228 protein-coding genes, 6 tRNA genes, 4 rRNA genes and 2 pseudogenes (2 of these 240 only partly in view) are annotated in these 229,802 nt (G+C 53.9%); 84 read left to right on the top strand and 156 right to left on the bottom strand.

Annotation, left to right across the window (positions count from 1 at the left end):
- Positions 1-567 carry the final stretch of a polyamine export protein PaeA gene (gene paeA / locus CRO19_RS11420; protein WP_097095905.1) on the top strand. The gene continues 771 nt to the left of window position 1, outside the view, so the window shows 567 of its 1,338 coding nt (coding positions 772-1,338); the start codon falls outside the window, past its left edge; it ends in the stop codon at positions 565-567.
- A gap of 79 nt (positions 568-646) precedes the next feature.
- Here the strand turns inward: paeA and CRO19_RS11415 are convergent, their stop codons facing one another.
- Complete coding sequence (locus tag CRO19_RS11415; protein ID WP_007892150.1) at positions 647-853, bottom strand: DUF1107 domain-containing protein; 207 nt, start codon at positions 851-853, stop codon at positions 647-649.
- Between the two features lie 314 nt (positions 854-1,167).
- Between CRO19_RS11415 and CRO19_RS11410 the strand changes: the two genes are divergently transcribed.
- Positions 1,168-1,725 (top strand): YtfJ family protein, encoded by a 558-nt coding sequence (locus CRO19_RS11410; protein WP_097095904.1) that lies wholly within the window; start codon positions 1,168-1,170, stop codon positions 1,723-1,725.
- A 189-nt stretch (positions 1,726-1,914) separates the two neighbouring features.
- Here CRO19_RS11410 and cysQ read toward each other — a convergent pair whose 3' ends face one another.
- A complete protein-coding gene (gene cysQ / locus CRO19_RS11405) occupies positions 1,915-2,661 on the bottom strand; it encodes a 3'(2'),5'-bisphosphate nucleotidase CysQ (protein ID WP_097095903.1) in 747 nt (248 codons plus the stop codon).
- Between the two features lie 293 nt (positions 2,662-2,954).
- Here cysQ and CRO19_RS11400 point away from each other — a divergent pair, with 293 nt between their 5' ends.
- On the top strand, positions 2,955-4,901 hold the full coding sequence (locus CRO19_RS11400) for a bifunctional 2',3'-cyclic-nucleotide 2'-phosphodiesterase/3'-nucleotidase (protein WP_097095902.1): 1,947 nt from the start codon (positions 2,955-2,957) through the stop codon (positions 4,899-4,901).
- Positions 4,902-4,904: 3 nt separating this feature from the next.
- Here CRO19_RS11400 and CRO19_RS11395 read toward each other — a convergent pair whose 3' ends face one another.
- The 3 genes from CRO19_RS11395 to bamJ all read right to left on the bottom strand — a co-directional run bounded on the left by CRO19_RS11395 (position 4,905) and on the right by bamJ (position 6,209).
- A complete protein-coding gene (locus tag CRO19_RS11395) occupies positions 4,905-5,210 on the bottom strand; it encodes a type II toxin-antitoxin system RelE/ParE family toxin (protein WP_097095901.1) in 306 nt (101 codons plus the stop codon).
- A complete protein-coding gene (locus tag CRO19_RS11390) occupies positions 5,211-5,459 on the bottom strand; it encodes a type II toxin-antitoxin system Phd/YefM family antitoxin (protein ID WP_097095900.1) in 249 nt (82 codons plus the stop codon).
- Between the two features lie 129 nt (positions 5,460-5,588).
- Positions 5,589-6,209: a BamJ family beta-barrel-assembly machinery protein gene (gene bamJ, locus CRO19_RS11385; RefSeq protein ID WP_097095899.1), complete on the bottom strand. Its 621-nt coding sequence runs from the start codon at positions 6,207-6,209 to the stop codon at positions 5,589-5,591.
- A 216-nt stretch (positions 6,210-6,425) separates the two neighbouring features.
- Here bamJ and CRO19_RS11380 point away from each other — a divergent pair, with 216 nt between their 5' ends.
- Positions 6,426-7,082: a LysM-like peptidoglycan-binding domain-containing protein gene (locus CRO19_RS11380; RefSeq protein ID WP_176519147.1), complete on the top strand. Its 657-nt coding sequence runs from the start codon at positions 6,426-6,428 to the stop codon at positions 7,080-7,082.
- A 56-nt stretch (positions 7,083-7,138) separates the two neighbouring features.
- On the opposite strand, the gene rplI is transcribed toward CRO19_RS11380, so the two are convergent.
- The 4 genes from rplI to rpsF are packed head-to-tail and all read right to left on the bottom strand — an operon-like array spanning position 7,139 to position 8,579.
- A complete protein-coding gene (gene rplI, locus CRO19_RS11375; protein ID WP_097095898.1) occupies positions 7,139-7,588 on the bottom strand; it encodes a 50S ribosomal protein L9 in 450 nt (149 codons plus the stop codon).
- A gap of 39 nt (positions 7,589-7,627) precedes the next feature.
- Positions 7,628-7,855, bottom strand: coding sequence for a 30S ribosomal protein S18 (gene rpsR, locus CRO19_RS11370; RefSeq protein WP_002210155.1), 228 nt, complete (start codon positions 7,853-7,855; stop codon positions 7,628-7,630).
- 4 nt (positions 7,856-7,859) lie between these two features.
- Positions 7,860-8,177 carry a primosomal replication protein N gene (gene priB, locus CRO19_RS11365; RefSeq protein WP_097095897.1) on the bottom strand — a complete coding sequence of 106 codons (318 nt, stop codon included), beginning with the start codon at positions 8,175-8,177 and terminating at the stop codon, positions 7,860-7,862.
- Positions 8,178-8,183: 6 nt separating this feature from the next.
- The gene (gene rpsF, locus CRO19_RS11360; RefSeq protein ID WP_007892026.1) at positions 8,184-8,579 is read right to left on the bottom strand and encodes a 30S ribosomal protein S6; all 396 of its coding nucleotides are present in this window, start codon (positions 8,577-8,579) and stop codon (positions 8,184-8,186) included.
- 386 nt (positions 8,580-8,965) lie between these two features.
- On the opposite strand from rpsF, the gene CRO19_RS11355 reads away from it, so the two are divergent.
- The gene (locus tag CRO19_RS11355) at positions 8,966-9,175 is read left to right on the top strand and encodes a hypothetical protein (protein ID WP_097095896.1); all 210 of its coding nucleotides are present in this window, start codon (positions 8,966-8,968) and stop codon (positions 9,173-9,175) included.
- 49 nt (positions 9,176-9,224) lie between these two features.
- On the opposite strand, the gene yjfP is transcribed toward CRO19_RS11355, so the two are convergent.
- The gene (gene yjfP, locus CRO19_RS11350; RefSeq protein ID WP_097095895.1) at positions 9,225-9,974 is read right to left on the bottom strand and encodes an esterase; all 750 of its coding nucleotides are present in this window, start codon (positions 9,972-9,974) and stop codon (positions 9,225-9,227) included.
- 158 nt (positions 9,975-10,132) lie between these two features.
- Between yjfP and CRO19_RS11345 the strand changes: the two genes are divergently transcribed.
- Positions 10,133-12,064, top strand: a complete 1,932-nt coding sequence (locus CRO19_RS11345; protein ID WP_097095894.1) for a methyl-accepting chemotaxis protein — start codon at positions 10,133-10,135, stop codon at positions 12,062-12,064.
- A gap of 54 nt (positions 12,065-12,118) precedes the next feature.
- Positions 12,119-12,445, top strand: a complete 327-nt coding sequence (gene bsmA, locus CRO19_RS11340; protein ID WP_097095893.1) for a biofilm peroxide resistance protein BsmA — start codon at positions 12,119-12,121, stop codon at positions 12,443-12,445.
- On the opposite strand, the gene CRO19_RS11335 is transcribed toward bsmA, so the two are convergent.
- From CRO19_RS11335 to nnr, 15 genes are all read right to left on the bottom strand, one after another.
- Positions 12,419-14,047: an isovaleryl-CoA dehydrogenase gene (locus tag CRO19_RS11335; RefSeq protein ID WP_097095892.1), complete on the bottom strand. Its 1,629-nt coding sequence runs from the start codon at positions 14,045-14,047 to the stop codon at positions 12,419-12,421. The genes bsmA and CRO19_RS11335 overlap by 27 nt on opposite strands.
- 185 nt (positions 14,048-14,232) lie before the next feature.
- Positions 14,233-14,967 (bottom strand): 23S rRNA (guanosine(2251)-2'-O)-methyltransferase RlmB, encoded by a 735-nt coding sequence (rlmB, locus tag CRO19_RS11325; protein WP_097095891.1) that lies wholly within the window; start codon positions 14,965-14,967, stop codon positions 14,233-14,235.
- 123 nt (positions 14,968-15,090) lie between these two features.
- A complete protein-coding gene (gene rnr / locus CRO19_RS11320) occupies positions 15,091-17,541 on the bottom strand; it encodes a ribonuclease R (RefSeq protein WP_097095890.1) in 2,451 nt (816 codons plus the stop codon).
- A 16-nt stretch (positions 17,542-17,557) separates the two neighbouring features.
- Positions 17,558-18,001 carry a nitric oxide-sensing transcriptional repressor NsrR gene (gene nsrR, locus CRO19_RS11315; RefSeq protein WP_097095889.1) on the bottom strand — a complete coding sequence of 148 codons (444 nt, stop codon included), beginning with the start codon at positions 17,999-18,001 and terminating at the stop codon, positions 17,558-17,560.
- A gap of 191 nt (positions 18,002-18,192) precedes the next feature.
- On the bottom strand, positions 18,193-19,491 hold the full coding sequence (locus CRO19_RS11310; RefSeq protein ID WP_007892015.1) for an adenylosuccinate synthase: 1,299 nt from the start codon (positions 19,489-19,491) through the stop codon (positions 18,193-18,195).
- Between the two features lie 179 nt (positions 19,492-19,670).
- Positions 19,671-19,868, bottom strand: a complete 198-nt coding sequence (locus CRO19_RS11305) for a DUF2065 domain-containing protein (RefSeq protein ID WP_097095888.1) — start codon at positions 19,866-19,868, stop codon at positions 19,671-19,673.
- Between the two features lie 57 nt (positions 19,869-19,925).
- Positions 19,926-20,930 (bottom strand): protease modulator HflC, encoded by a 1,005-nt coding sequence (hflC, locus tag CRO19_RS11300; protein WP_097095887.1) that lies wholly within the window; start codon positions 20,928-20,930, stop codon positions 19,926-19,928.
- A gap of 3 nt (positions 20,931-20,933) precedes the next feature.
- Positions 20,934-22,169, bottom strand: a complete 1,236-nt coding sequence (gene hflK / locus CRO19_RS11295) for an FtsH protease activity modulator HflK (protein WP_097095886.1) — start codon at positions 22,167-22,169, stop codon at positions 20,934-20,936.
- A gap of 229 nt (positions 22,170-22,398) precedes the next feature.
- Positions 22,399-23,679 carry a ribosome rescue GTPase HflX gene (gene hflX, locus CRO19_RS11290; protein WP_097095885.1) on the bottom strand — a complete coding sequence of 427 codons (1,281 nt, stop codon included), beginning with the start codon at positions 23,677-23,679 and terminating at the stop codon, positions 22,399-22,401.
- 80 nt (positions 23,680-23,759) lie between these two features.
- Entirely contained in the window at positions 23,760-24,077 is a 318-nt protein-coding gene (gene hfq / locus CRO19_RS11285) for an RNA chaperone Hfq (RefSeq protein WP_008103618.1), read from the bottom strand.
- A gap of 110 nt (positions 24,078-24,187) precedes the next feature.
- On the bottom strand, positions 24,188-25,129 hold the full coding sequence (gene miaA / locus CRO19_RS11280; RefSeq protein WP_097095884.1) for a tRNA (adenosine(37)-N6)-dimethylallyltransferase MiaA: 942 nt from the start codon (positions 25,127-25,129) through the stop codon (positions 24,188-24,190).
- Positions 25,122-26,960, bottom strand: a complete 1,839-nt coding sequence (mutL, locus tag CRO19_RS11275; RefSeq protein ID WP_097095883.1) for a DNA mismatch repair endonuclease MutL — start codon at positions 26,958-26,960, stop codon at positions 25,122-25,124. Before mutL ends, miaA begins: the two co-directional genes overlap by 8 nt.
- A 43-nt stretch (positions 26,961-27,003) precedes the next feature.
- On the bottom strand, positions 27,004-28,659 hold the full coding sequence (amiB, locus tag CRO19_RS11270; RefSeq protein ID WP_097095882.1) for an N-acetylmuramoyl-L-alanine amidase AmiB: 1,656 nt from the start codon (positions 28,657-28,659) through the stop codon (positions 27,004-27,006).
- Positions 28,656-29,132 carry a tRNA (adenosine(37)-N6)-threonylcarbamoyltransferase complex ATPase subunit type 1 TsaE gene (gene tsaE, locus CRO19_RS11265; protein WP_097095881.1) on the bottom strand — a complete coding sequence of 159 codons (477 nt, stop codon included), beginning with the start codon at positions 29,130-29,132 and terminating at the stop codon, positions 28,656-28,658. The genes amiB and tsaE overlap by 4 nt, the downstream gene beginning before the upstream one ends.
- Before the next feature lie 3 nt (positions 29,133-29,135).
- Positions 29,136-30,653 (bottom strand): bifunctional ADP-dependent NAD(P)H-hydrate dehydratase/NAD(P)H-hydrate epimerase, encoded by a 1,518-nt coding sequence (gene nnr / locus CRO19_RS11260; RefSeq protein ID WP_097095880.1) that lies wholly within the window; start codon positions 30,651-30,653, stop codon positions 29,136-29,138.
- Here nnr and queG point away from each other — a divergent pair.
- A complete protein-coding gene (queG, locus tag CRO19_RS11255) occupies positions 30,652-31,791 on the top strand; it encodes a tRNA epoxyqueuosine(34) reductase QueG (RefSeq protein WP_097095879.1) in 1,140 nt (379 codons plus the stop codon). The two genes, nnr and queG, sit on opposite strands and share 2 nt — an antisense overlap.
- A 435-nt stretch (positions 31,792-32,226) precedes the next feature.
- On the opposite strand, the gene CRO19_RS11245 is transcribed toward queG, so the two are convergent.
- From CRO19_RS11245 to orn, 4 genes are all read right to left on the bottom strand, one after another.
- Positions 32,227-32,302 (bottom strand) — tRNA-Gly (locus tag CRO19_RS11245).
- A 139-nt stretch (positions 32,303-32,441) separates the two neighbouring features.
- A tRNA-Gly gene (locus CRO19_RS11240) sits at positions 32,442-32,517 on the bottom strand.
- Positions 32,518-32,544: 27 nt separating this feature from the next.
- A tRNA-Gly gene (locus tag CRO19_RS11235) sits at positions 32,545-32,620 on the bottom strand.
- Between the two features lie 292 nt (positions 32,621-32,912).
- The gene (orn, locus tag CRO19_RS11230; RefSeq protein ID WP_097095877.1) at positions 32,913-33,461 is read right to left on the bottom strand and encodes an oligoribonuclease; all 549 of its coding nucleotides are present in this window, start codon (positions 33,459-33,461) and stop codon (positions 32,913-32,915) included.
- A 103-nt stretch (positions 33,462-33,564) separates the two neighbouring features.
- Between orn and rsgA the strand changes: the two genes are divergently transcribed.
- From rsgA to mscM, 3 genes are all read left to right on the top strand, one after another.
- Positions 33,565-34,611 carry a small ribosomal subunit biogenesis GTPase RsgA gene (gene rsgA / locus CRO19_RS11225; protein ID WP_097095876.1) on the top strand — a complete coding sequence of 349 codons (1,047 nt, stop codon included), beginning with the start codon at positions 33,565-33,567 and terminating at the stop codon, positions 34,609-34,611.
- A gap of 92 nt (positions 34,612-34,703) precedes the next feature.
- Entirely contained in the window at positions 34,704-35,600 is an 897-nt protein-coding gene (gene asd, locus CRO19_RS11220; RefSeq protein WP_097095875.1) for an archaetidylserine decarboxylase, read from the top strand.
- 15 nt (positions 35,601-35,615) lie between these two features.
- Entirely contained in the window at positions 35,616-38,951 is a 3,336-nt protein-coding gene (gene mscM, locus CRO19_RS11215; RefSeq protein WP_097095874.1) for a miniconductance mechanosensitive channel MscM, read from the top strand.
- Positions 38,952-39,004: 53 nt separating this feature from the next.
- Here mscM and mdh read toward each other — a convergent pair whose 3' ends face one another.
- Positions 39,005-39,940 (bottom strand): malate dehydrogenase, encoded by a 936-nt coding sequence (gene mdh / locus CRO19_RS11210; RefSeq protein WP_097095873.1) that lies wholly within the window; start codon positions 39,938-39,940, stop codon positions 39,005-39,007.
- Positions 39,941-40,364: 424 nt separating this feature from the next.
- On the opposite strand from mdh, the gene argR reads away from it, so the two are divergent.
- The 4 genes from argR (at position 40,365) to yhcN (CRO19_RS11190) (ending at position 42,314) form a co-directional block, all read left to right on the top strand.
- Complete coding sequence (gene argR, locus CRO19_RS11205) at positions 40,365-40,835, top strand: transcriptional regulator ArgR (RefSeq protein ID WP_008101964.1); 471 nt, start codon at positions 40,365-40,367, stop codon at positions 40,833-40,835.
- 489 nt (positions 40,836-41,324) lie between these two features.
- Positions 41,325-41,588, top strand: a complete 264-nt coding sequence (yhcN, locus tag CRO19_RS11200) for a peroxide/acid stress response protein YhcN (RefSeq protein ID WP_097095872.1) — start codon at positions 41,325-41,327, stop codon at positions 41,586-41,588.
- Between the two features lie 90 nt (positions 41,589-41,678).
- Positions 41,679-41,945, top strand: coding sequence for a YdgH/BhsA/McbA-like domain containing protein (locus CRO19_RS11195; protein ID WP_097095871.1), 267 nt, complete (start codon positions 41,679-41,681; stop codon positions 41,943-41,945).
- A gap of 102 nt (positions 41,946-42,047) precedes the next feature.
- Positions 42,048-42,314: a peroxide/acid stress response protein YhcN gene (gene yhcN, locus CRO19_RS11190; RefSeq protein ID WP_097095870.1), complete on the top strand. Its 267-nt coding sequence runs from the start codon at positions 42,048-42,050 to the stop codon at positions 42,312-42,314.
- Positions 42,315-42,365: 51 nt separating this feature from the next.
- Here yhcN (CRO19_RS11190) and CRO19_RS11185 read toward each other — a convergent pair whose 3' ends face one another.
- The 5 genes from CRO19_RS11185 to aaeX form a co-directional block, all read right to left on the bottom strand.
- Positions 42,366-42,635, bottom strand: coding sequence for a barstar family protein (locus CRO19_RS11185; protein WP_097097640.1), 270 nt, complete (start codon positions 42,633-42,635; stop codon positions 42,366-42,368).
- 25 nt (positions 42,636-42,660) lie between these two features.
- On the bottom strand, positions 42,661-44,115 hold the full coding sequence (locus tag CRO19_RS11180) for an NAD-dependent succinate-semialdehyde dehydrogenase (protein ID WP_097095869.1): 1,455 nt from the start codon (positions 44,113-44,115) through the stop codon (positions 42,661-42,663).
- Between the two features lie 111 nt (positions 44,116-44,226).
- Positions 44,227-46,179 (bottom strand): p-hydroxybenzoic acid efflux pump subunit AaeB, encoded by a 1,953-nt coding sequence (aaeB, locus tag CRO19_RS11175; RefSeq protein ID WP_097095868.1) that lies wholly within the window; start codon positions 46,177-46,179, stop codon positions 44,227-44,229.
- Between the two features lie 11 nt (positions 46,180-46,190).
- Complete coding sequence (aaeA, locus tag CRO19_RS11170; RefSeq protein WP_097095867.1) at positions 46,191-47,120, bottom strand: p-hydroxybenzoic acid efflux pump subunit AaeA; 930 nt, start codon at positions 47,118-47,120, stop codon at positions 46,191-46,193.
- Between the two features lie 9 nt (positions 47,121-47,129).
- Positions 47,130-47,333 (bottom strand): p-hydroxybenzoic acid efflux pump operon protein AaeX, encoded by a 204-nt coding sequence (gene aaeX, locus CRO19_RS11165; protein ID WP_007891984.1) that lies wholly within the window; start codon positions 47,331-47,333, stop codon positions 47,130-47,132.
- Positions 47,334-47,591: 258 nt separating this feature from the next.
- Between aaeX and aaeR the strand changes: the two genes are divergently transcribed.
- On the top strand, positions 47,592-48,509 hold the full coding sequence (gene aaeR / locus CRO19_RS11160; RefSeq protein ID WP_097095866.1) for an HTH-type transcriptional activator AaeR: 918 nt from the start codon (positions 47,592-47,594) through the stop codon (positions 48,507-48,509).
- Between the two features lie 84 nt (positions 48,510-48,593).
- Here the strand turns inward: aaeR and tldD are convergent, their stop codons facing one another.
- From tldD to csrD, 8 genes are all read right to left on the bottom strand, one after another.
- Positions 48,594-50,039 (bottom strand): metalloprotease TldD, encoded by a 1,446-nt coding sequence (gene tldD / locus CRO19_RS11155; RefSeq protein WP_097095865.1) that lies wholly within the window; start codon positions 50,037-50,039, stop codon positions 48,594-48,596.
- Between the two features lie 64 nt (positions 50,040-50,103).
- Positions 50,104-53,922, bottom strand: a complete 3,819-nt coding sequence (yhdP, locus tag CRO19_RS11150; RefSeq protein ID WP_097095864.1) for an AsmA2 domain-containing protein YhdP — start codon at positions 53,920-53,922, stop codon at positions 50,104-50,106.
- Positions 53,923-53,968: 46 nt separating this feature from the next.
- Complete coding sequence (rng, locus tag CRO19_RS11145; protein WP_097095863.1) at positions 53,969-55,438, bottom strand: ribonuclease G; 1,470 nt, start codon at positions 55,436-55,438, stop codon at positions 53,969-53,971.
- The gene (locus CRO19_RS11140; protein WP_097095862.1) at positions 55,428-56,021 is read right to left on the bottom strand and encodes a Maf family protein; all 594 of its coding nucleotides are present in this window, start codon (positions 56,019-56,021) and stop codon (positions 55,428-55,430) included. Before CRO19_RS11140 ends, rng begins: the two co-directional genes overlap by 11 nt.
- A gap of 8 nt (positions 56,022-56,029) precedes the next feature.
- A complete protein-coding gene (gene mreD, locus CRO19_RS11135; RefSeq protein ID WP_097095861.1) occupies positions 56,030-56,518 on the bottom strand; it encodes a rod shape-determining protein MreD in 489 nt (162 codons plus the stop codon).
- The gene (mreC, locus tag CRO19_RS11130; protein WP_097095860.1) at positions 56,515-57,549 is read right to left on the bottom strand and encodes a rod shape-determining protein MreC; all 1,035 of its coding nucleotides are present in this window, start codon (positions 57,547-57,549) and stop codon (positions 56,515-56,517) included. Before mreC ends, mreD begins: the two co-directional genes overlap by 4 nt.
- Positions 57,550-57,746: 197 nt before the next feature.
- A complete protein-coding gene (gene mreB / locus CRO19_RS11125; protein ID WP_007891976.1) occupies positions 57,747-58,790 on the bottom strand; it encodes a rod shape-determining protein MreB in 1,044 nt (347 codons plus the stop codon).
- A gap of 310 nt (positions 58,791-59,100) precedes the next feature.
- Positions 59,101-61,047 carry an RNase E specificity factor CsrD gene (gene csrD / locus CRO19_RS11120; protein ID WP_097095859.1) on the bottom strand — a complete coding sequence of 649 codons (1,947 nt, stop codon included), beginning with the start codon at positions 61,045-61,047 and terminating at the stop codon, positions 59,101-59,103.
- Positions 61,048-61,371: 324 nt separating this feature from the next.
- Here csrD and msrP point away from each other — a divergent pair, with 324 nt between their 5' ends.
- From msrP to CRO19_RS11045, 15 genes are all read left to right on the top strand, one after another.
- Entirely contained in the window at positions 61,372-62,376 is a 1,005-nt protein-coding gene (gene msrP, locus CRO19_RS11115; RefSeq protein ID WP_097095858.1) for a protein-methionine-sulfoxide reductase catalytic subunit MsrP, read from the top strand.
- Entirely contained in the window at positions 62,377-62,979 is a 603-nt protein-coding gene (gene msrQ, locus CRO19_RS11110; protein WP_097095857.1) for a protein-methionine-sulfoxide reductase heme-binding subunit MsrQ, read from the top strand. It begins immediately after the preceding gene.
- A gap of 232 nt (positions 62,980-63,211) precedes the next feature.
- A complete protein-coding gene (gene aroQ / locus CRO19_RS11105; protein ID WP_097095856.1) occupies positions 63,212-63,664 on the top strand; it encodes a type II 3-dehydroquinate dehydratase in 453 nt (150 codons plus the stop codon).
- A gap of 21 nt (positions 63,665-63,685) precedes the next feature.
- Entirely contained in the window at positions 63,686-64,153 is a 468-nt protein-coding gene (gene accB, locus CRO19_RS11100; RefSeq protein ID WP_097095855.1) for an acetyl-CoA carboxylase biotin carboxyl carrier protein, read from the top strand.
- A gap of 11 nt (positions 64,154-64,164) precedes the next feature.
- Complete coding sequence (accC, locus tag CRO19_RS11095) at positions 64,165-65,514, top strand: acetyl-CoA carboxylase biotin carboxylase subunit (protein WP_007891966.1); 1,350 nt, start codon at positions 64,165-64,167, stop codon at positions 65,512-65,514.
- Between the two features lie 72 nt (positions 65,515-65,586).
- Positions 65,587-65,829, top strand: coding sequence for a YhdT family protein (locus CRO19_RS11090; RefSeq protein WP_097095854.1), 243 nt, complete (start codon positions 65,587-65,589; stop codon positions 65,827-65,829).
- Positions 65,819-67,264, top strand: coding sequence for a sodium/pantothenate symporter (panF, locus tag CRO19_RS11085; protein ID WP_097095853.1), 1,446 nt, complete (start codon positions 65,819-65,821; stop codon positions 67,262-67,264). Before CRO19_RS11090 ends, panF begins: the two co-directional genes overlap by 11 nt.
- An 11-nt stretch (positions 67,265-67,275) precedes the next feature.
- Positions 67,276-68,157: a 50S ribosomal protein L11 methyltransferase gene (gene prmA / locus CRO19_RS11080; protein WP_097095852.1), complete on the top strand. Its 882-nt coding sequence runs from the start codon at positions 67,276-67,278 to the stop codon at positions 68,155-68,157.
- Between the two features lie 219 nt (positions 68,158-68,376).
- Complete coding sequence (locus CRO19_RS11075; protein ID WP_097097639.1) at positions 68,377-69,078, top strand: carbonic anhydrase; 702 nt, start codon at positions 68,377-68,379, stop codon at positions 69,076-69,078.
- 311 nt (positions 69,079-69,389) lie between these two features.
- Positions 69,390-70,355 carry a tRNA dihydrouridine synthase DusB gene (gene dusB / locus CRO19_RS11070; RefSeq protein WP_097095851.1) on the top strand — a complete coding sequence of 322 codons (966 nt, stop codon included), beginning with the start codon at positions 69,390-69,392 and terminating at the stop codon, positions 70,353-70,355.
- A gap of 24 nt (positions 70,356-70,379) precedes the next feature.
- Positions 70,380-70,676, top strand: a complete 297-nt coding sequence (gene fis, locus CRO19_RS11065) for a DNA-binding transcriptional regulator Fis (RefSeq protein ID WP_007891954.1) — start codon at positions 70,380-70,382, stop codon at positions 70,674-70,676.
- A gap of 542 nt (positions 70,677-71,218) precedes the next feature.
- Positions 71,219-72,244, top strand: a complete 1,026-nt coding sequence (locus tag CRO19_RS11060) for an amino acid ABC transporter substrate-binding protein (RefSeq protein ID WP_097095850.1) — start codon at positions 71,219-71,221, stop codon at positions 72,242-72,244.
- Positions 72,245-72,310: 66 nt separating this feature from the next.
- Entirely contained in the window at positions 72,311-73,489 is a 1,179-nt protein-coding gene (locus CRO19_RS11055) for an amino acid ABC transporter permease (protein WP_097095849.1), read from the top strand.
- A 15-nt stretch (positions 73,490-73,504) separates the two neighbouring features.
- Positions 73,505-74,605 (top strand): amino acid ABC transporter permease, encoded by a 1,101-nt coding sequence (locus CRO19_RS11050; protein ID WP_097095848.1) that lies wholly within the window; start codon positions 73,505-73,507, stop codon positions 74,603-74,605.
- Positions 74,606-74,613: 8 nt separating this feature from the next.
- On the top strand, positions 74,614-75,375 hold the full coding sequence (locus tag CRO19_RS11045; RefSeq protein ID WP_097095847.1) for an amino acid ABC transporter ATP-binding protein: 762 nt from the start codon (positions 74,614-74,616) through the stop codon (positions 75,373-75,375).
- 172 nt (positions 75,376-75,547) lie between these two features.
- On the opposite strand, the gene rrf (CRO19_RS11040) is transcribed toward CRO19_RS11045, so the two are convergent.
- The 7 genes from rrf (CRO19_RS11040) to CRO19_RS11010 all read right to left on the bottom strand — a co-directional run bounded on the left by rrf (CRO19_RS11040) (position 75,548) and on the right by CRO19_RS11010 (position 81,128).
- Positions 75,548-75,663 (bottom strand): 5S ribosomal RNA (gene rrf, locus CRO19_RS11040).
- A gap of 33 nt (positions 75,664-75,696) precedes the next feature.
- Positions 75,697-75,772 (bottom strand) — tRNA-Thr (locus CRO19_RS11035).
- Positions 75,773-75,786: 14 nt separating this feature from the next.
- Positions 75,787-75,902 (bottom strand): 5S ribosomal RNA (gene rrf, locus CRO19_RS11030).
- Between the two features lie 208 nt (positions 75,903-76,110).
- Positions 76,111-79,017 (bottom strand): 23S ribosomal RNA (locus CRO19_RS11025).
- Positions 79,018-79,218: 201 nt separating this feature from the next.
- Positions 79,219-79,294 (bottom strand) — tRNA-Ala (locus tag CRO19_RS11020).
- A gap of 143 nt (positions 79,295-79,437) precedes the next feature.
- Positions 79,438-79,514: transfer RNA gene (locus tag CRO19_RS11015), tRNA-Ile, on the bottom strand.
- Positions 79,515-79,587: 73 nt separating this feature from the next.
- A 16S ribosomal RNA gene (locus CRO19_RS11010) occupies positions 79,588-81,128 on the bottom strand.
- Together the 16S, 23S and 5S rRNA genes with 3 tRNA genes alongside form the textbook arrangement of a ribosomal RNA operon.
- Before the next feature lie 492 nt (positions 81,129-81,620).
- Here CRO19_RS11010 and CRO19_RS11005 point away from each other — a divergent pair.
- Positions 81,621-82,175, top strand: a complete 555-nt coding sequence (locus tag CRO19_RS11005; protein WP_097095846.1) for a gamma carbonic anhydrase family protein — start codon at positions 81,621-81,623, stop codon at positions 82,173-82,175.
- Between the two features lie 9 nt (positions 82,176-82,184).
- Here CRO19_RS11005 and aroE read toward each other — a convergent pair whose 3' ends face one another.
- The 5 genes from aroE to dprA are packed head-to-tail and all read right to left on the bottom strand — an operon-like array spanning position 82,185 to position 85,733.
- A complete protein-coding gene (gene aroE / locus CRO19_RS11000) occupies positions 82,185-83,006 on the bottom strand; it encodes a shikimate dehydrogenase (protein ID WP_097095845.1) in 822 nt (273 codons plus the stop codon).
- 3 nt (positions 83,007-83,009) lie between these two features.
- The gene (tsaC, locus tag CRO19_RS10995) at positions 83,010-83,585 is read right to left on the bottom strand and encodes an L-threonylcarbamoyladenylate synthase type 1 TsaC (RefSeq protein WP_097095844.1); all 576 of its coding nucleotides are present in this window, start codon (positions 83,583-83,585) and stop codon (positions 83,010-83,012) included.
- Positions 83,582-84,136, bottom strand: a complete 555-nt coding sequence (locus CRO19_RS10990; RefSeq protein WP_097095843.1) for a DNA topoisomerase family protein — start codon at positions 84,134-84,136, stop codon at positions 83,582-83,584. Before CRO19_RS10990 ends, tsaC begins: the two co-directional genes overlap by 4 nt.
- A gap of 27 nt (positions 84,137-84,163) precedes the next feature.
- Positions 84,164-84,637, bottom strand: coding sequence for a DUF494 family protein Smg (gene smg, locus CRO19_RS10985; protein ID WP_007891699.1), 474 nt, complete (start codon positions 84,635-84,637; stop codon positions 84,164-84,166).
- On the bottom strand, positions 84,609-85,733 hold the full coding sequence (gene dprA, locus CRO19_RS10980) for a DNA-protecting protein DprA (protein WP_097095842.1): 1,125 nt from the start codon (positions 85,731-85,733) through the stop codon (positions 84,609-84,611). Before dprA ends, smg begins: the two co-directional genes overlap by 29 nt.
- A gap of 115 nt (positions 85,734-85,848) precedes the next feature.
- Between dprA and def the strand changes: the two genes are divergently transcribed.
- The 5 genes from def (at position 85,849) to mscL (ending at position 90,592) form a co-directional block, all read left to right on the top strand.
- On the top strand, positions 85,849-86,361 hold the full coding sequence (def, locus tag CRO19_RS10975) for a peptide deformylase (RefSeq protein ID WP_008104717.1): 513 nt from the start codon (positions 85,849-85,851) through the stop codon (positions 86,359-86,361).
- 21 nt (positions 86,362-86,382) lie between these two features.
- Positions 86,383-87,327: a methionyl-tRNA formyltransferase gene (fmt, locus tag CRO19_RS10970; RefSeq protein ID WP_097095841.1), complete on the top strand. Its 945-nt coding sequence runs from the start codon at positions 86,383-86,385 to the stop codon at positions 87,325-87,327.
- Positions 87,328-87,372: 45 nt separating this feature from the next.
- Positions 87,373-88,659 carry a 16S rRNA (cytosine(967)-C(5))-methyltransferase RsmB gene (rsmB, locus tag CRO19_RS10965; protein ID WP_097095840.1) on the top strand — a complete coding sequence of 429 codons (1,287 nt, stop codon included), beginning with the start codon at positions 87,373-87,375 and terminating at the stop codon, positions 88,657-88,659.
- A gap of 31 nt (positions 88,660-88,690) precedes the next feature.
- A complete protein-coding gene (trkA, locus tag CRO19_RS10960; RefSeq protein WP_097095839.1) occupies positions 88,691-90,067 on the top strand; it encodes a Trk system potassium transporter TrkA in 1,377 nt (458 codons plus the stop codon).
- A 111-nt stretch (positions 90,068-90,178) separates the two neighbouring features.
- On the top strand, positions 90,179-90,592 hold the full coding sequence (gene mscL, locus CRO19_RS10955) for a large-conductance mechanosensitive channel protein MscL (protein ID WP_097095838.1): 414 nt from the start codon (positions 90,179-90,181) through the stop codon (positions 90,590-90,592).
- A gap of 36 nt (positions 90,593-90,628) precedes the next feature.
- Here the strand turns inward: mscL and CRO19_RS10950 are convergent, their stop codons facing one another.
- The 42 genes from CRO19_RS10950 to fkpA form a co-directional block, all read right to left on the bottom strand.
- Positions 90,629-90,826, bottom strand: a complete 198-nt coding sequence (locus CRO19_RS10950) for an alternative ribosome-rescue factor A (protein WP_097095837.1) — start codon at positions 90,824-90,826, stop codon at positions 90,629-90,631.
- 50 nt (positions 90,827-90,876) lie between these two features.
- A complete protein-coding gene (gene zntR / locus CRO19_RS10945; protein ID WP_097095836.1) occupies positions 90,877-91,314 on the bottom strand; it encodes a Zn(2+)-responsive transcriptional regulator in 438 nt (145 codons plus the stop codon).
- Between the two features lies 1 nt (position 91,315).
- Positions 91,316-91,687, bottom strand: coding sequence for a DnaJ family domain-containing protein (locus tag CRO19_RS10940; protein ID WP_097095835.1), 372 nt, complete (start codon positions 91,685-91,687; stop codon positions 91,316-91,318).
- Positions 91,688-91,800: 113 nt separating this feature from the next.
- Positions 91,801-92,187, bottom strand: a complete 387-nt coding sequence (gene rplQ, locus CRO19_RS10935; RefSeq protein WP_008104728.1) for a 50S ribosomal protein L17 — start codon at positions 92,185-92,187, stop codon at positions 91,801-91,803.
- Between the two features lie 40 nt (positions 92,188-92,227).
- Positions 92,228-93,217 (bottom strand): DNA-directed RNA polymerase subunit alpha, encoded by a 990-nt coding sequence (locus tag CRO19_RS10930; protein WP_007891688.1) that lies wholly within the window; start codon positions 93,215-93,217, stop codon positions 92,228-92,230.
- A 25-nt stretch (positions 93,218-93,242) separates the two neighbouring features.
- The gene (gene rpsD / locus CRO19_RS10925) at positions 93,243-93,863 is read right to left on the bottom strand and encodes a 30S ribosomal protein S4 (protein ID WP_007891687.1); all 621 of its coding nucleotides are present in this window, start codon (positions 93,861-93,863) and stop codon (positions 93,243-93,245) included.
- A gap of 31 nt (positions 93,864-93,894) precedes the next feature.
- On the bottom strand, positions 93,895-94,284 hold the full coding sequence (gene rpsK / locus CRO19_RS10920) for a 30S ribosomal protein S11 (protein WP_004160563.1): 390 nt from the start codon (positions 94,282-94,284) through the stop codon (positions 93,895-93,897).
- Between the two features lie 16 nt (positions 94,285-94,300).
- Positions 94,301-94,657 carry a 30S ribosomal protein S13 gene (gene rpsM, locus CRO19_RS10915; protein WP_034830736.1) on the bottom strand — a complete coding sequence of 119 codons (357 nt, stop codon included), beginning with the start codon at positions 94,655-94,657 and terminating at the stop codon, positions 94,301-94,303.
- Between the two features lie 146 nt (positions 94,658-94,803).
- Positions 94,804-94,920 (bottom strand): 50S ribosomal protein L36, encoded by a 117-nt coding sequence (rpmJ, locus tag CRO19_RS10910; RefSeq protein WP_004160566.1) that lies wholly within the window; start codon positions 94,918-94,920, stop codon positions 94,804-94,806.
- 32 nt (positions 94,921-94,952) lie between these two features.
- Positions 94,953-96,284: a preprotein translocase subunit SecY gene (gene secY, locus CRO19_RS10905; protein WP_007891686.1), complete on the bottom strand. Its 1,332-nt coding sequence runs from the start codon at positions 96,282-96,284 to the stop codon at positions 94,953-94,955.
- A 7-nt stretch (positions 96,285-96,291) separates the two neighbouring features.
- Complete coding sequence (rplO, locus tag CRO19_RS10900) at positions 96,292-96,726, bottom strand: 50S ribosomal protein L15 (RefSeq protein WP_097095834.1); 435 nt, start codon at positions 96,724-96,726, stop codon at positions 96,292-96,294.
- A gap of 3 nt (positions 96,727-96,729) precedes the next feature.
- The gene (gene rpmD / locus CRO19_RS10895) at positions 96,730-96,909 is read right to left on the bottom strand and encodes a 50S ribosomal protein L30 (RefSeq protein ID WP_021186404.1); all 180 of its coding nucleotides are present in this window, start codon (positions 96,907-96,909) and stop codon (positions 96,730-96,732) included.
- Positions 96,910-96,914: 5 nt separating this feature from the next.
- Positions 96,915-97,415: a 30S ribosomal protein S5 gene (gene rpsE / locus CRO19_RS10890; protein WP_007891679.1), complete on the bottom strand. Its 501-nt coding sequence runs from the start codon at positions 97,413-97,415 to the stop codon at positions 96,915-96,917.
- A 14-nt stretch (positions 97,416-97,429) separates the two neighbouring features.
- On the bottom strand, positions 97,430-97,783 hold the full coding sequence (gene rplR / locus CRO19_RS10885) for a 50S ribosomal protein L18 (RefSeq protein WP_007891678.1): 354 nt from the start codon (positions 97,781-97,783) through the stop codon (positions 97,430-97,432).
- 9 nt (positions 97,784-97,792) lie between these two features.
- The gene (gene rplF, locus CRO19_RS10880) at positions 97,793-98,326 is read right to left on the bottom strand and encodes a 50S ribosomal protein L6 (protein ID WP_008104735.1); all 534 of its coding nucleotides are present in this window, start codon (positions 98,324-98,326) and stop codon (positions 97,793-97,795) included.
- Positions 98,327-98,338: 12 nt separating this feature from the next.
- A complete protein-coding gene (gene rpsH / locus CRO19_RS10875; RefSeq protein WP_007891668.1) occupies positions 98,339-98,731 on the bottom strand; it encodes a 30S ribosomal protein S8 in 393 nt (130 codons plus the stop codon).
- Between the two features lie 32 nt (positions 98,732-98,763).
- Complete coding sequence (gene rpsN / locus CRO19_RS10870) at positions 98,764-99,069, bottom strand: 30S ribosomal protein S14 (protein ID WP_007891666.1); 306 nt, start codon at positions 99,067-99,069, stop codon at positions 98,764-98,766.
- A gap of 14 nt (positions 99,070-99,083) precedes the next feature.
- On the bottom strand, positions 99,084-99,623 hold the full coding sequence (rplE, locus tag CRO19_RS10865) for a 50S ribosomal protein L5 (protein ID WP_097095833.1): 540 nt from the start codon (positions 99,621-99,623) through the stop codon (positions 99,084-99,086).
- Between the two features lie 14 nt (positions 99,624-99,637).
- Positions 99,638-99,952: a 50S ribosomal protein L24 gene (rplX, locus tag CRO19_RS10860; protein ID WP_097095832.1), complete on the bottom strand. Its 315-nt coding sequence runs from the start codon at positions 99,950-99,952 to the stop codon at positions 99,638-99,640.
- A 10-nt stretch (positions 99,953-99,962) separates the two neighbouring features.
- On the bottom strand, positions 99,963-100,334 hold the full coding sequence (rplN, locus tag CRO19_RS10855) for a 50S ribosomal protein L14 (RefSeq protein WP_006120590.1): 372 nt from the start codon (positions 100,332-100,334) through the stop codon (positions 99,963-99,965).
- Between the two features lie 169 nt (positions 100,335-100,503).
- Positions 100,504-100,758, bottom strand: coding sequence for a 30S ribosomal protein S17 (rpsQ, locus tag CRO19_RS10850; protein ID WP_007891663.1), 255 nt, complete (start codon positions 100,756-100,758; stop codon positions 100,504-100,506).
- Positions 100,758-100,946 (bottom strand): 50S ribosomal protein L29, encoded by a 189-nt coding sequence (gene rpmC / locus CRO19_RS10845; protein WP_084938330.1) that lies wholly within the window; start codon positions 100,944-100,946, stop codon positions 100,758-100,760. Before rpmC ends, rpsQ begins: the two co-directional genes overlap by 1 nt.
- The gene (rplP, locus tag CRO19_RS10840; protein ID WP_002438716.1) at positions 100,946-101,356 is read right to left on the bottom strand and encodes a 50S ribosomal protein L16; all 411 of its coding nucleotides are present in this window, start codon (positions 101,354-101,356) and stop codon (positions 100,946-100,948) included. The genes rpmC and rplP overlap by 1 nt, the downstream gene beginning before the upstream one ends.
- Before the next feature lie 12 nt (positions 101,357-101,368).
- Complete coding sequence (gene rpsC, locus CRO19_RS10835) at positions 101,369-102,067, bottom strand: 30S ribosomal protein S3 (protein ID WP_007891660.1); 699 nt, start codon at positions 102,065-102,067, stop codon at positions 101,369-101,371.
- Between the two features lie 17 nt (positions 102,068-102,084).
- Positions 102,085-102,417 (bottom strand): 50S ribosomal protein L22, encoded by a 333-nt coding sequence (gene rplV, locus CRO19_RS10830; RefSeq protein ID WP_007891659.1) that lies wholly within the window; start codon positions 102,415-102,417, stop codon positions 102,085-102,087.
- A 13-nt stretch (positions 102,418-102,430) separates the two neighbouring features.
- Positions 102,431-102,709, bottom strand: a complete 279-nt coding sequence (gene rpsS, locus CRO19_RS10825; RefSeq protein ID WP_001138115.1) for a 30S ribosomal protein S19 — start codon at positions 102,707-102,709, stop codon at positions 102,431-102,433.
- A gap of 16 nt (positions 102,710-102,725) precedes the next feature.
- Complete coding sequence (gene rplB, locus CRO19_RS10820; RefSeq protein WP_007891654.1) at positions 102,726-103,547, bottom strand: 50S ribosomal protein L2; 822 nt, start codon at positions 103,545-103,547, stop codon at positions 102,726-102,728.
- A 17-nt stretch (positions 103,548-103,564) separates the two neighbouring features.
- Entirely contained in the window at positions 103,565-103,867 is a 303-nt protein-coding gene (gene rplW / locus CRO19_RS10815) for a 50S ribosomal protein L23 (protein ID WP_007891652.1), read from the bottom strand.
- A complete protein-coding gene (gene rplD, locus CRO19_RS10810; RefSeq protein WP_007891650.1) occupies positions 103,864-104,469 on the bottom strand; it encodes a 50S ribosomal protein L4 in 606 nt (201 codons plus the stop codon). Before rplD ends, rplW begins: the two co-directional genes overlap by 4 nt.
- 10 nt (positions 104,470-104,479) lie before the next feature.
- A complete protein-coding gene (gene rplC / locus CRO19_RS10805; RefSeq protein WP_097095831.1) occupies positions 104,480-105,106 on the bottom strand; it encodes a 50S ribosomal protein L3 in 627 nt (208 codons plus the stop codon).
- Between the two features lie 32 nt (positions 105,107-105,138).
- Positions 105,139-105,450, bottom strand: coding sequence for a 30S ribosomal protein S10 (gene rpsJ / locus CRO19_RS10800; protein WP_006120582.1), 312 nt, complete (start codon positions 105,448-105,450; stop codon positions 105,139-105,141).
- 321 nt (positions 105,451-105,771) lie between these two features.
- Positions 105,772-106,254 (bottom strand): bacterioferritin, encoded by a 483-nt coding sequence (gene bfr, locus CRO19_RS10795; RefSeq protein ID WP_097095830.1) that lies wholly within the window; start codon positions 106,252-106,254, stop codon positions 105,772-105,774.
- Positions 106,255-106,347: 93 nt separating this feature from the next.
- On the bottom strand, positions 106,348-106,542 hold the full coding sequence (gene bfd, locus CRO19_RS10790) for a bacterioferritin-associated ferredoxin (protein ID WP_097095829.1): 195 nt from the start codon (positions 106,540-106,542) through the stop codon (positions 106,348-106,350).
- 177 nt (positions 106,543-106,719) lie between these two features.
- Positions 106,720-107,904: an elongation factor Tu gene (tuf, locus tag CRO19_RS10785; RefSeq protein WP_097095828.1), complete on the bottom strand. Its 1,185-nt coding sequence runs from the start codon at positions 107,902-107,904 to the stop codon at positions 106,720-106,722.
- A gap of 68 nt (positions 107,905-107,972) precedes the next feature.
- On the bottom strand, positions 107,973-110,087 hold the full coding sequence (gene fusA, locus CRO19_RS10780) for an elongation factor G (RefSeq protein ID WP_097095827.1): 2,115 nt from the start codon (positions 110,085-110,087) through the stop codon (positions 107,973-107,975).
- A gap of 93 nt (positions 110,088-110,180) precedes the next feature.
- A complete protein-coding gene (gene rpsG / locus CRO19_RS10775; RefSeq protein ID WP_007886246.1) occupies positions 110,181-110,651 on the bottom strand; it encodes a 30S ribosomal protein S7 in 471 nt (156 codons plus the stop codon).
- 96 nt (positions 110,652-110,747) lie between these two features.
- Positions 110,748-111,122 (bottom strand): 30S ribosomal protein S12, encoded by a 375-nt coding sequence (rpsL, locus tag CRO19_RS10770; protein ID WP_006120575.1) that lies wholly within the window; start codon positions 111,120-111,122, stop codon positions 110,748-110,750.
- 126 nt (positions 111,123-111,248) lie between these two features.
- On the bottom strand, positions 111,249-111,536 hold the full coding sequence (gene tusB / locus CRO19_RS10765; RefSeq protein ID WP_097095826.1) for a sulfurtransferase complex subunit TusB: 288 nt from the start codon (positions 111,534-111,536) through the stop codon (positions 111,249-111,251).
- Positions 111,537-111,545: 9 nt separating this feature from the next.
- The gene (gene tusC, locus CRO19_RS10760; protein ID WP_097095825.1) at positions 111,546-111,905 is read right to left on the bottom strand and encodes a sulfurtransferase complex subunit TusC; all 360 of its coding nucleotides are present in this window, start codon (positions 111,903-111,905) and stop codon (positions 111,546-111,548) included.
- On the bottom strand, positions 111,905-112,291 hold the full coding sequence (gene tusD, locus CRO19_RS10755) for a sulfurtransferase complex subunit TusD (protein ID WP_097095824.1): 387 nt from the start codon (positions 112,289-112,291) through the stop codon (positions 111,905-111,907). Before tusD ends, tusC begins: the two co-directional genes overlap by 1 nt.
- Entirely contained in the window at positions 112,291-113,013 is a 723-nt protein-coding gene (locus tag CRO19_RS10750) for a helix-turn-helix transcriptional regulator (protein WP_097095823.1), read from the bottom strand. The genes tusD and CRO19_RS10750 overlap by 1 nt, the downstream gene beginning before the upstream one ends.
- 176 nt (positions 113,014-113,189) lie before the next feature.
- Positions 113,190-114,023: an FKBP-type peptidyl-prolyl cis-trans isomerase gene (fkpA, locus tag CRO19_RS10745; RefSeq protein WP_097095822.1), complete on the bottom strand. Its 834-nt coding sequence runs from the start codon at positions 114,021-114,023 to the stop codon at positions 113,190-113,192.
- Positions 114,024-114,303: 280 nt separating this feature from the next.
- Between fkpA and CRO19_RS10740 the strand changes: the two genes are divergently transcribed.
- The gene (locus tag CRO19_RS10740; RefSeq protein WP_097095821.1) at positions 114,304-114,522 is read left to right on the top strand and encodes a protein SlyX; all 219 of its coding nucleotides are present in this window, start codon (positions 114,304-114,306) and stop codon (positions 114,520-114,522) included.
- A gap of 45 nt (positions 114,523-114,567) precedes the next feature.
- Here the strand turns inward: CRO19_RS10740 and slyD are convergent, their stop codons facing one another.
- The 4 genes from slyD to kefG all read right to left on the bottom strand — a co-directional run bounded on the left by slyD (position 114,568) and on the right by kefG (position 117,906).
- A complete protein-coding gene (gene slyD, locus CRO19_RS10735; protein ID WP_049851962.1) occupies positions 114,568-115,122 on the bottom strand; it encodes a peptidylprolyl isomerase in 555 nt (184 codons plus the stop codon).
- A 190-nt stretch (positions 115,123-115,312) separates the two neighbouring features.
- Complete coding sequence (locus tag CRO19_RS10730) at positions 115,313-115,507, bottom strand: YheV family putative zinc ribbon protein (RefSeq protein ID WP_007892203.1); 195 nt, start codon at positions 115,505-115,507, stop codon at positions 115,313-115,315.
- Positions 115,508-115,552: 45 nt separating this feature from the next.
- Positions 115,553-117,355 carry a glutathione-regulated potassium-efflux system protein KefB gene (kefB, locus tag CRO19_RS10725; RefSeq protein ID WP_097095820.1) on the bottom strand — a complete coding sequence of 601 codons (1,803 nt, stop codon included), beginning with the start codon at positions 117,353-117,355 and terminating at the stop codon, positions 115,553-115,555.
- Positions 117,355-117,906 carry a glutathione-regulated potassium-efflux system ancillary protein KefG gene (kefG, locus tag CRO19_RS10720; protein ID WP_097095819.1) on the bottom strand — a complete coding sequence of 184 codons (552 nt, stop codon included), beginning with the start codon at positions 117,904-117,906 and terminating at the stop codon, positions 117,355-117,357. Before kefG ends, kefB begins: the two co-directional genes overlap by 1 nt.
- Positions 117,907-118,020: 114 nt before the next feature.
- On the opposite strand from kefG, the gene CRO19_RS10715 reads away from it, so the two are divergent.
- Positions 118,021-119,925: an ABC transporter ATP-binding protein gene (locus CRO19_RS10715; RefSeq protein WP_097095818.1), complete on the top strand. Its 1,905-nt coding sequence runs from the start codon at positions 118,021-118,023 to the stop codon at positions 119,923-119,925.
- Between the two features lie 131 nt (positions 119,926-120,056).
- On the opposite strand, the gene tauD is transcribed toward CRO19_RS10715, so the two are convergent.
- Genes tauD through tauA form a run of 4 tightly spaced genes read right to left on the bottom strand, consistent with a single transcriptional unit; the run spans position 120,057 to position 123,475 of the window.
- Positions 120,057-120,896, bottom strand: a complete 840-nt coding sequence (gene tauD, locus CRO19_RS10710; RefSeq protein ID WP_097095817.1) for a taurine dioxygenase — start codon at positions 120,894-120,896, stop codon at positions 120,057-120,059.
- Entirely contained in the window at positions 120,893-121,720 is an 828-nt protein-coding gene (gene tauC, locus CRO19_RS10705) for a taurine ABC transporter permease TauC (RefSeq protein ID WP_097095816.1), read from the bottom strand. Before tauC ends, tauD begins: the two co-directional genes overlap by 4 nt.
- The gene (tauB, locus tag CRO19_RS10700) at positions 121,717-122,484 is read right to left on the bottom strand and encodes a taurine ABC transporter ATP-binding subunit (protein ID WP_097095815.1); all 768 of its coding nucleotides are present in this window, start codon (positions 122,482-122,484) and stop codon (positions 121,717-121,719) included. Before tauB ends, tauC begins: the two co-directional genes overlap by 4 nt.
- Before the next feature lie 10 nt (positions 122,485-122,494).
- Entirely contained in the window at positions 122,495-123,475 is a 981-nt protein-coding gene (gene tauA, locus CRO19_RS10695; RefSeq protein WP_097095814.1) for a taurine ABC transporter substrate-binding protein, read from the bottom strand.
- A 235-nt stretch (positions 123,476-123,710) separates the two neighbouring features.
- On the opposite strand from tauA, the gene CRO19_RS10690 reads away from it, so the two are divergent.
- The gene (locus CRO19_RS10690) at positions 123,711-124,691 is read left to right on the top strand and encodes a LacI family DNA-binding transcriptional regulator (RefSeq protein WP_097095813.1); all 981 of its coding nucleotides are present in this window, start codon (positions 123,711-123,713) and stop codon (positions 124,689-124,691) included.
- Between the two features lies 1 nt (position 124,692).
- Here the strand turns inward: CRO19_RS10690 and CRO19_RS10685 are convergent, their stop codons facing one another.
- Positions 124,693-125,295 (bottom strand): LysE family translocator, encoded by a 603-nt coding sequence (locus tag CRO19_RS10685; RefSeq protein ID WP_097095812.1) that lies wholly within the window; start codon positions 125,293-125,295, stop codon positions 124,693-124,695.
- Between the two features lie 60 nt (positions 125,296-125,355).
- Here CRO19_RS10685 and CRO19_RS10680 point away from each other — a divergent pair, with 60 nt between their 5' ends.
- From CRO19_RS10680 to CRO19_RS10670, 3 genes are all read left to right on the top strand, one after another.
- Positions 125,356-126,378 (top strand): hydrolase, encoded by a 1,023-nt coding sequence (locus CRO19_RS10680; RefSeq protein WP_097095811.1) that lies wholly within the window; start codon positions 125,356-125,358, stop codon positions 126,376-126,378.
- Positions 126,375-126,593 (top strand): YheU family protein, encoded by a 219-nt coding sequence (locus CRO19_RS10675; RefSeq protein ID WP_097095810.1) that lies wholly within the window; start codon positions 126,375-126,377, stop codon positions 126,591-126,593. The genes CRO19_RS10680 and CRO19_RS10675 overlap by 4 nt, the downstream gene beginning before the upstream one ends.
- Positions 126,594-126,654: 61 nt before the next feature.
- Positions 126,655-127,524: a phosphoribulokinase gene (locus tag CRO19_RS10670; protein WP_097095809.1), complete on the top strand. Its 870-nt coding sequence runs from the start codon at positions 126,655-126,657 to the stop codon at positions 127,522-127,524.
- Positions 127,525-127,603: 79 nt separating this feature from the next.
- Here CRO19_RS10670 and CRO19_RS10665 read toward each other — a convergent pair whose 3' ends face one another.
- A complete protein-coding gene (locus CRO19_RS10665; RefSeq protein ID WP_097095808.1) occupies positions 127,604-128,008 on the bottom strand; it encodes an OsmC family protein in 405 nt (134 codons plus the stop codon).
- Positions 128,009-128,312: 304 nt separating this feature from the next.
- On the opposite strand from CRO19_RS10665, the gene crp reads away from it, so the two are divergent.
- Both crp and CRO19_RS10655 read left to right on the top strand, forming a co-directional pair.
- Positions 128,313-128,945 carry a cAMP-activated global transcriptional regulator CRP gene (crp, locus tag CRO19_RS10660; RefSeq protein ID WP_003852956.1) on the top strand — a complete coding sequence of 211 codons (633 nt, stop codon included), beginning with the start codon at positions 128,313-128,315 and terminating at the stop codon, positions 128,943-128,945.
- 58 nt (positions 128,946-129,003) lie between these two features.
- Entirely contained in the window at positions 129,004-131,082 is a 2,079-nt protein-coding gene (locus tag CRO19_RS10655) for a YccS/YhfK family putative transporter (protein WP_097095807.1), read from the top strand.
- On the opposite strand, the gene argD is transcribed toward CRO19_RS10655, so the two are convergent.
- The 5 genes from argD to ppiA form a co-directional block, all read right to left on the bottom strand.
- Positions 131,079-132,299 carry a bifunctional acetylornithine/succinyldiaminopimelate transaminase gene (gene argD / locus CRO19_RS10650; protein ID WP_097095806.1) on the bottom strand — a complete coding sequence of 407 codons (1,221 nt, stop codon included), beginning with the start codon at positions 132,297-132,299 and terminating at the stop codon, positions 131,079-131,081. The genes CRO19_RS10655 and argD overlap by 4 nt on opposite strands.
- 87 nt (positions 132,300-132,386) lie before the next feature.
- Positions 132,387-132,962 carry an aminodeoxychorismate synthase component II gene (locus CRO19_RS10645; protein ID WP_097095805.1) on the bottom strand — a complete coding sequence of 192 codons (576 nt, stop codon included), beginning with the start codon at positions 132,960-132,962 and terminating at the stop codon, positions 132,387-132,389.
- 41 nt (positions 132,963-133,003) lie between these two features.
- Positions 133,004-133,597: a putative adenosine monophosphate-protein transferase Fic gene (locus tag CRO19_RS10640; protein ID WP_097095804.1), complete on the bottom strand. Its 594-nt coding sequence runs from the start codon at positions 133,595-133,597 to the stop codon at positions 133,004-133,006.
- Positions 133,587-133,757 (bottom strand): YhfG family protein, encoded by a 171-nt coding sequence (locus CRO19_RS10635; RefSeq protein WP_097095803.1) that lies wholly within the window; start codon positions 133,755-133,757, stop codon positions 133,587-133,589. Before CRO19_RS10635 ends, CRO19_RS10640 begins: the two co-directional genes overlap by 11 nt.
- Before the next feature lie 98 nt (positions 133,758-133,855).
- On the bottom strand, positions 133,856-134,428 hold the full coding sequence (gene ppiA / locus CRO19_RS10630) for a peptidylprolyl isomerase A (protein ID WP_097095802.1): 573 nt from the start codon (positions 134,426-134,428) through the stop codon (positions 133,856-133,858).
- Positions 134,429-134,690: 262 nt separating this feature from the next.
- On the opposite strand from ppiA, the gene tsgA reads away from it, so the two are divergent.
- Positions 134,691-135,869, top strand: coding sequence for an MFS transporter TsgA (gene tsgA, locus CRO19_RS10625; RefSeq protein WP_097095801.1), 1,179 nt, complete (start codon positions 134,691-134,693; stop codon positions 135,867-135,869).
- 33 nt (positions 135,870-135,902) lie between these two features.
- On the opposite strand, the gene CRO19_RS10620 is transcribed toward tsgA, so the two are convergent.
- A complete protein-coding gene (locus CRO19_RS10620) occupies positions 135,903-137,186 on the bottom strand; it encodes a cytosine deaminase (protein WP_097095800.1) in 1,284 nt (427 codons plus the stop codon).
- A 287-nt stretch (positions 137,187-137,473) separates the two neighbouring features.
- On the opposite strand from CRO19_RS10620, the gene nirB reads away from it, so the two are divergent.
- Genes nirB through cysG form a run of 4 tightly spaced genes read left to right on the top strand, consistent with a single transcriptional unit; the run spans position 137,474 to position 142,579 of the window.
- The gene (gene nirB / locus CRO19_RS10615; RefSeq protein ID WP_097097638.1) at positions 137,474-140,014 is read left to right on the top strand and encodes a nitrite reductase large subunit NirB; all 2,541 of its coding nucleotides are present in this window, start codon (positions 137,474-137,476) and stop codon (positions 140,012-140,014) included.
- Positions 140,011-140,337: a nitrite reductase small subunit NirD gene (gene nirD, locus CRO19_RS10610; protein ID WP_097095799.1), complete on the top strand. Its 327-nt coding sequence runs from the start codon at positions 140,011-140,013 to the stop codon at positions 140,335-140,337. The genes nirB and nirD overlap by 4 nt, the downstream gene beginning before the upstream one ends.
- Before the next feature lie 30 nt (positions 140,338-140,367).
- Positions 140,368-141,171 carry a nitrite transporter NirC gene (gene nirC, locus CRO19_RS10605; RefSeq protein WP_097095798.1) on the top strand — a complete coding sequence of 268 codons (804 nt, stop codon included), beginning with the start codon at positions 140,368-140,370 and terminating at the stop codon, positions 141,169-141,171.
- A 43-nt stretch (positions 141,172-141,214) separates the two neighbouring features.
- Positions 141,215-142,579 (top strand): siroheme synthase CysG, encoded by a 1,365-nt coding sequence (gene cysG, locus CRO19_RS10600; RefSeq protein ID WP_097095797.1) that lies wholly within the window; start codon positions 141,215-141,217, stop codon positions 142,577-142,579.
- A 73-nt stretch (positions 142,580-142,652) separates the two neighbouring features.
- On the opposite strand, the gene trpS is transcribed toward cysG, so the two are convergent.
- The 12 genes from trpS to pilM form a co-directional block, all read right to left on the bottom strand.
- Entirely contained in the window at positions 142,653-143,657 is a 1,005-nt protein-coding gene (gene trpS, locus CRO19_RS10595) for a tryptophan--tRNA ligase (RefSeq protein WP_097095796.1), read from the bottom strand.
- 15 nt (positions 143,658-143,672) lie between these two features.
- A complete protein-coding gene (locus CRO19_RS10590; RefSeq protein WP_097095795.1) occupies positions 143,673-144,350 on the bottom strand; it encodes a phosphoglycolate phosphatase in 678 nt (225 codons plus the stop codon).
- A complete protein-coding gene (gene rpe / locus CRO19_RS10585; RefSeq protein ID WP_097095794.1) occupies positions 144,334-145,017 on the bottom strand; it encodes a ribulose-phosphate 3-epimerase in 684 nt (227 codons plus the stop codon). Before rpe ends, CRO19_RS10590 begins: the two co-directional genes overlap by 17 nt.
- A gap of 65 nt (positions 145,018-145,082) precedes the next feature.
- A complete protein-coding gene (gene dam / locus CRO19_RS10580) occupies positions 145,083-145,895 on the bottom strand; it encodes an adenine-specific DNA-methyltransferase (RefSeq protein ID WP_097095793.1) in 813 nt (270 codons plus the stop codon).
- A 96-nt stretch (positions 145,896-145,991) separates the two neighbouring features.
- The gene (locus CRO19_RS10575) at positions 145,992-147,029 is read right to left on the bottom strand and encodes an SPOR domain-containing protein (RefSeq protein WP_097095792.1); all 1,038 of its coding nucleotides are present in this window, start codon (positions 147,027-147,029) and stop codon (positions 145,992-145,994) included.
- 64 nt (positions 147,030-147,093) lie between these two features.
- Positions 147,094-148,182: a 3-dehydroquinate synthase gene (gene aroB, locus CRO19_RS10570; protein WP_097095791.1), complete on the bottom strand. Its 1,089-nt coding sequence runs from the start codon at positions 148,180-148,182 to the stop codon at positions 147,094-147,096.
- Between the two features lie 39 nt (positions 148,183-148,221).
- A complete protein-coding gene (gene aroK, locus CRO19_RS10565; RefSeq protein WP_008107887.1) occupies positions 148,222-148,743 on the bottom strand; it encodes a shikimate kinase AroK in 522 nt (173 codons plus the stop codon).
- 481 nt (positions 148,744-149,224) lie between these two features.
- Positions 149,225-150,484 (bottom strand): DNA uptake porin HofQ, encoded by a 1,260-nt coding sequence (hofQ, locus tag CRO19_RS10560; RefSeq protein ID WP_097095790.1) that lies wholly within the window; start codon positions 150,482-150,484, stop codon positions 149,225-149,227.
- Positions 150,426-150,806 carry a HofP DNA utilization family protein gene (locus tag CRO19_RS10555; protein WP_097095789.1) on the bottom strand — a complete coding sequence of 127 codons (381 nt, stop codon included), beginning with the start codon at positions 150,804-150,806 and terminating at the stop codon, positions 150,426-150,428. Before CRO19_RS10555 ends, hofQ begins: the two co-directional genes overlap by 59 nt.
- Positions 150,796-151,290: a HofO family protein gene (locus CRO19_RS10550; protein WP_097095788.1), complete on the bottom strand. Its 495-nt coding sequence runs from the start codon at positions 151,288-151,290 to the stop codon at positions 150,796-150,798. Before CRO19_RS10550 ends, CRO19_RS10555 begins: the two co-directional genes overlap by 11 nt.
- Entirely contained in the window at positions 151,283-151,828 is a 546-nt protein-coding gene (locus tag CRO19_RS10545) for a PilN domain-containing protein (RefSeq protein ID WP_320204473.1), read from the bottom strand. Before CRO19_RS10545 ends, CRO19_RS10550 begins: the two co-directional genes overlap by 8 nt.
- Entirely contained in the window at positions 151,825-152,634 is an 810-nt protein-coding gene (gene pilM, locus CRO19_RS10540; protein WP_097095787.1) for a type IV pilus biogenesis protein PilM, read from the bottom strand. Before pilM ends, CRO19_RS10545 begins: the two co-directional genes overlap by 4 nt.
- A gap of 149 nt (positions 152,635-152,783) precedes the next feature.
- Here pilM and mrcA point away from each other — a divergent pair, with 149 nt between their 5' ends.
- Positions 152,784-155,330: a peptidoglycan glycosyltransferase/peptidoglycan DD-transpeptidase MrcA gene (mrcA, locus tag CRO19_RS10535; RefSeq protein ID WP_097095786.1), complete on the top strand. Its 2,547-nt coding sequence runs from the start codon at positions 152,784-152,786 to the stop codon at positions 155,328-155,330.
- Between the two features lie 52 nt (positions 155,331-155,382).
- Here mrcA and nudE read toward each other — a convergent pair whose 3' ends face one another.
- The gene (nudE, locus tag CRO19_RS10530) at positions 155,383-155,949 is read right to left on the bottom strand and encodes an ADP compounds hydrolase NudE (protein WP_097095785.1); all 567 of its coding nucleotides are present in this window, start codon (positions 155,947-155,949) and stop codon (positions 155,383-155,385) included.
- Positions 155,950-156,346: 397 nt separating this feature from the next.
- Between nudE and CRO19_RS10525 the strand changes: the two genes are divergently transcribed.
- The 5 genes from CRO19_RS10525 to pckA all read left to right on the top strand — a co-directional run bounded on the left by CRO19_RS10525 (position 156,347) and on the right by pckA (position 162,416).
- A complete protein-coding gene (locus tag CRO19_RS10525) occupies positions 156,347-158,488 on the top strand; it encodes an intracellular growth attenuator family protein (RefSeq protein WP_097095784.1) in 2,142 nt (713 codons plus the stop codon).
- Between the two features lie 53 nt (positions 158,489-158,541).
- Entirely contained in the window at positions 158,542-159,210 is a 669-nt protein-coding gene (yrfG, locus tag CRO19_RS10520; protein WP_097095783.1) for a GMP/IMP nucleotidase, read from the top strand.
- A 13-nt stretch (positions 159,211-159,223) separates the two neighbouring features.
- On the top strand, positions 159,224-159,625 hold the full coding sequence (hslR, locus tag CRO19_RS10515) for a ribosome-associated heat shock protein Hsp15 (protein WP_097095782.1): 402 nt from the start codon (positions 159,224-159,226) through the stop codon (positions 159,623-159,625).
- 24 nt (positions 159,626-159,649) lie between these two features.
- Positions 159,650-160,522, top strand: a complete 873-nt coding sequence (gene hslO, locus CRO19_RS10510; protein ID WP_097095781.1) for an Hsp33 family molecular chaperone HslO — start codon at positions 159,650-159,652, stop codon at positions 160,520-160,522.
- Between the two features lie 274 nt (positions 160,523-160,796).
- Complete coding sequence (gene pckA / locus CRO19_RS10505) at positions 160,797-162,416, top strand: phosphoenolpyruvate carboxykinase (ATP) (RefSeq protein WP_097095780.1); 1,620 nt, start codon at positions 160,797-160,799, stop codon at positions 162,414-162,416.
- A 71-nt stretch (positions 162,417-162,487) separates the two neighbouring features.
- On the opposite strand, the gene envZ is transcribed toward pckA, so the two are convergent.
- Together envZ and ompR are read right to left on the bottom strand one after the other, a co-directional pair.
- Positions 162,488-163,852 carry a two-component system sensor histidine kinase EnvZ gene (gene envZ / locus CRO19_RS10500; RefSeq protein ID WP_097095779.1) on the bottom strand — a complete coding sequence of 455 codons (1,365 nt, stop codon included), beginning with the start codon at positions 163,850-163,852 and terminating at the stop codon, positions 162,488-162,490.
- Positions 163,849-164,568, bottom strand: a complete 720-nt coding sequence (gene ompR, locus CRO19_RS10495; protein ID WP_001157751.1) for an osmolarity response regulator transcription factor OmpR — start codon at positions 164,566-164,568, stop codon at positions 163,849-163,851. The genes envZ and ompR overlap by 4 nt, the downstream gene beginning before the upstream one ends.
- Before the next feature lie 512 nt (positions 164,569-165,080).
- Here ompR and yjbE point away from each other — a divergent pair.
- Positions 165,081-165,323, top strand: coding sequence for an exopolysaccharide production protein YjbE (gene yjbE, locus CRO19_RS10490; RefSeq protein WP_097095778.1), 243 nt, complete (start codon positions 165,081-165,083; stop codon positions 165,321-165,323).
- Between the two features lie 56 nt (positions 165,324-165,379).
- Here the strand turns inward: yjbE and greB are convergent, their stop codons facing one another.
- Positions 165,380-165,868 (bottom strand): transcription elongation factor GreB, encoded by a 489-nt coding sequence (gene greB / locus CRO19_RS10485; protein ID WP_097097636.1) that lies wholly within the window; start codon positions 165,866-165,868, stop codon positions 165,380-165,382.
- Between the two features lie 193 nt (positions 165,869-166,061).
- Here greB and CRO19_RS10480 point away from each other — a divergent pair, with 193 nt between their 5' ends.
- Both CRO19_RS10480 and CRO19_RS10475 read left to right on the top strand, forming a co-directional pair.
- Positions 166,062-168,386 carry a Tex family protein gene (locus CRO19_RS10480; RefSeq protein WP_097097635.1) on the top strand — a complete coding sequence of 775 codons (2,325 nt, stop codon included), beginning with the start codon at positions 166,062-166,064 and terminating at the stop codon, positions 168,384-168,386.
- Positions 168,387-168,513: 127 nt separating this feature from the next.
- The gene (locus CRO19_RS10475) at positions 168,514-170,199 is read left to right on the top strand and encodes an alpha-amylase family glycosyl hydrolase (RefSeq protein WP_097095777.1); all 1,686 of its coding nucleotides are present in this window, start codon (positions 168,514-168,516) and stop codon (positions 170,197-170,199) included.
- Here the strand turns inward: CRO19_RS10475 and CRO19_RS10470 are convergent, their stop codons facing one another.
- Both CRO19_RS10470 and bioH read right to left on the bottom strand, forming a co-directional pair.
- Positions 170,200-170,469, bottom strand: a complete 270-nt coding sequence (locus tag CRO19_RS10470) for a YdgH/BhsA/McbA family protein (protein ID WP_097097634.1) — start codon at positions 170,467-170,469, stop codon at positions 170,200-170,202. It lies immediately after the preceding gene.
- A 148-nt stretch (positions 170,470-170,617) separates the two neighbouring features.
- Positions 170,618-171,394, bottom strand: coding sequence for a pimeloyl-ACP methyl ester esterase BioH (gene bioH / locus CRO19_RS10465; RefSeq protein WP_097095776.1), 777 nt, complete (start codon positions 171,392-171,394; stop codon positions 170,618-170,620).
- A 35-nt stretch (positions 171,395-171,429) separates the two neighbouring features.
- Between bioH and gntX the strand changes: the two genes are divergently transcribed.
- On the top strand, positions 171,430-172,107 hold the full coding sequence (gene gntX, locus CRO19_RS10460; protein ID WP_097095775.1) for a DNA utilization protein GntX: 678 nt from the start codon (positions 171,430-171,432) through the stop codon (positions 172,105-172,107).
- A 58-nt stretch (positions 172,108-172,165) separates the two neighbouring features.
- Positions 172,166-172,741, top strand: a complete 576-nt coding sequence (gene nfuA, locus CRO19_RS10455; protein WP_097095774.1) for a Fe-S biogenesis protein NfuA — start codon at positions 172,166-172,168, stop codon at positions 172,739-172,741.
- 38 nt (positions 172,742-172,779) lie between these two features.
- Here nfuA and malQ read toward each other — a convergent pair whose 3' ends face one another.
- The 5 genes from malQ to glpE all read right to left on the bottom strand — a co-directional run bounded on the left by malQ (position 172,780) and on the right by glpE (position 179,499).
- Entirely contained in the window at positions 172,780-174,837 is a 2,058-nt protein-coding gene (gene malQ / locus CRO19_RS10450) for a 4-alpha-glucanotransferase (protein ID WP_097095773.1), read from the bottom strand.
- A gap of 82 nt (positions 174,838-174,919) precedes the next feature.
- Positions 174,920-177,325: a maltodextrin phosphorylase gene (malP, locus tag CRO19_RS10445; RefSeq protein ID WP_097095772.1), complete on the bottom strand. Its 2,406-nt coding sequence runs from the start codon at positions 177,323-177,325 to the stop codon at positions 174,920-174,922.
- A 183-nt stretch (positions 177,326-177,508) separates the two neighbouring features.
- Positions 177,509-178,267, bottom strand: a complete 759-nt coding sequence (locus CRO19_RS10440) for a DeoR/GlpR family transcriptional regulator (RefSeq protein ID WP_008107931.1) — start codon at positions 178,265-178,267, stop codon at positions 177,509-177,511.
- 42 nt (positions 178,268-178,309) lie between these two features.
- Positions 178,310-179,134 carry a rhomboid family intramembrane serine protease GlpG gene (gene glpG / locus CRO19_RS10435; RefSeq protein ID WP_097097633.1) on the bottom strand — a complete coding sequence of 275 codons (825 nt, stop codon included), beginning with the start codon at positions 179,132-179,134 and terminating at the stop codon, positions 178,310-178,312.
- 38 nt (positions 179,135-179,172) lie between these two features.
- Complete coding sequence (gene glpE, locus CRO19_RS10430; protein WP_097095771.1) at positions 179,173-179,499, bottom strand: thiosulfate sulfurtransferase GlpE; 327 nt, start codon at positions 179,497-179,499, stop codon at positions 179,173-179,175.
- A 360-nt stretch (positions 179,500-179,859) separates the two neighbouring features.
- Between glpE and glpD the strand changes: the two genes are divergently transcribed.
- The 3 genes and pseudogenes from glpD to CRO19_RS10415 all read left to right on the top strand — a co-directional run bounded on the left by glpD (position 179,860) and on the right by CRO19_RS10415 (position 182,841).
- The gene (gene glpD / locus CRO19_RS10425; RefSeq protein WP_097095770.1) at positions 179,860-181,368 is read left to right on the top strand and encodes a glycerol-3-phosphate dehydrogenase; all 1,509 of its coding nucleotides are present in this window, start codon (positions 179,860-179,862) and stop codon (positions 181,366-181,368) included.
- 178 nt (positions 181,369-181,546) lie between these two features.
- A pseudogene (locus CRO19_RS10420) lies at positions 181,547-182,386 on the top strand (DUF3289 family protein).
- On the top strand, positions 182,386-182,841 hold the full coding sequence (locus CRO19_RS10415; protein WP_097095769.1) for a DUF943 family protein: 456 nt from the start codon (positions 182,386-182,388) through the stop codon (positions 182,839-182,841). Before CRO19_RS10420 ends, CRO19_RS10415 begins: the two are co-directional and overlap by 1 nt.
- A 40-nt stretch (positions 182,842-182,881) precedes the next feature.
- On the opposite strand, the gene iolE is transcribed toward CRO19_RS10415, so the two are convergent.
- From iolE to iolD, 3 genes are all read right to left on the bottom strand, one after another.
- Complete coding sequence (gene iolE, locus CRO19_RS10410; RefSeq protein ID WP_097095768.1) at positions 182,882-183,778, bottom strand: myo-inosose-2 dehydratase; 897 nt, start codon at positions 183,776-183,778, stop codon at positions 182,882-182,884.
- 65 nt (positions 183,779-183,843) lie between these two features.
- Positions 183,844-184,857 (bottom strand): bifunctional inositol 2-dehydrogenase/D-chiro-inositol 1-dehydrogenase, encoded by a 1,014-nt coding sequence (gene iolG, locus CRO19_RS10405; protein WP_097095767.1) that lies wholly within the window; start codon positions 184,855-184,857, stop codon positions 183,844-183,846.
- Between the two features lie 72 nt (positions 184,858-184,929).
- Positions 184,930-186,864, bottom strand: coding sequence for a 3D-(3,5/4)-trihydroxycyclohexane-1,2-dione acylhydrolase (decyclizing) (gene iolD, locus CRO19_RS10400; protein WP_097095766.1), 1,935 nt, complete (start codon positions 186,862-186,864; stop codon positions 184,930-184,932).
- A gap of 548 nt (positions 186,865-187,412) precedes the next feature.
- On the opposite strand from iolD, the gene CRO19_RS10395 reads away from it, so the two are divergent.
- Positions 187,413-189,326 (top strand): bifunctional 5-dehydro-2-deoxygluconokinase/5-dehydro-2-deoxyphosphogluconate aldolase, encoded by a 1,914-nt coding sequence (locus CRO19_RS10395; protein ID WP_097095765.1) that lies wholly within the window; start codon positions 187,413-187,415, stop codon positions 189,324-189,326.
- Between the two features lie 333 nt (positions 189,327-189,659).
- Positions 189,660-190,505, top strand: coding sequence for a MurR/RpiR family transcriptional regulator (locus tag CRO19_RS10390; RefSeq protein WP_097095764.1), 846 nt, complete (start codon positions 189,660-189,662; stop codon positions 190,503-190,505).
- Between the two features lie 93 nt (positions 190,506-190,598).
- Here the strand turns inward: CRO19_RS10390 and iolB are convergent, their stop codons facing one another.
- Positions 190,599-191,414, bottom strand: coding sequence for a 5-deoxy-glucuronate isomerase (iolB, locus tag CRO19_RS10385; RefSeq protein ID WP_097095763.1), 816 nt, complete (start codon positions 191,412-191,414; stop codon positions 190,599-190,601).
- Positions 191,415-191,438: 24 nt separating this feature from the next.
- Positions 191,439-192,944, bottom strand: coding sequence for a CoA-acylating methylmalonate-semialdehyde dehydrogenase (locus CRO19_RS10380; protein WP_097095762.1), 1,506 nt, complete (start codon positions 192,942-192,944; stop codon positions 191,439-191,441).
- Positions 192,945-193,368: 424 nt separating this feature from the next.
- Here CRO19_RS10380 and CRO19_RS10375 point away from each other — a divergent pair, with 424 nt between their 5' ends.
- Positions 193,369-194,184 (top strand): TIM barrel protein, encoded by an 816-nt coding sequence (locus CRO19_RS10375; protein WP_097097632.1) that lies wholly within the window; start codon positions 193,369-193,371, stop codon positions 194,182-194,184.
- Between the two features lie 151 nt (positions 194,185-194,335).
- Here CRO19_RS10375 and CRO19_RS10370 read toward each other — a convergent pair whose 3' ends face one another.
- The gene (locus tag CRO19_RS10370) at positions 194,336-195,559 is read right to left on the bottom strand and encodes an MFS transporter (protein ID WP_097095761.1); all 1,224 of its coding nucleotides are present in this window, start codon (positions 195,557-195,559) and stop codon (positions 194,336-194,338) included.
- A 228-nt stretch (positions 195,560-195,787) separates the two neighbouring features.
- On the opposite strand from CRO19_RS10370, the gene CRO19_RS10365 reads away from it, so the two are divergent.
- The 9 genes and pseudogenes from CRO19_RS10365 (at position 195,788) to CRO19_RS10325 (ending at position 207,137) form a co-directional block, all read left to right on the top strand.
- Entirely contained in the window at positions 195,788-196,501 is a 714-nt protein-coding gene (locus CRO19_RS10365; protein WP_097095760.1) for an ABC transporter ATP-binding protein, read from the top strand.
- Entirely contained in the window at positions 196,479-197,465 is a 987-nt protein-coding gene (locus CRO19_RS10360; RefSeq protein WP_176519146.1) for an extracellular solute-binding protein, read from the top strand. The genes CRO19_RS10365 and CRO19_RS10360 overlap by 23 nt, the downstream gene beginning before the upstream one ends.
- Positions 197,466-197,468: 3 nt before the next feature.
- Positions 197,469-199,118: an ABC transporter permease gene (locus CRO19_RS10355; RefSeq protein ID WP_097095758.1), complete on the top strand. Its 1,650-nt coding sequence runs from the start codon at positions 197,469-197,471 to the stop codon at positions 199,116-199,118.
- A 164-nt stretch (positions 199,119-199,282) separates the two neighbouring features.
- Positions 199,283-200,329 (top strand): AI-2E family transporter, encoded by a 1,047-nt coding sequence (locus CRO19_RS10350; protein WP_097095757.1) that lies wholly within the window; start codon positions 199,283-199,285, stop codon positions 200,327-200,329.
- A 251-nt stretch (positions 200,330-200,580) separates the two neighbouring features.
- Entirely contained in the window at positions 200,581-202,185 is a 1,605-nt protein-coding gene (locus CRO19_RS10345; RefSeq protein WP_097095756.1) for an EAL domain-containing protein, read from the top strand.
- Positions 202,160-203,120, top strand: a pseudogene (locus CRO19_RS10340) (D-2-hydroxyacid dehydrogenase family protein). The gene CRO19_RS10345 and the pseudogene CRO19_RS10340 overlap by 26 nt, the downstream one beginning before the upstream one ends.
- Positions 203,121-203,453: 333 nt before the next feature.
- Entirely contained in the window at positions 203,454-204,959 is a 1,506-nt protein-coding gene (gene proP / locus CRO19_RS10335; protein WP_097095755.1) for a glycine betaine/L-proline transporter ProP, read from the top strand.
- A 117-nt stretch (positions 204,960-205,076) separates the two neighbouring features.
- Entirely contained in the window at positions 205,077-206,054 is a 978-nt protein-coding gene (gene hemB / locus CRO19_RS10330) for a porphobilinogen synthase (RefSeq protein ID WP_097095754.1), read from the top strand.
- Positions 206,055-206,162: 108 nt separating this feature from the next.
- The gene (locus CRO19_RS10325) at positions 206,163-207,137 is read left to right on the top strand and encodes a GGDEF domain-containing protein (protein ID WP_097095753.1); all 975 of its coding nucleotides are present in this window, start codon (positions 206,163-206,165) and stop codon (positions 207,135-207,137) included.
- A 39-nt stretch (positions 207,138-207,176) separates the two neighbouring features.
- Here CRO19_RS10325 and CRO19_RS10320 read toward each other — a convergent pair whose 3' ends face one another.
- The gene (locus tag CRO19_RS10320; RefSeq protein ID WP_097095752.1) at positions 207,177-208,199 is read right to left on the bottom strand and encodes an alpha/beta fold hydrolase; all 1,023 of its coding nucleotides are present in this window, start codon (positions 208,197-208,199) and stop codon (positions 207,177-207,179) included.
- A gap of 315 nt (positions 208,200-208,514) precedes the next feature.
- Here CRO19_RS10320 and CRO19_RS10315 point away from each other — a divergent pair, with 315 nt between their 5' ends.
- Positions 208,515-209,009: a helix-turn-helix domain-containing protein gene (locus CRO19_RS10315; protein WP_097095751.1), complete on the top strand. Its 495-nt coding sequence runs from the start codon at positions 208,515-208,517 to the stop codon at positions 209,007-209,009.
- 105 nt (positions 209,010-209,114) lie between these two features.
- Here CRO19_RS10315 and yfaU read toward each other — a convergent pair whose 3' ends face one another.
- The 6 genes from yfaU to CRO19_RS10285 all read right to left on the bottom strand — a co-directional run bounded on the left by yfaU (position 209,115) and on the right by CRO19_RS10285 (position 215,143).
- The gene (gene yfaU / locus CRO19_RS10310) at positions 209,115-209,915 is read right to left on the bottom strand and encodes a 2-keto-3-deoxy-L-rhamnonate aldolase (RefSeq protein ID WP_097095750.1); all 801 of its coding nucleotides are present in this window, start codon (positions 209,913-209,915) and stop codon (positions 209,115-209,117) included.
- A gap of 13 nt (positions 209,916-209,928) precedes the next feature.
- Positions 209,929-211,215: an MFS transporter gene (locus tag CRO19_RS10305; RefSeq protein ID WP_097095749.1), complete on the bottom strand. Its 1,287-nt coding sequence runs from the start codon at positions 211,213-211,215 to the stop codon at positions 209,929-209,931.
- A gap of 49 nt (positions 211,216-211,264) precedes the next feature.
- Positions 211,265-212,467, bottom strand: a complete 1,203-nt coding sequence (rhmD, locus tag CRO19_RS10300; protein ID WP_097095748.1) for an L-rhamnonate dehydratase — start codon at positions 212,465-212,467, stop codon at positions 211,265-211,267.
- 13 nt (positions 212,468-212,480) lie between these two features.
- The gene (locus CRO19_RS10295) at positions 212,481-213,263 is read right to left on the bottom strand and encodes an IclR family transcriptional regulator (protein ID WP_097095747.1); all 783 of its coding nucleotides are present in this window, start codon (positions 213,261-213,263) and stop codon (positions 212,481-212,483) included.
- Positions 213,264-213,441: 178 nt separating this feature from the next.
- Positions 213,442-213,978, bottom strand: coding sequence for a DUF1640 domain-containing protein (locus CRO19_RS10290; protein WP_097095746.1), 537 nt, complete (start codon positions 213,976-213,978; stop codon positions 213,442-213,444).
- Between the two features lie 163 nt (positions 213,979-214,141).
- On the bottom strand, positions 214,142-215,143 hold the full coding sequence (locus tag CRO19_RS10285) for a GlxA family transcriptional regulator (protein WP_097095745.1): 1,002 nt from the start codon (positions 215,141-215,143) through the stop codon (positions 214,142-214,144).
- A gap of 100 nt (positions 215,144-215,243) precedes the next feature.
- Between CRO19_RS10285 and CRO19_RS10280 the strand changes: the two genes are divergently transcribed.
- Positions 215,244-215,939, top strand: a complete 696-nt coding sequence (locus CRO19_RS10280) for a cysteine hydrolase family protein (RefSeq protein WP_097095744.1) — start codon at positions 215,244-215,246, stop codon at positions 215,937-215,939.
- Here the strand turns inward: CRO19_RS10280 and CRO19_RS10275 are convergent, their stop codons facing one another.
- Both CRO19_RS10275 and CRO19_RS10270 read right to left on the bottom strand, forming a co-directional pair.
- On the bottom strand, positions 215,940-216,287 hold the full coding sequence (locus CRO19_RS10275) for a hypothetical protein (protein WP_097095743.1): 348 nt from the start codon (positions 216,285-216,287) through the stop codon (positions 215,940-215,942).
- Between the two features lie 74 nt (positions 216,288-216,361).
- Positions 216,362-217,546, bottom strand: coding sequence for a BaiN/RdsA family NAD(P)/FAD-dependent oxidoreductase (locus CRO19_RS10270; protein WP_097097631.1), 1,185 nt, complete (start codon positions 217,544-217,546; stop codon positions 216,362-216,364).
- A gap of 241 nt (positions 217,547-217,787) precedes the next feature.
- Between CRO19_RS10270 and pitA the strand changes: the two genes are divergently transcribed.
- Positions 217,788-219,287: an inorganic phosphate transporter PitA gene (pitA, locus tag CRO19_RS10265; RefSeq protein ID WP_141400270.1), complete on the top strand. Its 1,500-nt coding sequence runs from the start codon at positions 217,788-217,790 to the stop codon at positions 219,285-219,287.
- Positions 219,288-219,454: 167 nt separating this feature from the next.
- On the opposite strand, the gene uspB is transcribed toward pitA, so the two are convergent.
- The gene (uspB, locus tag CRO19_RS10260) at positions 219,455-219,790 is read right to left on the bottom strand and encodes a universal stress protein UspB (protein WP_008108136.1); all 336 of its coding nucleotides are present in this window, start codon (positions 219,788-219,790) and stop codon (positions 219,455-219,457) included.
- A gap of 418 nt (positions 219,791-220,208) precedes the next feature.
- Between uspB and uspA the strand changes: the two genes are divergently transcribed.
- The gene (gene uspA, locus CRO19_RS10255; protein ID WP_097095741.1) at positions 220,209-220,646 is read left to right on the top strand and encodes a universal stress protein UspA; all 438 of its coding nucleotides are present in this window, start codon (positions 220,209-220,211) and stop codon (positions 220,644-220,646) included.
- Between the two features lie 194 nt (positions 220,647-220,840).
- Here the strand turns inward: uspA and rsmJ are convergent, their stop codons facing one another.
- The 3 genes from rsmJ to CRO19_RS26235 all read right to left on the bottom strand — a co-directional run bounded on the left by rsmJ (position 220,841) and on the right by CRO19_RS26235 (position 224,283).
- Complete coding sequence (gene rsmJ / locus CRO19_RS10250) at positions 220,841-221,590, bottom strand: 16S rRNA (guanine(1516)-N(2))-methyltransferase RsmJ (RefSeq protein ID WP_097095740.1); 750 nt, start codon at positions 221,588-221,590, stop codon at positions 220,841-220,843.
- A gap of 8 nt (positions 221,591-221,598) precedes the next feature.
- Positions 221,599-223,641, bottom strand: a complete 2,043-nt coding sequence (prlC, locus tag CRO19_RS10245; protein ID WP_097095739.1) for an oligopeptidase A — start codon at positions 223,639-223,641, stop codon at positions 221,599-221,601.
- A 216-nt stretch (positions 223,642-223,857) separates the two neighbouring features.
- Positions 223,858-224,283 carry a YuaE family lipoprotein gene (locus CRO19_RS26235; protein ID WP_320204472.1) on the bottom strand — a complete coding sequence of 142 codons (426 nt, stop codon included), beginning with the start codon at positions 224,281-224,283 and terminating at the stop codon, positions 223,858-223,860.
- Between the two features lie 310 nt (positions 224,284-224,593).
- Between CRO19_RS26235 and CRO19_RS10235 the strand changes: the two genes are divergently transcribed.
- Together CRO19_RS10235 and CRO19_RS10230 are read left to right on the top strand one after the other, a co-directional pair.
- Entirely contained in the window at positions 224,594-225,436 is an 843-nt protein-coding gene (locus tag CRO19_RS10235; protein WP_097095738.1) for a 23S rRNA (adenine(2030)-N(6))-methyltransferase RlmJ, read from the top strand.
- A 37-nt stretch (positions 225,437-225,473) separates the two neighbouring features.
- Positions 225,474-226,286, top strand: coding sequence for a CPBP family intramembrane glutamic endopeptidase (locus CRO19_RS10230; RefSeq protein ID WP_097095737.1), 813 nt, complete (start codon positions 225,474-225,476; stop codon positions 226,284-226,286).
- Here the strand turns inward: CRO19_RS10230 and rnz are convergent.
- On the bottom strand, positions 226,283-227,194 hold the full coding sequence (gene rnz / locus CRO19_RS10225; RefSeq protein ID WP_097095736.1) for a ribonuclease Z: 912 nt from the start codon (positions 227,192-227,194) through the stop codon (positions 226,283-226,285). The genes CRO19_RS10230 and rnz overlap by 4 nt on opposite strands.
- Positions 227,195-227,443: 249 nt before the next feature.
- Here rnz and gorA point away from each other — a divergent pair, with 249 nt between their 5' ends.
- Both gorA and CRO19_RS10215 read left to right on the top strand, forming a co-directional pair.
- Positions 227,444-228,796, top strand: a complete 1,353-nt coding sequence (gene gorA / locus CRO19_RS10220) for a glutathione-disulfide reductase (protein WP_097095735.1) — start codon at positions 227,444-227,446, stop codon at positions 228,794-228,796.
- A gap of 338 nt (positions 228,797-229,134) precedes the next feature.
- Positions 229,135-229,802 carry the 5' portion of a nucleoside recognition family protein gene (locus tag CRO19_RS10215; protein ID WP_097095734.1) on the top strand. It continues 265 nt past the right edge of the window, so only the first 668 of its 933 coding nucleotides appear in the window; its start codon is at positions 229,135-229,137; its stop codon lies beyond the right edge, outside the window.

Here is a 229,802-nt window from a genome sequence, read left to right as displayed (position 1 = left end):
GGCTATGTGGATTCGAAAGAACTGCTGCTGCGCGTACTGGGCAACCAGAGTTTGACGCTCAACAGCGGTGTGCAAATTCGCTCGGCGCTGATTGTGCCGGATACGCTGACGCTCTCTGAAGCGCTGGAAAGCTTCAAAACCGCCGGTGAAGACTTCGCGGTGATCATGAACGAATATGCGTTGGTGGTCGGTATCATCACGCTGAATGACGTGATGACCACGCTGATGGGCGATTTGGTCGGCCAAGGTCAGGAAGAACAGATTGTCGCGCGTGATGAGAACTCATGGCTGGTAGAAGGCGGTACGCCGATTGATGACGTCATGCGCGTGCTGGATATTGATGATTTTCCGCAGTCTGGCAATTACGAAACCATTGGCGGCTTCATGATGTACATGCTGCGCAAAATTCCTAAGCGTACCGATTTTGTGAAGTTTTCCGGCTACAAGTTTGAAGTGGTCGATATTGACAGTTACCGCATCGATCAGCTGTTGGTGACACGCATTGATGAACGTCCGCCGGTGCTGAATGTATCGAAGAATGCGGTGGATGAATCGGAGTCGTCGTAGAGTCGCCAGTTATCGCGACCAACACAACACCAACCGCAGAAATACTGAGGGCGCCATCGGCGCCCTTTATTTTGCTTACTTAGTTGTACTCGGCTTGCAGCCGCAGTACCTGGCGGTTGATCTCTGACATCACGCTAAGATGTTGTTTGTCTTTAACGCGAGGCAACATGACTTTGCCTTTATCAAACTCAAACGCGCCAACATCCTTGATATACAACCTTCCTCTAAATAGCGTTTTTACATATTTCGCGATTTGCAGCGGATTATAGCGCTGGAAGATCTTCATGCTGATTAACTCCTGAAAATTTTTTAATACGCTCCGTCGTTACCAAATTTGGCACGAACCCATGAAGCGCAAATGAAGCATAACTATAGAGCATCCTTCGTTGCCGATGTTCCGAAAAAGTGAATTATTTACTGAATTGACACATCATTACAGAATACTCTGTTATCAGCCTCACTAAACCCAGTATAAACCTTCACTCATTATGGAATTGTGGCATAGGTTGCAAACCTGTTAACTCATTGCGACAGACGCATTATCCACGCCTAATATTGCAGGAACATGAACAACTGGTCGGATCACCAAGGAGTTTGACAATGCGTTTGGGACATTCTGTATTAGCACTGGCTTTGCTGCTGCCTGCCCTGGCCTCGGCACATGCATTCAAAACGGGTGAACGCGTGCCTGCCGTGGGCATCAATGACCGGGGAGAGCTGCTTTATCAACAAGATAAGTTTAGCTACAAATCCTGGAATAGCGCGCAGCTGAGTGGAAAAGTACGCGTCATCTTACATATCGCTGGCCGTTCGTCCGCTAAAGAGCAGAATGCAGCGCTGATTGAAGCGATTAAAGCGGCACATCTGCCGCACGATCGTTATCAAACGACCACCATTGTAAATACCGACGATGCCATTCCTGGCACCGGCATGTTTGTACGCAGCAGTATTGAGAGCAATAAGCAGCAATATCCGTGGTCGCAATTTATTGTCGATAGCAACGGCAGCGCTCGGCAGGCCTGGCAATTAGAGAAAGGCGGCTCGGCGATTGTGATATTGGATAACACCGCGCATGTGCGCTATGCCAAAGATGGGCCGCTAACGCAGGATGAAGTGCAGCAGGCGATGAAGCTGATTCATGAGCTATTGCAGAAGTAAGGATTATCGGGGTCGCCATTCATGGCGTAATGTTCGTCAGTTAAGACATGGAAAACCTCATTACCGAGAGCACACATTGTAGCGGCGCAATTCATTGCGCGATGAATCGCGCCGCTACGGAAGGTGCGGTGATTGGAGACGGCGCTGAACCGATCGGCATTACGCCATTTATGGCGACCCTATCCAATCTTAAAACAGCGAGACGCGGAAACCGGGATTGAGAAACGACTCACGCGGCGTGTAGTCAAGCGTTTTGCCCTGCCAGTCATGTACATGCGCACCTGCAGCGATCGCCACGGCGTGTCCCGCACCGGTATCCCAGATATTTGTCGGTCCAAAGCGCGGATAAAGCTGCGCGGCGCCTTCTGCCACCAGGCAGAACTTCAACGATGAGCCGATGGAGGTAGTTTGATGCTCGCCCAGCTGATGCAGATATTCTTGTAGCTCGGTATCGCTATCAAAATGCGAACGGCTCACCACCACCAGTGGCGGACGCGCTTCACGCGCATGGATCTGCATCTGCTGGCCGTTCTCTTCTTTCCAGGCTTTACCTTCCGCAGCGGAATACATTACGCCCAGTACCGGCGCATACACTACGCCCAACACCGGCTTACCGTTTTCGATGAGCGCAATATTTACCGTAAACTCGCCGTTGCGTTTGATGAACTCTTTGGTGCCATCCAGCGGATCGACCAGCCAATATTTCTGCCAGTGCTGGCGCACTTCCCAGCCCGGCGGATCTTCTTCTGATAACACCGGAACATCTGGCGTAAGTGTGTTTAGCCCGCTAACAATGACCCGGTGCGCGGCAAGATCGGCCGCCGTAACCGGCGAATCATCCGACTTACGCGTGACATCCACCGGCTCTGCACCGTTATAAACCTGCATAATGGCATCACCCGCTTCACGCGCCAGCTGACAAATTTTATCTAACATTCTGCACCTCTTTTCCGCTGATTCTGCCTGTCAGACATCCACCGCCAACCTGTTCTTATTTTAGCAGTTGTCCTTCGACAGCCTGCGACTGCGCTGTCTGCTACGGCAATCTATATGATTATCAATATCATAGTTCATCAGCTGCGGCTATGGCAGGATGCTGAATGCGCGCTGAGCGCGGCGTATAGCAAGAAATAAGATGGAATTCCGAGCACCATCACAAATTGAAATGATAATTCGTCATCGTTTTACATTATTTTGAGAGGCCCATTGGACCGAACAAGGAGCAAGCGATGTTCAAAGCGAGCATGTCGTTATTGGCGCTGTGTATTTCTGCCGCTACGGTACAGGCTGCTACGGTGGATCTGCGCATTCTGGAAACCACCGATCTGCACAGCAATATGATGGATTTCGATTATTACAAAGATACGCCCACCGAGAAGTTTGGCCTGGTTCGTACCGCGACACTGATTCAGCAGGCGCGCGCTGAAGCGAAGAACAGCCTGCTGGTGGATAACGGCGATATCATTCAGGGAAGTCCGCTGGGTGATTACATGGCGGCGAAGGGGCTAAAACCGGGCGAAGTGCATCCCGTCTATAAGGCAATGAACACGCTGGATTATGTGGTTGGTAACCTTGGCAATCATGAATTCAACTATGGCTTACCGTATCTGCAAAAAGCGCTGGCTGGCGCACGCTTCCCTTACGTCAATGCCAACATTATCGATGAAAAGAGCGGGAAACCGCTGTTTACGCCCTATCTGATCAAAGAAACGACGGTCACGGACCGTGAAGGCAAGCCGCACACGCTGAAAATCGGTTACATCGGCTTCGTTCCACCGCAGATTATGGTGTGGGATCGCAACAATCTGCAGGGAAAAGTGCGGGTTGATGATATTACGGCAACAGCGAAGCGCTATGTGCCGGAAATGCGCGCAAAAGGTGCTGAAATTATCGTCGCTATTCCGCACTCCGGCTTAAGCAGCGAACCCTATCACGCCATGGCCGAAAACTCGGTTTACTACCTAAGCCAGGTTCCAGGCATCAACGCCATCATGTTCGGCCATGCGCATGCCGTGTTCCCGAGCAAAGAATTCGCCGCCATACAAGGCGCTGATATTGCACAAGGCACGCTGAACGGTGTTCCTGCCGTCATGCCCGGCATGTGGGGCGATCATCTTGGCGTGGTCGATTTAGTGCTGAATAATGACGGCGGCAAATGGCAGGTGGCGCAGGGCAAAGCCGAAGCGCGTCCGATTTATGACAGCACGGCGAAAAAATCGCTGGCCGCTGAAGATGCCAACTTAGTAAAAGTGCTGGAACAGGATCACCGTGCCACGCGCGAGTTTGTTGCCAAACCGATCGGCAAATCTGCCGACGTGATGTACAGCTACCTGTCGCTGGTACAGGACGATCCCACGGTGCAGATCGTCAATAACGCGCAGCGCGCTTACGTTGAGCACTTTATTCAGGGCGATCCCGATCTCGGCCGCTTGCCGGTGCTCTCCGCCGCGGCACCGTTTAAAGCCGGTGGTCGTAAGAACGATCCCGCCAGCTACGTAGAAGTGGAGAAAGGCAATCTTACCTTCCGTAATGCCGCCGATCTCTATCTCTACCCCAATACGCTGGTGGTGATGAAAGTCAGCGGGGCGCAGGTGAAAGAGTGGCTGGAGTGTTCCGCCGCGCAGTTCAATCAAATTGATCCGCATAGCAGCAAACCGCAATCGCTGATCAACTGGGATTTCCGCACCTATAACTTCGATGTGATCGATGGCGTGCAGTACCAAATCGATGTAACGCAACCGGCGCGTTACGACGCGGAATGCACGCTGAGCAACAAGCAGGCATCGCGTATTAAGGACCTCACCTGGCAAGGCAAGCCGATTGATCCCAATGCCACCTTCCTGGTCGCCACCAATAACTACCGCGCTTATGGCGGTAAGTTTGCCGGCACCGGCGATAAGTATGTCGCGTTTGCTTCACCGGATGAGAACCGCTCGGTGGTTGCCGCTTATATCAGCAGCGAGACCAAAGCGCACGGCGAAGTGAAACCGCAGGCGGATCACAACTGGCGCCTGGCACCGATTAGCAGCACCACGCCGCTGGATATCCGTTTTGAAACCGCACCCGGCGCGAAAGCCACGCAGTTTATTGAACAGCATGCCGATTACCCGATGAAAGCGGTAGGCAGCGATGAGATCGGTTTTGCGCTGTGGCAGGTGGATTTGCATAAGAAATAGTTGCTACAACCGGGTGGCCAGATGCGTTGCTGGCACCCGGCTCTGATGCAATATCGCCAAAATAATGATGCCTTTCCCGCCTGGCTGGTAGTAAACCATGTGGCTGACATAGGGAAAGCTCAGTACACCTTCAGCAACATCCAGCGCTCTGCTTTTTCCCAAATTCGGCATATCGGCAAGTGTGCGCAACGTTTCCTGCAAACGCTTGAGATAGCTTTTCGATTGCGCATCGCCCCACTTCTGCAGGGTAAACCGGCGAATATCGACGATATCCTGCCGCGCTTCATCCGTGAGCTGAAAAGTAGCCATTTAGTCCAGCAGTTGGTCGAAAAAGGTTTCACCATCGGTCAGTTGCCCGTTGGCAATGTCATTTCTGGCACGGGCAATTTTTTCCTGCACAAATTGCTGCTTCATGGCCTCTATCGCCTGATACTCCTCCGCGGAAATCACGACTGCTACCGGCTTTCCGTTACGGCTAATCTGGACCGGTTCACGCTGCGCTTTCAGTAGCATATCGCCAAATTGGGTTTTGGCTTCATTGGCAGAAAGTAAATACATACCGCACCTTTCGTGTGAATCGTTCGATTCGCACATTATAAGCGCTGATCATTTTAAAACCAGCGCGAACTACAGATATAAAAAAACCGGCATGATGACATGCCGGCTTTAGAGAAGCGGGTTAGCGGCTTACAGAATTTCCAGCAGCTCCACTTCAAACACCAGGGTGCTGAATGGCGGGATGGATGCGCCAGCACCGCGCTCGCCGTACGCGAGGTTGTGTGGAATCGCCAGTTCCCATTTGGAGCCAACCGGCATCAGGGTCAGCGCTTCAATCCAGCCCGCGATAACGCCGCTTACCGGGAATTCCGCCGGCTCGCCGCGCGCCACTGAGCTATCAAACACGGTGCCATCGATCAGTTTGCCGGTGTAATGCACACGGACACGATCCTGACGTGAAGGGATCGGGCCATCGCCTTGGGTGATCACACTGAACTGCAGACCGGTTTCGGTGCTGCTCACGCCTTCGCGCTGCGCGTTCTGCTCGAGGAATTTCTGACCGTCTGCCGCCATGGCTTCTACGCGCTCACGACGCACGCCTTCTGCGCGTTCGTGCACTTCACGCAGCGCGCGATGTACCACGTCAACCGGGACGGCAGGTGAGTTCCCTTCCAGCGCGTCGCGCAGGCCGGCGAGCAGTGCTTCTGGCTGCAGACCCTGCAGTCCAGACTCTTGCAACTGCTGGCCTACCTGTAAACCGATACCGTAACTTGCTTGTGATTCGACGCTGTCGAATGAAGGGGTCGTCATCTTGATTCCTTAATCCCGGAGAAAAATAGAACCGGCAGCATACCAGCGCGGGCGGCTGGCGTAAAATCTCGCGCGCCGCAGATGACATTTTCCAGCGAAAGAGAAACAATACACCGGTCAAATTTTTCAATGCTGCCAGGCACTTCCCGTCCGCATTGCCCATACTATAGCTGTGGCGAGGTTTTCACCTGCCACCGTCGGAACAAGAGAGAATACATGGGCCAGATCGCCCCACGACGTCGCAGGACGCGCGCACCGCGTACTTTATTACCTTGGTTGCAACGTTGGCTGCCGCGCATTCCGCGTAAAGCAGCCAGCGAGGAGGATTCACGAATGGCTTCCGATCACCCTTCCCGCGTTCCCGCCGCATTACAGCGCGCTTGGCATCTGTTGGATGATGTGCGCTGGATGGACCCACTGCCCGCTTTGCATCGTCGCGGCATTGTGATTGCGCTGCTGGTGCTGCTGCTGGCGTTTCTCTGGCCGAGCAGCACGCCGCAGTATCCGGTGGAGCGTCCAGCGGATAACACCGGCAAAGAAGTGCCAATGCAGGCGGAGATTTACAATAACAATAATCAGCAGCAGAACACCTCGCCCAAAACCGATTCGCAGGGCGAATGGCGCACTTACAGCGTGGCATCAGGTCAGACGCTGGCGCAGCTGTTCCGCGACAATAATCTGCCGGTGAATGATGTGTTTGCCATGGCGCGAGTGGAAGGTGATGGACAACCGCTGAGTGCGCTGCAGAACGGTCAGCAGGTGAAAATCCGTCAGAACGCACAAGGCGTGGTGACCGGTTTAACGGTAGATGGCAGTAACGGTCCGGTGCTGTTTACACGCCAGCCGGATGGCAGCTTTATCCGCGCCCAGTAAAGCATAAAAACAAAAACGCCGGCACAAGGCCGGCGTTTTCGCATTACCGAGTAAAATTACTCAGCAACTACATTCACAACCAGTTTAGCGAAGACTTCGCTATGAACCTGGAAGTCAACTTCGTGCTCACCGGTGGTGCGCAGAACGCCGTTCGGCAGACGAACTTCGCTCTTAGACACTTCAACGCCAGCGGCAGTAACTGCACCAGCGATGTCGCGCGTACCGATGGAACCGAACAGTTTGCCGTCGTCGCCAGCTTTAGACGCGATGGTTACGTTGCCCAGTGCGTTGATTTTCTCTGCACGTGCGTTAGCAGCAGCCAGAACGTCAGCCAGTTTGGCTTCCAGTTCAGCGCGACGCGCTTCGAAGAACTCAACGTTTTTCTTGGTAGCAGGAACAGCTTTACCCTGTGGAACCAGGAAGTTACGAGCATAGCCCGCTTTAACGCTAACCTGATCACCCAGGCTGCCCAGGTTTGCTACTTTATCAAGCAGAATAACTTGCATTACCTTATCCTCTTAAAGTCGTTAATGGACAACTACCGATTACTGATGACGATCAGTGTACGGAAGCAGGGACAGGTAGCGAGCGCGCTTGATGCAACGAGCGAGCTGGCGCTGGTATTTTGCACGAGTACCGGTAATACGGCTCGGGACAATTTTACCGCTTTCGGTAATGTAGTTTTTCAGTGTAGCGATATCTTTGTAATCAATCTCTACAACGCCTTCCGCGGTGAAACGGCAGAACTTGCGACGACGGAAATAACGTGCCATTTGGCTAGTCTCCAGAATCTATCAAATCAATCTGCTCGGCATGTAACACCATTCTACTCTGACCATTGCGTGCCTGATGGCAGCTAATAAAGCCTTCGAGAGTGAGTTGCGTGCCGACCGTTATATGTTGAGTAATCACCTGATGGGTGCTGCCGCTGATAATCACCGGCATTTGACACCAGGCTTGCCGGTGGAAACCGGCCTCCTCCTGCACAGAACGATGCTCAAGCACGAACTGGCAATGAGGTATCCCTGACGGACTGACTTTTCGAACCGGCGTCTTGCACACAATGCCAGACAGGCGCAGTCGATTTGCCGTCATAACGGATTACTCTTCAGAATCCCCAGCATCTGAGTCATCAGCCGATTCGTTAGCAAAGTCTTCGCGGCGATCACGACGCTCGTCTTTAGCTTTAACCATCGGAGATGCTTCAGTTACCGCGTGCTTAACGCGCATAACCATGCTGCGGATAACGGCGTCGTTGAAGCGGAAGTTAGTTTCCAGCTCGTCAATCACTTCCTGCGGCGCTTCTACGTTCAGCAGAACATAGTGAGCTTTGTGCAGTTTGTTGATTGGGTAAGCCAGCTGACGGCGGCCCCAGTCTTCCAGACGGTGAATCGTGCCCTGTGCACCGGTGATAGCACCAGTGTAACGCTCGATCATACCTGGAACCTGTTCGCTCTGGTCAGGGTGGACCATAAATACGATTTCGTAATGACGCATCGATAGCTCCTTACGGATTATTCAGCCTCCTGTCGGGGTCAGCTGCGGCCCACGGAAGCAAGGAACGTTATAGGTTGTGAATCATTCAATAAATGAAACACACCTCTGAATGCAGCTGAAAAATTGACGCGTAATCATACTGGCGTCCCCGCAGAAACTCAAGCGCACAATTCATCAAATAGCGACTATCGTGCCAGCTGATGCTGCTTTTTGTGCTAAGTGTTGAGATTCATTGCGTTAGCAGACGCTTCATCAAATTCTCTGAAGAAAGCGTTCAGCAGGACGATCTGGCGGCAAGCTGGTTAAGCACTACACTAGTTACAGGCGCAACGATTTAACCATTTCGTAACGTCTGAGAGTGTAATCCCTGGAGTGAGGAGTCGATTATGAAAATCATCATTTTCGCCACTTTACTGGGTCTCTTCCTGTCTACCCCCGCTTTTGCCAGCTCCGCTGACCAGGCGTTGCAGATGAGAAGTCACAACAGCAACGCGGCATCAGGCTATGTCTACGTTAATCGTTTGGATGCGCCTGCAAGCAGTAACCCTGTCAGTGCTAATACCAGCGCCGCCGAACGGTTGTCGTCACAACTTTAGAGCGGCTTATCGCAACGGGTTGGCGTCAATCACGCCAACCCGCTTTAGTTTATAAATGATGTTTAAAGAAGCTGACCAGCGCCGTCAGGGCCGAAGGCGTGATTTTATGGCCGATATGCTTCTCAGAAAGTGAGGTCACGTGTTGATCGAGCTCCGCGTCACGTAACGCTTTGTCTAGCCGCACCGTTTCGGCAAAGGGCACCACTTCATCCGCTTCGCCGTGCCACAGCAGTAATGGCCGATTCGCCAGTTTTTGTAACTGTTCGCTGGGATCATAGGGTGCCAGCGGGGCTAAACGCGCGGCAAAAGTTTCTTTCTGTTCTGGCGTACGGGCCACCAGCGGCGGAAACAGCGTATGACTGAGCTGCATGAAATAGCCGGAGCCCATCAAACACGCCACGCTGTGAATCTGTGGGTAGCGCGCCATTGCGCCGAGCGCGGTCATGCCGCCCATCGATGCGCCCGCCACGGCAAAACGCTCATCGGCAATCCAGTCATTCTCACGCAGCGCCGCTTCCAGCACCGCCACTTCATCAATGTTCTGTTTAAGGATGTCCCAGAAGTGCGTGTTTCGCATTTCGGTATCGCCGTTATAGCGCGCACCGTGCATATCTGCATCGGGCATGATGACGCGGAAACCGGCCTGCGCCAGCGCCACGGCAAAATAACTGTAAACCTCTTTCGAAGAGGTAAACCCGTGGTAGAACAATACCGTCGGTAAACGTGCTTGCCGCTGCCCGGTCGGTGCCGCGTGAATACATTCGATACCGGCCAGATTCTCCGTTGCCAACTCAATCATACCGCCTCCATTGAGAATGATTATCACTGGACTCAGTGTAAGCGCTACCGGACAAAATGCGAGCCACTTCACATTAAGTTGTAATAATTTCTGCCCTAAACATTTAGCGCGCTTTGCCGTTGATCTTGTACCCCTCCAATAATCTCAAAAGGTACTTTATGCAGCGTCTTTCTCTCAGCGCCATGAGTCTCGGAATTAAGCTGTCTGTATTGACGTCTTTGAGCGTGGCAATTGTGCTCTTTACGTTGACCCTTACCCTAAGCCATAACGCGGCCCGTCAGCTGGAGCAGCTGGCGACCGATGATATGCAGAATCAGGTGCAGGGCATTAATGAAATGGCCACCATGTTCAACGCCACGCTATCGGAAGAAGTGGCAAATTACACCAAACTGTTCCAGAGCTTTCTGCCAAAACGCTTTAGTCGCGACGAAAGTGAACGCATTCAGGTGGGTGAATTCAGTACGCCAACGCTACGTGCCGGGCTGAAAACCCTCAACCTCGACCAGATTGCCGTGGATGATTTCCTCGATCGCACCGGCGCGGTCTCCACCGTTTTCGTGCGTGACGGCGAGGATTATGTGCGGATTTCCACCTCGCTGAAAAAAGAGGATGGCAGCCGGGCGATTGGCACCAAACTGGATCGCAGCAGTGCCGCCTGGCGCAGTGTGAATCAGGGCGCGGTATATCGTGGCCTGGCAACGCTGTTCGGCCATCGTTACATCACGCAGTATCAGCCGGTGCAGGATAGCAGCGGCGCGGTGATCGCTATCCTGTTCGTGGGCGTGCAGATCGATGCGCAATACGCGCTGATGCGCGACAAAGTGCTGGCGCGTCATTTAGGCGACAGCGGCACCTTCTCGGTGCTCAACGGTGCGCCGGGCAGCAGCCAGGGACAATATCTGTTTGATCGTCAATCTGAAGGCAAACTGCCGCGCTGGGATCAGGCCACACAAAAGCAGCTGCTCAGCCAACCGAAGGGATTAGTCGCGGTTGAACTTGAGGGCGAAACAAAACTGCTGGCGTGGCAGCAGCTGCCGGGCTGGAACTGGATCATCGTTAGTGAGGTGAGCCGTGCCAGCCTGCTGGCGCCCATCACGCACAGCCGTAACCTGTTTATGGCGATTGGCCTGGCGCTGGTGGTTGCGTTTGCGCTTGGCTTTATGTGGTACAGCCGCCGCGCCATTACACGTCCGCTGCAGCAGGTAATTCATCTGGCGGAACAGTACGCCGCCGGTAATTTGCAGGCGCATCTTGACTCCACACGTCGTGATGAGATCGGTCAGCTGGTTAGCGCCATCAACGGCATTGGCGATGGATTGGAAAAAGTCGTCAGCCAGGTGCGCTCGGCCGCGCGTGAGATCAGCAGCGGCACCGACACTATCGCCGCCAGCAGCTCCAGCATTAGCGAGCAGATTGGCCGCCAGGCCAGCAGCGTGGAAGAAACCTCGGCCAGCATGGAGCAGTTTGGCGCTACGGTGGCACAAACCGCCGCCAACGTGCGTCAGGCCATGGCACTGGTGGGTGAAGCAGCCAATACCGTCAATCACGGCGGCAGCACCGTAGCGCGCTCGGTGGAAACCATGTCGGAGATCCGCGTTGCGTCGCAGAGTATCGCCGATATCACCCACGTCATTGAGTCGATCGCATTTCAGACCAACATCCTGGCGCTGAACGCCGCGGTTGAAGCGGCGCGTGCCGGTGAACACGGTAAAGGTTTTGCGGTTGTCGCTGCTGAAGTGCGTGCGCTGGCGCAGCGCAGTGCCAATGCCGCTAAAGAGATTGATGGGTTGATCGCCAGCTCAATCGATAAAGTGGCGGCCGGGCATACGCTGTCGGAGCAAACGCGCGATGCGATGAGCCATATCGTCAATCACATTGAGCAGGTTAAAACGTTGATGGGAGAGATCAATATCGCCGCGCAGGAGCAGGCGGCGGGTATTGGCCAGGTGAATCTGGCGATGAATCACATCAGCCAGGCAACCCATCAAAGTAGCGATATGATTAATCAGTCAGAATCCACCGCCAATCATCTGAGCCAGAAAGGTCACCATCTGACCCAGCTGGTGAGCATTTTTCATCTGAAGGACTAAAACTGCTGGGAAGATGGCATACACTTGAACCATCTTCCCCCTTCTGGAATTGCCATGCGTACTCTCTTTCTGGTGTTAACGCTGCTGCTCAGCGGCTGCGCTGCTTTCACCACCACGCCACAAGCCCCGCCGCCGCCAAGTCATCAGGCGCAGGAAATTTCGCGTGCGCAGAGTTATGGATTGCCGAAGCTCGGCACTATCACTGCCACCACGCGCGGCTCGCCGGATGATGCGCAGCGCGCCATCGCCGCCAAAGCCAATCAGGCCGGTGCGGTTTATTATCAGATTCTGATGCTGGATGAGACCACCATTCCCAGCTTCTGGTACGCCACCGCCATTCTGTATGGCGCACCTTCAAGCGGCACTGGCGCGCAGCAGTAAGCGTGCGCAAAGATCGTCACTTAACGCGCGTTTACCGCGCATATCGAGGTGCTGCTGACACCAGCTATCGGCCAGCGGCGGCTCAGCGACTTTCAGTAGAATTGCCGCGCTGCCCAGCAGATACAGCTCACGCGTGATGTCGCGTGCTTGCCCTTCGCGCGCGTGAGCAAGCTGCAAACGCAGCTGTCGCCAGCGACGATCGAAATGGCGATTACTGCCTTTTACCGCATCAAACTCATCGTGCAGCATGGTTATCACTTCTGAATGACGATCCATTACGCGCAGTACATCAAGGCACATCACGTTGCCAGAACCCTCCCAGATGCTGTTGACGGGCATCTCTCGATATAGCCTTGGCAGCTCGCTCTGTTCGCAATAGCCGATGCCGCCCAACACTTCCATCGCTTCCGCCACAAACGGCATCCCCGCCTGACAGACGGCAAATTTGGCGGCAGGGGTGAACAAACGCGCATATAAGCGTTCATGTTCGCTGGCGGGCGATGACCAGGCACGTGCCAGACGCATCAACAGTGCAGTTTGTCCCTCCAGCTGCAGCGCCTGCTGCGCCAGCACTGCATGCATCAGCGGCTGATCGATAAGGTTTTTGCCCATCACCTGGCGCTGCTGCGCATGGTGTACGGCAATTGACAGCGCGCGGCGCATTTGGCCGTGGCTGCCCAGCGCGCAGTCGAAGCGCGTCATGCCGCCCATTTTCAGGATCAGCCGTACGCCGTCGCCCTCTTCGCCCATCAACCAGCCAATGGCATCCTGAAACTCGACTTCGGCACTGGCGTTGGAGCGATTGCCCAGTTTGTCTTTGAGACGCTCGAGGCGAATAGCGTTACGCGTGCCGTCCGGCAGCAGGCGCGGCAGGAAGAAGCAACTCAGCCCTTGTGGCGTTTGCGCCAGAACCAGATGCGCATCGCTCTGCGGTACCGAGAAGAACCATTTGTGGCCGGTAATACGATACGCCTGACCGACACCACGCACACCTAACGGCTCAGCGCGCGTGGTGTTGCTCAACACATCGGTGCCTCCCTGTTTTTCCGTCATGCCCATGCCAATCAGCAGGCCGCGTTTCTTATTGCCCGGCAGGTGATGCGCGTCATAACGATCGCTGAGCAGCGTTTCGCGCCAGTCAGCATAGGGTTCAGGCAGATGATTTTGCAGCAGCGGAATGGCGGCATGCGTCATGGTGACGGGACAAAGCGAGCCTGCTTCAACTTGCGCATGCAGGATAAATCGCGCGGCACGTGCCACCATCGCATGTGGCTGCACGTCGGGTTGCCAGCTGAGATTGTGCAGTCGGCTGGCACACAATCCCTGCATCAGCAGATGCCAGGCCGGATGAAAGCGCACTTCATCGAGACGTTCACCGCGCGCATCGTAACGCAGCAGCTCCGGCGATTCGACGTTGGCCAGGCGGCCTAGTTCCAGCGATTCAGCGCTGCCCAGTTGCAGGCCCACTGAAGCCAGCCATTCACGGTCCCAGCTAGCACCTTCGCGTGCAACCGCCTCACACAAGGCGATATCACGCGTAAACAGGTTACTGTTGCTGAGCGGATGGGGTTGATTGAATACGGTGTGAGTGGTCCAAATCATAAATATCCCCGTCATACTTCGAGCTACAGGTGCGTTGGCTGCGTGTGTTCACCCCAGTCACTTACTGATGTAAGCTCCTGGGGACTCACGCACTTGCCGCCTTCCTGTAACTCGAATTATTTAGGGTATAAGTATGTCGCTGTTTTGCAGTTATGCCCGGCCTGAAAATTTTTTTGCGGCGGGGATCACGCCTGACGCTGACGAACGGCTTCGAACAGACATACGCCAGTGGCCACTGACACGTTCAGTGACGATACGCTGCCTGCCATAGGGATGCTGATCAGCTCATCGCAATGTTCACGCGTCAATCGACGCATACCTTCACCTTCAGCCCCCATCACCAGCGCCATCGGGCCAGTCATTTTGCTTTGGTAAACGGTATGATCGGCTTCACCCGCGGTGCCGACTACCCAAATGTTGTATTCCTGCAGCAAACGCAGGGTACGTGCCAGGTTGGTGACGCGAATCAAAGGCACGTTTTCTGCCGCGCCGCTCGCCACTTTTTTCGCCGTGGCATTCAGCGGAGCTGCGCGGTCTTTCGGCACGATGACCGCATGCACGCCAGCGGCATCAGCGCTACGCAGGCAAGCACCGAGATTATGCGGGTCGGTAACGCCATCCAGCACCAGCAGGAACGGCTTTTCCAGGCTCTGCAGCAGATCCGGCAGATCGCCTTCCTGGTACTGCTTGCCCGGCTTAACGCGCGCCACAATACCCTGATGTACGCCGCCTTCAACCTGGCTATCCAGCCATTGGCGATTGGCAACCTGTACCGGAATACCCTGAGCTTCCAGTGCGAGGATCAGCGGTTGCAGGCGACGATCTTCGCGGCCTTTAAGGATAAAGACTTCCTGAAAACGCTGCGGATCGCGCTCCAGCAGCGCCTGCACGCTATGAATACCAAAAATTATTTCACTCATTACTTTGCTCAAGGTTGGAGATGAATCATGAAGAGATCGGCCATTATTCAGGTGCGCATAAATGCGCACCCTACGAAAACACGTTGCTGGTGTGTTAGGTCGCCGTCAAATGCGACCACACAATCAGGCTTCGCCTGTTTGCTTCTTCGACGCGCGCCTGGACTTAGTGGCGGCGGCGATTTTACGGGTTTTCTCCGAGACTTTTTTGCCTTTTTTCTCGGTTTTAGCCGGTTTTTCAGCAGCCGCAGGCTTTTTCTTCTCGCCGCGGAACGCTGAATCAGGTTCAAAAGTCCCCTTCTTACCGGCGTCACGACGGCGTTTGGCCGGTGGCTTGCCGCCGCGTTTCTCACGCTCGCGCTCGGTTTTGCCTTCACCGCGCGGTACACGCTTGCTGGAGATCAGCGCGAAGTCGATTTTACGCTCGTCCATATGCACCGCATCAACGCGCACTTCAACCGCATCGCCAAGACGATAGGTACGACCGCCGGATTCACCAATCAGACGCTGGCCTACCGCATCGAAGCGATAATAGTCGTTATCCAGCGACGAAACGTGCACCAAGCCATCGATAAACAGATCGTTAAGACGGACGAAGAAACCAAAACCGGTCACGCTGGAGATCACACCGCTGAACACGTTGCCGACCTGATCCTGCATGAAATCACACTTCAGCCAATCGGCGACATCGCGCGTGGCTTCATCAGCACGACGCTCGGTCATCGAACAGTGTTGGCCAAGCTGCAGCATCTGCTGCATATCGTAGTGATAGCCGCCGGTCGGCGTGGTGATGCCATCCACTTCACCCCGCTCTTTCGCCAGCAAATATTTGATGGCGCGATGCAGCAGCAAATCGGGATAGCGGCGAATCGGTGAGGTAAAGTGCGCATAAGACGCCAGCGCCAGACCGAAGTGACCACGGTTTTCCGGGTCATAAACTGCCTGCTTCATTGAACGCAGCAGCATGGTTTGAAGCATTTCTGCATCTGGACGATCGGCCACTTGCTTCAGCAGGTCGGCATAATCAGTCGGGTGCGGCTTGGCACCGCCCGGCAGGCTTAAGCCCAGTTCGTTGAGTACGGTGCGGAAACTTTTGATGCTGTCTTCGCTTGGACGATCGTGATCGCGGAACAGTGCAGGCTCTTCATTTTTCTCAACAAAACGCGCTGAGGCAATGTTGGCGAGAATCATGCACTCTTCAATCAGCTTGTGCGCATCGTTGCGTGAAGTGCGCTCCACGCGCTCAATGCGACGCTCGGCGTTGAAGATAAACTTGGCTTCATCGGTCTCAAACGAAATGCCGCCACGCTGCTCACGCGCGGTTTCCAGCACCTGATACATGTTGTGCAATTCATGCAGATGGGGCACCTGCGCCGCGTATTGTTCACGCAGATCGGCATCACCTTGCAGAATGTTCCACACTTTGTTGTAGGTCAGTCGCGCGTGGGAGTTCATCACCGCTTCATAGTGTTTGAAGCCGGTGAGTTTGCCGCTGGAGGAGATGGTCATCTCGCACACCATGCACAGACGATCAACCTGTGGATTCAGCGAGCACAAGCCGTTGGAGAGAATCTCCGGCAGCATTGGAATAACCTGCGACGGGAAATAGACGGACGTGCCGCGCTGATGCGCTTCATCATCGAGCGGCGTGCCGGGACGGACGTAATAGCTCACATCGGCAATCGCTACCCACAAACGCCAGCCACCACCGCGCTTCTTCTCGCAGAAAACAGCGTCATCAAAGTCGCGCGCATCTTCACCATCAATGGTGACCAGCGGCAGGTTACGCAAATCAACGCGCCCTTTCTTCGCCTCTTCCGGTACTTCTTCTTTCAGCCTGGCGATCTGCTTTTCCACTTCTTCCGGCCAGCTGTGCGGAATTTCATGGGTGCGCACCGCCATATCCACGGCAAGGCTGGTACCCATATCATCGCCGAGCAGCTCGGTAATTTTACCGAGCGCTTTGCTGCGACGCGTGGCGCGTTGCGTGATCTCAACCACCACCACTGAACCCATGCGCGCGTTGAGCGTTTCTTCTTGTGGGATCAGGATGTCGAAGCTCAGACGGCTGTCATCAGGCACCACAAATCCCGTGCCCGCATCGGTGAAGTAGCGACCAACAATTTGGCTGTTGCGCGGCTCGAGAACGCGTACCACACGTGCTTCACGACGACCTTTACGATCGGCGCTGCCCGGCTGTGCCAGAATAACGTCGCCATGCAGGCAGAATTTCATCTGTTCGGCAGAGAGATAGAAATCATCTTTCTGTCCCTCCACGCGCAGGAAGCCATAGCCATCGCGGTGGCCAATCACTTTACCGCGAATGAGATCGAGACGTTCTGGCAGGGCGTAACATTGACGGCGAGTAAACACCAACTGACCATCGCGCTCCATGGCACGTAGACGACGGCGCAGCGCTTCCAGCTGCTCTTCGCTGGTGATATTCAGTTCCTGCGCGATGTCATCGCGGCTGGTCGGTTTTTCCCGTTTCTCTAACAGCGCCAGAATGAATTCACGGCTGGGAATAGGGTTTTCGTATTTTTCAGCTTCTCTATCCTGAAAAGGATCTTTTGACATTACGGTTCCTCCGATGTCATTTAATTTGGATTGCCACCGGCGGTTCGGACAATAAAAGTTGGTACAGCGCATCGTTATCTTTGACCAAATCGGCCAGCGTATATTTATCCAGCTCCTTGAGGAATAACTGGACCGCATCGTGCAATGCTTTACGCAAACGACAAGCTGGCGTGATGACACACTCGTTGCAGTTCACGAGCTGCAGTGGCTCCATTTTTCGCACCACTTCGCCAATCACGATTTTTTCCGGGTTCATGCCTAAACGAATTCCGCCGTTTTTACCGCGTGTTGCGGCGACAAAGCCAGCCCGGCTGAGTTGATTGATGATTTTGACCATATGGTTACGCGACACCCCGTAGGTATCGGTGACTTCGGTAATGTTGGTCTGCTTACCTTCCGGTAACGTCGCCATATAAATCAGCGCACGCAAACCATAATCGGTAAAACTTGTTAGCTGCACATATACCTCAGTGAATCATCGGTCGTTATGACTATGCGCCGGTCGGCGTGATGTTTAAGTATGATGATAAACCAGAGCGTGGTGGCCGGTGCGTTTTTTTCCGGCAAGTATCGATATTTGCAAGAAAAAATAGAGTGAGTGGAGTCAAAGATTAGAAATACAAAGGCCGGGCGATACCCGGCCTTGAGAGATTATGCGTCGAATGGATCGCGCAGAATCATCGTCTCACTACGGTCTGGGCCGGTAGAAATAATATCAATCGGCACACCGGTGACTTCTTCTACACGTTTAATGTAGTCACGTGCAGCCTGCGGCAGACCTTCCAGCGTCTTCACGCCAAATGTCGTTTCGCTCCAGCCTGGCATCGTTTCATAGATCGGCTCAATGCCTTCCCAGCCTTCAGCGGCCAGCGGCGTGGTGGTCATTTCGCGGCCATCAGGCATGCGATAAGCTACGCAGATTTTTACTTCTTTCAGCCCATCCAGCACGTCCAGTTTGGTCATGCAGAAACCAGACAATGAGTTGATCTGCACTGCGCGGCGAACGGCAACCGCATCCAGCCAGCCGGTACGACGACGACGACCGGTTGTCGCGCCAAACTCGTGGCCTTGCGCACACAGGAACTCACCCGTTTCGTCAAACAGTTCGGTCGGGAATGGACCTGCACCTACGCGGGTTGAATAAGCTTTAACGATACCCAGCACGTAATCAACGTAGCGCGGACCAATACCTGACCCGGTTGCCACGCCACCTGCGGTGGTGTTGGATGAGGTGACGTACGGATAAGTACCGTGGTCGATATCCAGCAGCGTACCCTGTGCACCTTCGAACATGATCAGGTCGCCACGCTTGCGCGCGCCGTCCAGCAGATCAGAGACGTCAACCACCATGCTAGTGATAATATCGGCAACCGCCAGCGTATCACTCAGCACTTTTTCGTAGTCGACAGCATCTGTTTTGTAATAGTTAACCAGCTGGAAGTTGTAGAAATCGACGATCTCTTTCAGCTTCACGGCGAAGGTTTCTTTATTGAAGAGATCGCTCACGCGCAGACCGCGACGGGCAACTTTATCTTCATAGGCTGGACCGATACCACGACCGGTAGTACCGATAGCTTTGGCGCCGCGCGCTTTTTCGCGCGCTACATCCATGGCTACGTGGTATTGCAGAATCAATGGGCAGGCTTCAGAAATCAGCAGACGTTCACGTACCGGCACACCGCGCTCTTCCAGACCTTTCATCTCTTTCATCAGCGCTTCAGGCGACAGTACAACGCCGTTACCGATGATGCTGGTGACGTTTTCACGCAAGATGCCAGATGGAATTAAGTGGAGGACGGTTTTTTCACCGTTGATGACAAGTGTGTGGCCTGCATTGTGGCCACCTTGGTAACGCACGACGTAATTCGCGCGCTCTGTCAGAAGGTCTACGATCTTACCTTTACCTTCGTCACCCCATTGGGTGCCCAGTACGACGACGTTCTTACCCATTTTTTCAAAATCACCGATTGCTTAAAAATGGATTCTACCACCTGACTTTTACTCTTTCAGCACTTTTAGCATACGATTGCGCTGTTTTTTGCCTGAGTTTTGATCATCACAACATGTTGGGGGGAACAATGGCCACCAGACACAATTGGGTTGCGAGATATCACGCAAATTTGTGTTTATCAACCTGCGTGCATACTGATCATGGCGTAAATCACCACGCCCGCTACCACCAGTCCACCACCAAAACGGTGCAGCAGACGATCGGGCAGTTGGGTCATCGCCAGAATCATGCGACGCCAGACGCGTGGCATAAACATGGGGCCAAGTCCTTCCAGCACCAAAACTAAAGCCAGCGCCATCCAGATGGTTGTGTTCATGTTTTTTTCCCAAAAAAAAGGCCGACAACATTGTCGGCCTGGACTTTATATCAGTTCTTAACGCGTGGCGTTAGTCGGCGCTTTCATATAGCGGAAGAAATCGCTATCCGGGCTCAGCACTAACACATCCTGATTGTCAGAGAAGCTATTCTCATAAGCGCGCAGGCTGCGGATAAAGGCATAGAAATCCGGATCCTGACTGAAGGCATCAGCAAACAGTTTTGCTGCTTCACCATCACCTTCACCGCGTGAAATCAGCGCCTCACGCTGAGCTTCTGCCAGAGTACGCGTAACCTGATAATCGGCTTGCGCACGCAGTTTTTCTGCCTCTTCCTGACCTTGTGAACGCTGACTACGGGCAACCGCTTCACGCTCGGCGCGCATACGGTTGTAGATAGCGTCAGACACTTCCGTTGGCAGGTTGATCTGCTTAATACGCACGTCGACAACCTGAATACCTAAAGCAGCCATACTGTTCGGGTTGGGTGCCGGTTCGCTGCTATTGGTTTCACGCTCTACGCGTGCCGCTGCATTGGCAATCGCATCATCTGCTGCTGGCGTCTGCACTTCATCGTCATTGCCCGCGCTGCCGGTATTCAAAGCATCTCGAACATCGGTGGTTAAGCGGCCACGTGAATCGGTCACGATGTCTTTCACATCCAGACGACCCATTTCAGAACGCAGACGGTCACTGAACTTACGTTTCAGCAATACTTCGGCCTGAGAAACGTCGCCACCACCGGTTGCCAGGTAGTAACGGCTGAAATCACTAATGCGCCATTTGATATAGGAATCAACGATCAGGTCTTTCTTCTCTTTGGTAACAAAGCGATCCGCCTGGTTATCCATGGTCTGAATGCGCGCATCCAGAGATTTCATGGTTTCGATAAACGGGATTTTGAAATGCAGACCCGGTGCGTACACCAGCGGTTTGTTTTCATCGTCACGCAGAACCTTGCCAAAGCGCAGCACAATGCCGCGTTGGCCTTCCTGCACCACGAACAGTGACGCGTAAAGCACCACCAACACTACAATAATTACGGCGATGATTGGCTTACGCATCGATTACTCCCTCCCTTGACGCTGGGTATCGTTGCGCAGCGCATTGGCGCGACGCTGATCCATGATGCTGTCTGGACTGTATGATGAGGTATCACCACGGCTCGCATTACTTTCGGAAGACGAAGGTGATTTCATGAGATTCGTCATTTTTTGACCGCTCTGGCCCGAGGCCTGACCACCGCGCATCAGCTGATCCAATGGCAGAACCGTCAAGTTGCTGCCACGATCGCTGATCAAAACTTTGCGAGTATGGCTGAGCACGCGTTCCATCGTTTCAATGTAGAGACGCTCTTTAGTGATTTCAGGTGCGGCCTTATATTCTGGCAGCAGGCGCGCAAAACGAGCCACTTCACCCTGCGCTTCTAGCACCGTACGTTCTTTATAGGCGCGACCTTCTTCAAGGATACGCTGGGCCTGGCCATTAGCGCGCGGCTGAACTTCATTCGCATAAGCTTCGGCTTCACGCACGTACTGCTCGCGGTTTTCACGCGCAGCAATCGCATCATCAAATGAGGCTTTAACCTCTTCCGGTGGACGCGCCGCCTGGAAGTTCACGTCTAGCAGGGTAATACCCATGTTGTACGGACGAATGGTTTCGTCGAGCTCACGCTGCGTTTCGCTACGTACCACGGTACGACCTTCCGTCAGAATGCGATCCATGGTTGAGCGACCAATGACGCCACGTAAGGCGCTGTCCGTTGCCTGACGCAGACTATCGTCGGCGCTGGTCACCGCATACAGATAACGCTCCGGATCGGTCACGCGGTATTGCACGTTCATTTCAACGCGCACAACGTTTTCATCCGACGTTAACATCACGCCAGACGCCGCCAGTTCGCGCACGGCTTCGACGTTAACGGCGCGAACCTGATCGATAAACGTTGGCTTCCAGTTAAGACCGGGCTCAACCAGATGGCTAAATTTGCCAAAACGCGTTACCACACCGCGTTCTGCTTCTTTGATGGTGTAGAAACCGCTAGCCGCCCAGATAACGACCGCTGCTACGGCAACAATGCCCACTATTTTGCCACCGCTGCCGCCGCTGCGTTGGCCATTGTCATTCTGTTTGCCACCGCCCAGTCCACCGAGTTTTTTGCTCAGTTTACGGAAGATATCATCCAGATCAGGTGGTCCCTGATCGCGACCTCCTTTATTTCCCCCAGAGTTGCCGCCTTGATTATTGCTGCTTCCCCACGGGTCGCGGTCCTGTCCGTTATTTCCGGGCTGATTCCACGCCATGTCTCTACTCCATTTATTGTATTTACGGTTTTACCCTTCATCTTTCGGATTGCAGCTGCGTTGGCTGCCTTCACGCACCCCAGTCACTTACAGATGTAAGCTCCTGGGGATTTGCTCAGTTGCCGCCTTGCCGCAATCCGAAATATTCGCGTAAAACCATAATATTTCGGCCTGCAACGATAATTACTACAACCTGAAATCTTTTTTGGGTAAGTGCGATTGGGCAATTTCAAACAATATAACTGGCTAGCGACGGCTCTTGCTTACACAGACGGCGCCAGTCAACGATTGGCATACGCACATGCAAATTCACACAGCCATCCTCTTCATTCCATTCTTTTTCTATTGCATGTAGCTGATAGAAACGGCTGCGTAAACGGCCCGCTTCCGGCGGCAGACGTAAATCGTACTGCGCGATCTCTCCGGCTAAACGCTCTGAAAGCGACTGCCACAGCAGCGGTAAACCTACGCCGCTCTGTGCAGATAACCACACGCGAATCGGTTGGTTCTCTTCATTGCGATCGATACGCGGCACAAAACCATCCAGCATATCGATTTTATTCATGACCAGCAGAGTCGGAATTTCATCGGCTTCGATTTCTGCCAATACTTCATTTACGGCATCGATGTTGTCATTCACGCGCAAATCAGCAGCATCAATCACATGTAACAACAGCGTTGCCTGGCGGGTTTCCTGCAGCGTGGCTTTAAAGGCCGCCACCAGATCATGCGGTAAATGGCGAATAAAACCTACCGTGTCCGCTAAAACCACTTCACCGACATCGGCGACATTCAGCCGGCGCAAGGTAGGGTCAAGCGTTGCGAAAAGTTGGTCCGCCACGTAAACATCCGCAGAGGTAATCGCGTTGAATAGTGTGGATTTTCCGGCGTTGGTGTAACCCACCAGCGAGACCGTTGGCACGTCAGCTTTGGCGCGTGCCTGCCTGCCCTGATCGCGCTGCTTTTCAACGCGTTCAAGACGAGAAAGAATCTGACTGATGCGACCACGCAACAAGCGACGGTCCGTTTCCAGCTGAGTTTCACCTGGACCACGTAAACCGATACCGCCTTTTTGGCGCTCAAGGTGTGTCCATCCGCGAACCAAACGGGTTGCTAAATGGCGTAGTTGTGCCAGCTCGACCTGCAATTTACCCTCATGGGTGCGGGCGCGCTGGGCGAAAATATCGAGAATTAAGCCGGTGCGATCGATTACGCGACATTCGCACAGCCGCTCAAGATTACGTTCCTGGGCAGGAGTTAAGGCATGATCGAATAAAACGACCGATGCTCCACTCGCTTTCACCGCATCGGCAATTTCAACTGCCTTTCCTTCACCGACAAAATATTTGGGATGTGGCGCTTTACGGCTGCCCGTAATAACTTGCAGCGCTTCAACGCCCGCAGAAGAGACAAGAGTTTCGAACTCCTGCAAATCTTCCAGCTCTTTGTCTTGGGAGAACCAGATGTGTACCAGTACGGCCTGCTCACCGGCATCATAACGGTCAAACAAGCTATAACCTCGCTTAAATAAAATAACCAGGACAGGAAAACGTTATCGCTCTCCAGCCCTGGCTTTACGGCAGCGCAAAATTATTCTGCGTTATCGCCGTCTTGTTGTGGCTGCGACTGAGCGCCTTGGTTGCTTCCGCTGTGATGATAGTTGCTGCTACCACCGCTGCCGCCGGCGTTATTGCTATGGTGCGACACTGGACGAGAAGGAACCACTGTAGAGATGGCGTGCTTATACACCATCTGGCTAACCGTGTTTTTTAACAGAATGACGAACTGATCAAAGGATTCAATTTGCCCTTGCAGCTTAATACCATTCACCAAATAGATCGAAACCGGTACACGTTCACGACGCAATGCGTTCAAAAACGGGTCTTGTAAAGATTGCCCCTTAGCCATTCTATCTTTTCCTTATATGCTTGTTGTTTGTTGCTTTAAGAACCGTGGTTCAGAAAAACTGCGTAAAAATTTGCGCACGATAACGAACCAATTGTACACAATCATCCCTGCTACGCACTAACTACCTTGAGCACCGCATTACGCGCTAATTCTGGCTCATCACTGTTTAACCAGTGTACTTCAGGCCAGCCACGTAACCAGGTCATCTGGCGTTTAGCGAGCTGCCGAGTGGCGCAAATTCCCCGATAAACCATTTCGTCATAATCGATTTCGCCTGAAAGATAAGACCACATCTGGCGATAACCGACACAACGAATGGAAGGCATATCCGTATGCAAATCACCTCGTGCAAACAGTGCACGAGCCTCCGCTTCAAATCCTGACGCTAGCATCTGGTCGTAACGCAACGCAATGCGTTGATGTATCAGTTCGCGATTCACAGGTGCAATCGCAAATTGGGACACGTCGTAGGGTAACGCTTCGCCGGAGGTTTTTGTCAGTTCCGTTAAAGTTTTACCCGAAATAAAAAAAACTTCCAGTGCTCGCGAAAGTCTCTGCGGATCATTCGGATGAATACGACTACCGGCGACCGGATCGATTTCACACAGCTGGCGGTGCAGGGCTTCCCACCCTTTCTCCGCCGCCATTTGCTCTATCCGCTGACGCACCTCGGGATCGGCCGAGGGCAACGGTGACAATCCTTCAAGTAACGCCTTGAAATAGAGCATGGTTCCACCAACAAGCAGCGGAATCTTCCCCTTCTGGGTGATTTCCGCCATTTCTGCCAGCGCATCGCGACGAAACTCTGCGGCGGAATACGCTTCCGCCGGATCGCGAATGTCCAGCAAACGATGGGGCGCCAGTGCTAACTCTTCTGCCGACGGTTTCGCCGTGCCAATATCCATCCCGCGATAGATTAAGGCAGAGTCAACGCTAATAAGTTCCACCGGAAGTTGCTGACGCAGCGAAATCGCTAATGCCGTCTTACCGGAGGCGGTAGGCCCCATCAAAAATATTGCCTTTGGCCGGCTAGCCTGGTTTAGTTCACTCATGCTTCAACGCGTTAATCGCGCTCTCAATCTCAATAGTCTGTAACAGACCTGAAGGCGGCGACTTCAGCAGTTGCGGACAAAGCCTTTCCAGCTCTGCCAGCAACGTAATCGCCTGCGAGTGATTCCAGTGAGCGTCTTCTGCATCATCGCGCCGCGCCAACCATTGGGCTAACGTGGATGCAGAAACCTCTTGCTGCCGGGCCAAGTAGCCTAACAGTTCTGGAATCAAGATTTGTAAATTTTGTGTTCGTAACGGTAAAGGAACGGCACGCAGCGTCACATGCTGTCCTTCTCGTTGTAAATCAATGCCCATTACGCTCAGCAGCATTGAATGGGAATCGATAACGGCGAGCTCTTGCCCGGCAATTTTCAGGCGAACCGGGATCAGCAACGGCTGCGGTTTTAATCCCTCATCCCCTGGCTGCAGCTGGGCCTGTTTTAGCCAGCGAGCCGCAACCGCCAGGGATAATAATTGCAGTTGGTTACCCCGTTCCAACAGCGCGTAGCGATCCTGCAACACGCTTAACACGCGACCAAAACTTTGTGCATGAGCACTTAACGGTGCTTCACGTGGCTCGGGCTGACGAACGGGTGCAGGCGCGGCGCGCGGCGCTTCGGCCGCTGGTGTTTTAATCAGCTGCTTATAGGCAGCGCCTTCGCGCGCACTGTAACTGGGTTCTTTATTCTGCCAATTGGCACTCGCGCCGGCAGCAGATCCGTTGCGCGGCGTGTTGCTCGGCTGGGCAAAGTGATTAGCACCCGCCGCCTGGCGGTTTTCTGGCTGCCATTTGGGTGCGGGCTCTTCAGCGTGTGCAATCGGCAGTTCCGGCGCGCGGCTGGCTTGCAGCGCACTCATCACGCCCTGCCAGATAAAATCATGTACCAGACGCGACTGATGGAAACGCACCTCATGCTTAGCCGGATGGACGTTGACATCCACCTGATGCGGATCGATCTCGAGATACAGCACGTAAGCCGGCTGCTGATCATCGCCAAGCTGCGTTTGATACGCCTGGCGAATGGCGTGGTTGATCAGCTTATCGCGCATCATACGCCCGTTGACGTAACAATATTGCAGATCGGTAACCTGTCGCGAGCCGTTTGGATCGGCCACCCAACCACGCAGTGCTAAATCGTCATGCTGCCAATCAATACGTAACGCATGCTGCATAAACGTGGTGCCACAAATCGCGCCTAAACGCCGCTCGCGCTGCGTCTCCTCGCTGACCGCGCGATACTGACGCATCAACTTGCCGTTATGGCTGAGTGAAATGGCAACATCAAAGCGTGCCAGCGCAATACGACGAATCACCTCATCAATATGAGTAAATTCGGTTTTTTCGGTGCGCATAAATTTGCGGCGTGCGGGCGTGTTGTAGAACAGATCGAGCACTTCTAGCGAGGTTCCCACGGGATGCGCCGCGGGTTTCACCGTCACCTCCATATCGCGCCCTTCGGCATAGGCTTGCCACGCTTCAGTTTGATTGGCGGTGCGTGACGTGAGGGTTAAACGAGAAACCGAGCTGATACTGGCGAGCGCTTCGCCACGGAAACCGAGGCTGACGATCGCTTCTAGATCATCGAGCGAGGCTATCTTACTGGTGGCATGCCGTGCCAGCGCCATGGCCAGCTCGGCTTTCGCGATGCCGCAGCCGTTGTCACGAATGCGGATAAGTTTGGCGCCACCTTTCTCAATATCAACATCAATACGCGTTGCGCCGGCATCGAGGCTGTTTTCCACCAGCTCTTTTACGACCGATGCCGGACGCTCAACCACTTCGCCTGCGGCAATCTGGTTCGCCAGCTGCGGCGGTAAAATCTGTATTGGCATGGTGGTGATCCTTCTGGCTGGTTGGCTCACGCGGAGCCAACAATCAGGATTGCGGAATTTTTAGGTTTTGCCCCAGCATCACATTGCTCGACTTCATATTATTCGCCTGCATGATCGCTTTTGAGCTCACGCCATAGCGCGCGGCAATCGCCGTTAGCGAATCGCCGCGCACCACTTTGTGCCGCGTAGGACGACTTGCCGCCGCAACGCTGACGCTGGATTTCGCCGGCACTTTCAGGCGTTGTCCCACCCAAACGACATCGCGCTTCAGGCTGTTCAGCTCACGTAGCGTTGCCATGCTGACGCCATATTTCGCGGCGATACCTGATAACGTTTCGCCACGCGCAACGGTATGACGCTGCGTCGCGCCGGTGTATTGCACCGTGCCGCTCGCCGGATTGCTGGCAACGCTAACCGCTGGTGCGCTGTCCAGCGGCCGGTTTTCCTCCTTTGGGATCGATTGCAGCGGATGCGTAAGGAAATAATTGCGTAGCCCTTTATAAATCGACTGAGCAATCTTCTCCTGATACGCGCTGCTACCAAGCAGCCGCTCCTCCGCGGCGTTACTAATAAAGCCGGTTTCGACCAGTAAAGAAGGGATATCCGGGGAACGTAAGACGCCAAGGCTGGCATGTTCCGGCAGACGTTTATGCAGCGGCGTAATACCGCGCAGCTGCTGCAGGACTTTAACCGCGACGTCATAGCCTACGCGCTGTGAATGGCCAAACTGCAGATCCAGTACCGCCTGGCTGAGATAGGGATCGGCCTGGCTGTTTGCCAGCAGATCGCCCGCGCCGCCCAGCAGTTCAGACTGTTTCTCTTTCTGTTCCAGCCAGTTGGCCATTTCGTTGTTGGCACGACGATTAGACAACACCCACACCGATGCGCCGGTAGCGGAATGGTTGGGCGCGGCGTCGGCGTGGATCGACACTAACAGGTTAGCGTTCTCTTTACGCGCCACTTCGGAGCGGCCCATAACCGAGATGAAATAGTCGCCGCTGCGCGTCAGTACCGGTTTGAACATCGGATCTCTGTCCATTAGCGCCTTCAACTTACGCGCAATGGAAATGGTGACATTTTTCTCATGCAAACCGTTTTGTCCGGATGCACCTGGATCCTGCCCACCGTGCCCAGCATCAATCGCCACAATCACCACATCATTGCGGCTCAACGATGTGGCTGGACGCACGGTCGTATCGCTGCTGGTAACGGCAGTGACCGGATTGGCGTTGAACGGATTGCTCGAACTGCTTTGATTCTGACTTTCACGCGCGGTAGTGACTGGCGCAGCGGCAGCGCGTTTTACTGGCTGCGTGCCGCGAATAGTGAACACCACGCGATAATTATTGCCTTCGCGCTGCGTGCTGGCGCGCGTTTGCGCCGGCTGTGTCAACTCAAACACTAAACGCAGGCTTTGCTTATCTTTGGGCTGGCTGTTGCGAATGCGCTGCACAATATTTTCGCCGCTGAAATTCAGCGGCAAGCTTTTAATCGCGCCGCTCTGGCGAATATCCAGCACCACGCGATTGGGATTATGCAGCGGGAAAAAGCCGTAAACCGGCTGGCCGTTGAAACTCAAGGTCACTGTGGCCTGGCTGTCGCCGTTTTCAACTTTAATATCGGATAACGTGGCGGCAAGCGCTGAAGCAGAAAACAGGCACAGCAATGCCACTATCATGATCTTCATCCGTGACATCATGCCGGATTCCTGCCTTGCTGGAATTGGAGTAACAGCGCTTCGCCAGTGGCGGACACCGCGCTGATTTCGGCTTCACGTGCTGCATCGACATAGCGCAACGTCAACGCTAAATCAGGCTCAGGCAGCACGCCGGTGCCCTGCTGCGGCCACTCCACCAGACATAGCGCATCACCGCTGAAATAGTCGCGGATGCCCATAAACTCCAGTTCTTCCGGATCGGCAAGACGATAAAGATCAAAATGATACAGCGTACGCGACCCCAGTTCGTAGGGCTCAACCAAGGTATACGTTGGGCTTTTTACATTGCCTTGATGGCCGAGCGCCTGCAGAAAACCACGGCTGAAGGTGGTTTTACCGGCACCCAAATCGCCATAAAGATAGATCACCAGCGCGCTATTGCAGACGCGCGCCAATTGCGCACCCAGATTCAGGGTTGCCGCCTCATCGGGCAAAGGGATAACACAGCTCTTCATGCTTTATTGTTGGATCATCTCTGGATTAACAAACTGCCACAGCAGCTCGAACAAATCAGTGGCTAACATACCGCGTGTACCGCGCTGATGCGCAACGGCATCGGCTGTTGCCCCATGCGCGACGCAGCCTGCGCAGGCTGCCTCAAGTAATGTCAATTTCTGGCCGATCAGCGCGGCAATAATGCCGCTTAACACATCGCCCATGCCGCCAGATGCCATGCCGGCGTTGCCGACATCCGCAATGGCTAACTCTCCCGCCGCGCTGGCAATCACCGTGCCTGCACCTTTCAGTACCACCACACCGCCGTAGCGTTTCGCCAGGGCGCGTGCTGCATGTAAGCGGTCACTCTCAATCTTACTGGTTTTTACACCCAGCAAGCGCGCCGCTTCGCCGGGATGCGGCGTAATGATGCGATTCTGACGGTTATCCTGCTTGATTGCCAGCAGGTTAAGCGCATCCGCATCCCAAAGCATCGGCTTTTCACTGGCCGCAATCTTTTTCAGTGCCTTCTGAGCCCAGTCCCGCTGGCCAAGCCCCGGTCCAACTGCGATGACATCCGCCCATTCCAGCGCCTGATCGAGGCGTTCGTCACTCAGTGCGTCAACCATCAACTCCGGACGCGCGGTGAGAATCGGGCCAATATTATCTTCATGCGTGAGCACGCGCACAAGCCCGGCACCACTGCGCAATGCTGCTTCTCCCGTCATACGAATGGCTCCCGCCGTGCCGCTATCACCACCGACCACCAGCAGACGCCCCTGATCGCCTTTATGCGATGTGGCACGGCGCGGTTGCAGCCAGCGCGTTAAGTCCGCGGCATCGTAACGTGAAATAGGTGCCTGCTCAGCGGCAAGGTACGGCGACAAGCCCAGCTCATGGTTATGTAAAATACCTATGTAATCACGTGCTTTACCGGTTAATTGCCCGGGTTTAAGTGCAATCATGCTGAGTGTGTGATCGGCGATCACCGTTTCGCCCGGCGCCGTGCCATTAGCCGCGACTAAACCCGAGGGAATATCAATCGCCAGCACCGGTGCGGCATGCATATTGGTCAACTCAATTAAGCGATCGTAAGGTGACGCCGGTGCTCGGTTGAGCCCGGTGCCAAGCAGCGCATCGATAATCACATCAATCTGTTCCGGCCAGACCGCATCTGCGGCATGGATCACGCCTCCCGCCGCCAGCCATGCATCGCGCGCTTGCTGCGCTTCTTCCGGCAAGGCTTTGCTGCCTTCGCAGGCCAGCAGCGTCACGCTCAACCCAGCCGCCTGCGCCAATCGCGCCACCACATAACCATCGCCGCCGTTGTTACCATGCCCGCACAGCACCAACCAGTGTTTCGCCTGCGGCCACAGCTGGCGGGCAAGTTCATAGCTGGCCTGTCCGGCGCGCTGCATCAGCTCATACAGCGTTAAGCCCAGGCTATCAGCAGCATCACGTTCCAGTTGCGCCATCGCCTGCGCAGGCCACACAGAGTGTGTTAAACTGCGTGCGTTTGCTTCAATTGCCTGGTTTCTCATGTCATACCCTCTCGATCTTCATCAGCTCGCTCAACAAATTAAACAGTGGGGACGCGAACTCGGCTTCCAACAGGTGGGTATTTGCGATACCGATCTGAGCGCCGAAGAGCCCAGGCTGCAGGAGTGGCTGGATAAGCAGTACCACGGCGAGATGGATTGGATGGCGCGCCACGGCATGATGCGTGCTCGTCCACATGAACTGCTGCCCGGTACGCTGCGCGTGATCAGCGTGCGCATGAACTATCTTCCCGCCAAAGCCGCCTTTGCCAGCACGCTAAAAAACCCCCAGCTGGGTTATGTTAGTCGCTATGCGCTGGGTCGCGACTATCACAAAGTATTGCGCAATCGACTGAAAAAGCTCGGAGAAATGATTCAGGCGCACTGTGGCGAACTCAATTTCCGTCCCTTCGTCGACTCCGCACCCATTCTCGAGCGCCCGATTGCCGTTAAAGCCGGATTGGGCTGGACCGGCAAACACTCGCTCGTCCTGAACCGTGAAGCAGGTTCCTGGTTCTTTCTCGGCGAGCTGCTGATCGATCTGCCGCTGCCGGTCGATCAGCCACAGGAAGAACAGTGTGGGCGCTGCGTGGCCTGCATCACTATCTGCCCCACTGCCGCCATCGTCGAGCCTTACGTGGTCGATGCGCGTCGCTGCATCTCTTATCTCACCATCGAATTGGAAGGCGCTATTCCCGAAGAGTTCCGCCCGCTGATTGGTAATCGGATTTATGGTTGCGATGATTGCCAACTGATTTGCCCGTGGAACCGCTATGGCCAGTTAACCGATGAAGATGACTTTTCACCGCGCGCCGTATTACACGCGCCGCCGCTTACAGAATTATTCAAATGGGATGAGGCAAAATTCCTGCGTATTACGGAAGGTTCAGCGATTCGTCGTATTGGGCACCTGCGTTGGTTACGCAACATTGCCGTGGCTTTAGGCAACGCGCCGTGGGCAGAAGAAAATATGGCGGTATTAGCACTGCGCAGCGGCGAACATCCGATGCTGGATGAGCATATTACGTGGGCAATGGCTCAGCAGCTAGAAAAACGTGCAGCGCAAGCGGTTGAGGTGCAGCCGGCGAAGAAACAGCGGCTGGTGCGGGCAGTCGAAAAAGGTCTGCCACGTGATGCGTGAATGAGCAGTGGCACAGGATAAAACTCTTTTCCACACGCTGTGAATAAAATTATCCAACTGAATAGTGACAGAGATCGTAATTTTGCCTAAAGGGTAAGATTACAGTCTGAAATAGGTTTAATCAGTTATAAATCAAACAATTAAGCGATTATTGTAAATATTTGCGTCGCGTTTAGCAGGCAGGGGTTTGTCCAGAGCCTGTGGATAACTCTGTTCAAAACAGTTTTACAGATGAGGGCAAACGCCGTCAGCAGCATGCAGGCACATTGTGGATAACCTGTAAGATAGCTGCAGCAGACAACCAGCATTACCGGTGCGAGCAAGGCGTGCAAAATTGCCAGAAAAAAACGGTGTCACATGCGATCAAAAAAGATCTGCAGCAGTTTTAATTCTGATTGCGCCTGAGGGCAAATAACATTAGTGAATATAAAAATCTGGAGCGGGAAACGAGACTCGAACTCGCGACCCCGACCTTGGCAAGGTCGTGCTCTACCAACTGAGCTATTCCCGCATAATCTTCGTATTTTAGTCTGCTACTGCGTTGGCTGCCTTGTCACAAACTCAAATACTCGATTCTGCATCTTCGTATTTTTGTCACAACAACCACGCTAACGACTAAATCCGTGATTTGGATGGTTTACTACAAACTCTGGAGCGGGAAACGAGACTCGAACTCGCGACCCCGACCTTGGCAAGGTCGTGCTCTACCAACTGAGCTATTCCCGCATTAGAGGTTTACTGCTTAGCGAAATTTGGAGCGGGAAACGAGACTCGAACTCGCGACCCCGACCTTGGCAAGGTCGTGCTCTACCAACTGAGCTATTCCCGCATAATCTTCGCCTGTTTATTTGCTGCTGCGTTAGCTGCCTTCACTCGCACAGGTCACTTACTGAAGTAAGCTCGCTGTGACTCGTTCAGTTGCCGCCTTGCATCAAATGAACATGCTCGATTCTGTATTTCGCTGTACTGCTCCGTGCCACATGAAATTCTTCACCGGTACGGGGTGCGCATTATACGAGAAATCCTTTCAGTCGCAAGAGTCTAAAAGCAAAATTTTGCGCTTTCCGCGCGATCGCTGCTTTAATCGACAACCTGATGATTTCCTGCGCACCCACAGTCGATTAAAGCTGCAGGAAGTGTTCGCGGTAGTACGCCAGCTCTGCGACAGATTCACGAATATCATCCAGCGCCTGATGGCTGCCAGACTTTTTAAAGCCTGGGAGAATGTCTGGCTTCCAGCGGCGCGCCAGCTCTTTCAATGTGCTGACATCGAGATAGCGATAGTGGAAATAGGCTTCGAGTTCAGGCATGTACTTAAACAGGAAGCGACGATCCTGACCGATGCTGTTGCCACAAATCGGTGAGGTATTCGCCGGCACCCACTGTTTCAGAAATTCAATGGTGGCCAACTCCGCCGCGCGGTCGTCGTGCTGGCTGGCCTTCACCCGCGCCACCAAACCACTGTTGGTATGGGTACGCACGTTCCAGTCATCCATCAGCGCGAGCTGCTCGTCAGATTGATGCACGGCGAACACCGGCCCTTCCGCCAGGATATTGAGGTTAGCATCGGTGACGATAGTAGCGATCTCAATAATGCGATCGCGTTCCGGATCCAATCCGGTCATTTCGAGGTCGATCCAAATCAGATTGTTTTCATTGCCAGCTGTCATGCGTTTCCCGCCTGTTGCCAAAGTCGTCATTAAACTCATTTCAGGTGTATCATAGACGTTTTGCCCAACAGGGCGAAGCCTGGCGAAAGCCGTGAGAGGATGCGTGAGTAAAAACAAACTGTCGAAAGGTCAACAACGTCGCGTAAGCGCCAACCATCAGCGTCGTCTGCAGCAACGGAGTGAAAAGCCGGAGCCGGATGATAGCCTGTTTGGAGAAGCGGCTGATGGCGTGGTGATTAGCCGTTTCGGCATGCACGCAGACGTGGAAGATAGCGCGGGCGTTGTCCATCGCTGTAATATCCGCCGCACCATTCGATCGCTGGTCACCGGCGATCGCGTATTGTGGCGTGTGGCGATTGGCGGCGGCAAAGGGATCGTCGAAGCGGTACACGATCGTAAAACGGTACTAACGCGCCCCGACTTCTATGACGGCGTTAAACCGATCGCTGCCAACATCGATCAGATCATCATTGTTTCGGCGATCCTGCCGGAACTGTCGCTCAACATCATCGATCGTTACTTGGTTGCCAGTGAAACCCTCGGCGTTGAGCCGCTGCTGGTGCTCAACAAAATCGATTTGCTCGATGCTGAAGGCCGCGCGTTTGTCGACGAACAGATGGAGATCTATCGCAATATTGGTTATCGCGTATTAATGGTTTCCAGCCATGCCAAAGATGGTTTGGCTGAACTGGAAAGCGCCTTAACCGGTCGAGTGAGTATCTTTGCTGGTCAATCCGGCGTCGGCAAATCGAGCCTGTTGAACAATTTGCTTGGCCTGGAGTTAGCGGGCGATGAGATTCTGACCAACGATGTCTCAAACGTTTCTGGTTTGGGTCAGCACACCACCACCGCTTCCCGTCTCTATCACTTTCCGGCAGGCGGCGATGTGATCGATTCACCGGGCGTGCGTGAGTTCGGCTTGTGGCATCTTGAGCCGGAGCAGGTGACGCGCGGATTTGTCGAATTCCGCGAATACCTCGGCAGCTGCCGCTTCCGCGACTGTAAGCATGATACCGATCCTGGCTGCGCCATTCGCCAAGCGGTAGAAGAAGGTAAGATCGATATCTCCCGCTTCGATAACTACCATCGAATTCTGGAGAGCATGGCGCAGGTAAAAACGCGTAAAAACTTTTCCTCAGACCAGGATTAACGCGTACAACGGCACATTCGCCAACGAGCTGGGGCGCTGCTACAATCCGCCCCCTTTTTGTTAACGACACGTAATTAAGCCAGGAGGCAACGGTGTTTGATCGTTTTAAACTCGGCCTGAATCATATTTTGCCTAAAAAAGGGCTCACCGAACTCGCCGGTTGGGGCGCTAGCCGTCGGGGTGGCTGGCTCACTAAAGCGGTCATCGATATCTTTGTCTGGTACTACAAAGTGGATATGGCGGAAGCCAGCAAGCCTCATACCAGCAGCTACCGCACCTTTAATGACTTCTTCGTGCGTCCGTTAAAAGAGGGTGCACGTCCCATCGATCCTGATGCCTCCTTGCTGGCGCTGCCAGCCGATGGCGCAATCAGCCAGCTTGGCCGCATTGCAGGCGATCAGATCTTCCAGGCCAAAGGCCACACTTACAGCCTGCAGGCGCTGCTGGCGGGTAATGACGATCTGGCGGATCAATTCATCGACGGCGAGTTTGTTACTACTTACCTTGCTCCGCGCGATTATCATCGCGTCCACATGCCATGTAACGGCATCCTGCGCGAAATGATCTATGTGCCAGGCGATCTCTATTCGGTCAATCCGCTGACCGCACGCAATATCCCCAATCTGTTTGCGCGTAATGAGCGCGTGATCTGCGTATTCGATACCGATCACGGCCCAATGGTGCAGATCCTGGTCGGTGCCACCATCGTTGGCAGCATCGAAACCGTGTGGGCAGGTACCATAACGCCGCCGCGCGAGGGTGTGATCAAACGCTGGCGTTATCCATCTGCCGATCATGACGGTGCGGTGGTGCTGCTAAAAGGCCAGGAAATGGGGCGTTTCAAGTTGGGTTCAACGGTCATCAACCTGTTCGCGCCTAACCGCGTGAAGCTGGCGGAAAGCCTCGAAGCCGAAAGCAAAACTCGCCTCGGTCAGCCGCTGGCCATCGCCATGCCTCAACCGGGCAACAGCGTCCCTCTTAGCGAATAACCCGGAATCTCTCCCGTGCGCGTTTTTCTCCTTCTGCTGCTGAGCCTGGTGCTCAGCAGTTCTGTATTGGCAGCGACCATTCCGCAATCCAGCCAGCTTCAGCAGGAACTGGATGCGGCTAAATCCGCCAAAAACTCCCCCGCGCAAACCGAACAGGTGCAGGCGCTGGAAGCGGCAATCAATTTCCTCAATGAGCGCAATGAGTCTCTGGAGCGCGCAAAGCAATATCAGCAGGTGATTGATGATTTTCCACGCATGGCGCGGGAACTCCGTCAGCAGATCGCCACGCTCACCGACAGCAGCAAGTCGGTGCGTAGCAATATAAGCAGCGCCGAGCTGGATCAGGAGTTACTGCAGGTTAGCAGCCAACTGCTGGAGGAAGGCCGTCAGGCGCAGCAGGAGCAAGACCGCGCGCGCGAAATCAGCGATTCGCTTTCGCAGCTGCCGCAGCAGCAAACGGACGCACGCCGCGCAATGACGGAAAGCGATCGTCGGGCGCAGAACACCTCAGCGGCTACCACGCCGCTGGCGCAGGCGCAGATATACGTGCGTCAGGCAGAAAATGCCGCGAACAAGGCGCGCGTTGATGAATTGGAACTGGCTCAGCTCTCCGCCAATAATCGCCAGGAGCTGGCGCGCATGCGTGCCGAAGTACATCAGCGCAAAGCCACCCAGCTGGATAACTATTTGCAGGCGCTGCGTAATCAGCTAAATAACCAGCGCCAGCGCGAAGCCGAGCTGGCGCTGGAGCGCACCGAGCAACTGGCTGAAAACAGCGGCGATATGCCGAGTTCAATCAGCGATCAGTTCCGCGTTAACCGCGAGTTGTCCGCAGACCTCAATCAGCAAGCGCAGCGCATGGATCTGGTCGCTTCGCAGCAGCGGCTTGCCACCAATCAGACTTTGCAGGTACGTCAGGCGCTCAGCACGCTCCGCGAGCAGTCGCAGTGGTTGGGAGCATCAAACCTGTTAGGCGAGGCGCTGCGTGCGCAGGTGGCGCGTCTGCCAGAGATGCCAAAATCCCAGCAGATCGATAGCGAGATGGGCCAACTGCGCGTGCAGCGGCTGCATTACGAGGATCTGCTTGAGCGCCAGCAGGAACTGCGTAAAGCAAAGCAGGATGACGGCTCCCCGTTCAGCAGTGAACAAACCCGCATTCTTGAAGCCCAGCTAAAAACCCAGCGCGAGCTACTGAATTCACTGATTTCTGGCTGCGATACGCTGATTCTGGAAATCACCAAGCTTAAAGTTTCCAATACGCAGCTGCAGGATGCGCTGGCGGAAGTCAAAGATGCGACGCATCGCTATCTATTCTGGACCGCTGACGTTAACACCATCGGCCTGAATTTCCCGGTTGAGATGGCGCAGGATCTTAAGCGTTTACTGTCGCTGGACACCGCTGGCCAGCTCGGCAAAGCGCTGGCGATGATGTTCACCAACCGCGAAACCGTGTTGCCGATTATTGGTGCGGTGCTACTGGTTGGCTTCAGCATCAGCTCACGCCGTCACTACAACGCCTTTATGCAGCGTTCCGCCAGCCGCGTCGGTAAAGTCACGCAAGACCGCTTCAGCCTGACGCTACGTACCGTATTTTGGTCGATTTTGGTGGCGGTGCCGCTGCCGGTGCTATGGGCGGCACTCGGTTATGGCTTACAGCATGCCTGGCCCTATCCGTTCGCCGTGGCGATTGGCGATGGCATTACCGCCACGCTGCCGTTGCTGTGGGCCTTTATGATCAGCGCCGCCTTTGCCCGTCCGGATGGTTTATTCGTGGTGCATTTCCGCTGGCCACAGGCGCGCGTAGCGCGGGCAATGCGCTATTACTCGCTGTCGGTTGGCTTGATTGTGCCGCTCATCATGCTGCTGATCGCCTTCGCCAATCTCGACGATCCGCAATTCTCAGGCACACTGGGACGCATCTGTTTCATCCTGATTTGTGGCGCGCTGAGTATTGTTACCGTCAGCCTGAAACGTGCCGGTATTCCGCTTTATCTGGATAAAGAGGGCAACGGCGACAATTTTGTTAACCGCATTCTGTGGAACCTGATGATTGCCTTGCCGCTGGTTGCCGCTTTCGCCTCTTGCATCGGTTATCTCGCCACGGCGCAGGCGCTGCTGGCACGTCTGGAAACGTCGGTGGGCATCTGGTTCTTCCTGCTAGTGATTTATCACATCATCCGCCGCTGGATGCTGATTCAGCGCCGCCGCATCGCCTTTGACCGCGCGCGACAGCGTCGAGCCGATATGCTGGCCAACCGTGCACGCAGTGAAGAAGAGAAAGAGCAGTCAACGCCCGCGAATGCCGACACCATCGAAATTGATGAGCCGAGTATTGATCTGGATGAGATCAGCGCGCAGTCGCTGCGCCTGGTGCGTTCCATTCTCACGCTGATTGCCCTGGTTTCGGTGATTGTGCTGTGGTCTGAAATTCATTCGGCGTTTAGCTTCCTTGATAACATTCCGCTGTGGAACGCCAGCACCACGATACAAGGTGTTGATAGCGTGCAGGCGATTACGCTGGGCGCGGTGCTGATTGCCATTCTGGTACTGATCATCACCACCCAGCTGGTGCGTAATATGCCTGCTTTGCTCGAGCTGGCGCTGTTACAGCATCTTAGCCTGGCGCCAGGCACCGGCTACGCGATTACCACCCTGACCAAATATGCGCTAATGCTGATTGGTGGCCTGATTGGCTTCTCGATGATGGGGATTGAGTGGTCGAAGCTGCAGTGGCTGGTTGCCGCGTTAGGTCTGGGGTTAGGCTTCGGGATGCAGGAGATATTCGCCAACTTTATCTCCGGCCTGATTATCCTGTTTGAGAAACCGATTCGTATCGGCGATACCGTGACTATTCGCGATCTGACCGGCAGTATTACCCGCATCAACACCCGCGCCACCACCATTACCGACTGGGACCGCAAAGAGATCATTGTGCCGAATAAGGCGTTCATTACTGAGCAATTTGTTAACTGGTCGCTGTCGGATTCGGTCACCCGTGTGGTGCTGACGATTCCGGCTCCTGCCCGCGTAAACAGTGATGAAGTCACCAACATCCTTAAACAGGCAGCCGATCGCTGTACCTATGTGCTTGATATGCCGGCACCAGATGTGTTCCTGGTCGATTTGCAGCAAGGTATCCAGCTGTTTGAACTACGCGTGCATGCTGCGGAGATGGGACATCGCATGCCGCTGCGCCATGAACTGCATCAGCTAATTCTGCGCGGCTTTGAAGAGCACGGCATTGAGATGCCATTCCCACCGTTCCAGGTGCGTATGGAAACGCTGGGAAAGCAAAACCCCGCCAGCAACGGTGCGCCCGCCAATAAGACCTTCAAATCTGGCGGATTATAAAAACCAAACGCCCGGCTAAGACCGGGCGTTTTTTTATTGCCGCTCAGCGTGCATCACTTCACAAACTCTTCGCCCTGCGCGATATCTTTCTTCAGCGTTTCCAGCATGCCGTTGAGCGCTTGCTGTTCGAAAGCACTCAGCGTGCCAAGCGGGCGACGCTCAACAATGCCGTTTTTACCCAGCAGCAGCGGCTGTGAGAAGAAACGGGCGTATTCGCCATCGCCTTCTACATAGGCGCACTCCACAACATTGGCTTCGCCTTGCAGCGCGCGAATCAGCGACAGACCGAAACGTGCCGCCGCTTGCCCCATCGACAGCGTCGCCGATCCGCCACCGGCTTTGGCTTCCACCACTTCGGTGCCCGCATTCTGAATACGTTTGGTGAGATCCGCGACTTCCTGCTCGCTGAAGCTTACGCCTTTCACCTGTGACAGCAGCGGCAAAATGGTCACGCCCGAGTGCCCGCCCACCACTGGCACTTCAATCTCGTTAGGTTGCTTGCCTTTCAGCGCCGCCACAAAGGTATTGGCGCGGATAATATCAAGGGTCGAAACGCCAAACAGGCGGTTCTTGTCATATACGCCCGCTTTCTTCAGCACTTCGGCCGCAATTGCCACCGTGGTGTTGACTGGATTGGTGATGACGCCAATCAGCGCTTTAGGCGCGGTGCTGGCAACCTGTTCAATCAGGTTACGTACGATACCGGCGTTAACGTTAAACAGGTCGGCGCGATCCATGCCCGGTTTACGTGCCACACCGGCTGAGATCAGTACTACGTCAGCGCCGTGCAGCGCTGGCGTCGCATCTTCACCGCTGAACCCTTCAACGGTTACGGCAGTAGGAATATGGCTGAGATCCACCGCGACACCCGGGGTTACCGGAGCGATATCATAAAGTGAGAGTGCTGAGCCTGCGGGTAATTGCGTTTTAAGCAGTAGTGCGAGTGCCTGGCCAATACCACCAGCGGCACCGAGAACGGCAACTTTCATCCTGAACTCCTTATTAAGGTGGGGCAGAGATATGCCGAAAATCCATCAGGTTACGAGTTTAATCAACTTCTCAGGCGATAGCGACTAAACCTGTCGCGCACTTAACATCACGCCGCAATCGGCTCCCGAGACATCTCTACTTCAGAAGTCGCCTGAATGATACATTCGCAGCCAGAAGACAATGGACGGCAATGATCATCAATATTTTTGTTACCACCTCAATAATATAACAACATTGCAACCTTCGCTTTGCGCGCCAACCCGCGATTTTGGCGTGCCGAAAAACTCTGGTATGATCTCGCCCCCGCAGGTCATTACCGCGATTCTCTCATCAGATTCATTGCATAAAAATTCATCTAAATGCATAATAATTTATCTGCTGCGGGCCTGTTGCCTGCTGCAACCCTCTTTTTATTGGTAGCTTATGCGAAACCCATCAAAACAAGACGACCTGATTAAGGCGTTCAAAGCCTTATTGAAGGAAGAGAAATTCAGCTCTCAGGGCGAAATCGTGCAGGCGCTGCAGGAAGACGGCTTCGAGAACATCAACCAGTCGAAAGTTTCTCGTATGCTCACCAAGTTCGGTGCAGTGCGTACTCGTAACGCCAAGATGGAAATGGTTTACTGTTTGCCCGCTGAGCTTGGTGTTCCTACTACCACCAGCCCGCTGAAAAATCTGGTGCTTGATATCGACTACAACGATGCGTTGGTGGTCATTCATACCAGCCCGGGCGCTGCGCAGCTGATTGCACGCCTGCTGGATTCGCTCGGCAAAGCCGAAGGCATCCTCGGTACCATCGCCGGTGATGACACCATCTTTATTACGCCCGCACGCACCTTCTCGGTAAAACAGTTGTACGACGCGATTCTGGTTTTATTCGAACAAGAGCTTTAAAACCCTGCAGATTACCGGCAGTTCGACTGCCGGTATTATTCCCCTTCTCGCCCCTTATTTAACCAATCTGTCACAAATCCCTTTGTAAATAATAAGTTATCCATATACCCAGCGGTTATCTGCATCTTCCAAAATTGGTACGACCTTTGCTCCTGCTTAACCTAATGCGCTATTTTACACTGCTTTACATTACGTGCTCAGTGTCATTCCCTTCTCATTGCGTATCAGCCAGCGAGATCAACCACGATCTTTCGCACTAAAAGATAATTTGATGTAGATCATTGTTTTTACTTTGAAATAACCGCCTCTGGTTAAGATCCAGGCGTTTTTTATAACTTCAGGTTCTAAAAAAGTGCCATAAGGATAAAGAATTACAACCAAACATTATTAGCTGGATATTAATTTCATGGGTGATTAGATCTATACTTAGTTTCGTGATGCAAATCACACGAAAGAAAAAGATAAAAATAGACGACGAGGAAAAATATCATGAACGTTAAAACTACTATCGCAACTTTAAGTATTCTCTCTGCTCTGTCATTTGGTGCTTTTGCAGCAGATTCTATCAACGCCGAACAGGCCGCGAATCTGCAACCCGCAGGCACCATCAGCGTCAGCGGCGTGGGCGGTTCTCCAATGGATATCCGTCAGCAGCTTAACGATAAAGCCGATCAGCAGGGCGCGAAAGCTTACCGCGTGATCGAGGCGAACACCGGTGACAGCTATCACGCTACCGCTGAATTGTACAAATAAGTTACTGATTCAAGACGCAATGTGAACGGCGACCCGTTTGAGACGCTTTTGCCTCTCAGGTTGCCAGCCCAAATTTCAGGAGAGTGAATAATGAAAACCAAATTAGCTATCGCAGTACTAAGTCTGGCTTCTGTTCTGTCTTTCGGCGCAAGCGCCGCGAGCCTGGTCTCTAACGAGCAAGCTGAACAGCTGCAATCACTGAATCAAACCATCAGCGTGAGCGGTGTAGACGGCGACCAGACCAATGTACGTCAGGAACTGTCACAGAAAGCTGATGCTCAGGGTGCCAGCCATTACCGCATCATTGAGAACAATCGTGGTGATACCTTCCACGTCACTGCTGAACTGTACAAATAATCAATAATCAAACGTCCGGTGCCCAATACGCGCCAGGCAATAGATCGACGACCCGCCTCCCCCTTTTATGCCGCAGGTTGTTGATTAAACGAGGAGAAAATTATGAAAATCAAAACAACCATCGCAACTGCTAGCCTGCTTTCCCTGCTCGCCTTTGGTGCTTCTGCAGCACAACTGGTCACCGAACAACAGGCGCAGAATCTGCAACCTACCGGCAGCACTATTTCAATCAGCGGAACCGGCGGTTCGCCAATGGATTATCGCGCTGAGCTTTCTCAGAAAGCCGATGCGCAAGGCGCCAGCGCTTATAAAGTGATTGAAGCCAAAACCGGCGACAGCTATCACATGACCGCTGAGCTGTATAAGTAATTCCTCGTCAGTTAAGACGAACCCTTTGGCCCCGCTCGCCGGGGCCCTTTTTTACTTTACATTGAAGCGGAGCTGGCCTTCCAGCTCCTCTTCTGCTTCATCAAATAGCAGAATCAAGGCGCCATACCGGCGTTTCTGCCCTTTCCCCAGATTTACAAACTCAATCTCCAGCGGTAGCGGCAGCTGCTCACCGATAATCGCGCCCCAAAGATCGTCGAGATCGTTGATGGCGAGATCGGCAAGAAAAAAACGATCGCTAAACTGTCGGAAGAAATGGGCTTGATCGACGATTTCGTCGAAATCGAAACGCTCGGTTCTCATCATGACGCCCTCATAATTGCAGCGACTAAGCCAGTCCACCCAGATGCAGCGCTTTCACTTCCAGATACTCTTCCATCCCCAGCACCGAACCTTCACGTCCTAGCCCAGACTCTTTCACTCCGCCAAACGGTGCCAGCTCGGTGGAGACCGCACATTCGTTAATACCGATCATGCCCGCCTCCAACGCCGCCGATACGCGGAACACGCGCTGTAAATTCTGCGTGTAGAAATAAGCCGCCAGACCAAATTCAGTATTGTTGGCGCGTTGAATCACCTCTGCTTCATCATCGAAACGGAAGCATGCTGCCACCGGGCCAAACGTCTCTTCCTGGGCCAGCTTCATCTCTTCATGGGCTTCAGTGATAACGGTGGGTTGCCAGAAATTGCCGCCAAGCGGATGGCGTTCACCGCCGACCAGCAGTTTGCCACCTTTACTCAACGCGTCTTTGACGTGTTCCTCGACTTTCTCCAGCGCTGATTTTTCAATCAGCGGCCCGACAATAACGCCCTCTTCCACGCCGTTACCCACTTTGAGTTTGCCAACGGCCTCTGCCAGCTGGTTGACGAAGCGATCGTAGACGGCGTTATGCACATAAAAGCGGTTGACGCTAACGCATACCTGCCCGGCATTACGAAATTTATTGGCAATGGCGCCCTGTACCGCCGCATCAATATCAGCGTCATCAAACACGATGTAAGGCGCATTGCCGCCGAGTTCCATTGAGACTTTTTTCATGGTTTCCGCAGCGTTGCGCATCAGCGTTTTCCCCACGGCAGTTGAACCGGTGAAGGAGATTTTACGCACCACTTTGCTTGCCATAATGGCGTCACTGATCGCATGCGTATCACCCGCGACCGCATTCAGCACGCCATCCGGCACCCCGGCTTTCTGCGCCAGCGCCAGCAGCGCAAAGGCGCTCAGCGGGGTGTTATTGGCAGGTTTGATGATGCCAGTACAACCAGCAGCCAGCGCAGGACCAAGTTTGCGCGTCAGCATCGCCATCGGGAAATTCCACGGCGTGATGGCCGCCACCACGCCAATCGGTTCGCGCGTCGCCAGAATGCGCGAGCCCGCTTTAGCGGGCGGGATAATTTCGCCGTTGGCGCGTTTCGCCTGCTCGGCAAACCACTGAATAAAGCTGGCGGCGTATTCCACTTCGCCTTCGGCTTCTTTGAGCGGTTTGCCCTGCTCGGCCGTCATCAACTGGCCCAGCCAGCTTTTGTTTTCGATAATCAGCTGATACCAGCGATTGAGGATGTCGGCACGCGCCTTAGCGGTTTTATCGCGCCAGGCGGGAAACGCAAGCTGTGCGGCGGCAATCGCCTGTTCGGTTTCCTGTTTACCGGCTTTCGCTACCTGCGCTAAAACGTCGCCGGTGGCAGGATTAGTGACCTCAAAGGTTGCGCTGGCGTTGTGCCATTGGCCATCGGCGAAATAGCCCGTCTTGAACAATTCATGTTGTTGCAGGGAGGTGGACATCAGTTTTCTCCAGTCAGTTTACGTCCTGTCAGGAAAGTATAGATGCCAATAAGGGAGGTTTTTGTGTCAACGTGGGATCAACAAGGCCGCTGCGCGCTGCAGCGGCCAGTTTCAGATTTGTATTAAGGTGTTCTGATACTTATCCAACATCAGCGCCAACCGCTTCACCGGTTCGGTAACGTTGATGGGAGCAGAATAGTGCTGCAGCTTCTCTTGGTAAACATCTAGCTCCTGCAGCAAACGCTGGAAGTAATAGCGGCGCTTATCATCGCTGGTGGCTGAAATGATGCTATCCGCCGTATGGCGTAACTGACGATGATAGGCCGACAGATCAGCATTCACCGGCACTTCCGCATTGCGCAGGCGTTGATGCCCAATAATCAGCGTCAGCGCAATGCGATACTTATCGATATCGCCTGGGAAAAGATTGAGCAGCAAGAACAGTTGCTGATACAGCGCCGGCAGATGATTTTCACGGCGACGCGCCTGATTAGTCGTCAGCGCCGCGACGGCAGCATACATAAAGCGGTTCAGCAATTTACGTCCGGTACGCGCTTTGGATTTATCGCGAATCAGTAAAATCACCATCATCGCCACAAAGCAGCCAATCACCTGGCCCAGCACGTTATCGAGGAACACGTTGAACTCGAACTTCATCGGGTTATCCAGCACCAGCACATTCAGGGTACCAATCAGGGCACCCAGCGTACCAAGCTGGCGACGCTGCACGAAGATGCCGCCGATAAAGCCCAGCGCGCCGATGGCAATACACAACAGCAGTGCACTTTGCTGCGTGGCGGGCAGAATAAAAACGAAGTAGAGCGCGCCAAGCGGCACGGCTACCGTCATTCCGTAGAGGAAGTCTTTGGCCATCAGCAGCGGATTGGGCATGCGCATCGCTAGCGCGGTAATCACCGCCAGCATGACCATACAACCACTTCCCGAGGTCCAGCCGGTATACAACCAGAACAGTGAACCCAGCGCGGTCGCCACAAAAGTGCGCACGCCGTTGATCATTGCATGATGGGTTTCAGCTGAACGCGCCTGAATCACCACTTCACGCTGCAGAATATTCTCTTCTAAGGTGGTGATGCGACTGTTACTTTTTACCCCATTGATCAGTAAAAGATATTCCGTCGCCGCGCCAACCCAACTCGCCAGCGTCACCGGGACAGCTTTACTGCTGACGCCAATTAATCGCCGCATTACCTTCATGCGCTTATGCACATCGTCGACGCTACTGACCTCTTTTTCGATCAATAAACGGTAGTGCGGTGGAATGTATTCCGGGCGCGAGTTCTGAATCAGGAAGGTTTCGGCGGCCTGAGTGATCATCGTCAGCGATAAGGTGTTGAGCATTTGCAGGCGGCGACTGGCATTTTTCCAGCGTGAAGATTCCATCATCAGCTGACTTCGCATGCCGCTAAGTGCCGTGGTGCGACGCACTAACGCGCTCCAGGCTTTATCGACTTCCTCTTTATCCTCATGCGCTACGCACATTTGCAATAGCTTGTAGTGCGCCACTAGCAGCGCATCCACTTCCTGCTCAATCACTTTTTTGATCGATCGCGGTGAGAACAGCATGTCGGCGAGAATGGCACACAAAATACCGATGACGATTTCACTGCAGCGCTCAACCGCATATTGCGGCGCCAATGTTAAGCCACCGCTGGCATCGGCGGTAACCACAATGATCAGCGCGGTGTAACCGGCAAGACCGAGCGCGTAAGAGTTTTCAACTTTGATCAGCGACGAGAGCCAGACGCACATGCCCGCCCACATGCAGCAGATCAGCAACATGACCACCGGCGCACGCACCGTGGCAATCATGATTGTAAGCGCAGCGATACAGCCAATGAAGGTACCGATGATGCGCAGGATGCCGCGATAGCGCAGTGCGCCAGAGTAGGGATCGCCCCCCGCAGCAAAAGCGGTACCGCCGGCCACAATGCCGGCGGTCATTACCGCCCAACGCGGCGTTTCCAGATTGAAGTGAAAGCCAATCATCAACGCTGCAACCAGCGCGAAGGTCAGCTTCACCGGGAAACGCAAAAACTCAATCATAACGCCCTCGCTTAACCAAACTCACGCAGGCGATTGAACAACTGCGCCATCGGGGAGACTTTGGTTTCGCGATCCTGGGCGCCAGTGATCACCACCGTCGCGGTGGTCCCCGCTGGGAAGCGATTACCCGGCTGATCGTCAAGACGAATGCGCACCGGCACACGCTGCGCCAGGCGCACCCACTCCAGATTCGAGTCGATGGTCGCCATGCCTTTGCTGTCGCTGGTGCTGCTGCTGTTGGTAACGCCCGCAGCAATACTGTCGACGGTGCCGCGCAACACGACATTGCTGCCCAGCGGCGTAATTTGCGCGCGGAAGCCCGGACGCACGCCATCCAGCTTGGTCTCTTCCATGTACGCTAGCACATAGAAGGAGTGCTGCTGTACCAGCGCAACAGCGACGGAACCGCGCGTGATGAACTCACCCTGGTAGACATTGAGGTTGGTGACCCAGCCATCAGATGGCGCTTTGATGGTGGTGCGATCGAGGTCGATCACCGCCAAATCGCGGGTTGCCACCGCTTTGGCCAGCTGATGTTCGCTGGTTTGCAGATCGTTGTTGGATTGCTCGATCGCTTCACGCGACATGGCGCTGGTACCCAACTGATTACGGCGGCTGGCTTCGCGACGTTTTTCACTCACCAGCGCCTGGTAATATTCAACATCTGCCTGGGCTTCATCCAGCGCTTTTTGGTAGCGTGGACGATCCACCACAAACAGCGTGTCGCCTTTTTTCACCAGTTGGTTGTCATGCACCGGCACGTCAGTAATGATGCCGGTGACGTCAGGCGAGATCGCCACGACATCGGCGGAGAATTTAGCATCACGCGTCCACGGTGATTCGGTGTAGAACACCCATGCGCGGAAGATGATCACGATAGCGATGATAACCAGCAGGAGCGTAATCGCGTATCGCGCGATTTTTCTTATTAGCGCTTTCACTTAAAAACCTCAGACGAATAAACGGGATACAAGGTAAAACACACAGCAATACAACGCTGTGTTAAACAGTGCTGGATGCCAAACCAGATCGTAGATCCCGCTCGGCGTTAGCACGCGTTTCACTAGCCAGAACAGCGCCAGCGAAACCAAGAGTTCAACGAAGATGGGCGGAAAAGACAGCCCGAATACGACAAATACCGGAAGCACACTCATTTCGGATCCTTAGTTCGACCTTGCCGGATTGCACCGATACCGACCCACATGCGGTTGAGCACGTTGGCTTTACGATCAGGGGAAGACGGATAAACTGATGGCAACATTCAGGCCGCGTTGAGCTAATCATAGCGTATCATCGGGTTAACACAGCCGTGTTCAGGTGCAGTGAAGAGACCCAGCGCGCGTATAGTAACGCGCTTGACTATACGTTTTCTACATATTGTGAGCTAAATCACTTTTTAGCCAGAGTAAACAATGGATCGACTTAAAAGCATGTCCATTTTCGCCAAAGTGGTTGAATTGGGCTCATTTACCGCCGCAGCACGTCAGCTTCAGCTTAGCGTTTCGTCGATTAGCCAGATTGTTGCCAAACTGGAAGATGAGCTGCAGGTCAAATTGCTCAATCGCAGCACGCGCAGTATTGGCCTGACTGAAGCCGGGAAAATCTACTTTCAAGGCTGCCGCCGCATGCTGGCCGAGGCATCACAGGTGCACGAGCAGCTTTACGCCTTTAATAACACGCCGATTGGCATTCTGCGTATCGGCTGCTCATCAACCATGGCGCAAAATGTTTTATCGGCCATGACCAGCGAAATGTTACGCGAATATCCCGGCTTGAGCGTCAATCTGGTCACCGGCATTCCGGCACCGGATTTGATCGCCAACGGTTTAGATCTGGTGGTACGCGTGGGTGCCTTACAGGATTCAAATCTGTTTTCACGCCGCCTGGGTGCGATGCCGATGGTGGTGTGCGCGGCCAAAAGTTATTTGGCGCAGCACGGTACGCCAGAGAAACCTGGCGAAATTGATAACTTTTCATGGCTTGAATACAGCGTGCGGCCAGATAACACCTTCGAGCTGGTCGCACCGGAAGGGGTGGTGACTCGCCTCACGCCACAGGGCCGTTTCGTGACCAATGATTCGCAAACGCTAATTCGCTGGCTGAAAGCCGGGTGTGGTATCGCTTATGTACCGCTAATGTGGGTGATTGATGAGATTAGCGCCGGCGAAATCGATATTCTGTTCCCGCAATATCATTCGGAGCCGCGCCCGGTGTATGCCCTCTATACCGAGAAGGATAAGCTGCCGCTCAAAGTGCAGGTGTGTATTGATTATCTGACCGAATATTTCAGGCAGGTGGCGCAGCAGTATCAGCAGCATCGCAAGGGGTGATGATGGTTGCCTACCAGGTCGCCATTAATGGCGACCCCGCGGCGTAGGGTGCGCATTTATGCGCACCACATCTCTTTCAGAAGATTAAGCCGTACCACCCACAGTGATTTTATCCAGCTTCAGCGTTGGCTGACCCACGCCCACTGGCACGCTCTGACCTTCTTTACCGCACACGCCGACGCCTTTATCCAGCGCCAAATCGTTGCCGACCATTGAGATCTGCTGCATCGCTTCAATACCGGAGCCAATCAGCGTTGCGCCTTTCACCGGTTTGGTCACTTTGCCGTTCTCGATCAAATAGGCTTCTGACGTCGAGAACACGAATTTACCGGACGTGATATCCACCTGTCCGCCACCGAAGTTAGGTGCATAAATGCCATATTCCACGCTTTCGATGATCTCTTGCGGCGTCGATTTACCGGCCAGCATGTAGGTATTGGTCATCCGCGGCATCGGCAGATGCGCATAGGATTCGCGACGACCGTTGCCGGTTGGATTCACCCCCATCAGCCGCGCATTCAGCTTGTCCTGCATATAGCCTTTCAGCACACCGTTTTCAATCAGCATATTGTACTGACCCGGCACGCCTTCATCATCGACGGCCAGCGAACCGCGCAAACCTTCTAGGGTGCCATCGTCAACCACAGTACATAGCTCTGACGCCACCAGCTGGCCCATTTTGCCGCTAAACACCGAGGTAGCACGGCGGTTGAAGTCACCTTCCAGACCGTGACCCACGGCTTCATGCAGCAGCACACCCGGCCAACCGGCACCCAGTACCACCGGCAACATACCGGCTGGCGCCGCAACGGCAGACAGATTCACCAGCGCCATACGTACCGCTTCACGCGCCCATGCATCGGCACGCACATCGCCGCTCTCATCGGCGAGGAAGAATTCATAACCGGTACGCGCACCGCCACCGCTTGAGCCGCGCTCGCGTTTGCCCTGGTCTTCCACTTGCACGCTGATGGAAAGTCGCACCAGTGGACGAATATCTGCCGCCAACGTACCGTCGGTTGCCGCGACCAGCACCTGCTCGTAAACCCCGCTCAGGCTGGCATTCACTTCCTGCACGCGTGGATCGGTAGCGCGCGCCACTTTATCGACGCGGTGCAACAACGCAATTTTGTCCTCACGCGTCAGACTATCCAGCGGATTGACCGGCGCATAAAGCGAACGATTCATTACCGCCGACAAGGTATGGGCTTTACCGTTACCTTGCTCGCGTACGATACTGCGCGCGGCCTCGGAAGACTGGCGCAGCGCATTCAGGGAAATCTGGTCTGCATAAGCGAAACCGGTTTTCTCTCCGCTCACGGCGCGCACGCCTACGCCTTGATCGATATGGTAGGAACCATCTTTAATAATTTTGTCTTCCAGCACCCAGGATTCGTGGAAACTGGACTGGAAATAGAGATCGGCATAATCCAGACGACGTTCTGAAAGCTGCCCTAACAGGGAATAAAGGTCCTGCTGATTAATGCTGTTCGCAGTTAGCAACTGCTCACTTACCAGATTCAGAGTCATCGTTTCTCACTCATTATGTGCTCGGATAGTCATAGCCTGCGGCAATTACCCGACGGCGTCAAATTCACTTCTTATCGTCTTCGCGCGGTTTGCGCAGCACTTCATTGATTTCCGGCTTATCCAGCGGTCCGCTAATGTGATAACGCAGCAGTGAAATCTTGTTCCACAGCGGCCCCAACACTTTACTGGCGGCAAACACCGCAGCACCAATCACCGGATTGACCACGAAGGCGGTTGCCACGCCGACTGAAGCGGAGATTTCGGGTGCGATCACCGCCTCCATATCAATCTGGCGCTTCACCAGATCAATATTGCCCTTCATGGCGATATCCGCCTCGAGCCCATCCACCAGCAGGTTATCGGTACGCATCACACCATTTTCAATCCACGCGGTACCGTTGATAGAATCGAAATAGAAGCCATCATTGAAGGTGTCGCTGAAATCGAAACGCAGCTTACGCAGTAAGGCATCAAAACTGAACAGACGTAACAGCTGCCCGGCGCGGCCGGTATTCACATCCGCAATCTGCCCTTTGCCAAAGTGACTTTTCAGCGTACCGCTTAGCGTCTCTTCTGATGGCTGCCACGGCGCAGAACGCCAATGCAGATCGTAATCCACCTTGAACGGCGCATCGCGCAGCGGCGTGTTCATACCAAACCAGTTGGCAGCATCATTAATATTCTTACCGCTCAAGCTACCTTTCAAGGAAGTGCGTTGATCGCCAGGTTTATTCACCCATTCGCCCGCCACATTGAGCTTCGAGCTGCCGGAATCAATTGACCCGTTAGTAAGTGCTAACATATCTCCCTGTGGCTGCAGCTTCGCCTGCATGTGGCCAAACTTCTGCCCACGCAGCCAGCACTCATCACAATTGAGCTGCAATGCGGGCCAGCTGCTGAAATTGATATTGCTGCTGCCACCGCTAAACGGCGAAGATTTATCGTCGTTTTCATCGGCCCATTCAGGATTGTAGTAAAGATAGCTGAGGTCGATCTGCCAGGGGGCATGCTGCGCTGTCTGCAAGCTGCCGCGCGCTTCACGGCTTTCCAGCTGTAAGCGCGTATTACCGCTTGGGCCCTGGGTAATCGTCGCGTTAACGTCGTGCCACTGCTGGCCACCCAGCATCAGCGCCGGCGTGCGGAGAATGAAATCACCCGGCAACAGCGCGCCGCCCACTTCAGGTTCGCCCTGCGCGTTACGTGAACCGCCCGCACCTGCCAGTAATCCCATCCAGGCTTCACCGTCCAGCGCGGGAAGGTTCAGCTCCATGCCACGATTTTCAGGCAGCTTTGGCGTGCTTTTCGCATCGTTAAGCCAAATCCCCCGATCGACACGCAGCTGCGGTTCCAGCAGCCAGCGACTGTTGAAACGATGCTTATCGTGCACGCTACCGCTGAGGGTAAAGCCTTTCAGGTCACCGTTGGCGTTAATGGTAATCGGCATCGCTTCACCGGCGGGTTTATCTAATGGAGCAGGTAAGTGACTGCTTACTGTTTTGCCATCACCTTTCAGTTCCACCTTGTAACTCGCGCCACCTCTATGCGGCAGCGTGATATCGACATTGCCCTGCCACGGCAATGAGCCGCTCAGCTGTCGCGCAATGCCTGCCGGCAGCATTTTTAGTTTGCCTGGCTGCCAGTCGCCCAACAGCTTAACGTTAACGCCAAAGTCGTCCGGATTTTCCTGGGTACTAAAGCTCACGCCCGTTGGCTGCCCGAACCAGGTTGCCTGCATCTCTTCGCTTTCAAGATTGCCGTTGTTATAACGGAATCGTCCGGTAAGGTTGTTCAGAGTGGTATTTAATGGCTTGATATGCAGACTGTTATTGTTCATCACCACGTTACCGCTGGCGTGCACCTCTTCACCATCCAGAGGAATATCAAGGTTCAATGAGCCACGCACATTGCCGCCAATCTGCAGTTGCTGCAGCGCCGCGCCCAATGTCGATTTCAGCGGCGTTTGCTCGAAATAGTCCGCGATCTGTTGACCTTCCCCACTGATATCGCCATCAATAATCAGCTTCTCTTTCAGGTAATCCGGAATCACCGCACTGACGTTACGTGCATCCACGTCGCCGAGCCGGATTTTCTCCGCCTTCATCCATAACCCGTTGTTGAGGAAATCGAGATTGATATCGAGGTTTTCTAATGCTGGCCAGCCGGGCTGGAACGCGAAGGTGGCGTTGCGCAGCGGCACCCAAACTTCGAACATGCCGTCATTGTGCTTGAACGGGAAGAGCGATGGATCGCCGGCAAACAGCAGCGTGGCGTTATCCACCTGCCCGCCTTTAATCGCGGTACTGAGATAGTGGGTAAGGTCGTGTCCCATTAACTGTTGCGGGAAATAGCGCCAGGCATCACCAGCATCAGTGACGCGAATCCCAGCGAGAATATCAAGCCGGGGCGCTTTGCCGAGATTTTGCTGATAGCGGAAGTCGCCGCGCGCCCATAGCGAACGCGCCTGCACATCAAGCTGCTGACCGTCCAGCGTTAAGCCGTTAGCATCGCGCTGCCAGTTGAGTTTGCCGGTAATCTGCTTAATCTGCAGCGGTGCCTGGAACATATCACCGTATGGCACGTCGGCCTGGCCCATCGCCACGTCCAGCTGGCCATTATTAAGGCTGCCGCTGGCGCTACCGCTGAGGTTACTGATTCCCGGTAGGAGCTCCCACTGTTGCCAGGCAAGGTCGTGCCATTTTACCTGTAAGCGCGTTTGCTCTGGCTGCTGTAAAGGAATATCCAGTGCTAGCGCATCAATGTGCCCGCGCGGCTGCAGCGCACGCCAGTTTTCCAGCAAGGTCGGAGAAAGCGGAGCAAACAGCGGTGCGATAGGCGCCAGACGTTCCAGATCGAGTTGGGTTGCACGCACGCGCACTTCCGGCGAACTGTTAGCGCCGAGCATCTGCTTATCTTCCGGCTTCCAAAGCAGAGAGAAATGCCCTGGCGCCCACGCGATGCCGTCAGTACTCAAACGCGTTTGCGGCACCGAAAGACTCCAGCCGTTCTGGAAGCGCGATAGATGTGCCGTTAAGCCATCAACCTGCAGCTGATGATCGCCCTGCTCGCCGCGCCAGCGTGCGCCGCCTTTATTCAGCAGCAGATCGCCGGCATAAACCTCACCATCACGCAAATTTACCCAAGCGGCGAGACTGAAGCGCGCGCTTTCGAGGCTGGTATTATCGCGCAACCACGGCCCAATCCACGGGCGCACATCGACATCATCGGCTTGCATCCAGATGCGACCATCGCTAAGCAAGCCGTTGTTATCGTTGAGATCGAGCCGTACCTGCACCACGCCATGCTGACCGGTAAAGCTGGAGAGGCTCACTTCGCCTTCGGCACGATGGCGCATATCTTCGTTAAGCCAGGTCAGGCGGGGAATCGCCAGCTCGGCATGTTGGCCGGACGGCGTTAGGAAACGGATGCTGCTATCACGCAGATCGAAGTGGTCAAACTGGCGCAGGAACAGATCGTTAATTTGCCCAGGCTTGAAGCTGTTTTTTTGTTTATCACTGGTGAGCAACGGCTGGTTGGTTGCAAGATGCAGTTGCCAGAAGGTGAGATCGCGGAACTGCCAGCGCCAGTGCAACAGCGATTGCCAGACGTTGAGCGCCAGGTTGACGCGGCCGATGGTAAGTTGGCCATCTTCCTGCATCGAAATGTTGAGATCGCGCACCTGTAGCGTGGGTCCGAAATTCTCCCATTTCCCCTGCAGTTCGCTAGCATCCACCGTAACGCCGCTGACGCGGGAGATCGTCTGCAGAATATCGCTGCGATAACTGTTGAGGTGCGGCATCACGAGGCGCAGCCCGCTGACCAGCAGCGCCACAATAACGATGATTGCGGCGAGCAGCAGTAACAAAATCCTCGGCAACCGCCTCACACACCTCTCCTTGCTGTCCGTTGGCTTACGGAGCGAAACCTCACGATTACATCATAACGACATCAAACTGCTCTTGGGTATAGAGCGGTTCAACATGGACTTTGACCTGCTTGCCGACGAAGATTTCCACTTCCGCCAGCGCGTGTGACTCTTCGCCCTTCAGCGCGTCGCCCACCGCCGGTGAAACGTACACCAGGAAACGGTCAGAATCGTAAGCGTGATGCACACGCACAATTTCACGCATGATCTCATAACACACGGTTTCCACCGTTTTTAGCGTGCCGCGTCCTTTACACACCGGGCAATCCGCGCACAGCACATGTTCAATACTTTCACGCGTGCGTTTGCGCGTCATCTCCACTAAACCGAGCGCAGAGAAGCCATTAATGCCGGTTTTTACCCGATCTTTGCTCAGCGCACTCTCTAACGAATGCAACACGCGACGCCGATGTTCGTCATTACTCATGTCGATGAAATCGATAATGATAATGCCGCCGAGATTACGCAGCCGCAGTTGACGCGCAATAGCTTGCGTCGCTTCAATGTTGGTGTTGAAGATGGTTTCGTCAAGATTGCGGTGTCCGACAAAGGCACCCGTGTTGATATCCACCGTGGTCATCGCTTCGGTTTGATCGATGATCAGATAGCCGCCGGATTTTAACTCCACCTTGCGCTCAAGCGATCGCTGGATTTCATTCTCAACGTCAAACAGATCAAAAATCGGCTGCTTGCCGCTGTAGAGCTCGAGCTTGCTGGCCATTTCCGGAATGTATTCGCTGGTGAATTCCACCAGCAAATCGCAGGTCAAACGCGAATCGACGCGAATGCGATCCAGCGCCGCGCCAGCGAAATCACGCAGTACGCGCTGCGCTAACGCCAGTTCACCGTACAGCAGACAGCGCGTCTGATTGCGCTTTTTACGCTCGCTGACTTTGGTCCATAAACGCTTCAGGAAGGCGGCATCCTGCGCCAGCTCTTCGGACCCAATGCCCTCGGCGGCGGTACGAATAATAAAGCCACCCAAGTCGTCGCAATAGGCCGCAACCACCGCTTTCAGGCGCTCGCGCTCGGCTTCCGTTTCGATACGCTGCGATACGCCAACGTGTGAAGCGCCGGGCATAAACACCAGATAGCGCGAAGGCAAAGTAATGTCGGTGGTAAGACGCGCACCCTTAGTGCCAAGCGGATCTTTAACCACCTGCACCATCAAGTCCTGGCCGGGCCGCACCAGTTCGCCGATGTCGCGCACCACAAAATTTTTCTTCTCATCACCCGCCACGCATTCGGTGTGCGGCATGATATCGGAGGCGTGTAGAAAGGCGGCTTTTTCCATGCCGATATCGACAAACGCCGCCTGCATACCCGGCAAGACGCGACTGACGCGTCCTTTATAGATGTTTCCCACGATGCCGCGTCGTGCTTCGCGCTCAATGTGGATTTCCTGCAGAATGCCGCCATCAATGTAGGCAACACGGGTTTCCGAAGGTGTCACATTTACCAGCAGTTCAGCCGTCATCTTGTCCCCTTAACGCCCGCAGTGACTGAAAATGGCTCAGCAGCTCGCTGGTTTCAACCAGTGGCAATCCCACTACGGCATGATAACTTCCATTAATCTTGCGGACAAAGTTGCCGCCAAGGCCCTGTATTCCGTACGCGCCGGCTTTATCCATCGGCTCGCCGCTGGCAATATAGTGCGAAATTTCTTCCGCTGACATCTTGCGGAAGGTCACGTCGGTGGTCACCAGGCAGTCCAATTCACGCTGGGTATCGGCCAGTGCCACAGCCGTCATCACCTGATGGGTTTGCCCCGACAGCTTGCTCAGCATTGCGGCGGCATGCGCGGCGTCCTGCGGTTTTTCCAGTACTTCGCCATTCAGCACCACAATGGTATCGGCCCCGAGAACCGGCAGATCCTGCGGCGCCACCGCAACGCCCGCGCGCGCCTTATCGGATGCCAGACGACGCACGTAAGCCTCAGCCGCTTCTTCTGGCTGGCGCTGCTCTTCGACATGGGTTATCAGGCGTTCAAATTGCAGACCAAGCTGCGTTAACAGCTCACGTCGACGCGGTGAACCGGATGCGAGGTACAGGGTAATCATAGTATTCCTTACTGAACAGCGAACTGGCGGCGAATCTTTCTCATTAATAAGAATAGCCAAGGCCAGAGGATGCCGTCGACCACGCTACTCCAGAAGATTTCCGGGCGGAAAGAGACGTTGATCACCAGGAATTCTGCCCAGAAAACAATCACATCCACCGCTAGGGACAGCACCATAACCATTAATGCCTGCTGCCACAACGCTAAGTTTCGGAATAACTGAAATTTAAAGGCCACCAAATACGCGATGATGCTGAACGCCAGCGCACGTACGCCCAGCGTTGAGCCCGCCACCAGATCCATGATTGCACCAAGAAAAAAACCGGTACCGACATTAACCCGATGCGGCAGCGCCAGCACCCAGTAAATTAAGATCAGTAAGAGCCATGAAGGCCGGAACATATAGATTTGTTCCGGCCACGGCATGATTTGCAGGATGAGGGCAATCAGGAAGGACAGCCAGATAACCCATCGGCCCTGGCTGCGATATCGACTCAAGGCTGGCCTCCGCGTGTGTTCGCAGAATTCCCTTGCGAACGACTGCTATTAGCGGGTTGCGGCGGCCCCATTTGCTGAGCGGGCTGCATCATATCCGGTGCGGGCGGTCCCATTTCACCAGCAGGCGGGAGAACCTGCGGCATCATCTGCATTAAACGCTCGTTGGCGACGCGGTGGACTTCATCCGGCGCCATCGGCGTTAAGCCGTTACGATCCGCACCCCACAGCAGCAGCAAATAGCGCAGACGTTGCAGACCGGCGGCCGGACGCGCCTGAATCACCGTGTAAGCACGTTGTGTATCCACTTTAACCGAGGAGACCACGCCAACCGGATAACCTTCCGGGAAACGTCCGCCAAGGCCAGAGGTCACCAGCACATCGCCCACACGAATATCGGTATTGCCCGGCAGATGCTCAAGTTGCAGATCTTCACTACAACCGTTACCGGCCGCGATGACACGAATATCATTACGCAGCACTTGAATCGGCAACGCATGGGAAGCATCGCAAATCAGCAATACGCGACTGGTTACCTGACCGACGGCAACGACTTGCCCCACCACGCCTTTATCACTGATCACCGGCTGGCCTTCGTAAACGCCGTTTACGCTGCCTTTGTCGATGACAACCTGATCGGTGTAAGGATCGGTACCGGTTGAAATGACCTGGGTCACCATCTTGTGCTCATCCTGGCGCAGCGGCGAGCCGAGCAGTTCACGCAGACGCGCGTTTTCCTGCTTGTATTGCCCCAGCATCAGCAGGTCACTGTTTTTCAGGAAGAGCTCACGGCGCAGCGCTTTATTTTCCAGCTCTAATTGCTGGCGTGAAGCCAACGTATCAGAGACGCCGTCAAGAAGTTGTCGTGGCCCGTTGGCCAAAAAATAAAATGGACTGACCGACGTGTCCAGGTAGTTGCGAATCTGGGAAAAGGAGCTCACGCGGCTATCGGCGATAATAATCGCGATAGCCACAATGACTGCCAGAAAGAGGCGCAACTGCAGGGAAGGCCCCCTGCTAAAAATCGGCTTCATAAATTCTGCGTATTCCTCGACATCAGGGAAGAAGCGTTAGTTTAAATCACCAACGCCTCCAGGGCTGGACGCATCACGCCGTCGTGCGCAGCGTCAGCGTATATCCCTCATCCTTCAAACTTTAGTCGCGTTCGAATAATTTTGGGTATAGGCGCTATTCCCTGCGCAATTTGATCAGGGTCTCAGCCGTTGAGGAATTACTCCTCGCTGAACAAATCGCCGCCATGCATGTCGATCATTTCTAACGCTTTACCGCCGCCGCGCGCAACGCAAGTCAGCGGATCTTCTGCAACGACCACCGGAATACCGGTCTCTTCCATCAGCAGACGATCAAGGTTGCGCAGCAGCGCACCGCCGCCCGTCAGCACCATTCCGCGCTCGGAGATGTCTGAAGCCAGCTCTGGCGGGCACTGTTCCAGTGCAACCATCACCGCGCTCACGATACCGGTCAGCGGCTCCTGCAGGGCTTCCAGAATCTCATTTGAGTTCAGCGTAAAGCCGCGCGGCACACCTTCGGCGAGGTTACGACCGCGCACTTCAATCTCGTGCACTTCATCACCAGGATAGGCCGAACCAATACCATGTTTAATGCGTTCCGCAGTGGCTTCACCAATCAGTGAACCGTAGTTGCGACGCACATAATTAATGATAGCTTCATCGAAGCGGTCACCACCAATGCGTACAGAAGAGGAGTAAACCACGCCGTTCAGTGAGATCACCGCCACTTCAGTGGTACCACCACCGATATCGACAACCATTGAACCGGTCGCTTCAGAAACGGGCAGACCCGCACCAATCGCCGCAGCCATTGGTTCTTCAATCAGGAAGACTTCGCGCGCGCCTGCACCCTGTGCAGATTCGCGGATGGCACGACGCTCTACCTGGGTCGCGCCAACGGGTACGCAGACCAACACCCGTGGGCTTGGACGCATAAAGCTGTTGCTATGCACTTGCTTAATGAAGTGCTGCAGCATTTTTTCAGTGACGAAGAAGTCGGCGATAACGCCATCTTTCATAGGACGGATAGCAGCGATATTGCCCGGCGTACGGCCAAGCATCTGCTTAGCGTCATGACCGACAGCCGCTACGCTCTTTGGGGAGCCGGCACGATCCTGACGAATAGCAACCACTGAAGGCTCGTTTAACACGATGCCTTGTCCTTTCACGTAAATCAGGGTATTCGCGGTACCCAGGTCAATGGACAAGTCATTGGAAAACATGCCACGAAATTTTTTAAACATACTAAGGGATAATCCTGCAAGCTGGGGGCGGAAAATAAAATCCGCCTACTTTACCAACCACGCGAAGCCGCTACAAGGCGCAAAAACGTTCTGCTTCGGTGAAAAAATACGCTGATTAATTTTTTGGCCTGATAGTCTCGTCTTTCGCCGCCGTTAAATGGCGTTAACACGCCACATTAACCCAAATTACCTCAGTAATTGCGGGGTAATTTCGACATAAAATCTAACATTTCCAGCCGCCAGGATCGCGCGTTCCGGCATAAATAAGCGAGATAAACAGCCTTCAGCCTGCACGTCGCAGGCTGAAGGTTTAAATCCGATAACGTTGTGAGTGTTTTTTCACATTACTGTTGACCGGCAGTGAAGGGGCAAAGAAATCGCCCTGCCCGCCTGAAACGCCCAAGCCTGACAGCATTTGCCACTCCGCGCTGGTACGTACGCCCGCCGCGAAAACCTGCGTCGGCGACGACTTACACACTTCCAGCAGACTCTGCACGAACAGCTGGTTCTCAGTGCGCCGTTCGATATTTCGCACTAAACCCGGCGCGAGCTTGATCACCTCAATTGGGAACTGCTTGATGTAAGCGCTGCTCACCACCGTCAAACCCGCCTGATCCACCGCAATACGACAGCCAAATGCGGTTAACATATGGAAAACCGGTACTAAACGGTTGAGGTGTTGACAAACGTCGGCCTCTGCAAGTTCAAATAAAAAACGTTTTCTTTGCGATTTGCTGCACTGCAACAGCAGTTTTTGCAGCCAGCGCTGGAAAGGCCGCTGCAAAAGTGAATCGAGATTGACCGGCAAGGCCAGCGTTTCATCGGGCCACATCTCAGAGAGGGCAGCAATACGCGTAACAAGTTGGCGATCCCAGCTATCGGTCATGCCTAGCTGCAGCACCAGCGGCATGAATTCGGCCGAAACCACTTCTTTATCGCCGTCATACACCCGCGCCAGCAACTCTCTATGATGGACTTTACCATCCAATAGCAGTGCTGGTTTCTGATATAACCTCGGGCCGCCGCGATTCAGCGTATTCTCCAGCAAGGTGCGCCAGCGCACGCTGCCGCGTCCCATATCCAGCGTATTCCCTTCACCGACCGACCAGCTATTGCCACCTTGCAATGCCGCGCGTCGCGTTGCCATTTCTACATTTTCCATCACCTGCGCCACGCTTTGTCCGCTGCGCCACGCGCTGATGCCAATGTGAATTAAATCGTCGCGGTCAACCATGCGCATCGGTGGCAGCGAGTCGACGGCATTGATCAGCTGATCGGCGATGCTGTTGGCTTCTTTCAGGGTACGATGCGGCAGCAATACGGCGAAATCGCTACGAAAATACCTAGCCAACAATGCCCCCGGATACCTGAGCACAAACGTAGAGAGCATATTGATGAGATCAAACAGGTACTCTTCCACCAGCGTGGGGCCGAGCGTTTCGTGCAGCGTATCGAGATCCGGCAGGCGTACCATCATGACAACCCCATGAGTACCGACATCTTCCTGATCTTCAAGCAAGGTCGCGAGCTGGTTATCAAAGAACAAACGATTGTTCAGACCCGTGCGCGAATCTTGCGCCGCGAAAGTACGAATTAAGGTATCAATACGTAACCGCTGTTCGCCTGCTTCTTTTAAATCACCCAGTAATGCATCCATAGCGCGGCTGGCTTTTGGCGGCCACTCATCGATAGCGTCGCTGCGCGTTGTGCGCTCACCGGCCAGAATACGTTCGGCCCGCGCTTCTAACTGCTCCATATTATGCCAGCGACGATTTAGCCAACGATGGGTCATCACCAGCAGCGCAGACATGATGCCCACCACGGTGAGTAGCACAATTAGCGTGTAAGCACCCGTAAAAGAACGGAACCAGGTTTTTGCGGGATCAAGCACTACGATACGAAGTTCGAGCCCGGGCGAATGCTTTAGCGGCAAATCGAACTGAACAAAGCGATTAGGCTCATCTTCCAGCATCGGATTTTCATGGCGGGCTAAACTGAACACGAGTGTCTCGCCATTGATCAATTGCATCTGTTCGGCATTCACCACGGGCATCATGCGCGTCAGCCACTGCGTTAATTCTTGCGGCGATTGTGTCGCCAGCGCTTTATCAACTTCAACCGCTAGCGTATGCATGCGCGTTTCCACGCGTTGCTGCGATAGCCAAATAAAACTAAAAGCGCAGCCCACCAGCATCAGAAGCATTGCCAGTAAGCTTAATAATGTAATAAACGCAGAAAATTTAGTTGTTAATCGCATCCCTGTGCCTGCATTACTGCGGTTATGAACGGTGTTAATCCGTCGACGCCACTCTTACCATTGGCGCAAACCTGAGCAAAATAACACAGATTACTGTGTGATTCAGCGCCAGACTCGCATCAAAATAGCGCTGAACTGAGCTCGATAAGCGCTTCGGCGCGAGTATAGCGTCAATCCTCGATGACCTGACTTTGACGTGGGCCTTTTCGTCTTATTCTCAAAGGCGTGGCAGCACCAGGAAATTTCACATTTTGACCAGTAAGTTAGCGCCCAACGCTGAAGTTAAGCATGCTAACCACAATTCATTATTCGCAGGAGAGCGTCATGAACCTGAAGCACTTGCTCACAGAAGCCGACGTCACGCCAGAAAGCGTCTTTAATATGCGCCGCCGTCAGGTGCTGAAAGCACTAGGATTAGGTGCCGCAGCAGCCAGTTTGCCAGGTACAGCACACGCCGATGTGCTGGGCTGGTTTAAAGGTAACGACCGCCCGCCGGCGCCAGCAGGCAAAGATTTGCAGTTTACTAAACCGGCTGAATGGCAGGCGGATTTGCCGCTGACGCCGTTTGATAAGGTCTCAGGTTATAACAACTTCTACGAATTTGGTCTGGATAAAGCCGATCCTGCGGCCAACGCCGGTACGCTGAAAACCGATCCCTGGCAGCTACGCATTGAAGGCGAAGTCGCCAAACCGATGACGCTGGATATGGATGACATCTTCAAGCGCTTCGCCATGGAACAGCGCATTTATCGTATGCGCTGTGTTGAAGCCTGGTCGATGGTGATTCCGTGGGTTGGCTTCGAATTGAACAAATTATTGAAGCTGGTTGAGCCGAACAGTAACGCGCGCTACGTCGCGTTTGAAACGCTGTATGCGCCAGACCAAATGCCGGGGCAGAAAGATCGCTTTATCGGCGGTGGGCTGGATTATCCCTACGTTGAAGGTTTACGTCTGGATGAAGCGATGCATCCGTTGACGCTGCTCAGCACCGGCGTGTATGGCAAGGCGCTGCCGCCGCAGAATGGCGCACCGATTCGTCTGACGGTGCCGTGGAAATATGGTTTCAAAGGCATTAAATCGATCGTGAAAATCACGCTGACGCACGATCGTCCACCTACCACATGGAGCCAGATCGCTGCCAATGAGTACGGTTTCTATGCCAACGTGAACCCGCATGTTAATCATCCGCGCTGGTCGCAGGCCACTGAACGCTTCATCGGTGCGGGCGGGATTTTGAAGGTCGATCGCCAACCGACGCTGCTGTTTAACGGCTATGCGAAAGAGGTGGCTTCGTTGTATCGCGGCCTGGACCTACGGGAGAACTATTAAGTGCGCCTCACTTTACGCCACATCACAGCGTTAAAAGTCGTGCTGCATCTGGCAGCTTTTCTGCCGTTTGTTTACCTTTTTATGGCCGCGAGCCAGGGATGGCTAAGCGCCGATCCGGCGAAAGACATCCAACATTTTACCGGCAGAATGGCGCTGAAATTACTGTTAGCCACGCTGCTGGTCAGCCCGCTCACGCGCTATCTTAAACAGCCGTTATTGATTCGTACCCGGCGCTTACTCGGGGTGTGGTGTTTTGCCTGGGCGAGTTTGCATCTAACCAGCTACTACTTGCTGGAACTGGGCTACGATCATCTGCGTCTACTCGGTAGCGAGATCGTTTCACGCCCTTATCTGTTACTGGGCATGATCAGCTGGGTGATGTTATTTGCCCTCGCAGTCACTTCATTTCAACGCATGCAACGCAAGCTCGGCCGTCGCTGGCAAACGCTGCACAATGGCATCTATCTTGTCGCGATCCTCGCCCCCATTCACTATTTATGGTCCGTGAAAGTGCTGTCGCCACAGCCCGTGATTTACGCCGTACTGGCTATGGGGCTGTTAGCGTGGCGTTACAATAAGTTGCGTAAACTTCTCCACAGATAGTCCCCGCAAGGTTGTGTTCCTCCCGCGATATCTGTTAAAACGTGTGGCCTTCGGGCCACATCCGATCAACTTCGCAGATAAGACCAGTATTTTGCTGCGAATGTCGACGAAACGGATATAATGCCCGGCTTTATTGCAGGCGAAGTCTTCTTTTTCATCCGTAAGGGTGACAAACGAAAGATGTCGCGGTATTTTACGCGATGCCTTACTGATTGCAGGAGATAGCAGCAAGATGGCGCACAAATTTCACATACTGCTTTTGAACGGTCCCAATCTTAACTTACTGGGAACGCGTGAGCCTGATAAGTATGGTCATACTACGCTGACGCAAATCGTCGACGATCTGACGCAGCAGGCCGATCAGCACCATGTGAAATTGAGTCATTTGCAATCGAACGCAGAGTTTCAGTTGATTGATCGTATCCACGAAGCACGCGGTAATGTGGATTACATCATCATCAACCCTGCTGCGTTCACGCATACCAGTGTTGCACTGCGTGATGCCCTGTTGGCGGTTAGTATTCCTTTTATTGAGGTGCATCTCTCTAACGTGCATGCACGCGAGCCGTTCCGACATCACTCCTATCTTTCCGATGTATCTGCCGGCGTCATCTGTGGACTTGGCGCTGATGGATACTCTTGGGCTTTACAAACGGCAGTAAAACGCCTGTCACATTCCAATTAAACAGAGTACGGAACCACACTCATGGATATTCGTAAAATTAAGAAACTGATCGAACTGGTTGAAGAGTCTGGCATCTCCGAGCTGGAAATCTCCGAGGGCGAAGAGTCCGTTCGTATCAGCCGTTCACCTGCAAATACCGGCTACCCGATGATGCAGCAGGCTTACGCTGCGCCAATGATGCAGCAACCTGCGCTGGCGACTGCCGTTGCACCAGCAGCACCGGTTGCCGCTGAAGCCGCTAAACCAGAAATCAGTGGCCACATCGTGCGTTCGCCGATGGTTGGCACCTTCTATCGCACCCCAAGCCCGGATGCGAAAGCCTTTATCGAAGTCGGCCAAAAAGTGAATGCTGGCGACACCCTGTGCATCGTTGAAGCGATGAAAATGATGAACCAGATCGAAGCCGACAAATCCGGTGTTGTGAAGGCGATCCTGGTCGAAAGCGGCCAACCGGTTGAATTTGACGAGCCGCTGGTCATCATCGAATAACGAGGCGAAGCATGCTGGATAAAATTGTCATTGCTAACCGTGGTGAGATCGCGTTGCGCATTCTGCGTGCCTGTAAAGAGCTGGGCATCAAGACTGTTGCCGTCCACTCAACTGCGGACCGTGACCTGAAGCACGTGCTGCTGGCAGATGAAACCGTCTGCATCGGCCCGCCACCTTCGGTCAAAAGCTATCTGAACATCCCGGCACTGATCTCTGCCGCCGAAATTACCGGCGCGGTTGCTATCCACCCGGGTTACGGCTTCCTTTCTGAGAACGCCGATTTCGCCGAGCAGGTTGAGCGCTCTGGCTTTATCTTCATTGGTCCAAAAGCCGACACCATTCGCCTGATGGGCGACAAAGTGTCTGCTATCACCGCCATGAAGAAAGCTGGCGTACCTACCGTACCAGGATCGGATGGCTCGCTGACCGACGACATGGAAAAAAACCGTGCCTTCGCTAAGCGCATCGGCTATCCGGTGATCATCAAAGCCTCTGGCGGCGGCGGCGGTCGCGGTATGCGCGTAGTGCGCAGCGACAAGGATCTTGAGCAATCCATCAACATGACGAAAGCGGAAGCCAAAGCGGCTTTCAACAACGACATGGTTTATATGGAGAAGTATCTCGAGAATCCGCGCCATATCGAAATTCAGGTGCTGGCCGACGGCCAGGGCAACGCTATCTATCTGGCTGAACGCGACTGCTCAATGCAGCGTCGTCACCAGAAAGTCGTCGAAGAAGCACCAGCGCCGGGCATCACGCCGGAACTGCGTCGCTATATCGGCGAGCGCTGCTCCAAAGCCTGTATTGATATCGGCTATCGCGGTGCGGGTACCTTTGAATTCCTGTACGAAAACGGTGAGTTCTACTTCATCGAGATGAACACCCGTATTCAGGTTGAACATCCGGTGACCGAGATGATCACCGGCGTGGATCTGATCAAAGAGCAGCTGCGCATTGCTGCTGGTCAGCCACTGTCGATTAAACAGGAAGATGTGATCATTCGCGGTCATGCGGTGGAGTGCCGTATCAACGCCGAAGATCCCAACACCTTCCTGCCAAGTCCGGGCAAGATCACCCGTTTCCACGCGCCGGGCGGCTTTGGCGTACGTTGGGAATCGCATATCTATGCCGGTTACAGCGTGCCACCGTACTACGATTCCATGATTGGTAAGCTGATTACCTACGGTGAAAATCGTGACGTGGCAATCTCGCGCATGAAGAATGCGCTGGCGGAACTGATCATCGACGGCATCAAGACCAACATTGAGCTGCAGATGAAAATCATGTCCGATGAAAACTTCCAGCAAGGTGGGACGAACATCCACTATCTGGAGAAGAAACTCGGCCTGCAAGAGAAGTAATTGCAGCGCAGAGCAAAGCAGAGGCCGGTTAACTCCGGCCTTTTTCATTTTTGTTGCCTTTGAGGTTGCATAATGGATTGGCGTTTTTTGCAAGCGAACAAAGAGGCGCGCTGGTCGTTTTATCTGACGCTGGCCTACCTCGCCGTATGGGGATTGTCTGCCTGGCTGGGCGGCAATGACATTGGCTTCTTTGGCTTACCGCGGTGGTTCGAGCTCTCCTGCATGTTTGCTCCCCTGCTATTTATCGTGTTGTGTTGGCTGATGGTGCGCGTGTTATTCCGCGACATGTCGCTGGAGGATAACGATGGACTCTGAAATCATCCTTCCACTTCTGGCCTATCTGGTGCTGATTGCCGCGCTGTCGGTATTTGCCATGCGCAAACAGCGTCAGGGCAACTTCCTGAGTGAATACTTCCTTGGCAGCCGTTCAATGGGCGGCTTTGTGCTGGCCATGACCATCACCACCACCTACATTAGCGCCAGTTCATTCATTGGCGGCCCAGGTGCTGCCTATAAATATGGCCTTGGTTGGGTCCTGTTGGCGATGATTCAGGTGCCCGCCGTCTGGCTTTCGCTCGGCGTGCTGGGGAAGAAGTTCGCGATTCTGGCGCGACGCTATAATGCCGTCACGCTCAACGATATGTTGTATGGCCGCTATGGCAGTACGCTGCTGATCTGGCTCTCTAGCCTGAGTTTGCTGGTGGCGTTTATCGGCGCGATGACCGTGCAGTTCATCGGCGGTGCACGTCTGCTGGAGACGGCGGCGGGCATTCCTTACGACACTGGCCTGCTGATCTTTGGCGGCACCATCGCGCTCTATACGGCTTTCGGCGGCTTCCGCGCCAGCGTATTGAATGATGCCATGCAAGGCCTGGTGATGTTGATTGGTACCTTCCTGCTGCTTTTTGCGGTGATCCACCATGCAGGTGGGCTGGAAAGCGCGGTAACCAAACTGCACAACATCGATCCGCAGTTAACTTCGCCGGAAGGCGTCGGCAATGTCATCACCCCTACCTTCCTCAGCTCCTTTGCTGTGCTGGTGTGTTTTGGTGTGATTGGCCTGCCGCATACCGCCGTGCGCTGTATCTCTTATAAAGACAGCAAAGCCATGCATCGCGGCATTGTGCTTGGCACCATCGTGGTGGTGATCCTGATGTTCGGCATGCATCTGGCTGGTGCGCTGGGACGTGTGATTTTGCCCGATCTCACCATTCCCGATCGCGTGATACCCACACTGATGATCACCGTGCTACCGCCGATGGCTGCAGGCGTCTTTCTGGCAGCACCGATGGCGGCTATTATGTCGACCATTAATGCGCAGCTGCTGCAATCCTCCGCTACGCTAATCAAAGATCTCTACCTGCGTATTGCGCCGCAACACAGTGAAAACGAGGCGCGGCTGCGCATGTTATCAGGCACCATCACGTTTGTGCTCGGCGTTCTGCTGCTGCTGGCGGCGTGGAATCCACCGGATATGATTATCTGGTTAAATCTGCTGGCATTTGGTGGACTTGAAGCGGTATTCCTGTGGCCGCTGGTGCTGGGTTTGTACTGGGAACGAGCCAACTCAACCGGCGCGATCAGCGGCATGCTGGTCGGTGCCAGTTGCTACACGCTGTTAGCTAGCCTGAATATTGAATGGTGGGGTTTCCATCCGATCGTTCCTTCCCTGATCTTAAGCCTGCTGGCCTTCCTGGTAGGTAATCTGTTTGGCCGCACGCCCGAAGCACGCGCTGCGGCACTGGAATAAAGAGAAACGCTATGCCTTGGATTCAAATCAAAATTAACAGCACCGGCGCTAACGCCGAAACCTTAAGCGATGCGCTGATGGATGTGGGTGCCGTATCGGTCACTTTCCAGGACACGCATGACAATCCGGTTTATGAGCCGCTGCCAGGTGAAACGCTCTTGTGGGGTGATACCGATGTCATCGGCCTGTTCGACGCCGAAACCGAGATGAGCGATGTAGTGGCTGAGCTGAGCCAGCACCCGCTGCTGGGATCCGCGTTCCGTCACAAGATCGAGCAGATCGAAGATAAAGACTGGGAGCGCGAATGGATGGATAACTTCCACCCAATGCGCTTCGGTGAGCGTTTATGGATCTGCCCAAGCTGGCGCGATGTACCCGATCCTAATGCCGTCAATGTGATGCTGGATCCGGGCCTGGCGTTCGGTACGGGCACCCATCCCACTACCTCGCTGTGTTTAACCTGGCTCGACGGGCTCGATCTGCAAGGCAAGACGGTGATTGATTTTGGCTGTGGCTCCGGCATTCTTGCCATCGCCGCACTGAAATTAGGTGCCGCGCAGGCGATTGGTATCGATATCGATCCACAGGCCATTCAGGCCAGCCGCGATAACGCCGAGCGTAATGGTGTATCTGAGCGTTTGGCACTCTATCTGCCGCACCAGCAACCGGATAATCTACAAGCGGATGTCGTGGTCGCCAACATCCTTGCAGGCCCGCTACGTGAGTTGGCACCGCTGATTAGCGTGCTGCCGAAAGCGGGTGGTCATCTTGGTTTATCGGGCGTGCTAGCCAGCCAGGCGGCAGGCGTGTGTGAAGCCTATGAGGAACAGTTCGATCTTGATCCGGTAGCGGAGAAAGAAGAGTGGTGCCGCATTACCGGCATACGTCGCTAGATCCCAGCGTTAGGCATGCCAGACGCATACGCTGGCATGCATGTAACCAATTGATAGTTTAAGGATTAAGCCTCGTCTGGTTTTTGCCTTAATCCGCTTTTCAAGGTTTTCATTCTCGTAGTGCTACGTATTATCTACTGCACGCCGCTTGCCGGTACCCTTTGTTAGAGATTGAGAATGAAAACCACCCCTTTCTTTGCCGCAGTACTGTTTTTCAGTATGGCTACTCATGCTGCTGTGCCTCACTCAGTTCCACACTGGAGCTATGAAGGCCAAGCGGGCCCGCAACATTGGGGCGATCTGAGCCTGGATTACCAAACCTGCCATAAGGGTAAGTTTCAGTCACCGATTAATATCCGCGATACCGTTGCAGGCCACCTGCCACCACTGAGTCTGGAGTTTCACACCGCAGCAGAAAAACTGGTGAACAACGGCCATACTTTGCAGGTGAACGTTAAAGATGAAGATGACTTCACACTGGACGGGGAAACCTTCCATCTCATGCAGTATCACTTTCACACCCCGAGTGAAAACCAGATCGATAGCCATTCTTACCCGCTCGAAGCGCATTTCGTCCATGCCAATGATGAAGGTGAGTTGGCTGTCATTGCCGTGATGTTTGAGGTTGGTAAAGAGAATACGGCCCTGAATCCGATTCTCGCAGCCATGCCTATGCAGGAAAATCAGGAAGTGGCGGTGAAAGAGCGTATGGATTTAAAGCCGCTTTTCCCGGAAGATCGCCACTATTATCGCTTCAGCGGATCGCTTACCACGCCACCTTGTACCGAGGGTTTGCGCTGGCTAGTAATGAAGCAGCCAGTGATGCTGTCTCAATCTCAGCTCGACGCCTTTAAGCGGGCTTTGAAACACAGTAACAATCGCCCCCTGCAACCATTACATGGCCGTCAGATTGTAGAATGAGGGTTGATGTACTCAATCCCCCTTTAAATTAGCTCAATTAATAATCACATTGCCGTCATTTCTTTGGCTAATTACCAGAAGTGGCGGTTTTTATGTTGTGATTTTCCTCATGTTTTTAGAAAAACTTTTGTTCACAATTTCAGCATATTTTTTTAAGTACATGAATTAAAGGTATTTATAAGCGCTAAGCAGCCTATAAGCCCGATTTCCTTGATCTTTAACGGCGAATTGTTCAAAGTTTGGCCTTTCATCTTCCTGAAAAAATGCGTAATATACGCCGCCTTGCGAACAGTTAGGGTCACTTCTTTTTCATGCGCATTGGACATCATCAGCTACGTAATCGACTCATTGCTGCGCCTATGGCCGGAGTATCCGATAAGCCATTTCGCACCCTGTGTTATGAGAACGGTGCCGGTATGACTGTCTCCGAGATGCTGTCATCTAACCCGGAAGTTTGGGCCAGTGACAAATCCCGTTTGCGTATGGTGCATAGTGACGAGCCCGGTATTCGTGCCGTGCAGATTGCCGGTTGCGATCCTGATGAGATGGCTGCTGCCGCGCGCATTAATGTGGCGTCTGGCGCGCAGGTTATCGATATCAACATGGGCTGCCCGGCCAAAAAAGTGAATCGTAAGATGGCAGGTTCAGCGCTGCTGCAACATCCGCAACTGGTGGAGTCGATTCTCACCGCGGTAGTGAATGCAGTGGATGTACCGGTTACGCTGAAGATTCGCACCGGCTGGGACAAAGAAAATCGTAATTGTGTAGAGATTGCCCAATTGGCTGAACGCTGTGGCATTCAGGCTCTCACCATTCATGGCCGCACACGCGCCTGTTTGTTTGAGGGATTTGCTGAATACGACAGCATTCGGACAGTTAAGCAGAGCGTCTCCATTCCAATTATCGCGAATGGTGACATTACTGACCCGCATAAAGCCAGAGCGGTGCTCGACTATACCGGAGCCGATGCTCTTATGGTTGGCCGTGCCGCTCAGGGAAGACCGTGGATCTTCCGGGAAATCCAGCATTATCTGGACACAGGGGAGCTGCTGGCACCGAAGCCGATGGCTGAAGTCAAGCAAATGCTGATTGGACATATACGGGAGCTGCACGACTTTTACGGTCAGCGCAAAGGATACCGTATTGCCCGAAAACACGTTTCCTGGTATTTGCAGGAAAGTGCTCCTGATGACCAGTTTCGGCGCACATTCAACGCCATAGAGGATGCCAGCGAACAGCTGGAGGCGTTGGAGGCATACTTCGAAAATCTTGCGTAAACGAAATAAAGAGCTGATAGAACTATGTTCGAACAACGCGTAAATTCTGACGTACTCACCGTTTCTACCGTTAACTCTCAGGATCAGGTGACACAAAAGCCACTGCGTGATTCGGTAAAACAGTCATTAAAGAACTACTTTGCTCAACTGAATGGTCAGGATGTGAGTGATCTGTATGAGCTGGTATTGGCTGAAGTTGAGCAGCCTCTGTTGGACATGGTGATGCAGTACACCCGTGGCAACCAGACCCGTGCAGCTCTGATGATGGGTATCAACCGTGGTACTCTGCGTAAGAAGCTGAAAAAATACGGCATGAACTAATTTGTTCGTTGCTGCGATAACGCCAGCCTTAGGGCTGGCGTTTTTGTTTGCGCTGAATGATGATTGCATAACGTTAACAACGCATGAAACAATTGTCACCATAATGGTAACGATAGTTGCAATCGCATCGGTGATATTTCCTCCCTCTTAGCGACTCATCATTCGTTCATCGTCACCCGCATATTCCTACTCTTCTTGCTCTGCAGGCCGCTTTCCCTGTGATCATCAACCGGTTCAACCGTAAGCACGTCAACGTATACATTCTATCCTGAGCGTTAGCTCACACTGCTTCCACATAGTGAAACTTTTTGCACTATTTGTGATCGTGTCGTCTCGTCATGCTGCCTTTTGGTGCGCCATATTAGCCAGAATATTCTGAGTGCTTCCGTTTATTAAAAGATCTTTCCAGAGAATTCAGGATTCTGCAAACCTGGCATCAGGTTTGCAGAGTTGTGGATGGCTAACCACCACAGACATAAAAAAGCGCACAGTAAAGTGCGTGCAAACATAACAACACACGATATCGCCACACAGGATGCTTTATGAAAAAGATGATGCTTTCCACCCTGGTCGCTGCAGCTTCGCTATTCGCTGTTGCTCAACAAGCGCACGCTGGCACCACGTTGGATGCCATTAAGAAAAAAGGTTTTGTACAATGCGGCATCAGCGATGGCCTGCCGGGCTTCTCTTACGCTGACTCCAACGGCAAATTCACCGGTATCGATGTGGATGTATGTCGTGCGGCCGCCGCTGCCGTATTTGGTGACGCAACCAAAGTGAAATATACCCCGCTGACCGCTAAAGAGCGCTTTACTGCACTGCAGTCTGGTGAAGTGGATATCCTGTCGCGCAACACCACCTGGACGTCTTCCCGCGATGGCGGTATGGGCTTCCTGTTTGCTGGCGTGAACTATTACGACGGCATCGGTTTCCTGACCCACAAGAAAGCTGGCCTGAAAAGTGCTAAAGAGTTGGATGGTGCAACCGTATGTATTCAGGCTGGTACCGATACCGAGCTCAACGTGGCTGACTACTTCAAAGCCAACAAAATGCAATATACGCCAGTAACCTTCGATCGTTCTGACGAATCCGCTAAGGCGCTCGACAGCGGTCGCTGCGATACCCTCTCTTCTGACCAGTCACAGCTGTATGCGCTGCGCATCAAACTCGGCAAGCCAGACGATTTCGTGGTACTGCCCGAAGTTATCTCTAAAGAACCGCTGGGCCCAGTCGTTCGCCGCGGTGATGACGATTGGTTCACCATCGTGAAATGGTCGCTGTACGCGATGTTGAACGCTGAAGAGATGGGCATCAGCTCGAAAAATGTTGATGACATGGCCGCTAAACCTACCACTCCTGATATGGCTCACCTGTTAGGTGCAGAAGGCGACTTCGGTAAAGACCTGAAGCTCGATAATAAGTGGGCTTACAACATCATTAAACAAGTCGGCAACTATCAGGAAGTGTTTGATCGTAACGTTGGTAAAGACAGCGCACTGAAAATCGCGCGTGGCCAGAATGCGCTCTGGAATCAGGGCGGCATCCAGTACGCTCCTCCCGTTCGCTAATTCAGTCCTGCCAGTCGGGCGCCGCATCCTGCGGTGCCCACGCGTAATCTTCACTGAGGTTTTAACATGTCGCAACGCCCAACCGTAAAGAGGGATTTTTCGTTCGGTAATCCTACGGTTCGCGCCTGGCTTTACCAGATCATCGCGATTGTGGCCGTGCTTGCTGTGGTGGGATATTTAATTCACAACACGGTAATCAATCTGGCCAATCGTGGCATTACTTCCGGCTTCGGATTTCTTGATCGCAGTGCCGGTTTTGGCATTGTCCAACACCTGATCGATTACTCTGAAGGCGACACCTACGCCCGCGTATTTATGGTGGGGTTAACCAATACCCTGCTGGTTTCCGCGCTTTGTATTGTGTTTGCCTCTATCCTGGGCTTTGCTATCGGCCTTGCACGTCTGTCCGAGAACTGGCTGCTGCGTAAGCTTTCCAACATTTATATCGAGACGTTCCGTAATATCCCACCGCTACTGCAAATCTTTTTCTGGTACTTTGCGGTGTTGCGTAATCTGCCCGGCCCCCGTCAGGCATTGAATGCCTTTGATGTCGCATTCGTCAGTAATCGAGGTTTGTATATTCCCTGGCCCGAATACGCGCCCGGTACCTGGCCGTTCCTGATCGCGCTAGCGCTGGCGGTACTGTGTTGCGTAGCTCTGTTCCGCTTCAACCGTAAACATCAGCTTAAAACCGGGCAACTTCGCCGTACCTGGCCAGCTGCGGTGGGGTTAATTGTTTTGCTGCCGCTGATTGCACATACCTTGTTCGGCGCTGCGATGCATTGGGATGTACCGGAACTGCGCGGATTTAATTTCCGCGGTGGCTTCGTGATGATACCCGAACTCGCCGCATTAACGTTGGCGCTGTCGGTCTATACCTCTTCGTTTATCGCCGAAGTGATTCGCGCAGGGATTCAGTCGGTACCACATGGTCAAAATGAAGCGGCACGTTCACTTGGCTTGCCTAATCCCGTCACCATGCGTCAGGTTATTATTCCGCAGGCGATGCGGGTGATCATTCCTCCCCTCACCAGTCAGTATCTCAATATCGTGAAAAACTCATCATTGGCGGCCGCCATCGGTTATCCAGATATGGTCTCGCTATTTGCCGGCACCGTGCTGAACCAAACCGGGCAGGCGATTGAGACCATCGCGATTACCATGGCGGTTTACCTGATTATCAGCCTGATCATTTCGCTGCTGATGAACCTCTACAATCGCAAAATTGCGCTGGTTGAGCGTTAAGAGAACGGGATCATTATGTCTATAACCACACACGAAACCCCACCGATTCCGACCAATCCGCTCAGCAAGGGTTGGCTTTGGGCGCGCAAAAATCTGTTCTCCAGCTGGCTGAATACGCTGCTGACGCTGTTCAGCATCTGGCTCATCTGGAATGTGATCCCACCGGCATTGAACTGGCTGGTTTTTCAAGCCAACTGGATTGGCGAGACGCGCGCGGACTGCACCAAAGAAGGCGCTTGTTGGGTGTTCATCCATGCGCGTTTTGGCCAGTTTATGTATGGGCTGTATCCGCATGAGCTACGCTGGCGCATCAATTTATCGCTGGTGCTCGGTTTGCTATCCATTATTCCGATGTTTATCAAAGCAATGCCGCGCCGCGGCCGTTATATCGCCTGTTGGGCAGTGGTATATCCGATCGTGGTTTGGTTCTTGATGTACGGCGGATACTTCGGTTTAGAGCGTGTAGAAACTCGCCAGTGGGGCGGCTTAACGTTAACGCTGATAATCGCTTCAGTAGGAATCGCCGGCGCATTGCCGTTAGGCATTTTACTGGCGCTGGGACGCCGTTCCGAAATGCCGGTAGTGCGCACATTATCAGTCATTTTCATTGAGTTCTGGCGCGGCGTACCGCTGATTACCGTGCTGTTTATGTCTTCGGTGATGCTACCGCTGTTTATGGCGGAGGGCACCACTATCGACAAACTGGTGCGCGCGTTGGTTGGTGTCATTTTGTTCCAGTCCGCTTATGTCGCGGAGGTGGTGCGTGGCGGTTTGCAGGCATTGCCTAAGGGCCAGTATGAAGCGGCTGAATCGCTTTCATTAGGATATTGGAAAATGCAGGCGTTGGTGATTTTACCGCAGGCGCTCAAGCTCACCATTCCTGGGCTGGTGAATACCATCATTGCGCTGTTTAAAGATACCAGCTTAGTGATCATTATCGGCCTATTCGATCTCTTCAGTAGTGTGCAGCAAGCCACCGTCGACCCAACCTGGCTGGGGATGTCGACGGAAGGCTATGTCTTTGCTGCCATGGTTTACTGGATTTTCTGTTTTAGCATGTCGCGCTATAGCCAGTATCTGGAGAAGCGTTTTCACACCGGGCGTGCATCGCACTGAGGTTTAACATGACACAAACTATGACTAATGCGGCTGATGCCATGATGATTACACTTGAAAACGTGAATAAATGGTACGGCCAATTCCATGTACTAAAAGATATTAATCTGCAGGTAAAACCTCGCGAACGTATCGTGCTGTGCGGACCTTCTGGGTCGGGCAAATCGACCACCATCCGCTGCATTAACCATCTGGAAGAGCATCAGCAAGGGCGCATCGTGGTTGATGGCATCCATCTGAATCAGGATGTGCGCAATATTGAACGTGTTCGTACCGAAGTGGGTATGGTGTTCCAGCATTTCAACCTTTTTCCGCATCTTACCGTGCTGCAAAACTGTACGCTGGCACCAATTTGGGTGCGTAAAATGCCGAAGAAAGAAGCCGAAGAGTTAGCCATGCACTACTTGCAGCGGGTGCGCATCGCTGAGCATGCGCATAAGTTTCCTGGCCAACTTTCTGGTGGTCAGCAGCAACGTGTGGCAATTGCCCGTTCACTCTGTATGAAACCGAAAATTATGCTGTTTGATGAGCCAACATCTGCGCTCGATCCAGAGATGGTAAAAGAAGTGCTCGATACGATGATTGGCTTAGCAGAAGATGGCATGACCATGCTATGCGTTACCCATGAAATGGGTTTTGCGCGCACCGTGGCGGATCGGGTGATCTTTATGGATCGCGGTGAAATAGTGGAAGAGGCGCCGCCGCTGGAGTTCTTTGCAAACCCACGTTCCGAGCGCACACGGGCGTTTTTATCTCAGGTTATTCATTAATATTTAGCGAGTTAGACACGAATAAGCTTCTGCCTGGTGCAGAGGCTTTTTTATGTTCAGTACCAGCGTTTTCGCCACTGTGAAATCGCTACATTACACGTCACACGTCGTTCACGTTGATTTGCGCATACAAAAAAGCCCTGAACAAATGTTCAGGGCTTCTGTGTTTGATGCCTGGCAGTTCCCTACTCTCGCATGGGGAGACCCCACACTACCATCGGCGCTACGGCGTTTCACTTCTGAGTTCGGCATGGGGTCAGGTGGGACCACCGCGCTAAAGCCGCCAGGCAAATTCTTTTAAACCGAACTCATGCCTATAACTGGTGCTGATACCCAGAGTCGAACTGGGGACCTCACCCTTACCAAGGGTGCGCTCTACCAACTGAGCCATATCAGCACGCTAAATTTGATGCCTGGCAGTTCCCTACTCTCGCATGGGGAGACCCCACACTACCATCGGCGCTACGGCGTTTCACTTCTGAGTTCGGCATGGGGTCAGGTGGGACCACCGCGCTAAAGCCGCCAGGCAAATCTTGGTGCACGAAACGACTATTTTTCACTGATGCCGCGTTGCTCTTCCTCGCGCTGTTCGGTCACATACTTCAGTATGCTCCCTCTCATCGTCTCGGTCGGCGCCTCGCCTCAGCGCAAAATCTTTCGTTTCTGCTAATTCTTTATCCGGTAAAACAAGCTGAAAATCTCTGGTCTCTCTCATCAAAACGCCTCTGGCGTTGTAAGGTTAAGCCTCACGGGTCATTAGTACCGGTTAGCTCAACGCATCGCTGCGCTTACACACCCGGCCTATCAACGTCGTAGTCTTCAACGTCCCTTCAGGACCCTCAAGGGGTCAGGGAGAACTCATCTCGGGGCAAGTTTCGTGCTTAGATGCTTTCAGCACTTATCTTTTCCGCACTTAGCTACCGGGCAGTGCCATTGGCATGACAACCCGAACACCAGTGGTGCGTTCACTCCGGTCCTCTCGTACTAGGAGCAACCCCCCTCAATTCTCCAGCGCCCACGGCAGATAGGGACCGAACTGTCTCACGACGTTCTAAACCCAGCTCGCGTACCACTTTAAACGGCGAACAGCCGTACCCTTGGGACCTACTTCAGCCCCAGGATGTGATGAGCCGACATCGAGGTGCCAAACACCGCCGTCGATATGAACTCTTGGGCGGTATCAGCCTGTTATCCCCGGAGTACCTTTTATCCGTTGAGCGATGGCCCTTCCATTCAGAACCACCGGATCACTATGACCTGCTTTCGCACCTGCTCGAGCCGTCACTCTCGCAGTCAAGCTGGCTTATGCCATTGCACTAACCTCCTGATGTCCGACCAGGATTAGCCAACCTTCGTGCTCCTCCGTTACTCTTTGGGAGGAGACCGCCCCAGTCAAACTACCCACCAGACACTGTCCGCAGCCCGGATTACGGGCCTACGTTAGAACATCAAACATTAAAGGGTGGTATTTCAAGGTTGGCTCCACGCAGACTGGCGTCCACGCTTCAAAGCCTCCCACCTATCCTACACATCAAGGCTCAATGTTCAGTGTCAAGCTATAGTAAAGGTTCACGGGGTCTTTCCGTCTTGCCGCGGGTACACTGCATCTTCACAGCGATTTCAATTTCACTGAGTCTCGGGTGGAGACAGCCTGGCCATCATTACGCCATTCGTGCAGGTCGGAACTTACCCGACAAGGAATTTCGCTACCTTAGGACCGTTATAGTTACGGCCGCCGTTTACCGGGGCTTCGATCAAGAGCTTCTCCTTACGGATAACCCCATCAATTAACCTTCCGGCACCGGGCAGGCGTCACACCGTATACGTCCACTTTCGTGTTTGCACAGTGCTGTGTTTTTAATAAACAGTTGCAGCCAGCTGGTATCTTCGACTGGCTTCAGCTCCGGGAGCAAGTCCCTTCACCTACGCGCCAGCGTGCCTTCTCCCGAAGTTACGGCACCATTTTGCCTAGTTCCTTCACCCGAGTTCTCTCAAGCGCCTTGGTATTCTCTACCTGACCACCTGTGTCGGTTTGGGGTACGATTTCGTGTTACCTGGAGCTTAGAGGCTTTTCCTGGAAGCAGGGCATCAGTTACTTCACCACCGTGGTGGCTCGTCGTCACGCCTCAGCCTTAAGACACCCCGGATTTACCAAAGGTGTCAGCCTACACGCTTAAACCGGGACAACCGTCGCCCGGATAACCTAGCCTTCTCCGTCCCCCCTTCGCAGTAACACCAAGTGCAGGAATATTAACCTGCTTCCCATCGACTACGCTTTTCAGCCTCGCCTTAGGGGTCGACTCACCCTGCTCCGATTAACGTTGAACAGGAACCCTTGGTCTTCCGGCGAGCGGGCTTTTCACCCGCTTTATCGTTACTTATGTCAGCATTCGCACTTCTGATACCTCCAGCAACCCTCACAGGCCACCTTCAACGGCTTACAGAACGCTCCCCTACCCAACAACGCATACGCGTCGCTGCCGCAGCTTCGGTGCATGGTTTAGCCCCGTTACATCTTCCGCGCAGGCCGACTCGACCAGTGAGCTATTACGCTTTCTTTAAATGATGGCTGCTTCTAAGCCAACATCCTGGCTGTCTGTGCCTTCCCACATCGTTTCCCACTTAACCATGACTTTGGGACCTTAGCTGGCGGTCTGGGTTGTTTCCCTCTTCACGACGGACGTTAGCACCCGCCGTGTGTCTCCCGTGATAACATTCTCCGGTATTCGCAGTTTGCATCGGGTTGGTAAGCCGGGATGGCCCCCTAGCCGAAACAGTGCTCTACCCCCGGAGATGAGTTCACGAGGCGCTACCTAAATAGCTTTCGGGGAGAACCAGCTATCTCCCGGTTTGATTGGCCTTTCACCCCCAGCCACAAGTCATCCGCTAATTTTTCAACATTAGTCGGTTCGGTCCTCCAGTTAGTGTTACCCAACCTTCAACCTGCCCATGGCTAGATCACCGGGTTTCGGGTCTATACCCTGCAACTTAACGCCCAGTTAAGACTCGGTTTCCCTGCGGCTCCCCTATACGGTTAACCTTGCTACAGAATATAAGTCGCTGACCCATTATACAAAAGGTACGCAGTCACCCCATAAATGAGGCTCCCACTGCTTGTACGTACACGGTTTCAGGTTCTGTTTCACTCCCCTCGCCGGGGTTCTTTTCGCCTTTCCCTCACGGTACTGGTTCACTATCGGTCAGTCAGGAGTATTTAGCCTTGGAGGATGGTCCCCCCATATTCAGACAGGATACCACGTGTCCCGCCCTACTCTTCGAACTCACAGAATGTGCACTTTCGTGTACGGGACTATCACCCGGTGTCGTGCGACTTTCCAGACGCTTCCACTAATACACAAACTGATTCAGGTTCTGGGCTGCTCCCCGTTCGCTCGCCGCTACTGGGGGAATCTCGGTTGATTTCTTTTCCTCCGGGTACTTAGATGTTTCAGTTCCCCGGGTTCGCCTCGCAACACTATGTATTCATGTTGCGATGATGCACTGAGTGCACCGGGTTTCCCCATTCGGACATCGTCGGCTGTAGCGGTTCATATCACCTTACCGACGCTTTACGCAGATTAGCACGTCCTTCATCGCCTCTGACTGCCAGGGCATCCACCGTGTACGCTTAGTCGCTTAACCTCACAACCCACAGGCGTTTTGCAACGCTGCAGACTGTAAGCATTTGAGAGACTCGAACATGTTGTTATTCATTTCTTATTACGGAGAAATGAACCAACACGTCGTTTCAATTTTCAGCTTGTTCCGGATTGTTAAAGAGCATAATACTTCGCAGCACACCGTTTCCGGTTTGCTCTGAAGTATTGTTTTGAGTCACTGTAATGGTGGAGCTAAGCGGGATCGAACCGCTGACCTCCTGCGTGCAAGGCAGGCGCTCTCCCAGCTGAGCTATAGCCCCATACAGTTACTGCAGAGACCATCTACTACCACTCAACCGAGTACATTTCCTGAGAAATGCAATTCGTGCTCAGGCAAGGCATGTTTCCGCGAAGCATAGTGAACTATGCGAGCCGGAGACATAACGCAGCGTGAGTGCGAATTTGGTAGGCCTGAGTGGACTTGAACCACCGACCTCACCCTTATCAGGGGTGCGCTCTAACCACCTGAGCTACAAGCCTGTAGAGGTTTTTTCTGCTCGTTACTTTCTATCAGACAATCTGTGTGAGCACTTCGCGGGAAGGTATCTTCAGGTAAGGAGGTGATCCAACCGCAGGTTCCCCTACGGTTACCTTGTTACGACTTCACCCCAGTCATGAATCACAAAGTGGTAAGCGCCCTCCCGAAGGTTAAGCTACCTACTTCTTTTGCAACCCACTCCCATGGTGTGACGGGCGGTGTGTACAAGGCCCGGGAACGTATTCACCGTAGCATTCTGATCTACGATTACTAGCGATTCCGACTTCACGGAGTCGAGTTGCAGACTCCGATCCGGACTACGACGCACTTTATGAGGTCCGCTTGCTCTCGCGAGGTCGCTTCTCTTTGTATGCGCCATTGTAGCACGTGTGTAGCCCTACTCGTAAGGGCCATGATGACTTGACGTCATCCCCACCTTCCTCCAGTTTATCACTGGCAGTCTCCTTTGAGTTCCCGGCATTACCCGCTGGCAACAAAGGATAAGGGTTGCGCTCGTTGCGGGACTTAACCCAACATTTCACAACACGAGCTGACGACAGCCATGCAGCACCTGTCTCACGGTTCCCGAAGGCACCAAGGCATCTCTGCCAAGTTCCGTGGATGTCAAGAGTAGGTAAGGTTCTTCGCGTTGCATCGAATTAAACCACATGCTCCACCGCTTGTGCGGGCCCCCGTCAATTCATTTGAGTTTTAACCTTGCGGCCGTACTCCCCAGGCGGTCGACTTAACGCGTTAGCTCCGGAAGCCACTCCTCAAGGGAACAACCTCCAAGTCGACATCGTTTACGGCGTGGACTACCAGGGTATCTAATCCTGTTTGCTCCCCACGCTTTCGCACCTGAGCGTCAGTCTTTGTCCAGGGGGCCGCCTTCGCCACCGGTATTCCTCCAGATCTCTACGCATTTCACCGCTACACCTGGAATTCTACCCCCCTCTACAAGACTCTAGCCTGCCAGTTTCGAATGCAGTTCCCAGGTTAAGCCCGGGGATTTCACATCCGACTTGACAGACCGCCTGCGTGCGCTTTACGCCCAGTAATTCCGATTAACGCTTGCACCCTCCGTATTACCGCGGCTGCTGGCACGGAGTTAGCCGGTGCTTCTTCTGCGGGTAACGTCAATCGGTGAGGTTATTAACCTCACCGCCTTCCTCCCCGCTGAAAGTACTTTACAACCCGAAGGCCTTCTTCATACACGCGGCATGGCTGCATCAGGCTTGCGCCCATTGTGCAATATTCCCCACTGCTGCCTCCCGTAGGAGTCTGGACCGTGTCTCAGTTCCAGTGTGGCTGGTCATCCTCTCAGACCAGCTAGGGATCGTCGCCTAGGTGAGCCATTACCCCACCTACTAGCTAATCCCATCTGGGCACATCCGATGGTGTGAGGCCCGAAGGTCCCCCACTTTGGTCTTGCGACGTTATGCGGTATTAGCTACCGTTTCCAGTAGTTATCCCCCTCCATCGGGCAGTTTCCCAGACATTACTCACCCGTCCGCCACTCGTCACCCGAGAGCAAGCTCTCTGTGCTACCGTCCGACTTGCATGTGTTAGGCCTGCCGCCAGCGTTCAATCTGAGCCATGATCAAACTCTTCAATTTAAGTTTGATTTGCTGCAACAAGTGCAGCGATGCTCATCTGTAAAACGTCATAATGAATTTCATTATGTGTTCACTCGTGAGGCTTTGATATTTTGTTGCGTCCGGAGACGCTGATATCAATCCTGCGAGTGCCCACACAGATTGTCTGATAAATTGTTAAAGAGCAGTGCGAGCAGCGGGTTAACCGCCTGTCGCGAGGTGGCGTATATTACGCTTTCCCTCTTCAGAGTCAAACACTTTTTTCAGCGTTTTCATCCGGCGGGATGAATTTCTTCACTCCCTGCTGAGCCGCCTGCGTTGCCGCTTTGCCGTCTCAGTGGTGGCGCATTATAGGGATCCGAATTTTTTGCACAACCCCTTTTTTCGATCTTTTTAATCGACTGGCGAGTTTTCATTCTTTTCGCTGCGATCGCGAGCGATCTGTTCAAAAATCATCTTGTTTATCCGGCTTTTAAACCGCAGGCTTAGGTAAAAATGTAAAAGGAGAAGATCATGTCTATAGCCCTACGACCTTATAAGAACCATTTTCCGCAAGCCGGCGATCGCGTGATGATCGATTGCAGCAGCGTGGTGGTGGGTGAAGTACAGCTCGCCGATGACGTCAGCATTTGGCCGCTGGTTGCGATTCGTGGTGACGTAAATAGAGTGGTGATTGGTAAAAGAAGCAATATCCAGGACGGCAGCGTACTGCACGTCACGCATAAATCCACCAGCAACCCAGAAGGTTTTCCACTGCTCATTGGCGAAGACGTGACGGTGGGCCATAAAGCGATGTTGCACGGCTGTACTATCGGAAATCGTGTACTGGTTGGTATGGGATCGATTCTGCTGGATGGTGTAATTGTTGAAGATGATGTGATGATTGGCGCTGGTAGTTTGGTGCCGCCAGGCAAACGACTGGAGAGTGGCTACCTCTATTTGGGCAGCCCGGTTAAACAAGTACGACCGCTGAGTGAAGCTGAAATCGCCGGGCTGCTCTATTCATCCAACAATTACGTGAGTTGGAAGAATGAGTATCTCGATCAGGAAAGCAAAGTCCATTCTTGATCGTCAAATTTATCGCTGCTGCATCGCCTGCTTTAGCGTGGTAATTACTGGCGTGATCTGTGGCATCACGCCATGCCACAGTTGGAAAGCATGAGCGGCTTGTCCCACCAGCATGCCAACACCATCTGCCAGCTGCTTTGCGCCCTGCTGCTGGCACCACTGTAGAAATGGCGTCAACCCCTGTTGATAAAACATGTCATAGCAACGCGTTTGTGGATTAATAAGCGATGCAGCTAACGCCGGCACCTTGCCATCGACACCGCTTGAAGTCGCATTAATGATCAGATCAAATTGCTGACCCGCTAATTGCTCGAAGCTGGCCGCTTTGATTTCCCCATTATGTTGGAAAATATTTGCCAGCTGCTCGGCACGTTCAACCGTGCGGTTCACCACCACTAATGAACAACCAAAAGAGAGAAGCGGTAGGATCACGCCTCGCGCTGCACCACCGGCCCCCACCAGCAGGATACGATCGTCCGACTGGATCATCTGCAAGCGTTCCAGATCGCTTAGCAAACCAATACCATCCGTGTTATCACCAAAGATCTTGCCCTGCGCATCTTTCTTTAATGTGTTCACCGCCCCGGACAATGCCGCGCGTTCGCTAAGCTCATCCGCAAATTCCCATGCCTGCTGTTTGAAAGGCAGCGTGACATTGGCCCCTTTACCACCATTCGCAAAGAAGTCTGTGATCGACTGGGGAAAACCCTCTAAGGGTGCACATTCACTGCCATATCGATGATCAATGCCGGTTTGCTCAGCAAAGAGGCTATGGATAAAAGGTGATTTGCTGTGGGCAATGGGATTACCAAAAACGGCAAAGTTTTTCATAAATTAACCCTGGCGAATAAGTTCACCGCTAATAACGTCGCGGATCTCAGAAGGATTCAGGCGTCCACCGGTTTCAGCGTGTAATACTGGAAACTCAGCACCAAATTGCTGGGCAATTTCTTCCACATTACGACAAGGCGGCTCACCGGAAAGATTGGCACTGGTCGAAACCAGCGGTTTGCCAAAACCACGGCATAAAGCCTGGACATCAGGATGATCGCTAACGCGGATCGCCAGTGAATCAAATCGTCCAGTGAGCCAGCGCGGCGTGTGTGGCGACGCGGGCACCACATAAGTCACCGGGCCGGGCCAGCTCGCAAACATACGTTCGCGCTGAAGTACAGTAAGTTCACGATCGGCGATGTAAGGTTCAAGTTGCGCGTAATCAGCTGCAATCAGAATAAGACCTTTATCGACTGGACGCTGCTTGAGCGCCAGCAGCGCCATTACGGCATTTTCGCTATCGGGATCGCAGCCCAAGCCGAATACGGCTTCGGTTGGGTAAGCGATAACTTCCTGCTGCTGGAGTTGCTCAATACAAAAATCGAGGCTTCCTGCTAAATACTGACTTGGCTTCATGATGATTCTTGGTCCTGAACGATTGGCTTACCGCAGCGTTTGCTGGCGCAAAAGCGCTTCATGCCCTGTGCGGTTTTCTTCTCTATTAATAAGGGGAACTGACAATGCGGGCAAACACCTTCAATCGGCGTTGCATTAATTGCAAACTGACAATCTGGATAGCGATCGCACGAGTGAAAAGTTTTGCCATATCGCGAGCGACGCTGTACGAGTTTACCGCTCTGACATTGCGGACAAGCAATGGCTGTTTCATCAGGCTTGTCGATGGTTTCTGTGTAATCGCACTCGGGATAGTGGCTACAACCAATGAACATGCCAAAGCGTCCCTGCCGCAGAACTTTGTCTGCACCACATTTCGGGCAGGCATGTCCTTCCAGCACTTTAACAACGTGCCCATCGCCATGGCTCTTCAGCGGACGAATGTAATCACAGGTTGGATAATTGACACACCCCAGGAAAGGACCGTGTTTGCCAGAGCGTATAACTAATTCTGCCCCGCAAGCGGGGCAGGGATCGTGTTTAGGCACGGAGAATAGTGCTGATTTACTCATATTACCGGTTGCATTAATCGAAGATTATTAATGCAGCATACCTTCATTGACGTCGAATAACAGTTCTTCCATTTGCTGATAGGCGTTTTCACATCCTGGAATGTTAAACAGCACCATCAACACCACCCATTTGAGATCTTCAAGATCGAATTCCAGGGTATCGAGGGCCATTACACGTTCGATGACCATCTCGCGCGTTTCCATATTCAGCACCTGAACCTGCTCCAGGAACAAAATAAAACCGCGACACTCGGCATCTAAACGCTGATTTTCCTCTTCCGTGTAGATTCGCATGGAGAGCGGATCGTTTGCCATGAGCACAGGCGCAACCAAGCCTTCCTGATAATCCGCTAACCGTTCAAGCCAATTCAACGCATTGTAGATATCTTCACGATGAAAACCGGCGTCGGTTAAGTCATCGGTCAATTTATCCTGATCAACGCGCATTTCAGCTTCGTTGTGGATATATGTCTCAAACAAGTACATAAGTACGTCGAACATGGCATGCCCTCCTCAATCGGACATAGCCGCCGGGTACAGCTGCGATCCATCCTGCTAACTCCAGCTCCAGCAAATGGGCTGCGGTAACTGGCACAGGTTGGCCGGCACGTTCAGCGACGACGTCAACAGGTGTAACCTCATCACCTACGTTAGCCAACACAGTTGCAAATGGCAATGGAACATCGTCACTGTCTTGTGAATATATTGTTTCTGAAGTGCTATCGGGCAACCATTGCAGCGTTGAATGTAAGTCCTCAAGAATATTGTTGGGGTGCGCCACCAGAAGCGCCCCTTGCTGGATAAGCCAGTGTGTTCCTTCGCTACCTGGATTGCCAAGCGAACCGGGTAACGCATAAACGTTACGATTTTGTTCCAAAGCATAGCGTGCTGTAACTAACGAACCGCTTTTCAGCGAGGCCTCTATCACCAACACCCCCAAGCTCAAACCACTGATGATACGATTACGTCGAGGAAAGTTGACCGCATGCGGGGCCATATCAAGTGGGAATTCAGAAATCAGTGCGCCGCCACTGCTAATGATTTCTCGCGCCAGCGATTGATGGCTTTTAGGGTAGATATGTTGCAGACCACTCCCCAACACCGCCACGGTTTTACCCTGTGCCTCTAACGCAGCTCGATGCGCCACGCCATCAATGCCGCGAGCTAAACCACTGGTAATAGTTAATCCACTTAGCGCCAATTGCTGAGTAAACCAGCTTCCCCATTGTTTGCCATAATGGGTGCAATGACGGCTCCCTACCACGCCCAGTTGCGGTGTTTGCAGAGCATTCACACTTCCGGCGACATACAGCAATGATGGACGTCGGCTGATTTCCGTTAACGCCGAAGGATAATCTTCATCTATGCAGGCAACTAAATGATGCTCTTCATGCTCTAGCCATAAATACGTTCTTTCTAATTGGCGCGGACATAGCTCCCTAAACTGTTGCCGCTGTATTTCGCTCAATCCATGATCTGACAAGAGGCCATCATCAACAGGGGCACTATCCTGCAGCGCCAAGGCTAAATGTCTGACAAGCTGACTGCTTAATCCTTTAACATTTGCCAACCTGAGCATCCATTCAATTTTCTCCATGCCAAACTCCCTGTCAGCCGCGCTATCATGCGGTGCAATGCTGTCAATCGGGCATCAAAAAGTCTACAATATGAGGCAGTAATCTTTTCTTTAACGCATACAGATCTGGATATTTATGTCAGTTTTGCAGGTATTACATTTCCCTGATGATCGCCTTCGCAAAATCGCTGCGCCGGTGGCTACCGTAAACGCAGACGTTCAGCGTATTGTCGACGACATGTTCGAAACCATGTACGCCGAAGAAGGTATTGGCTTAGCGGCGACTCAGGTTGATATTCATCAGCGCATCATTGTGATTGATGTTTCTGAAAATCGTGACGAGCGTTTGGTTCTCATCAACCCGGAATTGCTAGAGAAAAGCGGTGAAACCGGGATTGAAGAAGGCTGCCTTTCTATCCCTGAGCAACGCGCGTTTGTACCGCGGGCTGAATGGGTCAAAGTGCGTGCGCAGGATCGCGATGGTAAAAGCTTTGAGCTTGAAACCGATGGCCTGCTGGCGATTTGTATCCAGCATGAAATCGATCATCTTGATGGCAAACTCTTCATTGATTATCTGTCGCCACTTAAACGTCAGCGTATTAAACAGAAACTGGAAAAGTTGGCCCGCCTTAACGCACGCGAAGATTAAGCGCGAATAGAAGGTTAAACTGTGTCTGCACCGCTCAAAATTATCTTTGCCGGTACACCTGACTTCGCAGCGCGTCATCTTGACGCGCTGCTTGCTTCTGAGCATCAGGTTATTGGTGTCTTTACCCAGCCCGATCGTCCTGCCGGACGCGGAAATAAACTCACACCGAGTCCAGTAAAAGTGCTGGCACAGGCACATGATGTGCCAGTGTATCAACCGAAATCCTTGAAGCCTGAAGAGAATCAGCAGCTGGTTGCCGATCTGCAGGCCGACATTATGGTGGTTGTCGCATATGGTTTGATCCTGCCGAAAGCAGTGCTGACAATGCCGCGCCTGGGTTGTATTAATGTGCACGGTTCGCTTTTGCCGCGCTGGCGCGGTGCCGCCCCAATTCAACGTTCTCTTTGGGCTGGGGACAATGAAACCGGTGTGACCATCATGCAAATGGATGTTGGCCTCGATACCGGTGACATGCTGCATAAGCTTTCTTGTCCAATTACCGCGGAAGACACGAGCGCTTCACTCTATGAAAAGCTGGCACAGCTCGGTCCACAGGGCATGCTGTTAACGCTGGATTTGCTGGCAAGTGGTCAGGCTCAGCCTGAAGTGCAAGATGAAGCGCTAGTCTCTTACGCGGAAAAGCTGAGCAAAGAGGAGGCGCGCCTCGATTGGTCGCTTTCTGCTGTGCAGTTGGAACGTTGTATCCGTGCCTTCAATCCATGGCCAATGAGCTACTTCATGGTGGATGAACAGCCGGTAAAGGTGTGGCAGGCGAGCGTTTTGCCGCATCAAAATAAACAACCGGGTGAGATACTGCATGCCGATAAACAGGGTATTCAGATTGCGACAGCCGATGGCGTGCTCAATCTACTGTCACTCCAACCTGCCGGTAAAAAAGCCATGTCCGCACAGGACCTGCTAAATTCGCGCCGTGAATGGTTCACTCCTGGAACTGTTTTGGCCTGATCCTCCAAGCCCGGTTAAACCGGGCTTTTTGTTTGATAAATGAAAATGAAAAAGACAATCAACCTGCGTAGCCTGGCCGCGCAACTCATCGAACGCGTTGTGGATAAAGGCGAATCGCTTAGCGCTGTTTTGCCTGGTGCGCAAAAAACGTTATCCGATAAAGATGGCGCACTGCTGCAAGAGCTGTGCTTCGGCGTGATGCGCACATTGCCACAGCTGGAAGCCTTAATTGGTAAATTGATGGAGCGCACCTTAACCGGTAAACAGCGTGTGTTGCATTATTTGATGATGGTGGGGCTTTATCAGTTAGTCTACACCCGCGTACCTGCGCATGCAGCTCTGGCAGAAACCGTTGCGGGTGCTGAAGCTCTTAAGCGCGCAAATTTGAAAGGTCTACTCAATGGCGTACTACGCCAGTTCCAGCGCCAGCAGGAAACACTGCTAGCCGAAGTCGCTCAAGGTACACAACGTTACTGGCATCCCGGCTGGTTATTGAAACGTCTGCAGGCGGCATGGCCAGAACAGTGGCAGCACATTGTTGAAGCAAACAATCAGAGGCCGCCGATGTGGCTACGCGTCAATCGCCAGCATCACGATCGCGATGCCTGGCTGGCGTTACTGCAGGCAGAAGAGAAAGTGGCTTTCGCGGGCGACGCATCCGATGCCTTGCGTCTTGAGTTTCCCGCTCCAGTTAGCCATCTGCCAGGTTTCGAACAAGGCTGGGTGACGGTGCAGGATCTCTCAGCACAACGTTGCGCGCTGCTGCTGGAGCCTAAGGATGGTGAATCCATTCTCGATCTCTGCGCCGCGCCAGGGGGCAAAACCACACATATTCTTGAAATTGCCCCGCAGGCAAAAGTATTAGCCGTCGATATTGATCAGCAACGTTTGCTCCGCGTGCATGAAAATCTGCAACGCTTGGGTATGCAGGCCGAGGTGCGCCAGGGGGACGGGCGTACACCGGCAGAGTGGTGTGGCGACAGGCAGTTTGATCGCATCTTGCTGGATGCACCTTGCTCAGCCACTGGCGTTATTCGCCGCCATCCAGACATCAAGTGGTTGCGACGCGATCGAGATATTTCTGAGCTGGCGAATTTGCAGCGTGAAATTCTCGAGGCCGTTTGGCCACGCCTGAAGTCCGGCGGCACAATGATTTACGCCACTTGTTCAATCCTGCCTGAAGAAAACCATCAGCAAATCAGTGCTTTTTTAGCGGCACACGGTGATGCCGTAGCAGTGGCAATCCCACAAGGACAAATCAATGGCTGGCAGGTATTCCCAACCGTCGATGGCGGTGACGGCTTCTTCTACGCTAAGCTGATGAAAAAATAGTGCGGCACACTCTGACAAGAGCATCTAAGCCATGAAAATCATTATCCTCGGCGCCGGTCAGGTCGGCGGAACCCTCGCAGAAAATCTGGTGGGGGAAAACAACGATATTACGGTAGTTGATAGCGATGCGGCCCGACTGCGACTGCTGCAAGACAAATTTGACCTGCGCGTTGTACATGGCCATGGTTCGCACCCACGAATCCTGCGCGAAGCGGGTGCCGAAGATGCCGACATGTTGGTGGCGGTAACCAACTCCGACGAAACCAATATGGTGGCTTGCCAGATTGCCTATTCACTTTTTAATACACCAAACCGCATCGCGCGGATCCGTGCGGCAGAATATTTACGCGATGCTGAGAAATTGTTTGTGCCTGAAGCAGTACCTATTGATCATCTGATTTCTCCGGAACAGTTGGTTATTGATAACATCTATCGTCTTATCCAGTATCCAGGCGCGCTTCAGGTAGTCAATTTTGCCGAAGGCAAAGTGAGCCTTGCGGTAGTAAAAGCTTATTACGGTGGCCCGCTGGTAGGAAACCCTTTATCTATCATGCGTGAGCATATGCCGCATATTGATACTCGTGTCGCCGCCATTTTCCGCCAAGATCGTCCGATTCGCCCGCAAGGTTCCACTATCGTAGAGGCCGGCGATGAGGTGTTCTTTATTGCAGCGAGTCAGCATATTCGCGCGGTAATGAGCGAGATGCAGCGCCTGGAAAAACCTTATAAACGCATCATGCTGGTTGGTGGCGGCAATATCGGCTTTGGCCTGGCGCAGCGTCTGGAAAAACAATATAGCGTGAAGTTAATTGAGCGCAATCAACAACGCGCGGCAGAACTGGCTGAACGTCTACACGATACCATTGTTTTTTATGGCGATGCTTCGGATCAGGAACTGCTGGCCGAAGAGCATGTTGATCAGGTCGATCTCTTCATTGCCGTTACCAATGATGATGAAGCCAACATTATGTCAGCAATGCTGGCTAAGAAAATGGGGGCTAAAAAAGTAATGGTGCTGATCCAGCGCCGCGCCTATGTAGATCTGGTGCAAGGAAGCGTGATCGACATTGCGATCTCTCCACAACAAGCCACTATCTCCGCTTTATTGAGCCATGTTCGTAAAGCCGATATTGTCGGCGTCTCATCACTACGTCGCGGCATTGCTGAAGCTATCGAAGCCATCGCACACGGCGATGAAACCACTTCGCGCGTGGTTGGACGGTTAATAGAAGATATTAAACTACCACCCGGAACGATAATTGGTGCCGTTGTCCGCGGTGATGAAGTCATCATTGCAAATGATAATGTACGTGTAGAACAAGGCGACCATGTAATTATGTTCCTGACAGATAAGAAATTTGTCCCGGATGTTGAGCGTCTTTTCCAGCCGAGTCCTTTCTTCCTCTAAATACTGCGGGTTCTGGCCCGCAGCCAAAAATTACGCTTAATCCGTTGTTATAATGGCAATTGCGCGAAGGTTTGTTAGACTTTAGCAATTGGCCAAGGCAAGGAGATAACAATGAGTTTATTCAAAGAGTTTCGTGATTTTGCAATGCGCGGGAACGTAGTAGATCTGGCTGTCGGTGTGATCATTGGTGCCGCTTTCGGCAAGATTGTATCCTCATTAGTCGCTAACATCATTATGCCACCCCTTGGCTTGCTGATTGGCGGCGTCGATTTCAAACAGTTTAAATGGGTATTAAAACCTGCAGAAGGTGATATCCCGGCAGTGGTTATGGAGTACGGTAATTTTATTCAGACCGTTTTTGATTTTGTGATTGTTGCCTTTGCCATCTTCCTGGCAATTAAAGTAATGAATAAGCTGTATCAGAAAAAAGAAGTTGAAAAGGCTGCACCAAAGCCAACGAATGAAGAGTTACTGCTTACTGAAATTCGCGATCTGTTAAAGCAAAATAATCAAGAAAAATTATGATAAAAAGCCGCCTGAATTAGGCGGCTTTTTTGATTGTTAGCAGAAGGCCAGTGATAAACTTTTCTGCTTATCACTGGCCTCCCAGTTACGCCCTTTTGCGTGTTTGTCTTTTCGTTGATAGCTGCCCTTTCCTTTCTCATTCTTTTCAATACGCTGACGAAACAGCGGATCATGTAGCAGTGCTTCAAGTGCATTATCCTTGATTTTACCTTTTTGATGCTGATAGCGGCTCATCTTGTCCTCCGATTAGTAACGGCGCAACTATATTCCTTTCATTACAAAACTCAATCCTTGCTGCAACAAATTTCAGGATGAGGCTCTTCACCCTTTTCCAGGGCCTCCAGAATTGAACAGCAGGCGCTGCTATGCAAATCACCGCAGCAAGTTTCGGCTAAACGGTGCAACGATCGTTGGATCGTCTGCAATTCTGCGATCATGCCATTCACTTCGTCCAAACGCTTCGCAACAATGGCTTTTGATTCCTGGCAGGTATGATGTTCCGGATCGATACGGATCGACAAAAGACCGCGGATTGAATCCAGACTAAATCCGAGTTGACGACCATAGCGAATAAAACGCAGGCGTTGTAAATCGTCCTCGTTGTAAAGACGAAAGCCACCTTCGGTACGTACCTCGTGATTCATCATCTGCTGTTTTTCATAAAAGCGGATGGTATCGGGCGTAACATCCGCCATTTTTGCCAGCTGGCCGATCCGATACATGCTATTCCTCCTGCTGCAAACGTTGATGAATAACGTCGCTATATTCACCGTGCAGGAAGTCGGTACTGATTCCAGCCTGGTGAAGCTTTATTTTAAGCAGCGTTAAATGTTTCGATAATTCCCGCGCTTTTTCATTATCTGGATTTAATTCTCGTAATAAGTCATGAAGTGCTAATGCTTCGCGACGCATCTCCAGTTCCGGGGGCAAATAGCCGGAGTTTTTCAACAGGCGATAAGCAGTGCGTAGTTCTACCGGCACTCCGCTATCATCCTCTAAATGTAAAGGTGCACCCTCACCGGGCAGATTGCTCAGCTCACCTTTTTCCTGAGCCTCGCGGATGTGCTGCTCAACAAGTTGATCGATTAGCCACATAAGTGAACCCCAGACGGTGATATCTGCCAGCAGCATAGCGAAAGAGGAGGAAATGGAAAGGAATTACGGACAATAAAAAACCCGCCGAAGCGGGTCTTTTACGTTACTGCAAATTACTCTGCAGTAGCTTCTGCTTGAGCTTCTGGACGATCAACCAGCTCGATGTAAGCCATCGGAGCGTTGTCACCAGCACGGAAGCCACACTTCAAAATGCGAGTGTAACCACCGGCACGGCTCGCGAAACGCGGGCCCAGCTCGTTAAACAGTTTTGCCACGATCTCGTTATCACGAGTGCGGGCGAATGCCAGACGACGATTAGCTACGCTGTCGGTCTTGGCAAGAGTAATCAGCGGCTCAACTACGCGGCGCAGCTCTTTGGCTTTCGGCAGAGTCGTCTTAATGATCTCATGACGAACCAGAGAACCAGCCATGTTGCGGAACATAGCCTGACGATGGCTGCTGTTGCGGTTCAGTTGACGACCACTCTTACGATGGCGCATGACCTTATCCTTCTCAGTGAAACCTTAACCTGTGATCCGGTTATTCATCAGCAATGCTTGCCGGTGGCCAGTTTTCTAGGCGCATGCCCAGAGACAAACCACGTGAAGCAAGCACATCTTTAATCTCGGTAAGAGATTTTTTACCCAGGTTAGGCGTTTTAAGCAGCTCAACCTCGGTACGCTGTACCAGATCACCGATGTAGTGGATAGCTTCTGCCTTAAGGCAGTTAGCAGAGCGGACAGTCAATTCCAGATCGTCAACAGGGCGCAGCAGGATCGGATCGAATTCTGGTTTCTCTTCTTTCACTTCCGGCTGACGTACATCACGTAAGTCAACGAAAGCTTCCAGTTGTTCTGCCAGGATGGTCGCCGCACGACGAATCGCCTCTTCAGGATCGATTGTGCCATTGGTTTCCATTTCGATGACCAGCTTGTCCAGGTCGGTACGCTGTTCTACACGCGCTGCTTCAACATTGTAGGCAATACGGTCTACAGGGCTGTAGCAAGCGTCAACCAACAGACGGCCGATTGGGCGCTCATCTTCTTCCGAATGAATTCGGGCAGAAGCCGGCACATAACCACGACCACGCTGAACTTTGATACGCATGCTAATAGATGCGTTTTCATCGGTCAGATGGCAGATCACATGCTGCGGCTTGACGATTTCAACATCACCGTCGTGGGTGATGTCGGCTGCAGTCACAGGGCCAATGCCAGATTTATTCAGAGTAAGGATAACTTCATCTTTGCCCTGAACTCTTACCGCCAACCCTTTCAGGTTAAGCAGGATTTCCAGGATATCTTCCTGTACGCCCTCTTTGGTGGAGTACTCATGAAGCACACCATCAATCTCAACCTCGGTCACCGCGCAACCCGGCATGGAAGAAAGCAGAATACGGCGCAGTGCGTTACCAAGAGTATGGCCAAAGCCACGCTCTAACGGCTCAAGGGTCACCTTGGCGTGCGTCGAACTCACTTGCTCGATATCTACCAGGCGCGGTTTTAGAAACTCTGTCACAGAACCCTGCATTGTGTCCTCTCTTTGGTACTAAGCTTTACTTAGAGTAAAGCTCGACGATCAGGTGTTCGTTAATGTCCGCAGACAGATCGGTACGTTCAGGAATACGCTTGAACACACCTTCCATCTTAGTAGCATCAACTTCCAGCCAGGTTGGCTTTTCACGCTGCTCAGCCAGCTCCAGAGCGGCCTTCACGCGAGATTGCTGTTTGGCTTTCTCACGGATGCTTACGACATCATTCGGAGATACCTGATAAGAAGCGATGTTAACAACGCGGCCGTTCACCAGGATAGATTTATGGCTAACCAGCTGACGTGCTTCTGCACGAGTGGCGCCAAAGCCCATACGGTAAACTACGTTATCCAGACGGCCTTCCAGCAGAGCCAGCAGGTTTTCACCTGTGTTGCCTTTCAGACGTGCTGCTTCTTTATAGTAGTTGCGGAACTGACGCTCCAGCACGCCGTACATACGACGAACTTTTTGCTTTTCACGCAACTGGCCGCCGTAGTCAGAGAGACGCGGTTTACGCGCACCATGCTGACCAGGTGGTTGTTCAATTTTGCACTTGGTATCGATCGCGCGAACGCCAGACTTAAGGAATAAGTCGGTACCCTCACGACGGCTCAGCTTGAGCTTAGGACCCAAATATCTTGCCATTTTCTTTCTCCAACTAACCTAAAAACGGGCGTTAAACGCGACGTTTTTTCGGCGGACGACAACCGTTGTGAGGGATTGGAGTCACATCAGTAATATTAGTGATGCGGAAACCAGCAGCGTTCAGAGCACGAATTGTTGATTCGCGGCCTGGACCTGGACCCTTAACCATAACTTCCAGATTCTTAATACCGTAATCTTTCACTGCTTCTGCACAGCGCTCTGCAGCTACCTGGGCAGCAAACGGAGTAGATTTACGTGAACCGCGGAAACCGGAACCACCGGCGGTTGCCCAACCCAGTGCGTTACCCTGACGATCAGTAATGGTAACGATGGTGTTGTTAAAAGATGCATGGACATGAGCCACGCCATCTGAGACTTGTTTTCTTACACGCTTACGTGCACGAACTGGTGCCTTTGCCATTATTTACTCACCCCGATTATTTCTTGATCGGTTTACGCGGACCCTTACGGGTACGTGCATTGGTCTTAGTACGCTGACCGCGTACTGGCAGACCACGACGATGGCGTAAACCACGATAGCAGCCAAGGTCCATCAGACGCTTGATGCTCAGGGTGATTTCACGGCGCAGATCACCTTCAACAACGAATTTACCAACTGCTTCACGCAGCTGTTCAATTTGTTCTTCAGACAGCTCTCTGATCTTAACATTTTCAGCGATACCCGTTGAAGCGCAGATGGCTTTAGAACGGGTCTTACCGATACCGAAGATCGAAGTTAATGCGATCACGGTATGTTTTTGATCAGGAATGTTAATGCCTGCTATACGGGCCACTATGCACTCCTATAATTAAACAAATGCGTCCCATGCTGAAAAGCCCGTTTTCAGGATACTCAAATGGTAACGCATCGACATACAAAAGATTGGCTGGCTAATCTAGCCAGCTCAACCCGACTTTGCAAGAAAAATATGTGACAATATCAGCCTTGGCGCTGTTTATGCTTTGGCTCGGCGCTGCAAATCACACGTACGACACCGTCGCGGCGAATGATTTTGCAGTTACGACATAATTTCTTGACGGAAGCACGAACTTTCATTTTTACTCTCCGTAACTTCTCAAGCACCCGAATTAACGGCCGTAGCCCTTCAGGTTAGCTTTCTTCAATGCAGACTCGTACTGACTCGACATCATCAGAGTTTGCACTTGAGCCATAAAGTCCATGATGACGACCACTACAATGAGCAGTGATGTACCGCCAAAGTAGAATGGAACTTTCATAGCATCACGCATGAACTCCGGGATCAGGCAGATAAACGTAATATACAGTGCGCCGATTAAGGTCAGACGTGTCATTACTTTATCGATATACTTCGCCGTTTGCTCTCCCGGACGAATTCCCGGTACGAATGCACCAGACTTCTTCAGGTTATCTGCTGTTTCACGTGGGTTGAATACCAACGCCGTATAGAAGAAACAGAAGAAGATGATTGCAGTCGCATAGAGTAGCACATAAAGCGGCTGTCCTGGTTGCAAATACAGCGAAATTGTTGTCAGCCAGTTCCAACCGGTTCCGCCCCCGAACCATGATGCTATGGTCGCTGGGAACAGAATAATGCTGGAAGCAAAAATAGCTGGGATTACGCCCGCCATGTTCACTTTCAACGGTAAATGTGTGCTCTGTGCAGCATATACACGACGACCTTGCTGACGTTTAGCGTAGTTGACCACAATGCGGCGCTGGCCACGCTCTACGAAAATAACAAAGAACGTCACTGCAAATACTAGAACTGCAACCAACAGCAACAGAAGGAAGTGCAGGTCACCTTGCCGCGCTTGCTCGATGGTATGGCCAATGGCCGGCGGGAGACCCGCAACGATACCAGCGAAGATAATGATCGAGATACCGTTGCCGATACCTCGTTCAGTAATCTGTTCACCCAGCCACATCAGGAACATCGTCCCGGTAACCAGACTTACAACAGCGGTAAAGTAGAATGCAAAGCCTGGATTCATTACCAGTCCTTGCATTCCAGGCATATTCGGTAGACCGGTAGCAATACCGATCGACTGGAATACAGCCAGAACCAGTGTGCCATAGCGAGTGTACTGGCTAATCTTACGACGACCAGCTTCACCCTCTTTCTTAATCTCAGCTAACGCCGGATGAACCACCGTTAACAGCTGGATAATAATAGAGGCCGAAATGTACGGCATAATACCCAGCGCGAAGATTGAGGCACGACTGAGAGCACCACCAGAGAACATGTTAAACATTTCAATGATGGTGCCACGCTGTTGCTCAAGCAGTTTGGCAAGTACAGTGGCATCGATACCGGGGATTGGAATAAAAGAGCCAATGCGGAAGACAATGAGTGCACCGATTACAAACAACAGTCTGCGCTTCAGTTCACCAAAGCCACCTTTGGCACTTTGAAAATCTAATCCCGGTTGCTTTGCCATCTGCTACTTATTCCTCGATTTTACCGCCAGCAGCTTCGATTGCAGCACGAGCACCTTTGGTGACACGCAGACCGCGAACCGTTACCGGTGCAGAAACTTCACCAGAGAGAATCACTTTCGCGAATTCAATCTGAACACCGATAATATTGGCCGCTTTCAGCGTATTCAGGTCAACAATACCGCCTTCAACTTTCGCCAGATCAGACAGACGAACTTCTGTGGTGATCATTGCTTTGCGAGAGGTGAAACCGAATTTCGGCAGACGACGATACAGAGGCATCTGACCACCCTCGAAACCGCGACGTACGCCACCGCCAGAACGAGAGTTCTGACCTTTGTGACCACGACCACCAGTTTTACCGAGGCCAGAACCGATACCACGACCCAGACGCTTAGTAGCGTGTTTAGACCCTTCGGCCGGAGACAGAGTGTTTAAACGCATCTCTTACTCCTCCACTTTCAGCATGTAGGAAATCGCGTTAACCATACCGCGTACTGCAGGCGTGTCTTCACGCTCTACGGTGTGGCCAATGCGACGCAGACCCAAGCCAACCAGAGTCGCTTTGTGCTTAGGCAGGCGGCCGATTGAACTGCGGGTTTGTGTAATTTTAATTGTCTTAGCCATCGTGATTACCCCAGAATTTCTTCAACGGATTTACCACGCTTGGCAGCGACCATTTCCGGAGAATTCATATTGCCCAGGCCATCGATAGTTGCACGAACCACGTTAATCGGGTTAGTAGAACCATACGCTTTAGCCAGAACGTTATGTACTCCAGCGACTTCTAAAACGGCGCGCATTGCACCGCCGGCGATGATACCGGTACCTTCAGAAGCCGGCTGCATGAACACACGAGAACCCGTGTGAGCACCTTTAACAGGGTGCTGCAGGGTGCCGTGAGTCAGCGCGACGTTAATCATATTGCGACGGGCTTTCTCCATCGCTTTCTGGATCGCTGCTGGAACTTCACGCGCTTTACCGTAACCAAAACCAACGCGGCCGTTACCATCACCCACTACAGTCAGTGCGGTGAAGGAGAAAATACGACCACCTTTTACAGTTTTAGATACACGGTTTACCGCGATCAGTTTTTCCTGCAGTTCGCCAGCTTGTTTCTCGATGTTTGACATCTTAGACCTCTACCTTAGAACTGAAGGCCAGCTTCACGGGCAGCATCTGCCAGTGCCTGGACACGACCATGATATTGGAACCCGGAACGGTCGAAAGAGACATTTTTGATGCCTTTCTCAACAGCGCGCTCAGCCAGAGCTTTACCTACAGCTGCAGCGGCGTCTTTGTTACCGGTATACTTCAGTTGTTCGGCAATAGCTTTTTCTACAGTAGAAGCAGCAACCAGAACTTCGGAACCGTTCGGGGCGATCACCTGTGCGTAGATATGACGCGGGGTACGATGTACCACCAGGCGAGTAGCACCCAGCTCTTTGAGCTTGCGACGTGCACGGGTCGCACGACGGATACGAGCAGATTTCTTATCCATAGTGTTACCTTACTTCTTCTTAGCCTCTTTGGTACGCACGACTTCGTCGGCGTAACGAACACCCTTGCCTTTGTAAGGCTCAGGACGACGGTAGGCGCGCAGATCAGCTGCAACCTGACCAATCAGCTGTTTATCAGCGCCTTTCAGCACGATCTCAGTCTGAGTTGGACATTCAGCAGTGATGCCGGCCGGCAGTGCATGGTCAACAGGGTGAGAGAAGCCCAGGGCCAAGCTCACAGAGTTGCCTTTAACAGCTGCACGATAACCAACACCAACCAGTTGCAGCTTCTTGGTGAAGCCTTCGGTAACACCGATAACCATGCCGTTCAGCAGCGCACGAGCAGTACCTGCTTGTGCCCAACCATCCGCATAACCTTCGCGTGGAGCGAAAGTCAGGGCGTTGTCTGCATGCTTAACTTCTACAGCACTGTTGATAGTACGAGTCAGCTCGCCGTTTTTGCCTTTGATCGAAACTTCCTGACCGCTGAGTTTTACCTCTACGCCCGCAGGAACAACGACAGGTGCTTTTGCAACACGAGACATTTTATCCTCCGATTACGCTACGTAGCAGATAATTTCGCCACCAAGACCAGCTTGGCGCGCTGCACGATCAGTCATGACACCTTTAGAGGTAGAGATTACAGCGATGCCCAGACCAGCCATTACTTTTGGCAGCTCATCTTTTTTCTTATAGATGCGCAGACCTGGACGGCTAACACGCTGAATGCTCTCAACCACAGCCTTGCCCTGGAAATATTTAAGTGTTACTTCCAGCTCAGACTTGATGTCGCCTTCGATTTTAAAATCTTCAATATAGCCTTCTTCCTTCAGCACGTTGGCAATTGCCACTTTCAGCTTGGAGGAAGGCATAGAGACCGCAACTTTGTTCGCGGCCTGACCGTTACGGATACGGGTCAGCATATCCGCGATCGGATCTTGCATGCTCATCTGTGTTACTCCCGTGATTCAAATGGTGACAATTACCAGCTAGCCTTTTTAAGACCCGGGATTTCACCGCGCATTGCGGCTTCACGGACCTTGATACGGCTCAACCCAAACTTCCGCAGGAAACCGTGCGGACGACCTGTCTGACGGCAGCGGTTACGCTGACGTGAAGGGCTGGAATCACGCGGCAGACTCTGCAGCTTGAGAACGGCATCCCAACGGTCTTCGTCGGACGCGTTCACATCAGAAATGATCGCTTTCAGTTCAACACGCTTAGCGAAGAACTTGTCTGCTAATTTCACACGCTTAACTTCGCGTGCTTTCATAGATTGCTTAGCCATTAAGTAACCCTACCTTACTTGCGGAACGGGAAGTCAAAGGCAGCCAGCAGAGCACGGCCTTCATCATCAGATTTCGCAGTAGTGGTAATGGTAATATCCAAACCACGAACGCGATCGACTTTGTCATAATCGATTTCTGGGAAGATGATCTGCTCACGAACGCCCATGCTGTAGTTACCACGACCGTCGAAAGACTTCGCAGATAAACCACGGAAGTCACGGATACGAGGTACAGCAACAGTGATCAGACGCTCAAAGAACTCCCACATGCGCTCGCCGCGCAGAGTTACTTTACAGCCGATCGGATAGCCCTGACGGATTTTGAAGCCTGCAACTGATTTGCGTGCTTTGGTGATCAGCGGTTTTTGACCGGAGATTGCTGCCAGGTCTGCTGCTGCGTTATCCAGCAGTTTCTTGTCAGCGATCGCTTCACCAACACCCATGTTCAGGGTGATCTTCTCGACCCGAGGGACTTGCATGACAGAATTGTAGCCGAACTCTGTCATGAGTTTCTGGACTACTTCGTCTTTGTAGTAATCATGCAGTTTCGCCATCGTACTACTCCAAATTACTTGATAGTTTCGCTATTAGACTTGAAGAAACGGACTTTTTTGCCGTCTTCGAATCTAAAGCCTACACGGTCAGCCTTGCCGGTTGCCGCATTGAAGAGTGCAACGTTAGAAACCTGAATAGCAGCTTCTTTTTCAACGATGCCGCCTGGTTGGTTCAGGGCCGGGACCGGCTTCTGATGTTTCTTAACCAGGTTGATACCTTCAACGATGACCTTACCAGAAGTCAGGACATTCTTTACTTTACCGCGTTTACCTTTGTCTTTGCCGGTAAGCACGATAACTTCGTCGTTACGACGGATTTTCGCTGCCATTGCTCGCTCCTTAGAGTACTTCTGGTGCCAGAGAGATAATTTTCATGAACTTTTCAGTACGAAGTTCACGAGTTACCGGCCCAAAAATACGCGTACCGATAGGTTGCTCGCTGTTATTGTTTAAAATAACGCATGCATTACCATCGAAGCGAATGACAGAACCGTCCGGGCGACGAACACCCTTCCTGGTGCGCACCACTACCGCTTTCAGGACATCACCTTTTTTCACCTTGCCACGAGGAATTGCTTCCTTGATGGTCACTTTGATGATATCGCCGACGCCTGCGTAGCGACGGTGCGAGCCACCCAGAACCTTGATACACATTACGCGACGTGCACCGGAGTTGTCGGCGACGTTCAGCATAGTCTGTTCTTGGATCATTTTAGTGCTCCGCTAATGTCAACTACTACTTCGGGACCCAAACCTCAGGTCGTTAAAAAGCCCCATAATTGAGGGCGCGGCATTATAACACCGGTTCTCGCACATGGGTAGAAAAAATGAACGGCTCAGACGAGCCGTTCATTTTATTTTTTAGAGGAAGCGGATTCTATTACAGAACCGCTTTCTCTACAACGCGAACCAGCGTCCAAGACTTAGTCTTAGACAGCGGACGAGTTTCGCGGATTTCTACCACGTCACCAATACCGCATTCGTTGTTCTCGTCATGGATGTGCAGCTTAGTCGTACGCTTGATGAATTTACCGTAGATCGGGTGTTTCACGACACGTTCGATAGCAACAACTGCAGATTTCTGCATTTTGTCACTAATAACACGACCCTGCAGAGTACGGATTTTATCGGTCATTACGCCGCCTTCTCAGTCAGTAAAGTCTTAACACGTGCAACATTACGGCGCACTTGCTTCAACAGATGGGTCTGCTGAAGTTGGCCGGATGCTGCTTGCATGCGCAGGTTAAACTGCTCACGCAGCAGGTTAAGTAGCTCAGTGTTCAGCTCTTCAACGCTTTTTTCACGCAGCTCATTTGCTTTCATTACATCACCGTCTTAGTAACAAAGGTGGTTTTGATAGGCAGTTTTGCTGCTGCCAGCTTGAAGGCTTCACGGGCCAGCTCTTCCGGAACGCCGTCCATTTCATACAGGACTTTACCCGGTTGAATGAGGGCAACCCAATACTCCACGTTACCCTTACCTTTACCCATACGCACTTCCAGCGGCTTCTCGGTAATTGGTTTGTCCGGGAATACACGGATCCAAATTTTACCTTGACGCTTAACTGCACGGGTCATAGCACGACGTGCTGCTTCGATCTGACGAGCAGTCAGACGACCACGGCCAACAGCTTTCAGACCGAAAGTACCGAAGCTGACATCCGTACCTTGCGCCAGACCACGGTTGCGGCCTTTGTGCACTTTACGGAATTTCGTACGCTTTGGTTGTAACATCAGCGACTCTCCTTACTTACGGCCTTTACGCTGCTGCTTTTTAGGTTGAGCAGCCGGTTCCGGTTGTTCAACAGCAGCCATACCACCCAGGATCTCGCCTTTGAAGATCCATACCTTAACGCCGATTACACCATAAGTGGTGTGCGCTTCAGAGGTGTTGTAGTCAATGTCTGCACGCAGTGTGTGCAACGGTACGCGACCTTCACGGTACCATTCGGTACGTGCGATCTCGGCACCGCCCAAACGGCCGCTGACTTCAACTTTAATACCCTTCGCGCCCAGACGCATTGCGTTCTGTACAGCACGCTTCATAGCACGACGGAACATCACACGACGCTCCAGCTGTGAAGTGATGCTATCAGCAACCAATTTAGCGTCCAGTTCCGGCTTACGGACTTCGGCGATATTGATCTGTGCAGGAACGCCAGCGATTTTCGCGACGACCGTACGCAGTTTTTCTACGTCTTCACCTTTCTTACCGATAACGATACCCGGGCGAGCAGTGTGAATAGTCACACGGATGCTCTTAGCCGGACGCTCGATAACGATACGAGATACAGACGCTTTAGACAGTTCCTTAGTCAGGAACTGACGGACTTTAAAATCGCTGTCCAGGTTGTCAGCGAATTCTTTGGTGTTCGCAAACCAGGTAGAGTTCCATGGTTTTACAATACCCAGGCGAATACCATTAGGATGTACTTTCTGACCCATTGCTAGTCTCCAGAGTCTCAGCGATCGGACACAACCACAGTAATGTGGCTGGTGCGCTTCAGGATGCGATCTGCACGACCTTTCGCACGCGGCATAATGCGCTTCATGCTTGGGCCTTCGTCTACGAAGATTTTCGCGACTTTCAGATCGTCGATATCAGCGCCATCGTTGTGTTCGGCGTTCGCAATGGCAGATTCCAGGACTTTCTTAACCAACACAGCAGCTTTTTTGTTGGTGTAGGTCAGAATATCCAGAGCCTGCGACACTTTCTTACCGCGAATCAGGTCTGCCACCAGGCGAACCTTCTGAGCAGAAGAACGAGCATGGCGATGTTGAGCAATAGTTTCCATCTCTTCCTCCTACTTATTTCTTCTTGGCTTTCTTATCTGCAGCATGGCCGCGATAAGTACGTGTCGGTGCAAATTCACCCAGTTTGTGGCCGACCATTTCGTCGGAAACAAAGACAGGAACGTGCTGACGACCATTATGGACAGCGATGGTCAAACCGATCATGTTAGGGAAGATCGTTGAACGACGGGACCAAGTGCGCAGGGGCTTCTTGTCACCGCTTTCCACCGCTTTCTCTACCTTCTTCAGCAAGTGCAGGTCAATAAAAGGACCTTTCTTGAGAGAACGTGGCATGGCTTATCCTCTAAAATTATTTGCTACGGCGACGTACGATAAATTTATCAGTACGCTTGTTGCTACGGGTCTTCTTACCTTTGGTCTGAACGCCCCACGGAGTTACCGGGTGCTTACCAAAGTTACGACCTTCACCACCACCGTGCGGGTGATCGACTGGGTTCATCGCAGTACCGCGAACGGTAGGACGAACACCACGCCAACGGGTTGCACCAGCTTTACCCAGTACGCGCAGCATGTGCTCAGAGTTGCCGACTTCGCCGAGAGTTGCACGACATTCGGATTCAACTTTGCGCATTTCGCCTGAACGCAGACGCAGGGTAACGTAGGAACCTTCACGCGCAACGATCTGCACGTAAGTACCGGCTGAGCGAGCAATCTGACCGCCTTTGCCTGGCTTCATTTCTACGTTATGAACGGTAGAACCCACCGGGATGTTACGCATCGGCAGGGTATTACCTGCTTTAATCGCAGCATCAACGCCAGATTGAATCTGATCGCCGGCTTTCAGGCCTTTAGGGGCCAGGATGTAACGGCGCTCGCCATCTTTATACAGAACCAGTGCGATGTTCGCAGAACGGTTCGGATCGTACTCAAGACGCTCAACAACTGCTGGGATACCATCTTTGTTGCGTTTGAAGTCAACAATACGGTAAGCCTGCTTGTGACCACCACCGATATGACGGGTAGTGATACGACCATTGTTGTTACGACCACCGGATTTGCTGTTTTTTTCTACCAGCGGGGCAAATGGTTTGCCCTTGTGCAGCTCTGGGTTCACCACTTTAACTACGTGACGACGACCCGGAGATGTCGGTTTACATTTAACAACTGCCATTGTCTTTCTCCTCCGACTTACTCAGCGCCGCCGACGAAGTCCAGATTCTGGCCTTCCTTCAGGGTGACGTAAGCTTTTTTCCAGTCGCTACGACGACCGATACGCTGTCCGTGACGCTTAACTTTCCCTTTAACGACCAGGGTGTTTACGTCTTTAACTTCTACTTCGAACAGTTTCTCAACAGCAGCAACGATCTCTGCTTTGGTCGCGTCTTTAGCAACTTTGAGAACGATGGTATTGGTTTTTTCCATCGCAGTAGATGCTTTTTCTGATACGTGCGGTGCACGCACTACTTTCAGCAGACGTTCTTCACGGATCATGCCAGCATCTCCTCAACTTGCTTAACTGCTTCCGCAGTCATAACGACTTTGTCGAAGGCGATCAGGCTAACTGGGTCGATGCCCGCTGCATCACGCACGTCAACCTTATACAGGTTACGCGCAGCCAGGAACAGATTCTCATCCAGTTCACCGGTGATGATCAGCACATCTTGCAGCGCCATGTCTTTCAGTTTCTGTACCAGCAGCTTAGTTTTAGGCGCTTCTACAGAGAACGTCTCGACAACGATCAGACGGTCCTGACGTACCAGCTCGGACAGAATGCTTTTCAGCGCGCCGCGGTACATCTTTTTATTAACTTTTTGACTGTGGTCCTGCGGACGCGCAGCGAAGGTCACGCCACCTGAACGCCAGATCGGGCTCTTAACAGAACCTGAACGCGCACGGCCGGTACCCTTCTGGCGCCAAGGCTTTTTGCCTGAACCAGTTACTTCAGCACGAGTTTTCTGCGCACGAGTACCCTGACGAGCACCTGCGGCATAAGCAACAACAACCTGGTGAACCAGCGCTTCGTTGAAATCACGACCGAAGGTAGTTTCGGAAACAGTCAGCGCGCTCTGCGCGTCTTTCAGTACTAATTCCATTGCTATCCCCTTACGCCTTCACAGCTGGTTTAACAATCAGATCGCACCCAGTTGCACCCGGGACGCCACCTTTGACCAGCAGCAGGTTGCGCTCAGCGTCAACACGTACTACTTCCAGGCTCTGAACGGTTACGCGCTCATTACCCAGCTGACCAGCCATTTTCTTGCCTTTGAACACTTTGCCCGGAGTCTGGTTCTGACCGATAGAACCCGGAACGCGGTGTGACAAGGAGTTACCGTGTGTAGCGTCCTGGGTACGGAAGTTCCAGCGCTTAACGGTACCTGCGAAACCTTTACCTTTAGAGGTACCGGTAACGTCTACTTTTTTAACGTCAGCGAAAATTTCAACACTGATGCTCTGGCCAACAGAGAACTCTTCACCTTCGGTGCGGAATTCCCACAGACCACGGCCAGCGTCAACGCCAGCTTTAGCAAAATGACCTGCTTCAGGCTTGCTCACACGGCTTGCTTTTTTAGCACCGGTGGTAACCTGGATAGCTTGGTAACCATCGTTGTCCAGGCCTTTGACCTGAGTAACGCGGTTTGCTTCAACTTCGATAACGGTTACTGGGATTGAAACGCCATCTTCAGTGAAGATGCGGGTCATACCCACTTTTTTACCGACTAAACCAATCATTGTATCAACCTCTCAATCGCTCGATGACCTGATTAACCCAGGCTGATCTGCACGTCAACACCGGCAGCCAGATCCAGACGCATCAGAGCATCAACGGTTTTTTCAGTTGGCTCAACGATGTCTACCAGACGCTTGTGAGTGCGGATTTCGTACTGATCACGCGCGTCTTTGTTAACGTGCGGAGAGATCAGAACGGTAAAACGCTCTTTGCGGGTTGGCAGCGGGATCGGACCACGTACCTGCGCACCAGTGCGCTTGGCAGTCTCAACGATTTCCGCGGTTGATTGATCGATCAGGCGATGATCAAACGCTTTAAGACGGATACGGATTCTTTGGTTCGACATGAGACCAAGGCTCCAAACATTTTATAAACGAAAAGAATTACTACCCGCATCCATTACGATTGATGGAGGAGTGTAATCGTTCAGCATATAACTCCACAATTGGGAGTATTGTCAGGCGATACATAGACAGCTATCCCCTGCGATTCTGCTCGAATCGCGCCGCACCAATATCGGCAGGCCCGCGCATTATACGTAAATCAGCTTAGGAAGCAACCCGTGTTGTGTTTTTAACCACATCATTCTCGCTTTGAAGACGAAAAAACCCGCGACAATCGTTTTAATTGCCGCGGGCTGGCGAGATATAGCTTGTTCAACATAACTCTAATGTTCGTTTTGTTCTTTTAGTTGAGACTGAAGATAGTTTTGCAAACCGATTTTTTGCACTAGCTCGAGTTCCGTTTCCAGCCAATCGATGTGCCCTTCCTCCTCCGTGAGAATCTCAATCATCATGTCCCGGCTGACATAATCATGAACTTTGTCCGCATATGCTATTGCTTCGCGCAAATCCTTTGCGCCTTCAAGTTCTAATGCTAAGTCAGACTGCAGCATTTCCGGGACATCTTCACCAATGCGTAATCGCCCGAGATCTTGCAAGTTAGGAATGCCTTCCAGAAATAAGATACGTTCGATGTACTTGTCGGCATGCTTCATTTCATCGATTGACTCGTGATACTCAACATCGTTGAGGCGTGTTAAACCCCAGTTCTTAAACATACGCGCATGAAGGAAGTACTGATTAATTGCAACCAGCTCATTCCCCAGCAATTTATTGAGATAACTTATGATTCTACCGTCGCCCTTCATTTTGCTTCCTCCGCTTCCAACTACATAAATCGTAGATGCGGATAGTGGGAAGTCAAAAAAACGCGACAGTTATTGTGGTTATTGCCCGTTGTGTCAGGCTATCTCTTTATACGGTGGTACGTTTTGCAGTTCATCTTCCATAATTTCCCGAGCAAAGCGCACACATTTTCCACACTGCTTACCAATCGGCACCAATTGGCGGAGCTGCTGCATGGATTTAGGCTGATAGCGGCGAACCACTTCTCGGAGGGTTTTATCACTCACGGCATTACACAAGCAGACGTACATTTACTGCGGACTCCCGTACAATTTATGATCAAATTGTAAATGAGAATTGTTTTTATTTCAAACCTGCCTTTTATGTGGATTTAGTCATAACAAAAATTTCAGGTAAAAAAAAAGAGCACCTAAGTGCTCTCTTTTATGCCGCGGAGGCTACCTTAGCAGCCTCCGACATTAACGCAATTAAGCGATAATTGTAGCAACAACACCCGCGCCAACAGTACGGCCGCCTTCACGGATAGCGAAGCGCAAACCTTCATCCATCGCGATTGGGTGGATCAGCTCAACGGTCATCTGAACGTTGTCGCCTGGCATTACCATTTCAACGCCTTCTGGCAGCTCAACGTTGCCGGTCACGTCAGTGGTACGGAAGTAGAACTGTGGACGGTAGCCTTTGAAGAACGGAGTATGACGGCCGCCTTCATCTTTAGACAGAACGTACACTTCTGAAGTGAACTTGGTATGCGGCTTGATGGTAGCCGGCTTAGCCAGAACCTGGCCACGCTGGATGTCTTCACGCTTGATACCACGCAGCAGAACGCCGCAGTTCTCGCCTGCTTGACCCTGGTCCAGCAGTTTACGGAACATTTCAACGCCGGTACAAGTAGACTTAACAGTCGCCTTGATACCAACGATTTCAACTTCGTCGCCCACTTTAACGATACCGCGCTCAACACGACCGGTAACAACGGTACCACGGCCAGAGATTGAGAATACGTCTTCGATTGGCAGCAGGAACGGCAGGTCGATTGCACGTACTGGCTCTGGGATGTAAGTATCCAGATGCTCAGCCAGCTCAATGATCTTAGCTTCCCACTCAGCGTCGCCTTCCAGCGCTTTCAGAGCAGAACCACGAACGATTGGAGTGTCGTCGCCTGGGAAGTCATATGCTGACAGCAGGTCACGTACTTCCATTTCAACCAGTTCCAGCAGCTCTTCGTCATCAACCATGTCGCACTTGTTCAGGAACACGATGATGTAAGGAACGCCAACCTGACGACCCAGCAGGATGTGCTCACGGGTCTGAGGCATAGGGCCGTCAGTCGCAGCAACAACCAGGATTGCGCCATCCATCTGCGCAGCACCGGTGATCATGTTTTTCACATAGTCGGCGTGGCCTGGGCAGTCAACGTGCGCATAGTGGCGAGTCGGGGTTTCATATTCAACGTGAGAAGTGTTGATGGTGATACCACGAGCTTTCTCTTCTGGCGCCTTATCGATTTCATCGAATTTGCTTGCCTTACCACCGTAGGTTTTAGCCAGAACGGTAGTGATTGCTGCAGTCAGGGTGGTTTTACCGTGGTCGACGTGACCGATGGTGCCCACGTTTACGTGCAGTTTGTTACGCTGAAATTGCTCTTTCGCCATGGCGATAATTCCTTACGTTGTGCCTTCATGATTCATGAAGGCATCAGTTAACATTTTTAAACCGTAGCTTATTTGCTACGAGCTTCAATAACGGCCTGAGCGACGTTGTTCGGCGCATCATCGTACTTCAGGAACTCCATGGAGTAAGAAGCACGGCCTTTGGTCAGAGAACGCAGCTGGGTTGCATATCCGAACATTTCAGACAGCGGAACTTCAGCATGGATCTGAACGCCAGTAGCGTTAGATTCCTGTCCTTTGAGCATACCACGACGACGGCTAAGGTCACCGATAACGTCACCGGTGTTCTCTTCCGGAGTCTCTACTTCAACCTTCATGATTGGCTCAAGCAGAACAGGCTGCGCTTTCTTAAAGCCATCTTTAAAGGCCAAAGAAGCGGCCAGTTTAAACGCCAGCTCAGAGGAGTCGACATCATGGTATGAACCGAAGTGCAGACGAACACCCAGATCAACTACCGGATAACCAGCCAGTGGACCTGATTTCAGCTGCTCCTGGATACCTTTATCAACCGCAGGGATGTATTCAGTTGGAATCACACCGCCCTTGATATCGTTGACAAATTCGTAACCTTTCGGGTTCACACCTGGTTCCAGCGGGTACATGTCGATAACAACATGACCGTACTGACCACGACCACCAGACTGCTTGGCGTGTTTACCTTCGATATCGGTAACTTTAGTACGAATCGCTTCGCGATAAGCTACCTGAGGTTTACCGACGTTCGCTTCAACGTTGAATTCACGCTTCATGCGGTCAACGATGATGTCGAGGTGCAGCTCACCCATACCGGCGATGATGGTCTGGTTAGATTCTTCATCAGTCCATACGCGGAATGATGGATCTTCTTTAGCCAGACGGCCCAGAGCAAGACCCATTTTTTCCTGGTCAGCTTTGGTTTTTGGCTCAACAGCGATAGAGATTACTGGCTCAGGGAATTCCATGCGCTCAAGAATGATGACGTTGTCTGGATCACACAGGGTGTCACCAGTGGTCACGTCTTTCAAGCCGATCGCCGCAGCGATATCGCCCGCACGAACTTCTTTGATCTCTTCACGTTTGTTGGCGTGCATCTGTACGATACGGCCCAGACGTTCGCGGTTTGACTTAACCGGGTTGAACACGGTGTCACCAGTGTTAACCACACCAGAGTAAACGCGGAAGAAGGTCAGGTTACCTACAAACGGGTCGGTAGCGATTTTAAACGCCAGTGCAGCAAACGGCTCATTGTCATCAGAGTGACGTTCAGCCGGAGTGTCTTTACCGTCGTCCAGCATACCGTTAATCGCGGTAACGTCAGTCGGTGCTGGCAGGTATTCAACAACCGCATCCAGCATCGCCTGAACACCTTTGTTCTTAAATGCAGAACCACAGGTTACCAGGATGATTTCGTTGTTCAGCACGCGCTTACGCAGAGAAGTTTTGATCTCTTCTTCAGTCAGCTCTTCGCCACCAAAGAATTTATCCATCAACTCATCAGAGCCTTCAGCTGCAGCTTCAACCAGTTTTGCACGCCATTCTTCGGCCAGTTCCTGCATATCCGCTGGGATATCTTCGTAAACGAAGGTGACGCCCTGATCGGCATCGTTCCAGTTAATAGCTTTCATTTTCACCAGGTCAACAACACCGGTGAATTTCTCTTCTGCGCCGATAGCCAGCTGAAGTGGAACTGGGTTTGCACCCAAGCGATCCTTCATCTGACCAACAACTTTCAGGAAGTTAGCACCCATGCGGTCCATTTTGTTAACGAACGCAATGCGTGGAACTTTATATTTGTTAGCCTGGCGCCATACGGTCTCAGACTGTGGCTGAACGCCACCAACTGCACAGTAAACCATTACTGCGCCATCAAGCACACGCATAGAACGCTCAACTTCGATGGTGAAGTCAACGTGTCCCGGGGTGTCGATGATGTTTACGTGGTGTGGTTCAAACTGCTTAGCCATACCAGACCAGTAACAGGTAGTCGCAGCAGAGGTAATGGTAATACCACGTTCCTGCTCCTGCTCCATCCAGTCCATGGTTGCTGCGCCGTCATGAACTTCACCGATTTTGTGGTTTACACCGGTGTAGAACAGAACGCGTTCGGTAGTTGTAGTCTTACCGGCGTCGATGTGCGCACTGATACCGATGTTACGGTAGCGCTCAATGGGTGTTTTACGAGCCATTTGATTCCTCTGTTTCTTAGACGTTCTAAGTTAAAAAAGCCCAGCAGGTGAGTCACTGGGACGCCCGCTGGGTTAATAACAACTACGTTGCTGTTACCAGCGGTAGTGTGCGAACGCCTTGTTGGCTTCTGCCATGCGGTGAACGTCTTCACGTTTCTTAACTGCAGTACCTTTGTTTTCTGCAGCATCAGAAAGTTCGTTCGCCAGGCGGAGAGCCATAGATTTATCACCGCGTTTACGAGCAGCTTCTACGATCCAACGCATTGCCAGGGCATTACGACGAACCGGACGGACTTCAACTGGAACCTGGTAGGTAGAACCACCAACGCGACGTGACTTAACTTCGACAGTCGGACGCACGTTTTCGAGAGCAACCTCGAACGCTTCCAGGCCATCTTTACCAGCGCGTTGAGCCAGGGTATCAAGCGCGGTATAGACGATAGATTCAGCAGTAGATTTTTTACCATCTACCATCAGGATATTTACAAATTTAGCCAGCAGCTCTGATCCGAACTTAGGATCCGGCAGAATTTTACGCTGACCAATGACGCGACGACGTGGCATGGAAATACTCCGTTGTTAATTCAGGATTGTCCAAAACTCTACGAGTTTAGTTTGACATTTAAGTTAAAACGTTTGGCCTTACTTAACGGAGAACCATTAAGCCTTTGGCTTCTTCACGCCGTATTTGGAGCGTGACTGCTTACGGTCTTTAACACCTGAGCAGTCCAGCGCGCCACGAACGGTGTGGTAACGCACACCTGGCAAGTCTTTAACACGACCGCCACGGATCAGGATCACGGAGTGCTCCTGCAGGTTATGACCTTCACCGCCGATATAGGAGGTAACTTCAAAACCGTTAGTCAAACGCACACGGCAAACTTTACGCAGTGCTGAGTTTGGTTTTTTAGGGGTGGTGGTGTACACACGAGTACAAACACCACGTTTCTGCGGGCAAGCTTCCAGCGCAGGCACGTTGCTCTTTGCAACTTTGCGTACGCGTGGTTTGCGAACCAGCTGGTTAACTGTTGCCATTAAATAGCTCCTGGGATTTAGCTTTTTGCTTCGTAAACACGTAATAAATCGCCTCGTATTACTACGAGGAGGCAGAATTTTAGGGCTGTGTCAAAAGGGTGTCAAGAAATAACCAGGTTTTCGCTCTTACCAGGCCACTTGTTGTTGATGCTTCGCTGTCAAGGCAACGAAACCAGTATAGTCCAAACGTGCTACTTTGGTCGAAATTTGCTCAACCAGGCCGCGCGCCACCACATCTTCTTCTAACACCCATAGCATGGCCGGCGTGGCATTGAGCTTGACTAACATCTGGCTGCCTGCAAGAGCCGCAGTCACGCCATCCTGCAATAAAAGCAGATCGTCACCTTCCTGTAATAGCAGCAGCAGGCTATCAATGTCGCATTGCCAGGGAGATTGCAGCAGCGTGAAGAGCATGATTGGTTCTCAGAATCGAATAATACGATGATAAGTAGCAAGCTTCGCGCGAAGCGCTGCGGCGTCCAGCACCTCAGCGGCCAGCACGCGCTCCGCAGTCAGACTTTGTCCACGCGCCTGCAGCGAATCAGCACAAACATAACACTGGTCAATATCGTACAGCGCCAGTACGCCAAAAGTGGCGATATAGTTGCGCGCCAGTATCTGCTCGGGCTGCTGACCAGGATTCAGTTGCATTACCCCATCACCGACAAAGAACAGGCCGATGTCTTCACTTAACGCACCTGTGGCCAACACAGCATCAAGCCCTTCCCTGCCGGCGCTACTGCCGTGCGGAGCCTGAGTAAAGAGAAAAGCGACACGGTTCATCAGAATTGCACCAGCCGATCGCAGCGAAGCGCGGCTTCCGCCAGGGCACCCAAACCGCTCAGTTCAAATCCCGGCTGCAAATTACTGCCCGGCAGTTGCAGGCGCGTCGCCTCCTGCGCATCGGTTACACCACGGCGCAACGCGGCCGCTACGCAGATATTCAGTGCGGTACCCCTTTCAGTACTCAGCTGCTGCCATTCACGCACCATATCGACCTCATCGCTGGCTGGTGCACTCAACTGGTTGGCGTTCAACACGCCTTCGCGATAGAAGAACACGCTCTCAAGCTGATGCCCAGCCTGCACCAGCGCACGTGCAAACAGCAACGCACTGCTGGCATGTTGGGTGCCGTAGGCTGGTCCGGTAACCAGCAAGGTGTAGCGCATTAGCGATCCTGCCCCTGAAAATCACCGCTTTTGAACTGGCGGATATAGAGGTAAACCGTATGCTTCGAGATATTGAGGCGATCGGCAACTTGGTTAATCGCATCTTTAATATCGAAAATGCCCTTTTCATACATATTGAGCACGATCTGGCGATTCTTCGCATTGTTAGAGACGTTACGGTCAGCGCTCACTTCTTCAATCGCGAACTCTAGCGTTTGCATGACCAGGTCTTCTACCGAACTGGCAAAATTAACGTTGGAATCAACCTGCTGCATTTCCGGTGGCATAAAGGTCGACATAATCTGCGAGAACGGCACGTCAAGGTTCATGTTGATACACAGCAGGCCAATCACGCGCTGTTGACGATTACGAATTGCAATGGTGACCGATTTCATCAGCACGCCGCTTTTCGCGCGTGTGAAGTAGGCTCTGGAAACATTGCTGTCTGCGCCATGCATATCGTGCAGCATACGCAGTGCCAAATCGGTAATCGGCGAGCCCACCTTGCGACCGGTGTGTTCACCGTTAGCGATGCGCACGGCTGAACATTTCAAATCTTCCAGAGAATGCAGCACGATTTCACAGTGCGAGCCAATCAGCATCGCAAGGCCATCAACAACGGCTTCGTAAGATTTGAGGATATCGAAATCGGCTTGCTCGAACGGACGCTGCTCCAGTAAATCGAAGTCAGTCAGTTCACCGGGATTGAATGGATTAGACATCGAAGACATTACCCTAAATGGCTGGAGCCTGTCTCGACAGCTTTGGGGCAGACTCATATGGTGATAGTTACGCAGGCGCTAGTCTGGCAAATGTCGCCCGCTTATGCCACACCTTTACTGTGCCTCTTCCAAATAAAAGACGCCGCCCGGAGGCGGCGTCATACAGCAAGTGCAAATTACTGCGCTTTCTGATCGGCTGCGACCGGAGCCTGCGCTTTCTCGTCGGCTTTCGGCGCCGGTTTGATGTCGAGCAGCTCAACATCGAACACCAGCGTGGAGTTTGCCGGAATACCCGGAACGCCATTTTTGCCATAAGCCAGATTCGGTGGGATCACCAGCTTGATTTTGCCGCCTTTCTTCACGTGCTTCAGACCTTCGGTCCAGCCAGGAATCACACCATCCAGACGGAACGACAGCGGCTCGCCACGGGTATAAGAGTTATCGAACTCAGTACCGTCAATCAGCGTACCCTTGTAGTTTACTACGACAGTGTCGCTGTCTTTTGGCGCGTTACCGGTACCTTCTTTCTCTACCTGATACAGCAGGCCAGATTCGGTTTTCTTCACGCCTTTTTCTTTGGCAAATTTATCTGCGTAAGCTGAACCCTTATCTGCGTTCTCTTTCGCATCTTTTTCCATCTTCTCTTGAGCGGCGCCTTTTACGCGACCCTCGAAGGCCTGCAGGGTTTGCTCGATCTCTTGATCAGAGAGTTTGCTTTTGCCACCAAATGCGTCCTGAACACCTGCGATCAACTGATCTTTATCCAGCTTGATGCCCAGTTTCTCTTGTTCCTTCAGAGAGTTGTCCATGTAGCGACCAAGGGAAGCGCCCAGCGCGTAAGCTGACTGCTGGTCTTCATTTTTGAAAGCAGCATTTTTTGGTGCTTGCGGCGCGGCCTGTGCAGCATCTGCTGCTGGAGCTGCGGCAGTTTCTGCTGCCATAGCCAGCGGTGCATTCAGCGCGACAGCCATGGTGGTAGCTAACAATGTGACTTTAAACAGTGATTTCATCCTTTCTCCAAAACCGAAGCCTCTCACCTCGGGAATCATTGCGGACTGAGGCCCACACTATAACTTTACGTGGCAGCGGCGAACACTCCCACAATGTAATTACCCGGTCAACCTCCGACCTTTTTTGCTTCAGGAAGTTTCATCAGAGATATAGGCGCTATGCGGCTTTTCAATGCAGTATGCCACTTAAAGGTAAAATATCAGGTGATTCTGAAGCCAAAGGCCGTAGAATCACGCCCGAAACAGCTTAACGCGTCGTACCGGCAGATGAGGAAAGATCATGCAATCAATAGAATGGGAACAACGCCTCGAGGCGCTGGAAAGCAAACTGGCTTTTCAGGAATACACCATCGATCAGCTCAATCAGACCGTGGTTCAGCATGAGCTGGAGATGATAAGACTGCGCGAGCAGGTTCGTCTGTTAGTGGATAAGGTGAAGGATAGCGCACCGTCGATGATCGCGTCGCAATCAGAAGAAACACCCCCGCCGCATTATTAAAAAAGAAAGGCCACCTAAAGGTGGCCTCGCAAAGCGTTACACTGATTAGTGGCTGCAGCCGCAACCGCCAGTGCCACAGCCGCCCTGGCCGTGATCGTGACCATGATCGTGGTCATGATCATGATGATGACCATCTGCACCATGCACGTGGCCGTGCGCCAGCTCTTCTTCGGTTGCTGCGCGAATCGCGACAACTTCCACATTGAAGTTCAGATTTTGACCAGCCAGCATGTGGTTACCATCAACCACAACGTGCTCATCTTCAACTTCGGTGATTTCAACCGGTACTGGGCCCTGATCGGTTTCTGCCAGGAAGCGCATGCCCACCTGCAGTTCGTCAACGCCCATAAACACGTCTTTTGGTACGCGCTGTACGAGGTTGTCATCGTACTGACCGTAAGCGTCATTTGCCGGGATATGCACGTCAAACTTATCGCCTACATCATGATTTTCCAGCGCTTTTTCCAGACCAGAAATCAGGGAACCATGACCGTGCAGATAGTCCAACGGTGCACTCACCGGTGACTCGTCAACCAACACACCGTCTTCGGTACGAACCTGATACGCCAGGCTCACCACCAGGTCTTTTGCTACTTTCATGATATCTCCTAACCGTTGAGAACTAAGATCCCGTCCCATTGGTCAATTTTGCGTGCAATAACCAACCAGAAAGGTTCAAGACTGAGGATGCCAATTGTGTCGTGACATACTGCTCAGCGTTAATGGCGCCGATTGTAGCGGAATTCAATCCCGCTGTAAGTTCAAGCTTAAAAAAAGCTGAGCCAATGCGCTACTCAGGATGAAAAATGCCGATCACTTGCTCATTGCTGCGAACCTGATCGCGCACTTGCTTATCGGCTTCACGCATCTGATGGCCGCACTCGACGCACTCCACCACATCAACATTGTTTTCACGCCACAATGCTAACGTGTCTTTCTCCTGGCAGTGCGGGCAAACCGCACCGGCAATAAATTGTTTTCGCATACTGTTTCCTGCCGTCGTTAAGGAACGGATAAATTAAGTATAGATCTACTCGTCATCCCAGCCGTCAAACTGGCGTTTTTCGTGCTGCATTTCGCGCTGGAAAATATCCTCTAACTCACGTCGGGCTTCACGCACACGCGAAACCTGCGCGCTGTCATCGTGGCTCGGCACCAGTTCGCGCAGCATACGCATATCCAGACGGCGGAAATGTTGCTGCGCGCGCTGCGCCTGATGCGGATGCATCCCTAGCGAAATCAACGTCTTGCGTCCCAGCTCAAGCGCACTGGAGAAAGTCTCACGCGAGAACAGCGTAACCCCTGCCTGCAGCAGTTCGTGTGCTTCAACACGACCACGCGCGCGCGCCAGAATTTCCAGCTGCGGAAAATGCTGCTGGCACAGGTGTACGATGGACATCGAATCTTCCGGATCGTTACAAGTAATGACGATGGATTGTGCATTCTCCGCGCCAGCTGCACGCAGCATCTCCAGCTCGGTGGCATCACCATAGTAAACCTTATAGCCATATTTACGCATCAGGCTCACCGCAGAGATATCGCGCTCCAGCACCGTAATGCGTTTGTTGTTAGCCATCAACAAACGACCCACTACCTGACCAAAACGCCCAAAGCCAACCACAATCACCTGTGGCTGATCGTCCTCAACAAAATGCTTCTCGGCATTCTCATCGGGCTCGTTAAAGCGGTGCGCGAGTAAACGATCTATGGCGTTCATCAGCAGCGGCGTGGTCATCATGGAGAGCGTTACCGTCACCAGCAGCAGCGGCATTTGGTCGCCGCTAAACATCTTCGCTGAAGATGCCGCAGAGAACAGCACAAAGGCAAACTCGCCGCCCTGGCTTAACACGCCGGCAAACTGTTGACGCTCTGAGCTGCGCAAGCCATAAATGCGCGCGAGCACATACAGCACCAGCGTTTTCACCGCGACCAGAATCACCACGCCCAGCAGAATTTCAACGATGTGGGTATAAAGCACGCCAAGGTTGAGCGCCATGCCTACTGAGATAAAGAACAGCCCCAGCAGCAGCCCTTTGAACGGTTCGATGGCGACTTCCAACTCGTGACGATATTCACTTTCCGCTAACAGAATACCCGCGATGAAGGTACCCAGCGCCATCGACAGGCCGAGCGCGTCCATAAACAGCGCCGATCCCAGTACCAGCAACAGCGACGCTGCGGTAAACACTTCACGCACGCCGGATGCCGCAATAAAACGCAGGATGGGACGCAACAGATAGCGACCACCAATCAGCATTCCGGCAAACGCCAGCACCTTCATGCCCACTTTCAGCCAGTCAACGTGACCGCTGTCGCCGCCTGCCAGCAGCGGCACCAACGCTAATGCCGGAATCACCGCTAAATCCTGGAACAGCAGCACCGAGAAGCCGAGCTGACCAGACTCACTGCGGTTCATGCCTTTGTCGCGCATCAGCTGTAGCGCCATGGCTGTCGATGACATGGCCAGACCAATCCCGCCAATCACTGCCGCCTGCCAGCTAAAGTCGGTGAGCCACAACAATCCCCCCAGAATCGCCGCCGAGATCAGCACCTGTGCTGCACCCACGCCAAATATTGAACGGCGCAGCGACCAGAGTTTCGAGGGATTCAGCTCAAGGCCGATAATGAACATCAGGAACACCACGCCAAGTTCGGAGAAGTGCAAAATCTCCTCAACGTCGCTGATGAAACCCAGGCCCCACGGACCGATGGCAATCCCCGCCAGCAGATAGCCCAACACCGCACCAATGCCGAGACGCGCCGCAATCGGCACGATCAGCACGGCCGCAACCAGATAGATCACGCCGGCCGTGAGTAACGTTTCGCCTTCCATCACACCCCTCCTTGCGGCAGCGGTGAAGCCAGCCAGTCGCCATATGCCCGCGCGAAATTACGCATCACTTCTGGCGTTTGGCGTCGCGCCCAGTAAATCACCATCGGCGTCATCCAGTGCATACGGCACATCTGCGCCGTCAGCTCAAAGGGACGCATAATGTCACTCATCGGATAACGATTCAGACCGCTATGATGATAAGCCGCTTCCGGTTCGCCAGTGGTCACCACGCTGCGCCAGTATTTGCCCTCCAGCGCATTGCCATCCGGGCCGCTGGCAAAACCGCGCGACAACACGCGATCCAGCCACTCCTTCAGCAGCGCCGGGCAGCTGTAGGTATAAAGTGGATGTTGGAAGACGATGATTTGATGCTCGCGCAGCAGCTGCTGCTCATAGTGAATATCAATAAAAAAATCCGGATAGTGGGCGTATAAATCGTGCACCGTGACGTGGTCCAGTTCCATAGCCGACTGCAGCAAAACCCGATTAGCAATCGAATCCTGTGATTCCGGATGGGCGTAAAGCAGCAAAATTTTGGGTGGCTGCGACATCGTTCCCCTCCAAAGCGTCGTCACGGCACAGGAATTCCGCTACCATGCTCGACGCAACAAACATTATCGAATTATGTTGCCGACAAATTAACATATTCTGACGATACGGCGCTTATGATTGTCTTTTCCGCACTACAAATTCGCCGCGGCACCAACGTGCTGCTGGATAACGCAACGGCCACCATCAACCCTGGGCAGAAAGTCGGCCTGGTGGGCAAAAACGGCTGCGGCAAATCGACGCTGCTGTCGTTGCTCAAGGGCGAAATCAGCAGCGATGCCGGCAACGCCACGTTCCCTAGCAACTGGGCGCTGGCGTGGGTCAACCAGGAAACCCCGGCGCTGAGCAAACCCGCGCTGGATTATGTTATCGATGGCGACCGCGAATATCGTCAGCTTGAATCTGAATTGGCCGATGCCAATGCGCGCAACGATGGCAACGCTATCGCGCTGCTGCACGGCAGGCTCGATGCCATTCAGGCGTGGAGCATACCTGCTCGCGCCTCCAGCTTGTTGCACGGTTTGGGCTTTAGCCAGGAACAATTAATGCGGCCGGTGAGCGATTTTTCCGGTGGCTGGCGTATGCGCCTCAACCTTGCCCAGGCGCTGGTGTGCCGTTCCGATCTGCTGCTGCTGGATGAACCGACTAACCACCTCGATCTCGATGCCGTAATCTGGCTGGAACGCTGGCTGAAAAGCTATGAAGGCACGTTAGTGCTGATTTCGCACGACCGCGACTTCCTCGATCCGGTGGTGGATAAGATCATCCACATCGAACAGCAGACGATGTTCGAATACACCGGTAACTACAGCTCGTTCGAGCGTCAGCGCGGCGCCAAACTGGCGCAACAGCAGGCGCTGTTCCAGAGCCAGCAGGAAAAAGTGGCGCACCTGCAGAAGTATATCGACCGCTTCCGCGCTCAGGCGACCAAAGCTAAGCAGGCGCAGAGCCGTATTAAAATGCTCGAGCGCATGGAGTTGATTGCGCCCGCGCACGTCGACAACCCGTTTAGCTTCAGCTTCCGCGCGCCGGAAAGTTTGCCGAATCCGTTGCTGAAAATGGAAAGAGTCACCGCCGGTTATGGCGAGCGTATCATTCTTGACGCCATCAAACTCAACCTGGTGCCAGGTTCACGCATTGGCCTGCTGGGCCGTAACGGCGCGGGTAAATCGACGCTAATTAAACTGTTAGCGGGCGAATTAGAAGCGCTGGATGGCAAAGTTGGCCTGGCGAAAGGTATCAAGCTTGGCTACTTCGCTCAGCATCAGCTGGAGTATCTGCGTGCCGATGAATCACCGCTGCAACATTTGTCCCGCATTGCGCCGAAAGTGCTCGAACAACAGCTGCGCGACTATCTGGGCGGCTTCGGCTTCCAGGGCGATAAAGTCAGCGAAATCACTGAACGTTTTTCCGGCGGTGAGAAAGCGCGTCTGGTGCTGGCCCTGATTGTCTGGCAGCGTCCGAACCTGCTGCTGCTCGATGAACCGACTAACCACCTCGATCTGGATATGCGTCAGGCACTGACCGAAGCGCTGATTGATTTTGAAGGCGCGCTGGTGGTGGTATCGCACGATCGTCATCTGCTGCGCGCCACCACCGACGATCTTTATCTGGTGCATGACGGCAAGGTCGATGTGTTTGAGGGCGATCTGGAAGATTATCAGCAGTGGCTGAGCGATGTGCAGAAGCAGCAGGCACAACAGGATGCCGCGCCGAAGCAGGATAACGGCAATAGCGCGCAATCCCGTAAAGATCAGAAGCGCCGCGACGCTGAACTGCGCGCACAAACCCAGCCGCTGCGTAAAGAGATCGAGAAGCTTGAGAAGCAGATGGCGAAGTGGCAGAGCCAGTTGAGCGATGCTGAAGCGCAATTGGCCGACAGCGCGATTTACGATCAGAGCCGCAAAGCCGATTTGAATGTGGCATTGCAGCGTCAGGCAGAAAGTAAGGCCGCGCTGGAAGAGGTCGAAATGGCATGGCTCGATGCGCAGGAACAGCTGGAGCAGATGCTGGCACAGTGATGTACGACGCCCTCACCCCAGCCCTCTCCCGCAAGCGGTAGAGGGAGCCGATCGAGCATAAATTCAATACAGAGCACCACCTAAACATTCCCTCTCCCGCCTGCGGGAGAGGGTTAGGGTGAGGGCCAGCCTTAAACCGGCTTATCCCCCAACACCGTCGCGCGATGCATCACCCGCCGCGCTGGATAATAATCCGCGTTCGCATAATGTTGCGTTACGCGGTTATCCCAGATCGCCACATCATTCTCCTGCCAGCGCCAGCGCACCTGAAACTCAGGCTTAGCGGTGTGCCAGAACAGGAAGTTGAGAATCGCCTCGCTCTCTTTTTCGCTCAGTCCCAGCAAACGCGTAGTAAAACCTTCGTTCACAAACAGCGCTTTGCGTCCGCTGACCGGATGCGTGCGAATCACCGGATGCTGCACCGGCGGATTTTTCGCCACCGCCTGCTGCCAGCGCTGGTGCTCCTCTTCCGTTTTGCGGTATTTGTACTCCTGGAACGACTTTTTAAAATCGTGTTCCGCCTGTAATCCACTTAACAGCTGCTTAAACGGCTCAGACAGCGCTTCATACGCCGCAATCCCGCTAGACCACAAGGTGTCACCGCCGCTTTCTGGCAGCAGCTTCGAAGCCAGAATGGCAATTGCCGGCGGCGTTTCAATAAAGGTGACATCGGTGTGCCAGTTGTCGTTATCCGGCGGGTTGTCCTGATGCGTATCCAGCACAATGATCTCTTCCACACCCTCGGCATGTGGATAAACCGGATGGATATGCAGATCGCCAAAGCGAATCGCCAACGCACGCTGCTGCTCAGGGGTAATCACCTGATTACGCAAGAAAAGCACCTGATGGCGCAGCAGGCCGTGATAAAGCTGCTCAAACTGGGCATCACTCAGCGGACGACTGAGATCGACATCGCTGACCTGCGCCCCGATATACGGGCCCAGAGCGGTAAAAGTAAGACGTTCGTTCATTGCTGTTCTCCATTCCAGGGCGTCAGGCGGCGCTGCAACGCGCGCAGACCCAGTTCTAAGCCAAAGGCAATCAGGGCAATTACGGCGATACCGGCCAGCACCACATCGGTGGCGAGAAACTCACCGGCCGACTGCACCATAAAGCCGAGCCCGCGCGTAGCGGCAATCAGTTCGGCCGCGACCAGCGTTGACCAACCTACGCCGAGACCAATCCGCAAGCCGGTGAGGATTTCCGGCAGCGCGCCGGGCAGAATCACAAAACGCAGCAGCTGCCAGCGCGAGGCACCCAGCGCCTGCGCAGCGCGAATTCGCACCTGCTGCGCATTCTTCACTCCCGCCAACGTCGATAACGTCACCGGGGCGAAAATCGCCAGATAAATCAGTAAAATTTTTGAGGTTTCGCCGATGCCGAACCAAATCACCATCAGCGGCAGATACGCCAGCGGTGGCACCGGACGATAAAGCTCAATGAGCGGATCCAGCAGGCCGCGAATCGAGGGGCTCAAGCCCATCGCAATACCAACCGGAATGCCAATCAGCGCGGCAAAGAATAGCGCCACCAGCATACGCGCCAGGCTGGCACCTAAGTGCTGCCAAAGCGTAGCGTCCATAAAGCCTTGCGGGCTGGCAATTAATATCAGTTTTTGCAGCACCACCTGCGGCGGCGGTAAAAACAGCGGCGCAATTAAACCGAGCGCCGTGATGCCCCACCACAGCAACAGCAGCACGCCTACGCTCAGCAAACTGAGAGAGAACTGGCGGGAAAATGGCCAGCGCAGTCCGCGACGACGCGTTTGGGTTTTCTCATCAATCACCGCACTCATAGGAACGCCTCGCGCTGGGAAAAGACCTGGTTCAACACATATTCCCGACGTTCGATAAACGCCGGGTCGGATTTAATAGCGCGGCACGGTTCCCCGGCGGCGAAGCGCTGGCCAAAATCGAGCTTCAGGCGTTCCACTACGCGGCCCGGGCCGGGTGACAGCAGAACTAATTCACTGGCAAGGAACACCGCTTCTTCGATGTCATGGGTGATCAACAGAATCTGCTTGCCGGTATCACGCCACAGCGTCAGCAGCAGGGTTTGCATCTGTTCACGGGTAAACGCATCCAGCGCGCCAAACGGCTCATCTAACAGCAGCAGCTGAGGATCAGCCGCCAGCGCACGCGCAATGCCCACGCGCTGACGTTGACCCCCAGAGAGCTGCCAGATAAAACGCTTCTCTGCACCTTCAAGTCCTACTTTGCGGATTAAACGGCGTGCAATGTTATGGCGCTCCGCCTTCGCCATCCCCGCCAGTTGCAAGCCGAACGCAACGTTATCAATCACGTTACGCCACGGCAGCAAACCTTCATTTTGAAACACCACGCCGCGCTCGGCGCCCGGCCCTTGCACCGCTTTGCCATCCAGCGTAATGCTGCCGGATTCAAGTGGCAGAAAGCCGGCGATGAGATTCAGCAGCGTGGTTTTGCCACAGCCGGAGGGGCCCAGCACCACCAGCAGATCGCGGCTGCCCAGCTGCAGATTGATATCCTGCAGCGCGGGTTGACCGGCGTAACGCGCATTGAGATGGGTGATGTTGAGCATACGGCCTCCGTTATTTCGCTAAGGGTGCAACGAATCGCGTGGTGACGAAGCTGCTGTAATCGCTGTCGGCCTCAGGTACTTTGCCCTGCTCTTTCAGGAAGTTTGCGGTATCAACAATCGCTTTGTTTACCGGCTTACCGAGCTGCTCGACCTGCTGTTGCGCAGTCAGGTACGTGTTGCCTTTTACCAGCACCGGCACATCCCCTTCAGGAACGCCGCTCAGGCGCGCCAGCTTGCTCAAATTGTCTGGCTGCTTCAGCCATTGATCTGGATTCGCGATGTAAGCCTGCTGCGCTTCAACGGCGCTGCGGGCAAACGCGGTGACGATTTCCGGATGCTGCTGCGCGAAATCTTTACGCACTACCCAGACGTCCAGCGTTGGTGCGCCCCATTTGCCCACCTGCGAAGAGTCGGTCAGGACATTGCCATCTTTCTCCAGCTCATTTACCGCCGGAGACCACACGTAGGCGCCATCAATGTCACCGCGTTTCCAGGCGGCAATAATCGCCGGTGGCTGCAGATTCACTAACGTCACCTGCGAAGGCTTGATGCCCCAATGTTTCAGCGCGGCGAGGAAACTGTAATGGGTGGTAGAGATGAAGGGCACGGCGATGCGCTTGCCGATCAGATCTTTGGGATCCTTGATGGTTTTCTTCACCACCAGCGCTTCGGAGTTACCGAGCTGGGAGGCCAGCAGGAAAGCTTCAATCGGCAGTTTTTGCGTGGCGGCGACAGCCAGCGGGCTGGAGCCGATATTACCGATTTGAACATCGCCCGACGCCAGCGCACGCAGCACGCTGGCACCGCTATCGAATTTACGCCAGTCAACCGTCGCGCCGCTCTCTTTGGCGAAGGTGTTATCTGCCTGTGCCACTTTGGCTGGTTCAGCCGACGTTTGATACGCCACGGTGACATTGACCGCCTGCGCCTGGAACGCCATCAGGGCCAAAGCCGCAGCCACCGCCGTTATTGTTTTTTTCGTTGCCATCATCACTCACCCCAATGTGTTTTTGTGAGGGCAGTTTCTCCAGCGACAGTAGTTTCATAAAGGAATTAAAAATTATCCCTAATGACGATCCGTTCTTAGATCAACATCGGGCAAGCCTATGCAAAAAGCGCAAATACAAAGAACAGGCGAAATGATAAATATGTCACGCGCTCACATTAGGACTGTGATATTGATAGACTTCTCATTTTTCCTCATCTCCTACAAACGGTCCTAATCCATGTCGATTGAGAAAGTCGCGCACTTAGCGGGTGTGTCAAAAGCCACGGTTTCACGGGTTTTGAACCACAATCCCGGCGTGCGTCCGGATACGCGCGCCAAAGTGCTCGCGGCCATCGACATTTGTGATTACCAGCCAAATTTACTGGCGCGACAATTGCGCACTGCTCAAAGCCATATGCTGCTGGTACTGATTCCCGACATTACCAATCCGTTCTGCTCCCGCGTGGTTCAGGGCATTGAGGCCGAAGCCGAAGCGCAGGGCTATCACATCCTGCTGTGCAATTCCGGATCGCAGCTGCGGCGCGAAGCGGCCTACATTGCGCTGCTGACCGGTAAAGTGGTGGATGGCGTGATCACCATGGATGCGGCGGCGTGCTTGCAAGAGCTGAAAGAGCTGATTGGCGATGCGCCCTGGGTGCAGTGTGCCGAATACGATCCCTCAATCGCGGCATCCAGCGTGGCGATTGATAATAAAGAAGCCGCATTCGAAACCGTGTGTTACCTGGCGAGCAAAGGCCGCCGGCGTATTGCGCTGGTGAATTGCGATATGCGCTACCTCTATTCACATCAGCGTGAAGAGGGCTATCGCAATGCACTGGAAAAACTGGACCTTAATTGGGGCAGCGTGGCCTATGCGGAAAACGTTTCGTGCGACGCGGGCAGCGCGGCGTTGCGCGAGCTGCTAATGCTGCCTGAGCGCCCTGATGCGGTGTTTGCGGTTTCGGATGTGCTGGCGGTTGGCGTGATTCATGCGGCTTTGGAAGCGGGTTTGCGCGTGCCAGAAGACTTAGCGGTGGTGGGATTTGATGGCATCAACTTTACCAGCAGTCTGAATCCGCCGCTGACGACCATCGAGCAGCCGATGAATCGCATGGGCGCGCGTAGCGTACAACTGTTATTGAATCGGATTCGCCAGCCAAACTCGCCGGTGGTGCATGAGGTATTGCCCTGGAAGCGCGTCGAGCGCGCTTCCAGTTAACTCAGCGCCAGATCAGCAACACGCAGGCGGCGGTAAGCAAGCCCATTGCCAGATTGAAGATTTTCCATGCGCGCGGGCTGCGCAGCAGACGTCCAATCAGCGAACCAAAGCCCATCCAAATCACGCCAGAGACCACGTTTACCATCGCCATGCCGATGCTAATCGCCACCACTGAATGAAGATATTGGCTACCAGCAAGGCTGAAGCTGGCAACCGCACCCAGCGCCATCAGCCAGGCTTTCGGATTGATCAACTGCAACAAGCCGCCTTGCCAGAACGGCATCTGCTTCACATTGACGTCATCGGTTTCCAGCTTTTCATATTCAGCGGTGGCGATTTTCCACGCCAGCCACAGCAGATAAAGGCTACCGGCAATCTTCAGAATCAGATGAAGCGAAGGATAAAGCAGGATGAGACCGCCGATGCCAAATGCCACCATCAGCAACATGACTTGCATGCCAATCATGATACCAATGAGCAGCGGTATGGTGCGCAGGAAGCCAAAATTAGCACCAGAGGCGGTAAGTAACATATTATTGGGCCCGGGCGTGATGGCTGCGACCCAAAGAAAACCTAACATTGATAAAAAAAGACTCAGTTCCATGTATATTCGGGTGCTCCTCACCCAGTAAAGCGAACAACCCATCGAAGCTATCAGCGACTTATGCATCAGACAAGCCTTTACCCAAGCTATTTTGATCGCCCCAGCGGCGAGCGCTTTAAACCACTGCGCGGATTCACTAACGCGCATCTGCAAACGCTGCTGCCGCGCATTTTACGCCGCCGCGTTACCCTACGCCCGCACTGGCAGCGTCTTGACCTGCCCGACGGTGATTTTGTTGATTTAGCGTGGAGCGAAGATCCGGCGCAGGCACGTCACAAGCCGCGCATGGTGATGTTTCACGGTTTGGAAGGCAGTTTCCGCAGCCCTTATGCGCATGGCTTGATGCAGGCGTGCCAGGCGCGTGGTTGGCTGGCGGTGGTCATGCACTTTCGCGGCTGTAGCGGCGAGCCGAATCGCCTGGAGCGCATCTATCACTCCGGTGAAACCGAGGACGCCACCTATTTCCTGCACTGGCTGCAGCGTGAATGGGGAACCGTACCGACCGCTGCGGTTGGCGTTTCGCTGGGCGGTAACATGCTGGCTTGCCTGCTGGGCTTGCAAGGTAATGATGTACCCATCGACGCTGCCATCGCCATTTCGGCACCGCTGGCGTTGGAGCCATGCAGCACCAAGCTGGATGTCGGCTTCTCACGTTTCTATCAATACTATTTACTGACGCAGCTGAAAAAGAACGCCACGCGCAAATTACATGCCTGGCCCGGCACGCTGCCGGTCGATCTCAGCCAGCTGCGCGCTTTTCGCCGTCTGCGTGAATTTGATGATGCAATAACCGCTCGCGCGCACGGTTTTGTTGATGCCAACGACTATTATCAACGTGCCAGCGCCATGCCGCTGCTGACCCGCGTACGCAAACCGCTGCTGATCATCCATGCACAAGACGATCCTTTTATGACCGATGCTGTGATCCCGCGCCCTGAGCAGCTGTCAGCCTCCATTCAATATCAACTGACGCAGCAAGGCGGCCACGTAGGTTTTGTGGGTGGCACCTTACTCAAACCGAAAATGTGGCTAGAACAGCGCGTGCCCGACTGGCTCTCAACTTATCTGGATGTGCAATTGTGATTATTCCGTGGCAAGAACTAGAAGCAGAAACGCTGGAAAACCTGATTGAAACTTTCGTGCTGCGCGAAGGCACCGATTACGGCGAGCAGGAACGAAGCCTGATGCAAAAAGTGGCCGACGTGCGCCGTCAGCTGGAGCGCGGCGACGTGGTGCTGGTATGGTCGGAGCTGCATGAATCCATCAACATCATGCCGAAGGGTGAATTTCGCGGCTGATGCACCCAGCGGCAATTCGTGGTAACAATGCTCATCGCCGGACTTCACAGGGAGCTCTGTTATGTCAGCCAGGCATCCAATTATTGCCGTCACCGGTTCTAGCGGCGCCGGAACCACTACCACCAGCCTCGCCTTCCGCAAGATTTTCCAGCAGCTGAATCTGCATGCGGCGGAAGTCGAAGGCGACAGTTTCCATCGCTACACGCGTCCAGAAATGGACATGGCGATCCGTAAGGCGCGCGACCTCGGTCGCCATATTAGCTATTTCGGCCCGGAAGCGAATGACTTCGGCCTGTTAGAGCAGACGTTCAAACACTACGGTAAAACCGGGCTGGGCGAATCGCGTAAATATCTGCATACCTATGATGAAGCGGTACCGTGGAATCAGGTCCCGGGCACCTTCACGCCGTGGCAACCGCTGCCGGAAAACACCGATGTGTTGTTCTATGAAGGCCTGCACGGCGGCGTTGTCACGCAGCAGCAGAATGTGGCAGAACATGTTGATCTGCTGGTTGGCGTGGTGCCGATTGTTAATCTCGAGTGGATTCAGAAGCTGGTGCGCGACACCGGCGAGCGCGGCCATTCACGCGAAGCGGTAATGGATTCAGTGGTGCGTTCGATGGAGGATTACATTAACTTCATCACGCCACAGTTCTCGCGCACGCACATTAACTTCCAGCGCGTGCCGACCGTCGATACCTCAAATCCGTTTGCCGCACGGGAAATCCCGTCATTGGATGAGAGCTTCGTGGTGATCCATTTCCGTGGCTTAGAAGGGATTGCGTTCCCCTATCTGCTGGCGATGATTCAGGGATCGTTTATCTCCCACATTAATACGCTGGTGGTACCCGGCGGGAAAATGGGATTAGCAATGGAGCTGATTATGCTGCCGCTGGTGCAACGACTGATTGAAGGGAAGCGGATTGAATAAGAGTGATAGGTCGCCATTAATGGCGACACTACGAAATGAGCGCGTTTGTAGGGTGCGCATTAATGCGCACCTGGAAACATCAACGTTCGATCACTTCATAGCTATGGGTGATTTCCACGCCTTTGCCCAGCATGATCGCCACCGAGCAATATTTTTCCGCTGACAAATCAACCGCGCGGGAAACCGCCTTATCACTCAACGCTTTGCCGCTGACAATAAAATGCAGGTTGATGTGGGTAAAAATGCGCGGTGCTTCTTCGCGGCGTTCAGAGGTGAGTTTCACTTCGCAATCGGCCACATCGCTGCGCCCTTTTTGCAGAATCGAGACCACATCAATGGCGCTGCAACCCCCTGCTGCCATTAACACCATCTCCATTGGACTTGGCGCTTTATCACCGGAATTCCCGTCCATTAACACCTGATGTCCGGATGAGGATTCTCCGAGAAAGGTAAGACCTTCCACCCATTTCACTCGTGCCTGCATGATTCTTTCTCCTGAAGCGGCGGTTTTGCCGCCAGAGTACGCTTTCACCTGATAAACAGCAATCCAGACTATTCCCCCGTTTGCTGAAGCGAGACAACACAAGACAGCTCGCAAAAGCTGTGCTACAAACAGTGCTGAAAATATTTTCGTCGTTACAGACGAAGGCGGGAAGAATCAAAAGCGTAGCTTAAGAATGACCCGGAATAATTTTTCCATTACTGGAAACGCTCGACGATTAAACCGCCTGACAGGGAAAAAATGCCCCCTGTATTTTGGGCACGATTACAACAGAGGATAATAGCGAATGGTTCTCGGCAAACCGCAAACAGACCCTACACTCGAATGGTTCCTGTCCCATTGCCATATTCACAAATATCCGTCCAAAAGCACGCTCATCCATCAGGGTGAGAAAGCGGAAACGCTGTACTACATCGTGAAAGGTTCCGTAGCGGTACTGATTAAAGATGAAGAAGGCAAAGAGATGATTCTCTCCTACCTCAATCAGGGAGATTTCATCGGCGAACTCGGTCTTTTCGAAGAAGGCCAGGAACGTAGTGCCTGGGTGCGTGCGAAGTCTGCCTGTGAAGTGGCTGAAATTTCCTACAAAAAATTCCGTCAGCTGATTCAGGTAAACCCGGATATTTTAATGCGACTTTCGTCGCAAATGGCGCGTCGTCTGCAAGTGACATCAGAGAAAGTGGGCAACCTTGCTTTCCTTGACGTAACAGGACGTATCGCGCAAACGCTGCTTAATCTGGCTAAACAGCCAGATGCGATGACTCACCCAGACGGCATGCAAATTAAAATCACCCGTCAGGAGATTGGTCAGATCGTGGGCTGCTCACGCGAAACCGTGGGTCGTATCCTGAAAATGCTGGAAGATCAGAATCTGATCTCTGCACACGGTAAAACCATCGTCGTCTACGGCACCCGCTAATTTCTTCTCACCCACGGCGTGATGGCAACATCGCGCCGTTTCTATTTGCGATGAGCTGATGTGGCGCCGAATCATCTATCATCCTGAAGTTAACTATGCACTGCGGCAAACGCTGGTGCTGTGCCTGCCTGTGGCTCTCGGCTGGCTGTTTGGCGATCTGCAAAAAGGTCTGCTGTTCTCGTTAGTGCCTGCCTGCTGCAATATGGCGGGTCTGGATACGCCGCACAAACGCTTTTTCAAACGCTTGATTGTGGGTGGTTCGCTGTTTGCCACCGGCAGCTTCCTGATGCAAATTTTGACCGCTTACCAGATTCCGCTGCCGTTGATCCTGCTGGCGCTGCCGCTGCTGATCGGCGTCACCGGCGAAATCGGCCCGCTGCATGCACGCCTGCTGCCCGCCACCTTAATCGCTGCTATCTTTACGCTCAGCCTGGTTGGGCGCATGCCGATATGGGTGCCGCCGCTGCTCTATATTGGCGGTACGCTGTGGTACGGCTTGTTCAACTGGTTCTGGTTCTGGCTGTGGAAAGAGCAGCCGATGCGTGAATCGCTCAGCCTGCTGTTTCGCGAGCTGGCGGATTATTGCGATGCCAAATACACCTTACTGACACAGCTGACCGATCCGGAAAAAGCGTTACCGCCGCTGCTGGCGCGCCAGCAGAAAGCGGTCGATCTCATCACTACCTGTTACCAGCAAATGCATATGCTGTCGGCCAGCCGCGATAACAGTCACAAGCGCCTGACGCGCGCCTTCCAGGTGGCGCTGGATTTGCAGGAACACATCTCGGTCAGCCTGCATCAGCCCGAAGAGGTACAGAAACTGGTGGAGGAGAGCCACGCTGAAGCGGTGATCCGCTGGAACGCCAAAATCATCTCCGCACGTTTGCGCGTGCTGGCTGATGCAATTCTCTATCATCAGCTGCCGGATCGTTTTCACATGGAGAAACAGCTGGGTGCGCTGGAGAAAATTGCCCGTCAGCATCCGGATAACCCGGTTGGCAACTTCTGCCTCTATCACTTCAGCCGCATCGCCCGCGTATTGCGCACGCAGAAGCCGCTTTACACGCGCGATCTCATGGCCGATCGTCAGCGCCGCTTACCGCTATTGCCAGCGTTGCGCAGCTATTTATCATTCAAATCTACCGCGTTACGCACCGCGGCCCGCTTCGCCGTAATGCTGATGTTTGGTAGCGCGCTGGCGTTGTTCTTCAACATTCCTAAACCTTACTGGATTCTGATGACCATCATGTTCGTCAGCCAGAACGGCTACAGCGCGACGCGCGTGCGTATTCAGCACCGTGCGCTGGGCACCTTTGCCGGTTTGCTGATTGCCGCCGCCTCGCTGCGGCTGGCGGTGCCGGAGTCGATCACTCTGCTATTTATGCTGGGCATCACGCTGGCGAGCTATCTGATCACGCGGAAATATTACGGCTGGTCGATGATTGGCTTCACCGTCACCGCTGTGTATTCACTGCAGTTGCTGTCGCTCAACGGCGCGCAATTCTTGTTGCCGCGCATGATGGACACGCTAATGGGCTGTTTGATTGCTTTCGCCGGTATGATTTGGCTATGGCCACAGTGGCAAAGCGGGCTGCTGCGTAAAAATGCGCACGATGCGCTGGAAGCTTATCAGGACGCACTGCGCTTGCTGCTCGGACCGGAACAGGCGCCGGAGAAGCTGGCTTATCAGCGCATAAAGGTCAATCAGGCGCACAATGCGCTGTTCAACTCCCTGAACCAGGCGTCGAGCGAGCCCGGCTTCAACCTGCAATATTTGCAAGATATGCGCATGTGGGTGACGCACAGCCAGTTTATCGTTGAGCACATCAACGCCATGACGATTCTCGCGCGCGAGCACACCATGTTGACGTCGAAGCTGGCGGAACGGTATCTGCAATCCTGTGAAATCGCGCTGCAGCGCTGTCAGCAGCGGCTGGCGTATGACGGGCCGGGCAACGACAGCAATATTCTGGAAGCGCCGGAAAATCTTAATGAAGGGCCGGTAACGATTGTCGAACAGCACGTGAAGCGGATTTTGCAGCACCTTAACGTCATGCACACCATCTCTTCACTGGCGTGGAGCCAGCGACCGCATCATGGCCGCTGGCTCAAGGCGTTACGCCCGAAAGCGGATTAAGCAGCCAGCACCTTTTCAATCGCCGTAGCGAAACGCGTCATGCCTTCGGCGATGTCGGTTGGCTCAATCACCAGCGACGGCACAAAACGAATCACATCGCTGCCGGCGGTGAGAATCATCAGCCCTTCCGCAGCGGAAGCATTGAGGATGTCGCGCGCCTTGCTGGCGAACTGCGGCTGCAGCGCGGCACCTATCAGCAGACCTTTGCCACGAATCTCGCTGAAGATAGCGAATTTACTGTTGATGGCCTGCAGCGCTTCCACAAACTGCTGGCGGCGCGCTTCCACACCTTCCAGCACTTCCGGAGTATTGATGATATCCAGCGCGGTTTCCGCAATCGCACAGGCCAGCGGATTGCCGCCATATGTGGTGCCGTGCACGCCCGGCGCCATCACTGCCGCAATGTCATTGGTGGTCAACATCGCGCTTACCGGGAATCCGCCGCCCAGCGCTTTCGCGGTGGTCAGGATATCGGGCTTGATGCCGTAATGCTCGTAGCTGAACAGCTTACCGCTGCGGCCCATGCCGCTCTGTACTTCATCTAATACCAGCAGCGCATTATGTTCGTCGCACAAGGCACGCAGGCCCTGCATAAATTCCTGCGTAGCCGGAACTACGCCGCCTTCGCCCTGAATCGGTTCTACCACAATGGCGCAGGTGTGATCGTCAATCACCGCTTTTACCGCGTCGAGATCGTTGAACGGCACATGCACGATGTCAGCCGGTTTTGGCCCGAAGCCATCGGAATATTTCGGCTGCCCGCCAACCGACACGGTAAATAGCGTGCGGCCATGGAACGCATTGTGGAAAGCGATAATTTTGCTTTTGAATGGGCTGTGTTTTTTGCAGGCATAATAGCGCGCCAGCTTGAAGGCCGCTTCGTTGGCTTCTGCGCCGGAGTTACCGAAAAACACGCGGTCGGCAAAGGTAGCAGCGATCAGTTTACTCGCCAGACGCAGCGCCGGTTCGTTAGTGAACACGTTGCTGGTGTGCCACAGCGTTTCGCCCTGGGTTTTCAGCGTCTCCACCAGCGCCGGATGACAATGGCCCAATGCCGTCACCGCAATACCGCCTGAGAAATCGATATACTCTTTGCCCTGCTGATCCCACACTCGGCTGCCCTTGCCTTTAACCGGCACAAACTGCGCAGGTGCATAAACAGGCAAAATTACGTTATCGAACGTTTCCCGGGTTACCGCTAGTTTTTCCGCTGCCATTGACGACCTCATCGGGTTATTTGTTGAGCTGACGTGAAATTATAATCACAAAATATGCATAAAAAATCACACCATGGCAAATATAAGTTACGCGCTGAGGAAATTAGCCAGCAGCTGGTGACCTTGTTCACTGAGGATGCTTTCCGGGTGAAACTGCACGCCTTCCAGCGGCAAGGTGCGATGGCGGAAGCCCATGATCTCATCCGGTTCGCCGTCGCGCAGGCTCCACGCGGTAATTTCAAAGTCTGCAGGCAGCGTATCGCGCGCCACAATCAGCGAATGATAGCGCGTCACGGTCAGCGGATTATTCAGGTTGCGAAACACGCCTTGATTGCTGTGCTGAATGCGCGAGGTTTTACCGTGCATCACCTGCCGCGCGCGTACCACCTGCGCGCCATATGCCTGAGCGATCGCCTGATGCCCAAGGCAAACCCCCAGAATCGGCACACGTCCGGCGAAGTGACGAATAGCGGCAAGCGAGATGCCAGATTGGTCCGGCGTACACGGACCCGGCGAAATCACCAGATGCGTCAGCGGCAACGCTTCAATCTCTTGCAGCGTAATGGCATCGTTGCGCACCACGCGCACATCAGCGCCCAATTCGCAGAAGTATTGGTAGAGATTCCAGGTGAAGGAGTCGTAGTTATCGATTAGCAGTAGCATAGCGCCCTCAGGCCAGTAAAAGCGGCGCTATTCTACCCATTTTAGCTAATCGGGCTCACCACTTTCGCAAACTGCGCGGTAAGCGGAGCCAGATCGCCGGCGACGCCCGCCGAGATCGCCGCGCGCCATTCATCGCGCTCGAGCGTGTCCCACGCCAGCTGATAACCGGCGTGCAGCGCCAGCTGTTCGAAGAAGATACGCTGCGCGCGTCCATTGCCAGCGCGGAACGGATGCAGGACGAAAATCTCACAGTAGTAGTGCGCAATCCGTGCCGCAAAGGTTTCCACTGCCAGGTCGGCCAAACCGCGCTCCTCTTCCAACGCCTGCATCAGCGCATTGCCCTCTTTCTCGATATATTCGCAGTGGCAATAGGGCGTTTCATCACGCCAGATATCGATAGTGCGCAGCTCTCCCGCCCAGCTATAAAGATCCTGAAATAGCGTGCGATGAATATGGCACAACCGCGGCAAGCCGATGCTGCGCGGCCCCAGTTCTAACGTCGCCAGGCGCGCGCTGCTGAAGGCCAGTTCGGCTTTACGCAGCTGCGCTTCATCGTGAATGTCGAGGCGATTCTTGAGCACGTTGTCGTTTTGCCACAGATAGGGATCGCGCACCGCCAGGCTGTTATCCGCCATATTGCCTCCTCAGCGACGCAAGTCGTTCTTCGGCATGTTCCGCATCGATCAAGGGTTCAGTAGATGTGTATCCGGCCAGACGACAACTGGCTTGATAGCTCGCAGCGCGCTGCTGCTGCCACAAGGTGGCTTTTTGTTTCTCGGTGAGTTTGCTGGTCATAGCGCCTCCGGCTGGCAATGAGCCCTAAGTATAAGCAGCAATTTTTTGCTTTGCCGGAGGGGCAATAACGCGCCCAACAAAAATGGCGCGTTTCGCGATTAAGGCAGGACTTTGGCGGAAAGGATAACAATCGGTTTTGATGGCACATTTTGGTACGGACCCACATCTTTGGTCGGTACCTGAGCAATCTTATCAATCACATCCTGGCCTTTCACAACTTTACCAAACACTGCATAACCGAAATCACGCTGACCGTGATCGAGGAAGGCGTTATCTGCCACGTTGAGGAAGAACTGGCTGGTGGCGCTATCTTTATCTGCGGTACGCGCCATCGAAATGGTGCCACGCAGATTACGCAAGCCGTTGTCGGCCTCGTTTTTGATTGGCGCAACAGTTTGCTTTTGCTGCATATCCGCCGTAAATCCGCCGCCCTGAATCATAAAGCCAGGAATAACGCGGTGGAAAATGGTGTTGTTGTAGAAACCGTTGTTGACGTAATCAACGAAGTTTTTCACCGAAACCGGGGCTTTCTGGTTGTTCAGTTCGAGTTCGATATTGCCCGCAGAGGTGGTGAGCAGCACATGTGTATCCCCTTTTGCTGCCAGCGCGGCAGAAGATACGGAAGAGAGCGCTAACAGGGCAACTGCCGCTGTCAAAGTACGTTTAAGCATGAAAGATTCCTTACCATGGAGAGCTAGCTCAAAAACGAGATTGATTGTAAAGAGCAAGTAATCCAAGAGCCAGCGTTTTACCGATATTTACGTGGATGTTGCGATTGTCATACTTTTGCCGCCACGCAATCATTTGCGTGATTAAAATCACACTATCAGTGAAATATCCCCAGCTTGTTTCACTCGTTGTTTATTAAGATCACAGTTGCACTTACAATTCATGACACTTTTTGCCAATCTCGGCGCTTCACAGGTTCAGAACATGACAAACCGTAATCGGCTCGGCCTTACCTGGATTAGCTATTTCTCCTATGCGCTTACTGGCGCACTGGTGATTGTTACCGGTATGGTGCTGGACAATATCGCACAGTATTTCCAGCGTCCTATCTCAGAAATGAGTAACACCTTTACCTTCCTTAATGCGGGCATTTTGGTGTCAGTGTTCCTGAATGCCTGGCTGATGGTCATTGTGCCGCTGAAGCGCCAGCTGATCTTTGGCTTTGTATTGATGATTCTTGCCGTCGCCGGCCTGATGACCAGCCACGATCTCACCGTGTTCTCGCTGTGCATGTTCGTGCTCGGCGTGGTCAGCGGCATCACTATGTCGATCGGGACCTTCCTGATCACCCATCTTTATGATGGTCGTCAACGCGGCGCACGTCTGCTGTTTACCGATTCGTTCTTCAGCATGGCGGGCACCATTTTCCCAATCATCGCGGGTATCCTGCTGGCGCGCGCGCTGCCATGGTATTGGGTTTATGCCTGCATCGGCGTGATTTATCTCGCGATTTTTGTACTGACGCTGTGCATTGAGTTCCCAGTATTGAAGAGCGAAGCCGCTAAGCCCGGCGTGGAGAAAGAGAAGTGGGGCGTCGGCGTGCTGTTCCTGTCGATTGCAGCACTGTGCTACATCCTCGGCCAGCTCGGCTTCATCTCGTGGGTACCAGAATACGCCACCAAATCGATGGGCATGGACATTGCCGCTGCCGGTCAACTGGTGGGTAATTTCTGGACTGCCTATATGGTTGGCATGTGGGTGTTTAGCTTCGTGCTGCGCTTCTTCGATCTGCAGCGCATCCTGATGGTGCTCGCGGCGCTGGCAACCGGTTTGATGTACTGGTTCGTCACGTCCAACGATGCCAGCATGCTGCACTGGATCATCATGACGCTGGGCTTCAGCTCAAGCGCGATTTACACCACCATCATCACGCTGGGCTCGCTGCAAACTAAGGTCTCTTCACCGAAGCTGGTGAACTTCATCCTGACCTGCGGCACCGTCGGCACCATGCTGACATTTGTGGTAACCGGTCCCATCGTGGCAAAAGGTGGCGCGCATGCGGCACTCTCAACCGCCAACGGTTTGTACGCCGTGGTATTTGTGATGTGTGTTCTGCTGGGCTTTGTGACTAAACATCGCCAGCACGGCCATGTTACCCACTAAGTTCGACGGGCGGAGTTCGCTCCGCCCTGCTCTTCAGCGCTTAAACGTCACCGCCTCTTTCTCTGCTAAATAGATCTCACTGCTGGCTGGCTGCGTCGCTGCCACCACCATCCCTTTGCGCAGCGAATAACGCACCGGCACCTGTCGCCGGACCGCATCAAATCCACTCTCTGCCGGCAGAATAATCAAACTGGCATCGTTGCCCGGTTGAATACCGTAATTTGCCAGCTGCAGGGTTTTGGCGCTGTTCGCGGTAATCAGCTGCAATCCGTTATCGATCTGCTCGTAACCCATAAGCTGACAGACGTGCAGTCCCATATGCAGCACCTGTAGCATGCTGGCGGTACCAAGCGGATACCAGGGATCGAACACGTCATCGTGCCCAAAACAGACGTTGATATGGGCCTCCAGCAGCTCTTTCACCCGCGTGATGCCGCGACGCTTGGGATAGCTATCAAAGCGCCCTTGCAGATGGATATTTACCAGCGGATTGGCGATGAAGTTGATGTTGGAAAGCTTAAGCAGACGAAACAGGCGCGATGTATAGGCATTGTTGTAAGAGTGCATCGCCGTGGTGTGGCTGGCGGTGACGCGTTCGCCGTTGCCATCGCGATGCGCCAGCGCCGCCACGGTTTCGACAAAGCGCGACTGCTCATCGTCGATCTCATCGCAGTGCACATCCACCAGCCGATCGTAGCGATTGGCCAAAGCAAAGGCTTTATGCAGCGACTCAACGCCATATTCGCGGGTGAATTCGAAGTGCGGAATGGCACCTACCACATCTGCCCCCATGCGTAGCGCCTCTTCTAACAGCGCTTCACCATTGGGATAAGAGAGAATGCCTTCCTGCGGAAACGCCACAATCTGGATATCGATCCACGGTGCCATCTCTGCTTTCACTTCCAGCATCGCTTTTAACGCGGTTAGCGTGGGATCGGAAACATCAACGTGGGTGCGCACGTGCTGAATACCGTTGGCGATTTGCCACTTCAGCGTTTGCTGCGCGCGCTGTTTCACATCTTCATGGCTGAGCAGTGCTTTACGCTCAGCCCAGCGTTCAATGCCCTCAAACAGCGTGCCGGATTGATTCCAGGCCGGTTCGCCAGCGGTTTGCGTGGTATCGAGGTGAATGTGCGGTTCGATAAACGGCGCGCTGGCTAGCCCGCCTTCCGCATCCAGCGCATCAGCCTGCTCAACCGTGTGGGGCGGCTGCGGTCGAAGGTGCGCAATCTTGCCGTTGTCGATTTCGATCTGCCACAAGCCTTGCTGCCCTGCTACGCGCAGGTTGTTGATCCACTTCAGTGATGGATTTGCCATGCCGTTCTCCGCTAAAACACAAAATCTAAAGCTAGCATGAAAACCAATGTTACTGCGGGCACATTCCGTAGCGGCGCCATTTATTGCGCGATGAATCGCGCCGCGAGGGAAGCTGCGGCGAAGAAAATGATTGGGTAATTATCAACCAAATAAGCCACTTAACTAATTCGTTCAAAATCAGTTACATACCTCAAAATAGGTATATAAAGGCGCGCTTGATGCATATCAATAAGCGCCAAAAGCGCCGCGCTAAGGTAGGCGCAGATACCGCAATTTTTGAGGCAAGCATGAGCAAGCACAGTGTCGTTATCATTGGCAACGGCATGGTCGGCCACCGCTTTATAGAAGAACTTATCGACAAAGATGAATCGAATCAGTTTGCGATAACCGTTTTCTGTGAAGAGCCCCGGGTCGCCTATGATCGCGTCCACCTTTCCGCCTATTTCTCCCATCACACCGCTGAAGAACTCTCGCTGGTGCGCGAAGGTTACTATCAGAAGCATCAGGTAAATGTATTACTCGGCGAACGCGCCATCACCATTAACCGCGACGAAAAACTGATTCACTCGAATACCGGTCGCGCAGTGCATTACGACACGCTGATTTTCGCCACCGGTTCCTATCCATGGATTCCGCCCATCAAAGGCGCGGAAGGCAGCGACTGTTTCGTCTATCGCACCATTGAAGATCTTAACGCCATTGAAGCCTGTTCACGCCGCAGCAAACGCGGCGCGGTGATTGGTGGCGGATTACTGGGGCTCGAAGCGGCGGGCGCGCTGAAAAATCTAGGCATTGAAACCCACGTGATTGAGTTTGCACCGGTGCTGATGGCGGAACAGCTCGATCCCCAGGGCGGCGAGCAGCTGCGACGCAAAATCGAGCAGATGGGCGTACGCGTCCACACCGGCAAAAACACGCAGCAGATTGTCCATCATGCCACAGGTGGTAAAACGCTGGAGTTTGCCGATGGCAGCGCGCTGGATGTCGATTTCATCGTCTTCTCCACCGGTATTCGCCCGCAGGATAAGCTGGCCAAACAGTGCGGCTTAACGTTGGGCGAGCGCGGCGGCATCGCCATTGACGATCGCTGTCAGACCAGCGATCCGGCGATTTATGCGATCGGTGAATGTGCCGCGTGGCAGAACCGTATTTACGGCTTAGTCGCGCCGGGCTACAAGATGGCGCAGGTTGCCAGCGATGCCGTGGTTGGCCGCGACAACCTGTTTGCTGGTGCAGACATGAGCGCCAAGCTGAAACTGCTGGGCGTGGATGTCGGTGGCATTGGTGACGCGCATGGCCGCACGCCGGGTGCGCGCAGCTACCTGTGGCTCGACGAGCAGAAAAACATCTATAAGCGCCTGATTGTCAGCGAGGATAACCGCACATTACTGGGCGCGGTATTGGTGGGAGATACCAGCGATTACGGCAATCTGTTGCAGCTGGCGCTGAATAACATCCCGCTACCGGAAAATCCGGAAGGGCTGATCCTACCGGCAAGCAGCGGCGCTAAACCGGTAATGGGCGTTGATTCGCTGCCGGATAGCGCGCAAATCTGCTCCTGCTTTGACGTGAGTAAAGGCGATATCGTCAAAGCCGTGCAGGGTGGTTGCCATACCGTAGCGGCGCTGAAAGCCGAAACGCGCGCGGGTACCGGCTGCGGCGGCTGTATTCCACTGATTACGCAGGTGCTGAACGGTGAATTGAGCCGTCAGGGTATCGACGTTAACAATCATCTGTGTGAGCACTTCCCCTACTCGCGTCAGGAGCTGTATCACCTGATTCGCGTGGAAGAGATCACATCGTTCGACGCGCTGCTGGTCAAATATGGTCAGGGCTACGGCTGCGAAGTGTGTAAGCCCACCGTGGGTTCGCTGCTGGCCTCCTGCTGGAACGAGTACGTGCTGAAGCCGCAGCTGGCACCGCTGCAGGACAGCAACGATCTGTTCCTCGGCAATATCCAGAAAGATGGAACTTACTCGGTGATCCCGCGCTCGGCCGGCGGTGAAATTACCCCGGAAGGGTTGATGGCGATTGGCACCGTGGCGCGTCAGTACAATCTCTACACCAAAATCACCGGCTCGCAGCGTATTGGCCTGTTTGGCGCGCAGCGTGACGATCTGCCTGCTATCTGGACGCAGCTGATCGCGGCCGGTTTTGAAACCGGACAGGCGTATGCCAAAGCGCTGCGCATGGCGAAAACCTGTGTGGGCAGCGTCTGGTGCCGCTTTGGCGTTGGCGACAGCCTTGGCTTCGGTATTGAGCTGGAAAACCGCTACAAAGGTATTCGCACCCCGCACAAAATGAAGTTTGGCGTCTCCGGCTGCACGCGCGAGTGCGCGGAAGCACAGGGTAAAGATGTCGGCATCATCGCCACCGAGAAAGGCTGGAACCTGTATGTGTGCGGTAATGGCGGCATGAAACCTCGTCATGCCGATCTGCTGGCTGCCGATCTCGATCGCGACACGCTGCTGAGCTATCTCGATCGTTTCATGATGTTCTACATCCGCACCGGCGACCGCCTGCAACGCACTTCGCTGTGGCTGGAAAGCATGGATGGCGGCATCGATTACCTGCGCAGCGTCATTGTTGACGACAAGCTCGGCCTGAATGCGCAGCTGGAGAGCGAACTGGCACGTCTGCGTGGCGAAGTGATCTGCGAATGGACAGCAACGGTGCAAGATCCTCAGCAGCAGGCTCACTTCAACACCTTTATCAACAGCGACCAGCGCGATCCGCTGGTGCAGCATATTAACCAACGCGAGCAGCATCGTCCGGCACGTCCCGACGAGCGCATTGCGGTCACTCTGATTGAGGAGATTGACGCATGAGCCAGTGGCATTCCGTGTGTGAACTCAAGCAAATCCTGCCTGCGACCGGTGTGTGTGCGCTGGTCAACGGCCAGCAGATTGCTATCTTCCGTCCACGTGACAATGAACAGCTCTATGCATTGAGCAATATCGATCCTTTCGCCCAGGCCAGCGTGTTATCACGCGGCCTGATTGCTGAGCACCAGCAAGCGCTGTGGGTGGCTAGCCCGCTGAAAAAGCAGCGCTTCCGCCTAAGCGATGGCTTCTGCCTGGAAGACGAAGCACGTTCGGTGGCGAGCTATCCGGTGCGTGTCAGCAAAGGCCGGGTTGAGATTTGTGCCTGACCGCATTCCTTTACTTAATGAGACGTCACTATGTTTACTGACACCCTGAATAAATGTGCCGCCAATGCGGCACGCATTGTGCGTACCGCGCAGCACAGCCCGCTGGCCTTCTGGATCGGCTCGGCGATGGCCGGTGCTTACGTTGGTTTGGCCATCATCCTGATTTTCACCTTGGGCAATCTGGTCGATCCGGCTTACCGTCCGCTGCTGATGGGCGCCACCTTCGGGATCGCGTTGACGCTGGTGATCATCGCCGGTTCCGAGCTGTTCACCGGTCATACCCTGTTCCTGACCATTGGCGTGAAAGCCGGCACCATCAAGCAAGGCCAGATGTGGTGTGTACTGCCGCAAACCTGGCTGGGGAATTTAATCGGCTCCGTGCTGGTCGCACTGATCTATTACTATGCGGCAGGCCCATTGCTCCCCAATGCTGGCTCGCTGATTCATAGCGCCGCGCTGGCGAAAACCACGCAGCCAGCCATGGCGCTGTTCTTCAAGGGCGCACTGTGTAACTGGCTGGTATGCCTGGCGATCTGGATGGCAATACGCACCGAAGGCACGGCGAAGTTCATCGCTATCTGGTGGTGTTTACTGGCGTTTATCGCTTCCGGCTATGAGCACTCCGTAGCCAATATGACGGTCTTTGCACTGTCGTGGTTTGGTCAGCATAATGCGGACCTCACTTTGAGCGGCATCGGCCACAATTTGCTGTGGGTAACGCTGGGCAACATGTTCTCCGGCATGGTGCTGATGGGTCTCGGTTATTGGTATGCCACCCCGCTGGCGCAGCGTCCACAGGCCGAAGCGCAAGCCACGCCGCTCAAAGCGGTATAACCATTTTCAGCCCGCCCCGTGCGGGCTTTTTTTAGGATGAGCTATGGACTACTTTCCGCTGTTTTGCCGCCTGCAGGGCAAACGCTGTTTGCTGGTAGGAGCGGGAGATGTAGCAGAACGCAAAGCGCGTTTGCTGCTGGATGCCGGTGCCGATCTGCACGTTGGCGCGCTGGATTTCTCCCCCGCGTTTCAGCAGTGGGCACAACAGGGAAAGGTGACCTTATTAACCGGCGCGTTTGATGATGGCTGGCTGGACTCGTGCTGGCTGGTGATTGCCGCCACCAATGATGATGCGGTCAATCAGCAGGTGGCTTTCGCAGCCGAGCAGCGTCGCATCTTCTGCAATCTGGTGGATGCGCCGCAGGAAGCCAGCGCGATCATGCCATCGATTGTCGATCGCTCACCGCTGATGATTGCCGTTTCGTCCGGCGGCCGCGCGCCGGTGCTGGCACGTTTGCTTCGGGAGAAGCTCGAAGCGATGCTGCCACAGCATCTCGGAGAGCTGGCGTCCCTGGCCGGTTCGTTGCGTGGCCGTGTGAAGCGCACCTTTGCCAGCATGGCGCAGCGCCGCGCGTTCTGGGAACGCTTCTTCGTGAGCGATCGTCTGGCACAAACCCTGGCGAATGGCGATCGCCCACGTGCTGATGCCATCGTCGATAACTTGTTCGATGCCCCGCTGTCGCAGCAAGGTGAAGTAGTGCTGGTTGGCGCCGGGCCGGGTGATGCCGGATTGCTCACGTTGAAAGGTTTGCAGCATATTCAGCAGGCCGATGTCGTGGTGTATGACCGCTTGGTTTCAGAACCGATTCTCAATCTGATACGTCGCGATGCTGAGCGCATCTTTGTCGGCAAACAGGCCGGTCATCACTGCGTACCCCAAGCGCAAATCAACCAGGTTTTACTCGAACAGGCGCAAAGCGGCAAACGCGTAGTACGCCTTAAAGGCGGCGATCCCTTTATCTTTGGGCGCGGTGGTGAAGAGCTGCAGTTGCTGGCACAACACCATATTCCGTTTAGCGTGGTGCCAGGCATCACGGCCGCATCGGGCTGTGCTGCCTACAGCGGCATTCCGCTTACGCATCGCGACCATGCGCAGAGCGTACGATTCGTGACGGGCCATTTACAGCAGCATGGCGAGATTGAATGGCGCAAACTGGCGGCGGAGCAGCAAACGCTGGTGTTCTATATGGGGCTGGCGCAAGCGCCGGAAATCCAACAACAGCTGTTGCAGCACGGCATGGATGCCGCTATGCCGGTGGCGATCGTACAGAACGGCACCACGCCGCAGCAACGCGTGGAAACCGCAACGCTGGCAGAGCTGGCGACGTTGGCGCAGCAGTTTGAAAGTCCAGCGCTGATTATTGTCGGTCGCGTAGTGGCGCTGCGGCCTCAATTACGCTGGTTCTGAACCACCAGACCATCGCACAAATAAAAACGGCGGATCATGATGATCCGCCGTCGCGTTCTCGCCGGCCAACCGCTTAGGGTTGTGCGACAAAACCTACCGCTTCGTACACTTTCTTCAGCGTTTCCTGCGCATGCGCGCGGGCTTTCGCTGCGCCATCGCGCATCACCTGATTCAGTAGCGCTTCGTCGTTACGGAAACGATGATAGCGCTCCTGCAAGTCGGTCAGCATGCCTGAAACGGCATCCGCGACCGCGCCTTTCAGATGGCCATACATTTTGCCTTCAAACTCCTGTTCCAGCTCGGCTATGGTTTTACCGGTTACGCCCGCCAGAATATCCAGCAGGTTAGAAACACCGGCCTTCTCTTTGACGTCGTAGCGCACCACTGGCGGCTCAGCAGAGTCTGTTACCGCGCGCTTGATCTTCTTCACCACTGCGGTGGTGTCTTCCAGCAGACCAATCACGTTATTACGGTTGTCGTCTGACTTAGACATTTTCTTGGTCGGTTCAAGCAGCGACATGACGCGCGCGCCTGATTTCGGAATGAACGGCTCCGGCACTTTGAACACATCGCCGTACAGCGCATTGAAACGCTGCGCGATATCGCGGCTCAGTTCCAGATGCTGCTTCTGATCTTCGCCCACCGGCACCTGATTGGTTTGATACAGCAGAATGTCAGCTGCCATCAGCACCGGATAATCAAACAGGCCCGCGGTGATGTTTTCCGAGTAGCGCGCTGATTTATCTTTGAACTGCGTCATGCGGCTCAGCTCACCGAAATAGGTGTAGCAGTTCAGTACCCAACTCAGCTGCGCATGTTCAGGCACGTGCGACTGAACGAAGATGGTGCTTTTCGCCGGATCGATGCCGCAGGCAAGGTACAACGCCAGCGTATCCAGCGTGGCTTTACGCAGCGCAACCGGATCCTGGCGGACGGTGATGGCGTGCAGATCGACGATGCAGTAAATGCAGTGGAAATCATCCTGCATCTGCACCCACTGACGCAGCGCACCCATATAGTTGCCAATGGTCAGTTCACCGGAAGGCTGGGCGCCGCTGAAAACGATGGGTTTGCTCATGTTATGTCCTGATAATCACAGCCCGATAGCGGGCAAAAGTTCGTCAAAAGAGTCGAGAGTTAAATCGGGATGGCTGGTCGCAATTGGCTCACCGTAGTTGTAGCCAAAAGTCATACCGATGTTCGGTACGCCTGCCGCCTGGGCTGCGAGAATATCATTGCGCGAATCGCCGACAAACAGCAATTGTCCGGGAAGCACGCCAAAATGGCCGAGCACAAGGAAAATGGCCGCTGGATGCGGCTTTTTCACAATCACATCATCGCCGCCAATAATCTGGGTAAAGTAGTCAGCAATGCCGAGCGACTTCAACAATGGCGCGACAAACGGCGTAGGTTTGTTGGTGACTATGGCCAGCGGCAGGCCTTTTGCCTGCAGCGCCGCCAGCGTCTCTTTCACCCGCGGGAACAGGGTGCTGCCCGCTTCCACCGTTTCGGCATAGTACTTATCGAACAGCGCACGCGCATCGCGCTGCTCTTCAGCATGCGGTTCGCGACCCAACGCCCAGGTCAGCGCGCGGGTCATCATCACATCCGCGCCGTTGCCAATCCAGGTTGATGCTAACGCCACACCCGGCGGCGGCAGTTGCAGATCGCCCAGCGCGTGATCGATCGCCTGCGCCAAACCCGGTGCGCTATCCACCAGCGTTCCGTCGAGATCGAACGCCAGCGCGCGGATATCAGTGAAATGAGCCATTAACTTTCTCCAGTTCGCCACGCATTTCATCGATCACTTTTTTGTAATCCGGGTGACCAAAGATCGCGGAACCGGCAACAAACATATCGGCACCGGCGGCAGCAATCTGGCCGATGTTGTCGATCTTCACGCCGCCATCCACTTCCAGGCGAATGTTGTAGCCGCTTTGATCGATCAGGCGACGCGCTTCGCGCAGTTTGTCGAGCGTGCCGGGAATAAAGGATTGCCCACCAAAGCCCGGATTCACCGACATCAGCAGAATGATATCCAGCTTATCCATAACATAGTCGAGGTAGTCGAGCGGTGTAGCAGGATTAAATACCAAGCCGGCTTTGCAACCGTGCTCTTTGATCAGCTGCAGCGTGCGGTCAACATGCTCGCTGGCTTCCGGATGGAAAGTAATGAAGGTGGCGCCAGCTTTCGCGAATTCCGGGATCAATGCATCCACCGGCTTTACCATCAGATGCACATCAATAGGTGCAGTGATACCGTAATCGCGCAGCGCTTTCAGCACCATCGGCCCCATCGTCAGATTGGGAACGTAGTGGTTATCCATCACATCGAAATGGACGACATCGCCACCTGCCGCCAGCGCTTTGGCTGTGTCTTCACCTAAACGCGCGAAGTCAGCAGACAGAATTGAAGGGGCCAGTAAAAATTGTTTCATCCGATTCTCCCAATTTTGTGCGCCAGCCGGAGCTGGCGTAATGCCTTGGTCGCGGACGAAACAGGCTAGCGGAAAAGCGCTAGCAGTTCGTCGACCTGTGTGCGACCACTTATGCTTCGGCTGATGGAACGCCGGGCTTTAACTACGTGTAAATCCGCATTCTGGTACCACTCACGCGTGAGCACCGTATCGTGATTAGAAATCAGCACCGGTATGCGGTTTTGTTGCGCCAGCTTATTGGCCAGTTCCGCCAGATGTTGCTGCTCACGCAGGCTAAAACTGTTGGTGTGGTAAGCGGTAAAATTCGCTGTCGCCGACAGCGGCGCGTACGGCGGGTCACAATAAACCACCGAGCCCGCTGGGGCGTTAGTCAGAGTAACATCGTACGATTCACAGACAAAGGTCGCTTTTTGCGCCCGTTCGGCAAACCACAGCAGTTCAGCTTCCGGGAAATACGGCTTACGGTAGCGGCCAAAAGGCACATTAAACTCACCGCGCAGATTGTAACGGCAAAGACCATTGTATCCGTGGCGATTGAGATAGAGGAACAGCACGGCGCGCTGATATTCATCTTTGCTGGCATTGAATGCGATGCGCTGCGCGTAGTAAGTTTCCGCCGTATTACCTTCGGCATTGAAAAGCTGGCGCGCGTCTTCAATGAACGCCGCAGTACGCGTTTTGACGATGTTATAGAGATTGATGAGATCGCCGTTGATGTCCGCCAGGTGATAGCGGTCATAATCGGTGTTGAGGAATACTGAACCAGCGCCGACAAAGGGTTCGATTAAACAATCACCTTGTGGCAAATGACGACGGATGTCATCAAGGAGCGGGTATTTCCCTCCGGCCCATTTCAGAAAAGCGCGATTTTTTTTCATGCTGTCGTGGTTATTACATCTTAATGATTGGCTGTGGTGAAACCGACAGCAGCTCTGCGCTTTAAACGGGGCCGCACCTGCGCGGCCCCACATCAATTACTGACTTTCTTTTTTCACCTGGCTAAGCGGTTTGACCCACGGATTCGCGGCACGCACTTCTGCTGGCAGCGATGCCACCGCGCGTTTCGCATCGGCTGGCGTAGCGTAAGCTCCGCTCACCAGCACATACCAGGGTTCACCGTTGCGCGTAGTTTTATACACGTGATAACCGCTCAGGTTTTGTTTTCTCGCCCAGGCATTCAGGCTCTCTTCTTTCGACGCACCGCTCAGCTGCAGCGTGTAATTGCCGCCCGACGGCAGCGATTTGCTGGCGCTGCTGCTTGCAGGCGCAGCATTGCGCGCCGGCGTAGTGTGCGTCTTGCTCTCTTTTACCGGTGCGGGTTTGGTCGCGGCCGGTGCTTTGTGCGTGTTGCTGGCAGCGTGAGTCTCACGTGCGCCATTACTGGTGTTACGCGACGGCGTTTCCGCATGCATCACCGGCGGCGTCATCGCTTTACCATTACCGCTTACCGTTGCCGGTGCCGTTGGCAGCGAGCTATTGCCCTGTGCACCTTGGGCTGCGGCATCAACAGAACCTTGCTGATTATTCAGCGCCGTATTCAGATCGCCCGGGAGGGTGACACGCTGTTGATTTGCTGGAGTATCCACGGGTGCAGCCTGAGTCGGCGTTGAAGAGACCGATGGCATAGAGATGGACTGGGAATCATTGCCCGCTGGTGCAGCCGTTCCCGCCGTGTTTTGCGGTGCGCTGCCTTCAGCAGAAGGTGTGGCGTTTTGCTGACCGCTCATGGACGTCGAACCTGAGAGATCGATGTTCTTTTCGCTGCCACTGGCAGAAGGTGCTGCGCCGCTATTGGCGTTATTCGTAGCGGGTTTCTTCTCATCCGGACCGGTCAATGCCGAACCGATACCCAGTACCACCAACAGCAGAACCAGAATACCAATGCCCATCATCATATGCTGACGAGAAACCGGCACTTTAACTTTCGGCGCAGAAGACGATTTACGTGGCCGCGTTGGACGGCGGTCACTGGCGTCAGGTTTTAACTCGTCTTCCGGTTTGAACTCATCCATTTAGCCTCCTCCGTAAAACGACGCGCTTCCCACACGCCGCATCACCACTCATCACTTCTAATAATCAGGGTTTCTGGCAATCATTAATTGCTGCCAGCACCATATCATGTGCAACACCGGCACGCACTTCAGAGCGGCCAATAGCGAGAGGCAGCACCAAACGCAACTCGCCAGCCAACACTTTTTTATCGCGCATCATGTGTGGCAGATAATCTTCCGCTGCCATGCTTGCCGGACCGTGCACCGGCAAACCGGCACGCAGTAACAGCGCGATGATGCGATCGGTATCGGCAGAGGTGAACTGCCCTAAACGTTCAGCGGTGCGCGCAGCCATCACCATGCCAGCCGACACGGCTTCGCCGTGTAGCCAGTTGCCGTAGCCCATGTGTGCTTCAATCGCATGTCCAAAAGTATGGCCCAGATTAAGCAGTGCGCGTACGCCGGTTTCACGCTCATCCGCCGCAACCACTTCAGCTTTTAACTCGCAGCAGCGGCGGATGCAGTACGCCATGGCTTTTTCATCCAACGCCAGCAGAGCATCAAGATTATGCTCCAGCCATTGGAAGAATTCGCCATCAAGAATAATGCCGTATTTGATCACTTCTGCCAGACCGGACGCTAATTCGCGCGGCGGCAGCGTGGCCAGACAATGCGTATCCACCACGACAGAGGCGGGCTGATAGAACGCCCCAATCATGTTTTTGCCGAGTGGATGGTTGACCGCGGTTTTGCCACCGACGGAGGAGTCAACCTGAGACAGCAACGTGGTCGGCACCTGAATAAAGCGCACGCCACGCTGATAGCTGGCTGCGGCAAATCCGGTTAAGTCACCAATCACTCCACCACCGAGTGCAATCAGCGTGGTATCTCGTCCATGCGGCTTTTTAAGCAGCGCGGTGAATACCTCGTCCATGACCGCCAGCGTTTTGTACTGCTCACCATCAGGCAAAATGACTTGATCTACCTTTACGCCGGCATTGCTAAGGAGCGCTGACAGAGGTTCGAGATAGATCGGCGCCAGTGTCTGGTTTGTCACCAGCATGGCATTGTCGCCTGCTTTGAGCGGCCAAAAAGAAGCCGGATCGTTAAACAGTCCGGCAGCGATGGTGATGGGGTAACTGCGATCCCCGAGTGAGACAGTGATCTTCTCCATGATGACCGATACCTATTGCTGAGCCCTCAGGGCGCTGGATTAGTTCTTTTCCAGCATGTTGATGATCTGATTGGCCACCACTTTTGCACTCTGATCGTCAGTGCGAATAGTGACATCAGCGATCTCTTCATAAAGCGGATTACGTTCACCTGCCAGCGCTTCCAGTACTTCGCGCGGCGGTGATTCAACCTGCAACAGCGGACGCTTTTTATCACGCTGGGTACGAGCAAGCTGCTTTTCGATGGTGGTTTCAAGGTACACGACCACACCGCGGGCGGAGAGACGATTACGGGTCTCGCGGGATTTGACTGAGCCGCCACCTGTCGCCAGGACAATGCCCTGCTTCTCGGTCAGCTCATTAATGATCTTTTCTTCACGATCGCGGAAGCCTTCTTCGCCTTCCACATCAAATACCCAGCCTACATCCGCTCCGGTGCGTCGCTCAATTTCCTGATCGGAATCGAAAAATTCCATATTGAGTTGCTGAGCCAACTGACGACCAATAGTGCTTTTGCCGGCACCCATCGGCCCAACCAGAAAGATATTGCGTTTCTCTGCCATTTTATCGGTATTACTAAGAATTCGTTGATGATACCCCGCGTTCAGCATAGCTGGCGGGACAGGAACTGAGACCTCATGAGCGTTAACAAGAGTCAGACGGAAAATTATCTCAACACTCATGGCCGTTTGGCAACCGAATAAATTGCCCCCGGCGACCTCTTAACAGGACCGGTCTGTGGTTCGCGAGACGGTAACGCACCTCCGCTAATCCATCCTATTTCACGCTACAGGTCCGCTGGCTGGGGTCATTCACCCTAATCACTTACCTGGGTAAGCACTGTGAATTCACTCATTTAACGCCTTCCTGCAACTCGAATTATTTTGGAGATATTTCTTTTGACGCCAGTATCGCTTGTGACCGACGTCATTCGGAAGGTTATTCTGCCGCGTTCCGTTACACCGTTTTGAAAATCGCTAAACCTTGTAAGCTAATTCCTGCCCTGCGTCAACGCAGTTGGCTTCACAGAACGAATTTTCCGCTTTATCCGGCGGAAAGCGCTGCTTCCCTGACCAGTCTGGGGGTAATAAAGATAACCAGCTCCTTTTTTTTCTGTTCGTCGGTCTGATGGCTGAACAAATTTCCCAGTAGCGGTAGCTCGCCCAGCCAGGGGACGCGTTTTGCACTCTGCGTACGCTGCTGCTGGAAAATACCGCCGAGCGCTAAGGTTTCGCCATCACGCAGGGTTACCTGGGTTTCAATCTCCTGCTTATCGATGCTGAGCACCTGATTATCGCCAATATTCACGCTGCGCCCGGGTAAATTCTGGCTCAGTTTTAATTTGAGCTGTATTCGACCGTTACCCAGCACCACGGGCGTCACCTCCATGCCCAGCACCGCCTCTTTAAATTCGATCGCCGTTGCCCCGCTGTTGCCAGACTTCACCTCATAAGGGATTTCCGTACCTTGTTTGATCGTGGCGGTTTGTTGATGGGCGGTAAATAGCCGCGGGCTGGCGATAATTTCGATTTGGTTCTCCTGCTCTAGCGCGCTTAACTCCAGGTTTAACAGTTCACCACTAACCTGACCAAGCGTGACGCCGGCACGAAGCGCCGGATTACCCACCGCCAATGGAATATCCAACAGCGGATTTCTTAGCGCCTGAGTGACAACATCTGCCGGAGAAGTGCCCCAGTTAACGCCGAGTTCACGCAGATGTTCTTCGTTGATGGTGACGATATGCGCGGCAAGTTCCACCTGCTCCAGCGGTAAATCCAACGCTTTTATCCACCGCTCGGTCTCACGTAGCGCTTGTGCAGTATCGCGCAGCAGCAAACTATTGGTGCGACTGTCCACGGTGACGCTGCCGCGCGCTGTCATCAGCGAGGGCTCAGCCTGCAGGCTGCGGTAAATATCGCTGGCGCTGGCGTAATGCAGCGTCACGCTTTGCTGCTCCAGCGGGGTTTGTTGCTGTTTCTCTTCACGCTCGGCCTGTGCCTGCTGTATCTGCAGCTGTTGCCAGCTTTCCGGGTAGACCAGCAGCACGCCTTCTTCCTGCACGACGGTGAGTTTTGCCATCTGCGTCACTAATGCCAGCGCGCGTTGCCAATCAACGTTATCTAACCGCAGCGATAACCGGCCCTCAACGCCCGGCGCAATGAGCAAGTTAATCTCCTGATAATCCGCTAGCGCCTGCAAAATGCGCTCAACCGGCGCATCGTCAAATACCAGACTTAAGCGATCGTCACTGGCGCGCAGCGGCGCGCTTAGGCACAGCAACATCAGTACCATCATCCATTTCATAAAAACCTCCTTTTATTACCCATGTTATTTGCTGAGGTGGACAGCGTTGGACGGCACTTAACACCAGCGTGTGTGCCGTTAGCTGCAGCACTCGCCAGGGCGGCAGCGGAAAAGGCTGGTTCTCAATGAGCCGATGGCTTTTACCTTGCGGTGAAATCAGCCATGCCACGTAGTGCGGCGGCACGCCAACAATGCCCTGCAGGCGCCAGCCTTCCGGTGCACTGGCCGGTGCCTGGCATAGGTTCTCGGTCAGCGGCTGAAAGGGATCGCGTGCCAGCGCCAGAGAGGTACATAGCAGTAACAGCAAGCCGCTACTCCGCATCGTCACTCTCCAGCCAAAACTGCGTGTTCAATACGCCTTGCTCTGCTTGCAGCTGAAAACGTTGCGGCACGGGTAAAGAGGTGCTGGCTAACTCGCTAAACAGTGGCAAAAATTGCGGCCAGATCAGTCGCAGCTGAAGCTGCTGTGGCTGGCTGTCCGGCTGCCAGGCTTCCAGCTGCTTACCGCGTGCAGCCACGATTTTTTCCAGAGTTTGCGGTGCTTCGCTGCCCGTTACGGGTTGTTGCAGCGCAACTATCTCCGCCTCTAAGGCAGCAATGCTGGGGAGAGAAGTCAGTTTTTGCTGTCGCTGTTGCTGCTGTTGTTCCATCTGCTCAATCTTTCGCTCTTGTGCCTCACGCATTAGCTGCTGCGGACGAAGCAGCACGAGCCACGCCAGCGCGAAGAGCAGCAGTGACGGCAACATCGCCCCGGCAATGCGCCACGGTAGCGTCAGCGTCAGCCAGCGCTGCAGGAGATCATTCATCTGCCAACTCCTGCACGCGTGCATGCAGAGCAAAACGGTAGTCGCCGCTGACCTGCCGTTGCACACCGCCCTGCCTCACACTGGAAAAAAGCGGCTGCGTCATTAGCTGGTGGCGAAAGTCACTCACGGCCGCCATGCTCTGCGCCTGACCTTCCAGTATGAGTTGTCCTTGTCGACGTTCGAGTCGGTTCAGCCACAAGGTTTCAGGCATCAATTCCGGCAGCTGCTGCCAGAAACCTTGCCAGCGCCGATGCTGGACCTGTCGTTGCTGCTCGGCGCGCTGCGTCTGCAGCAATGATTCACGCTGTTGAAGCAGGGATTGCTGCTTTTCCAGCTGTTGTTGCAGCGCGTTAAGGATAAAAGTGATATCCATCAGCTGCTCCAACTGCTGCTGCCGCGTAGCGAACCCGCGCCACCACAGCATTAGCAGCATGAACAAGGTCAACATTAAGGTGAGCGTCAGCAGCGTTATGCTCTGTTTTCGCTGGCGCTGCTGCTGATGCAGGCGCCAGGGCAGTAAATTGACCGCCAGCATCATGAATCCTCCGGTCGCAGAGCCAAACCCAGCGCGACGGTAAAATCACCTTCCTGCGCAGGTAAAGGTGGTTGGAGATAGTGCAGCAGCGTCAACGGCTGGCAGCGCTGAACCTGCTCTTCCGGCAAGACGGCTGTTGATGTGCAAAATACGGTTTCCATCTGCGGGAACGTTTCATGCAATAGCGCAAACGTGAGGGGTTCAGTGGCTGCGCCAGACGAGGTGCTTTCACCGGCGAGCGTCCATAACCAGTGATCGCTGAGCGGATGAATCAGCAGCTGGTTATGTCGCAAAGGCATGCGCATGGCGATTTGCGTGAGCGCCAGACTGCTCAACTCGAACACGTCTGGTCTCAGGCCCGCCTGCTGCAAGGGGGCCAGCCATTGCGCAATCACTTCGCGCCGCGCGGCGGTGACACACAGCTGCGAGGCTTTACCCGGCAAACGGTAATCCAGCGACAGCGAAGCGGGCTCGACAGGAAACAGACGTTGCGCGGAAGCCGCTACATAGCGACTCAGCGCAGGCTCACGGAGCGAGGTTTCAGGCAGCGGCAAGGTGCGTTGCAATACCAGCTGCGGCGGCAGGCCAACGCGCAGTGAGTAACGCTTCGGCAGATGGCACTGCCAGCGCCCTAACATATCCAGTAACGCAGGCGTGGTTTGCAGCACACCGTTTCTTAACGTATCTTGCGGCAGCGTTTGTTGCCACCAATGTCGCAACTGCCAACCGTGACGTCGGCGTTCAATGCCAAGGGCACAGATTTGCCCGTTTTGGATGTCCAGTCCGATTTGCCAGCGCTGAAAAGCCATGTGCGCGATCTCCTTATCGTTGAAGGTAATGAGCTCCAATACCCGGGCAACTTCAAGTCTGACGGGTATATCAAAGCGTCAGGCTTGTCTTTATACTACCGCGCGGTTGCTTATAAACTGCTCAAACGACAACAGATGGGAATTCTCAGGTGAAGTTCGTAAAGTATTTATTGATCCTTGCAGTGTGTTGCATTTTGCTGGGAGCCGGCACGGTTTATGGTTTGTACAAATACATAGAGCCGCAGCTGCCCGATGTGAACACATTGAAAGATGTGCGCCTGCAAACCCCTATGCAGGTTTACAGCGCAGATGGCGAACTGATCGCCCAGTATGGTGAGAAGCGTCGTGTCCCGCTGACGCTGCAGCAGATGCCGCCTGAACTCATCAAAGCGTTTATTGCCACCGAAGATAGCCGTTTTTACGAGCATCATGGTGTTGATCCGGTGGGCATCTTTCGTGCAGCCAGTATCGCGCTGATGTCCGGCCATGCTTCGCAGGGTGCAAGTACCATTACCCAGCAGTTGGCGCGTAACTTCTTCCTCAGTCCGGAACGCACTTTGATGCGTAAAATTAAGGAAGCGTTCCTGGCCATTCGCATCGAACAGCTGCTAAGCAAAGATGAAATTCTTGAGTTGTACCTCAACAAGATCTATCTCGGCTATCGCGCTTATGGCGTTGGCGCTGCAGCGCAGGTCTATTTTGGCAAATCGATTGATCAGCTGTCGCTGAGCGAAATGGCGGTGATTGCCGGCTTGCCAAAGGCACCGTCGACTTTCAACCCGCTTTATTCTCACGCGCGTGCGCTTTCACGTCGTAATGTGGTGCTGGCGCGTATGCTGGATCAAAACTACATCACCCAGCAGCAGTATGACGAAGCCCGCAACACGCCGTTGACGGCCAGCTATCACGGCCCGGAAATCGCGTTCTCAGCACCATACTTGAGTGAAATGGTGCGCCAGGAGATGGTGAAGCGCTACGGTGATGGCGCGTATGAAGATGGCTATAAGGTTTATACCACCGTCACCCGTCGTCTGCAGGAAGCCGCGCAGCAGGCCGTACGTAACAATGTGCTGGCATATGACATGCGCCACGGCTATCGCGGCCCGACCAATGTGCTGTGGAAACCAGGCGAAGCCAGTTGGGATAGAACCCGAATTCTTAAAGCCCTGAAAGATCTTCCTACTTACGGTCCACTCAACGCAGCCGTGATTACCAGTGCTAATGCCGAAGAAGCCACTGCAACGTTGAAAGATGGCAGCAGTGTTTCCATAGGAATGGCGGGCGTGCGATGGGCGCGTGCTTACAAATCGGATACGCTTCAGGGACCCACACCGCGCAGCCTGACGCAGGTGCTGCAAGCGGGCCAGCAGATTTGGGTACGCAAGGTAGACAATGCCTGGTGGCTGGCTCAGGTGCCGGTGGTGAACTCCGCTCTGGTTTCGCTCAATCCAGAAGATGGTGCTGTTCGCGCGTTAGTCGGTGGCTTCGACTTCAACCAGAGCATGTTCAACCGTGCCACACAAGCGCTGCGTCAGGTCGGTTCCAATATTAAACCGTTCCTCTATACCGCAGCGATGGATCGCGGTTTAACGCTGGCTTCCATTTTGAATGACGTGCCGATTTCCCGCTGGGATGCCGGTGCAGGTGCCGACTGGCGTCCGAAAAACTCACCGCCGACTTACGCTGGTCCGATTCGTTTGCGTCAGGGCCTGGGCGAGTCGAAAAACGTGGTGATGGTGCGTGCGATGCGTGCGATGGGCGTTGATTACGCGGCAGAGTATCTGCAGCGTTTCGGCTTCCCGGCGCAGAACATCGTGCATACCGAATCGTTAGCGTTAGGCGCGGCGTCGTTCACACCAATGCAGGTGGTGCGCGGCTACGCCGTAATGGCTAACGGCGGCTTCCTGGTCGATCCGTACTTCATCACTAAGATTGAGAATGAACAAGGCGGCGTGATCTTCGAAGAGAAACCCAAAATTGCCTGCCCGCAGTGCAACTTGCCGGTGATCTATGGCGACACGAAAAAGTCTGTCGCACTGAATGAAGAGAGCATAGAGAATGTTGCCACCTCCGATCAGTCGCAGAATCAGACCGTGCCGCAGCCAGAACTTGAGCAGGTGCCTGCGCAACCGCAATCGGGTGGCGATCAGCAATATGCACCGCACGTCATTAATACGCCACTGTCGTTCCTGATCAAGAGCGCGCTGAACAGTAATATCTTTGGTGAACCCGGCTGGATGGGAACGGGCTGGCGCGCGGGCCGCGACCTGAAACGTAATGATATCGGAGGTAAAACCGGTACCACTAACAGCTCGAAAGATGCGTGGTTCTCCGGTTACGGCCCGGGTGTTGTCACGTCGGTGTGGATTGGCTTTGATGATTCACGCGCACTGGGTCGTTCAACCATGTCAGGTGCGATTCCGGATCAAATCTCCGGCTACGAAGGCGGCGCGAAGAGTGCGCAACCTGCGTGGGACGATTATATGAAATCAGCGCTGGAAGGCGTACCGGTGCAACCGCTGACTCCGCCAGATGGCGTGGTCACTGTTAATATTGATCGCAGTACCGGCAAACTGGCCAATGGCGGTAACTCGCGCCAGGAGTATTTCATCAACGGTACGCAGCCAACGGAATATTCGGTTCATGATGTCGGCACTACCATCATGGACAATGGCCAAAGCCACGAACTGTTCTGATTAAAAAAGCCGGCAAATCTGCCGGCTTTCTTTTTTAGACGAGACTGCAATGTTAATAGCTCAAGCGGCCCTGCTTCACCAGCCACTCACGCACCATAAACAGAGCGCTGACATTACGTGCTTCGCGGAAGTCGGGTTCTTCCAGCAGTGCCAGCAGATTCTTCAACGGCCAGCGATGGACAATCAACGGCTCCGGCTCATCGCCCTCCAGCTTCTCTTCGTACAAGCCTTCCGCCACCACAATATTCATTTTGCTGGAGAAGTAAGACGGCGCCATGGTCAGCTTGCCCAGCGCTTCCAGCTTAGTGGCACCGAATCCCGCCTCTTCTTTCAATTCACGATCGGCAGCCTCAAATGCGCTCTCGCCGGGATCGATCAGCCCTTTAGGAAAACCCAGTTCGTAGCTTTCCAGGCCTACCGCGTATTCCTGAATCAGGATCACGTCATCACCGATAATTGGCACAATCATCACTGCTTCACGATCGGAAGGCTTCATACGCTCATAGACACGGCGCTCGCCATTGCTGAAAGCGAGGTCGACCGCTTCAATAGTGAATAAGCGGGAGCGGGCAACCGCTTCCACATTGAGGATGTCAGGTTTTTTCATGGGGGTTTTCATATCAGCCTCAAACTTAGCACAACCCTGTGAAACGTGATGACGCCAGCATACCTAAGCCCGAACCATTGTGCGACTCACCGTGTAGGTAAACTATGGTGACACATATCCACTTACTGCTACTAACAACTTCTTGTTATCTATGAAGTTAAAAATTCACAATAAGTCAACGGTGTTTTGTTAAATTCAGAAAATACCGATTTTTAATTGAGTCGCAGCTCGTTAACATCCCGTTAAGGAATAATCTAACAAACTATAATTAAATGATTTTGCGCGTTATTTTATCTGACTTTTCCCTTGTCAGAATGACATCTGCTCGCCAAAATTGACTTGTATTGATGGATTCATCGGGAGTACATCGTAAACGTGAAGGCAGTTTTTTGGCTGGATTGAGCAAAGCATGAGCACTTACATTGTCATTCTGGCTGTCATGCTCGCCTGTTCGTTACTTGCAGGTATCGGCTACTGGTACGCTATGCGGCATCGTCCGCCGTTGGCGAAACCGCTGCCGTTTATCAGTCCTCCAAATCGCAAACTCACCGATGAAGAACGCAGCGCGGTAGAAAAGTACATTGCGCTACTGGCAAAACAGCATGACCAGCAGAGTTCACGATCCGCAAAGAAGCCGCGTGAATCCGAAGCGTTGACGCTCACCGCGCAGAGCAATAATGTTTATCCCGTCACCCGCGCGATTACACGCTATGGCCTCTCCACCGACGATCCGCAGAAATGGCGCTACTATCTCGATGAAGTAGAAGTGCATTTGCCGCCGCTGTGGGAGCAGTACATCGCGGATGAAAACTACGTTGAACTGATTCGCACGCAAACCCTGCCGCTGGTGATTTCGCTTAACGGCCATTCGCTGGTGAATTACGCGATTGAACAACCGGCACTCCCCCCGCTGGTGCGCCCTATATCAACCAACGCTTCAATTCGTAAAGAAGAGAGCGAAAACGTTGAACTGCTGCAGGTGCGCAAAGAGACCGCCGAAGAGTATCAGCTATCTCGCGCAGACGGCACGCGCGAAGCGGTAGCGATCTGTTTCGCTTTCCTGCTGTTCTTCCTTAGTCTGGTGCTGCCCGGCAGCTTAATGGTGTGGATTGCGGTGCTCGGTTGCCTGATGATCGCCGTCAGCCTGTGGTTTCTCTACCGCTTCCCGGGTGCGAAAGGCCTGCGCGACGTGCACTGTCTGCGCGGTGCGCCAAAGCGCTGGGGCTTGTTCGGGGAATCAAACCAGGAGCAGAGCAATATCTCCCTCGGCATTATCGATCTCATCTACCCCGCGCACTGGCAGCCTTATGTGGCGCATGATTTAGGCCAGACCACCGATGTGGAGATGTACCTTAATCGTCAGGTGGTGCGTCAGGGGCGTTTCCTGTCACTGCAGGACGAAGTGCGTAACTTCCCGGTACAGCGCTGGCGTAAAAATCTGGTGCTGGCGTGCGGTTCGCTGCTGGTGCTGGTAATGCTCTTTACCTGGATTCCCCTCAGCATGCCGCTCAAACTCAGCTTTGCATGGGTGAAAGGCACTGAAAGCATTGAGGTCAACAGCGTAGACAAACTCAATGCCCTGCCCTTACACATTGGTGACAGCCTGAAAGTCGGCGGTACCGGCATGTGTTCGGTGCCAGGTAACTATCAAAGCAACCGCAGCTACGCTTACATGCCGTTCGACTGCTCAGCCATTTACTGGAACAACGCACCTGCGCTGCCCCTGCCGCAGTCCGATATTATCGATAAAGCAGCGGCGCTGCTTGATACCACCACGCGCCAGCTGCATCCGGAAACCAATACCGATCCAAAACTTAATCCGCAGCTAGCCTCGGCAATTCAAAAATCCGGCATGATTCTGCTGGATGATTTCTCCGATCTCGTACTGAAAACGCAAGAGCTGTGCAGCCAGCAACAGGATTGCGTGCGCCTGAAAAATGCGCTGGTGAACCTCGGTAACGCCAAAGATTGGGATTCGCTGATCCACCGCGCAGATTCCGGCAAACTTAATGGCATGAACGTGCTGCTGCGCCCGGTAAGTGCGGAAGCGCTGGAAAACCTGGTCAACACCGCGACGTCAACCTTCTTCTCGCGTGAAACGCGTCGCGCTGCGGAAAATCTCAATAGCCCGCCGCCGGGTGGCTTCCTGATTATCAGTGATGAAGGCCGCCAGATGGTGACGCAGCCGCAGCCATCAGTATCGCTGTTTGATCTTGACGCCCCCTCGCAGTGGCGCGAGCTACAGCGCATGTCGGAAATGCTGCTGCACACGCCTTTCGCCGCCAGCGGCATCATCACCAGCATTACCACCGATGCCAACGGCACGCGCCATATCGCACTGCATAATGAGCCAGATGCCATGGCGCAATGGCGCTATTTAGGCACCGCGTTGCTGATGCTGGTGCTGATTGCCAGCGCGGTCATCAACGGCTTGCTGGCGCTGCGTCGCATTCATCGTAATCGTCTGCGTATGGCCGAAATCCAGCAGTATTACGACAAGTGCTTCAACCACAATCTGAACACGATGCAGAGCGTGCGCTCGCTGTTCTGAGCCCTCCCCTTCTGTGCTACCCTGTCGCCCACTTTTTTGCGGCGAGAACGAAAATGCAGGTTACGCTTAACTGGTCAGAGATTGATACCGTGCTGCTGGATATGGACGGCACGCTACTCGATCTCGCTTTCGATCGTCACTTCTGGCTGGAACACGTTCCTGAAACGCTGAGCCGTGAGCGCGCTATCACGCTGAGCGAAGCGCATCAGCTTATTCAGCAGAAGTATCAGGCCGTGGTGCATACGCTAAACTGGTATTGTCTCGATTACTGGTCGCAGGAGCTGGCGCTGGATATTCGTGCCATGACGTGGGAAAAGCGCCAGCGCGCGGCGATGCGTGAAGATACCCTGCCGCTGCTGCAGGCGCTGCGCGCCGCCGGCAAACGCACCATTTTGTTAACCAATGCGCATCCTTATAATCTTGATGTGAAGCTGGAGCAGACCGGATTAGCTGCCCACCTTGATTTATTACTTTCTACCCATACCTTTGGATATCCGAAAGAGGATCCGCGTCTCTGGCAGGCCGTCCAGCAGCACACCGCGTTTGATAGTTCGCGCACGCTATTCATTGATGACAGCGAAGCGATTCTGGATGCGGCGACAAGCTGGGGCATTCGCTGGTGCTTAGGCGTCAGCAATCCGGATTCCGGTCGGCCCGATCAATCTTTCCAGCGTCATCCGGCGGTACGAGATTATCGTCAACTGTGTGAGACGCTGCGTTAAAGCAGGAGCCGCAATGAAAGAAAAAATCAGCGAAGGCGTCCGCCTCGACAAATGGCTGTGGGCCGCACGCTTCTACAAAACGCGTGCGCTGGCGCGCGAAATGGTGGAAGGCGGCAAAGTGCATTACAACGGTCAGCGCAGCAAGCCCAGCAAATTAGTGGAGCTAAACGCCGAGTTGACGCTGCGCCAGGGCAATGACGAACGCACCGTGGTGATCACCGCGGTCACCGATCAACGTCGTCCTGCAACTGAAGCGCAAACGCTGTATGCCGAAACCGACGCCAGTATCGAAAAGCGTGAGAAAACCGCACTAGCGCGCAAGATGAATGCGTTAACCATGCCGCACCCCGATCGCCGCCCGGATAAGAAAGAGCGCCGCGATCTGATGAAGTTTAAATTGTCGGGCGATAAATAACGCGCCCCCAACGTGAGAAACACTATGTCTGCAAACGATCAACTGCACCGTTACCTGTTCGAAAATGTCGCCGTGCGCGGCGAGCTGGTTAACGTGACGGAAACCTGGCGTGAAATGATCAAAAATCACGATTACGTCGAGCCGGTAAAAACCTTGCTGGGCGAGCTACTGGTGGCCACCAGCTTGCTAACCGCTACGCTGAAGTTTGATGGCGATATCACCGTGCAGCTGCAGGGCGATGGCCCGCTGACGCTGGCAGTGATCAACGGTAACAACCGCCAGGAGCTGCGTGGCGTGGCGCAGGTGAAAGAAGATGCCGAGATCGCACCTCATAGCAGCCTGAAAGAGATGGTGGGTAACGGCTATCTGGTGATCACGATTTCACCAGAGAAAGGTGAACGTTATCAAGGCGTGGTGGGTCTGGAAGCGGATACCCTGGCAGGCTGCCTGGAAGATTACTTCATGCGTTCAGAACAGCTGCCAACCCGCCTGTTTATCCGCACCAGCGAAAAAGGCGCAGCGGGCATTTTGCTGCAGGTACTGCCTGCGCAAGAGCCAAGCCTGGATGATTTCAATCACCTCGCCACGTTGACCGAAACCGTAAAAAGCGAAGAACTGATTGAGTTGCCTGCCACCGACGTACTGTGGCGCCTGTATCATCAGGAAGAAGCCACGGTGTTTGATCCATCACCGGTAAGCTTCAAATGCACTTGCTCACGCGAGCGCTGCGGCGAGGTGCTGAATACGCTGCCGGTTGAAGAAGTGGACGAAATCCTCGCAGAAGATGGCAAAATCGACATGCACTGCGACTACTGTGGTTCGCATTATGTTTACGATGCGGTAGATATTGCTGCCATTCGTAACGCGCCAACCAACAATAGCGATCAAGTGCATTAATTACCTGCCGGGCGGTTTATCCGCCCGCATTTCCTTCTGAACGTATCCCTATCATTTATCACGGTTATTAGCTAAATAACGCTGACTTTAATTACATAAGTGGCAGATTTCTCTACTTGTCACGTTCCAGCTCGCATTTCTGACTATCTTCTCTTTTCCGCTGTGCTCATAAGAGTACACTGCGCGCGATCTGCCCTGCGCGGCTATGCGCGGCAGGAGGCAGAATCCCCCATAAAAATACGCAGTAACAGATACCGATTAAAGGAGCAGTCACATGCGCGTTAACGGCCTGACATCGCAAGACCTCGCCTCTATGGGCATCAGCGGCACCACCGAAGTGGTGTACAACCCTGATTTCGACACCCTGTTTCAGGAAGAAACTCGCCCAGAGCTGGAAGGTTATGCGCGAGGCATTCTGACGCAGAGCGGCGCGATTGCCGTGGATACCGGCATCTTCACCGGTCGCTCGCCCAAAGATAAATACATCGTACGGGACGACACCACGCGCGACACGCTGTGGTGGAACGATGTCGGCAACGGCAAAAATGATAACCAGCCGCTGTCACAGGAAACCTGGCAGGCGCTGAAAGATCGCTGCACGCAGCAGCTTTCCGGCAAACGTCTGTTTGTGGTTGATGCGTTCTGCGGTGCCAACCCCGACACGCGTCTCAGCGTGCGCTTCGTAATGGAAGTCGCATGGCAGGCGCACTTCGTCAAAAACATGTTTATTCGTCCGAGCGAAGCAGAACTGGCAGACTTCAAGCCGGATTTCGTGGTGATGAACGCCGCGCAGTGCACCAATCCGGACTGGCAGGCGCAGGGTCTGCACTCCGAAAACTTCGTTGCCTTCAACCTGACCGAGCGCATGCAGCTGATTGGTGGCACCTGGTACGGCGGCGAGATGAAGAAAGGTCTGTTCGCTATCATGAACTACCTGCTGCCGCTGAAGGGCATCGCGTCGATGCACTGTTCGGCGAACGTCGGCAAAGCGGGCGACGTGGCGGTATTCTTTGGCCTGTCCGGCACCGGCAAAACCACGTTGTCGACCGATCCGGATCGCCAGCTGATTGGCGATGACGAACACGGTTGGGATGACGATGGCGTGTTCAACTTTGAAGGTGGCTGCTACGCCAAAACCATCAATCTTTCTGAGCAGGCGGAGCCGGAAATCTATCGCGCCATCCGTCGTGATGCTCTGCTGGAAAACGTGGTGGTACGCGCCGATGGCAGCGTTGATTATGCCGACGGCAGCAAGACCGAAAATACCCGCGTCTCCTACCCAATTGAGCATATCGAGAATATCGTGCAGCCGGTTTCAAAAGCGGGCCATGCGAAGCGGGTGATTTTCCTCACCGCCGATGCTTTTGGCGTGCTGCCGCCGGTTTCACGCTTAACGCCGGAGCAGACGCAATATCACTTCCTGTCAGGCTTTACCGCCAAACTGGCCGGCACCGAGCGCGGCGTAACGCAGCCGACGCCCACCTTCTCCGCCTGCTTCGGCGCGGCGTTCCTGACGCTGCATCCCACACAATATTCCGATGTGCTGGTAAAGCGTATGGAAGCGGCCGGTGCGCAGGCCTATCTGGTAAATACCGGCTGGAACGGCAGCGGCAAGCGTATCTCGCTGAAAGACACGCGCGCCATCATCAACGCCATTCTGGCCGGTGAGCTGGATGATGTTGAGACCGAAACGCTGCCGGTGTTCAACCTGCAGATGCCGAAAAGTTTACCGCAGGTGGAGAGTGCCATTCTCGATCCGCGCCGCAGCTGGCCGACAGAAGCCGCCTGGCAACAAGCCGCGCAGGATCTGGCGCAGCGCTTTATCACTAACTTTGAGAAGTACACGGATAACGAGGCGGGGAAAGCGCTGGTGCAGGCGGGTCCGCAGCTGTGATGTGAAACCCAGGTGGGCATAAATGCCCACCTACAAACCCACCGTAGGGGCGCATTCATGCGCACCTGGCATCAGACACTATGATTAATACTCACCACCGCAGTACTGCCGCTGCCTTCGGGGATCGGCAACCACGCGCGAATACGTAATCCACCGCGATCGCTTTCACCAATCTCCAGCGAACCGTCGTGCGCATCAATAATACGCTGCACAATTGCCAGACCGAGGCCGGTGCCGCTGGTGCTGCGTGCGCTATCGCCGCGCACAAACGGCTGGAACAGATGCTGTAGCTGATCCGGCTTAATGCCCGGACCATCATCTTCCACCTGGAACCACGCGCGGTTCAGCTCTTTGCCGCTGCTAACCTTAATCCAACCGTTACCGTAACGCGCCGCATTGACCACCAGATTCGCCAGCGCACGCTTAATCGACAGCGGGTTGATATCCAGCATTAAATCTTCGGACATCACCGCGTTCTCAATTTCACGCTCGTAGCCGCTCTCTGCCGCAACCACTTCACCCAGCACGCTGTTTAGGTCGGCACGTTCGGTCTGCATCTCTTGCCCGGTGCGCAGATAATCGATGAACTGCTCGATGATAGCGTTGCACTCTTCGATATCTTTGTTGATCGACTCCGCCAGATAACCATCCTGCTCACCCATCATTTCGGTGGCAAGGCGGATACGCGTCAGCGGCGTACGCAAGTCATGACTGACACCAGCCATCAGCAAGGTACGGTCGTCGGCCAACTGCTTCACGCCGGCCGCCATTTGGTTAAACGCACGCGTCACCGAACGCACTTCAGATGCGCCATACTCGCGCAGCGGTGGCGGAATAATGCCTTTCCCCACCTGCAACGCCGCATGTTCTAAATCGACCAGGGGTCGGTTTTGGATGCGGATAAACAGCCAGGCTCCGCCTATCGCCAGCAGCATAATCGCCAGCGTGTAGCGAAACAGCGGTGAGAAGTCGCCCTGATGGATTTCAGTGAGCGGTACGCGCACCCAGATATCCGGCGACAGCCAGGTTTTCAGCCACACCACCGGCGAGTTCTTATTCACTTCAACGCGCACATCGGTGGGGCCACCCAGCTGTTGGCCCATCTGTTCACTGAGGAATTCGTAATGCTGCGCCCAGCGCAAACCGCTCTCTTCCGCCGCCGCGTTGGTATACAACGAGATGCCCAGCTCACGATAAATTTCGCGTCGGAAAGCCGGAGGCACTTCCAACTGAGTTCCATCTTCCAGCTGCAGCCGATCGGTCATCAACATACGCACTTCGTACGCGAGAACCTTATTGAACTGCTGCAAACTGGGAAGAATGGCGAAATTGAGCACCACCAGATAGGTCGTTACCAGGCTGACGAACAGCAAGGTAACGATCAATAACAAGGTGCGGGCAAACGAACTGCGGGGTGAGAAGCGCAATCGCCTCATGCTTTGCTGCCGTCCGGAACGAATACGTAGCCAAGACCCCAAACGGTCTGGATGTAGCGTGGATGCGCCGGATCTTCTTCCACCATACGACGCAGACGAGAAATCTGCACATCGATGGAGCGTTCCATCGCACTGTATTCGCGACCGCGCGCCAGATTCATCAGCTTATCGCGTGATAACGGCTCACGTGGATGGCTCACCAGCGCTTTCAGCACGGCAAACTCACCGCTGGTTAGCGGCATCGGCTCATCTTCGCGGAACATTTCGCGGGTACCGAGATTCAGCTTGAACTTACCGAAAGCGATAACCGCTTCTTCCTGCGAAGGCGCGCCTGGCAGTTCATTGGCCTGACGACGCAGCACGGCACGAATACGCGCCAGCAGCTCACGTGGGTTAAAGGGTTTAGGAATGTAGTCATCCGCACCGATTTCCAGACCCACAATACGATCCACTTCTTCACCTTTTGCGGTGACCATAATGATCGGCATGGGGTTACTTTGACTGCGCAGACGACGACAGATAGATAAACCATCTTCGCCCGGCAGCATTAAGTCGAGCACCATCAGATGGAAGGATTCACGGGTTAACAGTCGATCCATTTGCTCGGCGTTGGCAACGCTACGCACCTGAAAGCCCTGCTCGGTGAGATAGCGTTCCAGCAACGCACGCAGACGCATATCGTCATCGACGACCAGAATTTTGTAGTTCTCTTGCATGTTCAACTCCCAAAGGCGCCATTGCCTGAGCCAATATTGTTAAAAAAAGAGGCCCCAGTGTGACAGTCATTAATGGTTTATATTCTAGCCGAAATTGTTACAAAGCATATTAAACAGCAGCTTATATTTATTTTTAGCCCTGAAATGCGCTTCGCTTCGCGTTTTTTATCTGTGCTTTCAAGCCGCTTAGCGCTTATCTGAAAATTCGGCGCTTTTTCTTTCTGTTACTGGAATATTACACATTAAATCGCGGCCAGAACGGCATTCAGCGTGATTTGACTTAAGGTTGCGGTGCAGAATATCTCTGTACTGCGTCAAAGGCACCATAAAATCTCGCGTCTGTCCTTTGTACCGCACATCTGCTCTCGGAATAATTCCACAGTGGAAAAAAACAAGACCAGCGTTAAATAAAGCTAGATAAATCAGGCAATAAACCCCTCTTTCTTATCACAACACGATCTCCGACACTGCAGTCGTACCTGCCGTTATTGAGTTCATGTGGAGAAAGAAAGATGAAAAAAACCGTTATTCTGCTGGGCGCACTGATGCTGACCAGCATCACTCAGGTTCAGGCTGCTACCAGCGCGGGCGAAGCGGCTGGCGCGCAGGCATCCACCACCGCGAAAGGTAATTCTGACGCTATTGGTATCGGCGCCGTTGGTGCATTGCTCGGTGTGGCCCTGGCTACCATAGGCGGCGGCGATAAGGGTAGCAGTGGTACCTCAACCACCACCGCGACCGCGCCAGGCAAATAACACGTACGCGCACATCCGTCGTAGGGTCGCCATTCATGGCGACCAGCGCCCTATCTTTAAGGCGCATCCTTCACATAATCAATGCTGTTCACAAACCACAGCTTCTGCCCTTCCGGCGTATTCACCAGCACTTCATCATCCACTTCTTTCTTGATGAGCGCGCGCGCCATGGGCGAATCGATCGAGATGTACTCTTTCATCGTCTCGCCGTAAATCTCATCCGGCCCGACAATGCGGAAACGTTTCACATCGCCCTGCTCGTTCTCCACCTGCACCCAGGCACCAAAAAACACTTTGCCTTCCTGCTGCGGCGCGTAATCGACGATTTTCAGATCGGCGAGACATTTACGCAGGTAGCGTACCCGGCGATCGATCTGGCGCAGCAGACGCTTGTTGTAGGTGTAATCGGCGTTTTCTGAGCGATCGCCTAGGCTAGCCGCCCAGGAGACAATTTTGGTAATTTCGGGACGCTTTTCGTTCCACAAATGGTCGTGTTCTGCGCGCAGCTTGTTATAGCCTTCGCGGGTAATCAGTTGGGTTTTCATGACGTCAACGCGTTTCTTCACAGCAAAGAGGCTAACAATAAGCGACAGCGTCGCCACCATCAAGACGCAGGCCAGGATGTGCGCGCTGCATTCAGAAAAAGACGGATTCACCGGCCTGCGGCTGGCAATTTTCGCCCTCAGCCCGTATAACTGTCCCCTATTTTCTAACCCTGTTTAAGCATTGTTAATGATGATGAAAGATTCACTGAGCCAGATTATCGCAAGTGAGCTGAAGGCACGCGCCGACCAGGTTGATGCCGCCGTACGCTTACTTGATGAAGGGAACACCGTGCCGTTTATCGCACGTTATCGTAAGGAAGTAACCGGTGGGCTGGACGACACCCAGCTGCGTCAGCTGGAGAGCCGCCTTGGTTACCTGCGCGAATTAGACGATCGCCGCCAGTCGATTCTGAAATCTATCGACGAACAGGGCAAACTCACGCCTGAACTTGCCACCGCCATCAACGGCACGCTCAATAAAACCGAGCTGGAAGATCTTTACCTGCCGTACAAGCAGAAGCGTCGCACGCGTGGACAGATCGCCATTGAAGCCGGGCTTGAGCCGCTGGCGGAAACGCTGTGGCAGGATGCGTCGCAGGATCCCGAGCAGCTGGCCGCTGGCTACGTTGACGCCGACAAAGGCGTCGCCGACGTGCGCGCCGCGCTCGATGGCGCACGCTACATCCTGATGGAACGCTTTGCGCAAGACGCCACGCTGCTGGCGAAAGTGCGTGACTACCTGTGGAAAAATGCGCATGTAGTATCACGCGTGGTGGAAGGCAAAGAGGAGGAAGGCGCGAAATTCCGCGACTACTTCGATCACCACGAAGCGCTGAGCGGCGTGCCGTCGCACCGCGCGCTGGCCATGTTCCGCGGACGCAATGAAGGCGTGCTGCAACTGTCGCTGAACGCCGATCCACAATTCGAAGAAGCCCCGCGTGAAAGCTATGGCGAAACGCTGATTGCCGAACACCTCAACCTGCGCCTGAATAACGCCCCGGCAGACAGCTGGCGCAAAGCGGTGGTGAGCTGGACCTGGCGCATCAAAGTGCTGTTGCACCTCGAAACCGAATTGATGGGCACCCTTCGTGAACGCGCCGAAGATGAAGCCATCAACGTGTTTGCCCGCAACCTGCACGATTTGCTGATGGCCGCACCGGCGGGAATGCGCGCCACCATGGGGCTCGATCCGGGCTTGCGTACCGGTGTTAAAGTCGCGGTGGTGGATGCCACCGGTAAGCTGGTCGCCACCGACACCATTTATCCGCACACCGGCCAGGCAGCGAAAGCCGCCACGGCCGTTGCGGCGCTGTGCACCAAGCATCAGGTTGAACTGGTGGCGATTGGTAACGGCACCGCTTCGCGCGAGACCGAACGCTTCTTCCTCGACGTGCAAAAACAGTTCCCGCAGATCAAAGCGCAAAAAGTGATCGTCAGCGAAGCTGGCGCATCGGTTTACTCCGCGTCGGAATTGGCCGCGCTGGAGTTCCCGGATCTCGACGTCTCGATTCGTGGCGCGGTTTCCATTGCACGCCGCCTGCAGGATCCGCTTGCTGAACTGGTGAAAATCGATCCGAAATCCATCGGTGTGGGCCAATATCAGCATGACGTCAGCCAAAGCCAGCTGGCGAAGAAGCTGGACGCGGTGGTGGAAGACTGCGTAAACGCCGTTGGCGTCGATCTCAACACCGCCTCTGTGGCGCTGCTGACGCGCGTAGCAGGCTTAACTCGCATGATGGCGCAGAATATTGTCAGCTGGCGCGATGAGAACGGTCGCTTCCAGAATCGTCAGCAGCTGTTGAAAGTGAGCCGTTTGGGTCCAAAAGCCTTTGAGCAGTGCGCCGGCTTCCTGCGCATCAACCACGGCGATAACCCGCTGGATGCTTCAACGGTGCACCCGGAAGCTTATCCGCTGGTCGAGCGCATTCTGGCCGCCACCGAGCAGGCGCTGAATGAGTTAATGGGCAATCCAGGCAGCCTGCGCGATCTTAACGCACGCGAATTCACCGATGAGCGCTTCGGCTTGCCGACCGTGACGGACATAATCAAAGAGCTGGAAAAACCGGGTCGCGATCCGCGCCCTGAATTTAAAACCGCGCAGTTTGCGGAAGGCGTGGAAACGCTCAACGATCTGTTGCCTGGCATGGTACTGGAAGGCGCAGTGACCAACGTTACCAACTTTGGCGCATTCGTCGATATCGGCGTGCATCAGGATGGTTTGGTGCACATCTCTTCCCTCTCCGACAAGTTCGTCGAGGATCCGCACCAGGTGGTGAAAGCCGGTGACATCGTCAAAGTGAAAGTGATGGAAGTGGATATGCAGCGTAAACGTATTGCGCTGACCATGCGTCTGGATGAGCAACCCGGTGAAAGCAATGCGCGTGGCAACCGCAGCGCAGGCAAAGAAACCGCGCGTCCAGCGGCTACCAACAAAGGCCGTGGCAAACCAGCCAGCTCGTCCGCAGGCAATAGCGCGATGGGCGATGCGCTGGCCGCAGCCTTCGGTAAAAAACGTTAAGTTCCTGCCCTAAAAACGCGCGGAGATAACGCGATCTCCGCGCGCATAAGCCTTGATAAATCTCCTCGCCCAACTACGCTAAAAATTCTGTGAGAAAAAATGACCTCCCGCGTGGCCCAGCGATTCAATGGACATTATCAACGCCTTACTCGATGACATTTACCAGGGCAGCTTTCCTGTCGCAGCGCGCGAGCGTCTGCTTTCGCATATTCGTGCCGCGCGCGATACGGTAAAACTGCCGCGCAAGCCGCACTGGGATGAGAAAGATGTGGTGCTGATCAGCTACGCCGATCAGTTTCGCGAACCGGAGCAACCGACGCTCGCCAGCTTCTCACGCTTTTATCAGCAGCATTTGCAATCCACCTTTAGTTTGGTGCATCTGCTGCCGTTCTTCCCCTATTCATCAGATGATGGCTTCTCAGTTATCGACTATCACCAGGTCAATTCGATCTGCGGCGACTGGCAACACATCAGCGCGCTGCACAGCGAAACTCGCCTGATGTTCGATTTTGTCTGCAATCACATGTCGGCGCACAGCCTGTGGTTTCGCCACTTCCTCGCGCAGGATCCCGGCTGGGATGATTTCTTTATCAGCATGCCGCCCGCTACCGATCTTAGCGCCGTCACGCGCCCGCGCACTTCACCCTTGTTAACGCCGTTTGAAATGGGCAACGGCGAGACGCGCTACATCTGGACCACCTTCAGCGCCGATCAAATCGACCTCAACTTCGCCAACCCGGAAGTGTTAATTCGCATGGTCGACGTGCTGCTCGATTACCTGATCAAAGGCGCGGATTATGTGCGGCTCGACGCCGTTGGCTACATGTGGAAAACGCCTGGCACTACCTGCATTCACCTGCCGAAAACGCATCAGCTGGTGAAGCTGTTTCGCGCTATCGCTAATGAAGTGGCGCCCGGCACGGTGATCGTCACCGAAACCAACGTGCCGCACAAAGACAACATCAGCTATTTCGGCAACGGCAAAGATGAAGCGCAAATGGTGTATCAGTTTTCGCTGCCGCCGCTGGTGCTGCATGCCATTCACTCGGGATCGGCGCGTGCGCTGCGTCAATGGGCCAGCACGCTGGATTTAGGCGGCGGCACCACCACCTTCTTTAACTTTCTCGCCTCGCACGACGGCATTGGGCTGAATCCCGCGCGCGGCATTTTGTCGGAAGTGGAGATTGTGGCGCTGGTACGCGATTTGGCGTTAGAGGGCGCGCTGGTTTCTTATAAAAATAACGCCGACGGCACCACCAGTCCTTACGAAATTAACGTCACCTATTTCGATGCTCTCAATCAACAGAACGACGACGACGATACGCGCCTGCGCCGTTTCCTGCTGGCACATGCCATTCTGCTGTCATTTCCCGGCGTGCCCGCAATCTACATTCAAAGCATTCTTGGCTCACGTAACGATAACGAAGGCGTGCGTGCCGCCGGTCACAACCGCGCCATCAACCGTGAGAAGTACAGCCTGCGCGACATGGAAGCATGGATTAGCGGTGGCAATCCGCTGCGCCAGCAGGTATTTGAACGCCTCAGCGCGCTGATTCAGCTGCGCACGCGGCAGCCGGCGTTTCATCCCGATAATCCGATGACGCTGCTGGAGAGCGAGAATACCTTGCTGGTGTTGCGTCGCCATAAACCCGATAGCGACGGCTTACTGTGCGTGTTTAACCTCAGCAACCATGACGTAACCACACAACTGCCGCTGGCACGACAGGTGCAGGATCTCATTAGCGGGGAGAAGCTGGATGGCAGCCAGCCAATAACGCTGGCTGCGTGGCAGTTTATGTGGCTGCGCGGCTAACTATTTGTAGACGTCCGCAGTAGCGCTGAACTTGCCATGCTCACGGCCGGCAATCACCAGGAAGTATTTGCCCCCTTTCTCATCAGCGGCCTTTGAAAGTTCTTTCTTGGCATCCATCGGTGAGGTCGTTTCCGCCGTGGTGGTGACCGTACCAATCTTCTCCAGATTCATCTTCTGAACTTCTTCTTTGGTCACTTCCTTCGCTGCAAATGCCGAAAAAGACACCGCGCTCATTACCATTGAAGCCACAACCCATTTCATCATTTTCATCGATTTACCCTCATTCACATGATCCATTGTTGAGATGTAAGCAGACATAAAACAGGTGGATACGACGATATTCCATTCACACCACTAGCAGGTCAGCTCACCAGAAAAGTATTGCCGCTTGTGACAAATTTTCCACTGCAGTCATGTATTAACCGGCAAGCGATTGATAAAAATCAATAATGTATTGTGAGAAGGCCTCTGGATGGGAGATAAAAGGCGCATGCGCCGCTTTTTCCATTACCACCGATGAAGAAGATGGCCAGCGTGTATCCAGTTGCTGTGCGATACCACGCGGCACCAGCCCATCGAGATAACCGTAAATACGCAGAAACGGCAGGTTAAGATCGTCGAGCGCAGCACGCAGATCGTCCTGACGCAGAATCTCCAGTCCGCCCGCTAACACTTCTACCGATGGCATGGGTTGCGACAACACCACCTCTTTCAGTTGACGCGCATCCTGCCGCGCATGTTCGGTGCCCATGGTTTGCAGTGCCAGAAAGCGCTCCACGGTGCGTTGGAAATCTGTGCTCAGCTGCTGCTGGAAACTCTGTAGCGTCTCGGGCTTGATGCCCGGCCACGCATCACGTGCGGTAAAGCACGGCGACGATGCCACGCTAATCAGTGCTGCAACCCGATCGGGGTGGGTTAAGGCCAGCTGACTGGCGACTAATCCGCCCAGCGACCAGCCCATCAGCACCGCACGCTGTGGTAATTGTGGCAGTAGCTGTTGCACCATTTCCGCTAAGGTCAGCGGTCCAAATCCCTGGCTGCGGCCAAAGCCCGGCAGATCCACCAGGTGCAGGCGAAATTGCGAGCTGAGTCGTGGAACTATGTTTTGCCACACTTCGGCGTTCAAACCCCAGCCGTGCAGCAGCACAAGATCGCAATCGCCCGTGCCTGTGGTGTGCCAGTAAAGCGAACTCATCGGTTACACTCCGGAAAAGTGAAAAGGAGGTCGCTATGCTACCAATGCCGGTACTCTGTTGGCTATGCCGCTTGCCGCTGCGCATCGCCAGCCACGGATTATGCAGCCGCTGTGTGCAACAGATTCCGCGTCTGCCTGCACTCTGCCCACGCTGTGGATTACCGGCCACTGGCATGCAAGCATGCGGCCGCTGCCTTCGTCATCCACCGCCATGGCAAAGCCTGAGCTGCGTGAGCGATTACCTGCCGCCGCTAAGCGATTGGGTACACCAGCTGAAGTTTTCTCGCATAACCGCACTCAGGGTGATGCTGGCGCGGCTGATTTTGTTAAAATTGTTAACAATGCGTCGTGATAATCGGCTTCCGCGGATAGATTTGGTGTTGAGCGTACCGCTGCATCGTCGTCGTGCCTGGCAACGCGGTTATAATCAGGCCGCGCTGCTGGCAAAACCGCTGGCGCGCTGGTTGAAGTGTGAATATCGCGAAGGCATACGACGTCTACGCCACGGTGCGGTGCAGCACTCATTGAGCGCCAGCGCACGTAAAAAGAACCTGCGCGGCGCCTTTTGTCTTGAAATGCCGGTGCGCGGGCGCCATATCCTGCTTATCGACGATGTTGTGACGACCGGAAGTACCGTAGCGGAAATTAGCCGCATCCTGCTGGCGCACGGCGCGGCCAGCGTACACATTGGTTGCCTGTGCCGTACCTTGTAGAGCGTCGGTGTTGGGCGTATTATAACCAAGTAATTTAGTCAACTATTGAGCAATCGCAATGATCGTTATTACTGATGCTGCGCAAGAGCACTTCTCAAAATTGCTGTCCAAACAAGAAGATGGCACTCAGATTCGCGTATTCGTCATTAATCCGGGTACGCCAACCGCAGAATGCGGTGTTTCTTACTGCCCACCTGATGCAGTAGAAGCTTCCGATACGGAATTCAAGTTCGAAAAACTGTCCGCCTTTGTGGATGAAATGAGCGCGCCATACCTTGATGACGCTGAAATCGACTTTGTCACCGATAATCTCGGCTCTCAGCTAACGCTGAAAGCACCGAACGCCAAAATGCGTAAAGTCTCTGACGATGCGCCAATGGTGGAGCGCGTGGAATATCTGTTGCAAGCGCAGATTAACCCGCAGCTGGCAGGCCACGGCGGTCGCGTATCGCTGATGGAAATCACCGATGACGGCATCGCCATTCTGCAATTTGGCGGCGGCTGTAACGGTTGTTCGATGATCGACGTCACTCTGAAAGATGGCATCGAGAAAGAGCTGCTGGCAGCCTTCCCTGAGCTGAAAGGCGTGCGCGATTTAACCGAGCACCAGCGCGGTGAGCACTCGTACTACTGATTTAGCACGCGGCAGCAACCCGATGCTGCCGCGCGTTTTTACTCCGCTTTCCGCCCTTCATTTACGGCTTTTAATACCTTCTGCACCTCAAGCGTAAACATCGTTTCCAGCGTGGCATTCAACTTGCGACGCCAATTAGGATATTCATTAACTGTGCCCGGTACATTGACCGGCGAAGACATGCCGAGCCAATCTTCCGGCTGCAACCCAAGTAGTGCGCTATGGGTGCGTGCCAAATAACGGTGAAACGCCAACGTCAGCGCAGGAGATAAAGCCAAACCATCAGCTCGCTTGCCGCTGCGTGCAGGCAGCGACCCAGCCTGATGCAGTGCATCCAGCAGCGCTTGCTTTTGCTTCACCCGCTGTTGCTGGAGAGATTGCAGCACGCCGTCGCCAGCATAGATACCCAGCTTGTCACCCAGCGTTAAATCATCTGCATGCCAGAACCCGCCTAATGTCGGTAAATCATGCGTACTGGCGCTGGCAATCGACTGACGTGGATACTCCTGCGGCTGGCGATAGCTGCCATCACCGTGCTGCTCGAAGAACAACACTTTCCAGGAAAAAATGCCGCTGTTGCGCAGCAGGCTGACGATCTCTTGCGGTACTGTGCCAAGATCTTCGCCGATCACCATGCAGCGATGGCGCTGACTCTCCAGCGCGAGGATCGCCAGCAGATCGTGCACCGGATACGCCACATAAGCCCCCTTATCGGCACTTTCGCCGTAGGGAATCCACCACAACCGCAGCAGCGCCATGACGTGATCGATACGCAATGCGCCGCAGTCGCGCATATTGGCGCGCAGCAGGTCGATAAATGGCTGATAACCGCGCGCACGCATCACATGCGGATCGAGCGGCGGTAAACACCAGTTTTGCCCCTGCGGTCCGAGGCGATCCGGCGGTGCGCCCACCGATGCGCCAAGCTTGTAGAGTTCCGGATCTTGCCAGGTTTCGGCGCTGCCCTGCGCCACGCCGACCGCTAAATCACGGTACAAACCTACCGCCATGCCGAGCTGCTGGCTGCGCTGCCAGCAGGCAGCGAACTGCTGCTGCGCCAGCCATTGTAGCCAGCTCCAGAACTGGATCTCCGCTTCATGCTCAGCACACCACTGCTGAACCTCAGGCAACAACGCATTGCGCCAGCCTTCCGGCCAGTTTGCCCATCCCCATTCATCGGGGTGCTGCTGGCTGCGCTCGGCGAGAATGCCATCAAAGGCGGCCTGATAGCGTAAATGCCCGGCACCCTCAAGGATAAACTGCTGGAAATCGGCGTCGTCTGCTGCGCGTGGCTGATAGTTTTGCCAGGCAAAACGCAGCGCGGCTAATTTCAGCTCGGCGACCGCGCTGTAATCAACAAACTCGCTGGCGCGCGCGCGCTCGAGTGCTTTGCGCGTTTTGGCACTTTTCCACCAGCGCTGGCCCTCTTTGCTGTGTTGGAAATCCTCCAGCTGATTGATGTCGATATACAACACGTTAAGCCAGCGCCGCGAGGTTGGACTGTACGGGCTGGCATGTTCCGGCAGTGACGGATAGAGCGCGTGCAGCGGATTGAGGCCAACAAAATCGCCACCGTGTGCAGCAATCTGTTCCAGCATCAACTTCAAATCACCGAAATCGCCAATGCCCCAATTATTTTCTGAACGCAGCGTATAGAGCTGCACCAGCGCGCCCCAGCGTTTTTCGCCCTGCTTGAGCGGTTCGGGCAGATAGCAGCGCCGCGGCGCAATGATGATGCGCGTTTGCCACTGCTGGCGGCCTTTATGCAGAGTCAGCTGATGATAGCCCTGCGGCAGGCGCGGCGGCAGCGTGAGCACTTCGCCGCCCTGCACATCTCCGCTGAACTGTTTGCCCTGCTCGGTTTCAAGCTGCCAGGAAAACGCCCCGCGGCCCTGCGGCGTGAGTTGACGTTTGGCGCGGGCGGCAAACACCTGCACCGGCGGCAGCGGTGGCGCTTTGCCGCTGGGCGTTTCCATTACCGCCAGTAGCGCGCGTTTGGTGGCATCGCTGATGGTTTCAGGCTCGCCATGCGCGTTGATAAAGCGCAGCGCAATGCCTGCATCCTGTGCCGCCTGATCCAACTTATTGAGCGTCATCCTTTCTCCTTCAACAAGGTGCGCATAAATGCGCACCCTACGGAATTGGTAGGGTCGCCATTCATGGCGACCGGAATATCGATTATCTTGCCGCCTGCCAAATCAACTGCTGGTAATCACGTATTGAGCGGTCAGAACTAAAGCGGCCGGTGTGCGCGGTATTCATGATCGCCGCACGCGTCCAGGCATCCTGATTTTTCCACAACGCTTCTACCTGCTGCTGCGCGGCAATATAGGCATCGAAATCAGCCAGCACCAGCCAGGGATCGCCGTCCTTCGTCAGGCTCTGCAACATCAGGTCAAATGCGTGCTTATCACCCTCGCTGAACTTGCCCTTCTCCAGCTCTTTCAGCAAACCATCCAGATAAGGATTCTGTTTACGCAGCTTTTTCGGGCTGTAGCCTCCCGCCTTTAGCGCCTTCACTTCCTCCACGCTATTGCCGAAGATGAAGATATTCTTCTCGCCCACCGCTTGCGCAATCTCCACATTGGCACCGTCCAGCGTGCCAATGGTCAGCGCACCGTTGAGCGCCAGCTTCATATTGCCGGTGCCGGAAGCCTCGTAACCGGCAGTAGAAATTTGCTCAGAGAGATCGGCAGCTGGAATGATCAACTCCGCCGCGGTAATGCGGTAATCCGGAATAAACACCACTTTCAGGCGATCGCCAACGCACGGATCGTTGTTGATCACCTGCGCCACGTGGTTAATGGCATAAATGATATTTTTGGCGAGGTAATAGCCGGGCGCCGCTTTGGCACCAAAGATAAACACGCGCGGCACGAAATCGGGGTTATCGGGATGATCTCGCAGCTGGCGATAGCAGTGCAGCATATGCAGCAAACTGAGGTGCTGGCGTTTGTACTCATGAAGCCGCTTGATCTGCACATCGAACAGCGCATCCGGATTGATATCAATGCCCGTAACACGTTTGATATACACCGTTAGGCGCAGCTTGTTCTGCTGTTTGATGGCGCGGAACTGCTGGCGAAACGCTTTCTTTTTGGCAAACGGTGCGAGCCATGCCAGCGCATCAAGATCGTTCGCCCACTCCACCTGCAAGTTGTCATCAATCAGCGTCGACAATAGCGGATTACACTGCTTTAACCAGCGGCGCGGCGTAATGCCATTGGTAACGTTGTGGAATTTGTTTGGCCACAGCTGGTGATATTCCGGAAACAGATCTTTTACCACCAGCTCGGAGTGCAGCGCCGCGACGCCGTTCACCGCGAAGCAGCTCACCACGCACAAATTCGCCATGCGCACCTGACCTTCCGCCACCACCGCCAGCTTGTGCCACATCGCTCTATCATCCGGCCACTGCTTCTTCACCCTTTTCTTCAGGCGGCGATTAATCTCTTTGATAATTAACATATGGCGCGGCAGCACGTCGCGCACCAATCGCTCATCCCAGCGCTCCAGCGCTTCGGGCATCAATGTGTGATTGGTATAGGCAAAAGTACGGCTGGTGATATGCCAGGCATCATCCCAGCTCAGTTGATGTTCATCCAGCAATACGCGCAGCATCTCAGGAATAGCGATAGTCGGATGCGTGTCGTTCAGCTGAATCACTTCAAAATCGGGCAAGCTGCGGATGGCACGCCCGGCGAGATGGTGGCGGCGCAGGATATCGCCCACCGCACAGGCGCACTGAAAATATTGCTGCATTAAACGCAGGCGTTTACCTTCCGCATGATTATCATTGGGATAGAGCACCTTGGTCAGCTTATTGGCCTCAATGCCTTGCTGCTCGGCCTGCAGGAATTGGCCGTTATTGAATAGCGTGAGATCGAACGGCTGCGCACTACTGGCTTTCCACAATCGCAGCGGCAGCGTAATGCCGTTACGATAGCCCACCACCGGCAGATCCCAGGCTTCTCCTTTCAGCAGGATGTTAGGTCGCCAAATAATGCTGCCATCGTGGTTTTGTTTCACCTTTCCGCCGATACCGACCTGCACATCCAGCGCGGCGTTATAACGGAACCACGGATAGCGATCGCGCAGCCAGTCGTCCGGTGCCTCTCGTTGCTGGCCATCTTCGAAGGTTTGGCGAAACAAACCATATTGATAGTTGAGGCCGTGGCCCATCGCAGCCTGGCCGACGGTGGCCATCGAATCCATATAGCAGGCGGCTAAGCGCCCCAATCCGCCGTTGCCGAGCGCGGGGTCGATCTCCTCTTCCAGCAGCTCGCTCAGTTCAATGTGATGTTCCGCCAGCGCGGCCTGCACGTCGTTGTACCAGCCAAGATTGAGCAAGTTGTTGCCCGTCAGGCGACCAATCAAAAACTCCATCGACAAATAATTGACGTGGCGTTGTCCTTGCTTTGGCGGCGCGGGCGGCTGCGTGGCCAGCATTTCCGCCAGCACGCTGCTCAGCGCCTGCCACCATTGGTGCGGCGTCATTTGCTGGGCGGAAGCGAGTCCAAGGTGTTGCCAATGACGAGTCAGTGCGGCGTCGAAACGTGTTTTATTGAATTTTTGCTGCGACATATCAATCCCTTCGTGTCCGTTAACGGTAAAGCCGGGGCGAGCGCAAGAGGTGAATGGATAAGTAAAGCTGCGGGGGCGGAAAAAAGCGACAGGGAAATGCGCGTGTTAAGAAAAAAAACGGTGCGCATAAATGCGCACGCTACATCGTAGGGCCGCCATTCATGGCGACCGGGTTATGCAACATCAACAAAGTTCCAGATGAACTTCGTGCTGTTCAATCACTTTCAGCACGCTAGCGGGCGGGCTTTGATCGGTATACATGTAATCAATCAGGCTCATATTACCCAGATTAACCATCGCGTTGCGGCCAAATTTGGAGTGATCCACCACCAGCATTACGCAGCGCGAATTCTCAATAATGGCGCGTTTGGTGCGGACCTCGTGATAATCGAACTCCAGCAATGAACCGTCCATATCAATGCCGCTAATGCCGAGAATGCCGTAATCGAGGCGGAACTGTGAGATGAAGTCCAGCGTCGCTTCGCCCATGATGCCGCCGTCGCGCGTGCGCACTTCACCACCGGCGATGATCACGCGGAAATCCGGTTTCGCCATCAGCAGAATCGCCACGTTGAGGTTGTTGGTCACAACGCGCAGATTGTTGTGATTAAGCAGCGCATGCGCCACCGCTTCCGGCGTGGTGCCGATATCGATAAATAGCGTGGCGCCATCGGGAATTTGGCTCGCTACCCGCTCGGCGATGCGCGCTTTCTCCGCTGACCACATCATCTTACGATCCTGCCAGGCGGTGTTCTCGGAGCTGGACGGTAGCGCCGCTCCACCGTGATGACGCATGATTTTGTTTTGATCGGCCAGATCGTTCAGATCGCGCCGAATGGTTTGCGGGCTGACCTCAAAGTGATCCACCAGCTCTTCCGTGCTGACATATCCCTGACGCCGGACCAGATCGATAATGGCGTCATGACGTTGCGTCTGCTTCACATCTCTCTCCTCGGCTCGTAGCCGCTTGTTTTATGCGCGCTGCTAACCACGCGCGATTTTGCGCGTATCAACAAATGCCATTGCTAAACCCACCAGCAAACCAGTAACGTGCGCCGCGTTGGCAATTGCCAGGCCAAACGCGCCGTAAAAACCAATCACCAACCACACCACCGCGAACCCCATCAGGCCACGTTCCAGGTAAATGCCACTGTCGGGATCGCGCTCACCGCGCAGCCAGCAGTATCCCATCAGCGCATACACCACGCCAGATAAGCCACCAAACAGCACGCCGCTAAACTTGGCCTGCATCCAGCCGGTTAACAGCGCGGATATCAGCATAATCACAAACAGCTTGCCGCTGCCGAGGCGCTTTTCAACCGCACCGCCGAGATACCACCACCACATCAGGTTGAAGAGGATATGCAGCAGCGAGAAGTGCAGCAGCGCGTGGCTGAACCAGCGCCACACCTGGAAATATTGCGACGAATCCGCCGGCCACGCCAGCCAGTCCAATGCCACATCATCGCCGACGATCTGCATCAGAATAAACACCACGATGCAGGCAATCATGATGGTCATGGTGAGCGGACCTGCGCGTTCCCGAATGTTGCCCCAGAGGTTGGTGCGCTCGTAGCGCAAACCACTTTCGGTATTGCCGCTGTGCCAGCTGGCAGCCAGATAGCGTGGATGGTTGGGATCGCGCACAAACTGCGCGAGTTCGTTTTCGACCATCTCAAGCTTACTTTCATCATCCAACATAATGACAAAGTGGCTTTCGCGTTCAATACGTAGCGTTACGCCGCGCGTCGCCATGTAGTCGACAAACGCCTGCGCCATGCGCGGATTATTAAACTGGGTGATGCGCATCATGCGGTGCTCTCCTTCCTTATGCTTATGCGATGGGCTTACGCGTCGCCGATAGCAACCTGCGCCGGGAATGCCGCCCGCCAGGCGTCAAATCCGCCGTCAATGCTGTATGCAGCGTTAAATCCCTGGCCCAGCAGGAACTGCGCCGCGCCTTTGCTGCTGTTACCGTGATAGCACATTACCAGTACCGGTAAATCCTGATTAGCTTTGGCGATAAAGTCCGCCAGGTTGTCGTTGGTGAGATGCTGCGCACCGGCGGCATGGCCCATCATAAAGCTTTGCGGATCGCGGATATCCACCAGCTGCGCACCTTGTGCCAGATGCTCTTGCGCCTGCAGGACATTAATACACTCGAAGGTTTCCATGGTGTCTCTCATTACTTCGTCACAATTAGCGGTTGATAAAATCGCCGGTGTTGGTGCCAGGTCGCCATAAATGGCGCCCCTACGACTGCTCGATGCGGAGGTTGTAGGGGCGCCATTTATGACGACCTAACCGTCTTAACTACCAAGCATTACACAATTAGCGCCTAGTTTAACCTGAGAATCGGTCGCGATAACCTGACAAGTCCTGTGGTTATGTGATTTTTTTCCTGTCGGAATGTTAGCTATATCACGCAAAAATGTTTTTATTCAGTTAACCGCTGGCATCGATGTTGGTTTCCGATTATTATTACGCTCGAAAACGAACATTTTAGAACTATTCCGAACATCGGAGGAGATGACGTGGAAACCAAAGACCTGATCGTGATCGGCGGCGGCATTAACGGAGCCGGCATTGCAGTGGACGCTGCAGGACGCGGACTGTCGGTGCTGATGCTGGAGGCGCGGGATTTGGCCTGTGCAACCTCCTCCAACAGCTCAAAGCTGATTCACGGTGGCCTGCGCTACCTTGAACACTATGAATTCCGCCTGGTAGGCGAAGCCTTAGCCGAGCGTGAAGTGCTGCTGAAGATGGCACCGCATATCGCTTTCCCAATGCGCTTCCGTCTGCCGCATCGTCCGCACCTGCGCCCGGCGTGGATGATCCGCATGGGCCTGTTCATGTATGACCGCCTGGGCAAACGTACTACGCTGCCGGGCAGTAAAAGCCTGCGTTTTGGCGCGGATTCGGCCCTCAAGCCGGAAATCACGCGCGGTTTCGAATATTCTGACTGCTGGGTCGATGATGCACGCATGGTGGTGCTCAACGCGCAGGAAGTGGAGAAACAGGGCGGCGAAGTGCGCACCCGTACCCGCGTGACCCGCGCCTGGCGCGAAGGCGGTTTGTGGATGGTGGAGGCCGAAGATATTGATAGCGGCAAAACGTACACCTGGCGCGCGAAAGGTTTAGTCAATGCCGCCGGTCCGTGGGTGAAAGAATTCTTCGACGACGGCCTGAAGCTGAAATCGCCGTACGGCATTCGGCTCATCAAGGGCAGTCACATTGTAGTGCCGCGCGTCCATCGCGAAAAGCAGGCCTATATCCTGCAAAACGAAGACAACCGTATCGTGTTTGTGATTCCGTGGATGGATGAGTTCTCCATCATCGGTACTACCGACGTGGAGTACAAAGGCGATCCGAAAAACGTGAAGATCGATGACAATGAAATCAGCTACCTGCTGAAAGTGTTTAACGGACACTTCAAGCAGCAGCTGAGCAAAGATGACATCGTCTGGACTTACTCGGGTGTGCGTCCGCTGTGCGATGATGAATCGGATTCTCCGCAGGCCATCACCCGCGACTACACGCTGGATGTGCATGACGACAATGGTCAGGCGCCGCTGCTGTCGGTGTTCGGCGGCAAGCTGACGACCTATCGCAAACTGGCGGAGCACGCGCTGGAGAAACTGACCAAGTATTACCCGAATATTGGCCCGGCCTGGACCAAAAGTGCAGTATTGCCGGGTGGTGATTTCTCCGGTACGCGTGAAGATTACGCCGCGGGCCTGCGTCGTCGCTATCCGTTTATCAGCGAAGGCATGGCGCGTCACTTTGCCCGCACTTACGGCAGCCGTACCGAAGTGCTGCTGGAAGGCGCGAAGAGCATTGATGATTTGGGTGAGAACTTTGGGCATGAGTTCTACGAAGCCGAGCTGCGATATCTGGTGAAAAACGAGTGGGTGCGCGAGCTGGATGATGCAATTTGGCGTCGTACCAAACAAGGTATGTGGCTGAGCGAAGCGGAACAGGCGCGTATTCGCGAATGGCTGGCGGTCAACGCGCAGAAACCGGCGCTGTCGTTGGCTTCTTAACTATCGCCCTTTGTTAAAATGAACCCCGCGAAGCCAGCGGGGTTTTATTTTTTTGTCTGAATTTACTTATTACATCTCGCACATCTTAACTACTGCGCAAGATCACACCCTGCCAGCGCGATTTCTGACTGAATAACTCTCCACGTATTTTAGGAATAATTATCAGAAGGATATACGCATGGTGATGGCAACCTTTCCGCTTAATATCTACTCTACACGCCGCGCATTCAGTGATTGCAGTGCGGACGATATGCGCTATGGCGACATTTCAGAACATCGCCTTAAACACGAATTTGATCTGATCAATATTTCCAATGTGGTTGATCCCTACACCATGACGCGACTTAACCCGTTTCATAATCCGCAGTCCCGTTTTTCGGGCGCATTAGGTAGCCAAACTGGCGAAAAGCTGACACCAGAAGAGTGTGCAAATTTATTGTTTGCCGAGATGCAAACCACCTCCTTGCCGTTTGCTATGGTTGGCCCACAACGTTTTCTGATAAATAAAATGCTGGAACATTTTAGGCGTTCTACCGGTATGCCATTTTGTGACATGTCGCTCGATATGGCATATCGTGATCAGATCATTAATGATCGAAGTGAAGATAGCACTCGCCAAAACGTTATTGATTTTTTTAATAAGAACATGGATTATAAAAATCATGGAATTTCTAAAGATAAAATACATTATTTAACCAAAATCATTGCAGGAACAGTATTACCAAAATTCGATTCTCTTGCCGACAGAATAAATGGTTTAGGCATAACGGTACATGATGTTCATGCCACTCAAATAGAGGTAATGAACCTTGAAGTTAGTCATGAACATTGGCATGCACGGCTTAAATATAAGGGACAAGATCATTTCGGATTAGATACCAACGATATCCTTAAAATCAAGTTTAGACAGTTTTAGTTTTTCAAAATCTGGTTCACTCTTCAACGTTACGATCAGTTTGGATATCGCCCTTTTTTAACTAATATGGAAGCGGTTATTGATATTGAGGGCCGAAAATAATGATCAAACGCATTGTATTAATATCAGTAATGAGCATTGCCATTATTTTATATTTACTATATTTGAATAGGAAGCCAGTTGACATAATTGCGGTACATAGCAATGACACCGTTGTAGATATTCTTGTTCGCGATCTTCCTTTATCATCTAAAGCAAGCATTGAATGGTGGACAAGAAATAGACTAAACATACTCTCGAAAAATAATATCAAGCCAGCAGAACAAGGCGGACCAGAATATTTCGTGTTCTTTAAGTTTGATGGTAAATATAAAGAGTTGGAAGATAAAGATCGTCTATGTTTTGATGATATTCCATCACCTCAAAACTGCATTGATAAACACAGGTTAATGTCAGTTTCCCCAAATCGTGAGAAGAACACTATCTATAGATTCAGTCATTCAGCTTTCATTCAATCAGTTGATGGAAAGTTATCAGAATTTGAAGAAAAAAAATGAAAAAAGGCTCCATACGGAGCCTTTCTGTTGCAACCTAAACTTACAGCCCCGCATTCTCACGAATATATTTACGCGCTTTCACCGCATATTCGAACGGGTTAGCCAACGCCGGATCCTGTTCAGCTTCCACCACCATCCAGCCTTTATAGCCGTAATCATCGAGGATTTTGAACACCGGCTTGAAATCAATCACACCGTCGCCCGGCACGGTAAAGGTGCCCTTCTTCACGCCATCAAGGAACGACAATGATTTTTCGCGCACTTCCGCAACCACGCTGTCGCGCACGTCTTTAAGATGCACGTGGAAAATACGCGGCAGATATTTGGTCAGCACGTCCAGCATCGCCTGCTGTGAACCTTCGGAATAGTAGATGTGGCCGGTGTCATACAGCAGGCCGACATTCTCATTCGTCGATTCCATAAAGCGATCGATTTCGGCGGGGGTCTGGATACCGGTGCCCATGTGATGGTGCAGCGTTAAGCGCATACCTTTCTGCGCGGCGATCTCGGCCAACTCGTTGTAGCCTTCTGCCGTCAATCGCCACTCTTCATCGGTGAAAATCGGCTTCTGCTCCAGCACGGCGAGCGTGGTGCCCTGAATACTTTTGCTCTGCTCAGAGCAGCCAATCACGCGCGCGCCCATCTCATACAGAAAATTCATGTGATTGGTGAATTCGTCGATGGTTTTTGCTTTGTCGCCATTGGCAAAGAAAGTGCTGAACCATGCGTTACAAATCTGAATACCACGGATATCCAGCATTGGCTTGAGGATTGCCGGATCGCGCGGGTATTTGCTGCCCACTTCGCTACCGGTAAAGCCTGCCAGCGCCATTTCACTGACGGTTTGCTGGAAGGTGTTTTCACTGCCCAGCTCCGGCATATCGTCGTTGGTCCAACCGATTGGCGCAATCGCCAGTTTTACGTTGTCTTGGTTCATCTTCAGTTCCCTGATTCACTCAGAGGCGGCCCTTAGCCGCCGGAGATTATGCGCAAACGGCTCAGTTATTTAGCGTAGAAATCCGGACGTGGCGGCATGGTAACCGGCTCAATCGCACCGCTGTTCTGCGCTTTCTGGCAGGCATCGGCGGCCACGGAGGCAGCAAAGCCATCCCAGGCCGAAGGACCGGTCAGCTCGCCACTCTTCACGTCATTAATGAACGCCTGCAGCTCAACGTCGTAGGCATCGATAAAGCGATCTTTCCAATCCGTCAGCAAGGGTGTACCGAGGCGCGCGTTTTTGCGCGTTTGAATCGCCGAAGGCTCAGGCAGTTTCGCGATGCCCTCTTCACCCACCACTTCGCATTGGATGTCGTAGCCGTATGCACAGTTGACGAAAATCTCGACATCAATGCGAATGCCTTTCTGCGTTTCGAACAGCACGATTTGCGGATCTTTCAGTTTGGCGTGGGATTTCGACGTGGTACGCGGGAACACCACCTGCACGGTTTTGTAATCGTCTTCCGTCAGCCAGCGCAGCACATCCAGCTCGTGAATCAGCGTGTTAGTAATCGCCATGTCGGTGGTGTAATTCTCGCCAACGCTCTGGTTGCGGTGCGCGCAGTGCAGCATTAACGGTTCACCGATTTCACCGTCGGTAATCACTTTTTTCAGCGCGCGATAGCCGGAATCGTACGGGCGCATAAAGCCCACCTGCACCAGACGTTTGCCGTGTTTGATCTCCGCATCGACAATGCGACGGCAGCCTTCCGCGCTCAGCGCCAGCGGCTTCTCACAGAACACCGGTTTGCCCGCAGCAATGGCGGCCAGCGTGAACTCTTCGTGGGTCGGATCCCAGGAAGTCACCAGCACGGCATCAACTTCGGGCGAGTTGATCACCTGATGGCCATCCTGATACACCTCGGCTTCGATATTCAGACGTTGCAGCGCCGCACGCGCACCTTCCACGTTGATATCAGAAACCGCCACCACTTTCGCACCCTGCAAGACGTTATTGCAGCGACGAATGTGTTCCTGACCAATTGCACCGGTACCAATTACACCGAGTTTTAGCGTCATAATTACACCTGTAGAGTTCGTTCGGATACATTAAGATAAACAAGGCCGGAGAACCCCGGCCTTAAAGAGGATTTAGTACTTACGCGCCTGTTCGATATGCACGTTAAGGTTGTCGGCCACTTCCTGCGTGCGGGTCGAGGTTGAGGTTTGCGCCACGCCCACATGCCACCAGCTGAAGTACTTGTGCACCATGGTTTTTGGCAGCACTTTGATGTCGAACAGCGTTGAAACCGTCTGCTTCTGCGCATCAATCAGCGCCGCTTCCAGCTGCTCCAGCGTGGTGATGCGATAGGTTTTGCAGCCGTAACCGCCGGCAATCGCCGCAAAGTCCACCGGCACAAAGCCGCCATCCAGCTTGCCGCCTTCCGGATTACGGAAGCGGAACTCGGTGGTGAAGCTGTCCATGCCGTGCTCCATCTGCAGGTTGTTAATACAACCGTTGGTCATGTTATCCAGCAGCACGACGTTGATTTTGGCCCCTTCCTGAATCGAGGTGACCAGCTCGGAGTGCAGCATCATGAACGAACCGTCGCCGACCATGACGTAAACTTCACGCTGCGGCTGCGCCAGCTTCACGCCCAGCGCGGCGTTCACTTCATAGCCCATACAGGAGTAGCCGTACTCAACGTGGTACGAGTTGTAATCTTTGGTGCGCCACACGCGTTGCAGATCGCCCGGCAGACTGCCCGCTGCAGCCACAATCACCGCATCCTTTGGGAGCTGCTCGTTTAAGGTGCCCAGCACGCTGCTCTGCGTCAGCACCGATTGCGTCAGGCGTTCGAACTCGGCAAACAACGCTTCACGATCGGCGTGATCGGCGATTTCAGGAATGAAATCGTCGCTGTTATAGGTCGCGGCATAAACGCGCTGCGTCTCTTTCAGCAGTTTACTTTGCGACAGTTCAATCTGGTCGCCCCAATGATTTTCAAACCCTTTCAGCCCGCTTTCCAGCGCCGTTAAACCTTCACGCGCATCCGCCAGCAGCTGTACCGCATCCAGCTTGTAGCTATCAAAGTTGCTGACATTAAGATTCAGATAGCTGACGTCCGGATTCTGGAAAATCCATTTTGAGGCGGTGGTGAAATCGGTGTAACGCGTACCGATGCCAATCACCAGATCGGCCTCTTTCGCCAGCAGATTCGCTGCCAGACAGCCGGTTTCACCCACGCCGCCCACATTCAAAGGATGATCGGAAACGATGGTGCCTTTACCGGCCTGGGTTTCGGCAAAAGGAATGTTGAAGCGCTCGGCGAATTTCAGCAGCGCATCACCGGCGTCGGAGTATTTCAAACCGCCACCGACAACGATCAGCGGCTTGTGTTTACGCGCAATCAGCGCCAACGCATCGCCCAACTGTGCAGCCGTGGGCAAACGGCGATCCAGACGATGCACCCGCTTCTGGAAGAAGTATTCCGGGAAATCCCAGGCCTCAGCCTGTACGTCCTGCGGCAGCGCGAGGGTTACCGCGCCGGTTTCGGCTGGATCGGTCAGTACGCGCAGGGCATTAATGCACGCGGTCATCAGCTGCTCTGGGCGGCTTACGCGGTCCCAGTATTTGCTCACCGCGCGAAACGCGTCGTTGGTGCTGATGCTGAGATCGTGGCTCTGTTCGATCTGCTGCAATACCGGATCGGGTTGGCGCGTAGCAAACACATCGCCCGGCAGCAGCAGTAAAGGAATGCGGTTGGCCGTGGCCGTGGCGGCGGCGGTGATCATGTTGGCAGCACCTGGTCCAACGGAAGAAGTACAGGCAATAATCTGACGACGCAGCGACTGTTTGGCAAACCCAATCGCCGCGTGCGCCATGCCCTGCTCATTACGGCCCTGATGCACCACCAGATCGCCGCTATCCTGCTCCAGCGCCTGGCCCAATCCCAGCACGTTACCGTGACCGAAAATGGCAAAAATGCCTTTCACGAATTTGGTTTCCACGCCGTCAACGTTCAGGTACTGGTTATCCAGAAATTTTACCAGCGCCTGTGCCGTGGTGAGTCTGATTGTGCCCATATGCTTCTTCCTTTACATGCTGGTACCTGTGGTGAGGTACATCGCGGTTCGGGTAACAACTGCCGCTTACGGCGCCCGCGGATTAAGTGAAACGTGTGGCGATTATAAACAAATATTTTTTTCATTAAATACGATTACAGAAGAAACATTTCATTTTGCGATAGAGATCAAATTCAGCGATGAAACGAACGCTTTCAGGGCGAGCAAAGGGAGGAAAGTGGAACGGTAAAAGGTTATTTAACGGCCATAACGAAATTTCATTTCACTTCAGTAGCTTCCTTGATTTATCGCTCTTTTCCTGAGACCTGGCTCACAAGCCCGAGTATCGCTGGAATTCAGCGCTTAACACCTGCTGTATTACACCTTTGTCAGATTTTTACCTGGCTCACAAAATCGCGACGGACGTTTCATTTCATATTGTGTTTGGAATTTTTATTCCTCATACTGCGTAAAAGCCAATCAGGCACCTTGAGAACCCGGAAGCAAAGCGCTCGATGATGGGCGGCAGCGCCCGCAGTGTCTGCTTATCACAGAAGGAAACAATAGGTATGAGTACACAACAGAAGCGGCTTGATGTGATTTGTATTGGACGCATCGCCGTCGACCTTTACGGTCAGCAAATTGGATCACGTCTGGAAGATATGACCAGCTTCAATAAATATCTGGGTGGATCTTCTGGCAACGTGGCCTATGGCACAGCTATTCAGGGCCTGAAGTCTGCCATGCTGGCGCGCGTAGGTGACGAGCATAATGGCCGCTTTTTACGTGAAGAGCTGCAGCGGGCAGGCTGCAACACCGACGGTTTGATCACGGACAAGCATCGCCTGACGGGTCTGGTGATTCTTGGGATTAAAGATGAAGAGACCTTCCCGCTAATTTTCTACCGTGATAACTGCGCCGATATGGGCCTGGTGCCGGAAGATATTAAAGAAGAGTTTATCACCTCCTCACGTGCGGTCGCCGTTACCGGCACGCACTTGTCACACCCGCAAACCCGTGCCGCAGTATTGAAGGCGCTGGATATCGCCCGACGTAACGGGCTGCGTACCGCACTGGATATCGATTATCGCCCGGTCCTGTGGGGCCTGACCTCACTCGGCGACGGTGAAACGCGTTTCATTGAATCGGGCGAAGTAACGCAACAGTTGCAGGAAGTCCTGCACTATTTCGATTTGGTGGTGGGAACGGAAGAAGAGTTTCATATTGCCGGTGGCAGCACCGATACCTTGACCGCGCTGAAAAACGTGCGTAAATCGAGCCAGGCAACGCTGGTGTGCAAACGTGGCCCGCTGGGCTGCGTGGTATTTGAGGGCGAGATCCCAGATAGCTGGGAACAGACCACATTACAGAGCGGCGTGCGCGTGGAAGTGCTGAATGTACTTGGCGCGGGCGATGCCTTTATGTCTGGCCTGCTGCGCGGCTGGCTAAACGACGAAAGCTGGGAGCAGGCGTGCCGTTACGCAAACGCCTGTGGGGCACTGGTGGTTTCCCGCCACGGCTGCGCGCCAGCGATGCCAACCAAAGAAGAGCTGGATGATTTCCTTCGCCGCGATAACGACGTGAAGCGCCCGGATCTCGATCCACGCCTGAATCATTTACACCGCGTGACGACACGTAAGCAGCAGTGGCCCGAGCTGAATGTGTTCGCCTTTGACCACCGCAAGCAGCTGGCCGATATGGCGCGCGAAGCGGGCGTCAGCGAAGAGCGCATTCCACAGCTGAAACTGCTGCTGTTGCGCGCAGCTGAAGAAGCGGCAAACGAGGCAGGTTTGCATCAGAAAAGCGGCATCCTCGCGGATACCACCTATGGCCAGAAAGCGCTGAACGCGATTACCGGTAAAAACTGGTGGATTGGTCGCCCCATCGAGCTGCCAAGTTCCCGCCCGCTGCGCCTCGAGCACGGCAATATTGGTTCGCAGCTGGTCGACTGGCCGGCCGAACACGTAGTGAAATGCCTGGTGTTCTACCATCCACATGACAGCGCGGAACTGCGTAAAGAGCAGGATGATCTGGTGCTGGATGTGTGGAAAGGCTGCAATAAAAGCGGTCACGAACTGCTGCTGGAAGTGATTCTGCCGGAAAGTAACCCGGACCGGAAAGAGTCTTACTATTACGATATGCTGAGCCACTTCTACAGCCTGGGTATTCAGCCGGACTGGTGGAAACTGCCGCCGCTGTCCGCGGAGAGCTGGCAGTCCATCAGCGGCTTGATCGAGCAAAACGATCCACACTGCCGCGGCATTCTGCTACTGGGTCTGGATGCACCAGAAGAGACGCTGAAAGCCGGTTTTGCGGCGGCGGCGCAAGCGCCATGGGTGAAAGGTTTTGCGGTAGGTCGCACTATCTTCGGCCAGCCGTCACGCCAGTGGCTGCAGGGCGAACTGGACGACAAGGCGCTGATCGAAACCGTGAAAGGCAATTATCTGCGCCTGATCGGCTACTGGCGCGCGGTGCGCGGTTAAGCTGTTGAATTAGCATCAAAGAAGCGGCCGATGGCCGCTTTTTTTGCATTGTGCGCGTTGGCCCTCATCCTAACCTTCTCCCGCTGGCGGGAGAAGGAACTGTCCTCTGCGATTTTGCGGACCGAATGCATTCCTCGACTTTCACTCGATAGGTTCCCTCGCCCGCTTGCGGGTGAGGGTTAGGGTGAGGGGAAAACATGCACATTCTGTGAGGCATTTCATAAACCGATGAAATAAGCGTCACGAAGATGTCAAACGAATGAAATTTTCCATCCATCTGGTACTATAGCGCTCATTATCCAGCCATATTTTCTTTTTTAGCGGGCCGAAGTAATGACCAATAATCCAACACAACTTACCCTGTTACAGGACGATATCCGTCGTCGCTATGAGACGCTGAGTAAACGCCTGAAGCAGGTGGCTCGTTATATCCTTGATAACAGCAACAGCATTGCGTTTGATACCGTTGCCTCCATTGCGCAACATGCTGATGTGCCACCCTCCACGCTGATCCGCTTTGCCAACGCTTTTGGCTTCAGCGGCTTCAACGAAATGAAACAGGTTTTCCGCCAGCATCTGATGGAAGAAACGGTTAACTATACCGAGCGTGCACGTCTGTTCCGCCAAACCGCCACCGACGACAGCGCCAGCTCACCCGAGAGCCCGGCTGAAATTCTCAACGTCTTTACCATGGTGAACAGTCAGGCGCTGCAACAGCTGGCGATGCAGGTGAATCCGGACCAACTCAACCGCGCGGTGAAAATGCTCGATGAAGCGGAGAACATCTACATTATCGGCCTGCGCCGCTCGTTCAGCGTGGCTTCTTATCTGGTGTACGCGCTGCGCCATCTGGAGCGCCGGGCATTCCTGATCGATGGCCTCGGCGGCATGTTCACCGAGCAGCTCAGTATGGTGAATCCCAAAGACGTGGTGATTGCCATCAGCTATTCGCCTTACGCGCGTGAAGCGGTGGAGTTGGTTGAGCTAGGTGCCAAGCGTGGCGCGCATCTGATCGCCATCACCGACAGCCAGGTCAGCCCGCTGGCCGCCTTCAGCGATGTGTGCTTTGTGGTGCGTGAGGCGCAGGTGGATGGCTTCCGTTCGCAGGTGGCATCGCTGTGTCTGGCGCAGACGCTCGCCGTATCGTTAGCGCTGAATAACAACGTTATTAACGAATAATCTCTTCGTAGGGTCGCCATTGATGGCGACCAGCCAACAAAAAGGGCAGCCATGTGGCTGCCCTTTTAACGTTGGTGCGCATAAATGCGCTCCCTACGAACGCGGATACTTATCGCTATTCACCCAGGCATGATCTTTCTCCCAGGTAAATTTCCACAACCGTTTTGGCCCCGCCATCACGTTGAGATAGTAATTATCGTAACCGGCAATGGTCGCCACCGGATGATAGCCGCGCGGCACCGTCACCACATCACGGTTATACGGCGCCATGCACTCGTCGAGCGAACGGTCGTCGGTATAAACACGCTGCATGGCGAAACCTGGCTCAGGATCGAAACGGTGATAGTAGGTTTCTTCCAGATAGGTTTCTTCAGGGCTATTTTTCTGGTCGTGCTTGTGGCTAGGGTACGAACTGGTCGCGCCTTCGTCGGTATACACTTCCACCACCAGCAGGCTGTCGGCTTCTTTGTTATCCGGCAAAATGTTGTGCACCAGACGCTGGTTGCGGCCTTTACCACGCTGCTCAACACCCACATCTTCCGGGGCAATCAGGCGCGCCGGCAGATTACCGCCGCCTGGTGCATTACACACCGCCAGCTCCAGATCGCTGTCCGCATACACTTCCACTTCATCGTTATGCGGCACATACACCGAGTACGGCGGAATGCGCTCAAACGGCGACAGACGCTTACCGAGATGTGGGAACTCCGCATGGCGGGTTTTTACCGATGCAAAGCCCGCCACCAGCACCAGACACAGCTCTTTATCACCGCTGCTCAGCGTCAGGCGCTGCCCTTTTTTCAGCAGGTAGGCATCAAAGCCTACGTATTCCCAGCCCGCGCTCTCAGGCGTGACATGCTGAATACGACCGTTGCTGTCGGGTTTTTGCGCTTTCGAAATCAGAGACATCCTGTTCCTCCTGGTTGAGCGAGATTAGCCCAGCGTCGGCATGCTGAACTCAGAGACGGTTTGCTGGCCGCTCGGCCAACGCACGGTGGCGGTTTTCATGCGCGTGTAGAAACGCACGCCGTCTGGACCATGCACGTTCAGCGCACCAAACACCGAACGCTTCCAGCCGCCGAAGCTGTGGAACGCCATCGGTACCGGAACCGGGACGTTAACGCCCACCATGCCCGCTTCCACGTTCTGTACGAATTCGCGCGCGGTGTGACCGTTGCTGGTAAAGATGGCGCTACCGTTGCCGAACTCATGGCTGTTAACCAGCTGCAGCGCGCTATCGAAATCTGTAGAACGCATGATGCTTAATACCGGCCCGAAGATCTCTTCGCGCCAGATGGTCATGTCTGAAGTCACGTTATCAAACAGGGTGCCGCCCACGTAGTAACCTTCAGCGTGACCTGCTACCTCAACACCGCGACCATCAACCACCAGCTTCGCGCCTTCCTGCTCGCCTTTATCGATATAGCCCAGCACTTTCTTCTGGTGCGCGGCAGAAACTACCGGCCCCATTTCATTCTCTTCAGCACCTTTCTGAATTCCCGGGCCGATGCGCAGCGCTTTAATCAGCGGCGTGAGGCGTGCAATCAGTTTGTCAGCCGTATCGTCACCCACCGCCACCACCACCGGCAGCGCCATGCAGCGTTCACCAGCAGAGCCAAACGCGCCGCCCATAATGGCGTTCACGGTGGCATCAAGATCGGCATCTGGCATCACGATAGCGTGGTTTTTTGCCGCGCCGAATGCCTGAACACGTTTACCGTGGGCGCTGGCGGTTTTGTAGATATGCTCAGCCACGCCGGAAGAACCGACGAAGCTGACTGCCGCGATGCGCGGGTCTTTATACAACTGCTCGGCATCTTCGTTAGACGAGTGCACCACGTTGAACACACCATCTGGCAGGCCCGCTTCTTTCAGCAGTTCGGCCATACGCACCGAGGCTGAGGGATCCAGCGCCGGTGGCTTGAGGATGAAGGTGTTGCCGCACGCCAGCGCGATGGGGAACATCCACAGCGGCACCATCGCCGGGAAGTTGAATGGCGTGATACCCGCCACCACGCCCACGGGTTGCATCAGCGAGTAGCTATCAACGCCGGTGCCCACGCTGGGGGAGTTTTCACCTTTAATCAGATGCGGAATACCGCAGGCAAACTCGATCACTTCAATACCACGCGTCAACTCACCCAGCGCATCTGACCACACTTTACCGTGCTCAGAAACAATCAGTGCCGCCAGCTCATCGCGGTGTTTTTCCATCAGGGCTTTGAAGTTGAACATCACACGGGCACGACGCAGCGGCGCGGTTTTCGACCATTCCGGGAACGCAGCATGGGCGACTTCAATCGCTTTTTCCACTTCCGCCGCGGTGCTCTGCGTCAGTTCGCGCACCACTTTGCCGGTCGCCGGATCGTACACGGGAATGGTTTCATTGCTGGCGCTATGGGTAATTTTTCCGCCGATAAAGTTTCCTACGATAGTCATGTCGTTGCCTCTTAGATGTGAAGTTCCCTGCAGACAGCCGGTTCAAACCGCAACGCTGCGTGAGCAGGCAATACTTAAAGCGTGCTATGAAGCTATAGCAATGAAATAAATTTTTCAAATACTTCTTTTTAGAAAATTTCCTTTTAGCGGCATGGATCGCATTTTTTCGCTGGCGGTTTTCAAGCGGCTGTAAACCAGCCTGCAGCGCTGACGTACCGGCATTTTTCCGCGGCTGAAAACGCGGCACACTAAGCCGCTGAGTGGACAGAATTTGTGCCACAAATCCAGTCACAACATACAACGCGAAACGAAATATGAAATTTTTGCGAGACAGATCCAATATCTGATATTTCATAATTCAATAATAATGAAATAAATGTTTTCTTTGCTGCATCTTATCCGCATCACCCTACAGGAGCCGCAAATGGCCATCGATCCAACCCGTTTCTGTATTAACCGTAAAATTGCCCCCACGCTTTCGCTGGAAGCCTTCTTTCAGCTGGTACAGCGTTTAGGATTGAATAAGGTTGAGCTACGTAATGACATGCCGAGCGGTAAGGTGACCGATGATCTTAGCGCGGCAGCGCTGCGGGCGCTGGCGGATAAGTATGAGATTGAGATCGTCACGATTAATGCGCTCTACCCGTTTAACCGTGCCGATGATGCGCTGCTGGCAAAAGCCGAAGCGCTACTTCAGGAAGCGCAAGCTATTGGCGCAAAAGCGCTGGTGATGTGTCCGCTGAATGAAGGGATTGAGATATCGCCGCAGCAGACGCTTGAAGCGCTGCAGGTGCTCGCACCGCGCTTTGAAAAATATGGCATTCAGGGATTAGTGGAACCGCTGGGCTTCCCGGTGAGTTCGCTGCGTTCAGCGGTGCAAGTACAGAAGTTGATTCAGCAAGCCAAAGTCCCGTTTAAGGTGCTGCTCGATACCTTCCATCATCACCTGTATGAAAACGCGGAGAATGAGTTCCCGCAGGAGATCGATGTTAATCATATTGGCCTTGTGCACTTGTCTGGCGTGGAAGATACCCGACCGACCGCGCAGTTAACCGATGAAGAGCGCATTATGCTCAGCGACCGTGATGTGCTGAACAGCGTGGCGCAGGTAAAACGTCTGGAGATACTCGGCTACAAAGGACTCTACGCGTTTGAGCCGTTTTCATCGACGCTGGAGAAGTGGGACACCGCAGAGATTGAACGCCAGATACGCCACAGCATCGAATTGCTGCAAGCCTAAACGAACCCTTATCTGTGTCTCTTAGACACTTTTGCTAGTGTTGGCCTCGGTCGGAGGCCCTTTTTTTATCCCACATACATCTGAAAGTCCCGGTGCGCATGAATGCGCACCCTACGGGTTTTGTAGGGTCGTCATTTATGGCGACCGCCAACTACGCATTCTCTTTGATCTCTGCTGCGGCGGTTTCCGGCATTCTTTTGATCATGCGCAGCGTGCAAAACAGCGCTAAACACACCAGCAGCGCGGTAAGAAAATAGACCAACGACACGCCGGCATAGCTCATGATGAAACCGGCAATCGGGCCGGTGATGCCGAGGGACAAATCCATAAACGCGGTATAGGTGGCGAGCGCGCTGCCCTGATTCTGCTGCGGTACCACTTTCACCGCTACCACGCCAATTGCCGGGAACACCAGAGAAAAACCGGCGCCAGTAAGGAATGCCCCCGTCTTCGCCATCCACGGATCAAACGAACCGGCCACCAGAAACAGGCCAATCGCCTCCACCGCAAAGCAGATACTCGCCACGCGCAGCCCGCCCAGTTTATTGATGGCGTTGGGAAACAGCAGGCGCGTACCGACGAACGCGGCGCTGAACATGGTCAGCGCGAAAGCCGCCCCGTCCCAGCCTTTATCCTGATAAAACAGCGTGATAAAAGTGGCGATAACGCCGAATCCGGCAGAGCCCATCGCCAGAATCAGACCAAAACCGTACACCTTGCTCAGCACATCACGAAACGGCAGCGGCTTGGCTTTGCTGCCTTTCACCGCTGCTCGCGGCAATGCCAGCGCAATGGCTAACAGACAAATAGCGATGATGATGCTGGAGAGCAGCAGTAAACCGCCGCTACGGAAGATCACGACGCCGAGCGGCGCACCAATCGCCATCGCCCCATAAGTGACGATACCGTTCCAGGAAATCACCCGGCCGATATGCAGCGAGCCGACGCGCGCCACGCCCCACAGCGAAGTTCCGGTACCAGAAAAACTTTGACCCACGCCTAAAATCACGCGGCCGAGGCACAGCAACACCAGACTCAGCACGCCCTGCCCATCGCTCAGCGCCGATAAAAGAATACAGATACCGCTCAGCAAGCAGCCCACCAGCCCAATCACCACCACCTTTTTCGGTCCCCACACATCGGCATAGCGCCCGGCGTGTGGGCGACTCAGCAGCGTGGCGATGTATTGCAGGCTAATCACTAATCCCGCCCAAAAGGCGTTATAACCCAACCCGTCATGGACAAAACCCGGCAGCACCGCCAGCGGCAAACCGATGGTGAGATAGCTGGCAAAGTTGAACTTCACGATGGAGAGAATCAGTAAGTTAAGGCGAAAACGGCCGTGTTCAGGTGCGGCGGCGGGCAGGTCAGGCATGAGTAATTGCGCTCGTGGGTGACGGAATTTTTATAACAGAAGGATAACTATACGCCTTTTGCCGCGCTGCGCATCAGTGGAATGCCCAGGTTTATGGTCATCATTTCGTCATATCGCCCTCGTAGACTCGCCGTCATTAAATCCCAAAGAGGATGAAAATCTGATGACGCTCCTGATTTCTACGCAGGCGCGCGTGCCTGACGCCCACTCTCGCAAGGGAGGTGGCCGATGACGCATGCCGCGCTGCCTATTGAACTGAAAAATCTCAGATGGTCAGTGGGTAACCTGACTATTCTGCACGATCTCTCTCTGACCATTCCCGCCGGCGAAATCCTTGCGCTACTCGGCCCAAGCGGCTGTGGCAAAAGCACGCTGCTAAAACTGCTGGCGGGCTTGCTGCAACCGACAGAAGGCGAGCTGTGGATTGGCGCACGCTGCGTCGCATCGGCACATCACTGCGATGCCCCAGAGAAGCGCAACCTCGGCATGGTGTTCCAGGATTATGCGCTGTGGCCGCATATGTCGGTGGCACAAAACGTTGCCTTCCCGCTGCGCATGCGCGGCATCAGCAAAGCTGCCGCTCGTGAACAGGCCGATGCCGCCCTGGCGCAGGTTGGTCTGGCTGATTTTGGCGATCGTAAACCGGCGCTGCTCTCCGGCGGCCAGCAGCAGCGCGTGGCGCTGGCGCGCGCGTTGGTGGCGAAACCGGCGATTTTGCTGTTCGACGAACCGCTGTCCAACCTTGACCGCGACCTGCGAGAAACCCTGGTTCATACCATGGCGGATTTGCTGCGCGCCGCGGGCATCACCGCTGTTTACGTTACGCACGACCGCGAGGAAGCCAACACGCTGGCAGATCGCATCATTCACCTGGCGCAGGGCCAGATTGTTTCCGTTACTCACCTCTCAGGGGACCGCAATGCCATCTCTCAAGTCAGTTAAACGAGCCATCAGCCAGAAAGGAGCCATCAGCGCGATGATGTTGACTTCCGCTATGATGATCAACGATGCCCAGGCGCTGACGGTGTATACCGCGGGTCCGGGTTCGCTGTCGAAAAGTCTCGCCGCCGGATTTGAAAAACAGACCGGTATTAAAGTGAATATTTTCCAGGCCACGACCGGCAAAGTGATGGCACGTCTGGAGGCTGAACAGGCCAATCCGCAGGCCGACGTGCTGATCTCGGCTTCGTGGGATACCGCAGAAGATCTGCAGCAGCGTGGCTGGTTGCTGCCGTTTAACAGCGCCAACGCGGCAAAGGTGCCAGAGCAGTTCAAAACCGCTGATTACGTGGCGCAGGGTATTTCCGCGCTGGGCATCGTGTGGAATACGCAAAGCAATACGCCAGAGCCGAAGACCTGGCAGGATCTCACCGCCCCCGCCTTTAAAGATAAAGTCACCACGCCGGATCCGGCACTCTCGGGCGCATCACTCGATCTGCTGATTGGCCTGCAAAACAGCGAAGGCGAAAAAGCCTGGCAGCTGTTTGACCAGCTGAAAGCCAACGGCATGATAATGAGCGGCCCAAACGCGCAGGCGGTCACGCCGGTGCTGCAAGGCGCCAGGGCGGCGGTGTTTGGCGCGGTCGATTACGTCACCTATAACAACATTGCGCAGGGCGAGAGCGTGAAAGTGATCTTCCCGGAAAATGGCACCGTGGTGGCGCCGCGTCCGATGATGATCCTGAAAAGCAGCCAGCACGCCAATGATGCCAAAGCCTTTATTGATTACGTTCTTTCGGATGCAGGTCAGGAGCAGGTAGCGAAAGCCTGGCTGATGCCGGCACGCACCGATATCAAAGCGCAGCGCCCGCTGTTTACCGAAATTAAGCTGTTACCCACCCAGCAGAACGGCAGCAGCGAGCGCGCGGCGGTACTGAAGCGCTTCGGCGCGCTGTTCGGGCAGTAAGCGATGTCGCGTGCCCTGAACGGATTGATTCTGCTGGCGTTGCTGCTGCTGGTGGCGCTGCCGCTGCTGTTTATCGTGCTGCAGGCGCTGTTTCCACACTTCAGCGCAGGCAGCTGGCGTGACGCCTTCAGCACGTTACCGACACTGCTGAACGATCCACAGCTGTTATCCATGGGGCTGGGCACGCTGAAAATCGGCGGCGGCGTAGCGCTGTGCAGCTTGCTGCTGGGTTTGCCGCTCGGCGCAGTGCGCGGCCTGTTCCGTCTGCCGGGCGCGGCGCTGTGGGATCTGCTGTTTCTGATCCCCTTTCTCACGCCGCCCTATATCGCGGCGCTGTCATGGACGCTGGCGCTGCAACGCAACGGCTATATCGAACAACTCACCGGCATCAATTTCGCCAGCCTGCTGTTTAGCAGCAGCGGCATGGTTCTGGTGATGACGCTAAACATCTTCCCGGTGGTCTATTTCGCGGTGTCACGCTCGCTGATGGCCAGCGGACAGCGTCTCGCCTGGGTGGCGCGCGTGCATGGCGCATCGGCATGGCGCGGTTTCTGGCACATCACCTTGCCGCTTACCTTACCGGCGCTGGCGGGCGGCGTACTGCTGGCGTTTACGCTGGCGATTGAAGAGTACGGCGTGCCCGCGGCACTCGGCGCGCAGGCAAAGCTGACGCTGATGACCGTAGGAATTGAAACCAAACTTGCCGACTGGCCGATCGATCTGCCCGGCGCAGCGTTATTGTCGCTGATGCTAAGTGTGGTGGCGCTCGCAGCGTGGTTGCTGCAACGCAAACTCACAGGCAGCAGCGATGTGACGGCGGTGAGCGGCAAGCCGGTTACCCAGGAGCTGACGCATGCCGGTCGCTGGCAGATAGTGCTGCTGCTGCCGTTTGTGCTCACGCTGCTGCTGACGGTGGTGCTGCCGCTGGGTGCTATGGCGTTGAGCGGCCTGCTAAATACTCTCTCCGGCGGATTACAGCTCAATAACCTGACGCTGCGCCACTTTGGCGCACTGTTTAGCCAACAGGGCGATGCGCTGGCAGCCTTCTCCACCAGCATCGGACTGGCGCTCGGAGCGGCATTGTTGACCGGCGCGCTCGGTTTTCTTATCGCCTGGCGCGTATCGGAAGGCAAAACTCGCCTGCTCGCCATGATGGATGGCCTGGCGCTGCTGCCTGCGGCAATGCCGGGCGTGGTGGTCGGCGTAGGATTGATTCTGCTGTGGAATCGCGGGTTTTGGCCGGTTTCGCCCTATAACACCCTTGGGATTCTGTTACTTTCGTACAGCTGTTTGCTGCTGCCGTGGCCGGTGCGTTATGTCAGTAGCGCATTGCGCCAGCTGGCACCGACGCTGGAACCTGCCGCCCGCGTTCATGGTGCATCACGCCTGCAGGCGCTGCGCCTGATCGTATTACCGCTGGTGGCACCCAGCCTGCTGGCGGCTATGATGATGGTGTTTGCCGTAGCATCACGCGAGTTGGTGACCTCACTGCTGCTGGCACCGGCGGGCACGCAAACCGTGGCGATCTTTATCTGGCGTCAGTTCGAGCAGGGTTCGGTCGGGCAAGGGATGGCGATGGCCACGCTGACGCTGCTCGCCAGCCTCAGTCTGATGCTTGCCGCCACCGCGCTGATGCAGCGTCAGCGTCGCTGATGATAGCGGTCGCCATAAATGGCGACCCTACAATGAAACGGTGCGGATTTCGTAGGGTGCGCATTCATGCGCACCTGGAAACCTTTTTTCTGTTTGTCTTAAAATACAGAGAGTTATTTTTCATCAGCTACACTTTCCTGAGAAAAAATGTCTCAGGAGAGAGCATGAACAACCTGCTACAGGAAAAAATTGGCCAGAACATCCTGGTGAAACTGGCGATGCTGGTGATTATTCTGGCGGGCATTCGCGCCGCCTCGGACATTCTGGTGCCCTTCTTGTTGGCCAGCTTTTTAGCGATTGTGCTCAACCCGCTGGTGACGATGCTGATGCGGCGCGGCGTAAAGCGCAGCCTGGCGATTACGCTGGTGATCACGGTGATTTTCATCGTGCTGCTGCTGTTGGTGGCGGTGCTCGCCAGCTCAGCCAGCGACTTCAGTGATACCTACCCGCAAATCCGCACCCTGCTCGAACAGAAGCTTGCGGTGGTTCAGCACTTCGCCGCCCGTTTTCATATCAACATTTCCACCGATGCGCTGGCCGCGCGTCTCGACCCCAACGTCATTATGAACATGGCCACCACGCTACTCACTCAGCTCTCCGGCGCAATGACCAACGTGCTGCTGCTGATTCTTACCGTGGTGTTTATGCTGTTTGAAGTGCGCCATCTGCCGTACAAAATGCGTAATGCGATGGTCAATCCGCAGATCCGCATTGCCGGTTTGCACCGCGCGTTGAAAGGCGTGACGCACTACCTGGCGCTAAAAACCCTGGTGAGCTTGATAACCGGCGTCGCCGTTTGGCTGTCGCTGCTGCTGCTCGGCGTGAAGTTCGCGCTGTTCTGGGGCGTGGTGGCCTTCATCCTTAATTTTATCCCTAATATTGGGCCCATCATCGCGGGTATCCCGCCGTTTATTCAGGCGCTGGTGCTGAACAATATTTATGACGCCATGCTGGTGGCCGCGCTGTTTAGCGCCATTCATATGGTATTCGGCAATATGCTGGAGCCGCGACTGATGGGGCGTGGACTGGGACTGTCGACATTGGTGGTGTTTCTGTCGTTGATTTTCTGGGGCTGGCTGCTGGGCCCGGTGGGCATGTTGCTGTCGGTGCCGCTCACCAGCGTGACCAAAATTTTGATGGAAACCACGCCGGGCGGCAGCCGGTTGGCGATTATGCTGGGCAACGGCCGGCCGGGATCGCGGGCGCGATAACCGCTGCACATTTTCATTCCTCATTTTCAGGTCAATATGCTTGCCTAACATCGAGGCATAGCGATTTTGCCGCTGGGACATGCCAACAGCGGCAAAAGATGATCATTAAACGCAAAGCGGGATTGATCATTGACCTGTATCAGATCGGTTAATTCTTAAATCGCTAACATGCAGCGCCCGATGAAAGTGGTATGCTGCTGACGCCGCTGTTTGCCTGCTTTTAACTGCTTTAACCGACCGAGGAATGTCTGGTGCTTCCGCAAAAACGACATCGCGATTTTGGCTGGCTATTAATTGTCTGCGCCGGGTTATTACCGCTGGTGCTCGGCATCCTTTGCACCGCAATCGAAGCGCGCCACACGGTCAGTCAGCAGCAGATTTCAACGGCCAACACCTTGTTGACGCAGGCTGAAAAGATGAGCGACAACGCCTGGGATATGATCACCGAGCTGCGCCAGTACCACAATCAGCCCTGCGCGCAGATTCAGGATAAGCTGCAGCGCGCCGGCACGCTCAACCCCTATTTTCGCTCCATCGGCATGCTGAATGGCGACGACATCAGCTGTTCCTCCGCGTTCGGTCTGGCCCACGGCACGCTGGCCGAAATGATGATGCAGCCGCCGCCGATTACCGGCAAAGCCTGGTGGAGCGTTTCGGTGCGCGGCACGGTGGGTGTGCCCACGCGTCCCGCCGTGGTTTTTGTGCGGCAGCTTCCTGATACCAGCGGTTTTTGGGCGGTGATTGACGGCCAGTATTTGATGGATTTCATGCACGCTATCGGTGAATCGCGGGGTTATCAAATGAGCCTGCAATTTAGCGGCGGCGCGGTGATCGGCAGCGGGCCCAGCGACACGTCCCCCGAGTTGTATCTGAAAAGCGAATCTTATCAGACCGAATCCAGCCGCTATCCCATCAGCGTCAACGTTACGGTGCCCGCTTCCGAGCTGCTTAAAGCCTGGCGCCAGGCGCTGTTTATCTTCCTGCCCATGGCGGCAATTTTCTCGATTCTGCTGATGATCCTGACAGCCAACTGGCTGCGTCGGCGTATTTCATGGCGTGACGAGATTCGCCGTGCCATTCGTGGCCGCCAGTTTTCGGTGCATTATCAACCGGTCTACAGCAATAAATTTCAGGCATGTGCCGGTGCGGAGGCGCTGTTGCGTTGGCAGCTGCCGAACGGTGAGATGATTCGCCCCGATATTTTTATCAGCGCCGCCGAAGCCGAAGGGATGATTGTGCCGTTGACGCAGCACCTGCTGGATCTGATGGCGGAAGATATTCAGAGCTGGCAGGTGGATGCCGGCTTCCATATTGGGCTAAATCTGGCCGCTGAACATTTGCAGCATCCAGACTTTATCACTGATATTGAACAGTTTGCGGCGCGCATCAAACATAAACAGCTATGCATTACGCTGGAGCTGACCGAACGCAGCCTGATTGAAGACGGTGAGATGGTGGCACGCAAACTGCGTCATTTACGGGCGCAGGGTATGAAGGTGGCGATCGACGATTTCGGTACCGGCCACTGTTCATTGACCTATCTGCTCACCTTCCCGCTGGATTATTTGAAAATCGATCGCGGCTTTATCAATGCCATTGAGGGGTTAGACGTTGAGACGCCGGTGCTGGATGCGATTATCAACCTATGCCATAAGCTGGAACTGGATGTGCTTGGCGAGGGTGTAGAAACCGCGACGCAATTTGCGTATCTGCAGCAGCGTGGCGTGATATTTATTCAGGGCTATTATTATGCCCGTCCGATGGATAATGACCAGCTGCGTGCCTGGCTCAGCGAGCAAGGGCACAAACCGCTTCTTGTTGAGGAACACCATGAGCCTGAACTGCATCATTCTTGATGATTATCAGAACGTCGCCCTAACGCTTGCCGATTGGGCCTCGCTTGAACCGCTGGTTTACACCACTTCCCTTTCTGAACATTACGCCGACCAGGATGAATTGGTTAAGCACATCGCCCATGCAGATATTCTGGTAATAATGCGTGAGCGCACGCCGCTGAGCGCCGAGCTGATTGGCCGCCTGCCCAATCTGAAACTGGTGGTCACTTCCGGCATGCGTAACGCCGCAATCGATTTAGACGCCTGCGCCGAGCGTTATATCGCCGTGTGCGGTACCGCCAGCAGCAGCGCCGCGCCCATGGAGCTCAGCTGGGGATTGTTGCTCGGCCTGGCGCGCCATATCGTGCCTGAGAATCAGACGCTGCGCAGTAACGGTGCGTGGCAACATACCTTAGGCATCAGCCTGCAGGGCAAAACGCTGGGCTTGGTCGGACTTGGCAAAATTGGCGGCGAGATGGCCAGGGTCGCGCAGGCATTTGGCATGCACGTTTGTGCATGGAGCCAGAATTTAACCGCAGAACGCGCTGCCGAGTGTGGTGCCAGAACCCATGCCGTCGCTGACGGCGCTGCTCACTAAAAGTGATGTGGTGTCGATTCATCTGGTGCTTAGCGATCGCTCGCGCCATCTGATTGATGCCGATGCGCTGGCGCAGATGAAGCCTGGTGCGCTGCTGATTAACACGTCGCGTGCCGGCATTGTCGATCAACAGGCGATGATCAGCGCGTTGCAGTCGGGTCAGCTGGCGGGTGCGGGATTGGATGTGTTTGAACAGGAACCGCTCCCTGCGGATCATCCTTTGCGCCACTTGCCCAACGTGCTGGCAACCCCGCATCTCGGCTATGTAGCTGACAGCAATTACCGGACTTACTTTACCCAGGCGGTAGAAGATATTCAGGGATGGTTGACGGCCGCGCCGCTGCGTTCACTGCTTTGATCGCCAGTCGCTAGTTGATCCCTCTATTAATGATCTTTTTTAGCCATACGCATTGGACGGTTTTAGTGGCTTTCCTTGCGCGTTTATTCAGCAGATACACCACAGCATTAGCTAAAAAATAGACAGTTAATGGCGGAAACATGACAAATATCACACAAAATCGGTATACTCTGTCGCGGTTGGCAATCATTACCTCCCTAATAATTGCTGCGGCAGGCCAGGGGAAAACGCTTTTTCACGGCTATGCTTTAATTTTCTCAACGCCGCGGACTGTTCGCTTTAATTGAGTCCGCAGCGTTGAGGATTTTTCGAATTCCAATACAGGGTAACCTCATGAAACTACGTAGGAAGCGTGTAAAACCTATTGGGCTGGATGACGTCACGATTATCGACGACGCCCGTTTACGTAAAGCTATTACCGCCGCGTCTCTGGGCAACGCGATGGAGTGGTTTGATTTTGGTGTTTATGGCTTTGTGGCTTACGCACTGGGTAAAGTCTTTTTCCCGGATGCCACGCCAGGTATTCAGATGATTGCCGCACTGGCAACCTTCTCGGTACCGTTCCTGATCCGTCCACTGGGCGGCCTGTTCTTCGGTATGTTGGGTGACAAATACGGTCGCCAAAAAATCCTTTCCATAACCATTGTCATCATGTCGATCAGTACCTTCTGTATCGGCCTGATACCGTCCTATGCCTCTATCGGCATTTGGGCACCGGTGCTGCTGCTGCTGGCGAAAATGGCCCAGGGCTTTTCGGTCGGCGGAGAATATACCGGCGCATCGATCTTCGTCGCGGAATACTCGCCGGACCGTAAGCGCGGCTTTATGGGTAGCTGGCTCGATTTCGGCTCCATTGCGGGCTTTGTGCTGGGCGCGGGTGTCGTCGTCCTGATCTCCACCATCATTGGTGAAGAGAAGTTCCTCGAATGGGGCTGGCGCCTGCCGTTCTTCCTGGCGCTGCCGCTCGGTATTATCGGCTTGTACCTGCGTCATGCGCTGGAAGAAACCCCGGCGTTCCAGCAGCACGTTGATAACCTGGAACAGGGTGACCGCGAAGGTCTGCGCGACGGCCCGAAAGTCTCTTTCAAAGAGATTGCGACCAAACACTGGAAAAGCCTGCTGGCCTGTATCGGTCTGGTGATCGCCACCAACGTGACCTACTACATGCTGCTGACCTACATGCCGAGCTACCTGTCGCATAACCTGCACTACTCGGAAGATCACGGTGTGCTGATTATCATCGCCATCATGATGGGTATGCTGTTTGTGCAGCCGGTAATGGGGATGCTGAGTGACCGTTTCGGTCGTCGTCCGTTTGTGATCATCGGCAGCATCGCGCTGTTCATCTTCGCGATTCCGGCCTTTATGTTGATCAATAGCGGCGTGCTGGGCCTGATTTTTGCTGGTCTGCTGCTGATGGCGGTGATCCTCAACGCCTTTACCGGTGTGATGGCTTCTTCGCTGCCCGCAATGTTCCCAACGCACATCCGCTACAGTGCGCTGGCGAGCGCGTTTAACATTTCGGTACTGGTGGCCGGTTTGACGCCAACGCTGACCGCCTATCTGGTGGAAGCCACCAATAATCTGTATATGCCGGCTTACTACCTGATGGTCGTGGCAGTGATTGGTTTAATCACCGGTATCTACATGAAAGAGACCGCCAACAAGCCGCTGCGCGGCGCAACACCGGCGGCTTCCGACATGGCAGAGGCGCGTGAAATCCTGCAGGAGCATCACGACAACATCGAGCAGAAAATCGAAGATATTGATGACGAGATCGCCAAACTTGAGGCGAAACGTAAAAACCTGGTGCAGCAGCATCCGGACATCAACGAGTAATCTTCCCCCACTCCCGCCGCCCGGCGGGAGTTTTCGTTTCCGCACACAATCCTTCATCCGCAGCCACGAAAAGGGGTAAACTATCGCCACTTTTTTAACCTGCATAAGTTGTAGAGCATGTCTGAATTTAACCTTATCCAGCGCCCAAGAAGGCTGCGTAAAAGCGCCTCAATGCGTGAAATGTTCCAGGAATCTCACCTGAGCCTGAACGATCTGGCGCTGCCGATCTTCGTCGAAGAAGGCGTAGATGACTACGTGCCGATTAACGCCATGCCGGGCGTGATGCGTATTCCAGAAAAGCGTTTGGCGTATGAGATCGAACGTATTGCTAAAGCGGGCATTCGCTCCGTGATGACCTTCGGCATTTCACACCATACCGATGCCACCGGTAGCGATGCATGGAATGAGAACGGCCTGGTGGCGCGTATGTCGCGTATCTGCAAAGACACCGTGCCGGAAATGATCGTGATGTCCGACACCTGCTTCTGCGAGTACACCAGCCATGGCCACTGCGGCGTGCTGTGCGATCACGGCGTCGATAACGACCAAACGCTGATCAACCTCGGTAAACAAGCGGTGGTCGCCGCGCAGGCCGGTGCCGACTTTATCGCCCCTTCTGCCGCAATGGATGGCCAGGTAAAAGCGATCCGTCAGGCGCTGGACGCCGCGGGTTTCACCGATACCGCGATCATGTCTTACTCCACTAAGTTCGCTTCCTCCTTCTACGGCCCGTTCCGTGAAGCGGCAGGCACGGCGCTGAAAGGCGATCGTAAGACTTACCAGATGAACCCGATGAACCGCCGCGAAGCGATTCGCGAGTCGTTGATTGATGAAGCGGAAGGCGCTGATTCCCTGATGGTCAAACCGGCCGGAGCCTACCTTGATATCCTGCGTGATATCCGCGAGCGCACCACGCTGCCGCTGGCGGCGTACCAGGTAAGCGGTGAGTACGCGATGATCAAATTCGCGGCGCAGGCCGGTGCCATCGACGAACGCAATGTGGTGCTTGAGAGCCTTGGCGCGATTAAACGTGCCGGTGCCGATCTCATATTCAGCTACTTTGCCCTTGATCTCGCCGAGCAAAAAGTGCTCTGATAATCGTTACGCCTGGCAACGATTATCGCAGTCGTTGTCAGGCGCTTTCTGCCTGTGTGGCAAGACACCAGTGTTGTCGTCATTCCATAATTAAATAAGAGTAACGCGATGAAAGCACCTGCACTGCCTGCGGACGAGTCACATCGTTTGGCCCAGTTACGTGCGCTCAACATTCTGCATACCCCGGCAGAAGAGCGTTTCGACCGTTTAACCCGTCTTGCCCGTCGTCTGTTTGGCGTGCCGGTAGCGCTTGTCAGCCTGCTGGAAGAGGATCACCAATGGTTCAAATCTATTGCCGGGACGAGCGCAGCAACGGCTCCGCGTAGTACCTCGTTCTGCGGCCACGCTATTCTGCAAGATGATGTAATGGTTGTAGAAAATCCTTTCGAAGATGAGCGCTTCCATGATAACCCGCTGGTAAAAGATGACGACAACCCGATACGCTTTTATGCCGGTTGTCCGCTGCGTACGCCAGCAGGCGCTAAAGTCGGCACGCTGTGTTTGATTGATCACCACGCTCGCCAGTTTAATGCGGACGATATCCATACGCTGCGCGATTTGGCCGCCATGGCCGAAGCAGAATTAGTGGCCTTTCAAACCGCTACCTCCGATGAACTGACGCAAATTACTAATCGCCGCGGCTTTATGACGCTGGGCCAACTGGCGCTGAATGAGTGCCAGCTGAAGCAATTACCGGCGAGCCTCACCTTCCTCGACCTTGACCGCTTCAAAGTTATCAACGATACGCTGGGCCACCGCGAAGGCGATCGGGCGCTGATGGATTTCGCCGATGCCATGAAAGTGAGCTTCCGCCATGCGGATATCTTTGCCCGTTTAGGGGGCGATGAGTTTGTGGTGTTGTTCAACGGCTTACAACAAGCCGATGCGGAACAGGTGCTGGCGCGCTTTGATCGCTTCCTGCAACAGCAAACCCAGAATTTGGATCGCCGCTACGCGCTGCACTTCTCGTCGGGCATTGTCGAGTTTGATCCCGATCAGCCACAATCGCTTGAACAGCTGCTGGAAGGCAGTGATGAGCGGATGTATGCCGCTAAAAACGGCAAAAAGAAGTTCAGCTCGTGACAAGCAGGTCGCCATGATAGCGACCTGCTTGTTCGACCACTATTTGCGCGCTAAATCCTCGAGCAACGTCTGATTAAACTTCTGCGGCTCTTCCATTTGTGGGGCGTGTCCCATGCCGGGGAATTCGATCAGGCGAGCGCCTGGGATCATCTTCGCCACCTGCTTGCCCAGCACATTGTAATGCCCCAGTTTAGCTTTCACTTCTGGCGACGCGATATCGCTACCAATCGCCGTGGTATCGGCGGTGCCAATCATCAATGTGGTCGGCACGTTAAGATCTTTAAACTCGTAATAAACCGGCTGAGTGAAAATCATGTCGTAAAGTAGTGCCGAGTTCCACGCCACCTTGTTATGGCCCGGTCCACTGTTTAATCCAGCCAGCATATCGACCCATTTGTCATACTCGGGTTTCCATTGGCCGCTGTAATAAGTCTGTTGCTCATACTTCTTAATGCCCGCCGCATCCAGCTTGAGTTCGCGCTGATACCATTGATCCACCGAGCGCCACGGTGCGCCCTTCGCTTTCCAATCCTCGAGACCGATAGGGTTAACCAATACCAGTTTCTGCGTTTGCTGCGGATACATCAGCGCATAGCGGGTTGCCAGCATGCCGCCAGTGGAATGCCCAACAATCACGGCATTATTGATGCCGAGCTGCTGCAGCAGTTGATGGGTGTTTTGTGCTAATTGCTGGAAGGTATATTGGTAGTTAGCCGGTTTGGTTGAACTACAGAAACCTATCTGATCCGGCGCGACGACGCGGTAGCCTTGCTGGCTCAGCGCTTTAATGGTGTCATCCCAGGTTGCACCGCAGAAGTTCTTGCCGTGCATGAGCACCACGGTTTTACCGTTCGCCTGATGCGTTGGCTTGACGTCCATGTAACCCATGCTCAGCGTCTGCTGCTGCGAAGAGAAGGTAAAGTGCTGCAGTGGAAAGGGATAACGAAAACCTTCCAGCTGTTCACCATACACATTAGCGGCCAAAGCAGGCGCTGCTCCGCATAACGCGGCCGATGCCAGCACCACGGCAAGTGACTGTTTTGGCTTGAAACGAAACCCCATATTGCCACTCCTTAACGTGAAAACCTTCAGTCTGGCACGTAAATCATGGTTAAGTATTGATGGAGTGTGCCGCAGTACCCATCGGCTTTACTGTTAAATATGACCAGACGATGCAGAATTTGAGTTAATAATAACCTCCGTTATTACATTATCTATTCAACATCACCACAACATAAAAACGTTTAGCTTCACGAAAAACAAGACCGGTCTTGATGACAAATAATAAAACAGCCAAATTATAAGAAAACTTTACATTAATTGCAGATTGGAAAGATTAATTAAATTACACTCTATAAGTGTTTATGGAGGATGATGATGACACAGCAAAAATACAATGAAGGGGTTATTGATTCGGTGACCGAATGGATTATGGCCAATCTGGATCAACGTTTAAGCATCGATGATATCGCATTGAAATCTGGCTATTCCAAATGGTATTTGCAGAAAATATTCGCGCGCTATCACAATGAAACGCTGGCTCGCTATATTCGCAAAAAGAAGCTTGCACACTGTATCAATGACTTGAAATACAGCAATGCACCGATAATCAGCCTGGCAGTGAAATACCATTTTGAAAGTCAGCAATCATTCACTCGATCTTTTAAACACGTATTAGGCTGCACGCCGCTTTCTTGCCGCAAACGACAGCTTGGTGCCGAAGCACAGCAAGCGCTGCGCGAAAGTAGCGATCCCTGCGCAATCTGTCGGCAGAAAGGATTTGATGCGACGGAAAATAACAAAGAGATCCTCACTCCCGTGAAGCGTAATGAGAAATTCCCGCCTCGCATTAGCTGTGCAATTCGCTATTAAACCATTCCCGGATTTATTAACGCTTTTTGGCATGCCTCTATCTTTATTCGTCAACGTTACGCATTATTCGAGCAAAAAAACGGATGGCGAACCATCCGTTTTCATTTAGTAGTTCGATTTATTCGGTGCGATTAAGATATTTTTAAAATGAGCTAACCGATTATCCAGCGCCTCGGTGTAAAGCATGGTATCAACGCCGACCGCAACAAAATTGGCTCCCCAACTGATGGCACGTTCGGCCATGGCGGGATTCACTGCCAGAAAGCCCGCGGCTTTTCCTGCGCTGCGGATGCGTTTAATACTTTGCTCAATAATCTTCTGTACCTCAGGATGACTAGCATTATCGGGATAGCCCAATGAAGCGGAGAGATCCGCCGGTCCGATAAATATGCCATCCACCCCGTCGACTTCCAGTAAAGCATCCAGATTTTCAATGGCGGTTTTACTCTCGGCTTGAATCAGCAAGCACAGCTCGTCATTGGCGCGCGCCATATAATTTTCCACACGTCCCCAGCGAGCCGCACGCGCCACTGCGGCCCCCACGCCACGCGTGCCATCAGGTGGATAACGCGTCGCCTTGACCAGCGCCCGTGCCTGTTCGGCAGTATCGATCATGGGCACCAGCAGCGTGCGGGCGCCAATATCCAATACCTGCTTAATCAGCGCAGTCTGGCATTCCACCGGGCGAATCACCGGCTGGCTGCGATAAGGCGCAATGGCCTGCAGCTGATGATAAAGATCCTTTACGGTATTAGGCGCATGTTCGCCATCAATCAGTAACCAGTCGTAGTCGCTGGTCGCGGCAATTTCGGCCAGATAAGACGATGTGCTGCTAAGCCACAAACCTATCTGCGTTTCGCCTTTGGCCAATCCGGCTTTAAAGGGATTTTTTAACGGATCCTGCATACTTCCTCCTCATTCAGTGGCTTGCCTGCTGAGACTGTGGTAACTGACGTTCCACTTTCAGGCTGAGAATAATTATTGAGCCGACGGCGGCGATCAGCGCCAGCGCCAATAATCCGGCACTGCTGCTGTTGAATTGCATCTCTGCGTTAACGCGAATCAACGGCGCAAGGAATCCGCCAATGGCACCAAACAAATTGACGAAGCCGATGCCGGCCGCCAGCGCGGTACCGGAAAGCAGCTGTGTCGGCATGGTCCAGAACACCGGCTGTACCGCGATGAAACCCACCGCCGCCACGCTAAGTGCAACGATGGCCAACAACGGCGAGACTAAGCCGGAAAGACCAATACCCGCGGCCGCAGCCAGCAAAGTGAACGCGGCAATACGACGCCGTTCACCGCTGCGATCGGAATAACGCGGAATTAACCAGGTACCAAACAGCGCCGCAACCCAGGGAATTGCGGCCACCAGCGAGGCGAGAAAGCCGACTTTAGTACCTAGCAACGCGGCGACCTGTGAAGGCAGGAAGAAGATCAGGCCATACACCGCAATCTGAATGGTCATGTAGATGATCGCCAGCTGCCAGACACGCCCATTACGCAGCGCATCGCGCAGATGCGAGGTGGGCTTTTGCTGCTCCTCATTTTCAAGCTGACGCCGCAGCGCCTGCTTTTCATCAGCACTGAGAAAGCGCGCTTTGGCTGGCGTGTCATCAATGTAACTAAAGGTGAAAATACCGGCGGCTACCGCCAATAATCCTTCAATGATGAACATCCAGAACCAGCCCGGATGCCCCAGCACGCCGTGCATTTCCAGCAGCGCACCCGAGAGTGGCGATCCCAGCGTCAGCGCCAGCGGCGCCCCCATATAAAACAGGCCCATCACGCTGGCACGCTGCTGTTGTGGGAACCACAGCGAAGTCAGATAGATCATGCCAGGAAAGAATCCTGCTTCCGCGGCACCGAGCAAGGTGCGTACCAGCAGAAATTTGGCTTCGGTATCGGCAAACGCCATCGCCGCCGAGAGAAATCCCCACAACAGCGTGGTTCCGCCAATCCAGCTGCGGGCTCCAAAACGTCGCATCAGCAAATTGGCCGGCACGCCGAGCAGCGCATATACCACGAAGAAAATCCCGGCCCCTAAGGCGAAGGCTTCATTGCTTAAGCCGGTATCGAGTTGATAAGCCTCTTTGGCAAAGCCGATATTGGCGCGATCGAGAAACGCCAGCACGTAGAGCATTAACATGAAGGGAATGAGACGGGCGCGGTTCTTCTTCACCGCGCTAAGCACCAGATTATCCATTGGGCAAGCCCTCACAAAGGGCTGCGGCTTTTAACCGCAGCCGGTGCAATTAGTGTTGATAAGGACGTTTCAGACCATCGCGATTAAGCTCCACGCCGAAGCCAGGCTTATCCAGTACCGATTTATGTATACGGCCTTTTACCGGTACCGGTTCGTTGATTAACAACGGATCGAACTGCGGACGCAGGGTGCTGCAATCTGGGCTGGTCATCAGGAATTCACTGAAGGGGCTGTTAGTGAAGGTAATGACAGCGTGATGCGAGTAAACCGAGGAGCCATGCGGCACCACCAGTTGACCGCGTGATTTAGCCAGCGCCGCCACCTCAACCAGCGTGGTCAGGCCGCCACACCATCCGACATCCGGTTGCAAAATATCAATGCCGGTTTCTGCCAGAGTACGAAACGATTGCAAGGTGCCGTGGTGTTCGCCGCTGGTGATCAACATGCCGTGCGGCGCTTGCTGTTTCAGCTGGGCATAACCTTCAAACTGCTGCGGCGGTAAGCACTCTTCTAGCCACTTCACGTTATACGGCGCGCACGCATGCGCCAGTTTGGTCGCGAAATTCACGTCCTGGCTCATCCAGCAATCGAGCATTAGCCAGAAATCCGCGCCGCAGGTCTCACGATAGTGGGCAATGCGCGCCACCTCTTTACGAATCCCCTCGTCGCCATCGTGCGGGCCCCACTGCACCGCCATTTTGCCGCCGATAAAGCCCATCTTCTGCGCCAGATCCGGACGTGCTCCGGTGGCGTAGAATTGCAGCTCATCACGCACCGCGCCGCCCAGCAGTTTGTAAACCGGCAGATCGGTGACTTTGCCGAACAAATCCCATAGCGCCAAATCAACACACGAAATGGTGTTCATTACCAGGCCACCCGAGCCAGCGTAATACATAGTGGCATTCATCATCTGGTCATGAATCAGTTTGATATCGCTAACGCAGCGCCCTTCCAGGAAGCGGTTAAGATGCTTTTCAACGATAAAGCAGCCCATTTCGCCGCCGGTGGTGATGGCAAAACCGGTTTGGCCATTATCGGCCTCCACTTCAACAATCAGCGTGCCCAACACGTTGATACCGAAAGACTGCCGTGACTGCTCGTACTGTTTATATTTGCTCATTGGCGTGGCGACATGGTCGTCAATCCAGTGGTTGGCACCTTGATCGTGATAATCGCCGCCGGCAGCGGCTTTATCGGCGGTAGCGCCACCCGCAAAGTAGGCGCGAACGGTTTTAATCTTGGGTAGGGACATGTTCTTCTCCTGGTTACGAGGCTTGTTTTTCCGTTGGGCTTCGCCAGCCCAGCAGTCGTGAAATATCGCGGGCGCAGGCAATCGCCAGGCCTGCAAGGTAATCGCGCTTGTCGTCATCAATGTCGAGGCGGGTGCCTACCAGTGAAATGGCGGCGACCAACTGCTCGCGGGCATTGAAAATCGGCGCCGCCACGCAGCGCACATCGGGATAATCTTCACCGTTATCAAAGCTCCAGCCCTGACGGCGTATACGTGCCAGCTCAGTGCGCAAAGCGTCGGCGTTGCGGAGCGACGTTGGCGTCACGGCAACAAAACGTATGTCGTTAATGATGCGTTCCTGCTCTTCGGGGCGTTGCCAGGCGAGCAGGCATTTACCAATGCCCGAGCGATAGAGCGACAGACTTTTACCTTCGTGCGAGCGCACGCTGATGGTGGCAGCCGATTCGAGCTTGAGGATGTAACAGGCATGGCCGCCTTCGAGGATGCCGAGGTGGCACAGCAGATTGGTTTGCTGCATCAGTCGGGTGAGGCGTGGACGCGCGATATCGCGAATATCCATGTTGTGCAGAGCGTGTCCTGCCAGCTCCACCAGTCGCGTCCACAGGCAGTAGTTGTTGTTGCGATCGACAGTGATCAGACGCTGTTTCTTCAGTTCGGCGAACAGCAGATAGGCACTGCTTTTAGGCAGTGCCAGCGTTTCTATAATCTCAGCGGCGCTACACGGTCCGTGCTGCGCAATAAAGTTGAGAATGGCAATAGCGCGCGTCAGGGCGGGAACAGGCGTAACTTCCAACATGCTGGACTCCAGTCTGATTATCTGGAGGGCAGTGTTGTGGTTTTAGGCGGCCATAAGTGTGCGCCGCATCAAATTACCGGGTCTAGAGAAGGTATGAAGGCCGTGCGAGTGCGGGAATGTGAATCGCGCCGCGCTGTGAGTACAGCCGACTGTACTTAACACCCCAGCGCGCGAAAATTTACGAGAAGATGTATTTAACTGACGCGATCACCATGGAGGTGGCCATTACCATCAGTAAGCGTTTGATCCAGCGCATGTCGGTTTTTAATGCAGAGACGTCGGCTTTCAGTTGTTTGACATCAGCTTTAAGTTCACCAATATCTTTTTCCATCGCGTTGAGCCGCGTTTCAACTGCGAACAGGCGCGTGTTCAGCTCCTGTATTGCACCGCTCAATCGATGATCCAGCTCTTTGATGGCTTTACTCAGCCGATCATCCAGTTCTTTAATTGCTGCACTCAGCCGAAGGTCCAGCTCTTTAATTGCTCCACTCAGCCGATCATCCAGTTCTTTAATTGCTCCACTCAGCCGAAGATCCAGCTCTTTAATACTCCCGGAAATCCCTTCTCCAACCTTCATTAAATCCGCGCGTGACAGCGCATTGTCCTGCTGCATTTCAGTAAAGATTTCAACCATCGCTTCGGCTTGTTGATCGCTGACGCCAGCCAGCTGCAACGCTTTAAAAGCTTTATGAGTATTCATCATCGCGAGTGTCATCCGTGAAGCTCCTGAGTTGATGTGACGCGTCTGTCAGACATCATGCCCAGCGAGCAATTATTGCACCATGTGACTGTTTATATTTTGCGCTGAACCGCGAAAAATATCAATTAGTACAACAAGTAACGTGCAATGTGATGCGAGAGAGCTCGCAAAATGTTCATCAGGATCTGCCGCGAAAGGTTTTGCGATATTGCAGTGGGGAGGTATTCAGCTGCTTCTTAAAATGACGGCGCAGCATCAGCGGCGAGGAGAATCCGGCTTTTTCAGCAATCAACTCCACCGGTTGATCGGTTTTCTCCAGAAAACGCTGTGCCAGGGCCAGGCGTTGATTCACTAACCAAGCGCTAAAACAGCCACCGGTGGTTTGGTTGAAGCGGCGGGTAAAACTGCGGCGGCTCATCAGCGCTTTCTCTGCCAGCTGCTCGAGCGTTAGCGCCTGCTGCAGGTTTTCCGTTGCCCAACTCAGCGCTGACATAAAGCGATCGTTGCCCGCGGAGTGATACACCGGCTGCTCAATATACTGCGCCTGTCCGCCCTGCCGATGCGGCGGCACCACCAGCATACGTGCGACGCTATTGGCCACATCAACGCCGCACTGCTCGCGCACTAAATGCAGACAGCAATCAATACTCGCCGCGGTACCTGCCGACGTCACAATCTGCCCTTCGTCGATATAGAGCACGTCGCGGTCAATCGCTACGTCGGGATAGAGGCGTTCGAAATCCGCCATCCAGCGCCAATGCGTGGTAGCGCGACGCTGACTGAGCAAACCAGCGGCACCAAGCACAAAGGCGCCAAGACACAGACCTACCACTTGCGCGCCCCGCTGCGCGGCCTGTTGTAAAGCCTGCAGTAACGCTGGAGGAGGTTGTACCGCCGGATCGCTCCAGCTCGGCACCACCACCATATCGACATCGGCGAGTTGTGCGAGTCCATGTTCGGCAACAATCGAAAAACCGCTGTTGGTTTTTAACGGACCGGGATGCGTAGCGCAGATCATCAATTGATAGCAAAGCGAGCCATCGTCCTGTTCCGCTTTCTCAAAGACCGCGCAAGGCACAGAAAGATGGAAAGGGATGATGTCGTCGAACACCACGATGCCCACCTTAATCGGCGATGCCGCGCCTGGCGTTTTTGGCGCAAATTGAACGCTATTTGTCATCCGCTGTACTCCTTCACTCACGACGAAATCGCCATACTGCATCCCATCGGAAGCCGCACGAGTCTTCTCTAACCACGACATCATTACAGGATTATTACTCATGAAAAATATTTTAGCTTCAGGAACCTTAGCACTGGCCATGGCGATTTCCGGCAATGTATTTGCTGACGAACGTCAGGCAAGTAAAGCCCCGACGATTCGCACCATGAGCGGTGCCACGGCGACAACGGCGCTCATTGCAAAGCAGACGGCGGTGATCGTCATTGATATCCAGAACGAATATTTTCCAGGCGGGAAAATGCCGATACCTGATGGTATGAAGGCATTGCAAAACAGCAAACGCATCGTCGAGTTCGCTCACAAAAACAATATGCCGGTGTTCTTCGTCCAGCATTTAGGGGAAGCCGATGGCCCGCTGTTTGCGAAAGGCAGCCGTTTCGCTGAGTTCCATAAAGATTTGCAGCCGGGCAAAGAAGACCGCGTGATCGGCAAAGCCACACCAAGTTCATTTGTTGGCACCGATCTACAGCAACAGCTGGATGCACTGGGTATCAAGCAGCTGATCGTTACCGGCCTGATGACCCATATGTGCGTCTCATCCACCGCGCGTGATGCGGTGCCGCTCGGCTACGCGGTCATCATTCCGGAAGATGCCACGGCCACACGCGATCTGGCGACCTGGGATAACAAGGTGGTCGATCATAACGTGTTGCAGCAGGCGGCACTGGCGGGTGTTGCCGATGTGTTCGCGGAGATTAAAACCACTGACCAGGTTCTCGCGCTGCCGGTAAACTAATTACTGCACCGGCTGGCCCGGTAACAGTTTCTCTGATAATAAACGGCGGCAGGACAGGCTTTCCTGCCGCGCCTGCTGCTGCTGTTCTGGCGACAAATCCTGCCAAATGGTTTGCAGATGTTCGGCCAAACCCGCCTGGAAGTGAATCTTCTGCAACGCGTAATCGGAATTGCTACCTTCGATAATTTGCTGCATATCCTTCGGCGTATTCCCGCGCCCGTCGTGCGTCAGCGTACAGAACATGGCGATGTAGTAGCCTTTATCTTCGTCACTGTAGTGCGGCATCAGCCACCAGACAGCGGCGCTGATAACAATGAGCAACGGCAGAAGAAATTTGATTTTTAACATGAAGGGCGTCACCCGCTGAAGAGTAAAGCGCGCGATAGTAGCAGATTGCGTGCGTGCGGCCTATTCAGCACGCATTAAAGCGCCTGCGCGCACGCCCAGGCCGAGCTCCACGCCCACTGGAAGTTATAGCCGCCCAGCCAGCCGGTGACATCCACCACTTCACCAATAAAGAACAGCCCCGGCACATCGCGTGCTTCCATGGTTTTTGACGATAGCTGCGTGGTATCCACGCCGCCCAGCGTCACTTCAGCGGTACGGTAGCCTTCGGTGCCGTTCGGCTGCACGCGCCAATGATGCAATGTGTTAACCAGCTCGCTCTGCTGCTTGCTATTCAGCTGTTTCAGCGTGACGTCGGGAATCTGCTTGAGTTCCTGCAGCACTTCCACCAGCCGTTTTGGCAGAATCTTCGCCAGGCTGTTTTTCAGGCTGAGATTAGGATGAGCCTCGCGCTGCACATGAATAAAATCATCCAGCGAGGTGACCGGTGACAAATCAATGGTGACGAATTCGCCAGGCTGCCAGTAACTGGAGATTTGCAACACGGCCGGGCCAGACAAACCGCGATGGGTAAACAGCATCGCTTCTTTAAATAAGGTGCCGTCCTGTGCCGTAATGGTCGTGGGCAATGCCACGCCGGAAAGGGTATTAAGCTGCTCCAGCAAGGGTTTATGCAGCGTGAAAGGCACCAGCGCCGCACGCGTGGGGAACACTTTCAGGCCGAACTGCTCGGCGACTTTGTAGCCGAACGGTGTGGCACCCAAGCCCGGCATCGAGAGTCCACCGCTGGCAATCACCAGTTTTTCAGCCTGCACCGCCGCGCCATTAAGCTGCAAAGTGTAGCCGTTGTCATCGCGCTCCACGCTCAACACTTCACTGCGTAAGCGCACTCTCACCTGCCCGGCTTCACACTCTTTCAGCAAGAGATCGACAATCTGCTGCGCCGAATCATCGCAGAACAACTGGCCGAGGGTTTTCTCGTGATAGGCAATGCCATGGCGATTGACCAGATCGATGAAATCCCACTGGGTATAACGCGCCAGCGCCGATTTGCAGAAGTGGGGATTGTGCGACAGGTACGCCGCCGGCTCAGTGTGCATATTGGTGAAGTTGCAGCGGCCACCGCCCGACATCAAAATTTTGCGCCCCGCTTTCTTGCCGTTATCCAGCAGCAGCACGCGACGGCCCAATTGCCCTGCCTGCGCCGCGCAGAACATGCCGGCTGCGCCTGCACCAATAATGATAACGTCAAACTTTTCCACTGCTTTATCCGCCTTGCCTGAAAGGCGCTGATTGTAGAGATCTGTGGCTTTCAGCGCTAGGGTCAAAAAAATGCCGTAAATGTGTCATAATGTAACTCGCTAATTTATAGATGGTTTCACCTTAATTTTTAGGGTGGATGACAAATTTAAGACAATAAAGAGCTATATTTTTCTTTCATATCGCGCACGTTGTCGCAGATAATGCGCCGCGTTCATGTCCTCCCAAAATGGCGTAACGTTTATGCTACATCTGTTTGCTGGTCTCGACCTCAGTACCAGCCTGTTACTGATTCTTGCTCTGCTGTTTGTATTGTTTTACGAAGCAATCAACGGTTTTCACGACACTGCTAACGCGGTTGCGACTGTCATTTACACCCGTGCGATGCGGGCGCAACTGGCGGTTGTCATGGCTGGCGTTTTCAACTTTTTAGGTGTTTTGCTTGGTGGATTGAGCGTGGCTTATGCCATCGTTCACATGCTTCCGACCGATTTGCTGTTGAATGTCGGTTCGGCCCACGGCCTCGCCATGGTCTTCTCCATGCTGCTCGCCGCGATTATCTGGAACCTTGGCACCTGGTATTTAGGTTTGCCGGCGTCCAGTTCTCACACATTGATTGGCGCTATCATCGGTATTGGTCTCACCAACGCCCTGATGACCGGCACCTCGGTGGTTGATGCACTCAACCTGCCGAAAGTCATCAATATCTTCCTGTCCCTGATTCTTTCGCCGATTGTCGGTTTGGTGATTGCAGGCAGCCTGATTTTCCTGCTGCGTCGTTACTGGAGCGGAACCACTAAGCGTTCGCGCATCCACATGACACCCGCCGATCGTGAAAAAATTGATGGCAAGAAAAAGCCACCGTTCTGGACGCGCATTGCTCTTATCGTTTCAGCGATTGGCGTGAGCTACTCACACGGCGCGAATGATGGGCAGAAAGGCATTGGTCTGATTATGCTGGTGCTGATCGGCGTGGCGCCGGCGGGCTTTGTGGTGAATCTGAATGCATCAGGTTATGACATCACGCGCACGCGCGACGCGGTAAACCATCTGGAACAGTATTATCAGCAACATAACGACTCGCTGGCGCATATGGTGCAGCTTGCACCGCCTGTTGTGCCAACGCCGGAAGAGTCAGTCGGCGGCCCGCAGGAGTTCCATTGCGATAGCAGCCGCGCGTTGCAGGCCATCGATCGTGCGCAGCTGCTGCTGAATAACTTGCAGAGCTACGATCAGCTGTCGGTTGATCAACGCGGTCAAATGCGTCGTCTGTTGCTGTGCGTTTCAGACACCGTAGATAAAGTCGCCAAGCTGCCGGAAACCAGCGCCGACGATAAGCGCTTCCTCAACAAGCTGAAAGGCGATTTGCTGGGCACCATTGAGTACGCGCCTATCTGGATTATTGTTGCCGTTGCACTGGCACTGGGCATCGGTACCATGATTGGCTGGCGTCGCGTGGCTACCACTATCGGTGAGAAAATCGGTAAGAAAGGCATGACCTATGCGCAGGGTATGTCAGCGCAGGTGACGGCCGCGCTGTCGATTGGCGTGGCCAGTTACACCGGTATGCCGGTTTCCACCACGCACATTCTGTCGTCGTCGGTGGCCGGTACCATGCTGGTCGATGGCGGTGGATTGCAGAGTCGCACCATCAAAAATATCGCCATGGCGTGGGTATTCACGCTGCCAGTGTGTATTTTGCTGTCGGGTTCGCTCTACTGGATTGCGCTGAAATTAATTTGATGGATACCCTAAATAATTCGAATTGCAGGAAGGCAGCAAGTGGGTGAATCCCCAGGAGCTTACTGAAGTAAGTGACTGGGGTGAACACACGCAGCTAACGCAGCTGCAACTCGAAGTATGACGGGTATGGGGGCGACAGCGATGTCGCCCTTTTTTATTGCCGTTATTTATTGCCAGATTGCCATCGCAATCAGGCTGACAACCACCAAAAAACAGAGCCCGCTGGTCAGCACGAACTGCCCGCGCACGCGTTCGCAGCGGCGAATAAATTCGTCGTCATGATGATCGTGATAGCGCTTTTCCCAGATATAGCGCACCAGCCGCACCTGCTTGCTCGGCTGACCGTGTGAAGTAAAGAAACCCGCGCCATCCACATATTGATATAACAGCGGATCGCAACCGCGCAAAACGGCCAATAGTGAGCGCAAAGAAGAGAAGTAGCGCGCCATATTCACCAGACAAACCACACACAGAGCCCAAAAAAGCGCGATAGTGCTGATCATGTTCCCCTCCCGGCTGGAGCCGCAACGACGTCAAACGCAGCGGGGAATTGCTGTAGACGCCGCACGGGAAATAAACCAGCCACTGAATGATTCCGATTGCATTGTTGTTATGCGAACCTGAGTGCGCAACGCATATCGCTGTGGCACTTATTTTCAGTGTAGGAGATCTGTTCAATTTTTTTCCAGCGATGATTTTCGTTCAGTGCGAGTGAAAAACCCGATAACGCTTGATCTTCCTCACAAGCGAACTTTCGCTTGCAGCATTTGTTAACAACTCTGGCTATACTCAGGGCATAACAAGAACCGCCTGCAAGGCTGAAACTATGGTTGGTGGCGCTTCATCGCCGTTTGGCGCAAAGGACATCGCCTACCGTGAAAGCAGGAAGATCGCCCCCAAATCTTGAGAAGGAGTTTTATCATGGCTTATAAACACATCCTGATTGCAGTAGACCTTTCCCCGGAAAGCCAGTTGTTAGTCGATAAAGCCGTTTCGCTGGCCCGCCCTTACGATGCGAAAATCTCGCTGATCCACGTTGATGTTAACTATTCTGACCTGTACACCGGGCTGATTGACGTTAACCTGGGCGACATGCAAAAACGCATCTCTGAAGAGACGCACACCGCACTGAAAGCGCTTTCGATCAATGCCGGTTATCCGATCAGTGAAACGCTGAGCGGCAGCGGCGATCTTGGCCAGGTGCTGGTGGACGCGATTAAGAAATATGATGTGGATTTGGTGGTGTGTGGTCACCATCAGGACTTCTGGAGCAAGCTGATGTCATCAGCGCGCCAGTTGATTAATACCGTGCATATCGACATGTTGATCGTGCCGCTGCGCGATGAAGACGAAGAGTAAACCATAGGGTCGGCATTCATGCCGTAATGCCGCTCACTTAAGCAAAAAAATGCCTGTTTATGCAGGTGCGCATGAATGCGCACCCTACGAAAACCCGGCAATATCCACGTAGGGTCACCATTCATGGTGACCGATTCATGCTTAACTGACGAGCATTACGGCATTCATGCCGACCTTTTTCAATACCGCACGATCTACACCAGCGGCGGATAAATATCAAAACGATGGCTTTTGGTCACCACCGCATCTTGCGTCACCACGCCTGCTAACGGTGGCGCGTAGTCCGGACGTTTCACCACAATGCGTTTCTTCGCCAGCTGCCGCGCCGGTTCCAGCAGCGCATCGGCATCTTCATCGGGCCCCACCAGCGACTGAAACACGCGCATCTCTTTCTTCACCATCGCGCTTTTCTGCCGATGCGGATACATCGGATCGAGATACACCACATCCGGTGCAGGCGTGATATCACTGAGCGCCTGCTGGCTCACTACGTGCAGTAGCGTGAGCCGCTCACGCAGCCAGCCGCCGATTTCCGCATCCTCATAGCCACGGCGCAATCCATCCTCCAGCAGAGCCGCTACCACCGGATGCCGCTCAAGCATGCGCACACGGCAGCCGAGCGACGCCAGCACAAAGGCATCGCGTCCTAAACCTGCGGTTGCATCAATCACATCAGGCAGATAGCCACTTTTGATGCCCACCGCTTTCGCTACCGCTTCGCCACGACCGCCACCAAACTTGCGCCGATGCGCCATGGCACCTGACACGAAATCGACAAAGATGCCGCCCAGTTTCGGCTCATCCAGCTTACGCAGCTCAAGGTGCTCAGACGTTAAAACCAGCGCCATCGTTGCCTGTTGGTCTGATTGCAAACCCCAGCGCTGCGCCAAATGTAATAAGGCGCCGTCTCCGGCGCCTGTTTCATCGATTAAACCAATTTTCACAAGCCGGTTTATCCCTGAATTCCGTAATGTTCCAGCATCGCATCCAACTGCGGCTCGCGGCCACGGAAGCGCTTGAACAGCTCCATAGGCTCTTCAGAGCCGCCGCGCGTCAGGATGTTATCGAGGAACGATTGCCCGGTCTGACGATTAAAGATGCCCTCTTCTTCAAAGCGCGAATAGGCATCGGCCGCCAACACGTCGGCCCACAGATAGCTGTAGTAGCCGGCAGCGTAACCGCCCGCGAACACATGGCTAAAGGCGTGTGGGAAACGTCCCCATTCCGGGCTTGGCACCACGGCAACCTGCTTCTTCACTTCGCGCAACGTTTCGAGGATTTGCGCGCCTTTCGCCGGGTTAAACTCGGTGTGCAGACGGAAATCGAACAGGCCGAACTCCAGCTGACGCAGGATAAACAGCGCCGCCTGATAATTTTTTGCGGCCAGCATTTTATCCAGCAATTCTTTCGGCAGCGGTTCGCCAGTTTCGTAATGGCCGGAGATAAATGCCAGCGCGTCCGGCTCCCAGCACCAGTTTTCCATAAACTGGCTCGGCAGCTCGACGGCATCCCACGGCACACCGCTAATGCCAGATACGCCCGGCGTTTCGATGCGCGTCAGCATATGATGCAGGCCGTGACCAAATTCGTGGAACAGCGTGATCACCTCATCATGGGTGAACAGCGCCGGTTTGCCTTGTAACGGGCGATTGAAGTTACAGGTTAGATACGCCACCGGCTTCTGCAGGCTGCCGTCGGCTTTACGCATCTGGCCAACGCAGTCGTCCATCCACGCCCCGCCACGCTTGTGTTCGCGCGCATAGAGATCGAGATAGAAGCTGCCGCGCAGCTCGCCGCTCTCATCGAACAGATCGAAGAAGCGTACATCCGGATGGTAAACATCCACATCCTTACGCTCTTTCGCGGTGATACCGTAAATGCGTTTTACCACCTCAAACAGGCCACTCACCGCACGCGCTTCCGGGAAATACGGGCGCAGTTGCTCGTCGCTAATGGTGTAGAGATGCTGTTTCTGTTTTTCGCCGTAGTAGGTCAAATCCCACGGATTCATTTCGTCGACGCCGAACTCTTTTTTGGCGAAAGCGCGCAGCTGAGCCAGCTCTTTTTCACCCTGCGGACGTGCGCGTTTAGCGAGATCGGTGAGAAACTCAATCACCTGCGCCGGGTTTTCCGCCATTTTGGTGGCCAGCGATTTGTCAGCGTAGGAGTCGAAGCCCAGTAGCTGAGCCAGTTCGTGGCGCAGCGCCAGCTCTTCCGCCATAATCGGGCCGTTATCCCATTTGCCGCCATTCGGGCCCTGATCGGAAGCACGGGTTGAATAGGCGCGGTACAGCTCTTCACGCAGCGCAGCGTTATCGCAATAGGTCATCACCGGCAGATAGCTTGGAATATCCAGCGTCAGCAGCCAGCCCTCTTGCTCTTTGGCTTCAGCCTGCGCTTTGGCTGCAGCCAGCGCGCTCTCCGGCATACCCGCCAGATCGGCTTCATCGGTCACTAGCTTGCTCCAGCCCATGGTGGCGTCGAGCACATTGTTGCTGTAAGTCGAGCCCAGCTCGGACAGGCGCGCAGCGATTTCGCCATAGCGCTTCTGTTTCTCTTTATCGAGACCGATACCGGACAGCTCGAAATCACGCAGGCTGTTATCCACCGCTTTCTGCTGCGCAGTATCGAGGCCCGCGTAGCTCTCGCCCTCTTTCAGGTTGCGATATGCCTGGTACAAACCTTCGTGCTGGCCAACCCAGGTGCTGTACTCAGACAGCAGCGGCAGCGTTTGTTCGTAAGCTTCACGCAGTTCCGGGCTATTTTTCACCGAATTTAAATGGCTAACCGGCGAGAACAGGCGACCTAAGCGATCGTCAACTTCAGCCAGCGGCTGTACCAGATTTTCCCATGTGTAAGGCGCGCCTTGCGCCACAGCGCGTTCTACCGCGGCACGACAGTCGTTCAGCGCTTCGGTAACCGCAGGAACCACATGTTCAGGTTTGATGGCAGAAAACGGGGGAAGCGTAAAAGACGTGAGTAACGGATTGGTCATAAGCGCAGTCCTTTCATGATGGAGTTGAGGCGCGAGTACTCGCGCGACGCAATCTACCTAACATGCGGCTTGATAGCATGAAAATCAATGCCGCTAAGGATGGACCGGCGAAGAAAAGCTCGCCACAAGGCGAGCTGAAGCGTATTTGAGCGAAGAGGGATAGGAATCGCGTTGCATAGCGCTATCCACACCGACAACGGGCAATCAATGCAGGTGTTAGCCAGCCTGACGAATAATCAGTTGTGATAGACGGTTTTTAATACGGAAGCACAACTCACGCGCCTGGAACTGATAACGTGGCATCACTAAATCATTAATATCTGCGCCAATCGATTGTTTAATTTGCAAATATTTATGGGTTTGTGCGTCAATTTTCTGCAGTTCCGCATTGAAATTGGCATATGACACCTTGCTATAAAGACGCATAGCATCCAGCTCTTTACGGCACTGCTCCATGTTGCCTGAAAGGCCATCGGTCAATGGCGCAGCCTCAGGTTGAGCGGACGGTGAGACCACAACGGATGTCTCTTGTCCTACTGGAGTATTTTGCGCAACAGGCTGTGCTGCCGCAGCAGGCGGCGTGACCAGGCTTTGCACGGGTTGTGGTTTCGCGCAGCCGGTAAGTGCCAACAGACTTGCCATTGCGACACCCGTTATTTTATTCATCATTTTCACCAGAAGTTGTTAAAGGTGCTTTAAGCAAAAAAATCTCCTGCCAGAAACACCTGGCATTTCACTTCTGCGCGTTGAATTGCAGCGAAAATTCGCGTACTGGACAATGGCATGGCAAAAATTTCCCACAACAAAACGCATCGCAAGCCGCTATAACGACACCTGGTCATAAAACTTAAATCACCCACGAAACGTCAGCAATTTTTACCCAGCGCGGCTATAATCGCGCCACACACGATGTATAGACTCCCTTTGATCCAACCGCGGACCCCTCTTTTTTATGCTGAGTTATCGCCACAGTTTTCATGCCGGCAACCATGCCGACGTGCTGAAACATACCGTTGAAAGCCTGATCCTCACCGCTCTGATGGAGAAGGAAAAACCTTTTCTCTATCTGGATACGCATGCTGGTGCCGGACGTTACCTGCTCAGCGGTGAGCACGCCGAGCGTACCGGTGAATATCTGGAAGGCATCGGCCGCATCTGGCAGCAGCCGGATGTGCCTGAGCTGCTGAAGCCGTATCTCTCGGCGGTGCGTAACCTTAATCCGCATGGCACCTTAAAGTATTATCCCGGCTCACCGTTAATTGCCCGCTTCCTGCTGCGCGAAGAGGACAAAATGGAGCTGACCGAGCTGCACTCCAGCGATTATCCGCTGCTGCGCACCGAGTTCAGCAAAGATGCCCGCGCGCGCGTAGCGCGTGGCGACGGTTACCAGCAGCTGAAAGCCAAGCTGCCGCCGCTGAGCCGCCGCGGTCTGATTCTCATCGATCCACCGTATGAGATGAAAAGCGATTATCAGGATGTGGTGAAAGGTATTCAGGAAGGCCACAAGCGTTTCGCCACCGGCGTGTTCGCCCTGTGGTATCCGGTTGTCATGCGTCAACAGATCAAACACATGATCAAGGACCTGCAGGCCACCAATATCCGCAACATTCTGCAAATTGAGCTGGCAGTGCGTCCAGACAGCGATCAGCGCGGCATGACGGCTTCCGGCATGATCGTGATTAACCCGCCGTGGAAGCTGAAAGCGCAAATGGAAGAGCTGCTGCCGTGGCTGCATCAGAAGCTGGTACCTGCTGGTACCGGTCACTTCAGCGTCACGCAAATCGTGCCAGAGTAGGTTCGCGTAGCGCCGTCAGCCAACAAGGACAATTACCATGTGGATCATTCTGGCTGGCGCGCTTGCTATGCTGTCGCCCGCCAAACGTTTTTCCGTACTGCTGCTCACGCTGGCCACTATTCTGGGTTTGTTTCAGGATGTGCTGGATTGGCCGGCGATGACGCTACTCGGCGCCATCGCCGTTATCGCGTGGGTTCGCGTCGAAAACAGCGCACGCTGGATTCAGCTGGTCAGCGAAGCCCTGCTCGTTGCCATTGCCGTCGGGCTGTTTCTGCACTTTTTCCCCGGTTTCAACAATCCGCGTCAGATAGAAGATGTGCAGGCCGGACCGCTTAGTGCGCCCTTCAGCTTCTCATATAACTTCGATAAGGCGCTGATTCCGTTTGTGTTGCTCATCTGTTTGCCGCAGCTGTTTCGCACCAAGGCCGCTCCACCGCGCTACAAGATATTGTGGCTGGCGCTGCTGGCGGCGATTCCGCTGCTGCTCTATGTCGCGGTGCAGTTGGGTGGCCTGGCCGTTGAACCCCATTGGCCGGAATGGTTGGGCAGTTTTGTGCTGGCGAACGTGTTCTTCGTTGCGCTGGCGGAAGAGGCATTCTTTCGCGGCTATCTGCAACAGCGTTTGCGCCAACACATCGGTGCCGTAGCTGCATTGTTGCTGACGTCGCTGCTGTTCGGCTTGGCACACTTTCCCGGCGGGCCGTTACTGATGATTTTCGCCACCCTGGCCGGGCTGATTTACGGTCTGGCGTGGCAATGGAGTGGACGCCTGTGGGTCGCCACCGGCGTCCATTTCCTGTTCAACATGACGCATCTGCTGTTTTTCACCTACCCGGCGTTACAGCACTAAACCTCGAATACCGCGAAATCATGTGCCAGCTCGGTCGCAGCAAACACCGACTGGCACTCCGCCAGCAGTTTCTCCCGATCCTTTGACAGATAGCGCGAGCTGAAATGCGTGGCGATCATCCGCTTTGCTCCTGATTGTTTTGCCACTTCAGCCGCCTGAACGGTAGTTGAGTGGCCGCGCCCGTTGGCTTTTTCAACCAGCGCCGCCTCCAGCGTGGTTTCATGCACCATCACATCCGCGTTGGCGGCCAGCTGCAGCGCGACCTCGGTGGGCGCAGTATCGCCAAATATCGCCAACACTTTACCTTTGGTGGCCGGCCCCAGATACTCCGCGCCGTTGATTTCCCGACCATCGTCCAGTTGGATGCGTTTGCCCGCTTTCAAATCCTGATACCACGGCCCGCGCGGTACGCCTTCGGCTTTGAGGCGTGGCGCATCAAGGAAGCCCGGCTTGTCGTGCTGCTCAATGCGATAGCCGTAGCACTCAATCACATGATTCATCGGCCAGGCGGTGACGCGGAACTCGCCATCATCCAGCACCAAACCGGCTTCAATCTCGACAATTTCCAGCGGATAAGAGGTGTATGAGCCGCTTAAGCTGAGCGCCGTCTCAATAAATTGCCGAATACCTTTGGGACCGTAAACCGTCATGGGATCAAGGATGCCCGCCATCGAACGGCTGGTGAGCAATCCCGGCAGGCCAAAGATGTGGTCGCCGTGCAGATGGGTGATAAAGATTTTTTCCAGCTTGCCCGGCTTGAGCGCCGAGCGCATGTACTGATGCTGCGTTGCTTCACCGCAGTCGAAAAGCCAGGTTTCGCCGCGTTTCGACAGCGTCAGCGCAATCGCGGTGACGTTACGTTGCAGGCTGGGCGCACCGCCGCCGGTGCCGAGAAAAGTCAGTTGCATATTCATTTCCTTTTGACGAGTAGCACCCGTCATAATTCATGTTGCAGGAAGGCGGCAAATCCTTTAATCCCCAGGAGCATAGTTCACTATGTGACTGGGGTTAAAGGATGCAGCCAACGCGCCTGCGGCTTGAAGTATGGCGGGTTTCGGGATTCAACCCTATTACATTCATAGGTGCAATCTTTGCGCGCCTCACGCCTCAAGCGTTAAACTCTATGCCAATTTTCTTCCAACAGATGGACATAACGGATGACCAGACATTTTGACTACCTCGCCATCGGCGGCGGCAGCGGCGGTATCGCCTCGATTAACCGTGCTGCGATGTACGGCCAGAAGTGCGCGCTGATTGAAGCGAAAGAGCTGGGCGGCACCTGCGTCAACGTCGGCTGCGTACCGAAAAAGGTGATGTGGCATGCGGCGCAAATCGCTGAGGCTATTCATCTTTATGGGCCAGATTATGGTTTCGATACCACGGTAAATCGTTTTGACTGGTCAATTCTGGTGAAAAACCGCAGCGCCTACATCGATCGCATCCACAGCTCATACGATAACGTGCTGGGTAAAAATAAGGTTGAAGTGATCAAAGGCTTCGCGCGCTTTATCGATGCCAATACCGTGGAAGTGAACGGCGAAACCCTCACCGCCGATCACATCCTCATCGCCACCGGCGGTCGTCCAAGCCATCCCAACGTGCCGGGCGCGGAATACGGTATCGACTCTGATGGTTTCTTTGAACTGGATGCATTGCCGAAGCGCGTGGCGGTTGTGGGTGCGGGTTACATCGCCGTGGAGCTGGCCGGCGTGGTGAATGCGCTGGGCGCAGAAACCCACCTATTTGTACGTAAGCACGCGCCGCTGCGCAGCTTCGATCCGCTGATCGTCGATACGCTGGTTGAGGTGATGCAGGCAGAAGGTCCAACGCTGCACACCGAATCGATTCCGAAAGCGGTGATTAAAAACGCCGACGGCAGCCTGACGCTGCAGCTGGAAAGCGGCCACGAGCAAACCGTGGATTGTTTGGTGTGGGCGATTGGCCGTGAACCGGCAACCGATAATCTCAATCTGGCGGCAACCGGCGTGAAGCTCAACGACAAGGGCTATATCAACGTTGATAAGTTCCAGAACACGAACGTCAAAGGCATTTATGCAGTTGGTGATAACACCGGTGCGGTTGAATTAACGCCGGTTGCGGTGGCGGCAGGTCGTCGTCTTTCTGAGCGCCTGTTTAACAACAAGCCGGATGAGCATCTGGATTTCAGCAACGTACCGACCGTGGTGTTCAGTCATCCGCCGATTGGTACCGTAGGATTGACCGAACCGCAGGCGCGCGAGCAGTACGGCGACGATCAGGTGAAGGTGTATAAATCCTCCTTCACCGCAATGTATACCGCTGTCACCCAACATCGCCAGCCGTGCCGCATGAAACTGGTGTGCGTAGGTGCGGATGAGAAAATTGTCGGCATTCACGGTATCGGCAACGGCATGGATGAGATGCTGCAAGGCTTCGCGGTAGCGCTGAAAATGGGCGCCACCAAGAAAGACTTCGATAATACCGTGGCGATTCACCCCACCGCGTCCGAAGAATTTGTGACGATGCGTTAATATTTCTCGCGGCAAATAACAGCCAGCCATTTATCAGGCTGGCTTTTTTATATCTGCAATTTAAATTCCATTTTCTTCACTACTCAACCATCCAGGCAAAAGATAAGATTTATTCCTTTACGGGCAGCCCCTTGCTTAATGCTTTTTCACTCGACATATGAATACCGATATCTCATAGCGCATATTCCGTAGCGGCGCGATTTATCGCGCAATGAATTGCGTCGCTACGGAAGGTGCATTCATTGAGGTTGGTGTGTCACTGAACGTCTTTAGGCACTACTTTGCCTATTTAAATATTTTTTCGGGGACAACGGTGTGAACACAGGTCTGAATCTGGCATGAATATTATCGATATCATTATGTCTGCGGGCAAAGCCTCAGTGGACGTTGCGCTCTACACCTTAATTCCCATTATGGTAGTGATGTTATTCATCATGAAATATCTGGAAGTCAAAGGTCTGTTGGATTTTGTGGTGCAGCATGCCACGCCGCTATTAAAACCGTTCGGTATTACCGGGCTGGCTTTTTTTGCCATGATTCAGCTTAATTTCGTCAGTTTTGCCGCCCCGCTGGCGGCGCTGGCGATTATGGAAAAGCGCGGCACTTCCGATCGTCATATGGCTGCCACGCTGGCAATGTTATTTGCCATGGGCCAGGCCAGTACCTTCTATCCACTGATTCCGGCGGGATTGCACTGGAGCACGGCGCTGATCGTCTCCATCTGCGGTGGCGTACTCGCGGCGGCAGCCACCTATCACCTTTTTGGCCGCAAACTCTCTGATGCCGCACTGCTCAACGAGGATGAAGCCGTCACCCATCAAGAAAGCAAAATCGGGCTGATTGGCATCATAAACAGTGCCGGTTCCGATGCCATTCGCCTGGCGATGGGTTCACTGCCGATGTTAATTATTTCGTTATCGGTGGTGGGTATTTTAAAAGAAGCGGGCGGCATCGAAATGCTGACGCGCCTGCTCTCGCCGCTGCTGGATAAGCTGCACATTTCCGA

Source organism: Candidatus Pantoea floridensis (assembly GCF_900215435.1).
Lineage (GTDB): Bacteria > Pseudomonadota > Gammaproteobacteria > Enterobacterales > Enterobacteriaceae > Pantoea > Pantoea floridensis.
Note: the sequence above shows the minus strand (reverse complement) of the source record. Positions and strands in the feature narration are given on the sequence as shown.

Bases quoted from the DNA above. Each gene is read 5' to 3' on its own strand.
- CRO19_RS11415 (WP_007892150.1), bottom strand. From the start codon at position 853: ATGAAGATCTTCCAGCGCTATAATCCGCTGCAAATCGCGAAATATGTA.
- CRO19_RS11410 (WP_097095904.1), top strand. From the start codon at position 1,168: ATGCGTTTGGGACATTCTGTATTAGCACTGGCTTTGCTGCTGCCTGCC.
- cysQ (WP_097095903.1), bottom strand. From the start codon at position 2,661: ATGTTAGATAAAATTTGTCAGCTGGCGCGTGAAGCGGGTGATGCCATT.
- CRO19_RS11400 (WP_097095902.1), top strand. From the start codon at position 2,955: ATGTTCAAAGCGAGCATGTCGTTATTGGCGCTGTGTATTTCTGCCGCT.
- CRO19_RS11395 (WP_097095901.1), bottom strand. From the start codon at position 5,210: ATGGCTACTTTTCAGCTCACGGATGAAGCGCGGCAGGATATCGTCGAT.
- CRO19_RS11390 (WP_097095900.1), bottom strand. From the start codon at position 5,459: ATGTATTTACTTTCTGCCAATGAAGCCAAAACCCAATTTGGCGATATG.
- bamJ (WP_097095899.1), bottom strand. From the start codon at position 6,209: ATGACGACCCCTTCATTCGACAGCGTCGAATCACAAGCAAGTTACGGT.
- CRO19_RS11380 (WP_176519147.1), top strand. From the start codon at position 6,426: ATGGGCCAGATCGCCCCACGACGTCGCAGGACGCGCGCACCGCGTACT.
- rplI (WP_097095898.1), bottom strand. From the start codon at position 7,588: ATGCAAGTTATTCTGCTTGATAAAGTAGCAAACCTGGGCAGCCTGGGT.
- rpsR (WP_002210155.1), bottom strand. From the start codon at position 7,855: ATGGCACGTTATTTCCGTCGTCGCAAGTTCTGCCGTTTCACCGCGGAA.
- priB (WP_097095897.1), bottom strand. From the start codon at position 8,177: ATGACGGCAAATCGACTGCGCCTGTCTGGCATTGTGTGCAAGACGCCG.
- rpsF (WP_007892026.1), bottom strand. From the start codon at position 8,579: ATGCGTCATTACGAAATCGTATTTATGGTCCACCCTGACCAGAGCGAA.
- CRO19_RS11355 (WP_097095896.1), top strand. From the start codon at position 8,966: ATGAAAATCATCATTTTCGCCACTTTACTGGGTCTCTTCCTGTCTACC.
- yjfP (WP_097095895.1), bottom strand. From the start codon at position 9,974: ATGATTGAGTTGGCAACGGAGAATCTGGCCGGTATCGAATGTATTCAC.
- CRO19_RS11345 (WP_097095894.1), top strand. From the start codon at position 10,133: ATGCAGCGTCTTTCTCTCAGCGCCATGAGTCTCGGAATTAAGCTGTCT.
- bsmA (WP_097095893.1), top strand. From the start codon at position 12,119: ATGCGTACTCTCTTTCTGGTGTTAACGCTGCTGCTCAGCGGCTGCGCT.
- CRO19_RS11335 (WP_097095892.1), bottom strand. From the start codon at position 14,047: ATGATTTGGACCACTCACACCGTATTCAATCAACCCCATCCGCTCAGC.
- rlmB (WP_097095891.1), bottom strand. From the start codon at position 14,967: ATGAGTGAAATAATTTTTGGTATTCATAGCGTGCAGGCGCTGCTGGAG.
- rnr (WP_097095890.1), bottom strand. From the start codon at position 17,541: ATGTCAAAAGATCCTTTTCAGGATAGAGAAGCTGAAAAATACGAAAAC.
- CRO19_RS11310 (WP_007892015.1), bottom strand. From the start codon at position 19,491: ATGGGTAAGAACGTCGTCGTACTGGGCACCCAATGGGGTGACGAAGGT.
- CRO19_RS11305 (WP_097095888.1), bottom strand. From the start codon at position 19,868: ATGAACACAACCATCTGGATGGCGCTGGCTTTAGTTTTGGTGCTGGAA.
- hflC (WP_097095887.1), bottom strand. From the start codon at position 20,930: ATGCGTAAGCCAATCATCGCCGTAATTATTGTAGTGTTGGTGGTGCTT.
- hflK (WP_097095886.1), bottom strand. From the start codon at position 22,169: ATGGCGTGGAATCAGCCCGGAAATAACGGACAGGACCGCGACCCGTGG.
- hfq (WP_008103618.1), bottom strand. From the start codon at position 24,077: ATGGCTAAGGGGCAATCTTTACAAGACCCGTTTTTGAACGCATTGCGT.
- miaA (WP_097095884.1), bottom strand. From the start codon at position 25,129: ATGAGTGAACTAAACCAGGCTAGCCGGCCAAAGGCAATATTTTTGATG.
- mutL (WP_097095883.1), bottom strand. From the start codon at position 26,960: ATGCCAATACAGATTTTACCGCCGCAGCTGGCGAACCAGATTGCCGCA.
- amiB (WP_097095882.1), bottom strand. From the start codon at position 28,659: ATGATGTCACGGATGAAGATCATGATAGTGGCATTGCTGTGCCTGTTT.
- tsaE (WP_097095881.1), bottom strand. From the start codon at position 29,132: ATGAAGAGCTGTGTTATCCCTTTGCCCGATGAGGCGGCAACCCTGAAT.
- queG (WP_097095879.1), top strand. From the start codon at position 30,652: ATGTCATACCCTCTCGATCTTCATCAGCTCGCTCAACAAATTAAACAG.
- nnr (WP_097095880.1), bottom strand. From the start codon at position 30,653: ATGAGAAACCAGGCAATTGAAGCAAACGCACGCAGTTTAACACACTCT.
- orn (WP_097095877.1), bottom strand. From the start codon at position 33,461: ATGACAGCTGGCAATGAAAACAATCTGATTTGGATCGACCTCGAAATG.
- mdh (WP_097095873.1), bottom strand. From the start codon at position 39,940: ATGAAAGTTGCCGTTCTCGGTGCCGCTGGTGGTATTGGCCAGGCACTC.
- argR (WP_008101964.1), top strand. From the start codon at position 40,365: ATGCGAAACCCATCAAAACAAGACGACCTGATTAAGGCGTTCAAAGCC.
- yhcN (WP_097095872.1), top strand. From the start codon at position 41,325: ATGAACGTTAAAACTACTATCGCAACTTTAAGTATTCTCTCTGCTCTG.
- CRO19_RS11195 (WP_097095871.1), top strand. From the start codon at position 41,679: ATGAAAACCAAATTAGCTATCGCAGTACTAAGTCTGGCTTCTGTTCTG.
- yhcN (WP_097095870.1), top strand. From the start codon at position 42,048: ATGAAAATCAAAACAACCATCGCAACTGCTAGCCTGCTTTCCCTGCTC.
- CRO19_RS11185 (WP_097097640.1), bottom strand. From the start codon at position 42,635: ATGAGAACCGAGCGTTTCGATTTCGACGAAATCGTCGATCAAGCCCAT.
- CRO19_RS11180 (WP_097095869.1), bottom strand. From the start codon at position 44,115: ATGTCCACCTCCCTGCAACAACATGAATTGTTCAAGACGGGCTATTTC.
- aaeB (WP_097095868.1), bottom strand. From the start codon at position 46,179: ATGATTGAGTTTTTGCGTTTCCCGGTGAAGCTGACCTTCGCGCTGGTT.
- aaeX (WP_007891984.1), bottom strand. From the start codon at position 47,333: ATGAGTGTGCTTCCGGTATTTGTCGTATTCGGGCTGTCTTTTCCGCCC.
- aaeR (WP_097095866.1), top strand. From the start codon at position 47,592: ATGGATCGACTTAAAAGCATGTCCATTTTCGCCAAAGTGGTTGAATTG.
- tldD (WP_097095865.1), bottom strand. From the start codon at position 50,039: ATGACTCTGAATCTGGTAAGTGAGCAGTTGCTAACTGCGAACAGCATT.
- rng (WP_097095863.1), bottom strand. From the start codon at position 55,438: ATGACGGCTGAACTGCTGGTAAATGTGACACCTTCGGAAACCCGTGTT.
- CRO19_RS11140 (WP_097095862.1), bottom strand. From the start codon at position 56,021: ATGATTACCCTGTACCTCGCATCCGGTTCACCGCGTCGACGTGAGCTG.
- mreC (WP_097095860.1), bottom strand. From the start codon at position 57,549: ATGAAGCCGATTTTTAGCAGGGGGCCTTCCCTGCAGTTGCGCCTCTTT.
- mreB (WP_007891976.1), bottom strand. From the start codon at position 58,790: ATGTTTAAAAAATTTCGTGGCATGTTTTCCAATGACTTGTCCATTGAC.
- csrD (WP_097095859.1), bottom strand. From the start codon at position 61,047: ATGCGATTAACAACTAAATTTTCTGCGTTTATTACATTATTAAGCTTA.
- msrP (WP_097095858.1), top strand. From the start codon at position 61,372: ATGAACCTGAAGCACTTGCTCACAGAAGCCGACGTCACGCCAGAAAGC.
- aroQ (WP_097095856.1), top strand. From the start codon at position 63,212: ATGGCGCACAAATTTCACATACTGCTTTTGAACGGTCCCAATCTTAAC.
- accB (WP_097095855.1), top strand. From the start codon at position 63,686: ATGGATATTCGTAAAATTAAGAAACTGATCGAACTGGTTGAAGAGTCT.
- accC (WP_007891966.1), top strand. From the start codon at position 64,165: ATGCTGGATAAAATTGTCATTGCTAACCGTGGTGAGATCGCGTTGCGC.
- CRO19_RS11090 (WP_097095854.1), top strand. From the start codon at position 65,587: ATGGATTGGCGTTTTTTGCAAGCGAACAAAGAGGCGCGCTGGTCGTTT.
- panF (WP_097095853.1), top strand. From the start codon at position 65,819: ATGGACTCTGAAATCATCCTTCCACTTCTGGCCTATCTGGTGCTGATT.
- prmA (WP_097095852.1), top strand. From the start codon at position 67,276: ATGCCTTGGATTCAAATCAAAATTAACAGCACCGGCGCTAACGCCGAA.
- CRO19_RS11075 (WP_097097639.1), top strand. From the start codon at position 68,377: ATGGCTACTCATGCTGCTGTGCCTCACTCAGTTCCACACTGGAGCTAT.
- dusB (WP_097095851.1), top strand. From the start codon at position 69,390: ATGCGCATTGGACATCATCAGCTACGTAATCGACTCATTGCTGCGCCT.
- fis (WP_007891954.1), top strand. From the start codon at position 70,380: ATGTTCGAACAACGCGTAAATTCTGACGTACTCACCGTTTCTACCGTT.
- CRO19_RS11060 (WP_097095850.1), top strand. From the start codon at position 71,219: ATGAAAAAGATGATGCTTTCCACCCTGGTCGCTGCAGCTTCGCTATTC.
- CRO19_RS11055 (WP_097095849.1), top strand. From the start codon at position 72,311: ATGTCGCAACGCCCAACCGTAAAGAGGGATTTTTCGTTCGGTAATCCT.
- CRO19_RS11050 (WP_097095848.1), top strand. From the start codon at position 73,505: ATGTCTATAACCACACACGAAACCCCACCGATTCCGACCAATCCGCTC.
- CRO19_RS11045 (WP_097095847.1), top strand. From the start codon at position 74,614: ATGACACAAACTATGACTAATGCGGCTGATGCCATGATGATTACACTT.
- CRO19_RS11005 (WP_097095846.1), top strand. From the start codon at position 81,621: ATGTCTATAGCCCTACGACCTTATAAGAACCATTTTCCGCAAGCCGGC.
- aroE (WP_097095845.1), bottom strand. From the start codon at position 83,006: ATGAAAAACTTTGCCGTTTTTGGTAATCCCATTGCCCACAGCAAATCA.
- tsaC (WP_097095844.1), bottom strand. From the start codon at position 83,585: ATGAAGCCAAGTCAGTATTTAGCAGGAAGCCTCGATTTTTGTATTGAG.
- CRO19_RS10990 (WP_097095843.1), bottom strand. From the start codon at position 84,136: ATGAGTAAATCAGCACTATTCTCCGTGCCTAAACACGATCCCTGCCCC.
- smg (WP_007891699.1), bottom strand. From the start codon at position 84,637: ATGTTCGACGTACTTATGTACTTGTTTGAGACATATATCCACAACGAA.
- dprA (WP_097095842.1), bottom strand. From the start codon at position 85,733: ATGGAGAAAATTGAATGGATGCTCAGGTTGGCAAATGTTAAAGGATTA.
- def (WP_008104717.1), top strand. From the start codon at position 85,849: ATGTCAGTTTTGCAGGTATTACATTTCCCTGATGATCGCCTTCGCAAA.
- rsmB (WP_097095840.1), top strand. From the start codon at position 87,373: ATGAAAAAGACAATCAACCTGCGTAGCCTGGCCGCGCAACTCATCGAA.
- trkA (WP_097095839.1), top strand. From the start codon at position 88,691: ATGAAAATCATTATCCTCGGCGCCGGTCAGGTCGGCGGAACCCTCGCA.
- mscL (WP_097095838.1), top strand. From the start codon at position 90,179: ATGAGTTTATTCAAAGAGTTTCGTGATTTTGCAATGCGCGGGAACGTA.
- CRO19_RS10950 (WP_097095837.1), bottom strand. From the start codon at position 90,826: ATGAGCCGCTATCAGCATCAAAAAGGTAAAATCAAGGATAATGCACTT.
- zntR (WP_097095836.1), bottom strand. From the start codon at position 91,314: ATGTATCGGATCGGCCAGCTGGCAAAAATGGCGGATGTTACGCCCGAT.
- CRO19_RS10940 (WP_097095835.1), bottom strand. From the start codon at position 91,687: ATGTGGCTAATCGATCAACTTGTTGAGCAGCACATCCGCGAGGCTCAG.
- rplQ (WP_008104728.1), bottom strand. From the start codon at position 92,187: ATGCGCCATCGTAAGAGTGGTCGTCAACTGAACCGCAACAGCAGCCAT.
- CRO19_RS10930 (WP_007891688.1), bottom strand. From the start codon at position 93,217: ATGCAGGGTTCTGTGACAGAGTTTCTAAAACCGCGCCTGGTAGATATC.
- rpsD (WP_007891687.1), bottom strand. From the start codon at position 93,863: ATGGCAAGATATTTGGGTCCTAAGCTCAAGCTGAGCCGTCGTGAGGGT.
- rpsK (WP_004160563.1), bottom strand. From the start codon at position 94,284: ATGGCAAAGGCACCAGTTCGTGCACGTAAGCGTGTAAGAAAACAAGTC.
- rpmJ (WP_004160566.1), bottom strand. From the start codon at position 94,920: ATGAAAGTTCGTGCTTCCGTCAAGAAATTATGTCGTAACTGCAAAATC.
- secY (WP_007891686.1), bottom strand. From the start codon at position 96,284: ATGGCAAAGCAACCGGGATTAGATTTTCAAAGTGCCAAAGGTGGCTTT.
- rplO (WP_097095834.1), bottom strand. From the start codon at position 96,726: ATGCGTTTAAACACTCTGTCTCCGGCCGAAGGGTCTAAACACGCTACT.
- rpmD (WP_021186404.1), bottom strand. From the start codon at position 96,909: ATGGCTAAGACAATTAAAATTACACAAACCCGCAGTTCAATCGGCCGC.
- rpsE (WP_007891679.1), bottom strand. From the start codon at position 97,415: ATGTCAAACATCGAGAAACAAGCTGGCGAACTGCAGGAAAAACTGATC.
- rplR (WP_007891678.1), bottom strand. From the start codon at position 97,783: ATGGATAAGAAATCTGCTCGTATCCGTCGTGCGACCCGTGCACGTCGC.
- rplF (WP_008104735.1), bottom strand. From the start codon at position 98,326: ATGTCTCGTGTTGCAAAAGCACCTGTCGTTGTTCCTGCGGGCGTAGAG.
- rpsH (WP_007891668.1), bottom strand. From the start codon at position 98,731: ATGAGCATGCAAGATCCGATCGCGGATATGCTGACCCGTATCCGTAAC.
- rpsN (WP_007891666.1), bottom strand. From the start codon at position 99,069: ATGGCTAAGCAATCTATGAAAGCACGCGAAGTTAAGCGTGTGAAATTA.
- rplE (WP_097095833.1), bottom strand. From the start codon at position 99,623: ATGGCGAAACTGCATGATTACTACAAAGACGAAGTAGTCCAGAAACTC.
- rplX (WP_097095832.1), bottom strand. From the start codon at position 99,952: ATGGCAGCGAAAATCCGTCGTAACGACGAAGTTATCGTGCTTACCGGC.
- rplN (WP_006120590.1), bottom strand. From the start codon at position 100,334: ATGATCCAAGAACAGACTATGCTGAACGTCGCCGACAACTCCGGTGCA.
- rpsQ (WP_007891663.1), bottom strand. From the start codon at position 100,758: ATGACCGATAAAATCCGTACTCTGCAGGGTCGTGTTATTAGTGACAAA.
- rpmC (WP_084938330.1), bottom strand. From the start codon at position 100,946: ATGAAAGCAAATGAGCTGCGTGAAAAAAGCGTTGAAGAGCTGAACACT.
- rplP (WP_002438716.1), bottom strand. From the start codon at position 101,356: ATGTTACAACCAAAGCGTACGAAATTCCGTAAAGTGCACAAAGGCCGC.
- rpsC (WP_007891660.1), bottom strand. From the start codon at position 102,067: ATGGGTCAGAAAGTACATCCTAATGGTATTCGCCTGGGTATTGTAAAA.
- rplV (WP_007891659.1), bottom strand. From the start codon at position 102,417: ATGGAAACTATTGCTCAACATCGCCATGCTCGTTCTTCTGCTCAGAAG.
- rpsS (WP_001138115.1), bottom strand. From the start codon at position 102,709: ATGCCACGTTCTCTCAAGAAAGGTCCTTTTATTGACCTGCACTTGCTG.
- rplB (WP_007891654.1), bottom strand. From the start codon at position 103,547: ATGGCAGTTGTTAAATGTAAACCGACATCTCCGGGTCGTCGTCACGTA.
- rplW (WP_007891652.1), bottom strand. From the start codon at position 103,867: ATGATCCGTGAAGAACGTCTGCTGAAAGTAGTGCGTGCACCGCACGTA.
- rplD (WP_007891650.1), bottom strand. From the start codon at position 104,469: ATGGAATTAGTACTGAAAGACGCGCAGAGCGCGCTGACTGTTTCCGAA.
- rplC (WP_097095831.1), bottom strand. From the start codon at position 105,106: ATGATTGGTTTAGTCGGTAAAAAAGTGGGTATGACCCGCATCTTCACT.
- rpsJ (WP_006120582.1), bottom strand. From the start codon at position 105,450: ATGTCGAACCAAAGAATCCGTATCCGTCTTAAAGCGTTTGATCATCGC.
- bfr (WP_097095830.1), bottom strand. From the start codon at position 106,254: ATGAAGGGCGACGGTAGAATCATAAGTTATCTCAATAAATTGCTGGGG.
- bfd (WP_097095829.1), bottom strand. From the start codon at position 106,542: ATGTACGTCTGCTTGTGTAATGCCGTGAGTGATAAAACCCTCCGAGAA.
- tuf (WP_097095828.1), bottom strand. From the start codon at position 107,904: ATGGCGAAAGAGCAATTTCAGCGTAACAAACTGCACGTAAACGTGGGC.
- fusA (WP_097095827.1), bottom strand. From the start codon at position 110,087: ATGGCTCGTAAAACACCCATTGAGCGCTACCGTAACATCGGTATCAGT.
- rpsG (WP_007886246.1), bottom strand. From the start codon at position 110,651: ATGCCACGTCGTCGCGTCATTGGTCAGCGTAAAATTCTGCCGGATCCT.
- rpsL (WP_006120575.1), bottom strand. From the start codon at position 111,122: ATGGCAACAGTTAACCAGCTGGTTCGCAAACCACGCGTACGCAAAGTT.
- tusB (WP_097095826.1), bottom strand. From the start codon at position 111,536: ATGCTCTTCACGCTGCTGCAATCTCCCTGGCAATGCGACATTGATAGC.
- tusC (WP_097095825.1), bottom strand. From the start codon at position 111,905: ATGAACCGTGTCGCTTTTCTCTTTACTCAGGCTCCGCACGGCAGTAGC.
- tusD (WP_097095824.1), bottom strand. From the start codon at position 112,291: ATGCGCTACACCTTGCTGGTTACCGGACCAGCCTACGGCACCCAACAT.
- CRO19_RS10750 (WP_097095823.1), bottom strand. From the start codon at position 113,013: ATGTCTAATCCATTCAATCCCGGTGAACTGACTGACTTCGATTTACTG.
- fkpA (WP_097095822.1), bottom strand. From the start codon at position 114,023: ATGAAATCACTGTTTAAAGTCACATTGTTAGCTACCACCATGGCTGTC.
- CRO19_RS10740 (WP_097095821.1), top strand. From the start codon at position 114,304: ATGCAATCAATAGAATGGGAACAACGCCTCGAGGCGCTGGAAAGCAAA.
- slyD (WP_049851962.1), bottom strand. From the start codon at position 115,122: ATGAAAGTAGCAAAAGACCTGGTGGTGAGCCTGGCGTATCAGGTTCGT.
- CRO19_RS10730 (WP_007892203.1), bottom strand. From the start codon at position 115,507: ATGCGAAAACAATTTATTGCCGGTGCGGTTTGCCCGCACTGCCAGGAG.
- kefB (WP_097095820.1), bottom strand. From the start codon at position 117,355: ATGGAAGGCGAAACGTTACTCACGGCCGGCGTGATCTATCTGGTTGCG.
- kefG (WP_097095819.1), bottom strand. From the start codon at position 117,906: ATGTCGCAGCCACCCAAAATTTTGCTGCTTTACGCCCATCCGGAATCA.
- CRO19_RS10715 (WP_097095818.1), top strand. From the start codon at position 118,021: ATGATTGTCTTTTCCGCACTACAAATTCGCCGCGGCACCAACGTGCTG.
- tauD (WP_097095817.1), bottom strand. From the start codon at position 120,896: ATGAACGAACGTCTTACTTTTACCGCTCTGGGCCCGTATATCGGGGCG.
- tauC (WP_097095816.1), bottom strand. From the start codon at position 121,720: ATGAGTGCGGTGATTGATGAGAAAACCCAAACGCGTCGTCGCGGACTG.
- tauB (WP_097095815.1), bottom strand. From the start codon at position 122,484: ATGCTCAACATCACCCATCTCAATGCGCGTTACGCCGGTCAACCCGCG.
- tauA (WP_097095814.1), bottom strand. From the start codon at position 123,475: ATGATGGCAACGAAAAAAACAATAACGGCGGTGGCTGCGGCTTTGGCC.
- CRO19_RS10690 (WP_097095813.1), top strand. From the start codon at position 123,711: ATGTCGATTGAGAAAGTCGCGCACTTAGCGGGTGTGTCAAAAGCCACG.
- CRO19_RS10685 (WP_097095812.1), bottom strand. From the start codon at position 125,295: ATGGAACTGAGTCTTTTTTTATCAATGTTAGGTTTTCTTTGGGTCGCA.
- CRO19_RS10680 (WP_097095811.1), top strand. From the start codon at position 125,356: ATGCATCAGACAAGCCTTTACCCAAGCTATTTTGATCGCCCCAGCGGC.
- CRO19_RS10670 (WP_097095809.1), top strand. From the start codon at position 126,655: ATGTCAGCCAGGCATCCAATTATTGCCGTCACCGGTTCTAGCGGCGCC.
- CRO19_RS10665 (WP_097095808.1), bottom strand. From the start codon at position 128,008: ATGCAGGCACGAGTGAAATGGGTGGAAGGTCTTACCTTTCTCGGAGAA.
- crp (WP_003852956.1), top strand. From the start codon at position 128,313: ATGGTTCTCGGCAAACCGCAAACAGACCCTACACTCGAATGGTTCCTG.
- CRO19_RS10655 (WP_097095807.1), top strand. From the start codon at position 129,004: ATGTGGCGCCGAATCATCTATCATCCTGAAGTTAACTATGCACTGCGG.
- argD (WP_097095806.1), bottom strand. From the start codon at position 132,299: ATGGCAGCGGAAAAACTAGCGGTAACCCGGGAAACGTTCGATAACGTA.
- CRO19_RS10645 (WP_097095805.1), bottom strand. From the start codon at position 132,962: ATGCTACTGCTAATCGATAACTACGACTCCTTCACCTGGAATCTCTAC.
- CRO19_RS10640 (WP_097095804.1), bottom strand. From the start codon at position 133,597: ATGGCGGATAACAGCCTGGCGGTGCGCGATCCCTATCTGTGGCAAAAC.
- CRO19_RS10635 (WP_097095803.1), bottom strand. From the start codon at position 133,757: ATGACCAGCAAACTCACCGAGAAACAAAAAGCCACCTTGTGGCAGCAG.
- ppiA (WP_097095802.1), bottom strand. From the start codon at position 134,428: ATGCTTAAACGTACTTTGACAGCGGCAGTTGCCCTGTTAGCGCTCTCT.
- tsgA (WP_097095801.1), top strand. From the start codon at position 134,691: ATGACAAACCGTAATCGGCTCGGCCTTACCTGGATTAGCTATTTCTCC.
- CRO19_RS10620 (WP_097095800.1), bottom strand. From the start codon at position 137,186: ATGGCAAATCCATCACTGAAGTGGATCAACAACCTGCGCGTAGCAGGG.
- nirB (WP_097097638.1), top strand. From the start codon at position 137,474: ATGAGCAAGCACAGTGTCGTTATCATTGGCAACGGCATGGTCGGCCAC.
- nirD (WP_097095799.1), top strand. From the start codon at position 140,011: ATGAGCCAGTGGCATTCCGTGTGTGAACTCAAGCAAATCCTGCCTGCG.
- nirC (WP_097095798.1), top strand. From the start codon at position 140,368: ATGTTTACTGACACCCTGAATAAATGTGCCGCCAATGCGGCACGCATT.
- cysG (WP_097095797.1), top strand. From the start codon at position 141,215: ATGGACTACTTTCCGCTGTTTTGCCGCCTGCAGGGCAAACGCTGTTTG.
- trpS (WP_097095796.1), bottom strand. From the start codon at position 143,657: ATGAGCAAACCCATCGTTTTCAGCGGCGCCCAGCCTTCCGGTGAACTG.
- CRO19_RS10590 (WP_097095795.1), bottom strand. From the start codon at position 144,350: ATGGCTCATTTCACTGATATCCGCGCGCTGGCGTTCGATCTCGACGGA.
- rpe (WP_097095794.1), bottom strand. From the start codon at position 145,017: ATGAAACAATTTTTACTGGCCCCTTCAATTCTGTCTGCTGACTTCGCG.
- dam (WP_097095793.1), bottom strand. From the start codon at position 145,895: ATGAAAAAAAATCGCGCTTTTCTGAAATGGGCCGGAGGGAAATACCCG.
- CRO19_RS10575 (WP_097095792.1), bottom strand. From the start codon at position 147,029: ATGGATGAGTTCAAACCGGAAGACGAGTTAAAACCTGACGCCAGTGAC.
- aroB (WP_097095791.1), bottom strand. From the start codon at position 148,182: ATGGAGAAGATCACTGTCTCACTCGGGGATCGCAGTTACCCCATCACC.
- aroK (WP_008107887.1), bottom strand. From the start codon at position 148,743: ATGGCAGAGAAACGCAATATCTTTCTGGTTGGGCCGATGGGTGCCGGC.
- hofQ (WP_097095790.1), bottom strand. From the start codon at position 150,484: ATGAAATGGATGATGGTACTGATGTTGCTGTGCCTAAGCGCGCCGCTG.
- CRO19_RS10555 (WP_097095789.1), bottom strand. From the start codon at position 150,806: ATGCGGAGTAGCGGCTTGCTGTTACTGCTATGTACCTCTCTGGCGCTG.
- CRO19_RS10550 (WP_097095788.1), bottom strand. From the start codon at position 151,290: ATGAATGATCTCCTGCAGCGCTGGCTGACGCTGACGCTACCGTGGCGC.
- CRO19_RS10545 (WP_320204473.1), bottom strand. From the start codon at position 151,828: ATGATGCTGGCGGTCAATTTACTGCCCTGGCGCCTGCATCAGCAGCAG.
- pilM (WP_097095787.1), bottom strand. From the start codon at position 152,634: ATGGCTTTTCAGCGCTGGCAAATCGGACTGGACATCCAAAACGGGCAA.
- nudE (WP_097095785.1), bottom strand. From the start codon at position 155,949: ATGAAAACCCCCATGAAAAAACCTGACATCCTCAATGTGGAAGCGGTT.
- CRO19_RS10525 (WP_097095784.1), top strand. From the start codon at position 156,347: ATGAGCACTTACATTGTCATTCTGGCTGTCATGCTCGCCTGTTCGTTA.
- yrfG (WP_097095783.1), top strand. From the start codon at position 158,542: ATGCAGGTTACGCTTAACTGGTCAGAGATTGATACCGTGCTGCTGGAT.
- hslR (WP_097095782.1), top strand. From the start codon at position 159,224: ATGAAAGAAAAAATCAGCGAAGGCGTCCGCCTCGACAAATGGCTGTGG.
- hslO (WP_097095781.1), top strand. From the start codon at position 159,650: ATGTCTGCAAACGATCAACTGCACCGTTACCTGTTCGAAAATGTCGCC.
- pckA (WP_097095780.1), top strand. From the start codon at position 160,797: ATGCGCGTTAACGGCCTGACATCGCAAGACCTCGCCTCTATGGGCATC.
- envZ (WP_097095779.1), bottom strand. From the start codon at position 163,852: ATGAGGCGATTGCGCTTCTCACCCCGCAGTTCGTTTGCCCGCACCTTG.
- ompR (WP_001157751.1), bottom strand. From the start codon at position 164,568: ATGCAAGAGAACTACAAAATTCTGGTCGTCGATGACGATATGCGTCTG.
- yjbE (WP_097095778.1), top strand. From the start codon at position 165,081: ATGAAAAAAACCGTTATTCTGCTGGGCGCACTGATGCTGACCAGCATC.
- greB (WP_097097636.1), bottom strand. From the start codon at position 165,868: ATGAAAACCCAACTGATTACCCGCGAAGGCTATAACAAGCTGCGCGCA.
- CRO19_RS10480 (WP_097097635.1), top strand. From the start codon at position 166,062: ATGAAAGATTCACTGAGCCAGATTATCGCAAGTGAGCTGAAGGCACGC.
- CRO19_RS10475 (WP_097095777.1), top strand. From the start codon at position 168,514: ATGGACATTATCAACGCCTTACTCGATGACATTTACCAGGGCAGCTTT.
- CRO19_RS10470 (WP_097097634.1), bottom strand. From the start codon at position 170,469: ATGAAAATGATGAAATGGGTTGTGGCTTCAATGGTAATGAGCGCGGTG.
- bioH (WP_097095776.1), bottom strand. From the start codon at position 171,394: ATGAGTTCGCTTTACTGGCACACCACAGGCACGGGCGATTGCGATCTT.
- gntX (WP_097095775.1), top strand. From the start codon at position 171,430: ATGCTACCAATGCCGGTACTCTGTTGGCTATGCCGCTTGCCGCTGCGC.
- nfuA (WP_097095774.1), top strand. From the start codon at position 172,166: ATGATCGTTATTACTGATGCTGCGCAAGAGCACTTCTCAAAATTGCTG.
- malQ (WP_097095773.1), bottom strand. From the start codon at position 174,837: ATGACGCTCAATAAGTTGGATCAGGCGGCACAGGATGCAGGCATTGCG.
- malP (WP_097095772.1), bottom strand. From the start codon at position 177,325: ATGTCGCAGCAAAAATTCAATAAAACACGTTTCGACGCCGCACTGACT.
- glpG (WP_097097633.1), bottom strand. From the start codon at position 179,134: ATGCGCATCACCCAGTTTAATAATCCGCGCATGGCGCAGGCGTTTGTC.
- glpE (WP_097095771.1), bottom strand. From the start codon at position 179,499: ATGGAAACCTTCGAGTGTATTAATGTCCTGCAGGCGCAAGAGCATCTG.
- CRO19_RS10415 (WP_097095769.1), top strand. From the start codon at position 182,386: ATGATCAAACGCATTGTATTAATATCAGTAATGAGCATTGCCATTATT.
- iolE (WP_097095768.1), bottom strand. From the start codon at position 183,778: ATGAACCAAGACAACGTAAAACTGGCGATTGCGCCAATCGGTTGGACC.
- iolG (WP_097095767.1), bottom strand. From the start codon at position 184,857: ATGACGCTAAAACTCGGTGTAATTGGTACCGGTGCAATTGGTCAGGAA.
- iolD (WP_097095766.1), bottom strand. From the start codon at position 186,864: ATGGGCACAATCAGACTCACCACGGCACAGGCGCTGGTAAAATTTCTG.
- CRO19_RS10395 (WP_097095765.1), top strand. From the start codon at position 187,413: ATGAGTACACAACAGAAGCGGCTTGATGTGATTTGTATTGGACGCATC.
- CRO19_RS10390 (WP_097095764.1), top strand. From the start codon at position 189,660: ATGACCAATAATCCAACACAACTTACCCTGTTACAGGACGATATCCGT.
- iolB (WP_097095763.1), bottom strand. From the start codon at position 191,414: ATGTCTCTGATTTCGAAAGCGCAAAAACCCGACAGCAACGGTCGTATT.
- CRO19_RS10380 (WP_097095762.1), bottom strand. From the start codon at position 192,944: ATGACTATCGTAGGAAACTTTATCGGCGGAAAAATTACCCATAGCGCC.
- CRO19_RS10375 (WP_097097632.1), top strand. From the start codon at position 193,369: ATGGCCATCGATCCAACCCGTTTCTGTATTAACCGTAAAATTGCCCCC.
- CRO19_RS10370 (WP_097095761.1), bottom strand. From the start codon at position 195,559: ATGCCTGACCTGCCCGCCGCCGCACCTGAACACGGCCGTTTTCGCCTT.
- CRO19_RS10365 (WP_097095760.1), top strand. From the start codon at position 195,788: ATGACGCATGCCGCGCTGCCTATTGAACTGAAAAATCTCAGATGGTCA.
- CRO19_RS10360 (WP_176519146.1), top strand. From the start codon at position 196,479: ATGCCATCTCTCAAGTCAGTTAAACGAGCCATCAGCCAGAAAGGAGCC.
- CRO19_RS10355 (WP_097095758.1), top strand. From the start codon at position 197,469: ATGTCGCGTGCCCTGAACGGATTGATTCTGCTGGCGTTGCTGCTGCTG.
- CRO19_RS10350 (WP_097095757.1), top strand. From the start codon at position 199,283: ATGAACAACCTGCTACAGGAAAAAATTGGCCAGAACATCCTGGTGAAA.
- proP (WP_097095755.1), top strand. From the start codon at position 203,454: ATGAAACTACGTAGGAAGCGTGTAAAACCTATTGGGCTGGATGACGTC.
- hemB (WP_097095754.1), top strand. From the start codon at position 205,077: ATGTCTGAATTTAACCTTATCCAGCGCCCAAGAAGGCTGCGTAAAAGC.
- CRO19_RS10325 (WP_097095753.1), top strand. From the start codon at position 206,163: ATGAAAGCACCTGCACTGCCTGCGGACGAGTCACATCGTTTGGCCCAG.
- CRO19_RS10320 (WP_097095752.1), bottom strand. From the start codon at position 208,199: ATGGGGTTTCGTTTCAAGCCAAAACAGTCACTTGCCGTGGTGCTGGCA.
- CRO19_RS10315 (WP_097095751.1), top strand. From the start codon at position 208,515: ATGACACAGCAAAAATACAATGAAGGGGTTATTGATTCGGTGACCGAA.
- yfaU (WP_097095750.1), bottom strand. From the start codon at position 209,915: ATGCAGGATCCGTTAAAAAATCCCTTTAAAGCCGGATTGGCCAAAGGC.
- CRO19_RS10305 (WP_097095749.1), bottom strand. From the start codon at position 211,215: ATGGATAATCTGGTGCTTAGCGCGGTGAAGAAGAACCGCGCCCGTCTC.
- rhmD (WP_097095748.1), bottom strand. From the start codon at position 212,467: ATGTCCCTACCCAAGATTAAAACCGTTCGCGCCTACTTTGCGGGTGGC.
- CRO19_RS10295 (WP_097095747.1), bottom strand. From the start codon at position 213,263: ATGTTGGAAGTTACGCCTGTTCCCGCCCTGACGCGCGCTATTGCCATT.
- CRO19_RS10290 (WP_097095746.1), bottom strand. From the start codon at position 213,978: ATGACACTCGCGATGATGAATACTCATAAAGCTTTTAAAGCGTTGCAG.
- CRO19_RS10285 (WP_097095745.1), bottom strand. From the start codon at position 215,143: ATGACAAATAGCGTTCAATTTGCGCCAAAAACGCCAGGCGCGGCATCG.
- CRO19_RS10280 (WP_097095744.1), top strand. From the start codon at position 215,244: ATGAAAAATATTTTAGCTTCAGGAACCTTAGCACTGGCCATGGCGATT.
- CRO19_RS10275 (WP_097095743.1), bottom strand. From the start codon at position 216,287: ATGTTAAAAATCAAATTTCTTCTGCCGTTGCTCATTGTTATCAGCGCC.
- pitA (WP_141400270.1), top strand. From the start codon at position 217,788: ATGCTACATCTGTTTGCTGGTCTCGACCTCAGTACCAGCCTGTTACTG.
- uspB (WP_008108136.1), bottom strand. From the start codon at position 219,790: ATGATCAGCACTATCGCGCTTTTTTGGGCTCTGTGTGTGGTTTGTCTG.
- uspA (WP_097095741.1), top strand. From the start codon at position 220,209: ATGGCTTATAAACACATCCTGATTGCAGTAGACCTTTCCCCGGAAAGC.
- prlC (WP_097095739.1), bottom strand. From the start codon at position 223,641: ATGACCAATCCGTTACTCACGTCTTTTACGCTTCCCCCGTTTTCTGCC.
- CRO19_RS26235 (WP_320204472.1), bottom strand. From the start codon at position 224,283: ATGGCAAGTCTGTTGGCACTTACCGGCTGCGCGAAACCACAACCCGTG.
- CRO19_RS10235 (WP_097095738.1), top strand. From the start codon at position 224,594: ATGCTGAGTTATCGCCACAGTTTTCATGCCGGCAACCATGCCGACGTG.
- CRO19_RS10230 (WP_097095737.1), top strand. From the start codon at position 225,474: ATGTGGATCATTCTGGCTGGCGCGCTTGCTATGCTGTCGCCCGCCAAA.
- rnz (WP_097095736.1), bottom strand. From the start codon at position 227,194: ATGCAACTGACTTTTCTCGGCACCGGCGGCGGTGCGCCCAGCCTGCAA.
- gorA (WP_097095735.1), top strand. From the start codon at position 227,444: ATGACCAGACATTTTGACTACCTCGCCATCGGCGGCGGCAGCGGCGGT.